The sequence below is a fragment of the Massilia sp. IC2-278 genome, from assembly GCF_020708045.1.
GTDB lineage: Bacteria > Pseudomonadota > Gammaproteobacteria > Burkholderiales > Burkholderiaceae_D > Telluria.
Window position 1 is genome coordinate 1 of sequence record NZ_JAJFES010000009.1, and the last position, 181,648, is coordinate 181,648.

Genomic DNA, 181,648 nt, shown 5'->3' on the forward strand with positions numbered 1-181,648 from the left:
GTGCGGGATGGGCGGAGTGAGGTGGTGGTGGTGGAGCGGAATGGGAGGCGGAATGGGGGGTGATGGGGTTCGCGTGAAGCGTAAGCGGCGTTAGCGTTCTAATGACGTTGCGTTTGTGCTTTTGCACGGCTAACTATGCTCATCGTTCCGCGTGGGCACGGGGTGCCCACCCTACGGGCGCTGACTTCGGAACGGTAAGCTATGCGCGTGGTTCTGCGTGGGCACGGAGTGCCCACGCAGTGGGCGCTGACTTCGGAACCATACCAGTTGAGATACCAGTTCCTAGGAGAATTGAATACCAATTAAATACCTGTTGACAAGCCGAACCCGCCTCCCTATAGTGCCCTGACCTTCCCCGGCACTCTTATTCTCATGATCGAATACCTCATCGGCGTCGATGGTGGCGGCACCGGCACCCGTGTTCGCCTGGCTTCCCTGGACGGCGTCGAGCTGGCCCAGGCCACGGCGGGTCCGTCGGCCTTGTCGCAGGGCATCGCCAAGGCCTGGACCACCATTCTTTCCGCCGTCGGCGAAGCCTGCGCGGCGGCCGACATCGGCGATCCGCCCCTCGCGGCGATGGGTATCGGCCTCGGCCTGGCGGGCGTGCACAACAAGGAATGGGCAGCGCAATTTACCGCGGCGAACCCCGGCTTTGCCGCTCTCGTGCTCGATACCGACGGTTTCTCCACCCTGATGGGCGCCCACGGCGGCAAGCCCGGCGCCATCGTTGCCATCGGCACCGGCAGCGTCGGCGAAGCCATGCTCGAAGACGGCACCAAGGTCGAGGTCGGTGGCTGGGGCTTTCCGGCCGGCGACGAAGCGAGCGGCGCCTGGATGGGCCTGCGCGCCCTGAACCACATCGAACAGGTGCTCGACGGCCGCGTCGACGGCGGCGCCTTTGCGCGCGAAGTCATCGCCCATTGCGGCGGCACCCGCGACGCCGTGCAGATCTGGCTCGGCCGCGCCAACCAGACCGCCTATGCCAGCCTGGCCCGCTTCGTGGTCGCCCACGGCGAGACCGATCCGGTGGCGCGCGCCATCCTCGAACACGCCGGGCGCGAAGTGGCCGGCATCGCACGCGCACTCGACAAGGAAAGCAGGCTGCCGCTGTCGCTGTGCGGCGGCCTGGGCGACGTGCTGCTGGCCTGGCTGCCCGAGGACACCCGCGCCCGCTGCACCCCGCCCGAAGGCGACTCGGCCAAGGGCGCGCTGCGCATGATCGCGCTGTATGTGGAAGGCCACGGCGGAGGCGCACCCCAATGAAAGGCAATATTCTTACTCCAAACGGCTGGGTCCACGGCGAACTGCGCTTTGATGAGACCGGCGCCACCATTGCCGCCATCGAGGGCGTTGCCGCCGATCCGCAGGCCAACGGCGACGACTACATCCTGCCCGGCTTCATCGACGTCCACGTGCACGGCGGCGCCGGGCGCGACATGATGGAAGGCGGCGACGCCCCGCACGTGATCGCCGCCCTGCACGCGAAGCACGGCACCACCAGCCTGCTGGCCACCACCATGACCGCGCCGCCCGAGGACATCGAGCGCGCCCTGGCCGCCATCGGCGCCGCCTGCAATGCACGCGGCAAGGGCGAGGCGCGCATCCTGGGCGTGCACCTGGAAGGCCCCTACATCAATTCGAGCAAGCTCGGCGCCCAGCCGCCATTTGCGAAAGAAGCCTCGCTGGCCGAAGTCGAAGCCTATGGCCGCCAGGCGCCGATGCGCCTGATTACGGTAGCGCCGGAAATCCATGGCCACCTGGAACTGGTGCGCCTGCTGGCCGACGCCGGCATCCGCGTGCAGATCGGCCACACCAGCGGCTCGTATGAAGACGGCGTGGCCGCGCTGGAACACGGCGCCGCCGGCTTCACCCATTTGTTCAACGCCATGCCCGGCCTGCACCACCGCGAACCGGGCATGGTCGGCGCCGCCCTGGCGCATGCGCAATATGCCGAGATCATTCCCGACCTGCTGCACGTGCATCCGGGGGCGATCAAGGTGGCGCTGCGCTCGATTCCGCACCTGTTCTGCGTGACCGATTCCACGGCGGCGGCCGGCATGCCCGACGGCGAATACATGCTGGGGCGCCAGGTCGTCCATAAATGCATGGGCGGCGTGCGCCTGGGCGACGGCACCCTGGCCGGCTCCACGCTCACCATGGATCAGGCGCTGCGCAACCTGGTGCAGATCGGCCTGCCGCTGGCCGACGCCTCGCGCCGCGTCTCGACGAATGCCGCCGATTACCTCGGCGAAACCCGGCGCGGGCGCCTGGCGCCGGGCTGCCATGCCGACATCGTCGTGCTGGACCGCGACCTGCACATCAAAGCCGTTTATATCGAAGGAGAACCCGTATGACCACGACCTCGTTGATGCTGCAGGAAGCCCTGTCGGCCGGGGATTGCGTTGCCCTGCAGCTGAGCCAGGACGTGGAGCGCTACGCCGAACTCGGCCGCACGCTGCGTTCGACCAATTTCCACAGCGCCGTGACGGTGGCGCGCGGCAGTTCCGATCACGCATCGAGCTACGTCGCCTACCTGATCATGTCGCGCCTGGGCCGCCTGGTGACCTCGCTGCCGATGTCCTTGATCACCCTGTACAAATCGCCGCTGGTGACGCGCGACACCCTGGCGATCGCCATCTCGCAGTCGGGCCAGAGTCCGGACGTGGTCGAGCCGATCCAGTACTTCCGCGACGGCGGCGCCACCACGGTCGCCCTGGTCAACGATGCCGCATCGCCGCTGGCGCAGAGCGCCGCCTGGACCATGCCCCTGCACGCCGGCAAGGAACAGAGCGTGGCTGCCACCAAGAGTTTCATCACCAGTTTGGTCGCCGGTGCGCGCCTGGTTGCCGAGTGGCAGGACGACGACGGCCTGCGCGCCGGCCTGGCCGCCCTGCCGGACGATCTGCGCCGCGCCGGCCAGGCCGATTGGTCGGCCGCCATCGAGGTGCTGGCGCCGGCGCGCAACATCATGGTGGTCGGACGCGGCATCAGCTTCCCGATCGCCCTGGAAGCGGCGCTGAAATTCAAGGAAACCTCGGCCCTGCAAGCCGAAGCCTTTTCCGGCGCCGAGATCAAGCACGGCCCGATGGCGCTGATCGAGGAAGGCTATCCGCTCCTGATCTTCGCCACCCGCGGCCCGGCCCAGGCCGGCCTGCTGGCCCTGGCGAGCGAGATGCGCGGCCGCGGCGCGCGGGTATTGCTCGCCGCGCCGGAAGACGTGGCGGAACGCGATTTGACCCTGCCGGTGGCGGCCAACCCGGACCTCGACCCGATCGTCGCAATCCAGGCCTTTTATGTGATGGCGGCCCAGCTGTCGAAGGCACGCGGCCTCGACCCGGACCGTCCGCGCCACCTGAGCAAAGTCACCAAGACGAACTAAGCAGACCATGAACGACCTGAGCGAATTGCGGCGCATCGCCGGCCAATTGATCATGGTGCGCCTGTTCGGCACCGAACTGGACGAGGACACGGCCGCCTTCCTGCGCGACAACCGCATCCGCGGCGCCTGCCTGTTCCGCCAGAACATGCTCAATGCCGAGCAATTGACCGGTTTTACAGGCGCCCTGCGCGAGGTGATGGGCGAGCAGTCCCTGATTGCGCTCGACCAGGAAGGCGGCGCCGTGGTGCGCTCGACCTGGGTGCCGGCGCCGCCCTCGGCAATGGCCCTGGGCGCGGCGAACGACCCGGAACTGGCGTTCGAGGTGGGCGCGGCGGTGGCGCGCGCGGTGCGCGGGCTCGGCTTCAACTGGAACTTCGCCCCGGTGCTGGACCTGAACAACAACCCGCACAACCCGGTGATCGCCGAGCGATCCTTCGGCGCCGACCCGGAAACCGCCACCCGCATCGCCCTGGCCTGGATGGCCGGCAGCGAAAGCGAAGGCGTGGCCTGCTGCGTCAAGCACTTCCCCGGCCACGGCGACACCCACGTCGATTCGCACCGCGCCCTGCCCACCGTCGACAAGCCGCTGGCGGAACTGGAACGCTTCGAATTCGCGCCGTTCCGGATGGCGGCCGGAGGTGCCGCGCCGGCGCCGGCCATGATGACCGCCCACATCGTCTACCCGGCGCTCGACCCCGACTACCCGGCTACGATGTCGCACACCATCCTCACCGGCATCCTGCGCGAGCAATGGAATTACGGGGGCGTGGTGATCACCGACGGCATGGACATGCATGCGATCGCCCACCGCTACGGCGCCGGCCAGGCCGCCGTGCGTGCCCTGGTGGCGGGCGCCGACATGGTGATGGCGATCGGGTCGCGCGAGACCCAGGAAGAAACGGTGGCCGCGATTGCCGCCGCCATCGCGTCCGGCGAGTTGCCGCTGAACCAGGTCGAGCAGAAGCTGGCGCGCCTGGCCGCGCTGGCGGCGGGCCACCCGGCCGGCGCCACCGGCGCCCGCAACGCCGCACTGCAAGATAGCGACAGAGCCGACCGCGCCCTGATGGCGCGCGCCTGGCAGCGCGGCCTGAGCGCGCGCGGCGCGGTGCGCCGTCCCGCTCCCGGCAGCAAGATCCGCCTGGTGGCGCGCCAGGACGTGGTCAGCGACGGCGTGTCCGAAGCCGGCGTGCCGGCGGCCACGCTGGCCGCTTCGCTCGGGCAATTGTTCGAGGTCGAACTGGTCACTTTCGCCGACGCCGAAGCCTTCGACTGGCGCGCCCTGCCCCAGGACGGCCGCTTCACGATCCTGGCCTCGACCTCGCGCCGCCGCTACGGCCCGCATGCGCGCGACACCTGGCGCCCCGACCTGCACCTGGCCTTGTGGAATCCCTACCAGGCGCTCGACTTCGCCGCCCCGGCCCTGATGACCTATGGCTTCGCGGCGCCGGCGCTGGACGCCGTGAACGCCTGGCTGGCGGGCCGGATCGAGGCCGCGGGGCAGTGCCCGGTGCCCGGTTTTTGACGGCTGCATGTTGCCGCGATCGACTCGCGGTAACGCAATGTAACCGCTTCCCCGCAAGGCCGCGCCCTGCGGCACAATAGCGCCGCAGGGTCCCGCCCCGTTTTATGGGACAATGCGCGTTTGCTCAAGCTTGGCAAAAACGCCACCTTGCCGCGGCATTATTTACCGCTCATCTTTTTAGAAGGATCATTCATGTCCCATTTCCGCCTCGCTCGCCTCTGCCTGCTGCTGGCTGCCGTCGGCCTGAACACCGCGCCTGCCCTGATGACGAGCGCCCACGCCCAGAAAGCCGACGCCCCTGCGGCGGCTCCGGCCAACACGGTGCGCCCGGAACTGTTCAAACTGATCGATTCGGCCCAGGTCCAGCAACTGGTCGCCGCCAAGAACATCACCGAGCTGCAGAACCGCATCACCCAGGCCGAAGCGCTTCCGAACAAGACGCCGTATGAAACCTACGCCGTCAACCGCGTCAAGATGGTGACCGCCTCGGTCGCCGGCAACAATGCCGCCCTAGCCACCGCCATCGAGGAAGTCATCAACTCCGGCTTCGAGCCCAAGGAATCGCAGACCAAGATGGTGCTGGCCGTTGCCGACATCCGCTACAAGGAACAGAACTACCCTGCCGCCGTCGAGCAGCTCAAGCGCTATGAATCGATGGGCGGCGACATGACCACCGCGCGTCCGCTGCTGGTACGCGCCATGTACTTGGGCAAGGACTACGCCGGCGCCAAGACCCAGCTGCTGCAAACGGTCGCCGACACCGAAAAGGCCGGCAAGACCCCGACCCAGGAAGACCTGAAGCTGCTGCTCAGCGCCGCCCACGAGTCGAAGGACACCGCCGCCTATAACACCGCGGTCGAGAAGATGGTGGCCTATTATCCGACCGACGAGTACTGGAGCGAACTGATCCGCGTTGGCGTGATCAAGAAGCCGGGCTTCAGCCAGGACAACTTCATGACCGTGCTGCGCCTCGAGTTCGCCGCCATGAAGACCCTGCGCGAGGAAGACTACGTCGACCTGGCCGAGACCGCCCTGCGCGACGGCTTCCCGACCGAAGCCAAGAACGTGATGGACGCGGGCTACGCCGCCGGCGTGCTGGGCAAGGGTGCGAATGCCAAGGCCCACGGCCAGCTGCGCGACCGCGCCAACAAGGGCGCCGCCGACGATGCCAAGAACATCGCTTCCGGCGAAGCCTCGGCCGCCAAGGCCAAGACCGGCGCCGGCCTGGTCAACCTGGGCTGGGCCTACAGCACCATGGGCCAGCACGACAAGGCGATCGGCTTCATCCAGCAAGGCATCGCCAAGGGCGGCCTGAAGCAGCCCGACGAAGCCAAGCTGCGCCTGGGCGCGGCGCAAGCCAAGGCCGGCCGCAAGGACGAAGCGATCAAGACGTTCGAGAGCGTGAAAGCCGGCGGCGGTTTGTCGGACGCGGCGCGCATCTGGATCACGCTGCTGAAGCAGCCTGCCGGCGCGGGCGCGCAGGCAACTGCCGCGGCGGCGCCAGCCGGCCAGTAACGGCAACAGGCATCGACCGGCCTGCCCCTTTCCGGGGCAGGCAAGGAAGCGGAGGCGCGCAAGCGTACTCCGCTTTTTTTACATCCTGCATGCCCGCCTCGGTGCGCCAACGAACATTCGCATTGCCGCACCCCTTCGATAATGAGCTCATGACTAAGGAGGCGGCATGACAACGGTGCGCAAGGGCCAGGCGCCCGCAAGGCTGGAGCGGGACGAATTCCATCGCAAGTTCATCGGGCAGTTCTTCGACCCGGCATTCGAAGCGGTCGCAGGAGAGCTGGCCAAGGTCGAGGAAATCGCCTGGCAGGCCTACCAGGACAAGCGCAAGGCGCCGCGCACGGTCAAGGCCGGTCCCGGCTTTGCCGACCCCGACTACGACCTGTCGATCGAGTGGAAACAGGCGCGCGACCGCCTGCTTGCCGCCGATGCGAAGCAGAAAGACCCGGCCACGCCCAGCCGCGTGCTGGTCATCAACGCCTCGGCGCGCAACGACGGCACCTGCCCCAGCGAAATGTCGAAGACCTGGCGCATGAGTAACATGGCCAAGGAAACCCTGGCCGCCCAGGGCATCGAGGCCGACCTGCTCGACCTGAGCCGCCTGACCTCCGACTACGACCGCCACATCCACCCCTGCAAGGCCTGCGTCTCGACCGCGATGCCGCTCTGCCACTGGCCGTGCAGCTGCTACCCGAACCATTCCGAGCGCCAGACCGGCGACTGGATGAACGAAATCTACGAACGCTGGGTCGCCGCCCACGGCATCATCATCATGACTCCGGTGTACTGGTACCAGACCCCGTCCACCCTGAAGCTGATGATCGACCGCCTGGTCTGCGCCGACGGCGGCAACCCCGACCCCAGCTCGACCCAGGGCAAGGACCCGGAGATCGCCAAGCGCATCGAACTCGACGGCTGGGATTATCCGAAGCACCTGGCCGGGCGCGCCTTCGGCCTGGTGGTGCACGGCGACGTTGCCGGCATCGAGGGCACGCGGCGCTCGCTGTCGGACTGGCTCAACTGGATGGGCCTGGTCGATTCGGGCAGCTTTGGCCAGCTCGACCGCTTCATCGGCTACTACGAATCGTATGCCGAGAGCCACGATGTGCTGGACCGCGATACCGCCTTCCAGGAAGAAGTGCGCAACGTCGCGCGCGCGGTGGCGCTGGCGGTGCAGGACATCCGCTCCGGGCGCGTGATCCCGCCCGATGCACGCCTGCGCGACCCGCGTCCGAAATAAGCCGGCGACCAAGCGCAGCGGCTGAGGCATCCGGCGATATTGCCGGATCGTCTACATATTGAACACGCATGCGCCGGACATGGTAGTATTGTTGCAAAACAAAAACTACTTTTTCCTGACATGAATACATCGAACCGCATGCCCATCATCCGTCCGCTGTATCCCGACGAATGGGCAATCTACCGCGAGCTGCGCCTGCGCTCGCTGGCCGATGCGCCGGATGCCTTCTACAGCACCCTCGAAGCCGAAAGCGCCCGCACCGCCGAAGACTGGGCGGCGCGGCTGGCGGCGGCGGCCGTGTCGGGCCAGGATTGCCCGCTGGTGGCCGAGCTGGACGGCCAGCCCGCCGGCCTGGTCTGGGCGAAAATGGATAGTGTCAACCCCGCCCTGGTGCACCTGTTCCAGATGTGGGTGGCGCCGGAATGCCGCGCCAGGGGCGTCGGCCGCGGCTTGCTCGATGCGGCGCTGGCCTGGGCGCGCGAGCGCGAGGTGCGTTTTGCCGAGCTCGACGTCACGCTGGGGAATGGCTCGGCCCTGCGCCTGTACGAGCGCGCCGGGTTCAAGCCGGTGAATGCGCCGGTGCCGATGCGTGCCGGCTCGGCGCTGATGCTGCAGCAGATGCGGCTGGTGATGGATGGGGTGGATTGATGTTCGTTCATGGTGGGTACGAGTACTCACCTGCCCCTATCAAATCGCGGTGAAGCCGCCGTCGGCGGTCAACTGGTGGCCGGTGACGAACGAGGATTGCTCGGAGCACAGCCACAGGATGGCGTTGGCAATCTCGTGCGGCTCGGCGAAACGGTCCATCGGGTGCGCGGCGCGCAGTTTCTTTTCCAGCGAAGCCTCGCCGCCCAGCGCGCGCGCCAGCATCGGCGTGCGCACCGCGCCCGGGCACAGGGCGTTGACCCGGATGCCGTCCTTGGCGTACTCGGCAGCGGCGGTGCGGGTCAGGCCGGCCACCGCATGCTTGCTGGCCGCATACGCGCCCTGCGAAGGCGCGCCCACCAGGCCATAGCTCGACGACAAGTTGACGATGGCGCCGCCGCCCTGCTCCTTCATGCGGCGCAGCTGGTATTTCATCGACAGCCAGACACCCTTCACGTTGACGTCCATCAGGCGATCGAAATCTTCTTCCTCGATCTCGTCGAGGCGCGCCCCGGCGGCCTGCTGGCCGGCACAATTCACGGCGCAGTCGAGGCGGCCGTAGTGATATTGGGTCTTGTCGAGCAGGATTTCGACGTCCTGCGCGCGGCTGACGTTTGCCTGCACGAACAGCGCCTTGCCGCCGTTTTCCACGATCATGGCCGCAGTCGCATGGCCGCCGTCGACCGACACGTCGGCAATCACCACCGCAGCGCCGGCACGGCCAAAGGCGAGCGCCGTCGCCCGCCCGATGCCGCTCGCGCCGCCCGTCACCAGCGCAACCTTGCCGGCAAACGTGGCCGGCGACGGTTCCGCTTTATTCTTGTTCTTCATGTACATCGACTCCCGGTCACACCCAAATGATGCTTTCGGGCAACATCATAACCGGAAGCCGTCCTTTGTTCAATCGTGCGTCGGCGCCGCGCAACAGGCTCAGGGCGCCGGTTTCGCCTTCTGCTGGTCGCCGGCCAGGACGACCGAGAGTTTCGCCGGGTCGATCGCCTTGCGGAAGGCGGCGTTCAGCTGCGCCAGCGTGACCGCCATCAGCTTGTCCTCGAACTGGCGCGACCATTCATAGGTGCGGTCGCGGAACAGGTAAGAGGTCCAGCCGGCGGCCAGGGCGCCGTCGTCGGCGCGGGTCTGGATGCGCTGCTGCATCAGGCCGGATTTGGCGCCGTTCAGCTCGGCGGCCGTGAAACCGTCCTTCAGCACCCGCGCCAGTTCCTCGCGCACGGCGGCGTCGAGCCTGGCCAGGTTCTGCGGGGCGGCAATCGCGCTGATCGCGAAGCTGCCGGCGCGGTCCAGGTCGCCGGCGTCGAGCTGGGAGCCGCCGCCGTAGGACAGGCCATCCTTCTGGCGGATGCGGTCCATCAGGCGCGAGCGCAGGCCGCCTTCGCCGAAGACATAGTTGGCCAGCATCAGGGCCGGGTAGTCCGGGTCGTCGATGTTCAGGTCCAGGTTCAGGCGCGCGATGTAGACGCCGTTTTCCTTGTCCGGCGTGTCCAGGGTCTTCTTCAGGGGCGCGATGTCCTCGAAGCGGCGCAGCACCGGGGCCACGTTTTCGCTGGCGCGCCAGGCGCCGAACAGTTCGTCGACCAGCGGCACCACGGCGGCGGCGTCGAAATCGCCGACGATGGCCAGCTCGGCCGGTACGCTGCCGTAGTAGCGGCGGTGGAAGTCGGCCAGGTCCTCGACCTTCGCCGCCTTCAGCTCGGCCATGTCTTCGTCAGACGTATTCGCATGGCGCACGTCGCCCTTCGGGTAGGTGTCGAAGTGCTCGGACAGGGCGCGCGCGGCCACGGCCTGCGGCTCGCCGCGGCTCGCTTCCAGCCCGACCAGGGCCTGGTTTTGCAGCTGCGCGAACTCGGCCTTCGGGAAGGCCGGCTCCTTCAGGACGTGGGCGACCAGGCGCAGGGCCTCGTGCAGGTGCTCGCGCGTGGTCTGGAAATGGCTCAGGCTGCCGGAAATCTTGAGACGGTCGAATTCGTCCGCCAACTGCTCGCGCGAGTAGCGGGTGGTGCCGCGCATCAGCATGGCGCCGGTCAGTTCCGGAACCGCGCCGGTGCCGAACAGGTTCTTTTCATCGCCGATGTGCTGGCGCAGGTCGACGGTGACCGTTTCGCCGCGGTTCTTTTTCGGCAGCAAGGCCAGCTTGACGCCGCCGGCGCTCGTCAACTGCGTGCGCTTCATGATGTTGGCCTGGGTCGGATCGAAGTCTTCCGATACCAGGGTCGACGCGCGCGGCGTGAATTGCGCCAGGATGCTGGCCACGCTCGGCGCCGCCGGAATGGTGGCGCGCTGCGGCGCATCCTCGGGCAGGAAGGTGCCGGTAACCCGGTTGTCGCGCCGGAAGTAACGCTGCGCCACGTCGGCCACTTCCTGCGCGCTGATGCTCTTGATGCGCTCGCGCCCGGTGAAGAACAGGCGCCAGTCGCCCAGCGCGATGGTTTCCGAGAGCGCCACCCCGACCTGCTGCGGGTCGTTCAGGCTGCGCTCCATCTGGTTTTCGTAGAGGCGGCGCACGCGCGCCATTTCTTCTTCGGTGGGCGGCTTGGCGGCAAAGGTCTCGACCGCCTCGGTCAGGGCGGCGCGCACCGGCTCGACCGGCTCGCCCTTCTTGACCACGGCGCCGATCATCTGCAGCCCCGGCGCATAGCCGGTCTGGCCATAGCTGAACACCTGGCTCGCCTTGCCGGTCTCGACCAGCTGCTTGTGTAGGCGCCCGGTCGGCACGTCGCCCAGGATGGACGAAGCAAAGGCCATCACGTCGCTGTCGTCGTGGATGGCGGACGGCACCTTGTAGCCCAGCATCACGAGCTGGACGTCGCCCTGGCGCCGCACGGCAAAGCTGCGCTCGCCGTCCTGCTGGGGTTCGACGGTCCAGAAAGCCGGCAAGCTGCGCTTCGGCTTCGGGATGACGCCGAACAGGCGGTTGATCCTGGCCAGGGTGGCGTCGGGATCGAACTTGCCGGCCACCAGCAGCACCGCATTGTCCGGCTGGTAATAGGTGCGATAAAACGCTTGCAGGTTGGCGATGCGCACGTTCTCGATGTCGCTGCGGTTGCCGATGGTGGCGCGGCCGTAGCTGTGCCAGTCGTAGGCCACGCTTTCCATGCGCTTGACCAGCACGCTCGATGGCGAATTCTCGCCGCTCTCGTACTCGTTGCGCACCACCGTCATTTCCGACTCCAGGTCTTTCTGGGCGATGAAGGAGCCGGTCATGCGGTCGGCTTCCATCTGCAGCGCCCAGTCCAGGTTGTCGTTCGAGGCCTGGAACACTTCGTAGTAATTGGTGCGGTCGAGCGAGGTGGTGCCGTTGAAGTCCATGCCGCGGTCGGCGAACTGGCGCGTGATGTCGCGGTTCTTGCGCGACCCCTTGAACATCAGGTGTTCGAGCAGGTGGGCCATGCCGGTTTCGCCATAGTTCTCGTGGCGCGAGCCGACCAGGTAGGTGACGTTGACGGTGACGGTGGGACGCGAGGCATCCGGGAACAGCAGGACCTTCAGGCCGTTGGCCAGGCGGTATTCGGTGATGCCTTCGACCGAGGGGCCGAGCGTGACGCCCTTCGGCAGCGGCCTGGCGGGCGCGGAAGGGGCAGCAGGAGCGGCAGGAGCAGCGGCGGCGGCGGCAGCGGCGCTGGCGGCGAGGAAGGCAAAGGCGCCGGCGATCAGGTGCGCGGGCAGGCGGCGCTGGTAACTCGTCGAATTCATGGGGTCCTGTCAAAGGTGCGTCGCGGCGAACGCGCATGCGCCGCCAACGCGGCGCGCCAGCGGCGATGGTAACAGATGGCCGGGTGAATAGATGCCTGCACGCACTATTGCGGTGCGGGCGGGTCGATGCGGGCGATGCGGGTACAGGCAATGCGGCGGCAAGCGCTGCAGCGACAGACATCACCGTGGGCGCGGGCGCCGCCAGCATCGCGCGCCCGAATGCCAGTCAATGCCGCGCGCGCTTTTCGTGGGCCTGGCCGCTGGCGCTGATGCGCGACAGGTCGCCCATTTCCTCGGCCAGGAATTCGAGCAGGTCGTCGGCGCTGACGATGCCGGTCAAGCCGCCCGCGCCGTTGACGACCGGCACGCGGCGGATGCCGCGCAGGCGCATGTGCTCGATGGTTTCGTAGACGTCGTCGTCCTCGCGGCAGGTGAGCAAATCGTCGCTCATGATGTCGTCGACCTGCAGGCCGGCGGGATCGAGGCCGAGGGCAATGACGGAGACGACGATGTCGCGGTCGGTGACAATGCCGACCGGCACTGCCTGGCCGTCGGCCTGGTCGATGACGATCAAGTCGCCGACGTGGTGCTTGCGCATCAGGAGCGCCGCGCCCTGCACGGTTTCGTCGCGCGTGCAGGTGACGGTCTGGATGGTGCAGATTTCGCCGATGTTGATGATTGATGCCCTCCCTTCTGCGGTCACGCTAATGCAGGAGAGTGGGCGCGGTTTGATTTGGCTCAAACCGCCAGCGGAACTTATTTGGCCTGTTGGTCGCCCGGCAGTTCGACGAAGCAGGCGTCGACGACTTGCAAGTCGTTGTCCTTGGCGAAATTCACGACGAAGTGGTAAGCCAGCGGTTCGGCTTTCTGCAGCTTGTTGTCGACGACAACGGCCTTGACGCCGTTCACCACGGTCGGGTGGACGTAGGGGGAAAACTGCAGGTGGGCGTGGCGGCCGCCGCTGCCTTCGGGGCGGAAACAGGACATGACGCCGCACAGGCGCTCCGCCCAGTCGCTGGGGCGAAACTGCTTGCCTTTATTCGTCAGTCCCAGGATGAAGAATTCGCCATTCGCGCTTTCGCTCCCGGTGTGCGGTAACTCTGCCATAGTGCTGCTTGCTGATACAAGAATACTGCGTGGAGGAGACAACGGCAGTATTATATCTTATAGAAGACCTGCGGACGAGTCCTGTCTCCGGACTTTAGCCCCGCTGGCGGTAAACAACGCCAACTTCAGGCCATTCGACCATATCTGCACGCAAGTCGCGATCTGCGTCCTAGCCCAGCCAGACCACGCTGGACAGCAGGAGCAACAGGATCATCCATAGTATCAGAGCGCGCCAGACCAGGCCCACGGTGCTTTGCAGTGCGCGCAGGTTCGGCTCCTCGCCGGGCAGGACGTCGCTCTCGGCGTCGCTCAGGTCGACCATGGCGGCGTCGGCCGGCAACAGCTGCGGCGCGTTCTCGAACGGGGTGCCGAGGCGCACGCCCATGGCGCCGCCGCCGGCGGCCAGGATGATGCCGCGCGATTCATCGGCCCAGCGGCTGGCGAAATTGCGCCAGGCATAGATGGCGTCCTCGAAGTTGCCGACCACGGCAAAGGCAATCGCCGTCAGGCGCACCGGAATCCAGTCGATCCAGTAAAAGGCCTTGGCGGCGAACTGGCCAAAGGCTTCGTTGCGCATGTGCTCGGGTTCGTTCCACGCGCGCGCCAGGTACTCCGAGACGCGGTACAGCACGGCACAGGCCGGCCCGGCCGGCATCAGGAACCAGAAGAACACGCCGAACACGCTGCGGTGGGTGGTGATCAGGGATTTCTCGACGGCGATGCGGGCGATTTCCTGGGCATCCATGCCCACCGTATCGATGCGCGCCCATTCGGCCAGCAAGGTGCGGGCGGTGGGTTCGTCGCCCTGGTTCAGGGCCAGCTGGATCGAGGTGAAGTAATGGCTGTAGTGGCGGAAACCCAGGGTCAGGTAGACCACCGCGACGTTCCAGGCAAAGGCCAGGAACACGAAACCATAGTAATAGAGCACCCAGTAGATGATGGCGACCGGCACCACCAGCACCAGCATCATCAATATCCATCCCATGCGGCCGTTCTTCGGCTCGCCGGCATTGAACCAGCCTTCGATGCGCATCGCGAGCGTCTTGATGCCGCCGTAGACCTGGTTATCCGCGCGCAGAGGCTTCAGTTGCTCGATCAGCAAGGCGCACAGAATGGAAAAAAATGTCATGCAAATCCTTCTTTTGTTATGGCAATTCTACGCTGCCCGCTACGATAGCGCAGTCGCCCGCCATAATCAAATGCCGGGATACGATCTTCATTGCGCCTTAAGTCTGGCGCTTGCCGGTTCCCCTCAGGCGCGCAGGAAATGGAAGAGATTGCGCAGCATGCCGGCGGTGGCGCCCCAGATGAAAAAACGCTCGTAGGGCATGGCGTAGAAGCTGCGCCGCCCCGCCCCTTCCGGCAGGTCGAAGGACATGCGCTGGTGGTGGGCGCCGTTCATCAGGAAGGCAAGCGGCACCTCGAAGATCTCGGCCACTTCGCCCGGGTCGGCGGTCAGGTCGAAAGGCGGCGTCACCAGCGCTACCACCGGACGCACGCGGTAGGCGCTGGCGGTGATGTACTCGGGCAGCACGCCGACGATCTGCACGTGGCGCCGGTGCAGGCCGATTTCTTCTTCGGATTCGCGCAGCGCCGTTTCGATCGGCGAGGAATCGTATTCCTCGGCGCGGCCGCCCGGGAAGCTGATCTGGCCGGCGTGGCTGCTGAGGTGGTCGGTGCGCTGGGTCAGCAGCACGGTCAGGCCTTCGGGACGGTCGACCAGCGGTACCAGTACCGAGGCGCGGCGCAGCTTGAATCCCGGCTGGAACGGCATTTCCTCGGCGGCTTCGGGATCCCAGGCGCGCAGGGTTTCGGCGAAGCGCGCGCGCAGGCGGGCGGCGGTCAGCAGCGCCGGATCGACGGGCGGTTCGCCGGCGATGGCATCCACCGGCAAGCGGGTAGGATCGAGATGCAGCTTTACCAAAAGGATTCCTCCGGCCAGATTTCCTCCAGCCAACACGACGGACAGATAAAGAAAAAGGCATCCCGAAGGATGCCTTTTTCATTCCACAGATGCTATTACTCAGCAGCGGTGGTAGCGGCGACGCGGCGCTGCGGCAGTTTCTCTTTGATACGTGCCGATTTGCCCGAACGCTCGCGCAGGTAGTACAGCTTCGCACGACGAACGTCGCCGCGGCGCTTGACTTCGATCGATGCGATCAGTGGGGAGTACAGCTGGAACGTACGTTCCACGCCTTCGCCCGACGAGATCTTGCGAACGATGAAGTTCGAGTTCAGGCCACGGTTACGGCGCGAGATGACGACGCCTTCGTATGCCTGGGCGCGCTTGCGGTTGCCTTCGACGACGTTGACGTTGACGATCACGGTGTCGCCAGGTGCGAAATCAGGAATGGCACGGCCGAGGCGCGCGATTTCTTCCTGTTCGAGTTGCTGAATCAGATTCATGCTTATGACTCCAAAAACCATCTTGCTGGCGCTGTACTTGTTGCCCAGTAGAGGATGGGGTTGAACACACGGGCAACATGCCCGGGTGCTGCGCACCGGTATCGGTGCATTTTTCCAGCCTAGCCCTCTTGCGAAAGCGTGGCCAAAAACTTTTCGTCGGCGGGCGTCAAGCGCCCTGCCTTCCTGGCGGCGTCGAGTAACTCGGGCCGCTTCTTCCGTGTCGCCTCCAGCATGCGCTGGCGGCGCCACTTGGTAATTTCTGCATGGTTGCCGCCCATGAGCACTGGCGGCACAGCCACGTCTTCGTAGACTTCCGGACGCGTGTAATGCGGCGAGTCGAGCAGGCCGTTGACGAAGCTGTCTTCGACCGCCGAGGCATCGTCGCCCAGCACGCCGGGCAAGAGCCGCACCACCGCATCCATCAATGCCATCGCCGGCAACTCGCCACCCGACAGCACGAAGTCGCCGAGAGAAATTTCCTCATCGACGACACGGTCCAGCAGGCGCTGGTCCACGGCTTCGTAGCGGCCGCAGAGGATGACGAGACCGGGCTCGTCCTTCAGTGCCACCACGCGTTCGTGGGTCAGCGGTTTGCCTTGCGGCGACATGAATACCACGCGCGGCGACGGCAGGCCACGTTCGACCTGGCGCGCCTTGGCCGCATTGATCGTCGCTTCGAGCGGCTTGGCCAGCATCACCATCCCGGGGCCGCCGCCATACGGGCGGTCATCCACGGTGCGGTGGCGGTCCGTCGTGAAATCGCGCGGATTCCACAAGGTCAGGCCCCAGCGTTCCTGCTCGAAGGCGCGCCGGGTCACGCCCGACTGCGTCAATGCGGCAAACATCTCGGGGAACAAGCTCACGACGTCGAATTGCATCGGGACCTCGTTCAGGTTGGAAGGGTCAAAAGTCCAGACCCCAATCCAGGGTAATCTGCTTTGCCTTGAGGTCGACGGTTTTCACGAACTGGTCCACATAGGGAACCAGGCGTTCGGGCGCCTTGTCGGTGCTGGCCGGATCCGCAACGGGCTCGATGCGCAAGATCGATTGCGCGCCGTTGCTCATCATGTCGGTCACCTTGCCGAGGGCTTCGCCCTGCAGGTTGACCGCGTCCAGGCCGATCAGGTCGGACCAGTAATATTCGTCTTCCCCAAGCTCGGGAAATTCGCTGCGTGCCACATGGACGGCTGCGCCTTTCAGCGCCTCCGCCAGGTTGCGATCGCTCATCCCGACCAGGGTGGCGACCACGTCGCCGCCATGCATCTTTGCGGTCCGTACGGTGACGGACTGCGGGGCCGACTTGTCAGCCGACTTGTCGAGCCACCAGGTTTTGACGTTCAGCAGCGCATCGGCGTCCGTCGAGAACGGCGTGACGCGGATGGCGCCGGCAATGCCATAGGCGCCGGAAACATACCCGACCTGGGTCAGGTCGTCGGGGGCTTGCGCCCCGCTTGCTGCTGAAGCGGTCAAACCAGGCTTACCTTACTTAGGCAGCCGGGGTCTGCTGAGCGACCAGGCGAGCAACGGTTGGCGACAGTTGTGCGCCAACGCCTTGCCAGTAGGCCAGACGGTCCGCGGTGATCTTCAGGCCGACTTCGGCGCCCGAAGCCATCGGGTTGTAGAAGCCGATGCGCTCGATGAAACGGCCGTCGCGACGGTTACGCGAGTCGGTTGCAACGATGTTGAAGAACGGGCGCTTTTTTGCGCCGCCACGAGCCAAACGGATAACGACCATAATAATTCCAAAAAGTTGTACTGGACGGAGAAAGCCGACGATTATAGCGCGCAATGCCGCACGGCGGCAAGCGTTATGACAACAGGGCGCGCGGTCCCGGCCGAATTGCGCATTATGGCTGATTTTGCGCCGCACCGCTACCCACCCTACTCGCCCGTTGTGGTGGCATAGTCAACTCGATACATAGCATTTACATAAAATTTGATGCTTTTAAAACATTTTTGAACGATACTTGCGCCTTTGTTTAACACTTATCGAGCGCATGCCTTTCAAGAACAAGACACTGGCCACCGCATTGGCGCTGTCCCTGGGCGGACTGGGTGCGCACCGTTTCTACCTGCATGGCGGCGTGGACCGGATCGGAATCCTGCATGCCTGCAGCCTGCCCGTAGCGGGCCTGGTGTACAGCCAGACCGATGGCGGCGTCGACCTGTTCTACGCCATGCTGCCGCTGCTCGTGTCGTGTATCGCCGGCTTCATCGCCGCCCTGGTCATCGGCTTGATGCCGGACGAGAAATGGGATGCGCGCTTCAACGCCGCCGCCGGCAGGCAAACGCAGTCGAACTGGATATTGGCGGTGCTGCTGGTGGCGACGCTGATGATCGGCGCGACCGTGCTGATCGCCACGATCTCGCGCCTGTTCGACCTGATGTACACCGGCGGCGCCTACGGCTGACTGCCCTTCCCTCCCTGCGCTAGATTCCGCTCGGCCAGCGGTACTTCGGCAGCGTGACAGGCGGCGTGCCGCTGACGATCACGATTTCGCGGTGCGCGGCCAGTTCGATGTCGCCGGGGTCCCCGGTGTAGGGCGTCAGCACTTCCTTGTCGATCACATAGAAACGGATCGGCCCCGGCAGCCCGGCCGTACCGCTCGCCAGCAGCGGCTGGCGCCATAGCGCAAACAACTGCCCCAGCGTGAACTTCTTCGGCACATTCGTCTCGATGTGGATGGTGCCGGTGACGTCGTGCGTGTGCAGTTCGTAGGCGCAGCCGCTGCGGCCTATGTTGTCGGGCAGGCCCTGGCGTACGCCATCCTTGTAGATCGAGACCAGGGCGTGGATGTGGTAATCCTCGTTGACCAGGCAGCCGACGCCGGCCACGGGCTGGCCGCTGCCGCTCCAGGCTGGCCAGCCTTGCGGGCTGTTGATGGTGCCGGCCACGAGGTCGGTGTAGGTAGCGGCCAGGGACACCGGCGGCGGAAGCGGCGCGGGTGGCGGTGGCGGCTGGGTGGTGGTCGGCGGCGGGTCGTCGTGGCCGCCCCCGCCGCCACAGGCGGACAGCAGGGACAGGAAAGCGGCCAGTGCCAGGCACAGGCCGGATCGGACAGTGGCGAATCGCATATCGGCTCCCGGATGAGCCCGCTACGTGACGGGCGTGGTTGGTGGATGAGTCGATGGTACGGACGCGGCTGTAGTGCTTCGTTTAAGCCAGATCAAGCTCGGCGGTGGTGCGGGACGGGGGGATTCGTAGGATGGACCGGGCCGCGCAAGGCACCTGTGTCCACGCTGTAGTGCACATGCAAGTCGAAACATGCCCGCGTCAGCGTCAGCGCCGTTAGAGATGCCGCATCGACGCATGCGATGAGACCGCGTGGGCACAAGTGCCCACCCTACAAAAGCGACATCACACAGCCAACAAAAAAGCGGCCCGCAGGCCGCTTCTGGTCATACTGATACCGAAGATCAGAACTGCTCGACGTCCAGCGCCAGCACGCCGGCGCTGCCTTCGACGATCGCCGAACGCAGGCCCTGGGCGCCAGAGAGGATGTGATCCGCAAAGAAGCGCGCGGTGGCGACCTTCGCACGCAGGAAAGCGGCATCGCCTTCGCCGGCGTCGAGCTTCTTCTGCGCGACCAGCGCCGCACGCCCCATCTGCCAGCCGCCCAGCACGATGCCGGCCAGCTTCAGGTAGAGCACGGAACCGGCGAACACGCCCTTGATGTTCGGCTTGACGTTGGCCACCACGAAGTCGACCACTTCTTCCAGCGCCGCCGCGCCCAGGCCCAGCTGCTTGCTCATCGCAGCAAAATCTTCGCCCTGCAGCTCGGCCAGCGCCGCCTGGGTTTCGCGTACCTGGTCGATGATGGCTTTCGCCACCGCGCCGCCATCGCGCGCGGTCTTGCGGCCCACCAGGTCATTCGCCTGGATCGCGGTCGTGCCTTCGTAGATGGTCAGGATCTTGGCGTCGCGGTAGTGCTGGGCGGCGCCGGTTTCCTCGATGAAGCCCATGCCGCCGTGCACCTGCACGCCGTCACGCGCCACGTTTTCGCTCATTTCGGTCGACCAGCCCTTGATGATCGGCACCAGGTACTCGTACACGGCGAGGTTGGCGCGGCGTGTCATCTCGTCCGGGTGGTAGTGGGCCACGTCCGAGATGCCGGCGCCGACGTAGGCCAGCGCCCGTGCGGCCTCGGTCTGGGCGCGCATCGACATCAGCATGCGGCGCACGTCCGGGTGGTTGATGATGGCCACCGGACCGGCGGAACCGGCCAGGTCGCGCGACTGCACGCGCTCCTTGGCAAAGGCGACTGCCTGCTGGTAGGCGCGCTCGGCCAGCCCGATGCCCTGCAGGCCGACGCCGAATCGGGCCGCGTTCATCATGATGAACATGTATTCCAGGCCGCGGTTTTCCTCGCCGACCAGGGTGCCGATGGCGCCGCCGTTGTCGCCGAACTGCAGCACGGCGGTCGGGCTGGCCTTGATGCCGAGCTTGTGCTCGATCGACACGCAGTGGGCGTCGTTCCGTTCGCCCGGCGAGCCGTCTTCGTTGATCATGAACTTCGGCACGATGAACAGCGAAATCCCCTTCACGCCCGGGGGCGCGTCCGGCGTACGCGCCAGGACCAGGTGGATGATGTTCTCGGCCATGTCGTGCTCACCGTAGGTGATGTAGATCTTGGTGCCGAAAATCTTGTAGGTGCCGTCGCCCTGCGGCACGGCGCGGGTGCGCACGGCGGCCAGGTCCGAACCGGCCTGCGGCTCGGTCAGGTTCATGGTGCCGGTCCACTTGCCCGAGATCAGCGGCTCGAGATAACGCGCCTTTTGCTCTTCCGAGCCGGCGGTGAGCAGCGCCTCGATGGCGCCGTCGGTCAGCAGGGCCACCAGCGCGAACGAGATCGAGGCCGCGTTCAGCATCTCGGTGCACGGGGTCGATACCAGCTTCGGCAAGCCCTGGCCGCCGAATTCGGTCGGGTGCTGCACGCCCTGCCAGCCGGATTCGGCAAAGGCCTGGAAGGCCACCTTGAAGCCGGCGGCGGTGGTCACCTGGCCGTCGTGCCAGAAGCTCGGCTCCTTGTCGCTCGGGTGGTTCAGCGGGGCGATGACTTCGCCGCAGAATTTCGCGTTTTCTTCCAGCACCGCTTCCACGGTGTCGACGGTCGCGTCTTCGCAGCCGGGCAGCTGGGAAACGACGTTCAGGCCGGCCAGTTCGTTCATGACGAACAGCATGTCTTTGATCGGGGCTTGGTAGCTCACGATATCTCCTCAGAATTTGGATATAAAACAGGCCACGCTAGCCTGGCAGGTGCCAGACCACGTGGCCTGTGTTTTGTCGCGTTTCGTAGGGTGGGCTCTCGAGCCCACGCGGTGAACACTTCGGGGACCCGTAATGGTGCGATGTTCGATGCGCACGTAAACCGCGTGGGCACAAGTGCCCACCCTACGCACAACGATCAGCCCAGTTCCTGCACCAGCTGCGGAATCACTTCGAACAGGTCACCGACCAGGCCGTAGTCGGCCACCGAGAAGATCGGTGCTTCCGGGTCCTTGTTGATGGCGACGATGGTCTTCGAGTCCTTCATGCCGGCCAAGTGCTGGATCGCGCCCGAGATACCGACGGCGATGTACAGCGACGGGGCGACGATCTTGCCGGTCTGGCCAACCTGCCAGTCGTTCGGCACGTAGCCGGCGTCGACCGCGGCGCGCGAGGCGCCCATGGCCGCGCCCAGCTTGTCGGCCAGCGGCTCGAGCAGCTTGAAGTTGTCGCCCGAGCCCATGCCGCGGCCACCGGAGACGATGATCTTAGCGGCGGTCAGTTCCGGACGGTCCGATTTCGCCAGTTCGCGGCCGACAAACGAGGACTTGCCGAAGTCGGCAGCGGCGGCGATGTTCTCGACGGCAGCCGAGCCACCCGTGGCAGCGGCGGCGTCGAAGCCGGTGCCGCGCACGGTGATGACTTTCACGCTGTCGCTCGACTGCACGGTGGCGATCGCGTTACCGGCGTAGATCGGACGCTCGAAGGTGTCCGGCGAATCGACCTTGGTGATTTCCGAGATCTGGGCCACGTCCAGCTTGGCGGCGACGCGTGGAAGGATGTTCTTGCCGTAGGCGGTGGCAGGAGCCAGGATGTGCGAGTAGGAGCCGGCGATCGCCAGGATCTGCTCGGCCACGTTTTCGGCCAGGCCGTCGGCGAAGTAGGCTGCGTCGGCGACCAGCACTTTCGAGACGCCGGCGATCTGCGCGGCGGCTTCGGCGGCGGCGCCGCAGTTCGAGCCGGCGACCAGCACGTGCACGTCGCCGCCGCACTGGGCGGCCGCGGTCACGGTGTGGTGGGTTGCGCCCTTCAGGGAGCCATTGTCGTGTTCAGCAATTACGAGTGCGACCATGATGTGTCCTATATTTAGATGACTTTGGCTTCGGTGCGCAGTTTCTGCACCAGGGTGGCGACGTCCGGCACCTTCACGCCGGCCGAGCGCTTGGCCGGCTCGACCACTTTCAGGGTCTTCAGGCGCGGCGCGACGTCGACGCCCAGGTCTTCCGGCTTGACGGTTTCCAGCGGCTTTTTCTTGGCCTTCATGATGTTCGGCAGCGTCACGTAGCGCGGCTCGTTCAGGCGCAGGTCGGTGGTGACGATGGCAGGCAGGGTCAAGGCAACGGTTTCCAGGCCGCCGTCGACTTCGCGCGTCACGGTAACCTTGCCGTCTTCCAGCACCACTTTCGACGCGAAGGTCGCCTGTGGCCAGCCCAGCAGGGCCGCCAGCATCTGGCCGGTCTGGTTCGAGTCGTCGTCGATGGCCTGCTTGCCCAGGATGATCAGCTGCGGCTGCTCCTTGTCGGCCAGCGCCTTCATGATCTTGGCCACGGCCAGCGGCTCGGTGTCGCCCGAGGTTTCCACCAGGATGCCGCGGTCGGCGCCGATCGCCATGCCGGTGCGCAGGGTTTCCTGGCACTGCGGCACACCGACGGACACTGCCACCACCTCGGTGACCTTGCCGGCTTCCTTCAAACGGGTCGCTTCTTCGAGTGCGATCTCGTCGAACGGGTTCATCGACATTTTGACGTTGGCGATATCGACGCCGCTGCCGTCGGACTTGACGCGGACCTTGACGTTATAGTCGACCACGCGTTTGACGGGTACCAGGACTTTCATAGGTGTGCCTTTGAAAAATTGAAGAGGTAGACTTGGCTAAAGTGGCCTAGATTATAAGAGATAAACTGCCGCCAAACCGGATTAAAGCACGATCGTGCGATTTTTGGCTAGAGTGAATCTTCGAAATCGTGCTCAACGATTGAAATTCCGTGAAATCAGGGGAAACGGACGGGGCCAGGAAGCCGCCCCGCCGGGTTGGCGCCGCGCGCGCCGACAAGTTTATTTGCGGCGCATCAGGAAGGTGAATTCGCCGTGTTCGGCAGTGTGGGCCAGCAAGGCATTGCCGGTCTGCTTGGCAAATGCCTGGAAGTCACGCACGGAGCCGGTGTCGGTGGCCACGATGCGCAGGACTTGCCCGCTTTCCATCTCGGCCAGCGCCTTCTTGGCTTTCAGGATGGGCAAGGGACAGTTCAGTCCGCGCGCATCCAGGTCTTTCTGGAACTCCATGGTGTCAATGTCGATAGTGGTGTCGCTCATCGCTCGCCTGCTAGGTGGTGGTACTGAAATCGCATACTACTCCAATTCGCGCAGTATGACGCAGCGCACCAAAATAGTCACACATTGTTGCAGGGGCACAACCAGAATGTAAAAATGACCAGAACGCTTGCACTGCCGTGCAACATGTGCTCATCAATAAGCACCGGGGCGGTGCATTCCGCTGTGTCTATTGCTCGACGAGTTCGACGCGGCGGTTCTTGCGGCGGCCCTCTTCCACCCGGTTCGAAGCCAGTGGCGCATAGGCGGCCACGCCCTTGGCCGACAGGCGTTTCGGGTCGACCTTGTAGTCGGCGACCAGCGCCTTGATCACGGCCTCGGCGCGCTGCTGCGACAGCGCCAGGTTCTGGGCCAGCACACCCTGGTTGTCGGTATGGCCGACCACGAATACCTTCAGCTTCGCGTCCTGCTGCAGCATCTTGGCCATCTCGGCCAGCGCCGGTGCCGAATCCGGCTTCACGTCCGCCTTGCCGGTGTCGAAATAAACGCCGTAGACCGCCACCTTGCCTTCATCGGCGATGCCCTTGGCCATCTCGGCCGCGTTCAGGCTGGCGGACACCTTGCCGGTTTCCATGGGCTTGCCCTCGACGATCTCGAGATAGATGCCGCCCTTGAAGTTCTTCACCGGGGCGACGACGTAGGTGGCCACATGTACCGCAGAGCCATCCGGACGCGTTCCGCTGGCCAGCAGGTAGCGCATGTCGCGCCGGCCGTAATTGAAGGGCGACCATTCGTTATGCCTGCCCTTGATGAATTTGTTGCCGAGGCGCTCGTCGAGCCAGTACGTGCCGAAGTCGTCGCCGCAGGTTTCCTTGGCACAGGCGAACACGGTTTTCATGCCGGCCTTGTCCAGCGCGGCCTGGTAGTTGCGCATGACCTCGAGCGGGGAACGTTCCGGCGGGTAGTTGTAGGCAATGCGGGTGAGCTTGCCTTCCAGCGCGAGCGACTTCTCGAACATCGGGCGGCGCTCCTTGCTGTAGTAGCGCTTGCCAGCCGGCAGCGTGGCTGCGTCGAAGGCCTTGACCTCGTAGCCGACCATCGTCGCGCCCTCGTAGCGCGACAGCAGCGGATGGTCCTGTGCACCCGTGACGGTGTCGCCGGCCGGCGCCCAGGCCAGCGCGCTTGAGGCGCTCACGAACAGCAGCAGTGCAGCAAGCCCTTGGCCTCGCATGGTGATTCCTAGAAGTAGCAAATAATCAAGGGATTGTAAGGATGAGATGGCCGAGCGGCAACGGCTAATCACCTTGCATACGCAATCGTGCGCGGCCGCCGGGCCAAAAAAAACGCCGCATGACGCGGCGTTCTTGAAGCGGGCTACTGGAGAAGAGAAACGCTTACGCGCGTTCGCCCACCCAGCCGGCCACGCCAGCCAGTGCCTGCGGCAGGCCGGCCGGATCGGTACCGCCGGCTTGCGCCATGTCCGGACGGCCGCCGCCCTTGCCGCCCACCTGCTGGGCCACGAAGTTGACCAGTTCGCCGGCTTTTACTTTACCGGTGGCATCCTTGGTCACGCCCGCGATCAGGCTGACCTTGCCGTCGATCACGCTGGCCAGCACGATGGCGGCGGTACCCAGCTTGTCCTTCAGCTTGTCCATGGCTTCGCGCAGGGTGGCAACGTCCGCGCCTTCCATCGTTGCGGCCAGCACCTTGATGCCGTTCACGTCGACAGCCTGGTTCAGCAGTTCGTCGCCCTGGCCGGCGGCCAGTTTCGACTTCAGCGCCGCGACTTCCTTCTCCAGCACTTTCACTTGATCCTGCACCTGGGCGATGCGCGACGGCAGTTCGTCCGGGCCGGTCTTCAGGGCCGAGGCGGCGGCCAGCAGTTTGGCATTGGTCGCCTGCACCCAGGCCAGCGCGCCCTCGCCCGTCACTGCCTCGATACGGCGGATGCCGGCAGCAACGCCGCCTTCCGACACGATCTTGAACAGGCCGATGTCGCCGGTGCGGGTCACGTGGACGCCGCCGCACAGCTCTTTCGAGGAACCGATGTCCAGCACGCGCACTTCGTCGCCGTACTTCTCGCCGAACAGGGCCATGGCGCCATGCTTCACGGCGTCATCGAAGGACATGTGCTGGGCTTGCGTGGCGTGGTTTTCCAGGATCTCGCGGTTCACGATCTGCTCGACCTGGGCGATCTGTTCCTGCGTCACCGGGGCGTTGTGGCTGAAGTCGAAACGGGTTTTGTCCGGATCGACCAGCGAACCCTTCTGCTGCACGTGGCCGCCCAGCACTTCGCGCAGGGCCTTGTGCATCAGGTGGGTCGCCGAGTGGTTGCGGATGGTGCGCGCACGCTTGGCCTGGTCGACCTGGGCATCGACAGTGTCGCCGACCTTCAGCGAACCCGAACGCAGCACGCCGTGGTGGCCGAACACGTCCGCCTGGATCTTCAGGGTGTCTTCGACTTCGAACTGGCCCACGCCGGAGGCGATCATGCCGTGGTCGCCGACCTGGCCGCCCGATTCCGCGTAGAACGGGGTGGTGTCGAGGACGACGATGCCTTCCTGGCCTTCCTTCAGTTCTTGCACCGACACGCCTTCGGAGTACAGCGCCAGCACGTGGGTGTTGTGCACCAGGGACTCGTAGCCGACGAACTTGGTCTTGTCGCCAGCATATTCCACCTTGGCGGCCATCTTGAACTTGCCGGCGGCGCGCGCGGTTTTCTTTTGCTGCTCCATGGCGGCATTGAAACCTTCTTCGTCGAGCGTGACGTTGCGCTCGCGGCAGATGTCGGCGGTCAGGTCCAGCGGGAAACCGTAGGTGTCGTACAGGGTGAAGGCGGTGCCGCCGTCCAGCTTTTGCGGATCCTTGGCCAGCTGGGCTTCCAGGATCTTCATGCCGTTTTCCAGGGTCTCGCCGAAACGCTCTTCCTCGGCCTTCAGCACCTGGGCCACGCGCTCCTTGGCGTCGGTCAGTTCCGGGTACGCCGAGCCCATCTCGATGTCGAGGTCTTCCACCAGCTTGTAGAAGAACGGACGGGTCTGGCCCAGCTTGTGGCCGTGACGCAGCGCGCGGCGGATGATGCGGCGCAGGACGTAGCCATGGCCTTCGCTGCTCGGGATGATGCCGTCGACGATCAGGAAGGAAGCGGCGCGAATGTGGTCCGCGATCACTTTCAGCGAGTTGTTGTTCAGGTCGCTCGCGCCGGTTTCGCGGGCGGCGGCCTTGATCAGGTTCTGGAACAGATCGATCTCGTAGTTGCTGTGCACGTGCTGTAGCACCGCGGCCAGGCGTTCCATGCCCATGCCGGTGTCGATCGACGGCTTCGGCAGCGGGGTCAGCACGCCCGATTCGTCGCGGTTGAACTGCATGAACACCAGGTTCCAGATTTCGATGAAGCGGTCGCCGTCTTCTTCAGGCGAGCCCGGAGGGCCGCCCCAGATGTCGGCGCCGTGGTCGTAGAACACTTCGGTGCACGGGCCACATGGGCCGGTGTCGGCCATCTGCCAGAAGTTGTCCGACGCGTAGCGCGCGCCCTTGTTGTCGCCGATGCGGATGATGCGCTCTTTCGGCACGCCGATCTCGTTGGCCCAGATGTCGTAGGCTTCGTCGTCCTCAAAGTAGACGGTGACGGTCAGCTTCTCTGCCGGCAGTTGATAAACTTTAGTCAGCAGTTCCCAACAAAAGTTGATCGCGTCGCGCTTGAAGTAATCGCCGAAGCTGAAGTTACCCAGCATTTCGAAGAAGGTGTGGTGACGCGCGGTGTAGCCGACGTTTTCCAGGTCGTTGTGCTTGCCGCCGGCGCGCACGCAGCGCTGCACGGTGGTGGCGCGCTTGTAGGGGCGCGAGTCGAGGCCCAGGAACACGTCCTTGAACTGCACCATTCCGCTGTTGGTCAACAACATGGTCGGATCGTTGCCCGGCACGAGCGGACTGGACCGTACGATCGTATGGCCCTTGGACTCAAAGAACTTGAGGAACTTTTCGCGAATTTCGGAGGATTTCATGTTGGCGGATGCGGAAAGAGAGCAGTACGGTATATAAAGGAAACGATTATATCAGTCACCCGTGACTTATTTGCATGGGTGTGCAAGGCGGGATAGCTGGTGGGTTTGCTACCGCAAGTCAGGAACGCGTCCCGTAGGGTGGGCACTCGTGCCCACGCGGATTCAAGATACCGATAACAGTGCAGGCAACAGCCCCACGTGCGTATGCAAGCGATTTTGGGTTAGCGGCGCCGATGATCATTCGATGAGACCGCGTGGACACAGGTGTCCACCCTACCCGGGGCCGATCAGGTCGATGCGGTCGGTACAGAGGGCATCGACTCCCCACCCGAAGAGCTCCTTCGCACGCGCCGGCTCGTTCACGGTATAGCAGAACAGCGCCAACCCCGCCTCCTTCACCGCCTGCGCCTGCTCGGCCGTCAAATGCCGATGATTCACATGCACCGCCACCGCCTCCACGGCCCGCACCCGCCGTTCCCAATCCGGCGGCAACTCGCTCATCAACAAGGCGCGCGGCACCTCGGGCGCCACCTCCCTTGCCGCCTCCAGCGCCAGCTCGCTGAACGACGACAGCAGCGGCACCACATCCCACCTCTCCGCCGCTATCTCATCGGCAAACATCCCGGCAGCAATGCGCGCCACCGCCCCGCCGGTCTCGATGTTATACCCCGGCGCCGGCTTGATCTCCATGTTCATCCACACGCCATGCGCCTTGCAGAAGCCCGCATACTCGACGAACAGCGGCACCGGCTCGCCATCGAACGCCCGCCCGAACCAGCTGCCCGCATCCATCGCCGCCAGCTCCAGCGCGTCGTAGTCGAACACATTCCCCGACCCGGCGACTGTCCGGCCCAGGTAAGGATCGTGCATCACCACCGCCACCCCGTCGCGCGCCAGCATGATGTCGTATTCGATGGCGCGAAAGCCGCGCCGCATGCCTTCCAGCAGCCCGGCCATGGTGTTTTCCGGCGCCAGCGTGCCGCCGCCGCGGTGGGCCAGTACGCGCTCGGGATAGGTCCAGCTCATGCGCCCGCCATCCGCCAGGACAAGTACGCAAAACCCGCCACGTTCAGGGCCACCGTCGCCCAGAACATCGCCTGGAACGACCGTTTCGCCGACTTGTGGCGCAGCCATTGCTGGGCCAGCAGCCCGCCCGGCCAGCCACCCACCAGTCCGAGCAGCAGCAGGGTCCGCTCGGGCGTACGCCAGCCGCCCTTGCGCGCCGCCGACTTGTCGATGGCATAGGCAACGAAGCAGCTCAGGCTGGTAACGGCATAGGCGCCCGCCACCAGCGGCGGCAAGTCCCAGGCCAGGGTCGCGCCCGCATACAAGACGGCAAAGGCAAGAAGAGGAAGATAAGGCATGCGGTCAGCTTAGCGCGGGCAGCAGGTAATTACCAGCAGGCAGCAACTGGCGGATTTTGTCTGTTGTAGGTTCGTCAGCGTACCGAAAACCGGTGCTCAACCGTCCTACCCTCTTCCTTCAACGTCAATGAAGCAGGAGGACACATGGGTTTTGATTTAGGGAATTTGCTCGGGCAATACCTGGGCGGCGGCGCGAATACCGCGCAGGCATCGGACGACTTCGACCGCGCAGCGCAAGCGGCGCCGCGCGACACCCTTGCGCAGGGCCTGGCCCAGGCATTGCGCTCGGACCAGACGCCACCCTTCCCGCAGATGCTGGCCCAGATGTTCGGCAACAGCAATCCGGACCAGCGCGCAGGCATGCTGAACCAGCTGATCGCCGGCGCCGGCCCTGGCCTACTGGGCAAGCTGGGCGGGCTGTTCGGCGGTAACGGCGGCAAAGTGACGCCGGAACAGGCTTCGCAAGTCTCGGAGCAGCAGATCAAGGACATCGCCGAACAGGCGCAGAAGGAAAACCCGGGCATCCTCGACCGCATGGGCGAGTTCTATGCCGAACACCCGACCGCCGTGAAGGCCATCGGCGCCACGGCGCTGGCCGTCGCACTCGGCGCCATGGCGCAGGGCATCCAGCGCCGCAATTCAACTTCGACACCCGAAAAGGAGAACAACGTGGGCATCCTGAGCAATATCTTCCATAAGATCTTCCCGCAGAAGTCGGCCCCGGCGCCGGCACAGCAGCAGAACGCGCCAGCCGCCGCGCCGGCTCAGGCCCCGGCCGCCCCGGCCCAGCCTGCAGGCCAGGCCGCACCGAACCCGGCGCCGACCGCTCCGGCCGCAGCCGCCCCGGCCTCGACCCTGAACCAGCAGGTCGACGTGGAGGAAATCCTGAATGCCAAGCTGAAGGCCTCGGGCCAGCAGCTGAACTGGCGTACCTCGATCGTCGACCTGATGAAGCTGCTCGACCTCGACTCCAGCCTGGCCGCGCGCAAGGAACTGGCCGCCGAGCTGCATTACACCGGCGACACGAGCGACTCGGCCTCGATGAACATCTGGCTGCACAAGCAGGTCATGAAGAAGCTGGCCGAAAACGGCGGCAAGGTGCCTTCGGACCTGCAGTAAGGTTCGGGCTTAGCGGTAGTTAACGCCAAAGGACTGGCGCCGGCATGGCCGCCGCCAGTCCTTTCGTCTATCCCTTAATCCGCCAGCGTCGTGTTCGCCGCGGTTCCGCACGAAAAGCAGAACCGCGCGAACGCGTTCTTGCGCGTCTTGCAGCAGCCGCAGCGGTCGAACAGGCCGATGCCGCAGTGCGGGCAGTAGTCGATACTCGTATCCTTCAGGTCCACCGTACGCTCGCAGCCCGGGCACACGCTTTTCGCCAGGCGTTGCAGCGCCATGTCGTAGCGCATGGTCTGGCGCCGCGCCACGTCGGGCAGCGCTTCGGTTTCCTTCTGGCGCGCCAGGTAATGCTGCAGCGAGATAATCGCATAGCGCCCCACCACTACCGTCACCACGATCCCCACCAGGTAGCGCACGTAGCCGCCATAGCTCGGCAGATAAGGCACCAGCTCGAAGAAGAAGGCGAACAGGGCAAAGTAGATAAAGCCCCAGGCAAACGGCCAATACGTGCTCTTCCTCTTGTGCTTGAACAGCCAGCCGGCGATCACCAGCAGTGGCAGGGTCAGCGCCAGCCGGTACAGGAAGACGCGCAGTTCCTTGGAGCGCACCGCCTCGAAATGCGCCTGCATGGCCGGGCGCTCCAGTGCCTGCCAGTTCCTTTCCACGCTTTCGGCCTGCTGGGTAGCGTCGAGCATGGCCTGGCGCTGGGCCTCCACCGCCCCCAGGGCCTTGCGCTCCTCGGCCTCCAGGGCGTCGAGAGCCTTCGTGCGGTTGATGAGTTCGCTGTCCTGGTCGGGCCGCGCCGTGACGCGGCGCGTGGCCAGCCAGTTATCGAAGGAAGCGCGCGCCGAGGCCGTATTCGAACGCGCCACCTCGTGCTGCTGCTCGGCCTGCTGGAGCGCGGTGCGGGCCGCGGTCTGCTTCTCCTCGGCCGCGTCGCGCTGGCTCTGCAGGGCAGCCAGGCGCTGCGGGTCCATGAACTGCTCGACCGTCAGGGGCGCTTCGACGTCCCACAGATTCTCGACGATCTTGCCGCCCAGGCCGATCAGGAAGGCGGCGAAAATAAAGGCGACCAGCCACAGCGCGCGGCCCATCCACCGCTCGGTCAAGCGCAAACCTTTCGACATGAAGTTCTCCTCGAATAACGATGGAGCGCAGCTTGTCACATGTCAAAGCGCGGGGCTAGCTGGCAGAACGAAGGAGCGGGATGCGATACCGGGGGTATCGGAAAAGCGGACGGACAACGGGGGATGGCGGCGTACCGGCAGCCGCGCCGGTACGCCTGAAACACTAACAGGACAGCATCAGAAGTACGACAGGCCCAGCGCGCGGCGCACTTCGTCCATCGTCTGCGCCGCGGTTTCGCGCGCCTTCATCGTGCCTTCCTTCAGCATCTGCAGCACCTGCCCCTTGTCCTGGGCAAAGTGCTCGCGGCGCTCGCGGATTGGCGCCAGCATTTCCTGCAGCACCACGTCGAGGCGCTTCTTGACCACGCTGTCGCCCAGGCCGCCGCGGGTGTAGTGCGCCTTCATCTCTTCCAGCGCTTCCTTCTCCGGATCGAAGGCATCCAGGTAGAGGAAGGCGACGTTGCCTTCCAGGTGGCCCGGGTCCGACACCTTCAGGTGCAGCGGGTCGGTGTAGACCTGCTTGACGGCGGCGCGGATGGCGTCGGCGCTGTCGCCCAGGTTGATCGTGTTGCCGAGCGACTTGCTCATCTTGGCCTTGCCGTCGATGCCGGGCAGGCGGCCGATTTCCGGCACCAGGGCCTTGCACTCGACCAGGATGTCGCGGTTCGCGATGCGGTTGAAGCGGCGCACGATCTCGTTGCACTGCTCGATCATCGGGATCTGGTCTTCGCCCACCGGCACCAGGGTCGCCTTGAAGGCGCTGATGTCGGATGCCTGGCTGGCCGGGTAGGTCAGGAAGCCGGCAGGAATGTCGCGCTCGAAGCCGCGCAGCGCAATCTCCGTCTTGACAGTCGGGTTACGCTCCAAGCGTGCGACAGTGACGAGATTTAAGTAATAAAATGTCAACTCGGCCAGTTCCGGAACCTGGGACTGGATGAAGATCGTCGAGCGCGACGGGTCGATGCCGACCGCCAGGTAATCCAGCGCTACTTCGACAACGTTACGGTGCACCTTGTTCGTGTCGTCCATGTTGTCGGTGAGCGCCTGGGCGTCCGCGAGCATGACGAACTGCCGGTACTGGTCCTGGTAGGCCACGCGGTTGCGCAGGCTGCCCACGAAGTGGCCAAGGTGCAAGGGGCCGGTCGGACGGTCGCCGGTCAGGATGACGGGCGCCGCAGCGGTAGCGGGGGTCTGGGCTGGGTCTGAAGCAGGATTGTGTTGCTGGCTCATCGGGTTTCCTTGTTGTGCCCCGATCCTGCCGCGCTAAACGAAAAACGCCACCTGAATCGAGGCGGCGTTCATCGAGTCACATCATCTCTGGGCCGCGCGCTGTCAGCGGCGCCACCAGGTGCAGAGCGAACGATGTGGTTTCAGAAAATTCATGGGTGGCATGGTTGCAGGTTGGCGACGCGCTGTCAACCGCGCGTTACACCATCGGCATCATTGACCGGGACAGGGGGACCCGGCGAACCGCACCGAACTGAGCGAACTTTTCGCTTTCGGCAGCCATCTAAACTTTCTTTGTTGCTAAAAATATAACGAGTGGTGATTTATGAATACCAATACGAGCCTGAACAGCCAATCCCGCCCACTGGAGCGCCAGCCGCTTGAACTTTGGGGCGGCCTCGAATGCACCGTCAACCGCGTCCGCGACGACTACTTCAGCCAGCTCGACCGCAATGGCCACGCACTGCGGGCCTGCGACATCGGCCGTTTCGCCTCCCTCGGCATCCGCGCCATCCGTTACCCCATCCTCTGGGAGCGCACCGCCCCCGAAGGCATCGCCAAGGCCGACTGGTCCTGGCCCGACGAACGCCTGCCCGCCCTGCGTGAAGCCGGCGTCACCCCGATCGCCGGCCTGATCCACCACGGCAGCGGCCCGCGCGACACCAGCCTGATGGACCCGGCCTTCCCGGAACGCCTGGCCGAATACGCCGGCGCCGTGGCCGCGCGCTATCCCTGGCTGGAGTACTACACCCCGGTCAACGAGCCCTGCACCACCGCCCGCTTCGCCGGCCTGTACGGCGTCTGGTACCCGCATGCCCGCGACGACCGCAGCTTCATCGAAGCCCTGCTGATCCAGTGCCGCGCCGTGGTGCTGTGCATGCGCGAAATCCGCAAGGTCAATCCGAACGCCAAGCTGGTGCAGACCGACGACCTCGGCAAGACCTACAGCACGCCGGAACTGGCAAAGGTGGCCGATTTTTATAACGAGCGCCGCTGGCTGGCCTGGGACCTGCTGTGCGGCGCCGTCGGCCCCGAACACAAGCTCTGGAACTACCTGACGAAAACCGGCATCGACGCCGCCGAGTTCCTCTGGTTCCGCGACAACCCTTGCCCGCCGGACGTCATCGGCGTGAATTACTACGTCACCAGCGAGCGCTGGCTCGATCACCGTCCGCAGCGCTACCCCGAGCACCACCGCGGCGTCGCCGACGGCATTCCTTGCGCCGACATCGAAGCCTCGCGCGCGCTGGCCACGCCCACCGCCGGCATCGGCCCGCTGCTGCAGGAAGTCTGGGACCGCTACCACCTGAAGATTGCGATCACCGAAGCCCACATCGACGCCAACCGCGAAGACCAGCTGCGCTGGCTGCTGGAAATCTGGCAGGCCGCCAATACCGCGCGCGACAATGGCGTCGACATCTGCGCCGTCACTGTCTGGTCGCTGCTCGGCTCCTTCGACTGGAACAGCCTGGTCACGCAGAACCGCGGCTACTACGAACCGGGCCCGTTCGACGTGCGTTCGCCCATGCCACGCCCGACCGCGCTGGCGGCCATGATGCGCGAACTGGCCGCGGGCAAGCCGCTGTCGCACCCGGTGCTGCGCGGCCAGGGCTGGTGGCGCCGCCCGAACCGCTGGCTGTGCACGCCAGTCGCCACGCCCGCCGCCCTCACCTCGATCTCGGCCGACGGCCACAGCCTGGTCGGCACGAGCGCGGCGCCGATCCTGATCCTCGGCGCCAGTGGCACCCTCGGCCGCGCCTTTGCGCGCATCTGCCAGAAGCGCCACCTGCACTACAAGCTGCTGTCGCGCCACGACATGGACATCGCCGACCCGGCCTCGGTGGAGCGCGCGCTGAGCCTGCACCAGCCCTGGGCCGTGATCAACACCTGCGGCTATGTGCGGGTGGACGATGCCGAGGGCGATCTCGAGCGCTGCTTCCGCGACAACGCGCAAGGCGCCGCGATCCTGGCCGAAGCCTGCGCCCGCCATGGCGTGCACCTGACCACCTTCTCGAGCGACCTGGTGTTCGACGGCTCGAAGAACAGCCCGTATGTCGAAAGCGATCCGGTCTCGCCGCTGAACGCCTACGGCCGCAGCAAGGCCGATGCCGAGACGGCGGTCCTCGACAAACACCCTGGCGCCCTGGTGGTGCGCACCAGCGCCTTCTTCGGCCCCTGGGACCGGCACAATTTCGTCACCCAGGCGTTGGGCGCGCTGGAGCGCGGCGAGTCCTTCACCGCCGCGAGCGACATGACGGTGTCGCCGACCTACGTGCCGGACCTGGTGCACACCTGCCTCGACCTCGCCGTCGACCGCGAGAGCGGCGTCTGGCACCTGAACAACGTGGGCTCGGTGAGCTGGTACGAACTGGCGAAGATGGCGGCGGAAAAGGCCGGCATCGACGCCTCGCGCCTCGAAGCGCGCGCCTCGTCGGAACTGGGCATGACGGCTCCGCGCCCCGCCTACAGCGTGCTGCACAGCGAGCGTGCGATCCTGCTGCCGAAGCTGGAGAACGCGCTGGACCGCTTCATCGAACTGCGCGGCACCGACGATCCGGAGTACGAGGAACTGGTGAAGACGGCCGAGTCGCGCCAGCCGGTGGCCAGCGGCCATCGCCAGCAGGAAGAAACGCCGGCGGAAGCGTTCCAGGCCAAGAGCTTCTGATCCGCTGACGCCTGGTCGAACTCGCCTGTAGGGTGGACAGATCCCCGTCCACCCTACAGGCATTCCCATCCGCACGTTATAAAATGCCAATGCCAGCCCACAACCGCAAAGGCCTTCCCCCGTGCACGAGCAACACGCCTTCCCCTTCCTGCGCGAAATCCTGCTGTTCCTGATCCTCGCCGGCATCCTGATCCCGACCCTGCAGCGCCTGCGTATCAACCAGGTGCTCGGCTTCCTGGCCGTCGGCACGCTAGTCGGCCCTTTCGGCCTGGGACTGCTGGCCGCCGACGTCCACTGGCTGTCCTGGCTCACCTTCCCCAGCGGCCCCGGCGTCTCGATGCTGGCCGAGATCGGCGTGCTGTTCCTGATGTTCATGATCGGCCTCGAACTCTCGGCCGCGCGCCTGTGGGCCCTGCGGCGCTGGGTGTTCGGCGCCGGCAGCGCCCAGGTGCTGGCCAGCGCCGCCATCATCGGCGCCGCCGTCGTCTTCCTGCTCGGTGCAGCCGTCCCCACCGCCATCATCCTCGGCCTGGTGCTCTCGCTCTCTTCCACTGCGGTGGTCATGCAGCTGATGAGCGAGCAGCAAAGCACCGGCACGCGCCTGGGCCAGGCCGCCTTTGCCGTGCTGATGCTGCAGGACCTGGCCGTGGTGCCGATCCTGATCCTGATCGGCGCCCTGGCAAAAGGCAGCGGCGACGGCGCCGCCATGCTGGCCGTGGTCACGATGGCGAAGGCCGGCGGCGCGATCGCCCTCATCTACCTGGTCGGCGGGCGCGTGATCCATCCGCTGTTCAAGGCCTTTGCCCGCCAGCGCCAGCCCGACGTCTTCATGGCGCTGATTTTATTGAGCACCTTCGGCATCGCCGGCCTCTCGGCTGCCGCCGGCCTGTCGATGGCGCTGGGCGCCCTGATCGCCGGCCTGCTGCTGGCCGAGACCGAGTTCAAGCACGAGGTCGAGCTGATGGTCGAGCCTTTCAAGGGCCTGCTCATGGGCCTGTTCTTCATGACCGTGGGGATGCAGATGGACACCCGCCACATCGTCGACGCGCCGCTGTGGCTGGCGGCGTTTGTCGCCGCCCTGGTGCTGATCAAGGCGGGCGTGATCGCCCTGATCTTCCGCATCGGCCGCCTGCCCTGGTCGCGTGCGGTCGAGGGCGGCCTGCTGCTCGGCCAGGGCGGCGAGTTCGCCTTCATCGTCATCGGCTATGCCATCTCGACCCGGCTGCTGGACCCAGGCCTGGGTGCACGCGTGATGCTGGCGGTCGGCCTGTCGATGTTCATCACGCCGATGCTGGCGCGCCTGGGCCGCGCCATCGGCGAGCGCGCCGAACGGGGCGAACGCGCACAGCTGGCCGAGGTGGACGAAGCGGCGCTGGCCGCCGCGCGCGGACGCATCATCATCGCCGGCTTCGGCCGCGTGGGCCAGCAGCTAGGCAAGCTGCTCGGCGCCCAGTGCATCGACTTCATCGCGTTTGAGAACAACGCGAAAATGGTCTCGCAGTTGCATGCGCAAGGCGTGCCGGTCTACTTCGGCAATGCCGCGCGCTGCGAGCTGCTGCGCCGCGTGCATGCCGACGAAGCGCCGGCCATCGTGCTGACCATGGACCATCCGGCATCGGCCCTGCAGGCGGTGCGCGGCATCCGGCGCGACTTCCCGCATGTGCCGCTGTTCGTGCGCTCGCGCGACGAAAAGCATGCGCGCGCCCTGCGCCTGGCCGGCGCCACGGTGGTGGTGCCGGAGACGCTGGAAGCGAGCCTGCAGCTATCGGCCTTCGTACTCGAGACGATGGGCCTGGACGAGCGCACCGTGGACGACATCGTCGACCGCGAGCGCGATCTGTTTGCCGAGCAGCTCAACGATGCCGGCCTGCGCGAAGCGGGCACGCACCGCGCGTGAGGCGCCCCGTTCCGCCATCAGTTGCCGAACGCAGCCAGCTATAATCGGCCTTCTTCCAACCTGGCGAAAAAGACAATGAGCGATCCCTTGCAAGCCCTCGGCCACATCCGCGTACTCGACCTGTCTCGCGTGCTGGCCGGCCCCTGGTGCGCCCAGAACCTGGCCGACCTGGGCGCCGACGTGATCAAGATCGAACGCCCCGGCAGCGGCGACGACACGCGCGCCTGGGGACCGCCCTATGCCAAGGACGCGGACGGTCGGGATACGAGCGAAGCCGCCTACTACCTGTCGGCGAACCGCGGCAAGCGCTCGGTGACGGTCGATATCGCGAGCAGCAAGGGCCAGGCCCTGATCCGCGAACTGGCGCGCCACGCGGACGTGGTGCTGGAGAACTTCAAGGTCGGCCACCTGAAACGCTATGGCCTCGACTACGAATCGCTGAAGGCAGTCAAGCCGGACCTGGTCTACTGCTCGATCACCGGCTTTGGCCAGGACGGCCCCTACGCGCACCGCGCCGGCTACGACTTCCTGATCCAGGGCATGGGTGGGCTGATGTCGGTGACCGGCGAGCGCGACGAACTGCCCGGCGGCGGCCCGCAAAAGGCCGGCGTGGCGCTGACCGACCTGATGACCGGCATGTACGCGACCATCGCCGTGCTGGCGGCACTGACCCACCGCGACCGCACCGGCGAAGGCCAGTACATCGACATGGCTCTGCTCGACACCCAGGTAGCGATGCTGGCGAACGTGGGCAGCAACTACCTCACCAGCGGCAAGGCGCCAAAACGCTGGGGCAATGCGCACGCGAACATCGTGCCCTACCAGACCTTTGCCTGCGCCGACGGCCACATGATCGTCGCCGCCGGTAACGATGGCCAGTACCGGAAATTTGTCGAAGCCGGCGGCCGGCCCGAGCTGGCGACCGACCCGCGCTTTGCCACCAACCCGCTGCGCGTGCAGCACCGCGACGTGCTGGTGCCGCTGCTGGCCGAGATGGCGGCCACGCGCGGGCGCGACGAGTGGATCGCCATGCTCGAGGAAGTGGGCGTGCCCTGCGGGCCCATCAACGACGTGGGCGAAGTGTTCGCGAATGAACAGGTGCAGGCGCGCGGGATGGCGGTTGAGTTGCCGCACCCGGCGGCCGGCAAGGTCACGCTGGTGCGCAGTCCGATGAAGATGTCGGCCACGCCGGCGACCAGCACCAAGGCGCCGCCGCTGCTGGGCGAGCACACCGAGGAAGTGCTGCGCGATGTGCTGGGCAAGAACGGCGACGAGATTGCGGCGCTGCGCGGCAAGGGCGTGGTGTAAGCTTTTTGCCCCTGCCGCGTTTTCTACGGCTTAGTGCAGCTTGTGCTTGAAGTCGGACAGCTCGGCGTGGACGCGGGTGACCATCGCTTCCAGGTGCGCCGGCATCTGCGGCATCGAACGGCTGATGCGTTTCGCTTCGTCGCCCATGTCTTCCAGGCTGTCGACGCACTGGACGATTTTCGCCTCGTCATTCGACTGCATCACATCGCGCGCCTGTTTCACTTCACGCGAGATTTTCTCGATACAGTCGCGCATTTCCCGCGGCGTATCCTGCGACGAGCGGCAGGCCTGCTCGGCTTCACCGATGGTTTGCTGCAAATGGCTGTAGTGTTGCTGGATTTCGTTTGCTTGCAACATGATGACCTCCGTTTTAAAGAGAGCAGCCGATTTTAGCGCTGGCGGAAAATGCTTGCGTTAATGGCGCACGTTACCCGGATGAAAGCGTCGATTTGATGACGGTAGCGTAGTTACTCGAAGGCGCTGTGCAGTGTCAGATAAACGACCGAGCTAGCCTCGCCACTGCAGAGAAATCCTTGCACTTCTTCACCTGATTTTTGCGTGTGGCATATGGCGGCGCGGAGTTCCCGACCTGGAAAAGCTGCGATTTCAAATTGCTGTGTTGCGAGAACAGCCTTCTGAAATCGGGAGACAAACAGGGGGGTGCAGCGCCTCGTGTCATCCAGGCGGTTTCTCCAGTATCCGTACCGACAGCCGGAATGGCCGACTGCTGAGCGGGTTTGCACAGATTACAGCGCTAGTCGCAGGCGCTACCGATCTCATCGATCACCCATTTCGCCCCTCGATACGACAACGTAAAGCCGCTTACACACACTTCGTCCGGATGATAGCTAAGTTCGATACGATCATGTGTAACGGTAACGCTGGCGCCCCATGCTTCACCGGCTGCTGCAGTGCGGTCGATCAGCTCGTCGCTCCGCAGAATGATTTCAGAGCTAGGTTCTTGGCCAGTCCCTTCAATCTTCTCTCGCAGTTTCTGTGGAAACAAGCTGGCGAGGAAGACGCGCTCGGGTCCGGTACGAGGCCCGCACAGAAGCGCATGCAGTGCCCGCCTGGCCAAAGCCTCGTCCTTTACCTTTCCAGAAATAGCTTTCCACAACTCTAGCTGTTTAGACAGCGAGCACGCGTTGGGATAGGACGTATCGTAAATATTCAAAGGCGGGTATGTACTATCCGCGTGCGCTACCTTACATGGCCATGCTGAGACAGAAAAAATAAACAAAAAGAACATCAAAAGGCGGTTGTGATAAGGGAGATTCATATTTCCTCCGGAATCATAGCTTCTAAATAAACCCAGCTTGTGCGACACTTCATATTAATAACGTGCCGCCAGCTGCTTTAATAGCTCATCGCTTATCTCTTGCCCGACTTTGGTCGCCAACGATCCGCTCGACACTTTCTTGAAAATCGTATTTGGGCCGTCAGGATATTCCGGATCATCGTGGACAAGTACATAATTCACTGTTTTGAGAGTCTTTCCTGATTTCTCGCGAGTGACAATGATGCGACGGATGATTTCGTTCTTGATAGCGACCACCGCATCTGCGTTGGTCGTTTCTCCGCGCGAGGCAGAGTGCCAAGTGATCGTAAAATCAACTGGCCCCTCTATAATCGGGACATGTACCAGTTCAGGGCTCGTCTTGCTCTTGAAGTAAAAAGTGAAGCTTCGCCTGTAGACGACTGTGTCGGCCTCTGTTCCCGCAATCCAGATAAGTGTACCTTGCCTGTCTTTCCATTGATGCAGTCCTTGCTGTGTTGTCGTCACAACGATGGATTGCGGCTTCTCCACTGCATGCACGCCTGTCGATACAAGGGCAAAAATACAAGTCGCACACGTGACCGCTTTTCTCAATGCTGGCAACCATGCTTTTTTCAAAGCCCGTTCCTCCGATTTTGTACACTCACCAAGTTTTGAAAGGCCTCTCACGCCGGTGCAATTCATCGAAGAGAAATGTTACCAGTCTGCTTCTTTATTCTCGAGCAAGCACTGTGATGTCTCATACCGCCACCTCAGTCAATTGATTTATTGACAGCCTTACACGAATTTTCAGAGAAAATCACTGCAAGGTTAGCGGGGAATCACAAAATCACCACGCTGACGAGCGCTTTCCTCCCAGTCTTTTACGCGCTTCTGCAAGACCGTTGCTTTCTTCTTCATCTCTTCAGTGCTCCCCCATCCATTCGCATCGCCCTCACTCAGTTCGCGAGCGAGATTCTTTTCATCCCGTGCTCTCTTTACTTCCAGGATGTCGAAGTCAAGATTGATCATGTAACGCAGGCCCAGACCTCCTTCTATGTATCCAATACTCAAACGCGCCAAAATATCATCTCCAACCCATTCGTAATTCTGTGGATTATGCATGAGCGCGCCCCAGTCCTCGGCTGGTATCCTGTATTGCGGATCGAGCGGGCAGGCCCCGAGCTGGTCGATCTGGCCATGTTCATTGAGGTAGGAAGAACGACCCATTACTGCCGGGCAGAGCGGATCAAGCTGCCGCTTCCATTTGCCGCGCTGAAATTGTTCGACTATGCTCTCAACATATGCCTGAGCTGACTCATGCGTGGCAATAGCCTTTTTGGATGTCATGAAGGTCACTGTTTCGACACTCAATTCAGCTCCATGCTCTTTATCTGCGTACATCGTTAAGGAATAGGCCTTCGGAATCCGTACTTCATAACCTGGCCTAACGAAACTAAAATAAATCCCATCGGGGATATCTGTTAAACTGTAGCTCACCAGTCCTGCCACATTCGATGTCGCGAATTTTGGCGCACCGCTCGTCCTGGCGGTCTCATGGATGTTCTTCCCGAGGTCAAATTTGATTTGATCCATTTTTTCTCCTGCAGTGAAGTAGGCGCCCACCGGCACCGAGAAGGCAAGAACAAGAACCGCTACCGCAACACATGACTTTCTCATGCTGCCATCCACGTCCTAATTTTGTGGAGCTCTGCCTCCATGTAATCGCGCCTGATCTGCATCAGGTGATTAAATTGCTTGGCAATATTTTCTACAAATTCCATACGATCAGCCGCATTTGGCAGACTTTTCCTTTCCCCAAAGAATCGTTCGGCGATGCCGGTTGGCGCATCGAACACGGTTTCTAAAGCGGGATCATTGTTCATAGCACCTGCACTGTATATCACCTTAAACTTTGGTGATAACCACCCGTTTGTCATTCGACTAAATTTATGATTGGTATCCATTGTCGCTTTAAGTAAAGGATCGTTATAGATCAATGGCTGGAGCACATTGATTTGTTCTTGCTCCGCCACGGCAACAAGCTCACGGAATTGTATTTCCGCCTTTTTTGCTTTATTCGGAGCACTGAATTCGTTGATGAGCTGATGGTATGTTTCAGAGACAGCGTTTGTAGTAGTAAAAGAACGTAACTTCACAAGCGCTGCAAGTGCTCCCGCATCCTTGACCATTCGACCAAGTTCAATATGTTCTGACTCCATAACGTAGTAGGCTTCTTGAAATTTCCCCCAATACCCACTGAACGGCATTCGGTAGCCATGATCGAAGTCTTTCACGTGCGCCCGACAATAATGATGAGCGCGATATGCTACCGCCCCGTGCTGCCCATAGCCGCCATCGGGACTCCATAGTGTCGGTTCCTTGAGGTAGCCCCCTGCCGTTTTATAAACCGGATCGCTTTCAAGACGCCCAGCCAGTCGCGCCATCCACGGGGGACCGTATGGAAGCTCTTCAATGGCTTTTTTCGATGCATGTTGGTAAGTTTCCCAGTTGCGCTCTGGAAGACATGCCGCCAGCCGTTTGGTGTTGAGCGTGCCATCGGGGGTAATACCGTATTGGAGAAAAAACCAGAGCCAAGGATAAATATCCATGAATAGCCAAAGGTTGCCTTTGGCGAGGGCTGCATAGGTCCGAAGTGCATGCTGATACGGCGAATCGCTTGTCATGACGAGACTGCCCAAGTCCGCCACGCTGGAATTTCTGGTGACACTGGCCAAATCTTTCCATTGCCGCTGCAGGACTTCTTCACGCGTGAATCGGTACGCTTCGACGATATCTTTCACCACGAAGGCCGCCAACGCCGGCCAGTAGAATTGCACCTTGCCTTTCGACTTTCTGGCGCTCTCGAAGTAGAGAACGGCATAGTGGGCAGCGATTCGCTTTGCTCTACGCTCCGGATCAGTGATCAAGTGGTAACAACCGTCCTGAGTGTTGTTGTCGCTTACGGCAATGAGCGCCGCCTGTTGCGCGTATGACCAAAGATGCCGGTATTCGACCTTGGCATCGTGCTGAGAGTCTGCGGTGGTATTGGTCATGCACGTACCGAGCACCTCGATCGACACGCCTTTCTCGTCTGTTTCAGCCATTGCCAGTCCTCATGACTCACGTTTTACTTCTTGATCTTGAACTCTGCATATCGCAAAGCGTATTCGAGTGGCTGAGCACTAGCGGTATCGAGGCGGTCGAGAGCACCGTCCACAGGACTCTGCTCGATGAGATGTTGCGCCTCATTGGCTTGATTAATAACGCGGAATGGCATTTCCGCAATCGCCTCACCGTGAGGGTCTTTGTAAACGATCTGCTCGTCATATCGGGGAGTGTCTACCGCTGACTCGGCTGGGTCAGGTACAACAAGACGTGTTGGCAGTGGCTTCACTTCAGCCGCTTGACTTGCGCCTTGATCAAACAAATGCTTCCCACCCTTCACCGAAAACTTCCCCGGCCAAGCAAACGTAATATCCCCACCCTCCAGCGTCACCGCCGACTGCCCCGCCTGCAGCACGATCTTTTCCTTCGCCTTGATCTCGATGCAGTCGTTCACCGAGATCACCGTGATTTCCTTGTCCGCCAAAATCTCCAGCTGATCCGTATGTGCTTGCAGCGACACCGGCCCATTCCCCGCAATCGCCTGGATGCCGCCCGAATGGGTAAAGAAAGTGGCCGCGCTACCAGCCACTGACGACACCGTATGCGCCGCAGCGAAATGCAGATCCGACTGCGCCGTCCAGTGCAGTTGCTGCCCCGCATGGATCACGGTCGACGCCGGCGTCGCCCAGTTCACGCTCGCCGCTGCATCCATCAGCACAAGCGACGAACCGAATTTCTCGACCGGTTGCCCCGCATCGAGTTCGCGCGATCCCGGCCTGGCCTTCAGCGCTTCCTGGCCGCCAATGGCGCCCGCATACTTGCCCTGCGCAGCAGGATCGATCCATTCGATGAAATCGGCCTGCGCCTTCGCGGCATCCTTGCTGAACAGCGCTCCCTGCTGAACAGCGGCATCCCCCAACGTGCCCGCCAGCGCCTGCGCCCCCTTGAACAGCGACACGCTCTCGGCCGCATCCATCTGCGTCGAGGCGATGCCACTGCCCAGCTGGGACCGCGCACTGGTCGACACCAGCACGCCCTCGCCGCCACGAATCACGGCCCAGGCATCGGTGCGCAGTTCGAAGCCGCTGCCGCGGTAGGCGCCACGCGCAGCCGAACCGGGCGACTGCTGGATCAGGTAGCCAAGGTTCAGCTGCGTCGACGCGCAACTGGTTGCCAGCCGCGTACGCAGCTGGCCCTGCGTATCGTCGATCTGCCACTGGTTGTAGCCGCTGCCGTCGAAGCCGTGCGTGTGAATCCCGGACAGCACGCCCGCGTGATCGACGCCGGAATCGACGCCCGCCGCAAACGGCGGCAGGTCGGCGCCGGTGAACAGCTGGGCAACGACGATCGGCCGGTCCATATCGCCTTCGATGAAGTCGACCAGCACCTCGGTGCCGATGCGCGGCGTGAACACGGTGCCCCAGTTTGGCCCGGCCAGCGCTTCGGACACGCGCACCCAGGTGCCGGAGCGCTGGTCGCCCGGCGCGCAGCCGCGCTTGTCGATGTTGTGCTCCAGCCCACCGCGGTTCGCGCCCTGCCCGCGCTGCCATGCGAACTGCACCTTGACCTGGTGATCGCGCGTTGAAGTGGCGGTGGCGTCGGCAACGCCGACCACCAGCGCCGTCTGTGGACCGAGGGCCGTCGACGGATGCGGCGCAACCGTCGCAGGCGGCACCAGCGGCACGACGTCGCGCACGCAGCCGAAGCGGTTGCGGTAGGTGCCGTTTTCCAGGCCGCCAGGCGTGCTGTCGGCGATCCCGGTACGGAAGTTGTTGCGCGCCGCGTGCTCGACCCACAGCACGGTAAAGGCGTTCTCGCCATTCGGATAGCGGTCGTGCTGGGTCAGCCGGAAACCGTGGCCGGCCGCCAGCCGGCGCATGGCGCCGCCGCCCTCGAAGACCTTGTTGTCCTGTTCCAGCGCCAGCAGCATCAGGTCGCTGTGCGCATGAGGCGCGCCGCGTTCGGTGGCGATGCGCTCGCCGCTGCCGTCGTACACCTGCAATGCCGGCAGTTCGCCGGCGTCGAGGCAAGATTGCTGCTCGGCGCCCGGGGCCACCAGTTGCGTCGGGTCCCAGCTGCTGATGGCAACGCCATTCGCCTGCACGGCACGCCTGGCGCGGAAGTCGTCGATGGCGTCGTCGTGCTCGGTGGCGCGCACGCCGTGGAAGCGCAGCACGTCGCCACCTGGGGTGGCTGGAATGCGTGCGCGGCGGTCGAAGATGACGAGCTTGTGACTGGCGTGGCCACGCGCATCAGGTGCGTCATCGGCCTGGTCGTGCTCGAAGCGCCAGTTCAGGCCTTCGCTGGCCAGCAGCCGCACCAGGAAGTCGAAATCCGTTTCGCGGTACTGGGTGCAGACCGGCCGCACCCGCAATTCCTGGGTGATGGCGAAGTCGAAGCGCACCTGCGGGTAATCGGCCAGCAGTTCGGTGACGATCTCGCGCGCGTTCTTGTCCTGGAACAGATAGCTGTCGCGGCGCAGCGTCATCAGCGCCAGGGCCGGTTCCAGTTGCAGGCGGTAGCGGGCGATGCCGCCGTCGGCGCCGAGCCAGGCCGCGCCCGTGCACAGGCCGTGCCAGGCGCGCCGGCTGCCGTCGGGCTGCAGCAGGCCGACGGTCAGTTCTTCGCCGATGAAGCCTGCCAGGTCGAGGTCGGCCGAGGTGCTGAGGGCATCAACCTCGAAGGCGAACAGTTCGTTGACGGCTTCGCGTCCAGTAAAGGCTTCGACGGCGGGCGCCTCGGGCAGGCTGCCGTCCCGGGCGCTGGCCAGGGTGATGAGGCGCGCGTGCTGGCTGAGACCGGTGCCGAACTGGCCCAGTGCAAGGCCAAGGGCGGCCAACTCGGGCGGGGCGTTCATTGGGCAGAGACGACTGCGATCGATGCCATCCAGGACTCCTTTGCGATGCGGTAAACCGGCAGGGGTGTCGGGCAGGCGAATTGTCGAGCCCGCCCGGACACGCACAGCCGTCGATCTTACCGAAGCGGAAAGTGCGGAAATAGCCCGTGCAACATGACGGGAATCAATGCAGAAGTGAAATATTTTGCCGGGTGCATGCCCGGCCTCGAAGCTCGGCCGGCGCTTACGGCGCGGCAGGCGGCGTCGATTCCAGCGGGGCCAGGCCGCGCAGGCGCAAGGCGATCAGCATGGCCAGCACCAGGATCGCACCGAGCAGGCCGACCACGCCGAACCAGCCGCCGTGCTCCCACAAATAGCCCGAGAACCAGCCGACCACGCTCGACCCGAGGTAGTAGAAGAACAGGTAGAGCGCCGAGGCCAGTGCCTGCGGCGGCCGTGCGCGCCGACCGACCCAGCTGCTCGCCACCGAGTGCGAGGCAAAGAAACCGAAGGTGTACAGGCCCACGCCGGCGACAACCGCGACCAGGTTGCCGGAGAGCGTGAGCAGCAGCCCGCCCAGCATCAGCGACATCACCAGCCACAGCACGTTGCGCCGGCCCAGGCGGTCGGCCAGGCGCCCGGCCCAGACCGAGCTGAAGATGCCGAGCAGGTACAGTACCGAGAGTGCGCCGACGGCGCTCTGGCGCAGCCCGAATTCCGGCCCCAGCAGGCGGTAGCCGATGTAGTTGTACAGGCTGACGAAGGAGCCCATCAGCAGGAAGGCCAGCATGAAGAGGAAAGGCAGGCCGGGGTCGCGCAGGTGGCGGCGGGCGCCGTCGACCAGGCCGCCCAGGCCGCCCTGCCCCGGCCGGAAGCGTTTCGAGACCGGCAGGCTGCGCCAGAATTCCCAGGCCGCGTACAGGCCGGCGGCGCCCATCAGGCCGAGGGCCAGGCGCCAGGAAAAGAAGTCGCTGATGACCGAGGCCAGCACGCGCCCGAACATGCCGCCAAAGGCGCTGCCGCTGATGTACATGCCCATCGCCAGGCCGAGCGAGCTGCCTTCGATTTCCTCGCTCAGGTAGGCCATGGCGACGGCGGGCATCCCGCCCAGCATGAAGCCCATCAGGGCGCGCAGGGCGACCAGTTGCGCGTAGTCGCTGGTAAATGCGGCCAGCAATGTGAGCAGGCCGCCGCTGAACATCGAGGCGGCCATCAGTGGCTTGCGGCCGAAGCGGTCTGACAGGATGCTCGATATCAGCAGGGAGATGGCCAGGGCGCCGGTGGAAATCGACAGGGCCAGGCTGCTTTGCGCGGGCGTCAGGGCGAAGTCGCGCGCCAGCAGGGGCATCAGCGGCTGGACGCTGTAGAGCAGTGCGAAGGTGGAGAAACCGCCAAAGGCCATGGCGCGGTTGACGCGCTTGAACTCGACGCTGCCGGCAGCGATGGCAGGGGTAGGCATGGGGTGAATCCTGGAATGCGACTGCCCATGATAACGGAGATCGGCCGGGGCTGCTGGAGGGGGCGGGGTTTTGGCAGCCGCGTTACAGCGGTGGCAGCGGTAAGCCATGTAGGGTGGACCGGGCCACCCTACCCCTGTTACGGATACTCCGTATCCAGCTCGGAACCAGCATAGTTTTCCAGCTCCGCGATCAGCTGCTTCATCGGCGCCTTGGTGCGGATGCTTTGCAGGACCGTGCAATGCTCGCGGTAGGTCTGGATGCGCTCGGCGATGATGGCGCGGTGCGGCGCCGGGATCTTGTCGAGGAAGTGCGCCCAGCCGGTTTCGAAGTCCGGGTTGTCCTTGCGCACCGCCTTGACGAAGCGCTCGAAGCCCTTCTGCGTGGTGCGCGCGACGATGGTGCCGCCGCCTTCCACCGCGAAGATGATCGCCAGCGCGATCACGCCTTCGGCGTTCAGGTCCGGGTCGTTGACCGCGCCTTCGTAGTGGTGCTTGCGCAGCCACTGGGCGGCGCGCACGATGGCCTGCACGCCCTGGCGCTGCTGCAGCTGGCCGAGGTAGCGTTCGTAGCCGGTCCAGCTTTCGCCGGGGTCGGCGGTGCACAAATCGACGAACAGTTCCTTCAGGCGGCGCTGGGCGTAGACCGGGTCGCTGTCGTATTCGCCGACCAGGCTGTCCTCGGGCAGCGCGGACAGTTCGCGCACCAGGCGAAAGCCCGCCTGGAACACGGACTCGACGCCGTCCTCGATCAGGATGTCGAGGGCCACGGCGTCGCCGTCGTCCTCGCTCACGCTCTCTTCCACGAGCAGGCTTTCCAGGCCCAGCGACACGCCGCCCACCGTCAGCAGCAGCCCGCGCTGGATGCCTTCGGCGGTGCGGTCGTTGGTGAACTTCTCGGCCACCATCGCGGTGACGCCGGACAGTTCGTCGGCCAGGATCGCCGCTTCTTCCGGGTCTTCATTGACCAGCAGCCTGATCGCACGGACCAGGCGGGGCAGCTTCTCGATGACGATTGCGGGCAGCATCGGCGATGGGCTCCCGCTCACGAGAAGATGTCCGAGCCCATGCTCTTGCGCGTACTGCGGCGCGGCATGGTGCGGACCGACGGCACCTGCTTGCGCAGGCGGTACAGCAGCTCGCGCGTGCCGCGCTGCTGGAAGTCCGGGTCTTCGTCGGGATCGTCCGGGTATTCGGCATCGGCCATCTCGGCGCTGTGGCGGAAGTCCGGGAACAGCTCGATCAGCGAACGCTCCCAGCCGTCTTCGCTGGCTTTCGCCAGGTCGACCGCGAGCGGGATGATGTCGCTGTCGGACGAGGTCTGGCCCGTCACGTAGCGGCCCTTCAGGTTGATCTCGCCGGCCACTTCCATGATCTCTTTCGGCGCCAGCGACCAGATGATGGCGAACACGGTGGCGCCGTGGTCGGTGCTCGAGGCTTCCTGCAGCAGTTCGTGGCGGCGGTCCTCGTCGTCGTTGGCGTAGACCACGCCGTGCACGTGGTTGAACAGGCCCTCGGCCAGGCGCTCGGGGTCGTCCTCGATCATGTTGTCGGGCCAGGTGGCGGCCAGGTAGGCCAGGCTGTCGGCCCAGGCTTTCGGCGGCACCAGCATGGTGGCCAGCGAAGTCTTGGCGCCGTCGAAGCCGGCCAGGTGCAACGCCGTCACTTGCGGCGGCAGGGTCGACAGCACCTCGGCCACGGCGTAGTCGCCGTGTTCGTCGGCCGCCTGCGAGAACGCCTCTTCGGCGTGCTGCAGCGAGCCGGCCAGTACCAGTTCGCTGACCTGTTTGGTCAGCGCCGGCAGGTTGGCTTTGTCACTCATTCACGTTCTCCCTGGTCGAAAATCTGGGTGAAGTCGTCGGTGGCGGCGGTGTCGTCCATGCTCTGGACGTCGTCTTCGTCGTCGCCCTCGTCGCCTTCGGCCAGCTGGTCGAGCGACTGGTCGTCGTCCTGCCAGCGCTGCTGGTGCTTGAACAGGAAGGCGGTGATGATGGCCTGGCGCGCCAGTTCCGGATGGTTTTCCGTCATCGACGCGTACATGGCCGCGCCGTCTTCGCCTTCGCACTCGGCCATGGCGAACACCGGGGCCGGGTCGCCGCCTTCGTAGTCGGCCGCTTCGCGCAGCAGGCCTTTCGGGTCCTTGAAACGAATCTTGTCAACGAGGGCGAATGCCATCAGGTTGACATCGTCGATGCCCGAGCCGCCGGCGTATTCCGACACCAGGGCATCGACCATCATGTTGTAGTTCTTCTTGTTGGGCGGGTCGCCCAGGGTGCCGTCGATCTGGCCTTCCAGTTCACGCGACTGGTAGGCGAATTCGGGATGTACTCTTTTCATGTTCTTGTTCCTGTAGGGGTTCGAGGGCCGATGCGGGCATGTGCCCCGCATCGGCACGGCTCTTCATTCGGCTCAGACTTGCAGCGTCACGCCGTTCAGCGCGAATAGCGAGCGCCACAGCTCAAAGGCCTCGGCCTCGGCATCGAGCACGATGCGGTGGTTCACGCTCTGGTTGTATTCGTCGCGTTTGGCGCGGTCGGACAGGATCTCGTAGGCCTTGCTGACGGCCTTGAAGCGCGCTTCCGCACCCGGCGCCTGGTTGCGGTCGGGGTGGTAGCGCATCGCCAGCGAGCGGTAGACCTTCTTGATCTCATCGTCGCTGGCATTCGGCGCGACGCCGAGGATCGCGTATAAATTTTCCAATTTGGAACTCTCCGGCTGGTGCCGAAAAACGGCAAAACGAGATTATCCTATAGAAATCACCAACTTGTCAGGACAGCCAAGCGGATGGAAAGCACCTGGCGGCCACTTGCAAGTCAGGACAATGACTCCCAAGTATGTGCCTTGGGTGAAGGCCGCTCCGTGCGCTCCACCACATACACGGACCGTGGCGCCCCCGTCTACGGTAAAATGGCAAGAACTTTACCTATTCAAACTCCATCTTTCATGAGCACTGAAAAGAACAATGCGGCGGCCAACGCGCCTTCGTCGAATTTTGTGCGCGCCATCATCGAGAACGACCTGGCGGCCGGCACGCATAAACGCGACGGCATGCCGGAAGTTATCACGCGCTTCCCGCCCGAGCCGAACGGCTACCTGCACATCGGCCACGCGAAATCGATCTGCCTGAACTTCGGCCTGGCGCGCGACTACGCCGGCCGCTGCCACCTGCGCTTCGACGACACCAATCCCGAGAAGGAAGACCAGGAATACGTCGACACCATCATGGACAGCGTGAAGTGGCTGGGCTTCACCTGGGAGCAAGGCGGCGAGGAATACCTGCACTACGCCTCGGACTACTTCGGCAAGCTGTACGAGATGGCCGAGTACCTGATCACGAAGGGCTATGCCTACGTCGACAGCCAGAGCGCCGAAGACATGGCTAGGAACCGCGGCAACTTCGGTACGCCGGGCACGAATTCGCCTTTCCGCAACCGCCCGCCGGAAGAATCGCTGCAGATCTTCCGCGACATGAAGGCCGGCAAGTACAAGGACGGCGAGCACATCCTGCGCGCCAAGATGAGCGAAGACGCGATGTCCTCGCCGATCATGACCAACCGCGACCCGGCCCTGTACCGCATCCGCCATGCGCACCACCACCGCACGGGCGACGACTGGTGCATCTACCCGATGTACGACTACACGCACCCGATTTCGGATGCGCTGGAAAGCATCACGCACTCGCTGTGCACGCTGGAATTCCAGGACCACCGCCCGTTCTACGACTGGCTGGTCGAGACCCTGGCCGAAGGCGGCTTCTTCCCGCGCCCGGTGCCGCGCCAGTACGAATTCTCGCGGCTGAACCTGACGTATGTCGTCACCTCGAAGCGCAAGCTGCGCGCGCTGGTCGACGACGGCGTCGTCACCGGCTGGGACGACCCGCGCATGCCGACCATCGTCGGCCTGCGCCGCCGCGGCTACACGCCGGAATCGCTGCAGCTGTTCTGCGAGCGCATCGGCGTGTCGAAGGCCGACGGCTGGATCGACATGAGCACGCTGGAAGGCGCACTGCGCGACGACCTCGATCCGAAGGCGCCGCGCGCGATCGCCGTGCTGCGTCCTTTGAAACTGATCGTGGATAATTTCCCCGAAGGTGAAGCGCACGACTGCACCTCGCCGGTCCACCCGCACCATCCAGAAATGGGCCTGCGCCACTTCCCGTTCACGCGCGAACTGTGGATCGAGCAGGAAGATTTCATGGAAACCCCGACCAAGGGTTACTTCCGCTTCACCCCGCCAATCGGCGACCAGCCGGGCGCGCGCGTGCGCCTGAAGTACGGCTACGTGGTCGAGTGCACGGGCTTTGAGAAGGACGAGAACGGCAAAGTCACGGCCGTGCATGTGAAGTACTTCGAGGACTCGAAGTCGGGCACGCCGGGCGCCGACAACTACAAGGTAAAGGGCAACATCACCTGGGTCAGCGCCGCCTCGGCACTGGAAGCGGAAGTGCGCCTGTACGACCGCCTGTTCCTGGAAGCCCAGCCTGACGCCGGCGGCAAGGACTTCAAGGCCGCGCTGAACCCGAACGCGCTGGAAACCGTCACCGCCTACCTGGAGCCGGGCATGGCTGCGGCCGTGGGGGACCAGCGCTTCCAGTTCGAGCGCCACGGTTATTTCGTTGCCGACCGCGTCGATTCGCAGCCGGGCAAACCCGTGTTCAACCGCGTGACCACGCTGAAGGATAGCTGGGGCAAATAAGCTGGATTTCCCCGAGTCATCGGATCCCGCCCGGGCAACCGCGGCGGGATTTTTTTATGTTGTTCGCTTTGCCGCCATCAACCTATCAGGGCTGCTAGGTAACACCAAAGTCTGTCTGCGCGATTCTGATCGAAATCAGAAAGGTCATAGAAAAACACACAGGCCGAGGCGGACATGGGAATGACAGCCGACTTCATTGCAACAATCCGGGCAATCAAACTCGGCTCATGGCTGGGCGCCCTGCTCTCGCTCGGCGTTGGGGCGGGCCTGCACATCAGCACCAGCCGCGCCATCGAACACGATTCGCACGAGCGCTTCCTGCATATGGCGCGCACCGTGCAGTCGATCCTGGACGGTCGCATCAAGACCTATGCCGACCTGCTGCGCGGTGCCTCCGCCTTGTTCCTGACGGATGAGAATCTGTCTCGCCAGCAATTCCAGCAATATGTCGTCGGCCTTGACCTGAGCAACCATTTCCCCGGCGTCGAGACCATCAATTTCGCGCGCTACGTGAGCGACGCCGGGCGCACCGCCTTCGAGGAGCAGGTGCGTAGCGAACTCGACGGCAGACAGCATGCCTTCCGCATCCAGCCCGAAGGCCGGCGCCCCGAGTACACGGTGCTCACCTTCGTCGAGCCGAACCAGGCCTGGAACAACCGCCTCGGCATGGACCTGCAGGCGCGCCCCGCCGTGGCGCTGGCCCTGGCGCACTCGCGCGACACCGGCGAAGCCTCGACCTCGGGCACACGGGTGGCGATCCGTAGCAGCGGCAGCGGACTGGGCATGCGCATGCCCGTCTACCGTCCGGCCATGCCGCTGGGCGACGTGGCCCAGCGCCGCGCCGCCTACATCGGCTCGGTCGGGATCGGCTTCAGCGTCGAGCGCCTGGCCCAGGGCGTACTCGACAACATGCCGAAGCACACCACGCGCCTCGTGATTTCCGGCATGAGTCCGGTAGAAGAACCCGGCGGGCCGCCGGGGGTCTACAAGCGCACCGTGTTCTTCGACAACCATCCCGACGCCGCCGACGACCCCGGCGTGTTTCGCGCCCTGCTGCCGGTGGGCGTGAGCGGACGCGGCTGGGACATCGATTTTCGCATCAGCAAGCGCGACATGTATTCGGAGCTCGACATCTACCTGCCCTGGGTGGCAATGCTGGCCGGCATGGTCGGCACCAGCCTGCTGTATGCGCTGTACCAGACCCTGAGTTCCTCGCGCCGGCGCGCCATCGAGCTGGCCGAGGAAATGACGGGCGAACTGCGCGCCAGTGAAGCCAAGCTACAAAAGACCAACGACAACCTGCGGCGCCTGGCGGCCCATGCGGAAACCATCAAGGAAAGCGAGCGCAAGCGCATTGCGCGCGAGATCCACGACGACCTCGGCCAGAACCTGCTGGCCCTGCGCATCGAGGCCGACCTGCTGGCCTCGCGCACCAGCGGGCGCCATCCGCGCCTGCACGCGCGGGCGCGCTGGACCCTGGAACAGATCGACGCCACCATCAAGAGCGTGCGCCAGATCATCAACGACCTGCGGCCGCACGTGCTCGACCTGGGCCTGACGGCGGCGGTCGACTGGCAGATCGCCGAATTCCAGCGCCGCACCGGGATCGCCTGCGAGCTGGTGTCGGACGGGCGCGAGCTGCACGTCAGCGACCGCTGCGCCACCACCCTGTTCCGCATCCTGCAGGAGTCGCTGACGAACGTCTCGCGCCATGCGCGCGCCACGGGCGTGCGGGTCGAGCTGGCGCTGGACGAGGAGTCGATCACGATGACGGTGAGCGACAACGGCATCGGCCTGAACAAGGGCGGCGGACAGAAACCGGGTTCCTTCGGCCTGGTCGGCATCGAGGAAAGGGTGCGCATCCTGGGCGGCAAATGCGTCATTACCAGCCGGCCGAACGCCGGCACCACGGTGCACGTGGCGATTCCGGTGGCCGACAACCTGCTGTCGGTCGTCCCGGGAACGCCCGCCGTCGCCAGCCCGGCGAAAGCGTTCGAGAGCCTGTAGTGCGATTTACCACAGGAAATTGCTTGACATCACTCAACTTGCGCAAAATCAATTATTTCAGGAAGTTTGGGGTAGAGAATGGTTCTCACTGTGATGCATCAACAAGCCCGCAGTGATGCACACGGCAACCACCCCGAGGAGGACTAGACCATTCGCCAGCATGTCTCATCGACCGTCCAGTCATACACAACACAATAACGATGCAGTATCCAAAACGATAGGATGAATCATGATCTCGAATAACGATTTCGCAGCAATCGCCGCACTGGATTTGAGCCCGATTAAAGTAAAGCTGATGCACAAGGAATCCGGCGAAGGCTGGTCCCTGGACAAGGTCAACGCCATGGAAGTCGAGTACCGTCGCTTCCTGTATCTGATGAAGGCCTTCCCGAACGACGAGACCGCGCCGCAGGTCGACGTCGACACCTTCTGGCACTACCACATCCTCGACACCATGAAGTACGCCCAGGACTGCGAACAGGCCTTCGGCTACTTCCTGCACCACTACCCGTACATCGGCCTGCGCAGCGAAGACGACGTCGCCGTCCAGCAGCAGGCAGGCGAACGGATGCGCGAACTGTACGAATCGACCTTCGGCGAAGCCTACTTCAGCTTCGATGCCGAAGCCCAGGCCGACCTCGCCTGGTGCGGCCGTGCCCCGGCGAATGTGGTCGACGCCGCTGCCGAGGCGGCATGGTGCGGCCGTGCGCCGGCTGTGAGCGCCGAGCGCGCCGCCGAGACCGCCTGGTGCGGCCGTGCCCCGGCCGTGTCCGCCGATGGCGCCGCCCAGACCGCCTGGTGTGGCCGTGCCCCGGCCGGCACCGATGCCGCCCTGGCCAAGACCGCGTGGTGCGGCCGGGCGCCGATCAAGCCGATCGCCGATGCGGTGCAGACCGCCTGGTGCGGCCGTGCGCCGGCAAAAACCGAAGCCACGGCGAACGATACCGCGTGGTGTGGCCGGGCGCCGGCAAAGGCCGAAGCCGCCGCGAAAGATACCGCGTGGTGCGGGCGCGCCCCGGTCAAGACCGAGGCAGCTGCGAAGGACACCGCATGGTGCGGCCGTGCCCCGGCAAAAGCCGAAGCCGCTGCGAAAGATACCGCATGGTGCGGCCGTGCCCCGGCAAAAGCCGACGCCGCTGCGAAAGACACCGCGTGGTGCGGCCGTGCCCCGGCAAAGACCGCGGCTGCGCAGGACACCGCCTGGTGCGGCCGCGCTCCCGCCGCGGCTGAGGCTGCTGCCGTCCAGACCGCGTGGTGCGGCCGGGCTCCGGTTGCTGCCTGAGAAAAAAGAAAGGCAGGGCCGGCTCACGCCACCCTGCCTCTTGCGAAGTCTTGCAAAGCCGGCCCGTGCAGCCGGCTTTTTTCTTTAGGCCACAGCCGCTTCGGCGCGCGTCGACACCATCAGCGCGCGCAGTTCACGGATGCTGAAATCGCTGATCTCGTGCATGCGCAACAGGATGGTGGCGCCGATCGGCAGGGTGTTGTGGCGAATCTTGCTGATCACCGGCGGCGCCACTTCCAGGGCGCGCGACAGGGCTGCATCGTTTTTCAGTTGCAGCTTGGCGATGATGGCGTCCAGGACGCGGTTCGGGTCGTAATCTGCGCCTTCCGGCAATCTTCTGATAGGCATGTCTTGAATTCTTTCCAAATATCACAATCCGTCAGTAATTTCTTACATTTAACTTTTGAGCGTAAAAAATTGGCCTGGCGAGCTAAATCGACACCGTTTGTACGGTGATTTTTTCAAGCCGCAATGATAAAGGGAAAGTTACGTTTTATTCAAGCAATTGTAGGAATAGCCCTACAAGTTGAAAGGAAAATGTGGAAGTTATCCAACGGATGTGACGTGGCCATGCACCCGGATGCACCGATGCATCACGCAAGAACAGGGCGAAAAGTAAGACAGGCGCCGGGTGGCGCCTGCAGGAAGGAGATCCGATACGGCTCCGGGGAGGAGCCGGTGCTGCTATTACTTCGCGCCGCTGGCCTTGAACAGGGCGCGGGCGTCGTCGTGGGCGCGGTCCAGGGTGCGCATCGCCTTCTTGTCGTCGTGGGCTATGAAATAGCCCTTGTCCTGCGCGTCGACGACGATCTTGATGGCGGCCTCGTCGGAGAGGTTGTACTTTTCGACGATTAGGGTCGTCACTTCATCCAGGTATTCTTCGTAGGTCATGGTTCTTTCCTCAAGGCGGGCATTGTACCAGCGTGGGCCGGCGCCCATTCGGCCAGGGCCGCGGCGACGTCGGAATAGCGCAGGCGCACGCCCAGTTCGCGCAGGCGCGTGTTGTCGAGCCGGCGCGACTCCGACATGAAGGAGAGCAGCATCGGCGACACCTGGCTCTGCAAGTCCGCGCGCGCCAGGCGCGGCGGACGCGGCAAGCCGTACGCGTCGGCCACGGCATCGAAATACGCCCCCATCTGCATGCGCGTATCGTCGACGGCGTGGTAGACCCGGTTCGGCAAGGCCCGGCGCAAGGCGTGCACGATGATGCGCGCCAGGTCGTCGGCCTGGATGTGATTCGTGTAGACGTCGTCCTCGGGCTGCAAGGCGGGCGTGCCTTCGCGCAGCCGCTTCAGGGGCAAGCGCTCGGCCGCGTAGATGCCGGGCACGCGCAGGATGGCCACTTGCCCGGCGTTGCGGCGGGCCCAGGCGCGCAGGACCCGCTCGGCATCCACGCGCCGCCGGGCCCGCGCATTCTTCGGCGCCACGCTGCGCGTTTCGTTGACCAGGGCGCCGCCGCAGTCGCCGTAGACGCCGGTCGTGCTTACGTAGACGACGCGGGCGCCCTCGGGCAGGAGGGCGGCCAGGTGGCGCGTGCGCAGGTCGCGCTCGCCTTCCGGGCGCGGCGGCGCCAGGTGCACGACACGCTGCGCCAAGCCGCGCAGGCGCGCCAGCGAGGCCGGCTGGTCGAGATCGGCAACGACGGGCACGGCGCCGGCCGCGCGCAGTTCGGCGCAGCGCGCCGGGTCGCGCGTCATGGCAAAGACGCGATATCGCCCCGCGAGCAGCGGCAGCAGGCGCATGCCGACGTCGCCGCAGCCCACCAGCAGCAGGCGCGGACGTTTCAGATGGGAAGATGGTGTGTTCACGGCAGCGATTGTAAGCGAGCGCCGGCGTGCCTGCGCGCAGGCCTGCCTGGTGCGCGCCAGGCGCCGTCCGCCAGGCGGCCTCGCGCAATGAAGGCCCCGTGTAAAATAGCTATCTGTTACGGCGGCACGATCCCGTCCGCTCTTTTCACCCTATTCTACGCATACACCCATGACGTACCAGATCACTGTCCAGCCCAGCGGCCACCAATTCGCCTGCGAGCCTGACGAAACCGTGCTTGCCGCCGCGATCCGCGCCGGCGTCGGCCTGCCGTATGGCTGCAAGAACGGCGCCTGCGGCTCGTGCAAGGGCAAGGTCGTCGACGGCAGCGTCGCCCACAAGCCGCACCAGGCGCGCGCCCTGAGCGAGCAGGAAAAGCTGCAGGGCATGTCCCTGTTCTGCTGCGCGGTGCCGGATGGCGATGTCACCATCGAGGCGCGCGAAGTCGGCGGCAGCAGCGACTACCCGCTGCGCAAGATGCCGACCCGCGTGCAAAGCATCACCCGTGCCGCGCCCGACGTCGCCATCGTCACCCTGCAGTTGCCGGCCAACGAGGCGCTGGCCTACCGCGCCGGCCAGTACATCGAGTTCCTGCTGAAAGACGGCAAGCGCCGCGCCTACAGCATCGCCAGCGCGCCCTCGCTCGAGCGCCCGCTGGAACTGCACATCCGCCACCTGCCCGGCGGCGTGTTCACCGACCATGTGTTCGGCGCCATGAAGGAGCGCGACATCCTGCGTTTCGAAGGCCCGCTCGGCACCTTCTTCCTGCGCGAGGAATCGAACAAGCCGATCGTGCTGCTGGCCTCGGGCACCGGTTTCGCGCCGGTCAAGGCGCTGGTCGAACATCTGATGCACCTGAAGTCCGAGCGCCCTGTGCGCCTGTACTGGGGCGGGCGCCGTCCGCAGGACTTGTACATGGACGAGCTGTGCCAGGCCTGGAGCACCACCCTGCCCGACTTCCGCTACGTGCCGGTGATCTCGGATGCGCTGCCCGAAGACAACTGGACCGGCCGCAGCGGCTACGTGCACGCGGCGGTGATGCAGGACATCCCGGATCTGTCGGGCTGGCAGGTGTACGCCTGCGGCGCGCCGGTGATGGTCGATGCGGCGCGCGAGCAGTACGTGGCGCAGTGCGGCCTGCCGGCGGACGAGTTCTTTGCGGATTCGTTTACGACCGAGGCGGATCTGGCTCGCGAATGAATCGCTAAGCTCGATCGGCACAGGGTGGACGGCGCAGCCGTCCACCCGCCAGCAGCCTGATCCGGATTCAGGCACAATGACCGGCTTCTCGCCAGTCATTTTCCTCCATCCATGTCTCTGTTGTCGCCAACCGGCGGTCTGGGCGTCCTGCGCAACCGCAACCTCTCCTTTTACCTGTCCGCCCGTTTCCTCGGCACCCTGGCCGTCCAGATGCAAAGCGTCGCCGTCGGCTGGCAGGTCTACCAGATCACCGGCAGCCTGTTCGACCTCGGCCTGATCGGCCTGGCCCAGTTCGCGCCTTTCCTGGTGCTGATCCTGTGGGCCGGCCACGTGGCCGACCGCCACGACCGCCGCAAGATCATCGTCGCCTGCATGCTGGTGCAATTGCTGGTGAGCGCGCTGCTGCTGGCGTTCACCTTCAGCGGCAGCAAGGTCGTGTGGCCGGTGTTCGCCGTGCTGGTATTGTTCGGCAGCGCGCGCGCCTTCATGATGCCGGCCTCGCAGGCGGTGCTGCGCAACCTGGTGCCGGACAAGGACTTCGGCCAGGCCGTCGCCCTCTCGTCCTCGACCTTCCATGTGGCCGTGATCGCCGGCCCGGTGCTGGGCGGCCTGCTGTATGTGTTCGGCCCGACCTTCGTGTACTCGGTGTCGGCAGCGCTGCTGCTGATTTCCGTGATCCTGATGGCCTCGGCAAACAGCGCCCCGCAGGCGCGCAGCACGGCGCCGGTCAGCTGGCATTCCCTGCTCGAGGGCCTGCGCTTCGTCTGGTCGCGTCCGATCGTGCTGGGCGCGATTTCGCTCGATCTGTTCGCGGTGCTGTTCGGCGGCGCCACCGCCCTGCTGCCGGCCTATGCCCACGACGTGCTGCACGCCGGCCCCACCGCGCTCGGCTGGCTGCGCACCGCGCCGGGCGCCGGCGCCGCGCTGTGCTCGATCGCCCTGGCCTTCTTCCCGCTGCGCCGCCACGTGGGCGCCTGGATGTTCGGCGGCGTGGCCGTGTTCGGGCTGGCCGTGCTCACGCTCGGTTTCACCGACCGCTTCCCGGTGGCGCTGGCCGCCCTCTTCATCCTCGGCGCGGGCGACATGGTTAGCGTCTACGTGCGCCATTTGCTGGTGCAATACGAAACGCCGGACGAAATCCGCGGCCGCGTGAGCGCCGTGAACTCGGTCTTCATCGGCGCCTCGAACGAGCTGGGCGAATTTGAATCGGGCATCACCGCCGGCTGGCTCGGCCTGACGCGCGCGATCCTGCTGGGAGGCGCGGCCACACTGGCCGTGACCGGCCTGTGGGCGGTATTGTTCCCGGTGCTCTCGAAGATGGACCGCTTCCCGCATAACGAGAAGAAGACTTAGTTGAGGCGCTCGGTGCGTGGCCGAACACAGTAAATCATGCAGGATGTGTAAGATCGGCTCCAGCACTTGTGAATAGGGAGCCAACTATGCAAATCAATGTCAACACCGACCACACCATCGAAAAACACCAAGGCCTGGACGAACACGTCGAAAGCGTGGTCCAGTCCTCGATCGGCCGCTTCAGCGAGCAGGTCAACCGCGTCGATGTCCACCTGAGCAACGAGAATAGCCAGAAGCAACTGGACGGCGGCAACTACTGCATGATGGAAGCACGCGTCAACGGCTACGCGCCTGTTGTCGTGAAAGAGCATGCAGTCAACCTGCACCAAGCGATCTCGAACGCCGGCGGCAAGCTCAAGCGCGCGCTCGACAGCGCCATCGGCCGCCTGAACGACAAGGGCCGCCACGAAGCGCCTCCGGTCGACGACGCCGTGGACATCCTGTCCGACAAGAACCTGACCAGCGGCGCGTAAGGTAGGACGCGCTGCGCCACGCGGCATCCTGTCATGTGGCCTTGCCGGGCCGGGGCCAAGGCCCTGATCAGCCCGGCGCAGTCCCCTCGACCATCGCGCGTACGTCGCGCAGGTAGCGCAGTCCGGGCAAGGCCCGGCTGCCATACCAGGACATCATTTCCCCATCGACCAGGAACACAGGGATGCCGAGCTGCTTCTCGAGCGCGTCCGCGTGCGCCTGCGTGAAGCGGTAGGGTTCGGTCGACAATAGCACCGCGTCCAGCTGGCCGACCAGTTCGCTCGACCAGGCAAAGCGCGGATAACGTGCCTCGCCCAACGCCGGCACGCGCCAGCCCAGCTCGCCCAGCATGCGCGCAATATACGTGTCGCTGGAAATACTCATCCACGGGTCTTGCCAGATGCAATACAGCACCGTGCGCGTGGGCCCTGTGCCCTGCGCGCGCAGCGCCGCGTACTCGGCCTCGAAGGCCGCGCACCAGGCCTCGGCCCGCTCGGCGGCGCCGAAGATGCCGCCCAGCAGGCGCGCCAGCCCCAGGTTGTCGCGCGGCGCCACCGGGTGGGTGACGACGATGTGCGGCACGAATGCGGCCAGCGCCTCGACGGTCGGCTTTTCGTTTTCGTCGATGTTCACCACCAGGTGGGTCGGCGCCAGCTTGCGGATCTTTTCGATGTTGATGTCCTTGGTGCCGCCGATCTTCGGGATCGTCTTGACCACCTCGGCCGGATGGATGCAGAAGCCGGTGCGGCCGACCACCTGCCCGGCCAGGCCCAGGTCGCACAGCAGTTCGGTGATCGAGGGGACCAGCGACACGATGCGCGCAGCGGGCGCCGGCTGGTGCTGGACGCCGAGGGCGTCGACAAGATGATGGTCTGGTGAAGTCATGGCCGCTATTGGAACACCGATGTTTCCGAAACACCAGCCGATCCGATTCGCATGATGGTTTATCATGCAACTTATGGTTTACACTGCGCCAGCAACCACGCGGAGAAAAGTCTTGAAACACATCGGTAAGTTTGGCCAGTCGGGGCACAAAATCGACGACCTGCAATTGTTCCGCGGGGCCGACATGGCCGCGGCGGCGCGCGCCATCGCCGAGTGCGACGTGGTGCGGGTCACCGAAGGCGAACTCATCGAAGACACGGTCCGCGCCCGCCTGTACATCGTGCTCGCCGGCATGCTCGAAGTCGAGACCGACGGCCACGCCGGCGCCTCGGACGGCAACGTGAACCGCATCCTGCCCGGCGAAAGCGTGGGCGAGCAATCGGTACTGGACGACGCCGTGAACCTGGACGCCGTGCGCGCGGTGGAAGACACCCTTCTTCTCGTGATCGAATCCGAACTCGCCTGGGAACTCATCGACCACTCGAACGCCGTGGCGCGCAACCTGCTGCGTTTGCTGTCCTTCCGCATCCGCGCCACCAACGCCATGCTGCGCCGGCGCCAGAAGCTGGGCGAGTTCTACCGCCAGCTCTCGCTGAACGACACCCTTACCGGGCTGTACAACCGCACCTGGCTGGCCGACATGCTGCCGAAACTGGTGGGCCGCGCGCGTGCCCAGGGCAGCCCGCTGGCCCTGCTCATGGTTGACCTCGACAACTTCAAGAAGTTCAACGATACCCATGGCCACCTGGTCGGCGACGCCGCCCTGTGCGCCGCGGCGAACGTGATCCGCGACGGCCTGCGGCCCTCTGACTTCGCCGTGCGCTATGGCGGCGAAGAACTGATGGCGGTGCTGCCCGACACCAATGCCGAGATGGCGCACATGGTGGCGAACCGCCTGTGCCAGAAGATGCGCGAGACCGTGCTCTTCCCCGACATGCGCGTGCCGATGCCGCACCTGACCGCCTGCTTCGGCGTGGCCGTGCTCGACCCGAGCGCCGACGAAACCGCCCTCATCGACGCCGCCGACGCCGCCCTGTACCGGGCCAAGGAAGCGGGCCGCAACTGCGTGAGCCTGTAAGCGCCCGGACCCTGGCAGGTTGACGGAACAGGGCGCGCGCCCGACAATTCCGTGCCACGCTGGCGGACTACTCCACCAGCGTCTTAATCACGGACTTCGATGAGCAACCACACCTTCCTCTGGCACGACTACGAAACCTTCGGCGCCCAGCCGCGCCGCGACCGTCCGGCCCAGTTCGCCGCGATCCGCACCGATGCCGAGCTCAACGAGATCGGCGATCCGGTCATGCTGTACTGCCAGCCGGCCAACGACTACCTGCCCGACCCGCAGTCCTGCCTGATCACCGGCATCACGCCCCAGCAATGCCTGGAACTGGGCGTGCCCGAGCACGAGTTCGCACGCCAGGTCGAGGCGGCGTTTGCCGAGCCCGGCACGGTCGGCGTCGGCTACAACACCATCCGCTTCGACGACGAGGTCACGCGCTTCCTGTTCTGGCGCAATCTGATCGATCCGTATGCGCGCGAGTGGAAGAACGGCTGCGGCCGCTGGGACCTGCTCGACGTGGTGCGCATGACCTATGCCCTGCGTCCGGACGGCATCGAGTGGCCGCGCCACGAGGATGGACGCCCGAGCTTCCGGCTGGAGCACCTGACGGCCGCCAACGGCCTGGCCCACGAGTCGGCGCACGATGCGCTGTCCGACGTGCGCGCCACCATCGCCCTGGCCCGCCTGATCCGCAGCAGGCAGCCGAAACTGTTCGACTTTTGCCTGGAACTGCGGCGCAAGGACCGGGTCGCCGCCGAGATGGGATTGCACCTGGAACCGGCGCTGCGCCAGCCCTTCCTCCACGTGTCGGGCATGTTCCCGGTGGAACAGGGTTGCCTGGGCCTGGTGTGGCCGCTGGCCCAGCATCCGTCGAACAAGAACGAGATTTTAGTTTGGGATTGCCGCCACGATCCGTCGGAACTGTTCGGGCTGGACGTGGACACGATTCGCCAGCGCATGTTCACGCGCAGCAGCGACTTGCCCGAGGGCGTGACGCGCCTGCCGATCAAGAGCGTGCACCTGAACAAGTCGCCGATGCTGGTCGGGAATTTGAAGACCCTGAGCCCGGCGATGGCCGAGCGCTGGGGCATCGACGTGGCCCGGCACCGCGCGCATGCCCAGCTGGCGGCGCAGGGGCCGGACATGGCGGCGGTGTGGGCGCAGGTGTTCAAGAAACCTGCCGCCGTCGACGAGACCGATGTCGATGAGGATTTGTATGGCGGCTTCATCGGCAACAACGACCGGCGCAAGCTCGATTCCATGCGCGGCGAAACGCCGGCCCGGCTGGCAAGCATGCAGGCGGCGTTCGAGGACGAGCGTCTGGTCGAGCTGCTGTTCCGCTATCGTGCACGCAATTTCCCGGAGACCTTGAACGAGGTGGAAATGGCGCGCTGGGAAGAGCACCGCGCGGCGCGCCTGTTCGATGGGGCGGGGAATGCGCGGACGGTGGACCAGTTGTTCGGGGAGATCGATGCGCTGTCGGAGACGGCGGATGAGCGGGCGCAGGAGGTTCTGGGGGCGTTGTACGATTACGTGGAGATGATTGCGCCGGAGCGGTATTGAAGTTGGCATAGCTAGTGTATTGGAGCTATTGCCTGAGCCCTCAGTGTTGGACTGAATCCGCGTGGACTGTGGAGCCTTGTGCGGCCCGGCCCACTTTACCGTGGGCGTCTCTTGCGAGATCAGACCAACTCCGATCTACTCATGGAGTGTGCCGGAGAATCCAGCTGAAAAGCCTGGAAAGTCTACGAATAAGCGAAAGTAACTAGCATGGGAGAGCACGGTATCCAGTAGCCGGTGACGAAAGCAGACATCACGGCGTTGGTCTCCAGGAGAGGTTAACATTCCCATGTTAAACGACGTAATGCAGTGAAGACATCGACCAGAATCACAATCGATGCTTCAGGCTCGCATTTCAGACAAAGGGCCGGCCTTAAAGTACCATGCCCAGAAGATCCTGTGGGTAATATTGGCATGTAAATAGCTGAATGCCTATTTAGCTTAATAAACTTTAAAACTATACAATTTCCCTCTTAGAGCCCTATCTTCAGCAAAGCAGATCTTTGCATAGGCTGCTGTAAATCCAAACTAGATTTGATTTTACAACCAAAAAATAAGTATCATATCAACTCGCATTCCATTTCTTAATTGGAACAGAGCATGATAGGCCTACTTGTTGCTGAGCGAAATGCAGTGTTGCGACTTGGAATTCAATCGTCTGTCGCTTCGCACAGGGACATTACTATAGTGATGGAAATATTTGAACAGGCTCAGCTTTTGTCAGGCCTGTCGTACTTGAAGTTTGATGTTGCCTTGGTTGAGCTAACCTTTTTCAGAAGCATCACAAGCGAACAATTAGATAAGCTCCGAGAACTGAAACCTGGCTTACGTTTACTGGTGCACTCGTATAGCAATGATCTTTCTACCGCTATAGAAGTCTTCAAGTGTGGGGCATTGGGCTACTTGGCAAGACAGTGTACAGCGGCCGAGCTTCGTCACGCGATAGAAACGATTTATTCAGGCAAGCCACACCTAAATGCGTTGATCCGAGATGCATTAGCAGAACATATTTTTAAACCAAGCAACATTTCCAATCTATTACTTAGTCGTAGAGAATTTCAAGTTTTTAGAATGTTGGCAATCGGCATTAGTGAAGTAGGAATTGCTGCACAATTAAACTTAAGCATCAAAACAGTAAGCACCTACAAAACACGTTTACTTGCAAAAATTGGTCTCTCTACTTTAAGCGATCTTGTACAATACGCCATATTTCATAAACTGATAAGCCCATACAAAGACTGGGCCGGCGACCATGGCTCTGACTCGGCGGAAAAAAATTAGGGTTAATGGTGCTCAGCAGGAGAAAGGCTCTCTGCCAGGGTAACAGCAGAACAAAGAACTTGCATGAACGCTTGGCTACATAGATCACGAGCTGCTGATAGTCCAAACGTAGTGTAACGCGTGCCAACTATATGCCGTTAAAAGCAGCGAGAATTACACTAGAATTCATTAAATCGTATGAAGCTGTTTGATATTGTTTCGGAATAGGAGCATCTTAGTCTTCTCAAGCCTTAGCGGCGATTGCCAAGAAGACGAGTATCAGGATGACGAAGAGCCAGGTTGCAGCATGATCAGCAACCCGGTTATGTTGTTGATCCTGAATAACTTGTTTTTCCCTGAGCTCTGCTGTCTCTTCAAGCAACTTGCTGAGTAACAGGGTCATCTCTTTGTCAAACAGAATTGCGAAGCTCTGGCATTCTTCGCTGGGCAAACTGTCCATGTATTTCTCGAGTAGATCCTGTTGAGTGCGCATGGCTTCACCCAAATCCGCACTACTGTCCCGAGCGTTTCGAAGCAGGGTAGCATATCGAGCCACCAGTAATCGAACTGACTGAACGGTGACAGTTCGATCTCCAGTATCCATCTTGGCAAGCCTCACTCGAACGTTCACGGTGGTAAACAGCACGTCTCAGCTTTACGTCAAGTATATGCTACCTGAATGCTAATAATCTAAGCAATTGTTGCGATCTGAGCCGTCGGTGCGATTGGCTCTGTAAATGGTTCTTGCGATCTCTGTCAACTGTTGATATTGCCACTCGAAAGAATCTCGGCATAGCTGGCTGACATCATCTCGTTATGCCATAACCGCTCATGAAGTAGAATGAATCACGCTGCCAGGCAACATAAAATGCGCCATCCGATTTGTGGCCTTTGGTGTACGGGAGTCTCAGCGTTCCCATACTCAGCTAAACCAACCGGTTGTAGCTGACACTGGGAAACAGGCGCAGACACCTTCTGCGCATGTCGCCTTTGTCGATGCATCGCCCCACGGTCAACAATCAGCACAATTAAAACAATGGTGGAGCTCAGCCCTGCCTAAACCAGTACGCTACGCATTTTCATTCTAATAGGCGATCTGTCTCACGCGGACCACGCATACGAATATCCCTCTACGCAACTGTGCGCGCATCTCATCACACAGGATCTCGTGGTCAACCACCGACGAATCGATTGGCTGCCCGTATCATCCCCGATACCGATTGATCTCATCGCGTGTCTCGCGCGCCACCCTGCGCGCCGCCGCCGCGAAATCCTCGCCCGCTTCCGGCTTCGCATAAATGATCGCCCGCGAGGAATTGATCATCATCCCGGCCCCATCGGCGGTCCGCCCGGAACGCACGGTCGCCCCCACATCCCCACCCTGCGCCCCGATCCCCGGCACCAGCAGCGGCATGTCGCCGACAATAGAACGCACCTGCGCCAGCTCCTCCGGGAAGGTCGCCCCCACCACCAGCGCGCATTGCCCGTTGCGATTCCACTTCTCCGCCACCAGCCGTGCCACGTGCTGGTACAACGGCTGTCCGCCCACGTCGAGGAACTGCAAATCCGAGCCGCCCGCATTCGAGGTGCGGCACAGCACGATCACGCCGCGGTCCGCCCATTCCATGTAAGGCTCGACCGAATCGAAGCCCATGTAGGGGTTGACGGTGACCGCATCCGCGCCATAGCGCTCGAAGGCTTCGCGCGCATACTGGTGCGCGGTGGCGCCGATGTCGCCGCGCTTGGCGTCCAGGATCAGCGGAATGTGGGGATAGGTTTCGCGCAGGTAGCGGCAGATTTCTTCCAGCTGCGCTTCCGCACCCAGCGCCGCGAAATAGGCGATCTGCGGCTTGAAGGCGCAGGCCAGGTCGGCTGTGGCATCGATGATGGCCTTGCAGAAGCGGACAATCCCGTCCGGCGCATCCTTCAGTTCGTCGGGAAAGCGCGCCAGGTCGGGGTCCAGGCCCACGCACAGGAGCGAATTGTTGCGGGTCCAGGCGGCGGACAGTTTATCGATGAAATTCACGGCAAGTCCTCTTCACGGTGTCATTGCAAACCCCGTATTTTACCTGCGCCGCAACGCCGGCCGCCGCTGCCTGCCCGGCCGTGCGACCGGCACTGCCGCTCTTGGGGTATATTTTATTCATTCGACAACTCGCCATGGACAAGCACATCATGACGTCTACCCTCTTCTCGCGCTGGGTCCGCCTGCTGGCCGGCGCCCTGCTGGCCGGCTCACTGCTCTCGGGCTGCGGCTACAACGACTTCCAGACCAAGGACGAAGCGACCAAGGCCGCGTGGGGCGAAGTGGTGAACCAGTACCAGCGCCGCGCCGACCTGATCCCGAACCTGGTCAACACCGTGAAAGGCTATGCCTCGCACGAGCGCGAAACGCTGGAAGCGGTCACGCGCGCCCGTTCCGCCGCCACCAGTTTCCAGATCACGCCGGAAGTGCTGAACAACCCGGAGGCCTTCCAGAAATTCCAGCAGGTGCAGGGTGAACTGTCGGGCGCCCTGTCGCGCCTGATGGCCGTGTCGGAAAAATACCCGGACCTGAAAGCGGACACCAGTTTCCGCGACCTGCAGTCGCAGCTGGAAGGCACCGAGAACCGCATCACGGTGGCGCGCCAGCGCTACATCGCTTCGGTCCAGGACTACAACGTCACCGTGCGCAAGTTCCCGACCAACCTGACGGCGATGATGTTCGGCTACGACGCCAAGCCTTCGTTCACGGTCGAGAACGAAAAAGCGATCTCGACCGCGCCAACGGTTGACTTCGGCAGATAAGGCGCGTCGATGACCCTCCTGCGCACCTTCTGGCTTTGCCTGCTGGCCATGACGCTGGCCGTGCTGGCGCCCACGCCGGCCCGGGCGCAACTGAAGGAAGTGCCGCCGCTGGCCGGCCACGTCACCGACGAGGCCGGCATGCTGGACGCCGACCAGCATGGGCGCCTGGAAGCCGTGCTGACCGATTACGAGGCGAAGACCGGCAGCCAGATCGCCGTGCTGCTGGTGAAATCGACCGAGCCGGAAGCCATCGAGCAGTTCGGGATCCGCGTGGCCGATGCCTGGAAGCTGGGCCGCAAGGGCGTGGACGACGGCGTGCTGCTGATGGTGGCGCGCGACAACCCGAGTTCCCTGCGCCGCCTGCGCATCGAGGCCGGGCGCGGCGTGCAGGGCGTGCTGACTGACGCCCAATCGAAACGCATCCTGCAGGACACGATCGCCCCCCACTTCCGCCAGGAACATTATTACGAAGGCCTGGTCGCCGGCGTCGGCGCCATCGCCACCCTGCTGAATCAGGAACAGTTCCCGGCGCCTAAGCAGCAAGCGCAACCGGCGCGCGTGCCCCAGGGCGATGGCGGCGGCGGTCTCGGCATCGTCGGCATCGTGCTGCTGGTAGTCGGCTTCAGCCTGGTGCGCTCGATGTTCCGCCCGCGCCGCACCCGCCTCTCGCGCGGCGGCTGGGGCAGCGGCGCCACCGGCTTCATCCTTGGTAACGTCCTTGCCAACATGGGCCGCGGCGGCGGAGGTGGCTTCGGCGGCTTTTCGGGCGGTGGCGGCGGCTTCGGCGGAGGCGGGTTCTCCGGCGGCGGCGGCAGTTTCGATGGCGGCGGCGCCTCGGGGGACTGGTGATGACACAAGAAACGGCAGGTTCCTTCGGCCAGCGCCTGGGCCGCGTGCTGCGCCACTGGCGCAGCACGAAAGCCGATGCGCGGCGCGCCTTTCCTGACGCCACCCTGGAAGCGGTGGCCCAGGCGATTACGGCCGGGGAGCGCACCCACCGCGGCGAGGTGCGCTTCATCGTCGAGAAGGCCTTGCCGGCCGACGAGATCTGGGACGGCGTCACCAACCGCCAGCGCGCCCTGGCCCTGTTCGCCGACTACGGCGTGTGGGATACCGAGGACAATTGCGGCGTGCTGATCTACGTGAACCTGGCCGACCACAAGGTCGACATCGTGGCCGACCGCGGCATCGACCGCAAGATCGACGGCACGACCTGGCAGGCGGTATGCCGCACCATGACCGAAGGCTTCCGGCGCGGCGAATTCCACCAGGCCGCGCTGGCAGCGGTCGAGCAGGTGAACTCGCTGCTGCGCGAGCACTTCCCGGCGGACGGCGAGCGCCCGAACGAACTGCCCGACCGCCCGATCATGCTGTAGCACCGCCGCCTACCTGCCTGTGCGGGTTCTCGCTACAATCTGGGCTTTCCCGACACCCTGAAAGCCCTGCCATGAAACTCGCCAACAAGACCGCCATCGTCACCGGAGCCAGCCAGGGCATCGGCCTGGCCTGCGCCCAACGCCTGGTGCGCGAAGGCGCGCGCGTGATGCTGGCCGACGTGCGCCCGGAAGGCGCCGCCGCTACCGAGGCCCTGGGCGACGCCGCCCGCTTCATCGTGGCCGACGTCAGCCAGAAATCCGACGTCGACGCCCTGTTCGCCGCCACCCTGGAAGCCTTTGGCCACATCGACATCCTGGTCAACAATGCCGGCGTCACCCATGCCGCCGACTTCCTCGACCTCACCGAAGACGACTTCGACCGCGTGCTGCGCATTAACCTGAAGTCGATGTTCCTGTGCAGCCAGGCGGCGGCGCGCGACATGGTCAAGCGCCAGAGCGGCTGCATCATCAACATGTCGAGCGTGAACGCCGAACTGGTGATCCCGAACCAGGTGCCCTACGTGGTGTCGAAGGGCGGCGTCAACCAGCTGACCCGGGTGGCCGCCATCAGCTTGGCCCAGCATGGCATCCGCGTGAACGCGGTCGGCCCCGGCACGATTCTCACCGAACTGGCCAAGCAGGCCGTGCTCGGCAGCCCGCAGGCGCGCCACACCATCCTGTCGCGCACCCCGCTCGGCCGTTGCGGCGAACCCGAGGAAGTAGCGGCCATCGTCGCCTTCCTGGCCAGCGACGACGCCTCGTACATGACCGGCCAGACCCTGTATGCCGACGGCGGCCGCCTGCCGCTGAACTACACGGTGCCGGTACGCGACGACGCGAACGCCTGAACCGGCGCAGGCAATGCAGCCTGCATACGGCCCGGCTAGTATTCATACTTCGTATGTCTGGTATCTGTATTTGCAATTAGACACGTATGCCGCAACGCAGCATAATGGCACCTGTCTCCACTATTCTCCTCCAAGAAAATAGTTTTAAGCCCGCTCAATCAGCGGGCTTTTTTTTTGCGCTTCGGTTTGATCTTGCTTAAACAACCGCGTAGACGTCAACGAACGGATGCGTGCTTTCGCGTCCCATCTGGTAGACCAGCCAAACGCTGCCGCGTTCGCATAACCACGCATGAGCTTGCGCTGTGTCATGTCTGCGTCACAAACCCTGCCTATACTGGATTCATCTGCGGTACACGCAACCGATATGCGTGACGGCAGACAGGTGTGCAACGCAATCGCGCTGCACACCCACCGAACAGCGTCTCTTGGCCCGATCTTGGGTTGTGCCCGCCACCTCTCTCCTGGCGGGCATTTTTTTATGTGCACCGCAGCGCAAAAGACCAGCTCGAAACCTTGCGGACCACGCACATTTGACTATGATGAAGTTCGCGCCTCGTTGCGGCGCGCCCGGTGCATGCCGCAACGTGCGTCAAGCCAACCAGAATAGGGAGCCGGACCGATGAATTTTTACTCACCTGAAAGCCAGAACCCGCAGCCGTCCTCGAGCCGCCGCCGCAGCAATGGCGTCGACCACCTGATTCTCCGTGAACTCAACCCGCACGTCGTGATCGACCATGCCGAGGCCGAACAAACCGCCCTGACCCTGATGACCTTCGGCAGCGTGCGCGAATGTTGCCCCAAATGCCAGCAGGGCAGCCTGAAGCTGGTCCTGCGCCAGGCCTCGGTACGCATGGCGCACCTGTTCTGCGCAGAATGCGAGAGCTGTTTCGACGCCAGCTATGCCGACGGCGAACCGGCGCTGACCATCTGACGCGTTTTCCGCATACCGGCGGCTGCGTGCATGCGCGGCCGCACGCATGATATGGTTGACGTTTTGCCAGCACGTCGACCATGCCTTCCCTCCTCCATTTCCTCCTGCTCGATGCGCGCCTGCGCAGGCTGCGCCGTGCCGGCGCCATCGTCCTGTTCCTGGCGATCGTGGTTGCCGGCTCGATCCCCGGCGCGCGCGCCGACATCGGCCACTACGCCTCGGGCGTGGTCCTGCATTCGCTGGCGTATGCGACGCTGGCCCTGCTCTGGTACACCGGCAGCCGCGGCAGTGCCACCGCGCGCAGCCTGGCGGCCGTGGCCGCGATCGCCACGATGGGCGCCATCGACGAGTCCGTGCAAAGCTTCTTCCCCTACCGCGGCGCCGACGTGCACGACTGGCTGGTCGATTGCTGCGCAGCCATCGTTACCTGCGCCATCCTGTCGCTGGTCTTGCCGAAGGCCGAGCTCGAACGTGCCTGAATAAATTTTCCCTGAGTTTCATGCTCTTTCCTCAGCGTTGATCTGGCTCAGTGCCAACCCGAGTCAGCTGGAACGTCGCGCCCGTTCGCCTCTCTTACCGGGGTGGCAGACGACATCGTCACGCATACCCACTGACAAAATCCAACCAAGGAGTCGATCATGAACCAAAAACACCAAAGCGTGGTCTTGGCGGGCTTGCTGGCCATGGCGCTCGGCCTGGCCGGCTGCGCCGGCATGCGCGGCGGCGGCGAGGGCGCCAGCGGCAGCTCGGGCAGTGGCGCCACCGGCAGCGGCAGCGGCACGGAAAGCGGCGGCATGTCCGGCACCGGCGCCGGCACCAGCACGGGCGGTTCCGGCAGCTGGGGCGGCGGCAGCTCGGGCTCGTCAGGAACCTCGGGCACATCGGGAAGCTCGGGCAGCGGCATCGACCAGTCAGGGGCCTCGGGTTCCTCGGGCAATTCCGGCACCTCGGGCAGCTCCGGTACGTCCGGCAGTTCCGGCTACGACCAGTCGGGCTCGGGCAGCTCGGGCAGCTCGGGCAGCTCCGGTAGCGGCACCTCCAGTTCCGGCGGCGGCACCGGCAGTGTCAGCATGGGCGAAGGCAGCTCGGCGGGCGCCGCAAGCGATAGCGCCACGGGCAGCGCCCAGGGCAGTTCGAGCACGGGCGCGGCCACCGCATCGGGCGCCAGCCCGAACAGCACGGTGGTCGCGATCGAACTGGTGCCGCGCCCCAGCGGCAGCATCGGCGGCGGCACGGTGGCCGGCGCCGCGGTGGGCAGCAGCGGCAGCGGCGCCACCGGCAGCTCGATGGCGTCGGACCGCGTCTACCGCGTCACCCTGCGCATGGACGACGGCAGCACCCAGATCGTCACCCAGGAAACCACGCCGGACTTCCGCAGCGGCGACCGCGTGAGCCTGAACGGCGGCGTGATCGGGCGCTGACAGGCTTGCAGCATGGCAGGGCTGGGCCGCGCAGGCATGGTGCGCCTGCGCGGTCCCGGTCACGGCCTCGTTCCTGGCGGCGGCTTGGAGGCGGCCGGTTCAGTACACGCGTTCCACCAGATAACCGCGCTGTGCCAGCAAGGCCGGCAAGCCGTTCTCGCCCAGGAGGTGCAGCAATCCAACGCCGACGAAGATCACCCCACCCCTTCCCATCAGGGTGTCGATGTGCGCCGCCATGTCCGGGTTGCGCCGGCCCAGCAGCTTGCGCCGCGTGAAGTCGGCAATGGCGCCGCCGCCAGCCGTGGCGTCGGGCAGCAGCGCGTCGAGCTCGGCCACGTCGCCCGAGCGCCAGGCTTCGATCACGCGCCCGGCCCGGCGCAGGGCGCTGCCGTTTTCCAGGCCGTCGAGCGTTTCGCGCAGGTAGCGTTCTGCTTCGACGTCGTTCATGCTGTCGAACAGCGCCAGCTGGGCGTCCGCGCTTTCCAGCTCGGCTACACGGGTGCCACGCCGCCGCGCCCGCGCCAGCAGCACCTGCTCGACACCGTCGCTGCGGCGGAAACCCTCGCGCTCCAGGCGCATGCCCAGCAGCAGATTGGCCACCAGCCAGGGTTTCAGGTGCGCCATGCTGGCCAGGCTCACGCCTTGTGCGTGCAGGGCCGTGCGCAGGCGCGCCAGCGTGTCCGGGCTCAGGCGCCGCCGCAGGTCGCCGCCGGCCGGATAGCGGCCATGGGAGTCGACCGCGCGCAGGAAAGCGGCGTCGGCGTGTGTATCGAGCTCGACCACCAGGCGGTCGGCGCCGGCCAGCGCACGCTCGGCTTCCGGCGCCAGGGGGTAAAACGAGCGCTGCCCGACGTGGATGGTGCCGAACAGGTAGGCCACGCGGCCCTGCCCGCTGATACGGTAGAAGCCGCCCTGGTGCCGGGCGCGCACCGGAGCCGGACCGTCGGCCCGGGAGGCGTGCATGGCGTATTCCTTCGACGCCAGCGGCTCGGCCTGCGCCGGCAGGCTTAACACCGCCAGCATGCCGGCCGCGAGCGCCATGCGCCTGGCCCATGCCAGGGCAGACCCCGGTGCGGAACGTGCGGCGGCCCGCAAGGTGAACATCGGCGGGCACCGCCCATCACCGCGCATGGTATCCGAGGACGCATCGAATGAGGCATCGGATGACGCATCGGATACCGCATCCATACGCCTGCCTCGACCAGTCCGCGTTGATCCGCCCGTCAGGCCGTGCCGGCCCGCCGCACAGGCGTGCTGAGCGCTTCCTCGGCGGCCTGCGACGCCTCGGTATAGGCGGCATCGAGCAGGTCCGCCATGGCCTGCGCCGTACGCTCCCAGGAGGTGCGCGCCACCTGTTCGCGCATCGCCGCCGTCCTGGCGGCGCGCTCTGCCGGTTCCAGCGCCAGTGCCTCGGCGCAGGCCACCCCAAACTCCTGGGCGCCGGCCGCGATCGCCACCACGCCGCCATATGGCCCGACCACGTCGGCGATCGGCGTGCTGACGATCGGCAGCTCGGCCGCCATGTACTCGAGCACCTTGGTCGGGCTGATGAAGCGGGTCGCCTCGTTGATGGCAAACGGCATCAGGCAGACGTCCCAGCCGGCCAGGAAGCGCGGCAAGTCGGCGTAGTCGCGCTGGCCCAGGTAATGGATGTTCGGGCGGCGCGGCAGCTCGTTTTCGGTGATCTTTACGACCGGCCCGACCAGCACCAGCTGCCAGTCGGGATGGTCGTCGGCCAGCGCCCCGATCAGGGCCAGGTCGACGCGCTCGTCGATGACGCCATAGAAACCGAGGCGCGGGCCGGGAATGTGTTCCTGGTCCGGATGGCTGGCGGCCGCGCCCTGCGCCTGGGCGAAGTGGTCGACGTCGACGCTGCTCGGGAAGCAGTGCACGTTCGGATGGCGGTGGCGCTTGGCTTCGTACAGGCTGGGCCCGCCGGCAAACACCAGGTCGGCCAGGTTGAGCAGGGCCGACTCGCGCTGCAGCAGCTGACGCGGCGCCTTCTTGAACGAGGCCAGTTCATCCATGCAGTCGTAGACCACCAGGCGCGGCGTGAGTTCCTGCAGCAGCGGCAAGGCCATCGGTGTATAGAACCAGGCGATCGGCGTCTCGCCCGGCGGCAGCAGATCCGCCAGCAGCGGCGCCACCAGGGCGATCTGGTCATCGTGGAAGCCAGGCAGGTCGAGCGGGGTGCGCGGCCGGCACACGGTGACGTTGGGGCACGGCTCAGTGCGCTCGAGCCGGGCCGGCCCGGCGCCGTCGTGCAGCGGCTCCTCGACGATCACGATGCGGTAATGGCACGCCAGCCGCGTGAGCAGGTGCTGCGGACGTTGAAACACGAAATCCCAGCGCAGGTGGCTGAAAACGACGATCGTCACCATGATCTTCTCCTTGTCGCCCTTGCGGGCTGGCGGTCGGTTGCTTGGATCCTTCACTACTGCGCCCGACCGCCCGTGCGCACGAAGGCGCAGGTCAATCGGGATCTGGCCCTTTTTCCTCCTCTTTCGGGAGCAGCGCCGCGTTGCGCGTGGCCGCCGAGATCACATCGAACGGCAGCTTCGGCGTACGGTCGGCGTTCAGCAGGCCGTTCGCTTCCTGGAAGGTGTCGGCGAACTGCGTGTAGCAGAAGCCGGCGAACATGAAGGTCTCGTTCACCACCTTCAGCAGCGAGCGGTACAGGTTGTGGAAGCCGTCAGCCGTGGTCGAACGCGAATAACCCCAGGTGCCCTCTTCCGGCTCGCCCTTGGTATCGAAGGCGATGCCGCCGAATTCGGTCAGCACGATCGGCTGGCCGCGGTGCGGGAAGCCGTCCAGGGTCAGGATGCGCCCGCCCGGGCGGCGCTGGTCGAACAGGGTGCGCACCGGGTCGCTCACCTCGTAGCGCGCCTTGACCTTTTCCGGGTCGCAGTCGTAGTCGTGGATGCCGAGGATGTCGGTGGCCGAGGCCTCCCAACCGTCGTTGCCGATCACCGGGCGCGTCGCGTCGAGCGTGCGCGTCAGGTGGTACAGCGCCTCCACGGCATTCCGGTGCGCCTGGGTCAGCGTCAGGTTCGGCACGCCCCAGGATTCGTTGAACGCCACCCAGACGATGATGCAGGGGTGGCTGTAGTCGCGCTCGATGGCTTCGGTCCATTCGCGCACCATGCGCGTGATGGCGCGTGGGCTGAAGCGGTAGGCCGATGGCATTTCTTCCCACACCAGCAGGCCGAGTTTATCGGCCCAGTACAGGTAGCGCGGGTCCTCGATCTTCTGGTGCTTGCGCACGCCGTTGAAGCCCATCAGCTTGGCCAGCTCGACGTCACGCTTCAGGTGCTCGTCGGACGGGCCGGTGAGGAAGGACTCCGGCCAGTAGCCCTGGTCCAGCACCAGGCGCAATTGATACGGCCTTCCATTGAGCATCAAACGGTCGCGGTTGATCGCGAACGAGCGCAGCGCCGTGTACGAGCGGATGCGGTCGACCACGCGGTCGCCGCAGCGCAGCGTCACTTCGGCGTCGAGCAGGGTCGGCCGCTCGGGGCTCCACAGCAGTTCGTTGCGCGAGTCGTCGATGCCGGGGTCGGACAGCGCGATCTTGCGGTTCGCCTCGCCGCCCAGCAGCTTGTAGTGGTCGTCGGCCAGCAGGTGTTCGCCATGCCAGATCTTCACTTCGACGAACATGTCGGGCTGAATCTGGCCGCCGGCGAAGACCTCGCAGCCGATCTCGAAGGTCTCGAAGATCGGGGTCCACTTCAGCTTGGCGATATAGGTCTTGTCGACCTGCTCCAGCCAGACTGTCTGCCAGATGCCGGTGGTGCGCGGATACCAGATCGAGTGCGGTTCCAGCAGCCAGTCCTGCTTGCCGCGCGGCTTGGCCAGGTCGGCCGGATCGTCTTCCACGTACACGGTCACGAGCTGCTGGCCGTCGGCCTTCAGGGCCGAGGTGATGTCGGCCGAAAACGGCGTATGGCCGCCCTCGTGCTCGGCCACCAGCTGGCCGTTCACCCACACGCGCGCCGAATAGTCGACCGCGCCGAAGTGCAGGATGGTGCGGCCTTCGGTCGGGGTGACGGTGAATTCGCGCTGGTACCAGCAGACCCGGTGGAAACCGGTGTCGCCGATGCCGGACATCTGGGTTTCGGGTGCGAACGGCACCTCGATCTCATGCGTCCACTGCGCCACGTCGCCCGGCAGCTTGTAGCGCATCTCGTCGTCGAAGCAGAAGCGCCATTTGCCGTTCAGGCTGGTCCAGTCGTCGCGGACCAGTTGCGGGCGGGGATATTCGAATTGACTCATCGTTTTCCTTTCATTCAGCCGGAACGGGGATCAGCAGCCGACCCTGGCGTCCGTCCTTGTTGTTGTAAGCATCCACTGCGGCCTGCCCTGCCGTGGCGCCCATGCCGGCGCGGCACAGGGCCACGCAGGCGCCGCCGAAGCCGGCGCCGGTCAGGCGCGCGCCGAACACGCCGTCCTGCCGGCGCAGCAGTTCGCACAGTTCGTCGAGCTCGGGAATCGAGACTTCGTAGTCGTCGCGCAGGCTGGCGTGCGAATCGTTCATCAAGGTACCGAAGCGCTCGGCGGAGACGCCCTTCACCGCTTCGAGCACGCGCAGGTCTTCCAGCACCACGTGGCGCGCGCGGCGCCGGATCGGCTCGGGCAGGTCTTCGACCAATGCCGAATCGGTGACGTCGCGCAGCGCCTGCACGCCCAGCTTGCGCGAGGCTTCCTCGCACTCGGCGCGGCGTTCGTTGTACTTGCTGCCGGCCAGCTTGCGCGCGATGCCGGAATCGATGACGATGATCTCGGCATCCTGCGGCAGGGGCGCCAGGCGGTGTTCCAGCGAGCGGGCGTCGATGAACAGCATGTGGCCCTCGTCGGCCAGGCTGGACGCCATCTGGTCCATGATCCCGCAGTTCACGCGCGCAAATTCGATCTCGGCGCGCTGGGCGATGCGCGCCAGCTTGACGTCGTCGAGCTCAAAACCCAGCAGCTCGCGCAGCGCGCGCAACGTCGCCACTTCCAGCGCCGCGCTCGACGACAGACCGGAACCCACCGGCACGTCGGTCGACACCCAGATGCGCAGCGGCGGCACCTGCACGCCCTCGGCCTCGACCAGGCGGATGCAGCCCTCGATGTAGCTGCCGAAGCCGCTCGGCGCACTGCCGTCGGGGGCGAAGGTCACGTTCGCGTCGAGCGTGCTCGAATAGAAATGGAAATGGCCGTCGCCGCTGCGGCTCATCGCCACCGTGGTGCGCTGGGGCGTGGCCACCGGCAGCATGAAGCCATCGTTGTAGTCGGTATGCTCGCCCAGCAGGTTCACGCGTCCAGGTGCGGATGCGTTGACCTCGGGCGCGCCGCCGAAGAAGGAGTCGGTCGTGAGCATCAGATCATCTCCAGCCAGAGTGGACGCTGGCGGCCGTGCACGTTCGCGGCAGGCCACTGCGGGTCACAGGTTAAGTTTTCCAGTCCCTGCGCGCCGAGGAGGAAGGTGTCCTCGATCTTGATGCCCGCAAAGCTGGGGTTGAATGCAAAGGCCATGCCGGGTTCGAGCCCGGTGGCCGTGCTCGGCGTGGCCACGATCTCGCGCGCCAGGTAGCCGGTGATGCCGCCCTGGTGGTGCTCGTTCAGGGCCTCGGCGCGGTCCGCGTGCTTGTAGGCGGCGTCGAAAGCGTGGTACACGGCCGAGAGCGACTTTCCCGGCTCCACCGCGCTCAGGCCGGTGGCCTCGACTTCCATCAGCGCGCTTTGCTCCTGTGGCGCCTGGCCGAAGCTGACGAAGCGCGTCAGGTTGGCGTACAGCCCGTGGCGGCGCGCGCAGAACACCAGCATCGCCCGCTTGCCGATCGGCTCGTGGGTCGGCACCGGATGGCGGTACAAGGGCAAGCGGCGCTCGCCGGCCGCCAGCACCAGGGCCGGGTGGATGCCGCGCCGCCACAGGGCCTGGGCCCCGGCGCCGGCCAGCTGGTATTCGGTCCAGTCGGGGCGCGCCGCGCGCAGCACTTCGCTCATCGCCTCGGCCGCTTCGCGCCCCAGGGCGCGGTAGCGCATCTGCTCGGCCTCGCCCAGCACCAGGCGGCGCAGGCGCAGCGCGTGCGGCAGCGGCTGCTCGCCGTTGTGCGGACGGTCCGACAGCACGATGGCGTCGCCCGCCAGGCCGAGCACGTAGCGCTCGCGCAGTTCGACCTGGGCCCAGGGCGAGGCGTGGAAGCTGAAACCGGCCGGTATCTCTTCCTCGCGCAGGCGCGCAATCTCGATCTCGTCGGTGAGGATCACGGCTTCGTCCTGCGTTACCAGCACTTCGGCCACGCCGGTCTCGGCGCATTGCAGCACCGCGCTGGAACCGCCGGCCGTGACCCAGGCGAACCAGTCGATGCCGCGCAGGCGGATCGCCGCGGCGCCCGCCTTGTTCAGGCATTCGCGCAGCAGCGCCAGCTTGGCCTGCACCTCCGCCGAGCGCAGTTGCAAGGCCTCGCTCATGCGTCCTCCTCGAGCGACACCTGTACCGCCTGCAGCTCGGCCGCCGTGTTCTCGGGCAGCACGTCCATTGCGAACATGCCGGCGCCGAGCTCGGTGCCGGCCAGGTATTTCAGGCGCTCGCGCGAGCGGTAAGGCGGGTAGAACTGCGCATGCAGCTGGGTTTCCGGATGCTCCATGCCGTCGGTCGGCGCCTGGTACCAGGCCATCAGGTAAGGGAAAGGCCGGTTCCACATGGTTTCGTACTTCAGCAGCACGGTCTTCAGCGCGCGCGCCAGGCTGGTGCGCTGGGCGTCGGAGAGCGACGCGAAGTCCTTGCAGGGTGCGGTCGGCATCACCCACACCTCGTAGGGATAGCGGGCGCAGGCGGGCACGAAGGCGATCGCATGCTCGTCCTCGAACAGCACGCGCCGGCCATCTTCGGATTCCTTCTTCGCCATGTCGCACAGCAGGCTGGTGCCGTGCTCGAGGTACCAGTCGCGTTCCTGGGCCAGCATGCGCTCGGGCACCTGCGGGATGAAGGGATACGAATAAATCTGGCCGTGCGGATGGTGCAGGGTCACGCCCACTTCGCTGCCGCGGTTCTCGAACGGCAGCACGTACTGGATGTGCGGCTGCGCGCCGATGCGCGTGGTGCGGTCGCCCCAGACCTTGAACAGCAGTTCGATGCGCGACAGCGGCAGGTGCACCAGGGCCGCGTTCGGGTCTTGCGTGAAGACCACCACTTCGCAGTGGCCGTTGGCGGGCGCCGTCGGCACCGTTAGGCTCGGCGGGTCGTGCGATTCCAGCGCCAGCGAGGGGAAGCGGTTGTCGAAGACAGCCACTTCGTAGTCGCCCTGGGGCAGCTCGGTGGGATTGGCCGGGTCGGTCGTGACCGCCAGTGGGTTGTACTGCGGCGGCGGCTGGAAGGTACGGTTCTGGCGGAACCCGGCATAGGTCACCCACTCGCCGCGCAGGGGGTGCCAGCGCAGGTGCGGGTTCGCGTTCATCGGGTCGGGGAAAGGACTGGGCGCGATGAGCCCGTCCGGAATCGGCTGGTTGCTGTAGAGGGTAAGGGGTCGTCCGTCGGGCTTGGTCAGTTCTTTGCTGTACATGGCTTCGCTAATGTCGGGCAGTCCACAAGCATTCGCAGGCACGGCAGGCCCTGCAAACGCGGCTAGGGAACGATCCTAACATGGCGTTTTCACCACACTTTCTGGAGGGTACAGAGGGATTTTCCGCTGGTTAATGACTCATCGGAAGCGGACTAAGAGAAATGCTGCAGGTGCGTTGCGCGCTCCTATGAAGAGCGGGAGGAATGGCTGGGTTGGCTTCGTCGGAGAGGCAATCTTGTAGGTCTAAACCTACAAAACGAATGGCAGTATTGACACGGTGCGGGGAGAAAAGCTCTTACAAGCTCAACAGGGTGAGATGGGCGTCGCAGGGTGGGCATTCGTAGTGCTGGCATTTAGCCAGCCCTACTGTCCACGCTGGATCACCTTTCGAATCAACGCGGCGCTTAATTCAACGTATTGATTCAAACGCCGCGTGGTAACAACCGATGAGACCGCGTGGGCACAGGTGCCCACCCTACGAAAGCAAAGAACCTTACTTGGCCAGCTCGGCCAGCACTGCCGTGTACATCTGCAGATTCAGTAGCAGCTGCTTGAGCGTGATGAACTCGTGCTCGGAGTGCCCGGTGTACACCTTGCCCGGCATCGCCGGCCCGAAGCTCACCGCGTTCGGGAACAGGCGCGAATTGGTGCCGCCGCCGATCGCCACCGGCTTCGGGTCCTTGATGCCGGTGAAATAGGAGAACACGTTCATCAGCACCGGCAGTTGCGGCGCATCCTTGCGCACCCAGGGTTCGCCCGTGCGCACCGTGATGTTGGCCAGCTCCAGGTTGCGGCCCTGCCACTGGGCCAGCGCCGCGTTCACCTCGTTGGTCAGCTGCTCGATACTCTTGCCCTGCGGGCGGCGCAGATTGATCGAGACCTCGATGCCGTCCTCGCGCTGCTTGATGACCGTGGGCGCGACCGTCATCGGCCCCATGAAGCTGTCGCGGTAGGCGATCGCGCCGAACTTCTCGCCGTACAGGCCCGTGCCCACCAGCTCGTTCAGGTAGTTCACGACGCCGCCGGCCGTGGTGTTCGGCCAGGTGCGCACGGCCAGCGCGTCGGCCAGCATGGCAATCGCGTTCACGCCGTCTTCGGGCTTCGACGAATGCGCAGACAGGCCGTGCGCCGTCACGTGCAAGTCGTTCCCCTTGCGCTCGAACGTGTAGCGCATGCCCTCCTGCTTCGCGCCGCGGGCCTTGATCTGGGCTTCCAGCGCCGGCGTGACGTTGGCGACGACCGCGCTGGCGTCTTCCGGAATCTGGCTGCCGAAGAAGCCGCCGGCAAAGGCGGCGATCTGCGGCTCGCCGGCAGGCACCGCGTCCGGCGCCGTCTTCGGGATCGTCACCGCGATGGTGCCCGAGGCCTTTTCGGCCACCACGGCCGGATACTCGGCGTCGAGCGTGATGCTCACCTGGGGCGGCTCGTGGGTCTTGAGGAAGTCGACCAGCGGCTGCCAGTTCGATTCCTCGCCCATGTACACGTACAGTTCGATGCGTTTCGACAGCGGCAGCTGCTGGTCCTTCAGCGCCTTCATCGCATACAGCGCGGTGGCGATCGGGCCCTTGTCGTCCTCGGCGCCGCGCGCCAGCAGCTTGCCCGGTTCGCTGGTCTGGTCCAGCACGAAAGGCGACTTCTTCCACTTCTTCGGGTCGACCGGCTGCACGTCGCCGTGGGTCACGACGCCGACGCGCTCCGTGCCCTGCCCCATGCCGACGACCACCACCCAGCCATGGTCGGCGAAGTCGAAACCGAGACGGTCTGCCTCGCTTTTCAGGTAAGCCTTGAAGGCGATGTGCTGCGGGTCGCGGTCGGATGGCACGTTCGGGTCGGCCACCGTGTTGTAGCTGACCAGTTTGCCCAGGGTGTCGACCACCGCGGTGCGGTAGGTGGTGACGGCGTACTTGGCGGCCTTGACGGCGGCGTCGCTGGGGGCGGCGGCTGTGGTTTTATTGTCGGGATGCGGTTGCGCGGTCTCTTGGGGCGCGGCCAGGGAATGGGCTGCGCAGGCCAGCAGCAGGCTGGCGAGTATCGTTCTTTTCATGGGTGCCGGGGGTCTCCGTGTAATGCGCCATTGCAAAGGCGCAACGAGTCTAGCACAGCACCTCGCGCCGAGTTAGCGCGCAATCCGCGCGTTTTCCGCTATCGTAACGATCATCCAAGCACACTGAGAGCCCACCATGAGCGACAAGACCGTCACCCGGGTCCACCCCGCCCTGCGCGACGACATCGGCGACCTGATCACCCAGCGCCCTGTCCCCAGCGCCCACCTGGACCAGGTCGATCCCTTCCTGTTCCTGAACCACCACGGCCCGCAGACCTACCCGCCGCACAACCGCGGCCTGCCCTTCGGCCCGCACCCGCACCGCGGCTTCGAGACCGTGACCTTCATCCTGGAGGGCATGCTGACTCACAAGGACAGCGCCGGCCACGAAAGCATCATCCGCGCCGGCGGCGTGCAGTGGATGACGGCCGGCAGTGGCCTGATCCATGCCGAGATCTCGCCGCGCGAGTTCCTGGAAACCGGCGGCCCGCTGGAAATCCTGCAGCTGTGGGTGAATTTGCCGCCGCACCTGAAGATGACCCAGCCGGCCTATACCGGCCTGCAGAAGGACCAGATTCCGGCCCTGTCGCTGGACGACGGCAAGGCCACCATGCACCTGGTCTCCGGCACCTGGGACGGCACGGCCGGCCCGGTAGAGTCGCTGACCGGCGTCTTCATGAGCACGATCGAACTGCGCCCCGGCGCCAGCCTGCGCATCGGCGACATGGCGCGCCGCAGCGTCTTCCTGTACGTGGTGCGCGGCGCCGCCCAGGTCGGCAACTACGAAGACCGCGTCGGCGCCTTCCACCTGGTCGAACTGAGCCACGACGGCGACGAAATCCTGCTGTCGTCGTCCGAGGGCGCGCTGGTGCTGTTCGGCCACGCCGAGCCGATCGGCGCGCCGGTGGTGTCGCACGGACCCTTCGTGATGAATTCGCGCGCCGAGATCGAGCAGGCGATCCGCGATTACCAGGCCGGCAAATTCGGCGCGCCGATGTAGGCGCCGCACTGAAGCAACGCAGAGGCGACGCGGAGGCAACGCAGCCGTGGCGCTGCGTTTGCGCGCGCTGCGCTAGAGTGAACGGGTCCAACTTTTTTGCGAGACCCGAGCATGCAAGCAGCGCCCATCCCCCTGGTGGCCACCACCCGTGGCTACCCTTCCGCCGGCTACACGATCGAGAACGTGCACGCCGGCTCCGTCGCCGTCGTCGACGCCTCCGGCCGCCTGATCGCCTGGGCCGGCGACCCGCACTACCAGACCTTTACCCGTTCGGCACTGAAGCCTTTCCAGGCCCTGCCCTTCCTGCTGTCCGACGGCCCGAACAAGTTCGGCCTGGCCCAGGAAGAATTGGCGCTGCTGTGCGCCAGCCATTCCGGCGAAGAAAAGCACCTGGCCGGTGTGCGCTCCATCCTCGGCAAGATCGACGTGGGCGCCGAGCACCTGGAATGCGGCTGCGGCGTGCCCCTGTATTACGACTTCGTGAACCTGCCGGCGCCGATCGACCGCCAGTGGACGCCGGTGCACCACAACTGCTCGGGCAAGCACAGCGGCTTCCTGGGCTGGTGCCGCCTGCACGGCGTGCCGACGGCGAACTACGTCGACCCCGACCACCCGCTGCAGCAGGCGATCCGCGCCAACCTGGCCGATGCCGTCGACTTGCCGGAGTCCGCCATGCCGACCGGGATCGACGGCTGCTCGGCGCCGAACTACGCCCTCCCCTTGTCGAAACTGGCCCACCTGTATGCGCGCCTGGGGCAAGGCGGGAAGGACGCGCGCCTGGGTGGCGCCCTCGGCCCGCTGTTCGACGCCATGACCGGCCATCCGGACATGGTCTCGGGCACCGAGCGCAGCGACCTGGTGATCATGACCGCCGGCGGCGGCGACTGGGTGGCGAAGGTCGGCGCCGACGCGGTGCAGGCCATCGGCATCCGCTCGGCCGGCATCGGCATCGCCATCAAGATCGCCGACGGTAACAGCCGCGGCATGCACACCGTGACCTACAACGTGCTCGACCAGCTCGGCCTGCTCGACGACGCCAAACGCACCGTGCTGGAACGCTTCCGCCGCCCGGAGATTCACAACGCGCGCGGCACGCTGGCGGGCGACATCCGGCCGCTGTTCACGCTGCAGCGCGCCTGAGCCGTTCCTTGCAGTATCGTACGCAGGCAGAGCCGGCTTCCGTTCTAGGATAAGCCCATCGTATTCGATGGAGCCTGACAATGACCCAGCCCTGCCTGGCCACGGCGTGGCGCTCGCTGCGCGCCTTTGTTCTGCTGCCGCTGCTGCTATTGACCGGTTGCGCCACCGCGCTCTCGCAAAGCGAAGCCCGGGCGGTGGCCGGCAAGACCTATGTCGTCACCGGCGCCTCCAGCGGCTTCGGGCGCGGCGTCGCCCTCAAGCTGGGCGCGATGCGCGCCAACGTGGTGCTGGCCGCGCGCCGCACGCAGGTGCTGGAAGAAGTGGCGGCCCAGGTGAAAAGCGCCGGCGGCACGCCGCTGGTGGTCACCACCGACGTCGCCAACCCGGACGACGTGGAACGCCTGGCCGCCGCCACCGTGCAGCGCTTCGGCCGCATCGACGTCTGGATCAACAATGCCGGTGTAGGCGCGATCGGCGAATTCGAGAAGATTCCCCTCGCCGACCATGCACGCATCGTCGACGTCAACTTGAAGGGCGTGATCTACGGCAGCCACGTGGCGCTGCGCCAGTTCCGCCAGCAGGGTGGCGGCACGCTGGTGAACATCGGCTCGGTGGAAAGCGAAATCCCGCTCGCCTACCACGCCACCTACGCCTCGACCAAGGCCGCCATCCTGAGCCTGGGCCGCGCCCTGCGTGAAGAATTGCGCCTGGGCGGGCAGCCGCATATCGCGATCGCCACCGTGCTGCCGTGGGCGGCGGACACGCCCTTCTTCGACCATGCCGCCAACTACACCGGGCGTGCCCCGCGCATGGCCTGGATGGACGATCCGGACAAGGTGGCCGACATCATCGTGCGCGCGTCCGTGTATCCGCGCGAGGAAGTGCCGGCCGGGTGGAAGGCGCGCGGGGCCTACTGGTCGCACCGGATTGCGCCGGACGTGACCGAGCGCCTGTCGGCGAATATCGCGCATGCGGAGCAGTTCGAAAAGGCGGGGCCGGCGCAGAATGGGAGTAACGCGGTGCATCAGCCGACGGCGGGCGGGACCGGTGTCGACGGCGGCGTGCGGGCGCGGATGGAGCGGGAAGACGCGGCGCGTAAAACAGGTCAGTAACGTCAATCGTACGGTGGGCACTCCGTGCCCACGCGGAACGCGCCGCAATGTTGACGCTATTCACACTGGACTGTTCGATGATTGTTAGCGCGTCCGGATGATCATTCCGAAACGTTTCGACATGCGCGCGATACATCATCATCCAGAATCATCACTGTGCATCGTTCCGCGTGGGCACGTCATTGATGCCCCCGGCATCAATGACCCCACCGTACGGTCACCGCCGCCGTCCGGACAAGCTCACTCAATCATCCGCCGTATCATCCCGGCCAGCGGCTCCAGCACCGCATTGTCCTGCCAGTACGCGCTGTGCGACAGCGGATTCCAGCTCTTGAGCATCCAGTTCACCGCCCCCTGCCCCGCATTGATCGCCCGGTCCTCCACCAGCACCCGGTACTCCTCGGACAAGGGCTGCAATGGCCAGCCCAGCACATCGTCCGGGTCGTACAGATTCAGCCAGTGAAAGATCGGCGTCGGCGGCGCGATCGGCTTGATGTGCATGTTGCGGTGCGCGGCCACGAAGATCGGGATATTGCAGCCCGTGGTCAGCATCCCGCTGCAGGTGCCGCCCGCCAGGTAATGCTTCTCGCGCTCGCTCAGCACCCGCCCCACCGCCATGCGCGCCCAGCCGTCGATGTCGCGCCACACGCCCGCTTCCACGCGCCCGCCGGCGCGCGCCTTCTGGGCATCGTACAGGTAGCTCGATAGCACCTGGCAGCCCAGCGAATGCGCCAGGAACACCACCGGCATCGCGTGGTTCGCCGTGCAGGCGCCGAGCAGGTTGCGCGCGATCTCGCCCTGGGCCAGTTCGTACACCGAGCCCGGAATCTCCTTGCGGTTTTCCAGCCCGGCGGCGTCGGCAAAGCCGAACAACATGAACTTGCGCAGCTCGTCGTAGTGCACCTTGCTCTGGCGGTCGACCCGGTTCCACACCGTCTGCTCATTCTTTTGCAGGATGTCCTGGTAATACACCGAATAGCAGGCGAGCCGCTCGCGCAGGTCCGGCCCCAGGCGGGCACGCATCTGCCCGAACACGCCGGCCGCGTAGTCGCGCGGCGTTTCGCCCATCCCGTGGACGGCGACAAGTGCGACAGTGGGCATGGTGGCCTCCTCCCGAAGAGTAAGAATTCTCTTAGCTATTGAAGCGAATTCTGAACTCCAGCTTATCACTCCACAGCCGCGCACGCTCGCCGCACGGGTGCGTTCATCCCTCTCTCTTCATCCCGCACTTTACGCACATATGTTGCTCAGATTAAAATAGATAGCTACCTACTGAATATCTACCTAATCATGTCCCACCTACCGAATCCGGCGCCCACGCCGGCCGAGCGCTTCTCGATGGCGCTGCACGCCACCGCGCGCGAGTGGCGCATCGCCATCGACAAGCGCCTGAAGGACCTCGGCGTCGGCCAGTCCGGCTGGATGACGATCGCCATGATCGCCAAGGCCAAGGAACCGCTGTCGCAGCGCGCCCTGGCCGATTTGCTCGGCATCGAGGGCCCGTCGATCGTCTCCATGCTCGACCGCCTGGAGCGCGACGGCCTGGTGCGGCGCGAACCTTCCCCGCTCGACCGCCGCGTCAAGCTGGCCCACCTCACCGACGACGGCCGCGCCCTGTACGCCAAGGTGCGCAAGGAAGCCGACGCCTTCCGCACGTCCATGCTCGACGGCCTCGACCCGGCCACCCTGAATGCCGCCGCCGACCTGCTGGAAGGCCTGCGTGCCCGCATTGGAGAGGGTCTGTGAGCACGGTTGCAAGCGCCGCAGCCGTACCGGAGACGCCGCTGAACCGGCGCATGATCACCATCTCGATCATGCTCGCCACCATCATCCAGGCCCTGGACGGCACGATCGCCAACGTCGCCCTGCCGCACATGCAGGGCAGTTTGTCGGCGTCGACCGACCAGATCACCTGGGTGCTGACTTCCTTCATCGTCGCCGCCGCGATTGCCACGCCGCTAAACGGCTGGCTGGTCGACCGCTTCGGCCTGAAGAAAGTCTTCCTGGTCTCGGTGGCCGGCTTCACCATCGCTTCGGTGCTGTGCGGCGTGGCCGGCTCGCTGGCGCAGATCGTCGCCGCGCGCGTGCTGCAGGGCGTGTTCGGCGCGGCCCTGGTGCCGCTGTCGCAGTCGGTCCTGCTCGACATCAATCCGAAGGAGAAGCACGGTTCGGCGATGGCGGTGTGGGGCATGGGCGTGATGATCGGTCCCATCCTCGGGCCGACGCTGGGCGGCTGGCTGACCGACAGCTACAACTGGCGCTGGGTCTTCTTCATCAACGTGCCGGTGGGCGCCCTCGCCTTCTACGGCATCTGGCGCTACATCCGTCCGACGCCGGCACAGCGGCGCGTGAAGTTCGACATGTTCGGTTTCGTCACCCTGAGCCTGGCCATCGGCGCGCTGCAGATGCTGCTCGACCGCGGCGAACAGAACGACTGGTTCCAATCCGCCGAAACCTGGTTCGAGGCGGTGCTGCTGGCCCTGAGCCTGTCCTACTTCATCGCGCACACGCTGCTGCGCCCGGCCGGCCAGTCCTTCCTCGACTACCGCCTGCTGAAGAACCCGAACTACGTCACCGGCCTGTTTTTGATCTTCATCGTCGGCATGGTGCTGTTCGCCACGCGCGCGCTGATGCCGACCATGCTGCAGGGTTTGATGGGCTATCCGGCGGCGCTGGCCGGCCTGGTCACCGCCCCGTCGGGCCTGGGCACGATGCTGGCGATGCTGGTGGTCGGACGCCTGACCGGCAAGGTCGATTTCCGCCTGCTGCTGGGCGCCGGCTTTGCGATCACCGCGTTCTCGCTGTGGCAGATGACCCATTACACCCTGGTGCTGTCGCAGTCCGACATCGTCTGGCCCGGCATCATCCAGGGCATCGGCCTGGGCCTGGTGTTCGTGCCGCTGTCGGCGGCGACCTTTGCCACGCTGTCGCCGCAGATGCGCGCCGAAGGCACGGCCCTGTATAGCCTGATCCGGAATATCGGCAGCAGCATCGGCATCGCCCTGGTGCAGACGCTCCTGGTGCGTAACACCAGCACCGTGCACGCGGAGCTCGCAAGCCAGGTCCACAACGCCAATCCGGCGCTGCAGGACCCGTCCAGCGTCTACAACCTGGCCACCGACGCCGGCGCCGCCCTGATCAACAACGAGATCACGCGCCAGGCCTCGATGATCGCCTACGTCGACGACTACTGGCTGATGATGCTGCTCACCGCCGCCGTGATCCCGATGCTGCTCCTGATCCGCCCGCCCAAGCGCAGCGATGCGCCGGCCGCGGTCGACCACGCCGCCCTCGATTAACCCATGACTCGTATAACAGTGCGACACCTATCACTCACCTTATTTGCCGGCGCGGTGCTGACGCTTGCCGGCTGCGCCCACGTGCCGGTTGACCAGGGCACGGCCAAGGCGCCCGACTTCGCCCAGGCCCAGCATGCGGACACGATTGTCCTGGCACGCGACGCCTGGCCCGTCGAAACCTGGTGGCGCGACTACCGCGACAACCAGCTCGACGCGCTGATGGACAAGGCGCTCGCCGCCAGCCCCAGCCTGGCTGCGGCCCAGGCCCGCTTCGCCGTGGCCCAGGCTGTGGTGAAGTCCGAGCAGGCCGCCGGCGGCGCCCAGGTCGGCGTCGGTGCGGGCCTGAACCGCCAGCGCTACTCGGCCAACGGCCTGTTCCCGGAACCGATCGGCGGCAGCTTCTATACCGACTCGACCCTGCAGGTACGCGCCACCTACGACGTCGACTGGTGGGGCAAGCACCGCGCCCAGGTCGCCGCTGCCGTCGGCGAAGCGAACGCGAATGCCGCCGAAGCGGCGCAGGCGCGCCAGGCCCTCACCGCCCTGGTGGCCCAGTCCTACTTCCGCCTGCAGCTGCTGTGGGCGCGCGACGACAACCTGTTCGCCCTGGCCAAGGTACAGCGCGCGCTGCTGGCCGACCGCAACGCACGCCTGAAACACGGCCTGGCGACAGTGGATGCCCAGCGTGGCGTCGAACTCGAACTGGGCCGCACGCTGGAGCAAAGCGAACTGCTGCGCACCCAGGCCGCGCGCGAACGCGAGATCCTGCGCGCGCTGGTTGCAGCCGGCCCGGACGACCTGGCCAACCTGGAACGCCAGCTGCCGCCAATGATGCCGGCCGCGCTGCCGCGCACCCTCGGCATCGAATTGCTGGCGCGCCGTCCGGACTTGCAGGCGGCGCGCTGGCGCGTGGAAGCGGCGCTGGGCCGCGTGCGCGCCAGCGAAGCGGCCTTTTACCCGGACCTGAACCTGGCCGGCTCCTTCGGCCTGAACGCGATCTCGCTGGGCAAGCTGCTGCGCGGCGCCAGCCGCACCATGCTGGGCGGCGTGACGCTGGAACTGCCGCTGTTCGACAGCGGCCGCCTGGAAGCGGGCCTGGGCGTGGCGCGTGCCGAGCGCGACGCCCTGCTGGCGGAGTACAACGACGCCGTGCTGGCCGCCGTGCGCGACGTGGCGGCCGAAGGCGCGACGCTGCAAGGCATCGGCAACGAGATCGGCGCCCACGGCATGGCCGAGCAGGCAGCGGCACGCCTGGCCGCCAGCGCCGAAACGCGGCTGAAGCGCGGCCTGGCCGAGCGCTCCTCCGTGCTCCAGACCCAGCTCGAAACCCTGCGCCAGCGCGACGGCGCCCTGCAATTGCAGGACGCGCGCCTGCAGACCGAAGTGGCGCTGGTGCGCGCGCTCGGCGGCGGCTACCGCGCCCAGCCCATCACCACCGCAGCCGCCCCGGCATCGACCCAACAACATTGAACCTGCTCCCATGACTACCGCAACTACCGTCAATCCAAACAAGCGCAAGGCCGTCCTGCTGGGCATTACCGGTGTCTTCGCCATCGCCGGCATTGCCTACGGCGCCTACTACACGCTGGTGCTGTCGCAGCGCGTCGAGACCGACAACGCCTATGTCGGCGGCAACCTGGTCAACGTCTCGGCCCAGGTGGCCGGCAGCGTGGTCGAGATCCGCGCCGACGAAACCCAGCAGGTGCAGGCCGGCGCCGAGATCGTGCGCCTCGATCCGGCCGATGCCGAAGTCGCCCTGGCCCAGGCCGAGGCGCGCCTGGGCAGCGCCGTGCGCCAGCAGCGCGAACGCTATTCGAACGTCGACCAGCTGCTGGCCGTGGTCGAGCAGCGCAAGATCGCCCTGGCGACGGCGCAGGAAGACCTGGCGCGCCGCGCACCGCTGGCGGCCGAACAGGTGGTCTCGGGCGAAGACGTGGCGCATGCGCGCCGCGCGGTCGAGGATGCGCGCGCCGCACTCGACGTGGCCTTGAAACAGGTGTCGGCCGCGCGCGCCGGCTTGGCCGGGGTCGACGCCGCCCACCACCCGAGCGTGCTGGCGGCCAAGGCCGACTACACCCAGGCCTGGCTGGCCACGCGCCGCAACACCATCGTGGCGCCGGTGTCGGGATACGTGGCCAAGCGCAGCGTGCAGGTCGGCAGCCGCATCGCGCCGGGCGCGCCGCTGTTGTCGGTGGTGCCGCTGGACCAGCTCTGGGTCGACGCCAACTTCAAGGAATCGGAACTGCGCGACATCCGCGTCGGCCAGCCGGTGAAGATCGAGGCCGACATGTACGGGGGCGCGGTCACCTTCCACGGCAAGGTGGTGGGCCTGGCCGCCGGCACCGGCAGCGCCTTCTCGCTGCTGCCGGCGCAGAACGCCAGCGGCAACTGGATCAAGGTGGTACAGCGCGTGCCGGTACGCATCGCGCTCGACCCGGCCGAGCTGGCGAAGCACCCGCTGCGCGTGGGGCTGTCGGCTACCGTGGATGTGGATATCAGCAAGAAGGATGGGACGGCGCTCGGTGCAGTGGCAGCCACGCCGGCGCATTACGCGACAAAGGCACTGGACCAGCCGTTGCAGCAGGCGCAGGTGGCGACCGATGCCATCGTCCAGCGTAATCTGGTTAACTGAGCTGGTGAACTGAGGCCCATCGTGACGGAACTGCTGCTGCCGCGCTACCTGGACGAGATCGCGCGTCTCGATCTCGCCGCGATCAACGCGCCGGCGCAGATTCCGCCCGCCTTTTTGCTGGCGCGCGAAGGGCGCTACAGCGTGCACTACATCCCCTTCGAGCACGTGAATACGCGCGCGCGGCTGGTCGTCGTCGGCATCGCGCCGGGCTTCGTGCAGTGGAAGAATGCGATGCGCGAGGCGCAGCGGCAGCTGGCGGCGGGCGCGTCGACGGAAGAACTGCTGCGCGCGGCGCGCTTGAGCGGCGCCTTCAGCGGGGCGATCCGGCCGAACTTCGTGGCGCTGCTCGATGCGATCGGGATGGGGCGCTGGCTCGGCATCGACAGCTGCGCGACCTTGTTCGACGTGGATGCGAACCTGGTCCACATCGGCGCCGTCCTGCGCCATCCGGTATTCGACGGCGACAGGAACTACAGCGGCTCGCCCGGGATGGCGAAGGTGCCCTTCCTGCGCGCGCAGGTGCTGCGTTACTTTGCGCAGGAAGCGGCGGCCTTGCCGGATGCCTTGTACATTCCGATGGGCGCCAGCGTGGCCGAAGCGTTGGAATGGCTGGCGAACGAGGGCGTGATCCGGCGCGAACGCATCCTGCATGGGCTGCCGCATCCGTCGGGGGCGAATGCGGAGCGGGTGGCGTACTTCCTGGGCCGCAAGGCGCGTGGCGCCTTGTCGGGAAAGACGAATGCGGACCAGCTCGATGCGGCGCGGGAGCGGCTGCTGGCGCAGATGGGTAATCTGCTGGCGATTCAGGCAGGAGGCTGATCGTCCCTGGCCAGCCGCATCAGGCGCGCGATGGCAAGCGGCCCAGGAAGCGCGCCTCGGCCAGCCCCTGCACGCCCGGGCGATAGTCTGCAAACACCTCGCCGCTCCCGGTTGGCACGTACAGCGTGTCCAGGCCGGGGCCGCCGAACACCGGCCAGCCCGCGCATGGCGCATCCAGCGCCAGCACGCGCTCGACGCTGCCGTCCGCCGCGATGCGCCGCAGTTGCCTGCTTCCCTCCCGCACGCTCCACAGGCCAGCCTCGGCATCCACCACCACAAGGCCCGCGGCGTCGGCGGCGGCAAACGCCCGCGGCCGGGTGATCTCGCCCGAACAGGGGTGATAGTCGCAGCAGCGGATGCCAGGTGACGCGGCATCGGCGTCGGCATCGGCGTAGTACAGGACGCGTCCATTCGGACTGAAGCCGATGCCGGTGGCAGCGCCGCAGTCGCCCAGCGGCAGCCTTTCCAGCGACAGGTCGTGGTGCAGGCGCCAGAAGCCGCAGCGCGCACCTTCTGCAACACCGGCGGTGCCGAACACGAAGCGGCCCTGGCGGTCGCAGCGTCCATCGCTCGGGCGCGTGCCCGGTGCGACGTCGCACACCGGTGCCAGCAGGCCGGTGTTCAGGTCGAGAAAGGCGAGCCTGGACGCCAGCCCGAGCAGGAGCCGCTCGCGGCTGGCGGTGAGCGCAAAGCAGTGCAAGGGTTCGGGCAGGCGCCAGGAGCGGCGCTGCCCGCTCGCCGGCGTCCAGGCGCGCAGCTGGGTGCCGGCGACGTCGGTGTGGAACAGTCGCCCGCTGCGCTCGCACCAGATGGCGTAGCCGCCCGGCGCTTCCATGTTCGCTTACTGCTCCACCGAGAAGCGGAAGCGCGATTCGGTTTCGTACACCTCGCCCGGCCGCAGGATCGTGTTCGGAAAGGCCGGCTGGTTCGGCGAATCCGGGAAGTGCTGGGGTTCGAGGGCGAAGCCGCTGCGGTGGCCGTAGGTCTGGCCCTTGCCGCTCAGGGAACCGTCGAGGAAGTTCCCGCTGTAGAACTGCACGCCCGGTTCCTGGGTGATCAGTTCCAGCACGCGGCCGGATTGTGGGTCGACCACGCGCGCGGCCACCCGCATCGCGCTTTCCAGCGGCTTGTTCAGCGCGAAGCAGTGGTCGTAGCCGCCGCCGTGGCGCAGCTGTTCGTCGTCCTCGGCGATGCGTTCGCCGATAGGGCGCGCTGCGCGGAAGTCGAACGGCGTGCCGTCGACCGGCGCCAGTGCGCCGAAGGGAATCAGGTCGGCGTCGATGGCGATAAAGGCGTCGGCGTCGATGGCGATGCGGTGCTCGAGGATGGAACCGCCGCCGGCCAGGTTGAAGTAGCTGTGCTGGGTCAGGTTGACCGGGGTGGCGCGGTCGGTCACGGCGTGGAAGTGCACGGCGAGTTCGTTGTCCTCGTCGAGGCTGTAGCGCACGGTGGCGTCCAGGGTGCCGGGGTAGCCCTGCTCGCCGTCCAGGCTGCGGTAGGTGAGCACCAGTTCCTGCCCTTCGATGCGGGCCTGCCATTTCACGCGGTCGAAGCCGGGGACGCCGCCGTGCAGGTGGTTCTTGCCGTTGTTGACCGGGAGCGTGTATTCCTGGCCGTCGAGGGTGAAGCGGCCGCCGGCGATGCGGTTGCCGTAGCGGCCGATCAAGGCGCCGAAATACGGGCTGTCGCCGAGGTAGGGTTCCAGGGTGTCAAAGCCGAGGGCGACGTCCGCGAATACGCCGTTGCGGTCGGGGACGTGGATTTCTGTGATGATGCCGCCGAGGTCGATGATTTTCACCGTCATGCCGGCGGCGTTGGTCAGGGTGAAGACGCTGACTTCTTCGCCGTTGGGGAGGGTGCCGAAGGGGGCTTGCTGGATGGGGGCGTGCACGGGGATCGGATCCTGTGGTGTTGGTGGATCGATCCTAGCATGGAGCTGGCGGGGGATTGCGCAGCTTTGCCGGTGGGAACTTGCGCCGGATATGGCTGAAGTGCGTAGGGTGGGTTCTCGAACCCACCAGGCTGTACTGGAGCCTGGCGCGGCGCATTCTACGAAAACCGGGCAGTGGCGGGGGCCGGGGTTATGCAGGCTGTGCAGTGGTGGGTTCGAGAACCCACCCTACCGTTCTGATTCCTTCCCAGGAATCAGAACTCTTCCCAATCGCCGTCGGCGCTGACCTTGGCGGACGGCTTGGCCGCGGTCTTGCGTGGCGCGGGCGCAGCCGAACGCGTCGCGGGTTTGGCCAGGGCCGGGCGCGCGGGCGCTGCGCGAACGACTGGCTGCACGGACGCCTCGACCGGCGCCACTGCCGAACCGTCGACACGGAACACGCTCACCGCTTCCGCCAGCTTGGCGGTCTGTTCCTGCATCGACGCCGAGGCGGCGGCGGCCTGCTCGACCAGCGCGGCGTTCTGCTGGGTCACCTGGTCCATCTGGGCCACGGCTTCGTTGATCTGCTCGATGCCGGCGGTCTGCTCGCTGCTGGCGGCGGTGATCTCGCTCATGATGTCGGTCACGCGGCGCACGCTGTCGACGATCTCGCTCATCGTGGCGCCGGCGTCGTTCACCAGCTTGCTGCCGGCGGCCACGGCGTCGGTCGAGTCGCCGATCAGGCCCTTGATCTCTTTCGCGGCGGCGGCCGAGCGCTGGGCCAGGTTGCGCACTTCGGTGGCGACCACGGCGAAGCCCCTGCCCTGCTCGCCGGCGCGCGCCGCTTCCACGGCGGCGTTCAGCGCCAGGATGTTGGTCTGGAAGGCGATGCCGTCGATGACGCCGATGATGTCGGCGATCTTGCCGGCCGAGCTGTTGATGCGCTCCATGGTGCCGACCACTTCGCCGATCACCTGCCCGCCGCGCTCGGCCACGCTGGACGCCGCCTCGGCCAGGGTGTTCGCCTGGCGTGCGTTGTCGGCGTTCTGCTTCACGGTCGAGGTTAATTCTTCCATCGACGACGCGGTTTCTTCCAGCGAGGACGCCTGCTGCTCGGTGCGGCTCGACAGGTCCAGGCTGCCGGCCGCCACTTCGTTGGCGGCGGTGCCGATGGTGGAGCTGCTGGTGCGCACGGTGCTCACGGTACGCAGCAGGTTTTCGTTCATGGTCTTCAGCGCCTGCAGCAGCAGGCCGGTCTCGTCGCGCGAGGTTACCTCGATGCGGCTGGTGAGGTCGCCGGCGGCGACCGTGTTCGCCACGTCCAGCGCGCGTGCCAGCGGACGGGTAATCGAGCGCGTGTTCCACCAGGCGATCAGGGCGGCCAGGCCGAGCGAGACCAGCGCCAGCGCGATCATCAGGATGCGGGTCGAGGATTCGGTGGCGCGCGCCTCGTCCGAGCGCTTGGTGGCCAGTTGCTGCTGCAGCACCAGTTGCTCGCCGACGGCGGTCTTCAGTTCGCGCAGCGCCGGGCGCAGCACATCCTTCAGGTAGGCGCGTGCGCCGGCCTCGTCGCCGCCGTTGATGCGCTTGATGAGTTCTTCCTGGCCCTGCACGTACTTTTCGTTGGCGGCCAGCATGCGCTCGAGCGCGGCCAGCGTGTCGGGCCTGGTCAGGTTCTTGCGCAGCAGTTCGAGGCTCTCCTGGCCGGCCTTGCGCGAGGAGGCGATTTCGTCGAGCTGCTTCTGGCGGTCGGCCGGGTCGGCGTCGAGCATCATGTTGCGCAGGGCGACGGCGACGTCGTTGATTTCGGCCAGCACGGCGTTGGTGGCGTTGGTATTCGGGATGCTGCGCTCGGCCAGTTCGGCGGTGCCGGCGCTGACGCGCGAGACCATGCTGATGCTGAAGGCCTGGCTGCCCAGCAGCAGCACGCCCACGGTGCCGAAGCCGATGGCCAGGCGTTTTGCGATGTTCAGGTTCGAGAGATTCATGAGTTTCATTCAGGATGACGTTGTATCAGGCCGCATCGGCCATCGTGGACACCAGGCCCATGTCCGGCGAGGCCATCAGGCGCTCGATGTCGAGCAGGATCAGCATGCGTTCGCCCACCGTGCCCAGGCCCAGCAAATGGTCGGCGTCGATGCCGCCGCCGATGCTTGGGGCCGGGCGCACCTGGTCCGGCGCCAGCGTCACCACGTCGGACACGCTGTCGACCACCATGCCGATCACCTGGCGGCCGATGTTCAGGATGATGACGACGGTAAAGGCGTCGTACCCGGCCTGGCCGAGCGCGAACTTGATGCGCATGTCGACGATTGGCACGATCTGGCCGCGCAGGTTGATCACGCCCTTAAGGAAGGCCGGCGCATTCGCGATGCGCGTCACGGCGTCGTAGCCGCGGATTTCCTGCACCTTCAGGATGCTGATGCCGTACTCTTCCTGGCCCAGGCGGAAGGACAGCACTTCCAGTTCGTTGTTGTTTGCTTCGCTCACGATAACTCCGTATGCATGTTGCGGTCCGTCGGCATGGGTTGCCGCACGGAAATTGACCCAAGAATGGAGATTACGGCCTGCCTGCGCGGAACTCGATGGAGAATTGTTAATTCTGCGAAAAAAATGTGAACCTGGCGGCGCTTATCGCCGAAACACAACAGGCCGAGAACGTTTGCCATTGCCATCGCGGCAATCCGCAGCTGTGTTTACGCAAGACAACCCGTCTCCGGGAAGCGGGTGGCGATCTGCTAAAGTAAGCACGAACGTATCGACAACATGCAGCCAGCGCCTCCGGCCTCAGCCGGACGCCGCACCAGGAAACCATGCCCGCAGCCGCTTATCCGCCCGACGAAGCCGAACGCCAGACACTCCTCGCTTCGCTCCGCCTGCTCGACACCGAAGCCGAGGAGGTATTCGACCGCATTACCCGCCTGGTGGCGCGCCTGCTGAAGGTACCCACCGCCCTGTTCTCGCTGGTCGACGCCGAGCGCCAGTGGTTCAAGTCGCGCGTCGGCATGGAAACCCTCGAGACCCCGCGCGAACAGGCCTTCTGCGCGCACGCCATCCTGCAGGACCAGCCGCTGGTGGTGGCCGACGCCGCGACCGATGCGCGCTTCGCCGACAACCCGCTGGTCACGGGTTCGCCGAATATCCGCTTCTATGCCGGCGTGCCGATCCGCTCGTCGGGCGGCCTGCCGATCGGCACCCTGTGCGCCATCGACGACCATGCGCGCGTGCTCACCGCCGACGAGCTGTGCATCCTGATCGACCTGGCCGACATCGTGCAAAAGGAAGTGCAGTACCGCGAACGCCTGGCCGTGGCCGGGCGCCACCTGGAGCAGTCCGAGGCCGTGCTCGACGCCAGCGAGGCGCGTTTCCGCACCATCTTCGACCTGGCCAGCATCGGCATTTCCATGCTCTCGCCGCATGGCGCCTGGCTGCGCGTGAACCGCGCCCTGTGCGGCATCGTCGGGTACACCGAAGAAGAACTGATGCGCCAGACCTTCCAGGACATCACCCACCCCGACGACCTCGACATCGACCTGGCCCAGCTGGAACAGCTGCGCGCCGGCGCCATCTCCCAGTACCAGCTCGAGAAGCGCTACATTCGCAAGGACGGCGCCACGGTGTGGGTGAACCTGAACGTCAGCGCCAAGCGCGGCGCCGGCGGCGCCATCGACTACCTGATCGCCGTGGTCAAGGACATCCAGGCCCAGAAGGAAGCGCAGGCCGCGCTCGACGCCCTGCATGCCGACCTGGAGCAGCGGGTGGCGGCGCGCACGGACGAACTGCGCGAGCGCGAGGCCGAGCTGCGCAGCGTGATCGAGAACGCCAACGACGCCTACATCGGCCTGGACGCCAACGGCGCGGTCACGGTCTGGAACCGCGCCGCCGAAGAAACCTTCGGCTACGGCCCGCTGGAAGCGGCCGGGCGCCAGCTGGAAAGCCTGATCGTGCCGCCGGACCTGCTGCGCGCCCACCGCGGCAGCCTGCTGCGCTACCTGACCGGCAGCGCCGCCTCGAAGCTGGGCAAGCGGGTGGAACTGCCGGCGATGCGCAAGGACGGCACGCTGCTGACGGTCGAAGTGCGCATCAACGAACTCGAGGTGCGCGGCATGCGCATGTACAGCGCCTTTTTGCACGACATCTCCGAGCGCAAGCAGGCCGAATCGCGGCGCGAGTTCGAATCGCGCCACGACATGCTGACTGGCCTGCTGAACCGGCGCGCGCTGATGGAAACCCTGCCGATCGCCCAGTCGCGCGCGAACCGCGGCGGCCAGAGCCTGGGCCTGCTGTTCATCGACCTCGACGGCTTCAAGGCCGTCAACGACACCCACGGCCACGAGGCCGGCGACCGCCTGCTGAACGAAATCGGCACGCGCCTGCGCGGCGTGGTGCGTAAGACCGACAGCGTGTTCCGCCTGGCCGGCGACGAATTCACCGTGCTGCTCGAAGGCCTGCACGACGCCGGCAGCGCCCACGTGGCGGCCGCCAAGATCATCGAGGCCGTCAGCCGTCCGGTCGCGGTCGACGGCGGCGAAGCCCGCGTCGGCGCCAGCATCGGCCTGGCCCTGTTCGCGCCGAACGGCGACGCCAGCCCGGAGGGTTTGATCAAGGAAGCCGACGAGCGCATGTACCAGGCCAAGCGCGCCGGCAAGGGCAGGATCTGCCCGCCGGCGCCTTGACTGTTAGCGCTTGACGCTGCCGAACGGATCGCCCTTCTTCCAGGTCGGCATGGCCGGCGCGTTGGCCACTGCATAGCCCAGGTTCAGGGTGAATTGGGCCTGCTGCAGCATGCCCGACAAATCCCACTCCGGACGGTACTCGTCGCTCACCTGGTGATAGTCCTTCTTGAAGCCGACCATCGTTGCGCTGGCGTGGGCCTGGTCGTGCTCGAAGGTGAAGTGGCCGTCGCCGGAGAACACCGCCGAGCCGACGTTAAATGCCGGCACGCCGGCCTTGGCGAAGTTGAAGTGGTCGGCGCGGAAGTAGGCGCCCGACATGTCGGGGATCGTCGGCGCGAGCGTCAGGCCCATCTTCTTCGCCACCACGGCCGCCGTGTCGTACAGGCTGCTGCGCTCGGCGCCGGGCACGCCGATGTCGCGCGTGCGTCCGACGAAGTTCAGGCTGTCGAGATTCAGGTCGGCCGCGGTCTTCGCCAGCGGCACCACGGGATTAGCCACATAGGCGGCGCTGCCGAGCAGGCCCTGCTCCTCGGCCGCCGGCCACAGGAAGACCTGGGTGCGGCGCGCCGGCTTGCGCACCGCTTCGGCCGCCATTGCCAGCAGGGCCGCGGTGCCGGTGGCGTTGTCGATGGCGCCGTTGAACACGTGGTCGCCCTCGCTGCCCAGCTTTTCGTCGATGCCGAAGTGGTCCCAGTGCGCCGAGTACACCACCGCCTGGTCCTTCAATTTCGGATCGCTGCCGGGCACCACGCCGACCACGTTGAACTGCTCGACCTGGCGCACGGCCGACTTCATCTGCACGCTCACCTTCGTCTTCAGGTCTACCGGCCGGAAGTCGCGCCGCTCGGCCTGGGCGCGCAGGGTGTCGAGGTCGAAGCCGGCGGCGGCGAACAACTGGCGCGCGGTATCTTCCTGGAGCCAGCCTTCGACGCCGTTGCCCGGGCTGGCCAGGCGGAAGCGCTCGTGCGAGAAGCTGTTGGCCGGCACGCTCCAGCCATACGAGGCCGAGGGCGTGGTGTGGATCAGCAGCGCACCGGCGGCGCCCTGGCGCACCGCTTCCTCGAACTTGTACAGCCAGCGGCCATACCAGGTGTAGGCCTTGCCGGCGAAGCGGTTCGGTTCCTCGACCGTGGGCTGCGGGTCGTTGACCATCATGACCAGGATCTTGCCCTTCACGTCCTGGCCCTTGTAGTCGTCCCATTTTTCTTCCGGCGCCGAGACGCCATAGCCGACGAAGAGTAGCGGCGCATCGAACGCCACGTCCGTCTTGCCGCTTCCGGTGCCGAACACGATTTCCTGGCCCAGCTTCGGCGCGATGCGCTTGCCGCCGGTATCGAAGCTGACCTCGCCCGACACCAGGCGCGTGCCGACGATCGGCACCGGCTGGCGATAGCCGCCGCCCGGCATCGGCTGCAGGCCGATCGCGGCGGCCTGGGTTTCCAGGTAGCGCACCGTCAGGTCGCCGCCACGCTGGCCGGTGCCGCGGCCTTCCAGCAGGTCGTCGGCCAGGAAGGAGAGGTGGGCGCGCAGGGCCGGCTCTTTCAACAGCGGGGCTTCCTGGGCGAACGCCGGGCAGGACAGGATGAAGGCGGCGCAGGCCGTCGATACCGAAGTGCGAAGACGCATCGTGATGGTTCCATGGGTGATGAGAATCACAACATGGTACCGCAGGTGGGTGGACATGGTTGGCCGGGCGCAGGCGTATCGACAACCACGCGCCGTACCGCGTGGACACAGGTGTCCACCCTACGAACCCCGCCTTGGTAGGGTGGACCGGGCCACGCAAGGCACCTGTGTCCACGCTGTCTCACCATGTGATCATCGCCCACCATTCCACTTAATTGGAACGCTTGTAAACCCGCACCCAATCCACCAGCATCCTTTGCGGCAGCACCGTCGTCTGGTCCGGATACCCCGGCCAGTACCCGCCCACCGCCAGGTTCAGGATCACATAGAAAGGATGCTCGAACACCCACTCCCCCTTCACCTTGTCCGGCGTGGCCGTGTGATACAGGATGCCGTCGCGGTACCAGCGGATCTGCCTTGGCTCCCACTCCACCGCATACACATGGAAGTCGTCGGCATACGCCCCGCTCCCGAGCTTCGACGGCGCGCCAAAGGCGTGCTCGCCCGAATAGCCCGGCCCATGCAGGGTGCCGTGCACGATGCCCGGCTCCTTGCCGATGTTTTCCATGATGTCGATCTCGCCGCAGCGCGGCCAGCCGACCGTCCTGATATCGGCGCCCAGCATCCAGAACGCCGGCCAGATGCCCTGGCTGCGCGGAATCTTGATGCGCGCCTCGTAGCGCCCGTAGGTGCGCTCCTGCAGGCCGGCGGTCTTGATGCGCGCCGAGGTGAATTCCTTGCCGCCATAGGCTTCGCGATGCGCTTCCAGCACCAGCATGCCGCCGGCCACGCGCAGGTTCTCCGGGCGCTCGGTATAGAACTGCTTTTCGTTGTTGCCGTTATCCTGGCCGCCCGGCTCGGGCACCCACTTGCCGCGGTCCAGGGCCGTGCCCTCGAACTCATCGTGCCAATCGATGGCCCAGCCTGCCGGAACCGGGATCGGCTGCGCCGGTGCCGGGGTCTGTGCCTGCCCTGCGCCGCCACTGAATGCCAGCACTGCGGCCAACACCGCCGCCAGCGCCATCCACCTTTTTCGCATCCGCTCCTCCTGTTTCTGGAAACGTTACCAAGCACCTGCGGGAAATGTAACACCTGGCTGTTTCGGGTGTCAACGCGCGCCGTGTTGTTGCGTCCGGCACCCACGCCTCCGTCCCGAAGAATATTCCGTTGACAATTTTTTTTCCTAAGCCTAATATTCACTCAGAACATATGGAAACGTTTCCACAGTTTCCAAAAAAACGCCACGAAAAACAGGTGGCGTGCAAGGAATGACGAAGCGCCGCTGCTCCGGTTCAGGGATGCAGTCGGCCTTTCGTGTTGGGCAGCGCGGCAGCAAAGACAAGGCAACGAGACAGCGGCAGGTCGGCAGACCGGGTGCGGAGACCCGGTCAGGTGTGGCTGACAATCAAATCTATAAGAAAAGAGGAGAACACATGCACTACCCTTTGGCAAAGCAGAAACTCATCAGCCTGGCCGTCGCCGCTGCCTGCGGCGCCTTCCTGGCGCCGGCATACGCGCAGGAAGCCGGCCAGCCCGCCACCAGCACCAGCGGTAGCGCCACCGGCACAAGCTCCGGAACCAACGCCGACCAGGCCAGCGGCAGCGGAACGACCACTGACCAGGCCAGCGGCGCCAGCCAGAATTCGGCGGTCGTCACCGACACCTCGGCCGCGCCGCAGGTGGTGCTGGTCAAGGGCCTGCGCCAGAGCATGGCCTCGTCGCTGAACATGAAACGCAACGCCACCGGCATCGTCGACGGCATCGTCGCCGAAGACATCGGCAAGTTCCCGGATACCAACCTGGCCGAATCGCTGCAGCGCATCAGCGGCGTCTCGATCGACCGCGAAATCGGCGAAGGCTCGAAGGTCACCGTGCGCGGCGTCGGCCCCGACTTCAACCTGGTGCTGCTGAACGGCCGCCAGATGCCGACCTCGAACCTGGGCGACCGCAACGGCCGCGCCTTCGACTTCGCCAACATCGCCTCGGAAGCGATCTCGCAGATCCAGGTGTACAAGACGGCGCGCGCCGACAGTCCGACCGGCGGCATCGGCGCCACCCTGAACGTGATGACCGCGCGTCCGCTCGAGCGCAACGGCAAGCAGGCCAGCATCGGCATCAAGGGCGTGCACGATACATCGGCCAGCGAACTGCCGGGCGACGTCAAGCGCGGCATGGACAAGGTCACCCCGGAGCTCTCCGGCATCTACAGCAACGCCACGGCCGACGGCAAGTTCGGCATCGCCATCAGCGGCAGCTACCAGGAACGCCACCTCGGCTACAACCAGGCCGCCGTGCCGGGCGGCTGGCGCGGCCCGATCGCCGCCGGCGACAGCGGCGCCTGGGGTAACATCCCGCAGGCGAACACCCCGGGCGGCGCCAACATCGTCAACCGTCCGTCGGGCGACACCATCTATTCGGTGCCGCAGAACCTGAACTACTCGATGAGCGGCGTGCAGCGCGAGCGTACCAACGGCCAGCTGGTGCTGCAGTACGCGCCGAGCAAGGCCTTGACCACCACCCTCGACTACACCTATTCCGAGAACAAGATCCACACCCGCCGCCAGGACATGTCGGCCTGGTTCAACTTCGGCCCGTCGAGCAGCAGCTGGGGCGACCCGGTGGGCGGCGTCGCGCCGCCGCTGACCTATACCGAGATCATCAACCCGGCCACCAGCGACATCGCCATGGGCGGCGCCGACTTCGCCACCCGCACCCAGAACAAGTCGCTCGGCTTCAACGCCGTCTGGAAGCCGAACACCGATCTGCGCCTGGAATTCGACGCCCACAAGTCGAGCGCCGAATCGACCCCGGACAGCCCATGGGGTTCGTCAAACACCCTGGGCACCGCCAGCTTCAGCCGCGGCACCACCAGCGCCGACTTCACCCAGGACTTCCCGGTGCTGGGCATCGTCGGCGCCGACTTCGCGCGCGCCGGCCAGCAGGTCACCGGCTCGACCTTCCAGAACGGCTACATGAAAGGCGAAGTCGAGCAGGCGCAGGCCAAGGGCAGCCTGAAGCTGTTCGAAGCGTCGGAACTGAACTTCGGCCTGGCGCTGACGGAACAGAACAACCGCTCGGCCTTCTCGAACCAGCAGCGCGAAACCTGGGGCGGCGCCACCAGCGCGGCCGACTACCCGAGCAGCGTCTGGCACCAGGAAAGCCTGCGCCAGTACTTCGACAAGATCAACGGCCACGACAACCCGAACCTGTTCAACACCTTCTACACCTTCGACTTCGGCCAGGTGCGCGAGATCGCGGCCCAGGCCTCGGGCCAGCCGAACCTGTACCTGCCGAAGACCACCTACGACACCGACCAGCGCACCCGCGAGCGCTCGAAGAGCCTGTACCTGCAGTTCAATACCGACTGGGACTTCGCCCTGCCGGTCCACACCGGCATCGGCGTGCGCTACGAGAACACCCACGTGTTCTCGACCGCGCTGGTCCCGATCGCCACCGCCTACAGCTGGGAATCGCAGAACGAGTTCAAGGTGCGCTTCGGCGAGCCGAGCTTCACCAGCCTCTCCGGCAAGTACCATTACTTCCTGCCGACACTGGACGCCGACGTCGACCTGCGCCCGGACATGAAGCTGCGCTTCGCCTACGGCGAAACGATCGGCCGTCCGCGCTGGGACCAGATCGCCGGCGGCCAGATCCTGGTCGAACTGGGCCGCGTGATCGGCGGCGACGGCTCGCAGGGCAACCCGGGCCTGAAACCCGTCAAGTCGAAGAACACCGACCTGTCCTACGAGTGGTACTACGACAAGCAGAGCTTCTTCTCGATCGGCCACTTCCGCAAGAACCTGAAGAACTACGCCGGCCAGTCGAAGGTCACGGCCCAGCCGTTCAACCTGCACACGCCGGTGGGCGGCGCCTTCTGGAACGAGGCGATCGCCAACGGCTGCGCGAACTCGGACACGACCTGCATCCGCAACTACATCTTCCGCAACAAGGCGGGCCAGCCGGGCGTGATCCAGAACGGCGTCGACGGCTCGGGCAACCCGCGCGGCGAGATCGTCGGCCAGCCGGGCGACCCGATCGCCAACTTCGAGATCACCTCGTTCTCGAACCAGAAGCGCGCCATGTTGTACGGCACCGAACTGAACGTGCAGCACATGTTCGGCAACAGCGGCTTCGGCCTGTCGGCGAACTACACCTTCGTCGACTCGGGCCTGAAGTACAACAACGCCAGCATGGGCGAGCAGTTCGCGCTGGTCGGCCTGAGCGATTCGGCCAACCTGGTGGGCATCTACGAGAACGACAAGTGGACGGTGCGCGCGGCGCTGAACTGGCGCGACGAATTCCTGTCGAGCACCTTCGACAGCGCCGGCCCGAACCCGATCTACCAGGAGCCGTACAAGCAGGTCGACCTGTCGATCGGCTACGCCTACAACGACAAGCTGAGCTTCCAGTTCGAGGCCATCAACCTCACCGACGAAACCATGCGCTCGCATGGCCGTACCAAGAACCAGGTGCTGTATGCGACCCAGAGCGGGCCACGCTACATGCTGGGTGCGCGGTACAAGTTCTGATGGGGTGATGTAAGGGGCCACGGCGGCGATCGCCGTGGCCCTGATTCGCCGCCCATCGGTTGCTCCACTTCGTAATGCGGCATTGACCGTATGGTGGGCACCCCGTGCCCACGCGGAACGTCGCGTCGTGTTGGCGCCGTTCGAACACGTGCCCCGAGCCAATCGAAACGTCTCGAATGATCATCTGGACGCGTCAACAATTATTCATCGTCGAGACAAGAAGAGCGTCAACATGACGCGATCTTTCGCGTGGGCACGGGGTGCCCACCTTACGGTCTCAGCCACAGGCCTGAAAAGTCTTCTGAAACGCTCCGTTTTCATGGTTTTTTTGGCTAGAGTGCAATAAACTTCAAGCAACTTCAGTTTTTTGGAAACCATTCCATGGCGAGCAGCACCATCCGCCACGTGGTCATCGTCGGCGGCGGTTCGGCCGGCTGGCTGACCGCCGGTTTGATCGCGGCCGAGCACCGCGCCAGCGCGCCGGACGGCCTGCGCGTGACCCTGATCGAGTCGCCCGACGTGGCCCCGATCGGCGTCGGCGAAGGCACTTGGCCCTCGATGCGCGACACCCTGCGCCGCATCGGCGTCTCCGAGTCCGCCTTCTTCCGCGAGTGTGATGCCGCCTTCAAGCAAGGCTCGCTGTTCGCGCGCTGGAGCAGCGGCCAGGAAAACGACTACTACTTCCACCCCTTCTCCCTGCCGCAAGGCTACGGCGAGGCCGACCTGGTCGAACGCTGGCAACAGGCCCACGCCCAGGTGCCCTTCGCCGATTTGGCCAGCTACCAGCCGCATTTGTGCATGGCCGGCCGCGCGCCGAAGCAGGCGGCCACGCCGGAATTCGCGGCGGTGGCCAACTACGGCTACCACCTCGACGCCGGCAAGTTCGGCCTCTTCCTGAAGAAACACTGCCTGGAACGCCTGGGCGTGCACTACGTGCCCGACCACGTGCTCGGCATCGCGTCGCACGAGAATGGCGACATCGCCGCCCTGCGCACCCAACACCACGGCCTGCTGGAAGGCGATCTGTTCGTCGACTGCACCGGCATGCGTTCGCTGCTGCTCGGCCAGCACTACGGCGTGCCCTTCCTGTCGCAGCAGCACGTGCTGTTCAACGACACGGCGCTGGCCGTGCAAGTGCCCTACGCAAGCGAGGACACGCCCATCGCCTCGCAGACCACCTCCACCGCCCAGCAGGCCGGCTGGATCTGGGACATCGGCCTGCCGACCCGGCGCGGCGTCGGCCACGTGTACTCCAGCGCCCACACCACCGACGAGGAAGCCGAACGCGCCCTGCGCGCCTACGTCGCCGCCAGCGGCGGGCCGCAGGACTGCCCTGCTCCTCGAAAAATCGGCTTCCAGCCCGGCTACCGCGAACGCTTCTGGCACCGCAACTGCGTTGCCGTCGGGCTCTCCAGCGGCTTCATCGAACCACTGGAAGCCTCGGCCCTGGCCATGGTCGAACTCTCGGCGGCGATGATCGTCGACGAGCTGCCGGTTACGCGCGAACACATGGACGTGGTCGCGCGCCGCTTCAACGAGACCTTCCGCTACCGCTGGGAGCGCGTCATCGATTTCCTCAAGCTGCACTACGTGCTGAGCCGGCGCGGGAACAGCTCTTATTGGCTCGACAACCGCGCGCCCGAATCGGTGCCCGAACGCCTGCGCGAACTGCTGTCGCTGTGGCGCTACCGCGCGCCGATGCGCGGCGACTTCCCGCGCATCGAGGAAGTCTTCCCGACCGCCAGTTGGCAGTACGTGCTGTACGGGATGGGCTGGCGTAATGATGCCGGCGCCACCCGCCGCGGCGACGGCGCCCTGGCCGACAGCTACTTCCGCGAGGCGGCCGACCTGACGCGGCGCATGCTGCCCGCCCTGCCCGCGAACCGCGAACTGCTCGCCCACATCCGCGCGCACGGCCTGCCGCGGACCTGACAACCACAATCAAGAGACAAGCCATGCCGAATCCGGTCTTACTGAACAATATCGACCACGCCGCCATGCGCGTGATCGCCACCCGCGGCGCCGCCTACGGCGACAACGTGATGTCGGCCTTGACCTGGCCAGACGAGTTCCGCTCCCTGCAGGCGCACTACCCGATCGTCTTCCAGCAGAACGGCGAAGGCGGCTACGATGCGCTGGCCCTGTTCGGCTTCCAGCAGGGCGAAAACCTGTTCCTCGACGGCGCGCACTGGGACGCGCCCGAGATCCCGCTGTCGATCCAGCGCCAGCCCTTCCTGATCGGCACCGACGGCGCCGAACTGGTGGTCCACGTCGACCTCGACAGCCCGCGCCTGAGCCGCGACCAGGGCGAGCCGCTGTTCCTGCCCCAGGGCGGCAACACCGAGTACACCGAGCGCATGGCCTCGGTCCTGCGCGCGATCCACCTCGGCCTGGAGGGCGCGCGCAGCTTCACCGCCGCCCTGCTCCAGCACAATCTGCTCGAATCCTTCTTCCTCGACATCACCCTCGACGACGGCTCGGACAACCGCCTGGCCGGCTTCTACACCATCCACGAGGAGCGCCTGGCGGCACTCGACGGCGCGGCCCTGGCGAGCCTGCACGCCGCCGGCCACCTGCAGGCGATCTACATGGTGCTCGCTTCGCTGTCGCAGTTCCGCGCCCTGATCGACCGCAAGAACCGACGCCATGCCGGACAGCGCTGAACCCATCCGCGAGATCGACGCCGGCGGCCCCGGGGTCCTGGGCGATGCGCTGTTGACCTCGACCGAGCCGGTGGTGCTGCGCGGCCTGGTGGCGCGCTGGCCGCTGGTGCGCGCGGCGATCGCCTCATTCGACAGTGCCGACGCCTACCTGCGCCGCTTCTACCGCGACGCCACCGTCACCGCCATGCTGGGCGCGCCCGACATCGGCGGCCGCTTCTTCTACAACCAGGACTTCACCGGCTTCAATTTCGCACCGGTGCGGGCGCGCCTGGACGCCGTGCTGGCCGAACTGCGCGGCCACCTGCGCGATGACGTTCCGCCGGCGATCTACGTCGGCTCGACCACGATCGACACCTGCCTGCCGGGCCTGCGCGCCGAGAACGACATCGACCTGGGAAACCGCGACGCCCTGGCCAGCATCTGGATCGGCAACCGCACCCGCATCGCCGCCCACTACGACCTGCCCGACAACATCGCCTGCGTGGCGGCCGGGCGCCGCCGTTTTACCCTGTTCCCGCCGGAGCAGGTGGACAACCTGTACATCGGCCCGCTCGACCTGACGCCGGCCGGCCAGCCGATCAGCCTGGTCGATTTCCACCAGCCGGACCTGAACCGCTTCCCGAAATTCGCCGACGCCATGTGCCACGCGCGGGTGGCCGAACTGGCGCCGGGCGACGCCCTCTTCATCCCGAGCATGTGGTGGCACCACATCGAGGCGCTGTCCCCGTTCAACGTGCTGGTGAACTACTGGTGGCGCCAGTCGCCAAACTACATGGACACGCCGATCAACGCGCTGATGCACGCCTTGATGAGCGTGCGCGACCTGCCGCCCGAGCAGCGCCGCGCCTGGCAGGGGCTGTTCAAGCGCTACGTGTTCGAGGCCGACGAGGAGACCGCGGCCCATATCCCGCCGCACGCACGCGGCGTATTGAACCCGCTCGACGATGCCGCCGTACGCGCCCTGCGCGCCCAATTATTAAAGCGGATGAACCGCTGAGGAGACAAGCATGGAGACGCACGTGAACAACAAACCCGTCCGCCGCGTGGTGATCGCCGGCGGCGGCACGGCCGGCTGGATGGTCGCCGCCTGCCTGAGTAAATCGCTCGGCAAGCGCCTCGACATCAAGCTGGTCGAGTCCGACGAAATCGGCACCGTGGGCGTGGGCGAAGCCACCATTCCGACGCTGCAGAACTTCCACCACCTGCTGGAGATCAACGAGCAGGAATTCATGGCCGCCACCCACGCCACCTTCAAGCTGGGCATCAGCTTCGAGAACTGGCGCGACGTGCACCAGGATTACATCCACTCCTTCGGCAATACCGGCATCGACCACTGGACCGCCGGCTTCCAGCACTTCTGGCACAAGGGCCGCGAGCGCGGCCTGGCCGGCGACTATGGCGACTACTGCCTGGAGCACCGCGCGGCCCAGCTGAACCGCTTCGCCCACCTGCCCAAGCAAGGCATGAACTACGCCTACCACATGGACGCCGGCGCCTATGCGCGCTTCCTGCGCCGCTTCAGTGAGCACTACGGCGTGCAGCGGGTCGAGGCGAAGATCGTCGACGTGGTGAAGGACGCGCAGGCCAATACGATCCGCTCGGTCAGGCTCGATTCCGGCACCGAACTGGAAGGCGACCTGTTCATCGACTGCAGCGGCTTCCGTGCCCTGCTGATCGGCGGGGCGCTGGGCGTGGACTACGAGGACTGGTCGCACTGGCTGTTCAACGACAGCGCCGCCGCCCTGCAAACCGCGTCCAGCGGCGAAGCCGTGCCCTACACCCGCTCGATCGCGCGCGAAGCCGGCTGGCAGTGGCGCATCCCGCTGCAGCACCGGGTCGGCAACGGCCACGTGTTTTCGAGCCGCTTCATCGACGACGAGGCGGCGATCGCTACGCTCAACCGGCACGTCACCGGCGAGCCGCTGATGCAGCCGCGCGTGATCCGCTTCCAGCCGGGCCAGCGCAAGGAGGTCTGGGTCGGCAACTGCGTCGCCATCGGTTTGGCCAGCGGCTTCCTGGAGCCGATCGAATCGACCAGCATCCACCTGATCCAGCGCGGCATTGTGCGCCTGATGCAGATGTTCCCGTCGAACGGCATCCGCGCCAGCGACGTGGCCGAGTACAACCGCCAGGCGACCGACGAGATCGCGCATATCCGCGACTTCATCGTGCTGCACTACAAGGTGACGAATCGCCGCGACACGCCCTACTGGCGCGCCTGCGCCGAGATGGCCGTGCCGGCCTCGCTGCAGCACCGCATCGACCTGTTCCGCGAGACCGGGCGCGTATTCCGGGCGCCGAACGAGCTGTTCGCGGAGAACTCGTGGATCCAGGTGATGCTGGGACAAGGGATCATGCCGGACGGGCACCACCAGACGGCGGACTTGATGGGCGATGCGGAGCTGAAGGGCTTCCTGGACAACATCAGCGGGACGGTGAACCGGACCGTGGCACAGTTGCCGCCGCATGAGGCGTACGTGCGCCAGTACTGCGGCGTCGCCAAATAAACCCGCGCCGAACAAAGGTCTGCGATATCGTTGACGTCGACCGTACGGTGGGCACCCCGTGCCCACGCGGAACGTCGCGTCGTGTTGACGTTTGATCCCGCCGAAAAACAAGCGCCGCGTTATCGCTTCTGAGGCGATAACGCGGCGCTTGCTTCATGCCACGGACATGCTGTATCACTGTGCCGCTTTCCGCGTGGGCACGGAGTGCCCACCGTACGGTCACGGCCGCGGGTTCCCGTTATTTGTCGGTGCCTTCGCGGTGCAGCCCCGCATACTTCACCCCGAAGAACAGGATGAACAGATAGCACGCCGCCGGCACCAGGAAGGAGATCTGCAGCCCGATGTCGTCCGCCAGCCAGCCCTGGATGAGGGGTACGATGGCGCCGCCGACAATGGCCATGCACAGGATGCCCGAGCCCTGGCCGGTATGACGGCCCAGGCCATGCAGCGCCATGCTGAAGATGGTCGGGAACATGATCGAGTTGCACAGGCCGACGGCGACAATCGCCCACAGCGCCACCGAACCTTGCGTGAAGGTGGCCAGCAGCACCAGTGCGATCGCGCCCAGCGCATTAAAGGCCAGCGTCTTGCCCGGGCTGACATAGCGCATCACGGCAAAGCCGATGAAGCGGCCGACCAGCGCGCCGCCCCAATACATGCTGACGTACTTGGCCGCCGCCGCGTGATCCAGGCCCGCGATGTGCGGCTCGCCCAGGAAGTTGACCAGGAAGCTGCCGATACTGACTTCGCCGCCCACATACACGAAGATCGCCACCGCGCCCAGCACCAGGTGGCGGTAGCTCCAGGCCGAGCCCTTGCCGGCGACGCTTGCCGCGGCCGGGCCTTCTTCATGGTTGATTTTAGGGAGGCGCGCCAGCGCGAACAGCACGGCCAGGATCGCCAGCGCCGCGGCGAGCGCCAGGTAAGGCCCCTGCACGGTGGCCGCTTCCTGGGCCTTGTAGGCTGCCTGCTCGGCCGCCGTCATGGCCGCCAGCTGGTCGGCGCCGACCGCGGCCGCCGACAGGATGAGCACACCGCCCAGGGCCGGGCCAACCGTGGTGCCGAGCGAATTGAAGGCTTGCGTGAGCGTCAGGCGGCTCGATGCGGTGCGTGCCGGTCCGAGCACGGTGACGTAAGGGTTGGCCGCCACCTGCAGGATCGTAATGCCGCTGGCCAGGACAAAAAAGGCGAACAGGAACAGCGCGTAGCCGCTCTGCGCTGCCGGATAGAACAGCGCGCAGCCGGCGGCGGCGATCAGCAGGCCGGTGACGGCGCCGCGCTGGTAGCCGATGCGGCGGATCAGGCCGCCGGCGGGAATCGAGACGATGAAGTAGGCGCCGAAGAAGCAGAACTGCACCAGCATCGCCTGCACGTTGGTGAGTGTGTAGATCGACTTCAGGTGCGGGATCAGGATGTCGTTCAGCGAGGTCAACAGCCCCCACATGAAGAACAGGATGGTGACGATGACCAGCGGGCCGGTGTTCGATTTGAACTCGCCCTCGTGTGCGGCAGCGGCGCCCTTGTCGATGCGTGGACTGCCTGCGGTGTGTTCCATGTTGCCTCCTTCAGTGCTTCTTTATTGTTGGTTGGCGATGTGCGCGGACAGCATGGCCGCCACGCCTTGCAGCGCCGGGTAAGGTTCGGTAATCAGCCAGGTCGGAATGCGCGCGAGATAGGGCGACAGGCGCCCCTTGTCTTCGAATCGCCGCCGGAACGAAGACTGCGCAAACAAGGATCCCAGGCGCGGCACGATGCCGCCGCCGATGTACATGCCGCCGGTGGCGCCCAGGGTCAGGGCGACATTGCCGGCAACGCTGCCGAGGATACCGCAAAACGTCTCGACTGTACGAATACAGGCGTCGCACGAGCCGTCCAGTGCCTGGCGCGTGATGTCGGCCGCGGCCAGCGAATCGCCCGACAGCACGCGGTGGATCGCTTCCAGGCCCGACCCGGACAGCAGGCGCTCGGCCGACACATGGCCGTACTCTTCCTGCAGCCGTTCGAGGATGACGAACTCGTCGCGCGTGCAGGGCGCAAAGCTGGCATGCCCGCCCTCGCCCGCCAGCGCGGTCCACTGGCCGCCGGCCGGGATCACGCCCGACACACCCAGGCCGGTGCCGGGGCCGATCAGGCCGATCGGACGTCCGCTCAGCTCGATGCCTCCGCCCGCATCTCCTCCTATACGTTCGCGCTGGTACGACTGCAGATAAGGCAGCGACATCGCCAGCGCCGCGAAGTCGTTCACCACCAGCAGCGTCGACAGCGCGCGCTCGTCGCGCAGGCCGGCAATCGAAAAGCTCCAGTGGTGATTCGTCATGCTGACCCGGTCTTCCTCGACCGGATTCGCGATCGCGATCGCCGCATGGCGGATGCCATCGACCGCGAAGCCGCGCCGGCCGGCCGCGCCGAGGTAGCTGTGCATGGCGTCGGCCAGCGTCGCGTGGCCGGCGCAGGGCAGCACCTCGATGCAGTCGAAGCGGCCCTCGTGATGCAGGGCAAAGCGCGCGTTCGTGCCGCCGATGTCGGCGACCAGGCTGGGCATGTTCATTTCAGCTCCTCGCAGCGCACGGCGTCGGCTTCCTTCGCGCCGCCGCCCAGGATGTCGATGTTGGTGAACGAGGCCGTAAAGGCGGCGCTGCTGCCCACCACGAACGGCGCCTCGACCCGCGCCAGGTCCGCCCCGCGCGCGCTGAAGCAGGCCAGCGGAATCTTGACCGTCTGCTTGCCCTTGCCGGCCAGGCGCGCGAACAGCGCGGTGGCGTCGAGCGGCGTGCCGCAGGCGGCGTTGGCGCCGCAGGCCATGGCAATGGTCACCTTGCCCGCCGGCGCGGCGCTGACGATGGTGTCGAAGCGCAGCGCGCCATCCGCCGCAGCGGCAGGCGGCAGCACCATGGCCTTCGTGCCGCGCGCCTCGATGCTGGCAGGCCCGGTCCAGGTGACCTGCTTCGCATCCTGCTGGGTGTTGATCTGCGAGGTCTGCACGCTGACGTTCGGCAGCGTGAAGGTGGCGTTCAGGTCGGCGCCGAGCGGCTTGAACTCGCCGCCGCTCCTGATCGCCAGCGGGAAGCTGGCGCGGTCGGCCTGGCCATACACCGGGAAGCTGTTGCTGACGCCGCAGCCGCCGGCCGGGTAATTCGCATCCAGCCGGCCGAGTTGGGAACGCGTGCCCGTGCGCAGGCCGTAGCCGAGCTTGAACAGCGGATCGTAGTTCGCGCTGCCGGCGTTCAAATCGGTCTGGCAGACGGTCTTCGGCCACGAGAACGACAGGGTGCCCGTGAAGTCGTAGCGTTTGCTGCCGGCCACCAGCAGATCGGCCACGCCCTTGCCTTCGCTGCCCGGCAGCCAGGCGGCGACAAAGGTATCGGACAGGTTCATCAGGTCGTTGACCCAGAGCGGACGCCCGGCCACGAACACGGTGACCACCGGCTTGCCCTTGCCGGCGACCGCCTGCAGCACGGCCAGGTCTTCCGGATGGCGGCCGCTGTGGCGCAGCGTGCCGGTCGGGCCGATGTCGCCGTCGCCTTCGGCATACGGGGTTTCGCCGATCACGGCCACCACCGCGTCGAAGTCGGCCACGTTCACCCCCGCCCCATCGGCGCTGTAGCTCACGTTGGCGGCGCCGGCCGCTTCGCGGATGCCGGCCAGGATGCTGTCGGCGTTCGGGAAGTCGGCATTCGTGTTGGCCGTGCCCTGCCAGGTGAGCGACCAGCCACCGGTCTGGTTCGAGATGCTGTCGGCGGTCTTGCCGACCACCAGGATCTTCTTGCCCTTTGCCAGCGGCAGCGCTGGTCCCTCGTTCTTCAGCAGCACCAGCGACTGGCGCACGGCACGGCGCGCCAGGGCGCGGTCTTGCAATGCCGCGTCCTTACCGGCATAGGCATTGGTCGAAGGCCGCTTGCCGAACAGGCCGGCGCGCAGCTTCACGCGCACGATGCGGGTCACGGCGTCGTCGATGCGCGCCATCGGGATTTCGCCGCTTTCCACCTGTTTGGCGGTGTTGGCGATGAAAGCCTTCCAGTCGTCCGGCACCATGAACATGTCCATGCCGGCGTTCACGGACTGGGCGCAGCTGTCGTTGCGGCAGCCCGGCACTTCGGCAATGCCGTTCCAGTCGCTGACGACGAAGCCGTCGAAGCCCAGCTTGTTCTTCAGGATGTCGGTGATCGCCACCCGGCTGCCGTGCAGCTTGCCGTGTTCCGTACCGGTTGCAGTATCGGTCCAGCTGTTAAACGAGATCATGACCGTCTGCGCGCCCGCTTCCAGGCCGGGGTAGTAGCCCTGGCCGTGGATGTTCATCATCTGCTCGGCGCTGGCCTTGGTGACGCCGCGGTCCTTGCCCTGGTCGGTGCCGCCATCGCCCATGAAGTGCTTGATCGAGGCGACCACGTTCGCGTCCTTGTCGAAGCGGCCCTGCAAGCCCTTCACGTAGGGGCCGGCATAGCTTTTCACCAGCAGCGGGTCTTCCGAGAAGCTTTCGTAGGTGCGGCCCCAGCGGTCGTCGCGCACCACGGCCACCGTCGGGCCGAAGACCCAGGCGAGACCCGTGGCGCGCACGGCGCGCGCGGTGGCGGCGCCGATCTCGCCGGCCAGCTTCGGATCGTGGGCCGCGCCCAGGCCGATGTTGTGTGGGTAGATGGTGGCGCCGACCACGTTGTTGTTGCCGTGGACGGCGTCGATGCCCCAGATCACCGGCACCTTGATCGCCATGTCGGTGGCCATCGAGGCGTCGTAATAGGCGTTGGCCAGCGCCAGCCAGTCGGCGGCAGTGGCGTGCTTGTTGTTGTTCGGCCAGCTGCCGCCGCCGTTCAGCACCGAGCCGAGGTAGTAGCGCTTGACGTCTTCCGGCGTGGCGGTCTTGATCTCGGCCTGGGTCATCTGGCCGATCTTCTGGGCCAGCGTCATCTTGCCGACGATCTCGGCGACGCGCGCTTCCAGCTTCGCGTCCCTGGCGATCGCGCTCTTCGGCGCGGGCCAGTCGGTCAGCGCAGCCGTGGGGGCGGCAGTGGCGGGCAAGGCAAAGGCGACGGCCAGGGCCAATACAGACAGGTGCAGCTTCTTGTTCATCTCGTCTCCGTGTTTTTATCGTGTGTTAGTCCTGGCGCAGGAAGCCGCGGTACCACTTGCCGCTGTCCTTGAGCGTGCGTTGCTGGGTGTCGTAGTCGATGTGCACCAGGCCGAAACGGCGCCCATAACCCTCGGCCCATTCGAAGTTGTCGACCAGGCTCCAGGCGAAATAACCCTTCACCGGCACGCCGCCGTCAATCACATCGCGCAGCGCCGCCAGGTGGCGCTGCAGGTAGCGGCGGCGCTCGGTGTCGTTGACGCTGCCGTCTTCGCCCACCACGTCGTCGTAGCAGGAGCCGTTCTCGGTGATGTACATCGGCCCCGGATGATAGTCGTTCTCGATGCGCGCCAGCAGTTCGGCCAGGCCCTCGGGCGCGACTTCCCAGCCCAGGGCCGTGGTCTCGACGTCCTGCGGCGGCAGCACGCGCACCGCCAGCGGTCCCACGCCCGGCGCATCCTGTATGGTCTCGGGGAAGTAGTAGTTCACGCCCAGGAAGTCGGTCTGTACGGCGATGGCCTCCAGGTCGCCCGGGTGCACGGCCGGCGCCGCATCCTTGATCAGGTCGATCGTATCCTGCGGGTAGCCGCGGCCGTACAGCGGATCGAGGAACCAGCGGTAGCGCAGGCCGTCGTGGCGCAGCTTGGCCGCTTCGTCCTCAGGGCTGCTGCTCGCCGCGCGCAGCGGGTGCAGCGACAGCGACAGGCCTACCTTCGCATCCGGCACATTGGTGCGGATCAGCGGCACCGCCTTGCCGTGCGAGAGCAGCACGTGGTGGCAGACCTGAAGCGCGGTGGCGAAGTCGGTGTGGCCGGGCGCATGCAGGCCTTCCCAGTTGCCGATGAAGGCGGTGCACCAGGGTTCGTTGTGGGTGATCCAGTGCTGCACGCGGTCGCCCAGGCGGCGCGTCATGGCATCCACGAATTCGAGATACGCGTCGACCGTGCTGCGCTCGGCCCAGCCGCCGCGGTCCTGCAGGAATTGCGGCAAGTCCCAGTGGTAGAGCGTGGCCCAGGGCTGCAGGCCGCGTTCGAGCATGCCGTCGACCAGGCGCGAATAGAAGTCCAGGCCTTTCCCGTTCGGCTTGCCGCCAATTTCAGAGAAGATGCGCGGCCAGGCGATCGAGAAGCGGTAGGCGTTCAGGCCCATGTCGCGGCCGATGTCGAAGTCCTCGGGCCAGCGGTGGTAGTGGTCGCAGGCCACGGCGCCGTTGGCGCCACCCTTCACCTTGCCGGGGGTGGCGGCGAAGCGGTCCCAGATCGACTCGACGCGGCCGTCTTCGAAGCCGGCGCCTTCGATCTGGTAGGACGAGGTGGCGCAGCCCCACAGGAAGTCGGAAGCGAATTCGCTGCGCGCGGGCGGATGCTGGTCTGTGCTGTTCGTTGTCGTCATGGTCTCGGTTCGGTGGACAATAGTCGAATGTTTTGGAAAGCTTTCCATACTCGTTTCAAAAAAAAGCGCCAGGCCGGCGCCTTTTCCGTCTGTTCGTGTTCATGCGGCCTTCGGGCGGCGTGCGCGTTTGCCTACTGCGCCCACTGCGCCCACCTCGCCCGCCTGCGCCAGCGAGGCGCGCAGCGTCACCGATACCGGGAAGCTGCGCTCGACCGGGCGCTGCAGGTCGTAGCAGCGGTTCAGCAGCGCGTTCAGGCCGTTCAGCGTCATTTCGCGCCAGGGCATGCGTACCGAGGTCAGGCGCGGCGCCGAGAATTCGGCGCTCGGCGTGTCGTCGTAGCCGATCACGGACAGATCGTGCGGCACGCGGATGCCCGCCTCCTGGAAATAGGACAGCGCGCCGACCGCCATCTCGTCGTTGGCGCAGAACAGCGCGCTGCACGGGTTGCCCGATTCGATCAGGGCCTTCGCCGCTGCCCAGCCGCCGGCCGGCGAGAAATCGCTCTCGGCCACCCACAGCTTGCCGGTGTCGATGCCCGTCTCTTCCAGCTCGGCCTTGAAGCCTTCGACGCGCTCGACGTTGTCGATCAGGCTGGCCGGGCCGGCGACAATCGCGATGTCGCGGTGGCCGTGTTCGAGCAGCGTGCGCGCCGCCAGGCGTCCGCCCAGGCGGTGGTCGACCATGAAGCATTGGTCGGGAATGCCGGCGAAGCTGTGATTCAGCGCCACCAGCTGGCGGCGCTTGGCGCCCAGCGCCGCAATGTCTTCTTCGAGCAGGGCGCCGGTCATCACGATCAGGCCGTCGCAGCCGCGCTCGAGCAGGAAGTCGATGCCGTCGATCGCCTGGCGCCGCGCGTCGCCCAGGCCGACGCCAAAGGCGACCACCATGTGCAGGCCGGCTGCGCGCAGTTCGGTGTCGATGATCTGCAGGATCGGCGTGTAGAAGGTGCCCGAAAGGACAGGAATGTAGACGCCGATCATGCGGCTGGAGCCGGACAGCAGCGCGCGCGCGGCGTGCGAGGGCCGGAAACCCAGCTCGTCGATCGCCTTCTTCACGCGCTCGAGCGTCGCCGGCGAGACCGAACCCTTGCCGCTGACCACGCGCGACGCGGTTCCCAATCCCACGCCTGCCAGGCGCGCTACGTCTTTGATCGTTGCCACACAATTCCTTCGTCTATCGTTGTTGTCGTCCGCATGGAAGCATACTCCATGCCTGCATATCTTTACAGCCGCCTACCATCAGCCGGGTCGAACAGCGACACGCGCGCGGCATCGATCCCGAAGCGCAAGGCCTGCCCTGCCGTGAACACGGCCGGCCCGTGCACGATGGCCGACAGCACCTGGCCGCCGCAATCGAGCCACAGCACCTGGTGGTTGCCCATCGGTTCGACCAGGGTCACGGTGCCTTTCAATGGGCCGTCCACATCGATGTGCACGTGTTCGGGCCGCACGCCCAGGGTCGCCGCGCCGGTCGGCATGGGTTCCTGCAGGGCCAGCGCCAGGCTGCGCGAACTGAAGCGGTTGTGCAGGTCGACCTCGCCCTCGATGAAGTTCATCGCCGGCGAGCCCAAAAAACCCGCCACGAAGCGGTTCGCCGGGCGCTCGTACACCTCGGCCGGGGTGCCGATCTGCTGCACGACGCCGCCTTGCATGACGACGATGCGCGAGGCCAGGGTCATCGCCTCGACCTGGTCGTGGGTCACGTAGATCATGGTCGAGCCGAGGCGCGCGTGCAGGAGCTTGAGTTCGCGGCGCAGTTCGGCGCGCAGCTTGGCGTCGAGGTTCGACAGCGGTTCGTCGAACAGGAACACGCCGGCTTCCCGCACCAGGGCGCGCCCGATCGCCACGCGCTGGCGCTGGCCGCCCGACAGTTGGGCGGGCTTGCGCGACAGGAGTGCGTCGAGCTGCAGCATTTCGGCGGCGCGTTCCACACGGCGCGCGATCTCGGCCTTGGGCGTGCCGGCCATCTTCAGGCCGAAGGACATGTTGTCCTTCACCGTCATGGTCGGGTACAGCGCATACGACTGGAACACCATGCCGATGCCGCGCTCGCTGGGATCGGCCAGGGTCATGTCCTGGCCACCGATCTCGATGCTGCCGGCCGTCGCGTCGATCAGGCCGGCGATGCTGTGCAGGAGCGTGGACTTGCCGCAGCCCGAAGGCCCGAGCAGCACCAGGAATTCGCCCGGTTCGACCTGCAGGTCGAGCTCGCGGATGATGGGCTTGCCGCCGAGCGTGATGGAGAGTTTGCGTAAATGGACGTTAGCCATGCATCAGCCTTTCACGGCGCCGGCGGCGATGCCGCGCACAAACCAGCGTCCGGAGAAGAAGTAAAGCGCCAGCGGCACCAGGGCCGTGAGGATGGTCGCGGCCATGTTCACGTTGTACAGGCGGATGCCGGTGGTGGTGTTGATCACGTTGTTCAGCTGGACCGTCATCGGCAAATTGTCGCGCCCGGCGAACACCAGGCCCAGGATGTAGTCGTTCCACACGCCCGTCACCTGCATGATGGCCGCCACCACGATGATGGGCACGGACAAGGGCAGCACCACGTGCAGGAAGATGCGCCAGAAGCCGCCGCCGTCGATGCGCGCCGCGTGGAACAATTCCTGCGGCAGGCTGGCGTAGTAATTCCGGAACAGCAGGGTCATCACCGGCATGCCGAAGATCAGGTGCACCAGCACGATGGCGGGCAAGGAGCCGAAGATGCCGGCGCCGGCCAGCAGGCGCACCAGCGGATAGATCATCACCTGCACCGGGATGAAGGCGCCGGCCAGCAGCACGCCGAACAGCAGGTTCGCGCCGCGCGGACGCCAGAAGCTCAGCGCATAGCCGTTGATGGCGCCGACCAGGATCGGCAGGACCGTGCTCGGCACCGTGATCGCCACCGAATTCCAGAAGCCACCGCGGATGCCTTCGCAGGAGGCGCCGGTGCAGACCTGGCTCCAGGCCTGGCGCCAGGGTTCGATCGTCCATTCGGTCGGCAGCGCCAGGATGGAGCCGGCGCGGATCTCGTCCATGCCCTTCAACGAAGTGACGAGCATCACGTACAGCGGCAGCAGGAAGAACAGCGCGGCGCCGAACAGGAAGACGTAGATGCCGACACGCGCCGGCGTGAAGTGGCGGCGGCGCGCACGGGCCGCAACGGGCACACGCACAACTGGGGTCTGCAAGGTGGTCTGCGCCATCATGCCCTGCCTCGTTCACGACTGCGGCGGCTGCGGGCATAGGCGTAAGGCGCCAGCAAGGCCACCACCGGTACCAGCAGCATGATCGCGCCGGCCGAGGCCAGGCCGATGTTCGAACGCAGGAACAAATGGTCCATGATGAACTTGGCCGGCACTTCGCTGGCCGTGCCGGGGCCGCCCTGGGTCATGGCGACCACGGCGTCATACAGCTTGACGACACTGGTGGCCAGCAGCAGGAACACGGTGGCGATTGTCGGCCACAGCATCGGCAAAATAATCGATACGTAGACCCGCCAGGCCGGGATGCCGTCCAGGCGCGCCGCCTTCCAGATGTCGCCGTCGATGCCGCGCAGGCCGGCCAGCATCAGCGCCATCACCAGGCCTGCCGATTGCCAGACGGTGGCGATCACGATGGTGTAGATAGCCATGTCCTGGTCGACGATCCAGTCGAAGACAAAATCCGGGAAGCCCAGGCGCGCAATGGCGCCGTCGATGCCGGTACCGGGTGTGAGCAGCCATTGCCACACCAGCCCGGTGGCCACGAAGGACATCGCGTACGGATACAGGAAGACGGTGCGCAGCACGCCCTCGCCGCTGACGTTCTGGTCGATGAAGACGGCGAGCAGGAAGCCGATCACCAGGCAGGCCAGGATGAACAGCAGGCCATACACGGCCAGGTTGTTCAGCGAGAGCATCCAGCGCTCGTTGTCGAACAGGCGCGTGTACTGCGTCATGCCGATGAATTTATCGGACGGGAAGGTGCGCGAGGCCGTGAACGAGGTGCGCAGGGTCCACGCCATCGTGCCGAGATAGGCAACGATGACGGTGAGCGCCATCGGCAGCAAGGCTGCATAGGGCATGGCCGCGCGGATCGGACGGGCCAGCATCTTATTCCTGCAGCGCCGCGGCGAGGTTCTTCTGCGCCTTCTCGACCGTCATGTTGGTGTTCCAGTAGGCGGTCAGCACGTCCTGCATGGCGCCGTTCTGGTCCGGGGTCAGGTAGACCTCGGACACGCCCAGGTGGCGCGAGCGGTCCTTCATGATGGCGATGCCCTTCTGGGCGCAGGCGTCGGCTTGCGAGGCGTCGACATCGGTGCGCACCGGCACCGAGCCTTTGAGTTTACTGAAGGCGAGCTGGGTGTTCGGCGCCACCACCACGCTGGCCAGCAGCTTCTGCGCCTGCACCGCCTGCGCGTTGCGGGTCTTCGGGAACACGAAGACGTCGCCCTGCATCAGGTAAGGCGCGTTCGGCGCCAGGCCGGCGATGCAGCCGAACTGCTGGTCCGGCACCTGCTTCGCGGCCGTGAACTCGCCCTTGGCCCAGTCGCCCATGATCTGCATGCCGGCCTTGCCCGAGATGAGCATGGCAGTGGCGTCGTTCCAGTTGCGGCCGGGCGAGCGTGCATCCACATAGCTTTGCAGGCGTTTATACGCCAGCAGCACGTTGCGGAAGGCCGGCGAGGCGATGGCCTTCGGGTCGCGGTCGCGCAGCACCTTCAGGTACAGGTCCTTGCCGCCCAGGTTGGACAGCATGGCGGAAAACAGGATGGTCTCTTGCCAGGCCTGGCCGCCGTGGGCCAGGGGCACGATGCCGGCCGCCTTGAGCTTGTCGAGGGCGGCGAAGAATTCGGGGACGCTGGCGGGTTCTTTCGCAATGCCGGCTTTCTGGAACGCCGCCTTGGAATACCAGATCCAGGTCTGCATGTGGATGTTCAGCGGTACGGCATAGTAATGGCCGTCGACCTTGATCACGCTGACGATGGGTTCGGGCAGCAGCTTGTCCCAGTTCTGGGCGCGCGCCACGTCGTCGACGTTGTTCAGCATGCCCTGCTCGATGATGTCGAAGAACTGCTTCGAGGTGTTGAACTGGGCGGCGGTGGGCGGGTTGCCGCCGACGATGCGGTTGACGGTGACGGCGCGCGACTGGTCGCCGCCGGCGATCGCCGTGTCGACCCAGACGCCGCCGGCGGCGCGGTAGGCCTGGGCCACCTGCTTGACGGCGGCCGATTCGCCGCCCGAGGTCCACCAGTGGATGACTTCGGCCCGGGGCGCGCTAGCCCGCGGCGCCGAACTGGCTGCCGCCGCGCCGGCGCCGGCTGCGAGCGTGTTTGCGCTGGCGAACAAGGCCGCGCAGGCGCAGGCCAGCGCCCTATTCTGTGCTTTGTACATCGTGTCTCCGATCCATCGCCTGTCCTTGTCGGTACGTTTTTGGAAACGTTACCAGCGGCTTTGTCCGACTATAGCATCACGCGATTTTTTGTGTCAATTGATAACTTTTTTGTTTCTTGAGCAGTCGGTTGCTGTTTATGCAGAAACGTTGTGGTATCGTTTCCAACGCCTTCTTCCCTTGCAGTCAATACGGCGCCGGCTTACCATAAAAAAATATTTGGGAGACATTATGCACACAGCCATGGGGACGACCGAGATCTTTTTGATCGCGATGCTCGTCATCTTTACCCTGCCCTACCTGATCTGGCGGCTGGGGAATACCGACTATTGGGCGCCGCTGGTCGTGGTGCAGATCATCACTGGCGTGCTGCTCGGCCCCGGCATCCTCGGCCGCGCCTATCCCGAGTATTACAACTTCGTCTTCAACCCGCAGGTGATGGGCGCCATGAACGGCATCGCCTGGTGGGCCGTGATGCTGTTCGTGATGATCGCCGGGATCGAGCTGGACCTGAAAAAGGCTTGGGAACACCGGCGCGAGAGCATGATCACGGCTTCGCTGGCGCTCGGCACGCCGCTGGTGTTCGGCTGCATCGCCGCCGTGGGCATGCTCGGCTACGCCGGCTGGAAAGGCGCCCAGGCGCACGACTGGCAGTTCGTGCTGGGCGTGGGCATGGCCTGCGCGGTGACGGCGCTGCCGATCCTGATCCTGCTGATGGAGAAGCTGGAGATCCTGCGCGAGCCGATCGGCCAGCGCATCCTGCGCTACGCCAGCCTGGACGACATCGCGATCTGGGGCGTGCTGGCCCTGATCCTGCTGGACTGGGACCGCGTCGGCCGCCAGCTCGGCTTCTTCCTGGTGTTCGGCATCGCCACCCTGCTGTTCCGGCGCCTGATGGCCTGGCTGGAAGAGCGCGACCGCTGGTATGCGATGCCGGTCTGGCTTGCCCTGTGCGCGCTGGCCGCCGACTGGGCCGGGCTGCACTTCATGGTCGGGGCCTTCCTGGCAGGCGCCGTGAGCGAAGCGTCGTGGTTCGACCAGAAGCGCCTCGACGCCCTGCGCCAGCACCTGCTGCTGACCTTCATGCCGGTCTACTTCCTGAGCACCGGCCTGAAGACCAACTGGGCGGTGGGCGGCTCGGCCGTGTTCGTGGCGGCGGCGGTGCTGCTGCTGGCGTCGGTGGCGGGCAAGCTGGCCGGCACCCACATCGCGGGACGCATCCTGGGCTGGAGCCGCACCGAATCCTCGATCATCGGCTGGCTGCTGCAGACCAAGGCGCTGATCATGATCATCTTCGCCAACATCCTGCTCGACAAGGGCGTGATCACCAACGAAACCTTCACCGCCCTGCTCCTGATGGCGATCGGCAGCACCATGCTGACGGTGCCGGTGGTGTATCCGAAGCTGCGGGCGGCGGCGCAGCTGGTGTTCAAGACGAGTTGAGTCGATCAGCGCGCGGGCCGATCCATCTAAATCGGCCTGCGGCGGCAACCGTACGGTGGGGTCATTGATGCTGGGGGCATCAATGACAAAGTGCCCACGCGGTTACGGGCGTGTCCTTCTTGCGTCGGCTGCGGAACGTCGCTCGCGACATATCCGATGAACGAAAAACCATGCATGGCGCCGGGCCAAGCTCCACGTCAGCGGGCGAAAAGTCGCCGCACGCAGTGCAAGGATAGACACGTAACCGCGTGGGCACGGGGTGCCCACCTTACGATCCTTGCAGCGGGCCAGGCTTGCTGCCGCGGGCTGCGGTTACAACTCCACCCGCGCCACCGCTTCCTTCAACGCCGCAAAGCAGCGCGCATCGAGCGCGGTGCCGACGGTCTTTTCCATCATGGCCAGCGCCTCCAGCGGCGGGATCGCCCTGCGGTACGGCCGCTCGGCGGTGATGGCGTCGAAGATATCCGCGGTGGTGATGATGCGCGTTTCCAGGTCGATCTCGTCGGCCACCAGGCCGCGCGGGTAGCCGCCGCCGTCGAGCCGCTCGTGGTGGGCGCCGGCGATGCGGCCCAGTTCGGCAAAGGCGGCGATCCGCGACAGGATGATCTCGGTGAACTCGGCATGGCGGCGCACCGCAGCCCATTCGTCGCGGTCGAGCGCGCCAGGCTTGTCGAGGATGCTGTTGCTCACACCGAGTTTGCCGACGTCGTGCAGCAGCGCACCGCGTTTCAGCCAGCGCCGCCGTTCGGGCGACAGGCCGAGCGCCTCGCCGATCATGTCGGTGTACAGCGCCACGCGCGCGCTGTGGCCGCCGGTATAGGGGCTCTTCGAGTCGACCACCTGGCCGAAGGCGGTGGCGATGTCGTCCAGGTAGTCGTCGTCGATCGGCATGGTGTGCTCGGCCGGCTCCATGGCGAACACGGTCGCATCCAGCCCCGGGTCGGCCAGCATGGTCCAGAAATCGTCGCTGGCGGCCACCTCGCCAAAGCAGCGCACCAGCTCCGGGTCGAGCCAGGTGCCGTTGCGGTGGCGCAGTTCGGCCAGGGCCGCGGCCTTGCCGCCGGCCGTGTGGAACACGTCGACCAGCTGGGCCAGCATGGCGATGCGCGCGTACACGGGAATCGCCTCGCCCTTCAGGCGCGCCGGCTTGCCCTTGCCGTTGTAGTGTTCATCAAGGCTGTAGATGCCGGCCGCCACGGATTCGGGAAAGCGCAGCAGGCGCGCGATCTCGGCGCCGCGCGAGCAGCGCGTGACGATCAGTTCCTGGGCCGTGCTGCGGCCTTCGCGCAGCATGGTCAGCACGGCGCGGAAGCGCTCGGACAGGCCGGCCTTCAGGCCGGTGTGCTTGAGGACGAAGGCGATCAGGTCCGGCGTGCTGTCGCGCACCGCCTTGAAGTCGCGCTTGAAGCCGAGGTCGTCGGTCAGGTACAACTCGCAGATGCGCGCCGCGTTGCTGCTGCAGCCGACGTCCTTCAGCAGCAGCGTGTAGTAGAGCTCCCACAGCTGTTGCCCGTTCAGTCCGGCCATGGCGCCGACGCGCATGCCGATCCAGCACGAGCGCACGCAATGGCCCTCGGGCTGGCCCTCGGTCAGGTCGAGGGCGTAGCTGAGCGACCCGATCAGCTCGGACAGCTTGAGCGAGCCGGCGGCGGTATGCACCAGCGCATCGGGGAATCGGTCCATGGCGGGGAATTTCTGTGTGGAAATAATTCATTCTACGCGACACGACCCGTGCGCACGATTGACAACCCCTAATGTCAAAAATACTGGACGAAGCGTGTTGTTTTGCCGCATACATGCGCCACGGTTTATTGTAGAGCTTGCCAGCTTGCCGTTTTGCCACGCGACCGTATTTGCATGGATATGGTAAATTGCTGGATTACCAATACCGCGCTATTGCCATTGCTTGCCCTCGCTCGCCGGCGCAACAGGACACGACGGCATGCACCGGACATCGGCAGCGCAGTCGTGCCGGCCCTTCTTGTACTGACTGGACCACCTTGAATTCGCGACACAGCTTTCTCGCCGGCGGCGGCGACATGGGCGCACTCATGCGCGAGCACGACTGGCGCCACCATCCGCTCGGCACGCCGGATACCTGGCCCTCCACGCTGAAGACCCTGGTCCGCCTCCTGCTGTCGAGCAACCACCCGATGTTCATCTGGTGGGGCGAGGACCTGATCCAGTTCTACAACGACGCCTACCGCCAGACCCTGGGGCCGGAACGCCATCCGCAGGCGCTCGGCGCGCCCGGCCGGCAATGCTGGGCCGAGGCCTGGTACCTGATCGGGCCCGACATCGAACGCGTGATGGCCGGCGGATCGACCTGGTACGAAGACCGCCTGGTGCCGCTCACCCGCAACGGCGTGCGCGACAATATCTGGTGGACCTATGGCTACAGCCCGATCGAGGACGAAGCGGGAATCCGCGGCGTGCTCGTGATCTGCAAGGAAGTCACCGAGGAACACCTGCTGCGCGAGCGGCTGGAGCAGACCAACCACGCCCTGATCGAGACCATGGACGAAGGCTTCTGCCTGATCGACATGGTGCGCGACGAAACCGGGCGCGCCGTCGACTACGAATTCGTCGAGGTCAACAAGGCCTTCTCGCAGCAGACCGGCCTGCGCGATTGCGTGGGGCGGCGTGCGCGCGAGCTGGTGCCGGGGCTGGAGCAGCGCTGGATCGACATCTACGACGAGATCGCCGTCACCGGCGAAGCGCGCCGCTTCGTCGAGGGCTCGTCGGCGATGGGCCGCTGGTTCAGCGTCTACGCCAGCCGCATCCGGCATCCCGGCGGGCGCCGCGTGGCCCTGCTGTTCACCGACATCACCGAGCGCAAGCAGACCGAGGAAGCGCTGCGCGAGAGCGAGGCGAAGTTCCGCACCATCGCCGACGCCATGCCGCAGATGATCTGGTCGGCCACGCCCGACGGCCGCTTCGACTATGCCAACGCAGGCTGGCGCGATTTTGCCGGCGTGGCGCCGGAGTCGCTCCACGGCGCCGGCTGGAAGGCCCTGGCCGATCCCGACGAGCTGCCGGCCCTGCACGCCGCCTGGTTCGCCTCGCAGGACGGCGGCGCGCCGTTCGAGATCGAGCACCACGCGCGCCACCGCAGCGGCGAATGGCGCTGGGTGCTGACGCGCGCGCTGCCGGTGCGCGACGCCGATGGCCGCATCCTGCGCTGGATGGGCACCATGACCGACATCCACGACCAGAAGACCATCTCCGAGGAACTCAGGCTGGCGAACAGCCGCAAGGACGAGTTCCTGGCGATGCTGGCCCACGAACTGCGCAACCCGCTGGCGCCGATCAGCACCGCGGCCCAGATCCTGAAGTTGTCGGGAAGCGACCCGAAGCGCCTGGCGCATGCGAGCGACGTGATCGGGCGCCAGGTGCGCCACATGGTCGAGCTGGTCGACGACTTGCTGGACGTGTCGCGCGTGAACCGCGGCCTGGCCGAACTGGAACGCGTCGAGGTCGACATGCGCACGGTACTGCACGGCGCGCTGGAACAGGCGCGTCCGCTGATCGAGCGCCAGCGCCATACCCTGGTGGAGGAAGTGGGGCCGGGCAGCGCCATCGTCATCGGCGACAGCAAGCGCCTGGTGCAGGTGCTGGCGAACCTGCTGACCAACGCCGCGAAGTACACGCCGGAAGGCGGACGCATCGCGGTCGCGCTGTCCACCACGCTTGATGAAGTGCGGCTGTCGGTGCGCGACAACGGCATCGGCATCGAGGCGCCCCTGCTGCCGCACGTGTTCGACCTGTTCACCCAGGCCAAGCGCACCCCGGACCGCTCGCATGGCGGCCTCGGTCTCGGCCTGGCCCTGGTGCGCAGCATGATCGTGCTGCACGGCGGCCGCGTGGAAGCCGACAGCGCCGGCCTGGGCCAGGGCAGCTGCTTCACGGTGATCCTGCCGCGCCATGCGCCGGCGGCGGCTGGCGATACGGGCGGCGATGGCGCGCCGCTGCCGGCGCAGGCGGCCGGGCAGCCGGCGCCGCTGCTTGTGCCGCGGCGCGTGCTGATCGTCGACGACAACCGCGACGCCGCCGAATCGCTGTGCGTGGTGCTGAACGCGGCCGGGCACAGCGTGGCGGTGGAAACGACGCCCGAAGCCGCGCTGGCGCGCGCGGCCGGCGAAGCCATCGACGTCTACCTGCTCGACATCGGCCTGCCCGGCATGGACGGCCACCGCCTGGTCGAGCACCTGCGCGCCATGCCGAATGCCGCCGATGCGCGGATGATCGCGCTCAGCGGCTACGGCCAGGCCCGGGACATCGAGGCCTCGAAGCGGGCCGGCTTCGACGCCCACCTGGTCAAACCTGTCGAACTGCCGCAACTGCTCGCCCTGCTGGAGAGCTGAAACACCAGGGCCGCCCTTTGGCGGCCCATACCGGATTCACGAAAACGCTTGTTTCGTCCTGCAAACCCGTTGCTGTCGAGTAGGCCCAGGCCTACACGGATTACTTGTCGTTCTTGTGGCTTTGCGAGCCTGCCCTGGCATGCTGCTCCGGCGTGCCGCCGCGCGTGGCATTGCCCTGGCCGCCGCCCTGGCCGCCCTGGTTTCCGCCCTCGCCGCTACCTTGACCTCTGCCGCTTTGCTGGCTGCCGCCGCCGCCGCTCTGGTTATTGCCGTCGTTCTTGTGGCTCATCGAGCCTGCACGGCGTGCCTCTTCCGACGAGAATTCATGCGCATTTCCCGAGGCATGCGCCGCGCGCCCGCCTTCGCTGGCGATCTCGCGCTGGCGTTGCGGGTCCATCGATGCGAAGCCGCGGTTGCTGGTGTCGCCTGCCTGCTTGTTGCCCTGATTGCCGTTGTTACCGCCCTGGTTGTTCGATGCCATGGTGACCTCCTGGTTGGGTTGAAATCAGCCCGTGGTTGGCTGAGACAGGTACATGGTAGACACCTGGCAGCTGTGAAGGCACAGTATGCCGGCCGTCGGCCTGTAGGACTGGTCCGATAGCGATGTCGGCCCGGACTGGCGCATTCAAGGCAATCTTTTCAGATAAACCCGAACGCTTCAGCGTCCCAGATACCGGCCCCGGGCGCCGCCGGCGGCGCCCCGTTCCTGCACGCCGAGCCCGCGCGCACGGGCGATATCGCGCAGCAGCAGGCGCAAATCGCCGCCCTTGACCGGCTTCACGAAGTGGTAGTCGAAGCCGGCCGCCAGCGCCGCGCGCTGCGCCTCTTCGCCGCCATAGCCGGTAACCGCGACCAGCACCGCGCCGGCCCCGGCCGCCTCGGCGCGCAGGCGCCGCGCCAGCTCGTGGCCGTCCATGCCCGGCAGGCCGATGTCGAGCAGGTAGACGTCGGCCGCATGCAGGCGCGCCTGGTCCAGGGCCTCGCCTGCAGTGTGGACGGTGCGTACCGCATGGCCGAAATGCTGGACCATGATGCCCAGCATCTGGGCGGCGTCGCGGTTGTCGTCGACCACCAGCACCTCGAGCGCCTGGCCGGCGGCGGCCGGAAGCTGGGCCGCCTGCGCACCGCCGGCGTGGGCCGCGCCGGGCGCCAGCGGCAGGGTCAGCGTAAAGCAGCTGCCCTGCCCCGGCCCGCCGCTGTCCACGGCGATCTGGCCCCCATGCAGCTCGACCAGCCGGCGCACCACGGCCAGGCCGATGCCGAGCCCGCCCTGAGCGCGGTCGGCATCGCGCTCGGCCTGGGCGAACAGTTCAAAGGCGCGGCCCATCAGCTCGCGCGTCATGCCGATGCCGTTGTCGCTCACGCTCAGGCGCGCGCGGCCGGCCTCGGCCTGCGCCGCCAGGCGGATGCGGCCGCCCGGCGGCGTGTACTTGGCGGCGTTGTTGAGCAAGTTGGCCACCACCTGCACCAGGCGCTTGCGGTCGCCGCAGACGGTGAGCGGCGCCGCCTGCACGTCGAGCGCGAGGCTGTGGCCGCGCGAGGCCACCAGCGGCTGCACCTGCTCCACCGCTTCGGCCACCACCGTGCTCAGGTCGAGCGGCGACTTGTCGATCACCGCCAGCCCGCGCGTGATGCGCGACACGTCCAGCAGATCGTCGACCAGGCCGGCCAGGTGGCGCGCCTGGCGCCCGATGATGGCGCTGGCCTGCTTCACGCCGGCCGGTGCGGCAGCGTCCTGCACCAGCAGCTCGGCCGCCGCCATGATCGGCGCCAGCGGATTGCGCAGCTCGTGCGCCAGCATGGCCAGGAACTCGTCCTTGCGGCGGTCGGCGTCGCGCAGCGCGTTTTCGGCGCGCAGGCGCTCGGTCATGTCGAGCAGGACCACGACGGCGGCGTCGACCTGGCCGTCATGCCCGCGGATCGGCGCGGCCGAGCACACCACGATGCGCCGCGCGCGGCTGGCGCCGAAGGTCTCGATCTCGATCAGGTGGTGGGCGCTCGGTTCGCCGCGCAGGGCCGCCGCCAGCGGCCACTCATCGACCGCCAGCGCCTGGCCATGGCGCGCCGAGCCGTCGGCCCACCAGCCCTTCCATTCGGAAAAATCGAGCGGGGCCGCGCCCGGCTCGCAGTGGCGGCACCAGAGCGCATCGTGGGCCACGTTCGCATCGATCACCTTGCCGCGGGTATCGGCCAGCACGATGCCGACCGGCGCCGCCTGCAGCACGGCGCCCAGGCGCGCCCGCTCCGCCTCGGCCTGGCGCGCGGCGTCAAGCGCTTCGCGCCGGCTCAGCAGCAAGGCTTCTTCCGCCTGCTTGCGTGCGGTGACCTCGATGCTGACATGCTGGATGCAGCGCAGGCTGCCGTCGGCGCCGAAGATCGGCGTATTCGTCACGCTCCAGAAGCGCTCGACGAAGACTTCGCGGCCATCCGGCAGGATGCTGCGGATCGGGTAGCGCTGGGTGGTCAGGGATTGCGGCTCGCCGCTGGCCAGCACGCGCGCCAGCGCATTGCGCAAGGCCGTCACGCCATTGCTGTACGGATCGTCGGGATCCTCGGGCGCGGCGGGTAGCGCGGCAAACAGCAGGCGGCCGACGAGTTGTTCGCGGGTATGGCCGACGTCGCGCAGGAAGGCGTCGTTGACGTCCAGGATCACCGGATCGGCGCTCGCCGACAGCACGATGGTGCCGATCGGCGACCGGGCGAACATCGACTGGTAAAGAGTGGCGTCGAGCATGGTGCGGCTTCCTGTGACTAGCGAACGAGCTAGCCTAGCCCAGCCATGCGAAGTTGCCGGTGCGGTAATTAACGGTTTGCCATATTTAACGACTTGCGGCCCGCATCGGGGCCGGACTTGGCGCGCTGCCGCCGTGGACAGCCAGCCCGTTCAGCTGCCGAAACGGAAGAAAATGCCGACCGCCAGTTCCGCCCACACATAGGCGAAGGCCAGGCCCAGCAGGCCCACGCCGGCCAGGCGCTGGCGCCGGTTCGGCAGGCGGCGCAGCAGCAGCTCGAGCACGCTGCCGGCGCCCAGCAGCAGCACGGCGGCGGCGAGGAAATCGCTGCCGGTCCAGTTCACTTCGCCCGTGAAGCGCATCGCCACCAGCGGCACCAGCAGGATCGCCGCCGTTCCGAGTACGACCCGCAGCCAGCCCTTGCCGTTGCCGTGTGCATTGCCGCCATGTCCGCCAATCATTGTGCTCATTGTTCTTCTCCGGGCCGTCGCTGTGGGTGGATGGCCAGTGTGCCATGATTGGCACGGGCATTCAACATGCGCTGCCTTGTGCGCCCGGTGCGCGCAAGGGACGTAAAAAAAGCGGGCCAGGCCCGCTTTTTTTTGTTGCAGCAGCAAGGACCCGATCAGGCCTTGTTGTTGCGGCGGCGCACTGCCACGCCGGCGCCCAGCATGGCGACGGCGAACAGGGCCAGCGAACCTGGCTCCGGTACTTGCGCATCTTCCTCGGCCAGCTTGAACTGGCCATTGCCGCCGATGAAGAAGTACTGGTTGTTGCGGTTGCGGTAGGCGTTGCCGTTGCAGCCGTTACCCGTGAAGCCGGCGAACTGGCAAATGATCTCGCTGACCTGGGTCGCGTCCGGACGGCCGATGGTGTTGGCGTTGGTAAAGGCGAACGACAGGATCGATTCTTCCGACAGGTCGGCGCCATTCGAACGGAAGAAGTAACCGCTGTCGAGCATGCCCGGCGCGGCGCTGGCGAAGACGCTTACCTGGCCATTGTTGACCGGGCTGCCGTTGGCATTGACCATGCCGCCGCCGCCTTCCAGCACGTTGAACTCGGCGATCTGGTTGCCGAGGTTGGCGCCGTAGAAGCCGGCGGTCGTGGCGTATTGCTCGTTCGTCGGGTTCTGGTACATGCGGATGGTGCCGCCCGTGAAGGTAAAGGCGCCACCGAGGGTGCCGGTGCCTTGCGCCGTGAACGTGGCGGTGATGTTACCTCCGGCATACCGCAAGGGGAACAGCTTGCCGTTGCTGTCGGCTTGCGTGATGTTGAAGACGGCCGTTTCCGTGAAATTGAAATTGTTGTTGCCGGTGTTCGTCAATCGGATAAAGGCGTTGCCGTTGACGTCCAGGTATTCGTTGATGACCTGACCGCCTGCGAAACCGCCACCAGTGGGGTTGAAGACCCAATTGTTGAGGACTGGACCAGCGTTTGCGGCACCAGCCGTCGACAGGGCTACCGCCGTCGCGCAGAGGAGTTTCTTGAAGAGTTTCATGTTCGGTTTTCCGTAATGAGTGGCTGTTGGTAACAACCTGAGCCTTGGAAAAGCAATCACCGTGCCACCACGCCTTAGCCCCAAAAAATCAAGGGTTTACGCCATCCAGGACCGGTAAGCGTAAATACATGTAAGAATTTTCGACACTTTTGGTGGCGGGGAAACTCGACTGTATAGCATCGCCTGGAAACGCCGCGTGTGGCGCGACCGCCTGCGCCGGCATGGACAATATGTCCACCCAACGGAACATGCAGATTCCAGGCCAGCTCCTATAATGCGCTCATGCACAGGATAACGAGACACTGGACCGCGTACGCCTGGATCGCCGCCCTGGCCATCCTGTTCAACGCGCTCGCCCCGGTCGTTTCGCAATCGCTGAGCCTGGCGTCCAGCACGGCGCGCCAGGTCGAAATCTGTACCGCGATGGGCATCGAGATGGTGCCGATGGCGGACGGCGCCTCCTCGTCTGCTCCTTCCTCCGACGCCCTGCTCAAGGGGCTCATGCACTGCGCCTACTGCGCGCCGCATGCGGGCGCGTTCGCCCTGCCGCCGCCGGCCGCCACGGTGGCCGCCGTCGTGACCGGCCACGACGCCTATCCCCCACTGTTCTATCGTGCGCCGCAGCCGCTGTTCGGGTGGCTGTCCGCCCAGCCGCGCGCCCCGCCCGCGCTGGCCTGACCCGCACCCGCCCTTCCAGCCGCCTGCACGCGCCGCCGTTCACCGAATTGCGGCGCCAGCCTGAGAACCCTGCGCACCATGCCGGTGGCGCGTGGTCTCACCCATGGCGGCCGGCATCGACCACCGGCAGCACGAACAGAACATCACCATGAAAACGCAGTTCCCCAAGCAAGCACCCGGGCATGTGGCGCAGCCGCGCCTGGCCCCCACGCTCATTCACCTCGCCTGCCTGCTCGCCATCGGCGCCGGCAGCGCAGCCACTGCCTCGGCCGAGGAGGCCGCCATCCCGACGGTGCTGGTCACCGGCAGCAGCCAGGACGGCAAGCTGAAAGGCGACACCTCGACCGGCTCGAACCTGGGCCTCTCGCGCCTGGAAACGCCGGCCAGCGTCGACGTCATCACCCGCAAGCAGCTCGAGGAGCGCGGCGACGCCAACCTGGTTGAAGCGATCACGCGCGCGCCCGGCATCAGCAACATGGGCCACCCGGGCAACGGCAGTTCCTCGCTCAGCGCGCGCGGCTTCACCGACACCGTCTCGGTGCTGCGCCTGTACGACGGCATGCGCCAGTATGGCGGCGCCGGCATCACCTTCCCGTTCAGCACCTGGGCGGTCGAACGCATCGAGGTGCTGCGCGGTCCGGCCGCCGTGATCTACGGCGAAGGCGCGATCGGCGGCGTGGTCAACATCGTTCCCAAGGCGCCGACGCGCGGCGCGGTGCAGAACGAACTGCAGGCGGCGCTCGGCACCGAAGGCACGCGCCGGCTCGCCGTGGGCAGCGGCGGCGCCATCGGCGAACGCTGGTCCTACCGCCTCGACGCCAGCGGCGAGGAATCGAACGGCTGGGTCGAGCGCGGCGACTTTAGCAACCGCGCCTTTTCCGGCGCGCTGCGCTACGACGTGTCGCCCGAACTCGACGTGCGCCTGAGCCTGGCGCACGGCCGGCAAAAGCCGATGCGCTACTTCGGCACGCCGCTGGTGGACGGGCGCCAATTGGCGGCGCTGCGCGAAAAGAACTTCAACGTGGGCGACAGCCGCATCGCCTACAAGGACAGCTGGGCCGATCTGCTGGCGAACTGGCGCCCGAACGGCGGCGTGCTGGTGCGCACGCGCCTGTACCACGTGGACAGCGAGCGCCACTGGCGCAACGCCGAGGCCTATGTCTACAACCCGGCAAGCGGCCTGGTCGACCGCTCGGACAATACCGAGATCCTGCACGACCAGCGGCAGACCGGCATCACGACCGACGCCGCCTTCAAGGGCGCCTTGTTCGGCCTGGAGAACACGCTGTCGCTGGGCTTCGACATCAACCGCGCCGAGTTCACGCACACGAACAACACCTATGTCGGCTCCTCGGGTGCGGTCGATCCCTTCGATCCGGCGCCGGGTGTCTTCATCAGCGACGTGCCGACGATTCCGCGCTACCGCACCGAAGCGAAGCAGTATGCGCTGTTCATGGAAAACCGATTGGCCCTGACGCCGCAATGGTCGCTCGTCGGCGGGCTGCGCTACGACCATGCCGACGTCGAACGCCACAACCTGGTGGCGGGCAGCCTCGCCTTCGACAAGACCTTTGCGAACGTCGGCTGGCGCCTCGGCAGCGTGTACGCGCTGACGCCGGACCTCAGTGTATACGGCCAGCTATCGAAGGCGGCCGATCCGGTCAGCGCACTGTTCTTCCTGTCGCCGGCGAACAGCAATTTCAAGAATGCCACCGGGCGCGGGCTGGAAATCGGCGTCAAGCAGGCCTTCCCGGACAAGCGCGGCGAATGGACGCTGGCCGTGTACGACATCAACAAGGACAATCTGCTGACGCGCGACCCGGCCAACCCGGCGCAGAGCATCCAGGTAGGCGAGCGTTCCTCGCGCGGCATCGAGGGCACGCTGAACCTGAACCTGGCGCAGGGCTGGACCCTGGACGCCAACGCGGCCCTGCTGCGCGCGCGCTTCGACGACTTCCAGGAAGCTGCGGGCGGCGTGCTGGTGTCGCGCGCCGGCAAGCGCCCGCCGGACGTGCCGGAGCAGACCGCCAACCTCTGGCTGCACTGGGACTTCCAGCCCGGCTGGAGCGCCGGCGCCGGCCTGCGCCACGTGGGCGCGCGCTATGCCGACAACGCGAACACCCTGGAGATGGCCGCGTACACCACCACCGATTTGTCGCTGCGCTGGAAGGCGACCGCGCAGACCAGCCTCACGCTGCGCGGCTTCAACGTCTTCGACAAGCGCTACTACACCACCGCCTACTACACGCCGACGCAATGGCTGGTGGGGCCGGACCGCCGCGTCGAGCTGGTGCTCGACCACCGCTTCTGAGCGCGCCGTGGGCTTTGTAGCAAAAGCCAAGCGCATGACCTTCCTGGTCCATCGCTGGACCGGGGTCTTGACGTGCGTGTTGATGGCGCTGTGGTTCGTCAGCGGGATGGTGATGCTGTTCGTCGGCTACCCGAAGCTGACGCCCTGGGAGCGGATGGCCGGCCTGCCGGCCCTGCCGGCTTCCAGCTGCTGCGTCGACGTGGCGGCCGCGCTGGCGCAAAGCCGCGATGCCGCTGCCGTGAAAGGCATCGTGCTGACCTCGGTCGCCGGACGGCCGCATTATGTGCTGCAGGAGGGCGACGGCAGCCGGGTGGCGGTGAACGCCGTCGATGGCACGCGGCTGGCGGCCGGCCCTGGCCGCGCCGTGGAATCGGCGCGCGCCTTCCTGCACGGCGCGCCTGCCAGGTACATGGGCTTTGTCGATGAAGACCGCTGGACGCATTCGCGTTCGCTAGCGCCGCACCGGCCGCTGCACGTGGTCGAGATGAGCGACGCCGATGCCACGCGCCTCTACCTGTCGTCGGCAACCGGCCAGGTGGTGCTGGATGCGCCGCGTGCCGAGCGGCTGTGGAACTTCGTCGGCGCCTGGCTGCACTGGCTCTACATGTTCCGCAACCAGCCGCTTGATCCGGTATGGAGCTGGACGGTGATCGTGTTGTCCGGCATCGGCGTGGTGTCGGCCCTGGCCGGCGCGCTGAACGGCATCTGGCGCTGGCGCTTTGCGGGGACATATAAAAGCGGGTCGAAGTCGCCGTTTCGCGAGGATTACCTGCGCTGGCACCACATCCTCGGACTGTCGTTCGGCGCGCTGCTGCTGGCCTGGATCTTCAGCGGCCTGATGTCGATGAATCCGCTGGGCGTGTTCGACGCGAAGGGGCCGCGGCCGGACCTGGCGGCCTTCGAGGGCGGCAATGCGGCTTCGCTGCGCCTGCCCCTGCCGGCGTCGGAGGCGGTGGCGCTGCTGGCGGCGCAAGGCTTCCGGGCCAGCGAACTGGAATGGCGGGTGCTGGCTGGCCAGCCCTACATCCTGGCGCGCGACGGGCGGGCCCGGACCCGGCTGATCGTTTCCGAACACGGTGCGTATGCCGTGCGCGAGCGCTGGCCGGAACCGGTGCTGCTCAAGGCGGCGCGGCGTTTGCTGGCGCAGCCGATGGTGAGCAGCGAGACGCTGGCCGGCTACGACGCCTATTACTACCAGCGCCAGGAACAGTCGATGTACGGCGCCGACGACAAGCGCCTGCCGGTGCTGCGCGCCGTCTTCGACGACCCCGGCCGCACCTGGGTGCACCTGAACCCGTACACCGGCCAGGTCGAATCGAGCCTGGACAGTTCGGAGCGGGTCGGGCGCTGGCTGTTTAACTTCCTGCACAGCTGGGACTTGCCGGCCATGCTGGCTGCGGTGTGGTGGCGCGAGGCGGTGCTGATCCTGCTGTGCATTGGCGGCGTGCTGCTGAGCGTGACGGCGGTGGTGCTCGGCGTGCGCAGGGTGCGAAAATGGAGCGGAAAAATCACCGCACGGTAGGGTAAGCAGGGCCGCGCTAACCGTAGGGTGGGCACCCCGTGCCCACGCGGAAGCCCGCACATTGTTGGCCACGTTCGATGCGAGCACGTGGCCCAGACGTCGCGCTTCCAAATGATCATTGTTGGCGCCACATCTGCGCATCCGGTGCGGCTCTGTCATTAGCCAACACGACGCACCGTTCCGCGTGGGCACGGAGTGCCCACCCTACGACTGGATGCGACGATTAAACAACGGACGTCACGCGCCAGGCCTGGGCCCAATCCCCAGCGTCCCCGCAAAATGCGCAATCAAGGCCTGCACCTTCGGCACGTGCTGGCGTGTTCTCTGCCAGACCAGGTGCAGCGGCAGCCCGCGCGTGGCCAGCTGCGGCAGCACCTGCACCAGCCGCCCTTCGCGCAGCTGCCCTTCCACCAGCCAGGTCGCCAGCTGAGCTATCCCCAGGCCCGCCTCCACCGCCGCCACCTGCGCCTCGGCCTGGCCCAGCACGATCCGCCCTTCCACATGCTGGCGCGCCAGCGGCGCCTGGCCATCGTCGATCAGCCACGGGCTGGTACTGCCATCGGCGCGCCCATACAGCACCGCTGCGTGCCGCCACAGTTCATCCAGCGTTTGCGGCGCGCCATGCAGTGCGATATAAGCGGGCGATGCGCAGAACACCAGTTCCTCGTGCCCGAGATAACGGTAGTCGAGCGCCGCCGGCCAGATGTCGCCGCCGCCGATGCGCACCACCAGGTCCAGGCCATCCTCCACCGGGTCGACGAAGCGGTCGGTAAACGACACCTGCGGCATCACCTGCGGATAACGCCCGGCAAAGTCCAGCAAGGCGGGCAAGGCATGCATGCGGCCGTAGGTGGCGGGCAAATCGACCCGCAGCCGGCCGGACGGCTCGATCTCGTCGGCCGAGATGACGCGTTCGGCCGCCTCGAGTTCTTCCAGCACGCGCACGCACACCTTGTAGAACACCTCGCCGGAATCGGTCAATTCCAGGCGGCGCCGGCTGCGGTCGAACAGCGGCTGGCGCAGGCGCTCTTCCAGCCGCGCCACGGCCTTGCCGACCGCCGAGTTGGTGAGGTTCAGGCGCGCAGCCGCCGCCGTGAAGCTGCCGGCTTCGGCCACGGCGACAAAGGTCGCCAGGCCTTTCAGGCGTTCCGAAGGGGTCATTTTTCTTAGAGAATTTAATTCCATTTATATGGCGAATTTATATCTAACAGGAGAATTCTATTCTTGATTAGGATGCACGGTCTATTTCTGGAACCCTGCAATGACCACAACAACCATTTCCCCTTCCCTGCCCCGCTCGGGCGGCGCCGCGATTCCTATCCTGGCCGTCGCCGCCTTTGTGATCGTGACGACGGAATTTTTGATCGTCGGCCTGCTGCCGGCGCTCGCGCGCGAACTCGGCATGGCCGTCTCCACCGCCGGTCAGCTGGTAACGATGTTCGCCGTCGTCGTCATGATGTGCGGCCCCTTCCTCACCGCCTGGCTCGCCAACGTCGACCGCAAGCGCCTGTTCGTGGCGATCCTGGTCCTGTTCGCCGCATCGAACGGCCTGGCGGCGCTGGCACCGAACATCTGGGTACTGGCCATCGCGCGCCTGCTGCCGGCGCTGGCGCTGCCGGTGTTCTGGGGCACCGCCAGCGAAACGGCCGCGCAGATCGCCGGGCCGGAACGCGGCGGCAAGGCCGTGGCGACCGTCTACCTCGGTATCTCGGCCGCCATGCTGTTCGGCATTCCACTCGGCACCCTGGCCTCGAACGCCATCGGCTGGCGCGGCGCCTTTGCTCTGCTGGCCGTGCTGTCGCTGGTAATCGCGGTGTTGATCCAGGTCAGCATGCCGGCCGTGCGCGCCGCCGGCAAGGTGGCCATCGGCGAACAGGCGGCGATCCTGAAAAGCCCCTTCTTCCTGGCGAACGTCGCCTTGTCGGTGCTGGTGTTCACCGCCATGTTCGCGGGCTACACCTACCTGGCCGAGACCCTGGAAAAGTCGGCCGGCATCGCGCCGGGCCAGGTGGGCTGGTGGCTGATGGGCTTTGGCGCGGTCGGGCTGTTCGGCAACTGGCTGGGCGGGCGCTGGGTGGACGGCAAGCCGCTCGCCACCACCGCCCTGTTCAGCGCCCTGCTGGCGCTGGGCATGGCGGCAAGCATAGCGCTGGCCGGCGCGCGGCTGTGGTTCGCTCTGGCGCTGGCCCTGTGGGGGATTGCGAATACGGCGCTGTACCCGATCTGCCAGATCCGCGTGATGAAGGCAGCCGAAAAGGCGCAGGCGCTGGCCGGGACGATCAATGTGTCGGCGGCGAATGGCGGGATTGCGTTCGGGGCCATGATCGGGGGCCTGAGCGTGTCGCACTGGGGTGCGGGCGCCGTCGGCTATGTGTCGGCGGGGATCGCGCTGCTGGCTGTCGTGGGCAGTGCGCTGGTGGCGAAGCTCAGGTCCGCCTGACCGGCTGGGCAGCCTGGCGGTTCATGGTTTGATCCCGAGCGCCGCCAGGCGCGCCTCACTTTCGCGCGCATCGAGATCGGCCTGGCGCTGCTCGCGCGCATCCTTGCGGCGCATGTAGAGGGCGTTCATGGCGAAGGTGAGGACGGCAGTGCCGATGCCGACGGCCACGCCGACATCGGTGAGTGTCAGCGATGCACAGACTGCGCTGATGGCGCCGGCATAGCTGCTGAATTCCGGTACGGTGATCTTGCTCATTGTGTGCCTTTCCATCGGGCAGTGACGACAGCGCCCGGAAGCGGCCCTGCCCAGCGCCGGCAGTGGCCAGATCAATCAACGACGGCGCGCGTGGGCGATGTATTTCAGTAAAAATCGTCCCGCTTTTGTGCTCGCTCAAACGCCTTCTGTGGATGTATATTAGTCTGACTAATCAAAACGGTCAACAGTCTGACTAATTATCTTGTTTAGTAGTCAGACTAATCGTAGAATGGAATTTTCACCACGAGTACCGCGCATGCCTGCCCTACCACTCACCCCAGCGCAGCTCGACGACGCTGCCCGCCTGAAGCAGCGCTTCGTCGAATGGCAGAAGCGCCAGAAGGACGCCGGCCAGCCTGCCTCGCAAGAGGCGGCCGGTGAACTGCTGGGCTTCAACCAGAGCGCGCTCAGCCAGTATCTGAACGGACGCATTCCCCTGAACGTCGGCGCCGCTACCCGGTTCGCCTCGGTCATGGGCTGCACTGTGGCGGACTTCAGCCCCCGTTTGCAGGAGCAGCTAAGCGATTACGTGTCGGCTGCCATGCCGGATGGCGTGGCGGCGAACGATGGCGTGCTGGCCAGGGCCAGGCGCGTGCTTCCCTGGGAAGACTCGGACACGGTCGGGGTCCGGCTGGTCACCCTGAAACTGCGCGCCGGCGTTACGCGTTTCGGCACCGAGCCTGTGGTCGAGGACAGCGGCAGCATCAGGATTCCACGCGCAGACATCGAGCGTGGCAAGCTCAATCCGGACAAGCTGATCGCGATCCAGGTGCGCGGCCAGAGCATGGAACCGCTGATGTTCGAGGATGACGTAATCGTGATCGATCCGACCGACAAGAAACTGGTCAATCGGGAGCTGTACGCATTGAATTTCGATGGCGATTGCTGCGTGAAGCAGATGGTCAAGCGCAATGGTGAGTGGTATCTGCATTCGGTGAACCCGGATTTCGGACCGGTGAATGCGCGTAGCGGAGAGTTCAGCGTGATCGGGCGGGTGGTGTATCAGCCGGGGCGGTCGCTGAGGGGGCGGCTGTAAATCGTGTTCGCCGCCAGGGTACGTCTATGGCACCAGTCCTGCCTCTCTACTTTCTGTTCACAATAACAGCAACCGAGATGCTCGCCAGCGCAATCATGACGGTCATGACCAGCGGTGCCAGCCTGAACTCTGGCGCTGGAGGCGACATCAGCAATGCCAAATACCACGGGGAGTAAATGTCAGGGAACATACTGCGCGCCGGTGTCACCAAAGGCGTGAAGATGGCCATCGTCCACACAAACACGATGCCTGCAACTGTACCGGGCGCATGACTTTTCAGCAGGTGGCGCGTCAGGAGAAACACAAACAGCATGCCGATTGGCGCCGCGTAGAATTGATAAAGCAGGAAGATCATCAACAACATAGTGGTGACAATTTCCATTGCTGTTCTCCGAAATACGCTTTGACGAACACAATAGTAAATACAGCGCCTGCAGAGGTCAAACTGCTGGGGCTAACATTCAGAAACGATAGAGTCGAACAAGATATAGCGAGGCTATGCCACAAATAAAAAGGCCTCCATCGCTGGAGGCCTCATGAATCCTTGGCGGAGAGAGGGGGATTCGAACCCCCGATAGGCTATGAACCTATACACGCTTTCCAGGCGTGCGACTTAAACCACTCATCCATCTCTCCTGATGGGTTCCGCGCATGCGTTCACGCGAAGCCGCCTATTATAACAAGGTTTCTCGGCTGTACAAGAGCATCTTGGCAAGCGTCGCGCCGCGAGCTGGCTCTGCCAGGTCCGCACCGCCAGCCGATCCCCGCGGCTGTCAACGTATTCCCTTCCCTGCCGTTGATGCAGGAGTGCCGTCTGCCGGCAGACGGCGACACACCAGGAGAACACCATGGAAATGAAGAACATTAACGCCGGCAAGCTGCGCGCCATCGGCTACGACGCCCGCGAGCGCACGCTGCGCGTGGAATTCGACGACGGCAGCGCCATCGACTATGCCGCCGTCGGCACCGAAGTCTGGCGCAAGCTCTCCACCTCGGGCTCGCCCTGGAGCTATTACCGCGACAATATCGAAGAAGAATTCACGGGCCGCCGCGGCCGCGCCGCCGTGTCGACCGACAAGAAAACCCTCGACCGCGAGGCCCTGATGAAAGCCTTCGGCGGCGAGCCGGACGGCGCCTGAGACAGCAAATAAGCAACAAATAAGACAGCACATGAAACAACGCCGCCCTGTCGAAACAGGGCGGCGCCGGCACGCTTCGATTCAGGCGCCCCAGCCGGGCGCCCGTCACATCAGGACGCTTCCTTCAACTGCTCCAGGATCGCCGGATTCTCCAGCGTCGACACGTCCTGGGTAATGGTCTCGCCCTTGGCCAGCACGCGCAGCAGGCGGCGCATGATCTTGCCGGAGCGCGTCTTCGGCAGATTGTCGCCAAAGCGGATCTCCTTCGGCTTGGCGATCGGGCCGATCTCCTTGCCGACCCAGGTACGCAGCTCAGCCGCCAGCTTCTTCGCTTCCTCGCCCGTCGGCCGCGCCTGCTTCAGCACGACGAACGCGCAGATCGATTCGCCCGTGGTGTCGTCCGGCTTGCCAACCACGGCCGCCTCGGCCACGATCGGATTGGCCACCAGCGCCGATTCGATTTCCATCGTACCCATGCGGTGCCCGGACACGTTCAGCACGTCGTCGATACGTCCGGTAATCGTGAAGTAGGCCGTGTCCTTGTTGCGGATCGCGCCATCGCCGGCCAGGTAATACTTGCCGCCCAGTTCCTCAGGGAAGTAGCTGGTGCGGAAGCGGTCCGGGTTATTCCAGATGGTGCGGATCATCGACGGCCACGGACGTTTTACCACCAGAATACCGCCCTGCCCGTTCGCCACATCCGCCCCCGATTCGTCGACGATCGCCGCCATGATGCCCGGCAGCGGCAGCGTGCACGAGCCCGGCACCATCGGCGTCGCGCCCGGCAGCGGCGTGATCATGTGGCCGCCGGTTTCGGTCTGCCAGAAGGTGTCGACGATCGGGCAGCGTTCCCCACCCACATTCTTGTAGTACCACATCCAGGCTTCCGGATTGATCGGCTCGCCCACGGAACCCAGCAGGCGCAGCGAGGACAGGTCGTAGTTCTTCGGGTGGACTTTTTCGTCCACATCCGAAGCTTTAATAAGCGAGCGGATCGCCGTCGGCGCGGTGTAGAAGATCGACACCTTGTGCTTGGCGATGGTTTCCCAGAAGCGCCCGGCGTTCGGGTAAGTCGGCACGCCTTCGAACACGACCTGCGTGCCGCCCACGGCCAGCGGGCCATAGGCGATGTAGCTGTGGCCGGTCACCCAGCCGATGTCGGCGGTGCACCAGAACACGTCCTGCGGCTTGATGTCGAACGACCATTTCATGGTCAGCGCGGCCCACAGCAGATAGCCGCCGGTCGAGTGCTGCACGCCTTTCGGGGTGCCGGTCGAGCCCGAGGTGTAGAGGATGAACAGCGGGTGCTCGGCATCCACCCATTCCGGTTCGCATTCGGCGGACTGGCCTTCGACCAGCTCGGACAGCGCCATGTCGCGCCCCTCGACCCAGGCGATATTGCCGCCGGTGCGTTTGTAGACGATCACGTCTTTTACCGACTCGCAGCCGCCCAGCGCCAGCGCTTCGTCGACGATGGCTTTCAGGGGCAGTGCCTTGCCGCCGCGCTGCTGCTCGTCGGCGGTGATGATGGCCACGGCGCCGGCGTCGATGATGCGTTCCTGCAACGACTTGGCCGAGAAGCCGCCGAACACCACCGAGTGGGTAGCGCCGATGCGCGCGCAGGCCTGCATCGCGGCCACGCCTTCGATCGACATCGACATGTAGATGATGACGCGGTCGCCTTTCTTGATACCGCGGCTCTTCAGGCCGTTGGCGAACTTGCAGACGCGCTCGTGCAGCTCGCGGTAGGTGGCCCGGGTGACGCTGCCGTCGTCGGCCTCGAAGATGATGGCGGCCTTGTCGGCATTCCCGTTCGTCAGGTTGCGGTCGAGGCAGTTGTACGATGCGTTCAGCTGGCCATCCTTGAACCACTTGTAGAAAGGCGCATCCGATTCGTCGAGCGTGCTGGTGAAGTCCTGGTGCCAGTCGAGGTGCTCGCGCGCCAGGCGCGCCCAGAAGCCTTCGTAGTCGCTTTCGGCTTCCGCGCACAGTTTGTTGTAGGCGTCCATGCCCGAAATGGCGGCATTGGCGGCGAACCCGGCTGGCGGCGGAAACACGCGGTGTTCCTGCAAGCCATGGTTTTCCTGATTGGTCTCGTTCTCGGCCATGCTAGTCTCCATGTAGTAGTTTTGCCAGACACCATAGGCGCGCTCGCTTACTGAACGCTTACGAGCCGCGCCATCCCTTATGCGTGTGATTCTACCAACCATCGGGCAAACCGATGCGGTCTGCTGCAACGCGGCAGGAGAGGTGTAAAATGATGGGCTGAATGTTGACGGAACCCTGGAGCCGTACCCGATGTCGCAAAACCCACCTCCCCTCGAACAACGCAAGCTCACTCCCCTCAATAACCTGATTTTCGCCAGCCGCTGGCTGCAGTTGCCGCTCTACCTGGGCCTGATCCTGGCGCAGTGCGTCTACGTGTTCCATTTCTGGGTCGAGCTGAAGGACCTGATCGGCGCCGCCTTCGGCAACGTCGAATCGCTGAACCACATCCTCGACGTCGTTACTGTGCCGGGCTCGGTACGTCCGAACAAGCTGACCGAAACCACCATCATGCTGGTGGTGCTGGGCCTGATCGACGTGGTCATGATCTCGAACCTGTTGATCATGGTGATCGTCGGCGGCTACGAAACCTTTGTCTCGCGCATGCACCTCGAAGGCCACCCGGACCAGCCGGAATGGCTGTCGCACGTGAACGCCTCGGTGCTGAAGACCAAGCTGGCGATGGCCATCATCGGCATCTCCTCGATCCACCTGCTGAAGACCTTCATCAATGCGGGCGCCTACGACCCCAAGGTACTGATTGCCCAGACCACGATCCATTGCGCCTTCCTGGTCTCGGCCCTGGCCATTTCCTGGACCGACCGCATCACCACCACCACGCACCACCAGCCAAAGCACCACTAACATCACAAGAGAATTGTCATGACAGTCATCAAACAGGAAGACCTGATCGAATCGGTCGCCGCTGCGCTCCAGTACATCAGCTATTACCACCCGGCTGACTACATCCAGCACCTGGCGCGCGCCTATGAAGCCGAGCAAAGCCCGGCAGCGAAAGACGCGATCGCGCAGATCCTGACCAACTCGCGCATGTGCGCCGAAGGCAAGCGTCCGATCTGCCAGGACACCGGCATCGTCAACGTCTTCCTGAAGGTCGGCATGAACGTGCGCTTCGAAGGCTTCGGCAGCGGCTCGATCACCGACGCCGTCAACGAAGGCGTGCGCCGCGCGTACAACTTCCCTGACAACAAGCTGCGCGCCTCGATCGTCGCCGACCCGCACTTCGAGCGCAAGAACACCAAGGACAACACCCCGGCCGTGGTCCACATGGAGCTGGTCCCGGGCGACACGGTCGACGTGAAGGTCGCGGCCAAGGGCGGCGGCTCGGAAAACAAGACCAAGTTCGTGATGCTGAACCCGTCCGACTCGCTGGTCGACTGGGTCCTGAAGACGGTGCCGCTGATGGGCGCCGGCTGGTGCCCGCCGGGCATGCTCGGCATCGGTATCGGCGGCTCGGCCGAAAAGGCCATGCTGATGGCGAAAGAGTCGCTGATGGAAGACATCGACATGTACGAGCTCAAGCAGCGCGGCCCGCAAAACAAGCTGGAAGAACTGCGTATCGAACTGTGCGACAAGATCAACGCGCTCGGCATCGGCGCCCAGGGCCTGGGCGGCCTGACCACCGTGCTCGACGTGAAGATCAGCATGTACCCGACCCACGCGGCTTCCAAGCCGGTGGCGATGATCCCGAACTGCGCCGCTACCCGCCACGCCCACTTCGTGCTCGACGGCTCCGGTCCTTCGTACATCGAACCGCCTGCGCTGTCGACCTGGCCTGAAGTGCACTGGACCCCGGACACCCAGAAATCGAAGCGCGTCGACCTCGACACGCTGACCAAGGAAGAAGTCGCGTCCTGGCAGCCGGGCCAGACCCTGCTCCTGAACGGCAAGATGCTGACCGGCCGCGATGCCGCTCACAAGCGCATCCAGGACATGCTGGCCAAGGGCGAGCAGCTGCCGGTGGACTTCACCAACCGCGTGATCTACTACGTCGGTCCGGTCGATCCGGTGGGCGATGAAGTCGTCGGCCCGGCAGGCCCGACCACCGCGACCCGCATGGACAAGTTCACCGACATGATGCTGGAGAAGACCGGCCTGATCTCGATGATCGGCAAGGCCGAGCGCGGCCCAATCGCGATCGAGTCGATCCAGAAGCACAAGTCGGCCTACCTGATGGCGGTCGGCGGCTCGGCCTACCTGGTCTCGAAGGCCATTAAGTCGGCCAAGGTCATCGGCTTCGAAGACCTGGGCATGGAAGCGATCTACGAGTTCGAGGTGCAGGACATGCCGGTGACGGTGGCCGTCGATTCGACCGGCACCTCGGTGCACAACACCGGTCCGAAGGAATGGGCAGCGAAGATTGAATCGCTGAAGAACATCCCTGTCACGGTAGCGTAAGACGCAGGGTGGACGGCCATGGCGTCCACGCGTTCAACTGCCGTTCGCGTGGACACATCGCCTCCCGGTCACAACCGATGACAACACCCCTCTTCTCCCCCACCGCTCCCGTCGGCATCTTCGATTCCGGCGTGGGCGGCCTCTCGGTCCTGCGCCACATCCGCGCGCAGCTGCCGCACGAACACCTGCTGTATTTCGCCGACTCCGGCTTCGCCCCTTACGGCGGCAAGCCCGAATCCGTGGTCGCCGAGCGTGTGCTAGCGGTTGGCAGCTTCCTCGTCGAGCAAGGCGTGAAAGCCGTCGTCGTCGCCTGCAACACTGCCACCGTAGCGGCAATCGCGCGCCTGCGCGAGCGCTTCCCCGAACTGATCATCGTCGGTGTCGAGCCGGGCCTGAAACCGGCGGCGGCAGCCACGCGCAGCGGCACCGTCGGCGTGATCGCCACCGAGCGCACGCTCGCCGGCGCCAAGTTCCTGCAGCTGCGCGACCAGGTCAGCGCAGCCACCGGCGCTCGCTTCCTGCTCCAGCCCTGCCCCGGCTTGGTCGACCAGATCGAGCTGGGCGAACTCGACTCCGACGTCACCGACGCGCTGCTGGCGCGCTTCGTTGTGCCGCTGCTGGACGCCGGCGCCGATACCCTGGTGCTGGGCTGCACCCATTACCCGCTGGTGCAGGCCTCGATCGAGAAAGTCATTGCGCGCAGCACCGAGCGCGCCGTGACGCTGGTCGATACCGGCGACGCGGTGGCGCGGCACCTGGCGCGCCTGCTGGCGGCTGCCGGACTGGCGAATACCGTGGCGGGACCTGCACGCCTGGACGGCTACACCAGCGCCAGCTCGACCGCCCTGTCGGCGGCATTCGCCAGCCTGCTTGGCATCGATCCGCCGGTGCACGAGGTCGCGGCGAGCCCGTCCGGAACAATGTTGATTGGACCTAACAATTAGATTTGCCAGTTTGCTTCGGAGTTTGTATAATCTTGTTCTGTCTTCGCAGCACTGAAGACAAAAAGCAAGACAATGGTGGCTGTAGCTCAGTTGGTAGAGTCCAGGATTGTGATTCCTGTTGTCGTGGGTTCGAGTCCCATCAGCCACCCCAAGAATTCGCAGTAAGAGAAAGGGTTACAACGCTCCGGCTTGTAACCCTTTTTTTATTGCTGAACTCAGGAAGCGAAGGCAAGCCGGAAGACATCGCGTCTCCGGCCTATCTTGCCGTATCAGCCCATCAGGGAATCAGCCCCTCAGGGGAATGCCACCCAGGGCCGCCAGTTTCGGCTGGTAGGAAACAGTCTGCAGGATGAACGGCGCCATGGTGAAGAAAATCACCGCAAGTGCGATCACGACCGGGATGATGAAATTGCCCGCCGCGCCGCCGACCACGATCGCAAAGCCCAGTATCAACAGGCTCACCAGCACCGACATCAGGAACAGGCCGACGCTACGCTTCCAGTAATACACCTGGCCATCCTGGAGCTTCACCGCAACCAGCATGTTCTTGTTCAGGAACAGCGTCACTTCATGCCCCAGGCCCTTCTGGATGAAATCGTCCAGGCTCTGCGCCGTGACGATCTTTTGCAGGATCGTATTGCCGATCTGGATCGTGTTGTACTTCACGAAGGACGAACCGACGTTCCCACGCGTGACCGAGCCCGAACCGAGCATCTTCAATTGACCAGTTACTTCTTTCATCGAACATCCTTTATTGTTGGTAGTGGATTTCCCAAAACCAATTCTATCGGCGTTCACCGGTATCGTGTTAAAAAAGAGAACAGTCTGGACTGATGCAAGCTCCGCGCATGCAGCAGGCATGAAAAAAGGCCACCTCGCGGTGGCCTTTTTCGATCAGGTTGGCCGGCTTGCCGGCCTGACCGCGATCAGTAACGATTCGGATTGTTTGGACGCGCATCTGCACGGTTTGGCACGCCATCGCCGTCGCGGTCATGGCGCGGGGCCACGCGGTCGCCGTGCTGCCAACCGCCACGCTCCAGGTACCAGCCATTCCGGTCGCGGCGCCATTCAGCGCGCTGGTAGACATAACCCGGACGCACTTTCTCGTAGTGGCCTTTCACCCAGGTGTAACGGTTGCCCGACCAGTTCCAGTAACCCGGCACCCATTCGAAACCGCGGCGTGCGGCCGGCACAGCTTCGCGGCGCGGCGCAGGCGGCGCCTTCTTCACGATGATGACCTCGGTACGGCCATGTGGCTGGTAGGCTTGTGCCGGGCTGAGGGCTGCGGTGCTGATCAGGACGGCTGCTGCGGTCAAGAGGATTCGTTTCATGGTAGTGCTCCTTTTGTTTCGGTGTGAGATCACTATAGCCAAAGCTTCCTGCGCACAGTAGCACTGATGCAAGTGCTTACAATCGAAACAATTCCAGCAGGGAACGTAACAGCGGCGTAACGGCAGCCGTGCCATGTGTAACAAACGCGCCCTATTTCCATGACCGGAAAATAAAACAGCCGGCATCAGCCGGCTGTTCGCATTACCCATCCTGAACGGACAGATTAGTCCAGCTTCCAGGCGTAGTCGACCTTGGTGGTGGTCTGGGCTGGCGAGCCGTCCTTGGTGCCCGGCTTGAACTTGCAAGCCGACAGGCCTTTCTGGGCTGCCTTGTCCAGGCCTTTGAAACCGCTCGATTTTTCCAGCTTCGAATCGACGACGCTGCCGTCGGCGCCGACCACGAAGCTCAGCGAGGTCACGCCCTGCTCTTCGTTCATCAGCGAGGCTTTCGGGTACTCGACCTTGCACTTGGACGGGTCGAAGGAAGCAGGCACTTCAGCGGCGAAGGCCGAGCCGGCGATCGAAGCGAAAACGAGGGTGGCAATGGCGCTCAGGTAAGGCTTTTTCATAATTAGTATTCCCAAAAAGTGAGTTAATGTGCCGCTGACTGCTTGCGGTCTTTCAGTGTGCCCGGCAACTTCGCCGTAATCAGAATTCTTCCCATTCATCGTTGCCCGCTGCAACCGGCGCCTTCTTCGGCTTGGCTGCGGCGGACTTTGCCGGGGCAGCCGCTGCCGCCGGTTTCTTCAGCGCCGGACGTGCCTGGCGCACTGCCGGGGCGCGCACCGCCGGCACGCTGGCCGCAGGTGCCACGGCTGCCAGTTCGGCGCCGCCGTCTTCGCCTTCGATCAGCTTGAAGATGCTGACCACGCGCGCCAGTTCGCCCGCCTGGTCCTGCAGGCTCTGGGCCGCAGCAGCCGCTTCCTCGACCAGCGCCGCGTTCTGCTGGGTCATGCTGTCCATCTCGATGATCGACATGTTCACCTGCTCGATGCCGGCGCTCTGCTCGGCGCTGGCGTTGGCGATCTCGCCCATGATGTCGGTCACGCGCTTCACGCTCGCCACCACTTCGTCCATCGTCACGCCGGCCTGGCCGACCAGCTTGCTGCCGCGCTCGACCTTCTCGACCGAGTCGCCGATCAGGGTCTTGATTTCTTTTGCCGCCGCAGCCGAACGCTGGGCCAGGTTGCGCACTTCGGATGCCACGACCGCGAAGCCGCGGCCCTGTTCGCCAGCACGGGCGGCTTCCACTGCCGCGTTCAGCGCCAGGATGTTGGTCTGGAAGGCGATGCCGTCGATGACGCCGATGATGTCGGCGATCTTGCTGGCCGAGCTGTTGATCTCGCCCATCGTGCCGACCACTTGCGACACCACGTCGCCGCCCTTGCGGGCCACGTCGGAAGCGCTGGCCGCCAGGTGGTTCGCTTCACGAGCGTGTTCCGCGTTCTGGCGCACGGTGGTGGTCAGGGTTTCCATTGCCGAGGCAGTCTTTTCCAGCGAGCTGGCCTGCAGTTCGGTACGCGAGGACAGGTCGATGTTGCCAGCGGCGATTTCACGCGAGGCGGTGCCGATGGTTTCGGTACCGCGGCGCACCTGGCCGACGATCTTGACCAGGCTGTTGCGCATTTCGCTCATTTCCGACAGCAGGCTGCCCTTGTCGGCGGTGCTGGTGTCGATGTCGATGGCCAGGTTGCCGTGGGCGATGCTGCCGGCAATCTTGGTGGTGTAGTCGGGCTCGCCGCCCAGCTGCTTGATCAGGCCGCGGGTGATGAACCAGGCAGCGGCCACGCCCATGACGACGGCCACGACCAGCATGATGACCATGAAGTTACGGGCATTCACGAAGGCGGCTTCGGCGTCCTGCTGGCTCTGGGCGCTTTGCTTGTCCTCCAGCTGCACCAGCTTGTCCAGCGCTTCAGTCCACTTCTTCTGGACCGGACGCACTTCCTTCACCATCACGCGGGTGGCGTCCATGGCGTTGTTGGCCAGGTAGAGTTCCGACGCCTTGGCAATCGCCGGCAGGGCGGCGGCTTCATGCTGCTTGACTTCGGCCAGCAGGGCTTTCTCGGCCTCGCTGCCGTTGCTCGCGAAAATCTGGCTGACCTTGGTCTGCGCTTCGGTGTACTTGGCGGACTGGTCCTTGAACTTCTTGAGTTCCGGTTCCATGTCGGCAGGGTCGGCCATCAGGGTCAGCACGCGCAGCGATGCCAGGCGGTCCTGCACGTTGTTGCGCATCTCGATGACCATGCGGCTCGACACGTTGTTCACGCTTACCACGTGATCGAGGCGATCCTGGATCTGGCCCATGCGCAGCACGCCGACCACGGTCACCGCCACCAGCAACACCAGCACCAGGGCGAACCCCAGCCCCAAGCGCATACCGACCTTCATGTTCGATAAATTCATTTCGCCTTCCCTATTCTGTTATTCAGATTTGCCTGGAGCCAGTGTGTCCGCATGCTGTGTCAGTCGCAGACTTCCCTTACGGAAACTGTTTCCGGAAGGATAAATCAAATCGTGCGGCGTCACATGGAAATTTATGCATATACGAGAAACACCCCTCGGACCGGAGTGTTTCTTTAACAAATCTTCGTTTGCTACCAGCTAAATTATGGATTGGCACTTGCCCTAGAGCAAGCTCGGCCTTGAGATGTCTACACAAATTATTATTTCCGTGTAGCAAATTTCCTACATCTGGTCAGAAGAATACGCAATTTCTTGCTATTACAATCATTGTCATTACCATACAGAATTGCTTGTATCTACATGGAAACACAAAAGTCGAGTCTGTTGGTCCGGGCAACACGCGCCGTGGCCACGCACCACGCCTGAACGATACGTGCGCGTAAACGCAAAAGCGGCGCTCCTAGAGCGCCGCTTTGCGGATATGAGTCTTGCTGCCGCCTACAGGTTGCGAATCCCCGCCGCCGCCTCGAGCAACAGCTGCGGATCGGCCGTGGCCAGCTTCTTCGGGTCCGACAGCATCTGGCGGAACGCGCGTGCGCCAGGCAGGCCGGCGGTCAGGCCCAGCATGTGGCGCGTGATGCTGTTCAGCTTCAGGCCGTACCCGCCATAGCGCGCCAGCTGGTCGGCGATATACGGCACCATCGCCGCCAGCACCTCGGCGCGGGTCTTGGCCGGCGCGTCGTCGCCATAGAAGCGCGCATCCCATTCCGCCATCAGGTAGGGATTGTGATAGGCCTCGCGTCCGAGCATGACGCCGTCCACGTGCTGCAGGTGCAGCGCGATCTCGTCGTTCGTCTTGATGCCGCCGTTGATCAGAATTTCCAGCTCCGGAAAGTCGCGCTTGAGCTGGTAGGCCACCTCGTAGCGCAGCGGCGGGATCTCGCGGTTTTCCTTTGGCGACAGGCCCTTCAGGATGGCATTCCGGGCGTGGACGATGAAGGTGCGGCAGCCGGCATCGGCGATCGTGCCGACGAAATCGCGCACGAAACCGTATTCCTCGTTCTTGTCGATGCCGATGCGGTGCTTCACGGTCACGTCGATCGTCACCGCGTCGCGCATCGCCTTCACGCAGTCGGCCACCAGCTGCGGCTCGTTCATCAGGCAGGCGCCAAAGGCGCCCTTCTGCACGCGCTCGGATGGGCAGCCGCAGTTCAGGTTGATCTCGTCGTAGCCCCACTCCTGGCCCAGCTTCGCGCTCTTGGCCAGGTCGGCCGGTTCGCTGCCGCCCAGCTGCAGGGCGACCGGATGCTCGACCCCGTCGTAGCGCAGGTGGCGCTCGACGTCGCCGTAGACCAGGGCGCCGGTGGTGACCATTTCGGTGTAGAGCCAGGTGTGTTTCGTGATCTGGCGGTGGAAGACGCGGCAGTGGCGGTCGGTCCAGTCCATCATGGGCGCTACACTTAATTTTCGCTTTCCGTAAGTCATTGAAGCACCTGCTTTTTCCTATGTAATCAGTAGTTTGCTATTTCCCGCAGTTTCCCGCAAAATTCCGCACTATCTCAACCGCAGTGCTACGAAATTGCTACATGGCTTCCATCCTAAAAATTGGCGACACCTGGCGAGCGCAAATACGCCGCAAGGGACACAAATCGGTAGCGGAAACATTCTCGACCAAAGCCCAGGCGACCCAATGGGCCCGGAAGATCGAGGCGGAGATGGATGCGAAGCGCTTCAAGGACGTGCGTGGACTGGCGAATCTTACCTTAAAACAGCTCATCGACCGGTACATTGAGGAGATCGGGGCCGAGCATCCGTTCGGGAAAAATAAAACGGCAGTGCTTAATGCCTGGTGCCGCAACCACGGTGACGTCGCCGTGGCAGACGTTACAGACGACTACTTGACCAAATTCGTACGTGACCGCCGCAAAGGAGGCGCCTCGGGCGTTACGATCGGGATTGACCTCACCTACCTCGCCGGCGTCTTCAAAACTGCCAAGGGACTGTGGAAGCTCCCGATCAGCCTTGAGCCGATCGAGGCCGCACGTGCCAACATGGGGCATCTGAAAATATCAACTAAGTCGACGGAGCGTAAGCGGCGGCCGACCAAGGAGGAGATCGACCAGCTGTGCGACTACCTAGACAAGCACTCTTCTCTTCCAATGCGGGACATCATCCATTTCGCGATCGAATCCGCCATGCGTATCGAGGAGATCACGCTGCTGCGTTGGATCGACCTTAATGAAGGCGACCGAACAATAATTATTCGGAACCGAAAGCACCCACGGGAAAAAGTCGGAAACGATCAAGAGGTGCCTTTGCTCGGCCGCACATTCGAGATCGTGCAACGCCAGCCCAAACCAGCGAACCTGACGGCAGAGAGCCGAATTTTTCCCGTCCTAGCCGACACAGTGTCCACGATATTCCCGCGTGCAAAAAAAGCACTTAAGATAGAAGACCTGCACTTTCACGACTTACGCCATGAAGGGGTATCCCGGCTGTTCGAGCAAGGCTATCAGATCCAGGAGGTTGCATTAGTTTCCGGTCATCGTGATTGGAAGATGCTCGCCAGATACACACAAATTAAAGCTCGAGACCTTCACCGCAGCAACACAACACAGCAGCACGGTTAATTTGAGGTTGCATGGCTGATGGAACTTCGTCCTATCTGCGTACTGATGACTTGCCAGTTGTAAATTTCTCATGTAGCTTGGCAGAAAATACTATTCGGGGATAAAAATGTGGAACTGGATTCGTGGATTCTTTGTTTCCCACCAATGGGTACTCGTTAATGAAGAACTTCACGTCTGCAGTATTTGCCAGGCAGAGCGCGAGCCTGACCATGAGATGCAAGATCTATCCTACGGATCGTGGCATATCACTAAAAGAGGCGATCTCCAAAGCCACTTCGCACGACCACACCCGCCGAGCAACGAGATACCCCCGAAGGTAGAAGAAGAACGCCTGGCCGCTTAGGCCCCAGGTGGTAGTCGAGGGAATTCCTTTACACAAGGCTCCTCTCGTAACATCTCCCGGAGAGACTCGAGGAGCGTTCCCTGCGGCCCAGCGAGCGGCCCGAGCATTCGCTGCAGCTGGTCAGCATACAGAACGACAGAACGCAGGCGAGCTACCTCCCATAGGAGCGAGCGCACATCAGCATCTGCACTCCTATCTTGGATCGCCTGTAACTCAGCTTTTGTAAGAGGTGGCTTAAATCGCATTTGTTTCGATTACTGGTTTTTTATCCAGTATATCAAACACGCTCATGCGAGTTAGGGGCTGTGCAGACGTCTGCACAGCCCAAATCCATTAGAACAGTCCTGCAGGCTCTGCTGCACGGTCCCAGCTGTAGATCACGACCTCGGATCGTTGCGTGCCACGTCCAGCCGTATCCGAACCGCACGAGTATTTAATCGGCAGAGTATCCATCTGAAAGTCGCCGAAGACCCGACGAATGTCTGGATGGTCATTCAGGCTAATGACTGCCTTACCCTTCAGCTTCTTCAACAATGCAGCCATACGCACATACTCTTCGAAGGGGAAGTCGACGCCGTAGCCTTCAGTTTCCCAGTATGGCGGGTCCAGGTAGAACAGGGTGTGGGGCCGGTCGTAGCGCTCCATCAACTTATGCCAGTCCATGTTTTCGATATAGGTGCCGGCGAGCCGCAGGTGCGCAGCTGAGAGGTTCTCCTCGATGCGGAGCAGATTGATCGGTGGCGCCGTGGTCGCCGTGCCCCAGGACTGTCCCTGCACTTTTCCTCCGAACGATTGCTGCTGCAGGTAAAAGAACCGCACCGCCCTTTGAATGTCCGTAAGGGTCTCAGGCGGTGTCACCTGGTGCCATTTGAACACCTCGCGACTGGTAAGCGCAAATTTGAAGTGCCGCACGAACTCCTCAAGGTGGTTTTGCACGACACGGTAGAGCCGGACGAGTTCGCCGTTGATGTCGTTGATCACCTCGACGTCTGCGGGCGGCCGCATGAAATAAAGCGCAGCGCCGCCGGCAAAGACTTCCACATAGCACTTGTGGGCAGGGAACTGGGGAATGATGTGGTCAGCCAAGCGACGCTTGCCGCCCAGCCATGGAACGATTGGGGTTGCCATCTGTAAACCTTTTGCTTAATAAATATGCTAGACTCCGCCCGCCTTCCGGAAGGTGGCAGAGCCTTTGCTCGGTTCACTGGCTGCTTCAGTGGATTGAGGCCAGGTTCGATTGTTGACGCAATCGGACCTGGCGCCCTGTCTTTAACTAGCGGTATAGTGTGCCTATGAAATCGCCACTTCTTACCGCCAGCGAATACGCCCGCTATCGGGCATCAGTTGCGTTGGATAGATTCGCCATTGCTGTAGATGATCGGTCACGCGCTACGGCGATTCGGTGGGCGCGGGCGTGGAGTTCTCTTGCTCAGCAACGCATTTGCCCGTTGAGGCCGCCGGAGGACTTAGCGGGATCTGCACCGCCTGTCCGTCATAGCTGAACAAATAGATGTCACCGTCCGGCGTCGCAAGATGGAAATCCATTATGGCGCCAATCCATACTCACGCAGCACCGCCTGGCAGGCCCGGCCAGTGGCCAGGTGCTCCTCGACCTCGACCTTCAGCGCTCTAATATCTCGCTCAGCGTCTTCTCGAACCAGCCTGCGGGCGGGATTGGTTTCGTCGCCGCTGTCGGCGCCGGCGTCTTCGGTGGTGGGGGCAGGTCCACAGATTGCGGAACCGACATACACGCGCTGAGTGACAATGCGCTCACGCACAGGAGCAAGTTCTTCATTTTTTGTCTCGGTGATTTTCAAGTAAGCGGCACCCTGGCTCTGGGCCAGGACAACGTTCTCTTCGGTGCGGCGCAGGACGGCGAAGGCGTCAGCTGCAGCGCGCTCCTCGACGGCATCGGTGCGTCCGGCGTGGTACTGCATGTCGCCGTACCAGCGCACGCCGATTACAGCCACGGTCAACAGGCCAACCAGGCCGATCACGCTCATCAGGAAGGTTTCGAGACGGCTCACGCTGCCACCTTCGGCCAGACGTCGTACTGGGCCATATTGCGGCCCTTCATGACGTCAATCAGGACCTGCGCATAGTAGGGATCAGTGGCATAGCCAGCGGCATGAACGGCACGCGCCCAGCCTTCAGCAGTGGTCTCTTTGAAGCAAGCGCTATAGCGTGGATTCTTCAAGAAGAACTGAGCGTGGTCGACCATGCTCTCTTCCCAGCTGTCGTACGCACGGAATGTGCCCAAAATGTTCCAGTTCTTCCCAGCGATATGCTCCCGGGTGCGGAACTGAACTGTCTTGCCCTTCCAGCTCCGGTCAGCCTTGATGCCGAACAGGTTATTCCCGAGCGCCCTTTCGCCCCATCCCGATTCGATTGCCGCCTGAGCCAGGGTGATCGACGCCGGCACGCCAGTTTTACGCTGACAGTCCTGCGCGAACGGCACCAGCATCTTGAGGAAAGCGGTCGGCGGCATTACAGGGCCTCCCGCACGTCACGCACCACATCGGCAGCATCTTGGGCCATCTCACCCAGATCCTTGTCACGACGCTTGTCCAGCCACAGCATCAGGCCGCCCAGCAGCCACCAGGCCGGCAGAGCCGCGAACACCAGGAACGGAACGGAGACGACCAGGAGGCCGAGATCGCGGGCCTGGCCCGCCTGCACGGCCAGGTCGCCGGCGGACGCAAACAGGCCTGGCCAGACCGAATGCATTGCGATCGCGAGTGCCGGGCCGAACGTCACCGAGGCGGCAATGGAGCAGGCAAAGCGGCTGACGGCTTCGCGGCGGGTTCTCGGCCACATGACGACGTAGCCGATTGCGGCGGCAGCGCCGCCGGCAAGGGCCGCGCCACCGAAAAGTTTGATCAGGGCGCCGGCGCCGGCGGTAGTTTCTAGGGACATAGCTTCTTTCATTCGTAGTGGAGACGTCTGCACATCGAGGTCGGGTGTTGGGAGGAATAAGACCTGCCCACGTTAACAATCGACCTGTCTCATTTCTAGGGAGAAATGAGACTTCTTTGATGTGCTGTGCGCTCTACCAGATGACCGCTCAGCGAGCGAAGCAATGCCCTACATACTTTCCCACTCCAGCTCGGTGGCATGCTGCGCAAAGCTCGGCCGCCGCATCGCCGCGGTCTGCACCAGGGCGCCGTATATCTGGTGGTCACGCTCCCGCTCACGCGAGGCATCGCCTGGGTACAGGCTGACGATTACCGGCACCTCGGTGCCGTTGGCCACCGACATGTCGCAGATGAACGAACGGTCGCGCTCGGTCATGCTGCCCAGCTCGATCGACAGCCTCCAGTGCTTTGTACCAGGGATAGACCGGCGGTCGCCGGCGCCAGTGCGGAAGGACGTGCCGGTGCTGACTGGCAGGCGGGCTGGGTCATACGACGCGTTCTCGTCCGGCGTGAAGGCCTCGCCGACGAAGATGCGCGAGACCTCAAGGTAGCCCTGCAGGCTTCCTGGGTCCTTGAGCCGAATGACCAGGCGCTTGACGCTGATGTTGTCGAACCAGGCGAACGCGTGGGCGCCACCACCATACGCATACGCGCTGGCGGCGCTGCGCGGGGTCCAGGGCGGCAAGAGCGCACGAGCGCGGGCTGGGCACGCCAGCCGCACACCCGTGTTCAGGACGTTATTGGCGCCGCCCTTGTCAGAGTAGCCGAGGACTTCAATCGTGGTCAGCGCCGAGCCGTTGAACCACGGGAAGTGCACGCCACCGATCCGCTCTGCAGCATCCCAGGTCAGGACGATCTCGAGCTCGGTGCCCGTCGCGCGGCAAACGTGGGTTTTGACGTCGTTGAGCATTGCGGCCGGCGACATGCCTGGTGCGACTGGCGAGGCCGAGAGTGCAGCGTATCCGGCTGCATTGCGGTTCATGATCTTCAGATTTGGCATTCGGTCACCAGGTGATTGTTTCGAGTTCTTCAGCTGCGGCGACGGCGATCTGCCGCTGCAGCACTTCGTTCTTTTGCATCGCAGCCAGGATCGCTGCTTTGCCTTCACGGCCGACCTGCTGGATCTGGTCGACCGTATGCGGCCGGAATTCCCACTGCTCGCCTGCCAGGTCGGCACACCAGAATGGCGTGCGCCAGTCGGGATCACCACCAGCCAGCAGCGAGTCGGTGACGGACGCGACCAGGTTGGCTTGGTCCTGCGGGTTAGCCGGGTACAGGTAGACGTCTCCCAGGACGGCACATTCGAACCCTCGCTCGATGTGCGCGCGGCAGGCGGCACTGATCGCCTGCGCTTTATCGGCGCGCAGCTGCTCGAGGGAGATCAAATCCATCCATACAATTTCGTTCTCAACCAGATATGCGCACGCCGAGTCCCGGCGCCCTTCACGGGTGAAAGGCGTGTCATGCGGCACAAGGTCTTCCTCGGCAACCGGGGAATGTATTGGTATGTACGGGCCGGAATCCGGATGCTCGATCCAGGCGTTCCCCATGATGCGGCTGTCTCGGCGCCGTACCATCAATAACTGAATTTGAGGCATAGTTGATCTTTCTATTAAGCTGCCCTGCCGTAACCAACAATGGCGCGAATACTCTTGTAGACAACCGTATTGGAATCGTCGGTGGCGAGGAGACTGACGTTCACCATAACTAGCGAGTCCTGCCCACGGCATCGGAAAGTGCAGCTACTGGCAGAAGGGTCGCTGGCCATCTGGGCATCCCCATCCACGACATTGCAGGACCATTGATACTTAACCGAACCGTTCGCGCCGGAAATCGTGGCGAAGACGGTGAAGCTCTCGTAGTTAAATGTATTTGTCCTGTTACGCGAGCTGATAAATGACAGCGTTACGTTGAGCGAGGTCTGTATCCTCGGGTTGTAAATAATCGTGTTCTCTAGCGTTAGCTGACGATTTACTAAAGAGAAGCCGGGAGCGAGCATCGTGCCATCTCGGCGCAGTTCAATAAACGATCCCTGGCCGTCGATGTTATTGCCCAGCAGCAGCCCGTTCGATCCAAGGTAAAAGCCATCGCTGCCCTTGGCGGGCCATTGCCATCCAACGAACGCCCCTCCCGCCAATTCACCACGGGCACGGATGTTGTTGACGTAAATGTCGCCGTTACGTTCCAAGTACCAGCCCGACTGCCGGTAGACGTAATTCGTGCTAAACAGGTCGCCGCCAAATTGCGTGTTGGTGATCGCACCAGCCGACACGCGCTGACCGACGTTCGCAGGCGTCACGGCGCTATCCCACCAAGGAGTCACTGTCCCGCCTAGCTCTACCTTGATGTTTGAGACAACGATGACGCTGCCGCCCGCCTCAAGTGAGAAAATGCGCAGCCGCCCGGTGGCGGTATTTGCGGTATTTGGCGAAATCTCGGTGAATGAGTATTTCGTCATCGTGTTTGTCAGCCTGACATACTTGCCGTTGCTGTCCCAACCACTATCGTTTATCACGTCAGCGTTCAAATCGCGGGATGCTCCGTCGCAGTAAGCGTCGAAACTTACTGTGTACCAAGTATTTGCGGGAATGCCCAATTCCGGGGAACTCGCGCCAATGTAATTGGGCGAACCTACAACCGGAAAATAGAAATACTGCCCATCACCAAAGCGACCATCCCCGTTGCGTTGAGGAACGGCACCGTTGAGGAACGGCCACCCATTCGGTGCCGGTACAAGGTTTGGATTTGTGCGCACCTGTTCAGCTAGTGATGCCCCGGCTGACAGGATCACATTGCCCGCGTCATCCTTGATGCTCAGGCCTCGAGCGTCGATCGCTCCAGCGCGGACTGTGCCTGGCGCCAGGAGATTTCCATTCACAATAAAGCCCGGCTCTTCCCAGCTATCGCCGTCCCAGACCTTTGTCTGAATAAACCCGGCGGCCGTATTTACCAACGTGACCAGGTCGAAGCGGATCGGCGAGCCGTAGCCGCCATTCTGAAGCGCAGTTGCAGCAGCGTTATCGGACCAGGTAGTGCCCCCGATTGCCACTGGTATGTTGACGGTGCCGCGCTGGCCCTGCTGGCCCGTTCCGATATCGCCTTTCGCACCGGCCTTGCTCTTGGTGAGCGAGAAGCGCTTCGTGATTGATGCCGCACCGGCCTTGCTCGCTGTGATGTCGATGAAGGCCGCGTCGACGCCGGCCGCCATGCCGGTGACCGTGACCGTGGACCGGTCGGTCGTATAGGTCAGGTTCGCCTGGTTGGGCGCCGGCGAGAAAGCGTACGACCAGTTGCCGGTATCGTCGACGGCGCCTTCGTAGACCTTCATGGTGCACACGGCCGTAACCAGGCTGGACACGGCGCCCGCGCTGCTCGCCGGCAGGGCGACGGTCTCGTTCGTGAGCAGCGCCGTGATCGCGTTCTTGCCATCGACGCCAACACTGCCGTCACGCAGCTTGCTGATGGTGACGCGGTCGACCTGGCCGTCCTGCTCGACCTGGATCGTGACGGTGTCGCTGCTCATGTCGGCAAAGGCCAGCACCTTCTGCGATGAGGTGGGACCTTGACTCAGCGTCCCGCTGCCGGCGAAGAACGTGAACCTCGGCACGCCCGTCAGGTTCTGCCCGGTGGCAGTAAGCGCGATCGCCGCCGGGCTGTGCTGGCCTGCCTTGTCAATCTTGAAGACCTGCTCCGACGGCGTCAGCTCGAGCAGCTTGGCGCCTGCACTGGTCGAGCCATCACGCACAACCGAGATGCTGGCCCGGCCCATGATTTCCTGGCCGGCATACGCGACCGAGGCGACGACCGTTGCGGCGCCGGCTACCAGGTCCGCATATCGCAGCGTCGCGCTCGATCCGCTGACGCCGCTCAGCGTGCCGCCGGAGCACGTCCAGACGACCTCGCCGGTCACGCCGATGACGGTCGCCTCGAGCTCGATCTCGGCGTGCTCGGGCGTGCCGTCGGCCAGCAAGTGGAACAGCGGCGGCGCCGCGGTGACGATGACCTGCGCCTGGCCCAGGTTAATGACACGAATAGGCGCCGCCTGCAGCAGCCGGTCGATGTCGTTGATTGCTGCAATCATTTCAGAAACCTCACAGTTACGGTGCGTGTCGTCCAGTCACGCGTTATCTCGAGCACCTGCGCCTCTACACCGGCTGCCATGCCGTCCTGCTCGTGGTAGACGACCAGGCGCGCCCCCTTCTTCAGCATAAGCAACTCAGGCACGCCATCGAACTCGTAGATGTCGCGGCCCGGCCCCCAGAGGGCCAATTCCCGATCGGCTTCAGGTGCAGCGTCGACGCCGCGCAGCAGCATCGTCGGGCGCATTACCGGATCGCCATCGAGCCGGTACATGCGCTTGATGTCCTCGTCCACCCTGGTCACGGTGAGCGGCCACTCCTTCTCATGGAGTGCCTTGTGTTCAGCCGGCAGGTTGCTATTCAGGCCGGGCTGCGGCGTCCAGTTCCTGCAGTAACCCAACTTCACCGCCGCGATTGGATCGATGTGCTGCACATGACGCAGCGTGCCGTCGACCATGTGTTCCGCGCGGATCTCGGTTGCTGGACCAGCAGCCGGCAGCGCGATCTGAATCAGCTGCAGCTTTCCGTCGAGCGAGGGGGCCAGCTGGGCACCCACGCTGCCGGCAAGCATGCTGCAGGCCTCGATGACGTTCAGGCGCTCGCGCACGTGCAGGCCGACCGGCTGCGGGTTCGCCGCATCGAACTGGGCGAAGTTGGTCAGGTCGATGTTGGCCGAGGTGTAGCGGCCGACGTCTTTGCCATAGCCAGTGATCAGGCGCTGGATGATGGTCGCTATGGTCTTGCGGAAGATGCCGCCGGACTTGTCGCCCTGGACGGTGGCGGTGATGGTGGCACTCTCGTTGTTCACCGTCAGCACGGACTTACCAGTGCCCTCCGAGACGATCACCTGCTCGCTGATGGGAATGCCGTTGGCGCGCGTCTCGACGATGCCCTCCATCGGGCCGTCGTGCCACTGCCGCTCGAGCGCGTTGACATCGCTCCACTCCCCTGCAGCGTTGAAGCATTCGCCGAAGGTCAGTGGGATCACGGTGTCCGCGTTGACGCCGGCGCCGCCGAACTTGCGTTCGCTGATCGGGTAGTTCAGCCCTTCCATCATGTCGCGCAGGCGCAAGGCAAACGCCCTGGTTCCCTTGCGTACCAGGCCTGCAGAATGGCCGACGAAGATTTTCCGGTAGTCGGCACGCGGCCAGCGCACGTCGCCCACGACACCCAGCACTTCATCGGCCCAGATATACCTGGCGAAGTGCTCGTTCACACCGTTGGTGTTGTCGATCTCGATGTCGCCGGCAGAAAGGGACGCCGTCGACGTCAGCGACAATGCCTCCGTGAAGGGGATACTGACGCCGACGATGGGCGCATAGAACACAGGGTTATCCGTGCCAGGTGTCGTGTAGCCGTTGGTCGACCAGAAGAACCTGGTGCGCACGCCATCGACGAGTGCCCAGGTTTCGATCAGGATGTTCGGGATCGCATCGTTGCTCGCGAGCCAGGCCGCAAAGTCCGCATCCGTAATGGCCGGCACGGTTGGCTCCGTTGGCACGACCGACGGTGTATCGAAAATGAAGCGCCCGCTCGCCAGGCGAACGTTGTCAAGGATCAGGGCTGTCATTGGCCCACCGCGATCGGAGAGGCAAGCGTCATCGTGCCATTCGACTCCGCCAAAATCAGCATGTATTCGCCCGCGGGGACGACAGCTGCAGGAACAGTGATTTCGAACACGGCGCTTCCCGATACCATCGAATACTTGCCCTGGGCCAGGGGTGCGCCGAAGGACGCCGGCGAAAGATTCCGGAACAGCGCCCAGTCCACGCTGGCGAGATTGAGGTGTGGCGTCCCATCGCGCGAGGCGAGCATGCATCGAACGTAGTTGACCTCGACCACTGGCGCCGCGCTCGTGGTCGGCACGATGCGAAGTGCAGCCGAGACGTTGCCGCTCGAGTCAACGCAGCGCACGTCGATCTGGTAGGCGGTGCCGGCGGCCAGGTTGGTGAAGGTATGACTCTTGCTGCCCTCCTCCGCTGCCGTGGCCGCGACATACTGGCCAGCGGCGCCGATGCGATACTCCCGCCGCACGACAGCGACGTTGTCTGCACTGATCGCTCCCGCCCAGCTGACGGTAATCGAGTCCGCCGTCACGCTGGCCGCCAGCTCTCCCTGGAACGTCGGGGCTGTCGTGTCAGCTGCAGCGAGCGGCTCGGCTTGCGCGTGCATCGGCAAAAGAGTGGCGCCGTTGTCGAAGACAGGGGTTCCAACCGCCGGTGCGGCGCCGGCCAGGTAGGTGAGCGCGGCCGGCGCACTGGCAAAGGTCAAGCCGATGCGCGTCGCGTCGACGCGAACAGCGGCTGTGATCTCGATAGCCGCACCCTGCGCATCTGTTGCCACAAATCCGGTAATGCCTGCGACAGGGGTGAAGTCGCTGCCGTTGCGGTGCACCAGCTGGACCGTGCCTGCCGTGCCGTCGATGGTCATGCCGACGATTGCCGGACCACGGCGGTAGACGCCGTCATAGACGAACGCGCCGAACACCGCCACGTTGCGATTCGCACTGGCCGGAAAGCCAGCGGCAGCGGTCGACAGGTGCACGCCGTCGCCCGACAACAGCAGGTCGAGCGTTTGCACGTGGCAGACGTCTTCGTCATTGCCGACGTCGTTCTCGGCCATGCGCACAAAATTCGCCTGGGCGTCCGCCGTGCTGCTTGTGCGACGATTGAACCCGCTGATCAGCATTGGCAAGTCGGGCTGCTCCGTGTGAGCACGGATACGAGAAATCAGGGTGCGCAGATTGGCGGCATGCTGCGCGCGGGAGACGACCAGGTTGTCGGCTGCGTCGTTCGAACCGACGAAGATCAGCACACCGGCTATCTTGCCGCCGACGGCATTGATGGCGTTCCGGAAATTGGTCCAGCGCGCATGGGTCAGAGTGATCCACTGCGCCAGGGTCGAGCCGCCGTAGCCATAGTCGATCAGGCCGACTGGCACGCCGGCTTTCTGCGCGAAACCATTGGCCTCGATGATGCCACAGCCGTTGGTGCCAAACTTGGCCCAGCCAGCCGAGGAATACTTGCGTACATTGGCTGCAGCGACAAACCCGGTGCCCGAGGTCGAGTCGAATCTTTTCTCCGCACTGCTCGAGCCTGCGTATGCAAACAGGTCGCCCACGCCGAACAACTCGGCGCCAACGGCAGACGTCGCCAACACGATCGAGCCGTTCTTGCTCCGCACGGCACGACGGTACATGCCGCCCTGCGGGACCGAAGGCAAGCCCGACCAGACGCCGTTGGCGATCGTCGCGCCCGCAATCACACCCCATGGCCGCACCACGGTCACGCCGTCTTCGGCATACAGCTGGTATTCGATGCTAGTCGGCTTGGTGCCGGCATAAGCGCCCTCGAATGGCACGGCGGCGCTCGTACCGATGCGCTGGTAAATGCGCTCAGCGATACTGGCAGCGAGATCCACCGAGTCGGTTGCGACGGCCGCGATCGCGACAGGGGCGCTGTCGGCGCTGACGCTGCCGGCGGCATTCGCCTCGATCTGTCGCACCACGAGGTCCTGGCCGGCATCACCGGCAGCGGGTGTATACGTGCTTGCCGAGCTGACAAGGACACCAGCCACGTACCATTCTTGCGTTCGCCCTGCAGAGTTGCTGGCTCCTGCAGGTGTGTACGAAGCGGCCTGCCCAACCTGGCCTCCAACAATCGCAGGGGCGCCGCTCATTACGGGCTTGGCCACCGACGCCGAGTAGCCGAATGCCGGCTGCGCCTCGCTCGTGGTGATAGGGCCATTCTTGGTGAAGGCGATCGGCAAGCTGCCGCGATTGGAAAAATCGTCTGCATTGTCGAGCCGCGCATACCACAGCGCGGCCTTGCCCAAGTCCGTAATTTCCATGCCGTGGGCGAGCTTCGCCACTTCTAGGTCGCTCAGCGTGTCGGCCATGAAAAAGACGCGCCCGATGGACTGGTCGCACATCCGGTCAGCGGTCAGGTTTGCACGAGCGCCCAGCCACAAGCCGGAGCCGTCCAGCGCGGCATTGCGCTCGGCGGTCCCGTCAGCCACTACGGCCGAGCCATCGGTCGGCATGACCGCTAGGATGGGGCAGCGACGTACGGTGATGGTCGTGCCGGTCTGCTGGAACACGAACAACCATTTATCGCCCGCACGGTTGTCGTTGGCCGTGACGAGCGTCGGCGTCGACAACGTGTTGAAGTACATGGCCAGCCGGTTGCGCTGCGCAGCTGTGGCTGCCGAATCCGTCAGGTACGCAAGATTGAACGCGCCGGCCTGGCCGGTCGACTTGGTCGAAACGAGGTACTGCGGGTTGTCACCAGTCGTCAGGCCATCGAAGCAGACGACGATGCCGAGCGCCCAGGTCGTAGGCGACGCCGGAATGGTCAACCCGGTATGGTCTGGCGCCGAAAAGTACGTGTTCGCGAGCGCGCGGTTGAATTTAACTGTCATTCGTTTTTCTCATCTTTCTAACGGGGAGCTACCTTGTTCGGATTGCTCACCCTGTAGGCTGTCCTGTCGAAGGCATTGCCGACCCCTTCGGTGATGGATTCGCCCAGCTCTTCGGTTGCGCCGACGAGGTTGTCGTTATGGCGTGCCGCATCGGTTCGCAGCAGCCTCAGCTCTGCCAGCACTGCAGCGTTGACCTCGCGGATCGCGGCGTTGTCAGCGCGCAGCGCCTTCACCTCGGCCGCCAGGACGTCGCTGGCCGCGCTCGAGCTGGCGACATACCGCTGCATGTCGAATGCCGGCAACGCAACTGGCGATGCAGTACCCTGGCTGGCAATGGCCTGCTCGATGGCCGCCGCGGTCTCGTTCAGCTGAGAGATGCCGAGCACCTGCTTATCGAGCGCGGACAGCTGTCGCTGTGCATCCGTCATCTGCACGCCGGCGATGGCGGCCAACTGCTCCATGTCGCCCAGCACCTTCGACTTGTCGCCCAGGAAGGCAGCGCTGGACGCATTCACCACCTGGCTCGCGGTCAGCCACGCCGTTGCAGCAGCCTGGGCGCCCGACACTGCAGCGGAATCAGCCGGGTTGGCCAGCGCCTTCTGGACCTGCGTGGTGTACTGCCGCTGGGCTTCCATGTACTTCTGCAGCGGGCTGAGTCCTGACAGGCTGCCCAGCATCAGCGAATCGCGATATGCGGTCGTGCTGTCCCTGGTAGCCGTTAGCCGCTCGACCGTGTCCTGCAGGGCTTCGGAGGCGGCCTGCGTCGACGCCTTGAGGTCGCGCTGCAGGACGACCTGGTCGTAGAGGGCGCGGTTGCTTTCGTCGATCGCAGCGCGCTCCTGCGCACGCTGCTCGGCGGCAGTCATGGTCAGCTGGTCGAGCTCCTTTTGCAGGTCCGTCCGTTCGCTCAGGATGTCGGCCTGGCTGCGTAGCGCCGTGTTTGTCGCCTCCACTTGCGGGTGCACGGCTGCGAACGCGCCAGACAACCTCATCAGGGCCGCATACTGCTCCGCACCTGCAGCCGTGGTCAGGTCCGCGCGGTTGACTGCGTCCTTGAACTGGTCGCGGGTCGTGATCGAGGACAGACCGAGCGCCGCCATTTCAGCCGCCAGGGCGTTCGCTACCGGCTTCAAACGCTCCGCTTCGGTCAGGAAGTTTTGCGCATAGGAGTCGGTTGCCTGCACCAAGGCCTCGACTCCACCGAACAGACCTACCAGGCGCTCGCGTGCCCCGATCGATGCCAGGCCTTCCTGGCCGAATTTTTTCTCGATGGTTGCCAGCGCGGCGTCGACGCCGGCGTAGTTGGTGGCCACGCGCTGGAGCGTAGCCGCTGCCGTCTCGCCGCTTTTGCTGAGCGACATGATCGACGGCACAAGACGAAGGGACAGTTCATCGCCGACCTCACCAAACATCGTGGCGATTGCCTCCTGGTTCTTCGCCTCATCACTGGTCAGCTGCACCTTGATGGCCTTGCTGTAACCGTTGATGGTCGACGTCTCAAGGCCCATCACGGCACCAAAGCCTTTCACGGCCTGGATCATCCCTTGTACGGTTGCGTCTAGGCCGGAATCTTGCTCAGCGTCGAGCGCTGCATTTTTCGTGTACCACTTATCACTTCTGAATACGCCTCCCTTCTCGACGACATAGGCGTACTGTTGGCCACTGAAGCCAGATGCGTTAATTGTCCCCTCCAGCCCTTGCTCACGCACCTCGGGATTCTTGCGCCCGAAGAGTGCGGTCACGACACTGGCGCCCGAGAACATATTGGCCCAGCGCTTATCCATGCCGAGGGCCTGGAAGATTTTGTTGTTGTGCATGGCGCCAGGGATCAGAGGGTTCGTCAGCGCAGTGTTGGTGCTGCCGTTGTTCGGGTCGAACCCCTTGCTGTAAAGCATGTCGGCCGCTGCCATACCTGCGGCAATCCAGCCAGCGACGGAAACGACCGACGCGGCAGTGCTGCCGGCGCTCAGCCCGCCCGCCACAGTCGTATTGCCTGCAGCGTTGTATGCTGCAGCAGCAGTACCGGCCTGCGAGGAGGTCAGCCCCATCCCTGTACCGAATGCCGAAACGCCTTGCGAGCCGATCAGGTTGCCGAACTGCGTAATGTAGCCACCCATGCTGGTGGCCAGGCCGGTCGAGAAGCCGGAGAAGATGGTTTTACCCATGCTCATCAGACTCGAAATATTCCCGAGCCAACCATTTCCCGAACCCGATCCGCCCAGGGCACCGACGACCTGCTCAAGCCCACCCTGCCCGCTCACCTGGCCGCTGATGTTGATGATCCACTTCTTGACCGTTTGCTGGTACAGCCAGTCGAAGAAGGTATTTTTCAGGGACTCCTTCAGGCGCTTGGCCGTGTCCTTGCCGCCGTCCTGGATCGACACGAACGTGTCATGCGCAGTGCGCTCAATGGACTCCCACATCTCGCGCTGGCCTTGCAATTCCTCCGTATTTCGCATGGCCGCGATCGTGCGCTGCTTGGCGCCGATCAGCTTTTCCAGGGTCTCGATCTCGTCGAGCGTCAGGCCGAGCGAGCTGCGCTGCGCGAGCTGCTCCTCCAGGCGCGCCAGTTCGAGTTTCTCGATCTGGGTACGGCTCATGCCGAACGTGCGCGCCACCTCCTCCTGCTGCTTCGCCTCTTCTTCGGCCGCCTTGACGCTGCCTGCGAGCAGATCGGCGACCTTCGACTTAGCGACCAGGTAGCGCTCCTCGAATTCCGCAGCTTCCTTGCGCGCCTTCGCCTCGGCCTCGACCGCGGCTTTCACGCCAGGCTGCTTGCTGATCAGCTCGGTCACCGCCGCGATATACCGCTCCTCGGTGATCAGTCCCTTCTGACGCATGCTATCGAGGCGCGAAAGGTCGTCCATATAAGTCGCGGTCACCCCCGACAGCTCGGCGAGAATTTTCGCCTGGGCGTCCTGTTCCTTCTTCGCTGCGGCGGCCTGCTTCGCTACCTCGGCCGCGCTCTGTCCAACAACGGTCGCCTCGCGTTTAATGCCCACCATGGTGTCGACAATCTTGTTGCCGCCATCGGTCCAGACATTGACGACGCCATCCCAGGCGCTCGACCAGCCTTTTCCGATGTCGGTCCCCACGTCGATCACCATGGCCGAGGTCGAGGCGGACGTGCGCTTGATGGTGTCCCAAGCGCCCGTGAAATCACCGCCGGCGACTTTCTTCAGCACCTCGATCGTGCCGGTGAGATTGGTAGTGGCCATTGCAGCAAAGCCTGCAATGACTTTACCGATCGTCAGGAACATCTCCACTACAGGCACGCCCAGCGTGTATATGGTTTTAAACACACCCGCGATCAGCTGCCCGGTGGTCTTGAGACGATCGCCCTCGGTCATCGCAGTGAGGAACGAACCGGCGAGGCTGCTGAGGGTCGGCAGCAGCTCGGCCGCGATACCGCGTGCGACACCCTGCCCGCCGAGCATCAGCAGGTCGAGGGTGTCATTGAACTGGCCGGCGTTCTCGACAGCTTCCTCGCTGAGCGTCAGGCCCAGCTTGCCGGCCATCTCGTCCAGCTCGCGCATACCCTCGGAGCCGCCGTTGAGCATCGGGATCATGTCGGCGCCGCTCTTGCCGAAAATGGACATGGCAAGAGCCGTCTTCTCGGCGCCGTCTTCCATGCCAGCCATTCGATCGGCAATCTCGTACATCATTTGCTTGTTGCTCTTGAACGAGCCGTCCAGATTCTTGGAGCTAATGCGCAAGCGCTCCAGCCCTTCGTTGCCGTCGACGATGGCCTTGGACAGTTTGGCCTGGCTGCCTGCCAGGGCGTCGGCCTCCATGCCGCCCATCTGATACGCGAGCTCGAGGCCTGCCAAATCCTTGATTGCGATGCCCGTCTTCTGCGACAGGTCGGATGCGGCGTCGGTGGCGTCGATCGCGCCTTTGATCCAGCCGATGATGGCGCCGGCGGAGAGCGCAAGACCGACAACGCCCAGCACGGCATTGAGCTTGCCGCCGACTGCGGAAACCGCCTCCAGGGCGCCAGTGGCCTGCTGCCGGAACTGCCGAAACGCGGTGAGGGCCTGGGCCAGCTCGGCGGTGATAACTACTCTGGATTCACTCATTTATTGTTCTTCTCTCTCCACGCTGCCAAGGTCGCGCGCTCCATTACCTGAACTGCCGAGAACAACGAGGGCCACTCTTTGCGCTTGATCTGCCAGGCTTCGCGGACCACGTGCACGCCCGCGTAGTTGAGGCCAACCACACCGCCCGGCCCGACCACCCACTGCGTTGAGATCGCACTGAAAAACGCCCAGGCCATAACGTTCTCGGGCCAGAGGTACAGCGGCCAGATCTGCTCCTCGTCGTACACGGGAATCAGACCGAACGCGGCAGCAGCCTCGTCGACCGTTGACGCGTCGCTTTCCTGCTGGGAGTCGTCAACGATCAGACCTAGTGCCGCGCAGCGCGCGACCTGTTCTAGTTTTTTGCCTGGGCCGCCGAGTCCTTGCCGTAGGCGATGAAGCACACCATGGCCAAGCCGCCGATGTTGAGCAGCGCGTCGAGCGCATCCGGCTCAAACGCGGCGGGAGTGCCGTCGTCTTCGAGGACCAGGCGTTGGTCGGCCCAGCCGGTGGTCACTTCCTTCATGAAGTCGATCGCGTTGAAGCTGCCTGCTACCACTTCCTTCATTTGCGCCGCGTCGCGACGCTCGCAGGTCAGGGTGAACTTGTGGTTGACCAGCTTGCCGTCCTTGTCTGCAATGGTTGCCTTGACCAGCACCGGGACGGTATCGCTGACTGCGATCTTGTATTTCTTTGCCATGGGAATTCCTATTAAGTTGCCGGGGCACGCGGCCCCGTGGGTTTATGCGAAGCTGGTGAAGATGCGGATCTCGTCGTTGCCAACTTTTGGCTTGATGCCCAGCTTGTAGCCGATCAGCCGCTCGCCGTTCAGCTCTTCCTTGGTCGGTTCCTTCATCTGCACTGCGGGCATGAAGACGCCTACCTTGTCGTTGGCGACGGTGCCGTGGATCAGGCCGATGCTGGTGAGCCGGTTGGCCTTGATGTCGTTCAGGAACGCGACTTCTTCCGCTGCCGAGAGCTGCAGCTTGGCGGCGCCGGTGACGTCGCGCTCCGAGATGCTGATCCGTTCGCCACCCAGCAGTTTCTGGAACTGGGCCTTGATGCCCAGGTCGATGGTCAGGCCATCGCTTGGGTACGGGGTGCCACCAACGAACGCCGGTGCTGCCGCTGCAGCGTGCGTCGCACCGAAGGTCAGCTTGCCGGAGTTCGCATCCAACACGACCTGAGGCACGCGCCAGACCGTCAAGGTGGTGCCGACGTTTGGCACTGCCGTGGTGCCGCCGTCGACGCCCATGAACTTGAACGAGATGACGGGCTTCTTGCCGACGCCCAGGTCCAGGGTTGCAGTGCCGCGCACGCCCAGCAGCTTGTGCAGGACGCCATCGTCGTAGTAGTAGATGGTCGACGATTCGAAGGCGCCGGAGATCGGCACGTAGTCCACACGCACGGCAGGCGTGATGACCTCGGCAAATCCGATGGAGCGCATCAGTGGTCCCCAGGCGGGAGCGACGGCATTTTGGCCGGAGCCGACCAGCTCGATGTCGAAGCCGCATTCCATGTAGCGCGCACCGGCCAGCTCTTCCGAACCGCCCAGGTAATCGCGGATGATCTCGCGCGAGATGTATTCCGCATTCATCGGATTGACGCTCAGGTTGCTCACGAGCAGCGCATTGGCGGCGCCCGTCGGGGCGGCGTCCAAGCCATATTGGGTTTCGAGCTTGGCCAGGATGGTGGTCTTCCTGATCAGACGTGGATCAGCCATGACTTACTCCTGCACTGGGCTTGCAGGCGCCTGGTCTGCACGGACCAGATCGCCGGTTTCGGGGTTGCGGGTGTAGCTGCCACCCGTGCTCGGTTCTTGGTGCAGCACCTCGGCCGGCTGCTGTGCAGACGTCTGCACAGCGCTGGACGAAGCGGCGGCCGTACTGGCCGCGGTTTCGGTGGTCTTCATAACTTCAGGGTTCTCCCATTGGTTTGGTGTTTCACTACAAAGCGCGCGGTAACGCAGGCCACGCTCGCGTCCAGCTGGTCGAAATCCCACGCCAGCGTGTCGCCGGGAAGTGGGGAAACCTCCATCACGCCGTAGACAAAGCCGTCGGCGTTGTCGAGGTTGTCGAACACGGCCTCGAGCACCTGGTCGGCTTTGGCGCCTGCCACGTCGTCGACGCCGTCGCGGCCGTAGCACTCGATCTCGACCAGGGTGTTCCAGGTGGTGCGCCCGCCGAGCATCGAAGCCTCTTGCGAAGCCCCACGCGCGAGGCGCACGTTGACCGCGCTGTCGCGGTCGCTGGGCAGCGAGCGGCTGCGGTTGAGGTAGACCAGGCCGCCTGCGATCGATGCCGCCTGCAGGCGCTCCTGCAGGGCCTGTGCGATTGCCATGTGCTGGGTCATGCCTTCTCCAGCAGTACGAGGCTCAGGCCGGTGGGCAGGCTGTTTTCGGCCTGGCAGTCTGCAACGCGCCACCTGGCGCCGTTGACGGTGATGCGCGACTCGATGAACCCGGCCGGCACGCGGGTGTTTGCGATGACCATCTGCGGTACGGCGGCGCCCATGCCCACGCCTACGGTGCCGGCCTGGTATTCCGCGTCGAAGATGACCGGGACGTCCTCGCCGTTGATCACGGCAATCGCGTTGGCGAGGCGCTCCATCGCCAGCCGGTTCAGTCGCGCCTCGAGGTCGTCGAACATCAGGCGTTGATCTTGATGCGCACGCTGGTCGTGCCGGCAGCTGCAGGTGCTGCAGCGAAGCCTGCCAGCGTATTGCCAGCTGCGACGGTGGTCAGCTGGAAGTCGTCTGCGTCCCAGTACAGCAGCGCGCCCTGGACGACAACGTCAGCCGGCGCCTTCTTCAGTACCCAGACGCCGGTCACTGCAACGCTGCCAGTGCTCAGGGCCGGGATATCCGCCAGCACGATGCCCAGACGTGCGCCCATCAGAACGGCCGCGCCCGACGCGATGGCGACGCCGCCAGCCGTGTAATCGAGGACTTCGCCTTCCTGTTCGTAATTCTTCGCCATGCTTATTCCTTAAGAAAGAGGTGGCGCCGATAACGCGGCGCCGAATTGTTGGATCTAGGCCTGGCCTGGGTTCTTCGCCAGCGTGCGGAAATCGAGCGGCGATACGCCGGCATCCATACGGACCTTGAACTCGACACCATCGCGGCTCCAGCCAGTTTCCTGCTCGAGCGTCGGGGCGGTGTTACCGTCCAGGTACTGCACTTCGATGGTGTCGTGCATGTTCTGGTCGGCGGCGCCGTACCAGGTACGCGGCGAAGCTGCGTCCAGACGCGCGTCGCTGATGACTTCGAAGGTGCCTTTCACGGAGTTCGGCACGGAGTTGCTCTTCTCGCCATCGCCCACTTCGAACTCGCTGTCGCGCACGACTTTTGCCGTACCTTCCAGGGCGACAGGGACCAAAAGTTTCGCCAGGCGAATGTTGAGCGTGGCATCGCCTTCTTTTTGCGTCGCCATCGCTACGCGCATCGCATCGACGCTGTTGGTGTTGACGCCGAGGCTCGCCAGCAGGTTCTTGTGGTCGGCATGGAACAGCGCCTTGCCGTCGGACATTTTGGGGTTGCTGGTCAGGATCGCGTACACCAGGTCCCCGATGGTGCGGATCGCAGCGCGGCCCATGCGACGAGGGATCTTGGTGAAGGCGTCCAGGTCGTCGTTGATGATGGTGTAGCGGGTCAGGTTGAACATCTTGCCGTAGGTGGCCAGCTGCACCGTCTCGCCGCGCTCACCAACTTGAGCGTATTTGTACTCACCGCCATCCTGAATCTTGTCCAGGCTCGGGAACGAGTTCAGGTCAACACGCTTACCAGGCTTGAAGTCGCCCAGGCTGCCCTCGGCTGTCCACAGCTGGAAGGTTTCTTCCGATTCGTCGTAGCCCTTCATCATCGACTTGTTCGCCACGTTGGACAGCAGCAGGGGGAAGTCAGAGCTGCTGTGCGTAAAGGCGGTGGCGACGATGGTCATCTTGTCCATGCCGCGCATGTTGATGCCGGCGTGGGCCAGGCACTCGCGCGCGATGTCCAGCGCGGTGAAACCACGGTAGTTATTCGCGGCGTCGTCCTTGGCGATGTTCCCACGGGCCAGCAGGGATGCCTGGGCGCCGGCACGGAACTTGTCGCGCTCGTCTTCGAGAGTGACGATGCGGCCGCCGGCAACGGGGGCGGCGCCGCTGCCCAGGTGGGCCAGCAGCTTCTGGCTCGCCTGCTCGACGGTGCAGTCATGGTCGTCAGCGCAGGTCGCCTGCAGCGCGACCACACCGGTCTGGCCGGTAAATGCTGCGAACGCGGCGGCGATGCCGGCGCGACGGGCCTTGTCGGCATCCAGCGCGGCTTTCGCGGCTGCCTTCTTCTCTTCTTCGGTCATGGTGTTGCTCTCCTTCTGTTTGGGTTGAGGCGCGGCAGCTGCCGCCGGTTGAGTGGGCTGCGGGAACGAGGCGTACCGCGCCTTGATGGAATCCTTCATGCCGGCCATGGCGGCGATCGGCAAACTCGTGACGACGGCGTCGACGAACTTCGCTTCGAGCGCCTGCTCCGCCGTGTACCAGTGGTCCTTGCCGTCCGTAAGCAGGACCAGAATTTCAGCCTTGTCCTTGCCGGACTTGGTGGCGTAGGAAGTCGACATCGCGTCGGCCCAGCTGTCGAGCATGTCCGCGTACTCGCGATGCTCTGCGCTGTTGCCGGCCAGGCCGCCCCATGGTGCGTGCAGCATCAGCTGCGCGTTCTCGGCCATCTCGACCGTGTCGCCGGCCATGGCGATCAGGCTGGAGATCGATGCGGCGATACCGTCGACTACGGTGGTGACGTGCGCCTTGTGACGCTTGAGCGAGTTGTGGATCGCGATGCCGTCGGTGACCGAACCGCCGTAGCTGTTGATGCGCACCGTCATCTGCTCCACATCGAGCGCGGCCACATCACGAACGAAGTTGGCAGCGGCGATGGTGTCGCCGTACCAGCTTTCACCGATGTCACCGTAGATCAGGATCTCGGCTGCAGCCGCCTGGGGGACACCGGCGGCATTTGGCTGTGCGCCTGCGCGGGCGCGGGCGCGGATGGTGTACCACGGTGCTACTTTGTTCTGGTCTGTCGGTGCAGGCATCGTCCGTTTCCTTGTCGATTGCGGTCGTGTTGAAGCCTGTAGTTTGTTTGCCTGGCCGTCTCATTTCTAGGGAGAAATGAGACAGTTTTTCCAGCGCGATCGGACAAGAAAAAACCGCCCGAGGGCGGCTTCTGCTGGTGGCTACTCTTCCTTTTCCTCTTCCTCATCCGGAGGTGTCGATGCCGGCGCCGGCGGCGTGCTCTTGCTATTGCCGTAGTCCGACCCGAACACTAGGCCCTTCTTCTTGCATTCCTCGCGGTGGGTCAGTATCTGCTCGAGCACGTCGCGCGGATTCGCGCCGCGCTTGCGCATGACCTCGACCTCGCTGGCGAAGCCGTCCTGAACGAGCATGTGCCAGGCCTGCGCTTCCTTGTACGGATCGATCCACGGCATCGACTGGCCGACAAACAGCGCATCGTCCATGGTTTCGGGATCGACATCGCGCGGCATCGGCACAACACCGGAAAGGTTCGCCGCCAGCACGAAGTCCTTCCATACAGGCTGAACGAACTGACCAACGAATTCATCGCACAGGACCGCGTAGTGGGTCCACTGCTCCACCAGCTCCTGCCGCTGCGAAGAGTAGGTGCCGCTGTAGTCGCGTGCAATGCTTGAGTAGCTTCCGCCCAGGCCTGCAGCAACGGCGCGCAGCTGGCCCTGTCTGAAAGTGACCAGGTTGGGATTGGGCCGGTTGGAATCGATCATGCCAATCTCTTCGCCCGCGCCGAGCGAGTCGATGATCATGCCAGGGGCAAAGTGCAGCTCGCGCGGCCCCTTATCCTCGCCGTCGGCACCAGGAGCCGAGAAGTCCTCTGGCGATCCCTTTTTCACATACGCGGTAAGCGACGCCGCGACCTTGGCAGCCACACGTTCGGATTCCTCGTAGTCTTTGATATCTTCGAGCCGCGTGATCACGCTGGCAAACTCGGAGACGCCTCGCATTTGTCCGATGCGGTCAAGCGACGCAATATGGTGCATGCGGGTCGCGTCGATACGCTTGAGCTCATAGCTGCGGCTTGAGTAGGTTTCCCCTGGGTAGTCCTTGTAGGCCCAGTATGCCGTCGGCTTGCCCCAAGTGTTGCTTTCGACACCCTGACGGATGCGGCGCCCTACATCGTGGTGGTCGAGCGGGATCAGGTCCGGTTCAATCAGTTCCAGCGAATACGGGACAAGCGTCGCGTGGTCCAGCAGTGGTACTGCGCCGATCAAGCGCTGTGCGAAGCACTCTCCATCGCGCAGCCAAGTTTTCGCGACCAGGCGCTGAACCTTGTTCCAGTGATGCTTTTGCGTGACCTCGGGATTCTGCTGCCAGTCGCGGTACGCCTTGCGAAGCGCAGTCGCATACTCCTCGTGGATCTGGCCGTTCTTTCGCCGCGGTTGTGGTTCAATGCCGATGCCGTTGGGTCCAACAACGTTGTTGACTAAGGTGCGCAAGGCGCCTCGTGCGATGTCGTGGTTTTGCTCGAGATTACGGGCCAGGCCGCGAAGCGCAAGCGCGCCCTGTTGGACCTGAGCATTGGGAGGACGATGATCCTTTGCACCCTTGCGCAGGCGAGAGGGTTTCGCTGCCTCGTATTGGTTCAGCACATTGCGGGCTGCCAATCGGCGTACGCCAGCTGCAGGAGACAGGAACGCGACGATACGGTCGACCGCGTTGAGCCGGATCTTCGATTGCTGCGACATGCTCAGTCTCCGAAACGTGCGACCGAAAAGGACATGCCACCGATCGAAGGGCGCCCGCCCGTACGGCGATTCTCCTGGGCGACGCGCTGTTCCCACTCACGCCGGCCAGTGCGAATCTCGCTGAGATTTTCCATGCCCATCGATCGCCCCTGGAAGGTGATCGTTTTACCAGCAAGGACGGCTTGCTCTGCCTTGAGGTACTCGGCCAGCATGGCCTTAGGTGAGAATTGTGTCGACATTTGGACCCCCGATGAGATGGAGGCCCAACACTACCTATGGGGCTGTCTCATTTCTAGGGAGAAATGAGACAGGTTATGCAAGGATGCTCAGTCGCCTTTGAGCATCCGGTAGAACTGTGCACGGCTGATGTTGTACTCCACCATCAACTCGCGCCGGTTGCGACCGTTGTACTTAGCACGGACCGCCAATGCGCGCGCTTCCACGTCGACGTCACTCTTCTTGATGTATACCTCCTGGCCGCCCCACTGCGTGCGCAAGACGCCGTCGACCAGCCGCTGTTTCTCGGCCGTGAACACATCCAGTCCAAGCGTGGCGCCGACCAGGCCGACGAGACACCCAACAATATCAATTTGCTCGCTCTGCATTTATCAAAATCCCCTACTTGACCAATCATCGGATGCGAAAGGGTTTCCTCCACCCCTGCGCGGCGCCGGCGCTTTCGGCGCCGCCACGGCTTGTTTCTTCTCTTGCTCCACCTTCTCCACCTGCCTGGCCGGCGCTGGCTCCGGCAATGGTGTCGGCACTGCCTCAGGCTGCGCAAACAGATCCACGATCTTCGGTTGCACCTCCGCCTCGAGCGCGTCCCACCACTTCGCCGGCTTCTTACCCAGGTCAAGGTGCGTTTCAAGCCAGACCCCATAGACCGTGCAGTCCCATGCCTCGACGCGCTTGCGCAGGGCCGTCCAGCGAGATTCGCGCCCACCAGCTGTTGCACGCTCGACCCGCGCCTCACCGGCCATTTGCGCGTAGAACTCGTCTGGCGCATCCTTCGAGAAGTGCATGTAGCCAGGGCCAGGCTTCGTGATCTGCAGCCGGCCATAGATCAAGTCCTTTGCGAGGTTGGTGCCGACCTGCCAGAGGATCAGCCCTCGCTTGCGGGTCTTGCCTCGCCAGTCGATGTCGACCTTCGACGCTCCGTCCTTGATGTGCTTCTCACGACCCGACCGCCCCTTGACTGCGTAGATCCGCCGCCCGAGGGCAGCGTGCGTGTGCACGAAGCTGTAGACCGCCTGGGTGTGGTGGCCACCCGTGTCGATCGCCGAAGCGTAGATGTGCAGCTTCGACCCGGCGACGTGCTGGAATTCCGCCTCGAACAGGTACTCGGCCACGTCCTGCCACACCTGGTCTTCACTTGGATTGCCATAGAAAATCCGATAATCGATCTGCCAGGTTTCACAGCCCCGCCCGTATCCCCGCACAGAAACCTCGATACGGTTATCCTGCGTGTCGCAACTGGCCAACAACCGCACACAGCCCATCGGCAGCGTGCCGAACTTGTACTTCTCTGCTCTTTCCTTGAGCTGATCGGCGTCGCTTTTCTCCTGTTCGAGTGCCCACACCTCGCCAAGGGTCGTGTTCGTGAACGCCTTCAGCTTGGTGATGTCGCCCGCCTGCGCCTTTTCGTAGGCGTCCAGGAACTCCTCTACCAGCTTTGACCAGGCCACCAGCGGGCTGTACGCCGTCCAGACGTGGAAGGCGATGTGTTCCAGCGCCGTGATCACTGCACCACTGGCGTTACGGAAGATGCCGGCGGCATCGATCGTGATGCTGCCGTCGGCGTTCTGCCATCGACCGCGGTCTGCGACCGCCAGGTACTGCGCCTGGTCGATCAGGCTATGGCAATGTGGGCAGAGGTGGCGGACCGATTCCGGGTCGCGGTTGACCCACTTGAAGCCGGTTGCCTCGTCCTTTTTCCCCCAGGACAGCGGGTGGAAGCCGCCGCATTCCGGACATGGAATCGCATACCTGAATCGCTCGTCAGCCTTGTGGAAGCGGTCGTCGATGAGCGAGAAGCCCTGCAGCTTTGGCGTCGATCCGGTGATCAGCTTCGGGAACGTCGCCCCCTCGACCCGCTTCTCCGCCAGCACGTCGGGCGAGCCCTCCTTTTCGATGTCACGGTCGAACGCGTCTAGCTCGTCGAGCAGGGCCACGTCGACCGAGATCCGGCGATACGCGCGCGCAGCTGTCCCGCCGCGCGTGTGCAGCAGACAGCCAAGGAACCTCTTCTGCGCGAGCGTGTTGTCCTTGTGCCGGGACACGTGCGCCGGCATCGCCTTACGCATGATCTTCACGTCGCGCAGCATCGTGTCCAGCTCGGTCTTCACGAACTCGTCGCTGTCACCGTCGGTCGGCTGCCACAGCGCCTGGTTGCGACGCTTGTGCTCGGCGAAGTATCCAACCGCGGCGAGCAGCATTTTCGTGTAGCCCACGCGGGCCGACTTCTTGAAATCGATGTTGCGGATGTCGTCGTTGCTGATGCACGCCAGGATCGCGCGCTGGAACGGCCACGGCACCCAACTTTGCTCGACGTAGGAAGACTCCTTGGATAGGTAGAAGTGCTGCCGTGCCCACTCCTCAAGCGTCAGCGGCGCCGGCACGCCAAACGTGCCGAGGCCGCGCGTCACAGTCTTGGCCAGCTCGGGCGACTGCCAGTTCACCACTTCGTGCATGGCGCTCATTCGAGGAACTCCTCTTCCGGCGTCTGGTCGTCATCACCCTCCTCCCCGTCGCTCCGAAGATCGGCCAAGGACATGCCAGCGACGATATTGCGCACACGCGCAATCTCGGCCGCGATGTTCTTGATCTCGTCCGCCGGCAGGCTCGGCACGCGGCGCCGCACCCCACCAGGGATGGCATCGAAGATGCCGGCGATCTTGCTGCCGGCACGGCCCAGCACTTCCTCGATCAACGCTACGGGCGCCAGCTCGCTGCGCGTCACAGCGTTCTGCATCTCGATCTTTTCGCGCTGTGCCTTGGCCAGGCCTGCGCGCTCGGTCGCGAGATCCAGCTCGCCATTGGTCGCGCGGCCGGCAGCCTGCTCGCGCAGGTGCGAACAGTAGGTCTGCAGCAGCTGGTGGCCAGGCACGCTGGTGTCGAGGATGCCACGTCCGACCAGGTTGCCGATCGCCTGCTGACTGACACCGACGAGCGCACCGAACGCTGCCTGGGTCATAGGCTTGGAAAGGTCAAGGTCCGACAATACAACCCCCTTAGGATGGGTATGTGACTAGAGAAAACTCGGGGTTCGAATTACCCTTGAAGGCCCCCCCTCGCGGGAGTACCTTGGGAACGCTCGGAGCTACTGTTGGGTGGCCCGCGCCTGGGCTAGGGCGGCGGTGAACTCGGCAGGAAACTCCCTCTCGACGGTCGACTCCGCCACGTACTGGAAGTCGAAAACTGCCTGGTAGATCGCGGATCGAACGAAGATCATCACCGGCTTGAGCGCCGTCCCCTGGGCGAAGTGGACACGCTGCCAGATGCCCATTGGCAGGCGCTCACCAGGGCTGCCGCAGAAATACGAGACGCCTTGGCGATTCTTGGTGCCGCGTGCGAGTGCCTGCCTTTTCTTGTCCGTCATGTTGGCCTTGTAGCCAGCCTCGGGAAACGCACGGAAGTACGCCAGGATCTGCACGATCTGCCCCCTGCTCATGTTGCCGTAAGCATCGACATCGGCGCCCTCGCCTGGCACCACGCGGTGACCAGGTGGCAGCGCGCCAACAGAACGAAGCGCACGTTCGAAGCGCTTCTCTCCGCGCATGCCGCCCTTGATCTGCGCGGCCAGGTATGTGGCTGCGGGTGAGCTACTCTTGCTGGCGAAGTCCTTCAGCTTTACTTCCGCCGTGAGGTTGGTTGCTGTCGCTGGCCGAACGAACAGGCCAGACATGGTGAACGGTGTAGGCCGGTCGAAGATGTCTCGCATCTCGCGGCCCTCAGCAGCCTCGGCCTTCTTGGCCACGCGGGTCAACGCCAGGCGTGTGGCGAACTTGAGCTGCTTCTCCTCGATCTGCATATCAGCCGTGATCTGCCTGATCGCATCACGCACGTCGACGGCCATTGAGTTCTCCTGGTGTGCACACGTCTGCACTGTATGAGCGCGGCCAGTGGCCGGCGGTGGTACGAATAAAAAAGCCCGGCATAACCGGGCAAACGAAACAGAAGCGTTGTATCCCCCGCTTTCTAGCGGATCGAGACAGGATCACCACCTTTCGTCGTTGAGATTCTTTCGCTGCCCACTGCCCCAAAAAGAAAGCCCCGCCAGCGCAAGGCTGAGCGGGGCGGAAGCACCGTAGAGATGCAAGGCGATACAGCCTGGGCGCTGCGACGCTGGGGACTGTAAACGCAAAAAAGCCCGCGATTGCGGGCTTTGCTTACACTGACTCCGAGCATGGCGAAAATATAGCTGAGCTGGGGCGATTTCGTCAACGCAATAATTTCCTATCAACAGTATTTTGTTGTATCGGTAGGCATGATCAGGCCGTGTTGTACGAAGTGCGGCTCAAGGCGAGCAATGGCCTTCTCTTCCAAGATGCGGAGATGGTTCCTCATCTTCCACGATGCCCGAATGTACTTCTTGTGGCAGCCCCCGAATTGGGCGGCTAGGTCGCGCGCACTGATATCGATCTTCTTGTGGTTCGCAAACATCCGGCCCAGCATACAGTCCAGGGCCAGCGGCTTGATACGTGGAAGCGTGGGCGCCATCCACTTCGACAGTCCGTGAATCGCAGCGATCCGTTCAGCTGAAAATGCAAACCGGCGTTCGCCATCCACATCTTCAAAGTCAGTCTGCCCGTACTTGGCCTGCAAGACCCACATCTCGGTCTCGGGCAATTTCGTCCGGACTGCCTGCGCGATCAGTGCACATTGAGCCCGGACGTCGAGCGTGCTCATACCAGCGAAGTTTACTGTACCGGCCCGCTCACCGCGCAGCTGGTCGAGCCAGTGCCGCTGCTGGTCTGTTTCAAGGTGGACCTGTTCCATGACCCGCAGCAGCGCCGCCCTGAATGGCGCGCCGTGTGCCGCTTCCTGTCCCATCACCACGAACGCTACATGTACCGCTTGGCCTGCATCCGCGAAGATGGCGCCTCCCATACCTACTGCATTCATTACCGCACCCCTTTCGTACTGCGTTTGTTTGTGTTGTTTGTGTCCTGCTGCCTGCCGTGCTCAATCTCGCCTGCTTCCTCCACGTAAGGGATGCCTCTTGCATCCCACTTCACCCTTGTCCTGGGCGGACTTCGCGTACCAACCTCATGCCCGTTCTCGCTCGCGTAGAAAACTGGCTCTCCGCGCATCCCGGCGCCAATTTGCTTGTCAATCGAGGCCGTACCGAAAGCCGCCCTCAACTTATCGATCCAAGCGGCCGTCACCGGCATCTGTTCTCGCATCGCTCCTTTCGCCATCCTCTTCCCCTTTATTTCTATTGATCAACTCGTCAACATCGTTCACATACCATTCACACGCTAAGTCTTTGTTTTTTTTTACCCTTATTAAGGGTGTGAAGGGTATTAATAGTTATTGGTCAGTTTTGATACAGGTATCTGCTGCTGTTAGTTCATCGGTTTCCCAGCCCTCACACGCGTGCGCGCACATGGGAGAACACCATTCACACCCTTCACACCGTCCACAACCCGCATGGATACTGGCTCTCCGCATGTGAAGGGTTGCGCTGATGTGAATGGTTAACCGTCAACATGGGGCGCCCCTCGGCTCCGATAGGTTTGGTACTGCTTCTCAAACAGGGCGCTAGCGGCACCGGCCCACTCGGCCAGGGAGGTGCCTTCGGGCTGATCGCCCACCAGGAAGACCATCCGCTGCTTGACGTCGCTGCCCAAGTCGTACTTGATGAGGTGCTTCCTGAGCATGCCGGCGGCGTACCTCTCTACTTGGGGACTGAACGTCGTCATAGACGTGTACATCGGCTCGCCTGAGCGGCTGCACCAGACCTTGAAGGCGTCGTACAGCTGGTTGACGCTGACGGTGATAAACGGTAGCGGCAGGTAGCCACGCGACCATTCGCGGTAGAACCGCTCCGACGGCGCCAAGCTCTTCTCGATCAGCCGGTCCTTCGCCTCGTTGTAGATCGGCTTCGTGTGCCGGTCGAAATCGCCCATAGCCACCTCGTGCATGAGGTAGTGGTAGAACGCCTCGATGCCGCCCTGGCGGATTTCCTCACCGACGCTTTGATAGAACTCCCTCGACAGCGCGGGCGGCGTCCATACGACCAGGTAACGCCGATCGGTCTTGTCCAGGGCGAGCGGCTGCAGCTCGTTCGACAGGAAGACGAAGTTCATCTGGTTCTTCTCGACGTGCTCGGGCAACCCTTTGGGATTGACGATCACAGTGTCGCCGGCGATCAAGCCCTTGAGCTTGCCCTTCATCTGCTTGAGCTCAGCGCGGGTGACCACCTCGTCGGCAACCATGAACAGCTTCATGCTGGCCCAGTCGTTGAACTTGCTCTCCAGCTGGTCGTTGCCAATCACGTAGCCGTACTGGCCATAGATCGGTTTGACGACGCGCTCGAAGAAGAAATTCTTTCCTGAGCCCTCGTCGCCATGCATGATGATCGACGTTTCCATCTTGGCGCCTGGGTTGCGCAGCGGGTAGGCGAGCCAGCGCTCGATCCAAGTCTGCATTTCTTCGTTTCCGTCGCACAGGTGCGCCAATAACGTCAGGATCTGGATGCACTTTCCCTTCTTCGGGCGCATCGGCCACCCGTTAAACAGGTTGACTGTCGCGGTCGGGCCGCTTTCCATCGGCGAAGGCGTCTCGGTTGGATCGAACACGATGTTTTTCTTCAAAACCCACTTGCGCGCGTCGCCGCTCCAGAACTTCATGACGTCGCTGTTGCCAACGATCGTGCGCATGGCCGAGATCCGCATCAACATGCGATGCCGGCAGTCCCACACCATGTCCTCACCGTAGATCAGGATGAAGTTGTCGAGCACCTCGTCGACCTTGTCCCAATGCTCCCGGCTGTACACCTTCTTGGGTTTCTCCTTCTTCGGCGCGGCTTCCTCGTCGTCCTGCGCCTCCCCCTCCCCCCGCCCCGGTGCGGAGCCAGGCGCTGGGCTTGATTTGACCTTGCCCTCGCGTTCCGATGCGCCTGTGGCCTCTGCATCCGCACCGAATCGGGTGTCAAAGTCTGCAGGTAGCTCCGCATCCGCGCTCGTCCCCGGCCCCTCCTCTCGGAGGGGGGAGGGGGGAACCGGCGGCGT

155 protein-coding genes and 2 tRNA genes are annotated in these 181,648 nt (G+C 64.6%); 55 read left to right on the forward strand and 102 right to left on the reverse strand.

Annotated features, from left to right (window positions below):
• The first annotated feature begins 372 nt into the window (after positions 1-372).
• The 7 genes from LK540_RS16565 to LK540_RS16595 all read left to right on the forward strand — a co-directional run bounded on the left by LK540_RS16565 (position 373) and on the right by LK540_RS16595 (position 8,301).
• Positions 373-1,263: a BadF/BadG/BcrA/BcrD ATPase family protein gene (locus tag LK540_RS16565; RefSeq protein ID WP_229438412.1), complete on the forward strand. Its 891-nt coding sequence runs from the start codon at positions 373-375 to the stop codon at positions 1,261-1,263.
• Complete coding sequence (nagA, locus tag LK540_RS16570; protein WP_229438413.1) at positions 1,260-2,354, forward strand: N-acetylglucosamine-6-phosphate deacetylase; 1,095 nt, start codon at positions 1,260-1,262, stop codon at positions 2,352-2,354. Before LK540_RS16565 ends, nagA begins: the two co-directional genes overlap by 4 nt.
• Positions 2,351-3,379: an SIS domain-containing protein gene (locus LK540_RS16575; RefSeq protein WP_229438414.1), complete on the forward strand. Its 1,029-nt coding sequence runs from the start codon at positions 2,351-2,353 to the stop codon at positions 3,377-3,379. Before nagA ends, LK540_RS16575 begins: the two co-directional genes overlap by 4 nt.
• A 7-nt stretch (positions 3,380-3,386) precedes the next feature.
• Entirely contained in the window at positions 3,387-4,901 is a 1,515-nt protein-coding gene (locus LK540_RS16580) for a glycoside hydrolase family 3 protein (RefSeq protein ID WP_229438415.1), read from the forward strand.
• A gap of 192 nt (positions 4,902-5,093) precedes the next feature.
• Positions 5,094-6,416, forward strand: coding sequence for a tetratricopeptide repeat protein (locus LK540_RS16585; RefSeq protein WP_229438416.1), 1,323 nt, complete (start codon positions 5,094-5,096; stop codon positions 6,414-6,416).
• Between the two features lie 166 nt (positions 6,417-6,582).
• On the forward strand, positions 6,583-7,653 hold the full coding sequence (locus LK540_RS16590) for a flavodoxin family protein (protein WP_229438417.1): 1,071 nt from the start codon (positions 6,583-6,585) through the stop codon (positions 7,651-7,653).
• A gap of 138 nt (positions 7,654-7,791) precedes the next feature.
• Positions 7,792-8,301: a GNAT family N-acetyltransferase gene (locus tag LK540_RS16595; RefSeq protein ID WP_229438418.1), complete on the forward strand. Its 510-nt coding sequence runs from the start codon at positions 7,792-7,794 to the stop codon at positions 8,299-8,301.
• A gap of 39 nt (positions 8,302-8,340) precedes the next feature.
• On the opposite strand, the gene LK540_RS16600 is transcribed toward LK540_RS16595, so the two are convergent.
• The 10 genes from LK540_RS16600 to rpsP all read right to left on the reverse strand — a co-directional run bounded on the left by LK540_RS16600 (position 8,341) and on the right by rpsP (position 17,254).
• A complete protein-coding gene (locus LK540_RS16600; protein ID WP_229438419.1) occupies positions 8,341-9,129 on the reverse strand; it encodes a glucose 1-dehydrogenase in 789 nt (262 codons plus the stop codon).
• Between the two features lie 99 nt (positions 9,130-9,228).
• Positions 9,229-12,006 (reverse strand): pitrilysin family protein, encoded by a 2,778-nt coding sequence (locus LK540_RS16605; protein WP_229438420.1) that lies wholly within the window; start codon positions 12,004-12,006, stop codon positions 9,229-9,231.
• Positions 12,007-12,232: 226 nt separating this feature from the next.
• The gene (locus tag LK540_RS16610) at positions 12,233-12,709 is read right to left on the reverse strand and encodes a CBS domain-containing protein (protein ID WP_229438421.1); all 477 of its coding nucleotides are present in this window, start codon (positions 12,707-12,709) and stop codon (positions 12,233-12,235) included.
• A 53-nt stretch (positions 12,710-12,762) separates the two neighbouring features.
• The gene (locus LK540_RS16615; protein WP_229438422.1) at positions 12,763-13,113 is read right to left on the reverse strand and encodes a DUF3579 domain-containing protein; all 351 of its coding nucleotides are present in this window, start codon (positions 13,111-13,113) and stop codon (positions 12,763-12,765) included.
• 169 nt (positions 13,114-13,282) lie between these two features.
• A complete protein-coding gene (locus LK540_RS16620; protein WP_229438423.1) occupies positions 13,283-14,242 on the reverse strand; it encodes a CobD/CbiB family protein in 960 nt (319 codons plus the stop codon).
• Positions 14,243-14,365: 123 nt separating this feature from the next.
• A complete protein-coding gene (locus LK540_RS16625) occupies positions 14,366-15,037 on the reverse strand; it encodes a CoA pyrophosphatase (protein WP_229438424.1) in 672 nt (223 codons plus the stop codon).
• Between the two features lie 95 nt (positions 15,038-15,132).
• A complete protein-coding gene (rplS, locus tag LK540_RS16630) occupies positions 15,133-15,519 on the reverse strand; it encodes a 50S ribosomal protein L19 (protein ID WP_229438425.1) in 387 nt (128 codons plus the stop codon).
• Between the two features lie 119 nt (positions 15,520-15,638).
• A complete protein-coding gene (gene trmD / locus LK540_RS16635; protein ID WP_229438426.1) occupies positions 15,639-16,397 on the reverse strand; it encodes a tRNA (guanosine(37)-N1)-methyltransferase TrmD in 759 nt (252 codons plus the stop codon).
• Between the two features lie 25 nt (positions 16,398-16,422).
• The gene (gene rimM / locus LK540_RS16640) at positions 16,423-16,989 is read right to left on the reverse strand and encodes a ribosome maturation factor RimM (RefSeq protein WP_229438427.1); all 567 of its coding nucleotides are present in this window, start codon (positions 16,987-16,989) and stop codon (positions 16,423-16,425) included.
• 16 nt (positions 16,990-17,005) lie between these two features.
• On the reverse strand, positions 17,006-17,254 hold the full coding sequence (gene rpsP / locus LK540_RS16645) for a 30S ribosomal protein S16 (protein WP_182991427.1): 249 nt from the start codon (positions 17,252-17,254) through the stop codon (positions 17,006-17,008).
• A gap of 262 nt (positions 17,255-17,516) precedes the next feature.
• Here rpsP and LK540_RS16650 point away from each other — a divergent pair, with 262 nt between their 5' ends.
• Positions 17,517-17,930, forward strand: coding sequence for an NINE protein (locus tag LK540_RS16650; protein WP_229438428.1), 414 nt, complete (start codon positions 17,517-17,519; stop codon positions 17,928-17,930).
• 19 nt (positions 17,931-17,949) lie between these two features.
• On the opposite strand, the gene LK540_RS16655 is transcribed toward LK540_RS16650, so the two are convergent.
• The 9 genes from LK540_RS16655 to LK540_RS16695 form a co-directional block, all read right to left on the reverse strand.
• Positions 17,950-18,594, reverse strand: coding sequence for a hypothetical protein (locus LK540_RS16655; protein ID WP_229438429.1), 645 nt, complete (start codon positions 18,592-18,594; stop codon positions 17,950-17,952).
• Positions 18,595-18,936: 342 nt separating this feature from the next.
• Positions 18,937-20,727: an acyl-CoA dehydrogenase gene (locus LK540_RS16660; RefSeq protein WP_229438430.1), complete on the reverse strand. Its 1,791-nt coding sequence runs from the start codon at positions 20,725-20,727 to the stop codon at positions 18,937-18,939.
• A 197-nt stretch (positions 20,728-20,924) separates the two neighbouring features.
• The gene (locus tag LK540_RS16665; RefSeq protein ID WP_229438431.1) at positions 20,925-21,857 is read right to left on the reverse strand and encodes an electron transfer flavoprotein subunit alpha/FixB family protein; all 933 of its coding nucleotides are present in this window, start codon (positions 21,855-21,857) and stop codon (positions 20,925-20,927) included.
• A gap of 14 nt (positions 21,858-21,871) precedes the next feature.
• Positions 21,872-22,621 carry an electron transfer flavoprotein subunit beta/FixA family protein gene (locus tag LK540_RS16670; RefSeq protein WP_229438432.1) on the reverse strand — a complete coding sequence of 250 codons (750 nt, stop codon included), beginning with the start codon at positions 22,619-22,621 and terminating at the stop codon, positions 21,872-21,874.
• 219 nt (positions 22,622-22,840) lie between these two features.
• Positions 22,841-23,068: a sulfurtransferase TusA family protein gene (locus tag LK540_RS16675; protein ID WP_229438558.1), complete on the reverse strand. Its 228-nt coding sequence runs from the start codon at positions 23,066-23,068 to the stop codon at positions 22,841-22,843.
• Between the two features lie 217 nt (positions 23,069-23,285).
• The gene (locus tag LK540_RS16680; protein ID WP_229438433.1) at positions 23,286-24,287 is read right to left on the reverse strand and encodes an OmpA family protein; all 1,002 of its coding nucleotides are present in this window, start codon (positions 24,285-24,287) and stop codon (positions 23,286-23,288) included.
• Positions 24,288-24,450: 163 nt separating this feature from the next.
• Entirely contained in the window at positions 24,451-27,060 is a 2,610-nt protein-coding gene (gene alaS, locus LK540_RS16685; protein WP_229438434.1) for an alanine--tRNA ligase, read from the reverse strand.
• 273 nt (positions 27,061-27,333) lie between these two features.
• Entirely contained in the window at positions 27,334-28,086 is a 753-nt protein-coding gene (gene ugpQ, locus LK540_RS16690) for a glycerophosphodiester phosphodiesterase (protein WP_229438435.1), read from the reverse strand.
• Entirely contained in the window at positions 28,083-28,424 is a 342-nt protein-coding gene (locus tag LK540_RS16695; RefSeq protein ID WP_229438436.1) for a DUF1294 domain-containing protein, read from the reverse strand. Before LK540_RS16695 ends, ugpQ begins: the two co-directional genes overlap by 4 nt.
• A 669-nt stretch (positions 28,425-29,093) precedes the next feature.
• Here LK540_RS16695 and LK540_RS16700 point away from each other — a divergent pair.
• Positions 29,094-29,543, forward strand: a complete 450-nt coding sequence (locus LK540_RS16700; RefSeq protein ID WP_229438559.1) for a DUF3597 domain-containing protein — start codon at positions 29,094-29,096, stop codon at positions 29,541-29,543.
• A gap of 74 nt (positions 29,544-29,617) precedes the next feature.
• Here LK540_RS16700 and LK540_RS16705 read toward each other — a convergent pair whose 3' ends face one another.
• Positions 29,618-30,667 carry a zinc ribbon domain-containing protein gene (locus LK540_RS16705; RefSeq protein ID WP_229438437.1) on the reverse strand — a complete coding sequence of 350 codons (1,050 nt, stop codon included), beginning with the start codon at positions 30,665-30,667 and terminating at the stop codon, positions 29,618-29,620.
• Positions 30,668-30,844: 177 nt separating this feature from the next.
• On the reverse strand, positions 30,845-31,897 hold the full coding sequence (trpS, locus tag LK540_RS16710) for a tryptophan--tRNA ligase (RefSeq protein ID WP_229438438.1): 1,053 nt from the start codon (positions 31,895-31,897) through the stop codon (positions 30,845-30,847).
• Between the two features lie 322 nt (positions 31,898-32,219).
• Between trpS and LK540_RS16715 the strand changes: the two genes are divergently transcribed.
• From LK540_RS16715 to LK540_RS16725, 3 genes are all read left to right on the forward strand, one after another.
• Positions 32,220-34,559: a family 1 glycosylhydrolase gene (locus LK540_RS16715; RefSeq protein WP_229438439.1), complete on the forward strand. Its 2,340-nt coding sequence runs from the start codon at positions 32,220-32,222 to the stop codon at positions 34,557-34,559.
• A gap of 121 nt (positions 34,560-34,680) precedes the next feature.
• Complete coding sequence (locus LK540_RS16720; RefSeq protein WP_229438440.1) at positions 34,681-36,456, forward strand: cation:proton antiporter; 1,776 nt, start codon at positions 34,681-34,683, stop codon at positions 36,454-36,456.
• 87 nt (positions 36,457-36,543) lie between these two features.
• Positions 36,544-37,764, forward strand: a complete 1,221-nt coding sequence (locus LK540_RS16725) for a CaiB/BaiF CoA-transferase family protein (RefSeq protein WP_229438560.1) — start codon at positions 36,544-36,546, stop codon at positions 37,762-37,764.
• A gap of 30 nt (positions 37,765-37,794) precedes the next feature.
• Here the strand turns inward: LK540_RS16725 and LK540_RS16730 are convergent, their stop codons facing one another.
• The 11 genes from LK540_RS16730 to LK540_RS16780 form a co-directional block, all read right to left on the reverse strand.
• Positions 37,795-38,121: a hypothetical protein gene (locus LK540_RS16730; protein WP_229438441.1), complete on the reverse strand. Its 327-nt coding sequence runs from the start codon at positions 38,119-38,121 to the stop codon at positions 37,795-37,797.
• 397 nt (positions 38,122-38,518) lie between these two features.
• Positions 38,519-39,043, reverse strand: coding sequence for a hypothetical protein (locus LK540_RS16735; RefSeq protein ID WP_229438442.1), 525 nt, complete (start codon positions 39,041-39,043; stop codon positions 38,519-38,521).
• Positions 39,044-39,097: 54 nt separating this feature from the next.
• Positions 39,098-39,658, reverse strand: coding sequence for a hypothetical protein (locus LK540_RS16740; protein ID WP_229438443.1), 561 nt, complete (start codon positions 39,656-39,658; stop codon positions 39,098-39,100).
• 192 nt (positions 39,659-39,850) lie between these two features.
• On the reverse strand, positions 39,851-40,699 hold the full coding sequence (locus LK540_RS16745; RefSeq protein ID WP_229438444.1) for a hypothetical protein: 849 nt from the start codon (positions 40,697-40,699) through the stop codon (positions 39,851-39,853).
• The gene (locus LK540_RS16750) at positions 40,696-42,126 is read right to left on the reverse strand and encodes a DUF2515 family protein (RefSeq protein WP_229438445.1); all 1,431 of its coding nucleotides are present in this window, start codon (positions 42,124-42,126) and stop codon (positions 40,696-40,698) included. Before LK540_RS16750 ends, LK540_RS16745 begins: the two co-directional genes overlap by 4 nt.
• A gap of 23 nt (positions 42,127-42,149) precedes the next feature.
• Entirely contained in the window at positions 42,150-44,984 is a 2,835-nt protein-coding gene (locus LK540_RS16755; protein ID WP_229438446.1) for a type VI secretion system Vgr family protein, read from the reverse strand.
• Positions 44,985-45,207: 223 nt separating this feature from the next.
• Positions 45,208-46,422, reverse strand: a complete 1,215-nt coding sequence (locus tag LK540_RS16760) for an MFS transporter (RefSeq protein WP_229438447.1) — start codon at positions 46,420-46,422, stop codon at positions 45,208-45,210.
• Positions 46,423-46,559: 137 nt separating this feature from the next.
• Positions 46,560-47,447, reverse strand: coding sequence for a hypothetical protein (locus LK540_RS16765; protein WP_229438561.1), 888 nt, complete (start codon positions 47,445-47,447; stop codon positions 46,560-46,562).
• A gap of 17 nt (positions 47,448-47,464) precedes the next feature.
• Positions 47,465-48,241 carry a hypothetical protein gene (locus tag LK540_RS16770; RefSeq protein WP_229438448.1) on the reverse strand — a complete coding sequence of 259 codons (777 nt, stop codon included), beginning with the start codon at positions 48,239-48,241 and terminating at the stop codon, positions 47,465-47,467.
• Complete coding sequence (locus tag LK540_RS16775) at positions 48,238-48,756, reverse strand: hypothetical protein (RefSeq protein WP_229438449.1); 519 nt, start codon at positions 48,754-48,756, stop codon at positions 48,238-48,240. The genes LK540_RS16770 and LK540_RS16775 overlap by 4 nt, the downstream gene beginning before the upstream one ends.
• A gap of 72 nt (positions 48,757-48,828) precedes the next feature.
• Positions 48,829-49,119 carry a DnaJ domain-containing protein gene (locus tag LK540_RS16780; protein ID WP_229438450.1) on the reverse strand — a complete coding sequence of 97 codons (291 nt, stop codon included), beginning with the start codon at positions 49,117-49,119 and terminating at the stop codon, positions 48,829-48,831.
• A gap of 243 nt (positions 49,120-49,362) precedes the next feature.
• On the opposite strand from LK540_RS16780, the gene LK540_RS16785 reads away from it, so the two are divergent.
• The 3 genes from LK540_RS16785 to LK540_RS16795 all read left to right on the forward strand — a co-directional run bounded on the left by LK540_RS16785 (position 49,363) and on the right by LK540_RS16795 (position 54,403).
• Entirely contained in the window at positions 49,363-51,114 is a 1,752-nt protein-coding gene (locus LK540_RS16785; RefSeq protein WP_229438451.1) for a glutamine--tRNA ligase/YqeY domain fusion protein, read from the forward strand.
• Between the two features lie 180 nt (positions 51,115-51,294).
• Positions 51,295-53,121 (forward strand): CHASE domain-containing protein, encoded by a 1,827-nt coding sequence (locus LK540_RS16790; RefSeq protein ID WP_229438452.1) that lies wholly within the window; start codon positions 51,295-51,297, stop codon positions 53,119-53,121.
• A 229-nt stretch (positions 53,122-53,350) separates the two neighbouring features.
• On the forward strand, positions 53,351-54,403 hold the full coding sequence (locus LK540_RS16795) for a hypothetical protein (protein WP_229438453.1): 1,053 nt from the start codon (positions 53,351-53,353) through the stop codon (positions 54,401-54,403).
• A gap of 84 nt (positions 54,404-54,487) precedes the next feature.
• Here the strand turns inward: LK540_RS16795 and LK540_RS16800 are convergent, their stop codons facing one another.
• The 3 genes from LK540_RS16800 to LK540_RS16810 all read right to left on the reverse strand — a co-directional run bounded on the left by LK540_RS16800 (position 54,488) and on the right by LK540_RS16810 (position 56,145).
• Positions 54,488-54,751: a hypothetical protein gene (locus tag LK540_RS16800; protein WP_229438454.1), complete on the reverse strand. Its 264-nt coding sequence runs from the start codon at positions 54,749-54,751 to the stop codon at positions 54,488-54,490.
• Between the two features lie 339 nt (positions 54,752-55,090).
• A complete protein-coding gene (locus LK540_RS16805; RefSeq protein WP_229438455.1) occupies positions 55,091-55,294 on the reverse strand; it encodes a hypothetical protein in 204 nt (67 codons plus the stop codon).
• On the reverse strand, positions 55,291-56,145 hold the full coding sequence (locus LK540_RS16810; RefSeq protein WP_229438562.1) for a sugar nucleotide-binding protein: 855 nt from the start codon (positions 56,143-56,145) through the stop codon (positions 55,291-55,293). Before LK540_RS16810 ends, LK540_RS16805 begins: the two co-directional genes overlap by 4 nt.
• Before the next feature lie 235 nt (positions 56,146-56,380).
• Between LK540_RS16810 and LK540_RS16815 the strand changes: the two genes are divergently transcribed.
• The 3 genes from LK540_RS16815 (at position 56,381) to LK540_RS16825 (ending at position 59,235) form a co-directional block, all read left to right on the forward strand.
• Positions 56,381-57,409 (forward strand): CDP-6-deoxy-delta-3,4-glucoseen reductase, encoded by a 1,029-nt coding sequence (locus LK540_RS16815; RefSeq protein ID WP_229438456.1) that lies wholly within the window; start codon positions 56,381-56,383, stop codon positions 57,407-57,409.
• Between the two features lie 111 nt (positions 57,410-57,520).
• Positions 57,521-58,762 carry an MFS transporter gene (locus tag LK540_RS16820; protein WP_229438457.1) on the forward strand — a complete coding sequence of 414 codons (1,242 nt, stop codon included), beginning with the start codon at positions 57,521-57,523 and terminating at the stop codon, positions 58,760-58,762.
• A gap of 86 nt (positions 58,763-58,848) precedes the next feature.
• A complete protein-coding gene (locus LK540_RS16825) occupies positions 58,849-59,235 on the forward strand; it encodes an HPF/RaiA family ribosome-associated protein (RefSeq protein ID WP_229438458.1) in 387 nt (128 codons plus the stop codon).
• Between the two features lie 67 nt (positions 59,236-59,302).
• Here the strand turns inward: LK540_RS16825 and LK540_RS16830 are convergent, their stop codons facing one another.
• The gene (locus LK540_RS16830; protein WP_229438459.1) at positions 59,303-60,118 is read right to left on the reverse strand and encodes a helical backbone metal receptor; all 816 of its coding nucleotides are present in this window, start codon (positions 60,116-60,118) and stop codon (positions 59,303-59,305) included.
• A 112-nt stretch (positions 60,119-60,230) separates the two neighbouring features.
• On the opposite strand from LK540_RS16830, the gene LK540_RS16835 reads away from it, so the two are divergent.
• From LK540_RS16835 to LK540_RS16845, 3 genes are all read left to right on the forward strand, one after another.
• Complete coding sequence (locus LK540_RS16835) at positions 60,231-61,196, forward strand: GGDEF domain-containing protein (RefSeq protein WP_229438460.1); 966 nt, start codon at positions 60,231-60,233, stop codon at positions 61,194-61,196.
• Positions 61,197-61,295: 99 nt separating this feature from the next.
• On the forward strand, positions 61,296-62,744 hold the full coding sequence (gene sbcB / locus LK540_RS16840) for an exodeoxyribonuclease I (RefSeq protein WP_229438461.1): 1,449 nt from the start codon (positions 61,296-61,298) through the stop codon (positions 62,742-62,744).
• A 597-nt stretch (positions 62,745-63,341) separates the two neighbouring features.
• Complete coding sequence (locus LK540_RS16845; protein WP_229438462.1) at positions 63,342-64,022, forward strand: response regulator transcription factor; 681 nt, start codon at positions 63,342-63,344, stop codon at positions 64,020-64,022.
• A 223-nt stretch (positions 64,023-64,245) separates the two neighbouring features.
• Here the strand turns inward: LK540_RS16845 and LK540_RS16850 are convergent, their stop codons facing one another.
• Positions 64,246-64,461: a hypothetical protein gene (locus LK540_RS16850; RefSeq protein WP_229438463.1), complete on the reverse strand. Its 216-nt coding sequence runs from the start codon at positions 64,459-64,461 to the stop codon at positions 64,246-64,248.
• A 744-nt stretch (positions 64,462-65,205) separates the two neighbouring features.
• Entirely contained in the window at positions 65,206-66,027 is an 822-nt protein-coding gene (gene pyrF, locus LK540_RS16855; protein ID WP_229438464.1) for an orotidine-5'-phosphate decarboxylase, read from the reverse strand.
• A gap of 149 nt (positions 66,028-66,176) precedes the next feature.
• Here pyrF and LK540_RS16860 point away from each other — a divergent pair, with 149 nt between their 5' ends.
• The 7 genes from LK540_RS16860 (at position 66,177) to LK540_RS16890 (ending at position 71,364) form a co-directional block, all read left to right on the forward strand.
• Positions 66,177-66,788 (forward strand): LemA family protein, encoded by a 612-nt coding sequence (locus LK540_RS16860; RefSeq protein WP_229438465.1) that lies wholly within the window; start codon positions 66,177-66,179, stop codon positions 66,786-66,788.
• A 9-nt stretch (positions 66,789-66,797) separates the two neighbouring features.
• Complete coding sequence (locus LK540_RS16865) at positions 66,798-67,637, forward strand: YgcG family protein (protein ID WP_229438466.1); 840 nt, start codon at positions 66,798-66,800, stop codon at positions 67,635-67,637.
• The gene (locus LK540_RS16870) at positions 67,637-68,164 is read left to right on the forward strand and encodes a TPM domain-containing protein (RefSeq protein ID WP_229438467.1); all 528 of its coding nucleotides are present in this window, start codon (positions 67,637-67,639) and stop codon (positions 68,162-68,164) included. Before LK540_RS16865 ends, LK540_RS16870 begins: the two co-directional genes overlap by 1 nt.
• 71 nt (positions 68,165-68,235) lie before the next feature.
• Entirely contained in the window at positions 68,236-69,012 is a 777-nt protein-coding gene (locus LK540_RS16875) for an SDR family NAD(P)-dependent oxidoreductase (protein ID WP_229438468.1), read from the forward strand.
• 619 nt (positions 69,013-69,631) lie between these two features.
• On the forward strand, positions 69,632-69,943 hold the full coding sequence (locus tag LK540_RS16880; protein WP_229438469.1) for a hypothetical protein: 312 nt from the start codon (positions 69,632-69,634) through the stop codon (positions 69,941-69,943).
• Between the two features lie 80 nt (positions 69,944-70,023).
• Positions 70,024-70,422: a VanZ family protein gene (locus LK540_RS16885; protein WP_229438470.1), complete on the forward strand. Its 399-nt coding sequence runs from the start codon at positions 70,024-70,026 to the stop codon at positions 70,420-70,422.
• Between the two features lie 159 nt (positions 70,423-70,581).
• Positions 70,582-71,364, forward strand: a complete 783-nt coding sequence (locus LK540_RS16890) for a hypothetical protein (protein WP_229438471.1) — start codon at positions 70,582-70,584, stop codon at positions 71,362-71,364.
• A 99-nt stretch (positions 71,365-71,463) separates the two neighbouring features.
• On the opposite strand, the gene LK540_RS16895 is transcribed toward LK540_RS16890, so the two are convergent.
• From LK540_RS16895 to LK540_RS16925, 7 genes are all read right to left on the reverse strand, one after another.
• A complete protein-coding gene (locus LK540_RS16895; RefSeq protein ID WP_229438472.1) occupies positions 71,464-72,468 on the reverse strand; it encodes a TraB/GumN family protein in 1,005 nt (334 codons plus the stop codon).
• Between the two features lie 119 nt (positions 72,469-72,587).
• A complete protein-coding gene (locus LK540_RS16900) occupies positions 72,588-73,745 on the reverse strand; it encodes a glycosyltransferase (protein ID WP_229438473.1) in 1,158 nt (385 codons plus the stop codon).
• A 91-nt stretch (positions 73,746-73,836) separates the two neighbouring features.
• Positions 73,837-75,636: a glycoside hydrolase family 2 protein gene (locus LK540_RS16905; RefSeq protein WP_229438474.1), complete on the reverse strand. Its 1,800-nt coding sequence runs from the start codon at positions 75,634-75,636 to the stop codon at positions 73,837-73,839.
• 10 nt (positions 75,637-75,646) lie between these two features.
• Entirely contained in the window at positions 75,647-76,723 is a 1,077-nt protein-coding gene (gene galK, locus LK540_RS16910; protein ID WP_229438475.1) for a galactokinase, read from the reverse strand.
• A complete protein-coding gene (locus LK540_RS16915) occupies positions 76,723-77,817 on the reverse strand; it encodes a Xaa-Pro peptidase family protein (RefSeq protein ID WP_229438476.1) in 1,095 nt (364 codons plus the stop codon). The genes galK and LK540_RS16915 overlap by 1 nt, the downstream gene beginning before the upstream one ends.
• Positions 77,814-78,908, reverse strand: coding sequence for a galactose-1-phosphate uridylyltransferase (galT, locus tag LK540_RS16920; RefSeq protein WP_229438477.1), 1,095 nt, complete (start codon positions 78,906-78,908; stop codon positions 77,814-77,816). Before galT ends, LK540_RS16915 begins: the two co-directional genes overlap by 4 nt.
• 493 nt (positions 78,909-79,401) lie before the next feature.
• Positions 79,402-80,952 (reverse strand): dipeptidase, encoded by a 1,551-nt coding sequence (locus LK540_RS16925; RefSeq protein ID WP_229438478.1) that lies wholly within the window; start codon positions 80,950-80,952, stop codon positions 79,402-79,404.
• Between the two features lie 136 nt (positions 80,953-81,088).
• Between LK540_RS16925 and LK540_RS16930 the strand changes: the two genes are divergently transcribed.
• The 3 genes from LK540_RS16930 to LK540_RS16940 all read left to right on the forward strand — a co-directional run bounded on the left by LK540_RS16930 (position 81,089) and on the right by LK540_RS16940 (position 84,204).
• Positions 81,089-81,952, forward strand: coding sequence for a pirin family protein (locus tag LK540_RS16930; protein WP_229438479.1), 864 nt, complete (start codon positions 81,089-81,091; stop codon positions 81,950-81,952).
• Positions 81,953-82,063: 111 nt separating this feature from the next.
• Entirely contained in the window at positions 82,064-83,092 is a 1,029-nt protein-coding gene (locus tag LK540_RS16935; protein ID WP_229438480.1) for an asparaginase, read from the forward strand.
• An 80-nt stretch (positions 83,093-83,172) separates the two neighbouring features.
• Positions 83,173-84,204, forward strand: a complete 1,032-nt coding sequence (locus tag LK540_RS16940) for an SDR family oxidoreductase (protein WP_229438481.1) — start codon at positions 83,173-83,175, stop codon at positions 84,202-84,204.
• A 240-nt stretch (positions 84,205-84,444) separates the two neighbouring features.
• Here LK540_RS16940 and LK540_RS16945 read toward each other — a convergent pair whose 3' ends face one another.
• Positions 84,445-85,305, reverse strand: a complete 861-nt coding sequence (locus LK540_RS16945; protein ID WP_229438482.1) for a hypothetical protein — start codon at positions 85,303-85,305, stop codon at positions 84,445-84,447.
• A 189-nt stretch (positions 85,306-85,494) separates the two neighbouring features.
• Between LK540_RS16945 and LK540_RS16950 the strand changes: the two genes are divergently transcribed.
• The 5 genes from LK540_RS16950 to LK540_RS16970 are packed head-to-tail and all read left to right on the forward strand — an operon-like array spanning position 85,495 to position 90,954.
• On the forward strand, positions 85,495-85,950 hold the full coding sequence (locus tag LK540_RS16950; protein WP_229438483.1) for a MarR family winged helix-turn-helix transcriptional regulator: 456 nt from the start codon (positions 85,495-85,497) through the stop codon (positions 85,948-85,950).
• A 50-nt stretch (positions 85,951-86,000) separates the two neighbouring features.
• Positions 86,001-87,503: an MDR family MFS transporter gene (locus LK540_RS16955; RefSeq protein ID WP_229438563.1), complete on the forward strand. Its 1,503-nt coding sequence runs from the start codon at positions 86,001-86,003 to the stop codon at positions 87,501-87,503.
• Between the two features lie 18 nt (positions 87,504-87,521).
• Positions 87,522-88,973 carry an efflux transporter outer membrane subunit gene (locus LK540_RS16960; protein WP_229438484.1) on the forward strand — a complete coding sequence of 484 codons (1,452 nt, stop codon included), beginning with the start codon at positions 87,522-87,524 and terminating at the stop codon, positions 88,971-88,973.
• A 10-nt stretch (positions 88,974-88,983) separates the two neighbouring features.
• Positions 88,984-90,135, forward strand: coding sequence for an efflux RND transporter periplasmic adaptor subunit (locus LK540_RS16965; protein WP_229438485.1), 1,152 nt, complete (start codon positions 88,984-88,986; stop codon positions 90,133-90,135).
• A 21-nt stretch (positions 90,136-90,156) separates the two neighbouring features.
• Entirely contained in the window at positions 90,157-90,954 is a 798-nt protein-coding gene (locus LK540_RS16970) for a hypothetical protein (RefSeq protein ID WP_229438486.1), read from the forward strand.
• Between the two features lie 19 nt (positions 90,955-90,973).
• Here the strand turns inward: LK540_RS16970 and LK540_RS16975 are convergent, their stop codons facing one another.
• The 4 genes from LK540_RS16975 to LK540_RS16995 all read right to left on the reverse strand — a co-directional run bounded on the left by LK540_RS16975 (position 90,974) and on the right by LK540_RS16995 (position 95,314).
• Positions 90,974-91,789 (reverse strand): SMP-30/gluconolactonase/LRE family protein, encoded by an 816-nt coding sequence (locus tag LK540_RS16975; protein WP_229438487.1) that lies wholly within the window; start codon positions 91,787-91,789, stop codon positions 90,974-90,976.
• Positions 91,790-91,795: 6 nt separating this feature from the next.
• Complete coding sequence (locus LK540_RS16980; protein ID WP_229438488.1) at positions 91,796-92,845, reverse strand: aldose epimerase family protein; 1,050 nt, start codon at positions 92,843-92,845, stop codon at positions 91,796-91,798.
• 254 nt (positions 92,846-93,099) lie between these two features.
• The gene (locus tag LK540_RS16985; RefSeq protein WP_307729186.1) at positions 93,100-94,821 is read right to left on the reverse strand and encodes a methyl-accepting chemotaxis protein; all 1,722 of its coding nucleotides are present in this window, start codon (positions 94,819-94,821) and stop codon (positions 93,100-93,102) included.
• Positions 94,822-94,837: 16 nt separating this feature from the next.
• Positions 94,838-95,314, reverse strand: a complete 477-nt coding sequence (locus LK540_RS16995) for a chemotaxis protein CheW (protein WP_229438489.1) — start codon at positions 95,312-95,314, stop codon at positions 94,838-94,840.
• 323 nt (positions 95,315-95,637) lie between these two features.
• On the opposite strand from LK540_RS16995, the gene LK540_RS17000 reads away from it, so the two are divergent.
• Entirely contained in the window at positions 95,638-97,500 is a 1,863-nt protein-coding gene (locus tag LK540_RS17000) for a PAS domain S-box protein (protein WP_229438490.1), read from the forward strand.
• 3 nt (positions 97,501-97,503) lie between these two features.
• Here LK540_RS17000 and LK540_RS17005 read toward each other — a convergent pair whose 3' ends face one another.
• Positions 97,504-99,126, reverse strand: a complete 1,623-nt coding sequence (locus tag LK540_RS17005; protein WP_229438491.1) for a M28 family peptidase — start codon at positions 99,124-99,126, stop codon at positions 97,504-97,506.
• A gap of 211 nt (positions 99,127-99,337) precedes the next feature.
• Positions 99,338-100,165 carry a family 16 glycosylhydrolase gene (locus LK540_RS17010; RefSeq protein ID WP_229438492.1) on the reverse strand — a complete coding sequence of 276 codons (828 nt, stop codon included), beginning with the start codon at positions 100,163-100,165 and terminating at the stop codon, positions 99,338-99,340.
• Positions 100,166-100,559: 394 nt separating this feature from the next.
• On the opposite strand from LK540_RS17010, the gene LK540_RS17015 reads away from it, so the two are divergent.
• From LK540_RS17015 to LK540_RS17035, 5 genes are all read left to right on the forward strand, one after another.
• A complete protein-coding gene (locus LK540_RS17015) occupies positions 100,560-103,655 on the forward strand; it encodes a TonB-dependent receptor (RefSeq protein ID WP_229438493.1) in 3,096 nt (1,031 codons plus the stop codon).
• 381 nt (positions 103,656-104,036) lie between these two features.
• A complete protein-coding gene (locus LK540_RS17020) occupies positions 104,037-105,587 on the forward strand; it encodes a tryptophan halogenase family protein (RefSeq protein WP_229438494.1) in 1,551 nt (516 codons plus the stop codon).
• Positions 105,588-105,610: 23 nt separating this feature from the next.
• Entirely contained in the window at positions 105,611-106,318 is a 708-nt protein-coding gene (locus LK540_RS17025; RefSeq protein WP_229438495.1) for a SapC family protein, read from the forward strand.
• The gene (locus LK540_RS17030) at positions 106,302-107,315 is read left to right on the forward strand and encodes a cupin-like domain-containing protein (RefSeq protein WP_229438496.1); all 1,014 of its coding nucleotides are present in this window, start codon (positions 106,302-106,304) and stop codon (positions 107,313-107,315) included. Before LK540_RS17025 ends, LK540_RS17030 begins: the two co-directional genes overlap by 17 nt.
• 22 nt (positions 107,316-107,337) lie before the next feature.
• The gene (locus tag LK540_RS17035) at positions 107,338-108,825 is read left to right on the forward strand and encodes a tryptophan halogenase family protein (RefSeq protein WP_374041369.1); all 1,488 of its coding nucleotides are present in this window, start codon (positions 107,338-107,340) and stop codon (positions 108,823-108,825) included.
• Positions 108,826-109,063: 238 nt separating this feature from the next.
• Here LK540_RS17035 and fucP read toward each other — a convergent pair whose 3' ends face one another.
• The 9 genes from fucP to LK540_RS17080 all read right to left on the reverse strand — a co-directional run bounded on the left by fucP (position 109,064) and on the right by LK540_RS17080 (position 120,636).
• Entirely contained in the window at positions 109,064-110,380 is a 1,317-nt protein-coding gene (gene fucP, locus LK540_RS17040; protein ID WP_229438497.1) for an L-fucose:H+ symporter permease, read from the reverse strand.
• A 21-nt stretch (positions 110,381-110,401) separates the two neighbouring features.
• Entirely contained in the window at positions 110,402-111,373 is a 972-nt protein-coding gene (locus LK540_RS17045; protein WP_229438498.1) for a glucokinase, read from the reverse strand.
• The gene (locus tag LK540_RS17050; RefSeq protein WP_229438499.1) at positions 111,370-113,889 is read right to left on the reverse strand and encodes an exo 1,3/1,4-beta-D-glucan glucohydrolase; all 2,520 of its coding nucleotides are present in this window, start codon (positions 113,887-113,889) and stop codon (positions 111,370-111,372) included. Before LK540_RS17050 ends, LK540_RS17045 begins: the two co-directional genes overlap by 4 nt.
• A gap of 25 nt (positions 113,890-113,914) precedes the next feature.
• Entirely contained in the window at positions 113,915-115,279 is a 1,365-nt protein-coding gene (locus LK540_RS17055; RefSeq protein ID WP_229438500.1) for a GH1 family beta-glucosidase, read from the reverse strand.
• Positions 115,280-115,378: 99 nt separating this feature from the next.
• Complete coding sequence (locus tag LK540_RS17060; RefSeq protein WP_229438501.1) at positions 115,379-116,440, reverse strand: LacI family DNA-binding transcriptional regulator; 1,062 nt, start codon at positions 116,438-116,440, stop codon at positions 115,379-115,381.
• Between the two features lie 62 nt (positions 116,441-116,502).
• Entirely contained in the window at positions 116,503-117,549 is a 1,047-nt protein-coding gene (locus LK540_RS17065; RefSeq protein WP_229438502.1) for an ABC transporter ATP-binding protein, read from the reverse strand.
• 3 nt (positions 117,550-117,552) lie between these two features.
• Positions 117,553-118,470 carry a carbohydrate ABC transporter permease gene (locus LK540_RS17070; protein WP_229438503.1) on the reverse strand — a complete coding sequence of 306 codons (918 nt, stop codon included), beginning with the start codon at positions 118,468-118,470 and terminating at the stop codon, positions 117,553-117,555.
• Positions 118,467-119,354, reverse strand: coding sequence for a carbohydrate ABC transporter permease (locus LK540_RS17075; protein ID WP_229438504.1), 888 nt, complete (start codon positions 119,352-119,354; stop codon positions 118,467-118,469). The genes LK540_RS17070 and LK540_RS17075 overlap by 4 nt, the downstream gene beginning before the upstream one ends.
• 1 nt (position 119,355) lies before the next feature.
• Complete coding sequence (locus LK540_RS17080) at positions 119,356-120,636, reverse strand: ABC transporter substrate-binding protein (protein WP_229438505.1); 1,281 nt, start codon at positions 120,634-120,636, stop codon at positions 119,356-119,358.
• Between the two features lie 229 nt (positions 120,637-120,865).
• Here LK540_RS17080 and LK540_RS17085 point away from each other — a divergent pair, with 229 nt between their 5' ends.
• Entirely contained in the window at positions 120,866-122,077 is a 1,212-nt protein-coding gene (locus LK540_RS17085) for a cation:proton antiporter (protein WP_229438506.1), read from the forward strand.
• A 312-nt stretch (positions 122,078-122,389) separates the two neighbouring features.
• On the opposite strand, the gene LK540_RS17090 is transcribed toward LK540_RS17085, so the two are convergent.
• Positions 122,390-123,760 (reverse strand): HD-GYP domain-containing protein, encoded by a 1,371-nt coding sequence (locus LK540_RS17090; protein WP_229438507.1) that lies wholly within the window; start codon positions 123,758-123,760, stop codon positions 122,390-122,392.
• 317 nt (positions 123,761-124,077) lie between these two features.
• Here LK540_RS17090 and LK540_RS17095 point away from each other — a divergent pair, with 317 nt between their 5' ends.
• Complete coding sequence (locus tag LK540_RS17095; RefSeq protein WP_229438508.1) at positions 124,078-126,441, forward strand: PAS domain-containing protein; 2,364 nt, start codon at positions 124,078-124,080, stop codon at positions 126,439-126,441.
• A gap of 100 nt (positions 126,442-126,541) precedes the next feature.
• Here LK540_RS17095 and LK540_RS17100 read toward each other — a convergent pair whose 3' ends face one another.
• From LK540_RS17100 to pepA, 4 genes are all read right to left on the reverse strand, one after another.
• On the reverse strand, positions 126,542-126,922 hold the full coding sequence (locus tag LK540_RS17100) for a KGG domain-containing protein (protein WP_229438509.1): 381 nt from the start codon (positions 126,920-126,922) through the stop codon (positions 126,542-126,544).
• 177 nt (positions 126,923-127,099) lie between these two features.
• Positions 127,100-129,175, reverse strand: coding sequence for an ATP-binding protein (locus tag LK540_RS17105; protein ID WP_229438510.1), 2,076 nt, complete (start codon positions 129,173-129,175; stop codon positions 127,100-127,102).
• Positions 129,176-129,325: 150 nt separating this feature from the next.
• The gene (locus tag LK540_RS17110; RefSeq protein ID WP_229438511.1) at positions 129,326-129,643 is read right to left on the reverse strand and encodes a hypothetical protein; all 318 of its coding nucleotides are present in this window, start codon (positions 129,641-129,643) and stop codon (positions 129,326-129,328) included.
• A 155-nt stretch (positions 129,644-129,798) separates the two neighbouring features.
• The gene (gene pepA / locus LK540_RS17115) at positions 129,799-130,671 is read right to left on the reverse strand and encodes a flocculation-associated PEP-CTERM protein PepA (RefSeq protein ID WP_229438512.1); all 873 of its coding nucleotides are present in this window, start codon (positions 130,669-130,671) and stop codon (positions 129,799-129,801) included.
• A gap of 282 nt (positions 130,672-130,953) precedes the next feature.
• Here pepA and LK540_RS17120 point away from each other — a divergent pair, with 282 nt between their 5' ends.
• The 3 genes from LK540_RS17120 (at position 130,954) to LK540_RS17130 (ending at position 135,182) form a co-directional block, all read left to right on the forward strand.
• Positions 130,954-131,349: a DUF2946 domain-containing protein gene (locus LK540_RS17120; RefSeq protein WP_229438513.1), complete on the forward strand. Its 396-nt coding sequence runs from the start codon at positions 130,954-130,956 to the stop codon at positions 131,347-131,349.
• Between the two features lie 148 nt (positions 131,350-131,497).
• Positions 131,498-133,660, forward strand: a complete 2,163-nt coding sequence (locus LK540_RS17125; protein ID WP_229438514.1) for a TonB-dependent siderophore receptor — start codon at positions 131,498-131,500, stop codon at positions 133,658-133,660.
• A 7-nt stretch (positions 133,661-133,667) separates the two neighbouring features.
• Positions 133,668-135,182 carry a PepSY domain-containing protein gene (locus LK540_RS17130; RefSeq protein WP_229438515.1) on the forward strand — a complete coding sequence of 505 codons (1,515 nt, stop codon included), beginning with the start codon at positions 133,668-133,670 and terminating at the stop codon, positions 135,180-135,182.
• Positions 135,183-135,419: 237 nt separating this feature from the next.
• Here the strand turns inward: LK540_RS17130 and LK540_RS17135 are convergent, their stop codons facing one another.
• The gene (locus tag LK540_RS17135; RefSeq protein ID WP_229438516.1) at positions 135,420-136,343 is read right to left on the reverse strand and encodes a LysR family transcriptional regulator; all 924 of its coding nucleotides are present in this window, start codon (positions 136,341-136,343) and stop codon (positions 135,420-135,422) included.
• 100 nt (positions 136,344-136,443) lie between these two features.
• Between LK540_RS17135 and LK540_RS17140 the strand changes: the two genes are divergently transcribed.
• Positions 136,444-137,622 (forward strand): MFS transporter, encoded by a 1,179-nt coding sequence (locus LK540_RS17140; protein ID WP_229438517.1) that lies wholly within the window; start codon positions 136,444-136,446, stop codon positions 137,620-137,622.
• Positions 137,623-137,643: 21 nt separating this feature from the next.
• Here the strand turns inward: LK540_RS17140 and LK540_RS17145 are convergent, their stop codons facing one another.
• Complete coding sequence (locus LK540_RS17145; protein ID WP_229438518.1) at positions 137,644-137,877, reverse strand: phage holin family protein; 234 nt, start codon at positions 137,875-137,877, stop codon at positions 137,644-137,646.
• Between the two features lie 256 nt (positions 137,878-138,133).
• Here LK540_RS17145 and LK540_RS17150 point away from each other — a divergent pair, with 256 nt between their 5' ends.
• A complete protein-coding gene (locus tag LK540_RS17150; protein WP_229438519.1) occupies positions 138,134-138,913 on the forward strand; it encodes an XRE family transcriptional regulator in 780 nt (259 codons plus the stop codon).
• 46 nt (positions 138,914-138,959) lie between these two features.
• Here LK540_RS17150 and LK540_RS17155 read toward each other — a convergent pair whose 3' ends face one another.
• Positions 138,960-139,295 carry a hypothetical protein gene (locus LK540_RS17155; RefSeq protein WP_229438520.1) on the reverse strand — a complete coding sequence of 112 codons (336 nt, stop codon included), beginning with the start codon at positions 139,293-139,295 and terminating at the stop codon, positions 138,960-138,962.
• A gap of 163 nt (positions 139,296-139,458) precedes the next feature.
• Positions 139,459-139,549 (reverse strand) — tRNA-Ser (locus LK540_RS17160).
• Positions 139,550-139,761: 212 nt separating this feature from the next.
• Here LK540_RS17160 and LK540_RS17165 point away from each other — a divergent pair.
• On the forward strand, positions 139,762-140,052 hold the full coding sequence (locus tag LK540_RS17165; RefSeq protein ID WP_229438521.1) for a KTSC domain-containing protein: 291 nt from the start codon (positions 139,762-139,764) through the stop codon (positions 140,050-140,052).
• 110 nt (positions 140,053-140,162) lie between these two features.
• Here LK540_RS17165 and acs read toward each other — a convergent pair whose 3' ends face one another.
• Positions 140,163-142,160, reverse strand: a complete 1,998-nt coding sequence (gene acs / locus LK540_RS17170; RefSeq protein WP_229438522.1) for an acetate--CoA ligase — start codon at positions 142,158-142,160, stop codon at positions 140,163-140,165.
• 190 nt (positions 142,161-142,350) lie between these two features.
• On the opposite strand from acs, the gene LK540_RS17175 reads away from it, so the two are divergent.
• The 4 genes from LK540_RS17175 to LK540_RS17190 all read left to right on the forward strand — a co-directional run bounded on the left by LK540_RS17175 (position 142,351) and on the right by LK540_RS17190 (position 145,611).
• Positions 142,351-142,962, forward strand: coding sequence for a TIGR00645 family protein (locus LK540_RS17175; RefSeq protein WP_229438523.1), 612 nt, complete (start codon positions 142,351-142,353; stop codon positions 142,960-142,962).
• Between the two features lie 18 nt (positions 142,963-142,980).
• Positions 142,981-144,516, forward strand: a complete 1,536-nt coding sequence (locus LK540_RS17180) for a fumarate hydratase (protein WP_229438524.1) — start codon at positions 142,981-142,983, stop codon at positions 144,514-144,516.
• A gap of 77 nt (positions 144,517-144,593) precedes the next feature.
• Positions 144,594-145,460: a glutamate racemase gene (gene murI / locus LK540_RS17185; protein ID WP_229438525.1), complete on the forward strand. Its 867-nt coding sequence runs from the start codon at positions 144,594-144,596 to the stop codon at positions 145,458-145,460.
• Between the two features lie 75 nt (positions 145,461-145,535).
• Positions 145,536-145,611, forward strand: a tRNA-His gene (locus tag LK540_RS17190).
• Between the two features lie 134 nt (positions 145,612-145,745).
• Here LK540_RS17190 and LK540_RS17195 read toward each other — a convergent pair.
• From LK540_RS17195 to dusA, 5 genes are all read right to left on the reverse strand, one after another.
• Complete coding sequence (locus LK540_RS17195; protein ID WP_229438526.1) at positions 145,746-146,201, reverse strand: hypothetical protein; 456 nt, start codon at positions 146,199-146,201, stop codon at positions 145,746-145,748.
• A gap of 185 nt (positions 146,202-146,386) precedes the next feature.
• Positions 146,387-146,791, reverse strand: coding sequence for a hypothetical protein (locus LK540_RS17200; protein WP_229438527.1), 405 nt, complete (start codon positions 146,789-146,791; stop codon positions 146,387-146,389).
• Between the two features lie 224 nt (positions 146,792-147,015).
• A complete protein-coding gene (locus tag LK540_RS17205; protein ID WP_229438528.1) occupies positions 147,016-147,360 on the reverse strand; it encodes an energy transducer TonB in 345 nt (114 codons plus the stop codon).
• A gap of 79 nt (positions 147,361-147,439) precedes the next feature.
• Positions 147,440-149,197, reverse strand: a complete 1,758-nt coding sequence (locus tag LK540_RS17210) for a methyl-accepting chemotaxis protein (protein WP_229438529.1) — start codon at positions 149,195-149,197, stop codon at positions 147,440-147,442.
• 498 nt (positions 149,198-149,695) lie between these two features.
• On the reverse strand, positions 149,696-150,682 hold the full coding sequence (gene dusA / locus LK540_RS17215; RefSeq protein WP_267498820.1) for a tRNA dihydrouridine(20/20a) synthase DusA: 987 nt from the start codon (positions 150,680-150,682) through the stop codon (positions 149,696-149,698).
• A 101-nt stretch (positions 150,683-150,783) separates the two neighbouring features.
• On the opposite strand from dusA, the gene LK540_RS17220 reads away from it, so the two are divergent.
• A complete protein-coding gene (locus tag LK540_RS17220; RefSeq protein WP_229438531.1) occupies positions 150,784-151,827 on the forward strand; it encodes a site-specific integrase in 1,044 nt (347 codons plus the stop codon).
• 676 nt (positions 151,828-152,503) lie between these two features.
• Here the strand turns inward: LK540_RS17220 and LK540_RS17225 are convergent.
• From LK540_RS17225 to LK540_RS17350, 26 genes are all read right to left on the reverse strand, one after another.
• Complete coding sequence (locus LK540_RS17225) at positions 152,504-153,298, reverse strand: DNA adenine methylase (RefSeq protein WP_229438532.1); 795 nt, start codon at positions 153,296-153,298, stop codon at positions 152,504-152,506.
• A gap of 416 nt (positions 153,299-153,714) precedes the next feature.
• Positions 153,715-154,197, reverse strand: coding sequence for a hypothetical protein (locus LK540_RS17230; protein ID WP_229438533.1), 483 nt, complete (start codon positions 154,195-154,197; stop codon positions 153,715-153,717).
• The gene (locus LK540_RS17235) at positions 154,194-154,658 is read right to left on the reverse strand and encodes a glycoside hydrolase family 73 protein (RefSeq protein WP_229438534.1); all 465 of its coding nucleotides are present in this window, start codon (positions 154,656-154,658) and stop codon (positions 154,194-154,196) included. The genes LK540_RS17230 and LK540_RS17235 overlap by 4 nt, the downstream gene beginning before the upstream one ends.
• A complete protein-coding gene (locus LK540_RS17240; protein ID WP_229438535.1) occupies positions 154,658-155,086 on the reverse strand; it encodes a hypothetical protein in 429 nt (142 codons plus the stop codon). Before LK540_RS17240 ends, LK540_RS17235 begins: the two co-directional genes overlap by 1 nt.
• A 168-nt stretch (positions 155,087-155,254) precedes the next feature.
• Positions 155,255-156,085 (reverse strand): hypothetical protein, encoded by an 831-nt coding sequence (locus tag LK540_RS17245; protein ID WP_229438536.1) that lies wholly within the window; start codon positions 156,083-156,085, stop codon positions 155,255-155,257.
• 4 nt (positions 156,086-156,089) lie between these two features.
• Positions 156,090-156,476, reverse strand: coding sequence for a hypothetical protein (locus tag LK540_RS17250; protein WP_229438537.1), 387 nt, complete (start codon positions 156,474-156,476; stop codon positions 156,090-156,092).
• Between the two features lie 221 nt (positions 156,477-156,697).
• On the reverse strand, positions 156,698-159,166 hold the full coding sequence (locus LK540_RS17255) for a hypothetical protein (RefSeq protein ID WP_229438538.1): 2,469 nt from the start codon (positions 159,164-159,166) through the stop codon (positions 156,698-156,700).
• Positions 159,163-160,734: a hypothetical protein gene (locus tag LK540_RS17260; RefSeq protein ID WP_229438539.1), complete on the reverse strand. Its 1,572-nt coding sequence runs from the start codon at positions 160,732-160,734 to the stop codon at positions 159,163-159,165. Before LK540_RS17260 ends, LK540_RS17255 begins: the two co-directional genes overlap by 4 nt.
• Positions 160,731-163,583, reverse strand: a complete 2,853-nt coding sequence (locus LK540_RS17265) for a sialate O-acetylesterase (protein WP_229438540.1) — start codon at positions 163,581-163,583, stop codon at positions 160,731-160,733. Before LK540_RS17265 ends, LK540_RS17260 begins: the two co-directional genes overlap by 4 nt.
• Before the next feature lie 17 nt (positions 163,584-163,600).
• Positions 163,601-167,662, reverse strand: a complete 4,062-nt coding sequence (locus LK540_RS17270; protein WP_229438541.1) for a hypothetical protein — start codon at positions 167,660-167,662, stop codon at positions 163,601-163,603.
• The gene (locus LK540_RS25255) at positions 167,659-168,066 is read right to left on the reverse strand and encodes a DUF1799 domain-containing protein (protein WP_229438542.1); all 408 of its coding nucleotides are present in this window, start codon (positions 168,064-168,066) and stop codon (positions 167,659-167,661) included. The genes LK540_RS17270 and LK540_RS25255 overlap by 4 nt, the downstream gene beginning before the upstream one ends.
• Complete coding sequence (locus tag LK540_RS17280; RefSeq protein WP_229438543.1) at positions 168,018-168,362, reverse strand: hypothetical protein; 345 nt, start codon at positions 168,360-168,362, stop codon at positions 168,018-168,020. The genes LK540_RS25255 and LK540_RS17280 overlap by 49 nt, the downstream gene beginning before the upstream one ends.
• A 42-nt stretch (positions 168,363-168,404) precedes the next feature.
• On the reverse strand, positions 168,405-169,385 hold the full coding sequence (locus tag LK540_RS17285) for a phage tail tube protein (RefSeq protein WP_229438544.1): 981 nt from the start codon (positions 169,383-169,385) through the stop codon (positions 168,405-168,407).
• A gap of 3 nt (positions 169,386-169,388) precedes the next feature.
• Positions 169,389-169,574: a hypothetical protein gene (locus tag LK540_RS17290; protein ID WP_229438545.1), complete on the reverse strand. Its 186-nt coding sequence runs from the start codon at positions 169,572-169,574 to the stop codon at positions 169,389-169,391.
• Positions 169,571-170,014: a hypothetical protein gene (locus tag LK540_RS17295; protein WP_229438546.1), complete on the reverse strand. Its 444-nt coding sequence runs from the start codon at positions 170,012-170,014 to the stop codon at positions 169,571-169,573. The genes LK540_RS17290 and LK540_RS17295 overlap by 4 nt, the downstream gene beginning before the upstream one ends.
• Positions 170,011-170,310 carry a hypothetical protein gene (locus LK540_RS17300; protein ID WP_229438547.1) on the reverse strand — a complete coding sequence of 100 codons (300 nt, stop codon included), beginning with the start codon at positions 170,308-170,310 and terminating at the stop codon, positions 170,011-170,013. Before LK540_RS17300 ends, LK540_RS17295 begins: the two co-directional genes overlap by 4 nt.
• The gene (locus tag LK540_RS17305) at positions 170,310-170,639 is read right to left on the reverse strand and encodes a DUF2190 family protein (protein ID WP_229438548.1); all 330 of its coding nucleotides are present in this window, start codon (positions 170,637-170,639) and stop codon (positions 170,310-170,312) included. The genes LK540_RS17300 and LK540_RS17305 overlap by 1 nt, the downstream gene beginning before the upstream one ends.
• Before the next feature lie 54 nt (positions 170,640-170,693).
• Complete coding sequence (locus LK540_RS17310) at positions 170,694-172,730, reverse strand: ClpP-like prohead protease/major capsid protein fusion protein (protein WP_229438549.1); 2,037 nt, start codon at positions 172,728-172,730, stop codon at positions 170,694-170,696.
• Between the two features lie 141 nt (positions 172,731-172,871).
• Complete coding sequence (locus tag LK540_RS17315) at positions 172,872-174,413, reverse strand: phage portal protein (protein ID WP_229438550.1); 1,542 nt, start codon at positions 174,411-174,413, stop codon at positions 172,872-172,874.
• 2 nt (positions 174,414-174,415) lie between these two features.
• Complete coding sequence (locus tag LK540_RS17320) at positions 174,416-174,652, reverse strand: hypothetical protein (protein ID WP_229438551.1); 237 nt, start codon at positions 174,650-174,652, stop codon at positions 174,416-174,418.
• A gap of 87 nt (positions 174,653-174,739) precedes the next feature.
• Positions 174,740-175,018, reverse strand: coding sequence for a Mor transcription activator family protein (locus tag LK540_RS17325; protein ID WP_229438552.1), 279 nt, complete (start codon positions 175,016-175,018; stop codon positions 174,740-174,742).
• A 3-nt stretch (positions 175,019-175,021) separates the two neighbouring features.
• Positions 175,022-177,112, reverse strand: coding sequence for a phage terminase large subunit family protein (locus LK540_RS17330; RefSeq protein ID WP_229438553.1), 2,091 nt, complete (start codon positions 177,110-177,112; stop codon positions 175,022-175,024).
• On the reverse strand, positions 177,109-177,633 hold the full coding sequence (locus LK540_RS17335; protein WP_229438554.1) for a terminase small subunit: 525 nt from the start codon (positions 177,631-177,633) through the stop codon (positions 177,109-177,111). The genes LK540_RS17330 and LK540_RS17335 overlap by 4 nt, the downstream gene beginning before the upstream one ends.
• A gap of 99 nt (positions 177,634-177,732) precedes the next feature.
• A complete protein-coding gene (locus tag LK540_RS17340; protein ID WP_229438555.1) occupies positions 177,733-178,488 on the reverse strand; it encodes a hypothetical protein in 756 nt (251 codons plus the stop codon).
• Positions 178,489-178,871: 383 nt separating this feature from the next.
• On the reverse strand, positions 178,872-179,537 hold the full coding sequence (locus LK540_RS17345; protein WP_229438556.1) for a hypothetical protein: 666 nt from the start codon (positions 179,535-179,537) through the stop codon (positions 178,872-178,874).
• 575 nt (positions 179,538-180,112) lie between these two features.
• A partial coding sequence (locus tag LK540_RS17350) for a DUF5906 domain-containing protein (protein ID WP_229438557.1) occupies positions 180,113-181,648 on the reverse strand: 1,536 nt, incomplete at its 5' end.

Bases quoted from the DNA above. Each gene is read 5' to 3' on its own strand.
- galT (WP_229438477.1), bottom strand. From the start codon at position 78,908: ATGTACAGCAAAGAACTGACCAAGCCCGACGGACGACCCCTTACCCTC.
- LK540_RS17000 (WP_229438490.1), top strand. From the start codon at position 95,638: ATGCCCGCAGCCGCTTATCCGCCCGACGAAGCCGAACGCCAGACACTC.
- LK540_RS17165 (WP_229438521.1), top strand. From the start codon at position 139,762: ATGGAAATGAAGAACATTAACGCCGGCAAGCTGCGCGCCATCGGCTAC.
- LK540_RS17255 (WP_229438538.1), bottom strand. From the start codon at position 159,166: ATGATTGCAGCAATCAACGACATCGACCGGCTGCTGCAGGCGGCGCCT.
- LK540_RS17245 (WP_229438536.1), bottom strand. From the start codon at position 156,085: ATGCCAAATCTGAAGATCATGAACCGCAATGCAGCCGGATACGCTGCA.
- LK540_RS17070 (WP_229438503.1), bottom strand. From the start codon at position 118,470: ATGATGGCGCAGACCACCTTGCAGACCCCAGTTGTGCGTGTGCCCGTT.
- LK540_RS17085 (WP_229438506.1), top strand. From the start codon at position 120,866: ATGCACACAGCCATGGGGACGACCGAGATCTTTTTGATCGCGATGCTC.
- LK540_RS16950 (WP_229438483.1), top strand. From the start codon at position 85,495: ATGTCCCACCTACCGAATCCGGCGCCCACGCCGGCCGAGCGCTTCTCG.
- LK540_RS16800 (WP_229438454.1), bottom strand. From the start codon at position 54,751: ATGCCTATCAGAAGATTGCCGGAAGGCGCAGATTACGACCCGAACCGC.
- LK540_RS17145 (WP_229438518.1), bottom strand. From the start codon at position 137,877: ATGAGCAAGATCACCGTACCGGAATTCAGCAGCTATGCCGGCGCCATC.
- LK540_RS16945 (WP_229438482.1), bottom strand. From the start codon at position 85,305: ATGCCCACTGTCGCACTTGTCGCCGTCCACGGGATGGGCGAAACGCCG.
- LK540_RS17225 (WP_229438532.1), bottom strand. From the start codon at position 153,298: ATGGCAACCCCAATCGTTCCATGGCTGGGCGGCAAGCGTCGCTTGGCT.
- LK540_RS16745 (WP_229438444.1), bottom strand. From the start codon at position 40,699: ATGAGAAAGTCATGTGTTGCGGTAGCGGTTCTTGTTCTTGCCTTCTCG.
- LK540_RS16655 (WP_229438429.1), bottom strand. From the start codon at position 18,594: ATGCGATTCGCCACTGTCCGATCCGGCCTGTGCCTGGCACTGGCCGCT.
- LK540_RS17030 (WP_229438496.1), top strand. From the start codon at position 106,302: ATGCCGGACAGCGCTGAACCCATCCGCGAGATCGACGCCGGCGGCCCC.
- LK540_RS17300 (WP_229438547.1), bottom strand. From the start codon at position 170,310: ATGTTCGACGACCTCGAGGCGCGACTGAACCGGCTGGCGATGGAGCGC.
- LK540_RS17280 (WP_229438543.1), bottom strand. From the start codon at position 168,362: ATGGCAAAGAAATACAAGATCGCAGTCAGCGATACCGTCCCGGTGCTG.
- nagA (WP_229438413.1), top strand. From the start codon at position 1,260: ATGAAAGGCAATATTCTTACTCCAAACGGCTGGGTCCACGGCGAACTG.
- LK540_RS16575 (WP_229438414.1), top strand. From the start codon at position 2,351: ATGACCACGACCTCGTTGATGCTGCAGGAAGCCCTGTCGGCCGGGGAT.
- LK540_RS17340 (WP_229438555.1), bottom strand. From the start codon at position 178,488: ATGGCCGTCGACGTGCGTGATGCGATCAGGCAGATCACGGCTGATATG.
- dusA (WP_267498820.1), bottom strand. From the start codon at position 150,682: ATGACTTACGGAAAGCGAAAATTAAGTGTAGCGCCCATGATGGACTGG.
- LK540_RS16755 (WP_229438446.1), bottom strand. From the start codon at position 44,984: ATGAACGCCCCGCCCGAGTTGGCCGCCCTTGGCCTTGCACTGGGCCAG.
- LK540_RS16975 (WP_229438487.1), bottom strand. From the start codon at position 91,789: ATGGAAGCGCCGGGCGGCTACGCCATCTGGTGCGAGCGCAGCGGGCGA.
- LK540_RS16595 (WP_229438418.1), top strand. From the start codon at position 7,792: ATGCCCATCATCCGTCCGCTGTATCCCGACGAATGGGCAATCTACCGC.
- LK540_RS17120 (WP_229438513.1), top strand. From the start codon at position 130,954: ATGCACAGGATAACGAGACACTGGACCGCGTACGCCTGGATCGCCGCC.
- rplS (WP_229438425.1), bottom strand. From the start codon at position 15,519: ATGAATCTGATTCAGCAACTCGAACAGGAAGAAATCGCGCGCCTCGGC.
- LK540_RS16705 (WP_229438437.1), bottom strand. From the start codon at position 30,667: ATGTCGAAAGGTTTGCGCTTGACCGAGCGGTGGATGGGCCGCGCGCTG.
- LK540_RS17125 (WP_229438514.1), top strand. From the start codon at position 131,498: ATGAAAACGCAGTTCCCCAAGCAAGCACCCGGGCATGTGGCGCAGCCG.
- LK540_RS16805 (WP_229438455.1), bottom strand. From the start codon at position 55,294: ATGACCTACGAAGAATACCTGGATGAAGTGACGACCCTAATCGTCGAA.
- LK540_RS16890 (WP_229438471.1), top strand. From the start codon at position 70,582: ATGAACCAAAAACACCAAAGCGTGGTCTTGGCGGGCTTGCTGGCCATG.
- LK540_RS17110 (WP_229438511.1), bottom strand. From the start codon at position 129,643: ATGAGCACAATGATTGGCGGACATGGCGGCAATGCACACGGCAACGGC.
- LK540_RS17175 (WP_229438523.1), top strand. From the start codon at position 142,351: ATGTCGCAAAACCCACCTCCCCTCGAACAACGCAAGCTCACTCCCCTC.
- galK (WP_229438475.1), bottom strand. From the start codon at position 76,723: ATGCTCACGACCGACTCCTTCTTCGGCGGCGCGCCCGAGGTCAACGCA.
- LK540_RS17310 (WP_229438549.1), bottom strand. From the start codon at position 172,730: ATGCCTGCACCGACAGACCAGAACAAAGTAGCACCGTGGTACACCATC.
- LK540_RS16670 (WP_229438432.1), bottom strand. From the start codon at position 22,621: ATGAAAGTCCTGGTACCCGTCAAACGCGTGGTCGACTATAACGTCAAG.
- LK540_RS16790 (WP_229438452.1), top strand. From the start codon at position 51,295: ATGACAGCCGACTTCATTGCAACAATCCGGGCAATCAAACTCGGCTCA.
- LK540_RS16615 (WP_229438422.1), bottom strand. From the start codon at position 13,113: ATGGCAGAGTTACCGCACACCGGGAGCGAAAGCGCGAATGGCGAATTC.
- acs (WP_229438522.1), bottom strand. From the start codon at position 142,160: ATGGCCGAGAACGAGACCAATCAGGAAAACCATGGCTTGCAGGAACAC.
- LK540_RS16810 (WP_229438562.1), bottom strand. From the start codon at position 56,145: ATGCGCCTGCTGCCGCTGCTCGCGGGGCGATATCGCGTCTTTGCCATG.
- LK540_RS17205 (WP_229438528.1), bottom strand. From the start codon at position 147,360: ATGAAAAAGCCTTACCTGAGCGCCATTGCCACCCTCGTTTTCGCTTCG.
- LK540_RS16620 (WP_229438423.1), bottom strand. From the start codon at position 14,242: ATGACATTTTTTTCCATTCTGTGCGCCTTGCTGATCGAGCAACTGAAG.
- LK540_RS17315 (WP_229438550.1), bottom strand. From the start codon at position 174,413: ATGTCGCAGCAATCGAAGATCCGGCTCAACGCGGTCGACCGTATCGTC.
- LK540_RS16750 (WP_229438445.1), bottom strand. From the start codon at position 42,126: ATGGCTGAAACAGACGAGAAAGGCGTGTCGATCGAGGTGCTCGGTACG.
- LK540_RS17345 (WP_229438556.1), bottom strand. From the start codon at position 179,537: ATGAATGCAGTAGGTATGGGAGGCGCCATCTTCGCGGATGCAGGCCAA.
- LK540_RS17240 (WP_229438535.1), bottom strand. From the start codon at position 155,086: ATGTCCCTAGAAACTACCGCCGGCGCCGGCGCCCTGATCAAACTTTTC.
- LK540_RS17075 (WP_229438504.1), bottom strand. From the start codon at position 119,354: ATGCTGGCCCGTCCGATCCGCGCGGCCATGCCCTATGCAGCCTTGCTG.
- LK540_RS17065 (WP_229438502.1), bottom strand. From the start codon at position 117,549: ATGGCTAACGTCCATTTACGCAAACTCTCCATCACGCTCGGCGGCAAG.
- trpS (WP_229438438.1), bottom strand. From the start codon at position 31,897: ATGAGCCAGCAACACAATCCTGCTTCAGACCCAGCCCAGACCCCCGCT.
- LK540_RS17260 (WP_229438539.1), bottom strand. From the start codon at position 160,734: ATGACAGCCCTGATCCTTGACAACGTTCGCCTGGCGAGCGGGCGCTTC.
- fucP (WP_229438497.1), bottom strand. From the start codon at position 110,380: ATGGAACACACCGCAGGCAGTCCACGCATCGACAAGGGCGCCGCTGCC.
- LK540_RS17100 (WP_229438509.1), bottom strand. From the start codon at position 126,922: ATGGCATCGAACAACCAGGGCGGTAACAACGGCAATCAGGGCAACAAG.
- LK540_RS16965 (WP_229438485.1), top strand. From the start codon at position 88,984: ATGACTACCGCAACTACCGTCAATCCAAACAAGCGCAAGGCCGTCCTG.
- LK540_RS16925 (WP_229438478.1), bottom strand. From the start codon at position 80,952: ATGAAAAGAACGATACTCGCCAGCCTGCTGCTGGCCTGCGCAGCCCAT.
- LK540_RS16915 (WP_229438476.1), bottom strand. From the start codon at position 77,817: ATGAGCGAGGCCTTGCAACTGCGCTCGGCGGAGGTGCAGGCCAAGCTG.
- LK540_RS16955 (WP_229438563.1), top strand. From the start codon at position 86,001: ATGATCACCATCTCGATCATGCTCGCCACCATCATCCAGGCCCTGGAC.
- LK540_RS17285 (WP_229438544.1), bottom strand. From the start codon at position 169,385: ATGGCTGATCCACGTCTGATCAGGAAGACCACCATCCTGGCCAAGCTC.
- LK540_RS17195 (WP_229438526.1), bottom strand. From the start codon at position 146,201: ATGAAAGAAGTAACTGGTCAATTGAAGATGCTCGGTTCGGGCTCGGTC.
- LK540_RS17020 (WP_229438494.1), top strand. From the start codon at position 104,037: ATGGCGAGCAGCACCATCCGCCACGTGGTCATCGTCGGCGGCGGTTCG.
- LK540_RS16735 (WP_229438442.1), bottom strand. From the start codon at position 39,043: ATGAATCTCCCTTATCACAACCGCCTTTTGATGTTCTTTTTGTTTATT.
- LK540_RS17080 (WP_229438505.1), bottom strand. From the start codon at position 120,636: ATGTACAAAGCACAGAATAGGGCGCTGGCCTGCGCCTGCGCGGCCTTG.
- LK540_RS17140 (WP_229438517.1), top strand. From the start codon at position 136,444: ATGACCACAACAACCATTTCCCCTTCCCTGCCCCGCTCGGGCGGCGCC.
- LK540_RS16815 (WP_229438456.1), top strand. From the start codon at position 56,381: ATGACGTACCAGATCACTGTCCAGCCCAGCGGCCACCAATTCGCCTGC.
- LK540_RS17200 (WP_229438527.1), bottom strand. From the start codon at position 146,791: ATGAAACGAATCCTCTTGACCGCAGCAGCCGTCCTGATCAGCACCGCA.
- LK540_RS17250 (WP_229438537.1), bottom strand. From the start codon at position 156,476: ATGGATTTGATCTCCCTCGAGCAGCTGCGCGCCGATAAAGCGCAGGCG.
- LK540_RS16880 (WP_229438469.1), top strand. From the start codon at position 69,632: ATGAATTTTTACTCACCTGAAAGCCAGAACCCGCAGCCGTCCTCGAGC.
- LK540_RS16795 (WP_229438453.1), top strand. From the start codon at position 53,351: ATGATCTCGAATAACGATTTCGCAGCAATCGCCGCACTGGATTTGAGC.
- LK540_RS16820 (WP_229438457.1), top strand. From the start codon at position 57,521: ATGTCTCTGTTGTCGCCAACCGGCGGTCTGGGCGTCCTGCGCAACCGC.
- LK540_RS17045 (WP_229438498.1), bottom strand. From the start codon at position 111,373: ATGAACATGCCCAGCCTGGTCGCCGACATCGGCGGCACGAACGCGCGC.
- pepA (WP_229438512.1), bottom strand. From the start codon at position 130,671: ATGAAACTCTTCAAGAAACTCCTCTGCGCGACGGCGGTAGCCCTGTCG.
- LK540_RS17210 (WP_229438529.1), bottom strand. From the start codon at position 149,197: ATGAATTTATCGAACATGAAGGTCGGTATGCGCTTGGGGCTGGGGTTC.
- LK540_RS17220 (WP_229438531.1), top strand. From the start codon at position 150,784: ATGGCTTCCATCCTAAAAATTGGCGACACCTGGCGAGCGCAAATACGC.
- LK540_RS16775 (WP_229438449.1), bottom strand. From the start codon at position 48,756: ATGAAAAGAGTACATCCCGAATTCGCCTACCAGTCGCGTGAACTGGAA.
- LK540_RS16665 (WP_229438431.1), bottom strand. From the start codon at position 21,857: ATGGTCGCACTCGTAATTGCTGAACACGACAATGGCTCCCTGAAGGGC.
- LK540_RS17320 (WP_229438551.1), bottom strand. From the start codon at position 174,652: ATGTCGACACAATTCTCACCTAAGGCCATGCTGGCCGAGTACCTCAAG.
- LK540_RS16675 (WP_229438558.1), bottom strand. From the start codon at position 23,068: ATGGAGTTCCAGAAAGACCTGGATGCGCGCGGACTGAACTGTCCCTTG.
- LK540_RS17305 (WP_229438548.1), bottom strand. From the start codon at position 170,639: ATGGCGAAGAATTACGAACAGGAAGGCGAAGTCCTCGATTACACGGCT.
- ugpQ (WP_229438435.1), bottom strand. From the start codon at position 28,086: ATGAGCTGGACCTATCCCGAGCGCGTACTGGCCCACCGCGGCGGCGGC.
- LK540_RS16715 (WP_229438439.1), top strand. From the start codon at position 32,220: ATGAATACCAATACGAGCCTGAACAGCCAATCCCGCCCACTGGAGCGC.
- LK540_RS17290 (WP_229438545.1), bottom strand. From the start codon at position 169,574: ATGAAGACCACCGAAACCGCGGCCAGTACGGCCGCCGCTTCGTCCAGC.
- LK540_RS17055 (WP_229438500.1), bottom strand. From the start codon at position 115,279: ATGACGACAACGAACAGCACAGACCAGCATCCGCCCGCGCGCAGCGAA.
- LK540_RS16825 (WP_229438458.1), top strand. From the start codon at position 58,849: ATGCAAATCAATGTCAACACCGACCACACCATCGAAAAACACCAAGGC.
- LK540_RS16565 (WP_229438412.1), top strand. From the start codon at position 373: ATGATCGAATACCTCATCGGCGTCGATGGTGGCGGCACCGGCACCCGT.
- LK540_RS16605 (WP_229438420.1), bottom strand. From the start codon at position 12,006: ATGAATTCGACGAGTTACCAGCGCCGCCTGCCCGCGCACCTGATCGCC.
- LK540_RS17235 (WP_229438534.1), bottom strand. From the start codon at position 154,658: ATGCCGCCGACCGCTTTCCTCAAGATGCTGGTGCCGTTCGCGCAGGAC.
- LK540_RS16650 (WP_229438428.1), top strand. From the start codon at position 17,517: ATGCCTTTCAAGAACAAGACACTGGCCACCGCATTGGCGCTGTCCCTG.
- LK540_RS16730 (WP_229438441.1), bottom strand. From the start codon at position 38,121: ATGTTGCAAGCAAACGAAATCCAGCAACACTACAGCCATTTGCAGCAA.
- LK540_RS16760 (WP_229438447.1), bottom strand. From the start codon at position 46,422: ATGCCTACCCCTGCCATCGCTGCCGGCAGCGTCGAGTTCAAGCGCGTC.
- LK540_RS17180 (WP_229438524.1), top strand. From the start codon at position 142,981: ATGACAGTCATCAAACAGGAAGACCTGATCGAATCGGTCGCCGCTGCG.
- LK540_RS16895 (WP_229438472.1), bottom strand. From the start codon at position 72,468: ATGTTCACCTTGCGGGCCGCCGCACGTTCCGCACCGGGGTCTGCCCTG.
- LK540_RS17090 (WP_229438507.1), bottom strand. From the start codon at position 123,760: ATGGACCGATTCCCCGATGCGCTGGTGCATACCGCCGCCGGCTCGCTC.
- LK540_RS16930 (WP_229438479.1), top strand. From the start codon at position 81,089: ATGAGCGACAAGACCGTCACCCGGGTCCACCCCGCCCTGCGCGACGAC.
- murI (WP_229438525.1), top strand. From the start codon at position 144,594: ATGACAACACCCCTCTTCTCCCCCACCGCTCCCGTCGGCATCTTCGAT.
- LK540_RS17155 (WP_229438520.1), bottom strand. From the start codon at position 139,295: ATGGAAATTGTCACCACTATGTTGTTGATGATCTTCCTGCTTTATCAA.
- LK540_RS17150 (WP_229438519.1), top strand. From the start codon at position 138,134: ATGCCTGCCCTACCACTCACCCCAGCGCAGCTCGACGACGCTGCCCGC.
- LK540_RS16590 (WP_229438417.1), top strand. From the start codon at position 6,583: ATGACAACGGTGCGCAAGGGCCAGGCGCCCGCAAGGCTGGAGCGGGAC.
- LK540_RS16845 (WP_229438462.1), top strand. From the start codon at position 63,342: ATGATAGGCCTACTTGTTGCTGAGCGAAATGCAGTGTTGCGACTTGGA.
- LK540_RS16905 (WP_229438474.1), bottom strand. From the start codon at position 75,636: ATGAGTCAATTCGAATATCCCCGCCCGCAACTGGTCCGCGACGACTGG.
- LK540_RS17330 (WP_229438553.1), bottom strand. From the start codon at position 177,112: ATGAGCGCCATGCACGAAGTGGTGAACTGGCAGTCGCCCGAGCTGGCC.
- LK540_RS16785 (WP_229438451.1), top strand. From the start codon at position 49,363: ATGAGCACTGAAAAGAACAATGCGGCGGCCAACGCGCCTTCGTCGAAT.
- LK540_RS17010 (WP_229438492.1), bottom strand. From the start codon at position 100,165: ATGCGAAAAAGGTGGATGGCGCTGGCGGCGGTGTTGGCCGCAGTGCTG.
- LK540_RS17135 (WP_229438516.1), bottom strand. From the start codon at position 136,343: ATGACCCCTTCGGAACGCCTGAAAGGCCTGGCGACCTTTGTCGCCGTG.
- LK540_RS16580 (WP_229438415.1), top strand. From the start codon at position 3,387: ATGAACGACCTGAGCGAATTGCGGCGCATCGCCGGCCAATTGATCATG.
- LK540_RS17025 (WP_229438495.1), top strand. From the start codon at position 105,611: ATGCCGAATCCGGTCTTACTGAACAATATCGACCACGCCGCCATGCGC.
- LK540_RS16870 (WP_229438467.1), top strand. From the start codon at position 67,637: ATGACACAAGAAACGGCAGGTTCCTTCGGCCAGCGCCTGGGCCGCGTG.
- LK540_RS16770 (WP_229438448.1), bottom strand. From the start codon at position 48,241: ATGAGTGACAAAGCCAACCTGCCGGCGCTGACCAAACAGGTCAGCGAA.
- alaS (WP_229438434.1), bottom strand. From the start codon at position 27,060: ATGAAATCCTCCGAAATTCGCGAAAAGTTCCTCAAGTTCTTTGAGTCC.
- LK540_RS16900 (WP_229438473.1), bottom strand. From the start codon at position 73,745: ATGGTGACGATCGTCGTTTTCAGCCACCTGCGCTGGGATTTCGTGTTT.
- rpsP (WP_182991427.1), bottom strand. From the start codon at position 17,254: ATGGTCGTTATCCGTTTGGCTCGTGGCGGCGCAAAAAAGCGCCCGTTC.
- LK540_RS17295 (WP_229438546.1), bottom strand. From the start codon at position 170,014: ATGACCCAGCACATGGCAATCGCACAGGCCCTGCAGGAGCGCCTGCAG.
- LK540_RS16830 (WP_229438459.1), bottom strand. From the start codon at position 60,118: ATGACTTCACCAGACCATCATCTTGTCGACGCCCTCGGCGTCCAGCAC.
- LK540_RS16875 (WP_229438468.1), top strand. From the start codon at position 68,236: ATGAAACTCGCCAACAAGACCGCCATCGTCACCGGAGCCAGCCAGGGC.
- LK540_RS17265 (WP_229438540.1), bottom strand. From the start codon at position 163,583: ATGACAGTTAAATTCAACCGCGCGCTCGCGAACACGTACTTTTCGGCG.
- LK540_RS17325 (WP_229438552.1), bottom strand. From the start codon at position 175,018: ATGCAGAGCGAGCAAATTGATATTGTTGGGTGTCTCGTCGGCCTGGTC.
- LK540_RS16985 (WP_307729186.1), bottom strand. From the start codon at position 94,821: ATGAAACTCATGAATCTCTCGAACCTGAACATCGCAAAACGCCTGGCC.
- LK540_RS16885 (WP_229438470.1), top strand. From the start codon at position 70,024: ATGCCTTCCCTCCTCCATTTCCTCCTGCTCGATGCGCGCCTGCGCAGG.
- LK540_RS16695 (WP_229438436.1), bottom strand. From the start codon at position 28,424: ATGCCTTATCTTCCTCTTCTTGCCTTTGCCGTCTTGTATGCGGGCGCG.
- LK540_RS16600 (WP_229438419.1), bottom strand. From the start codon at position 9,129: ATGAAGAACAAGAATAAAGCGGAACCGTCGCCGGCCACGTTTGCCGGC.
- LK540_RS16865 (WP_229438466.1), top strand. From the start codon at position 66,798: ATGACCCTCCTGCGCACCTTCTGGCTTTGCCTGCTGGCCATGACGCTG.
- LK540_RS16850 (WP_229438463.1), bottom strand. From the start codon at position 64,461: ATGGACAGTTTGCCCAGCGAAGAATGCCAGAGCTTCGCAATTCTGTTT.
- trmD (WP_229438426.1), bottom strand. From the start codon at position 16,397: ATGCAATTCGACGTCGTGAGCTTGTTCCCCGAGATGTTTGCCGCATTG.
- LK540_RS16935 (WP_229438480.1), top strand. From the start codon at position 82,064: ATGCAAGCAGCGCCCATCCCCCTGGTGGCCACCACCCGTGGCTACCCT.
- LK540_RS17050 (WP_229438499.1), bottom strand. From the start codon at position 113,889: ATGAACAAGAAGCTGCACCTGTCTGTATTGGCCCTGGCCGTCGCCTTT.
- LK540_RS17015 (WP_229438493.1), top strand. From the start codon at position 100,560: ATGCACTACCCTTTGGCAAAGCAGAAACTCATCAGCCTGGCCGTCGCC.
- LK540_RS16765 (WP_229438561.1), bottom strand. From the start codon at position 47,447: ATGCTGCCCGCAATCGTCATCGAGAAGCTGCCCCGCCTGGTCCGTGCG.
- LK540_RS17105 (WP_229438510.1), bottom strand. From the start codon at position 129,175: ATGCTCGACGCCACTCTTTACCAGTCGATGTTCGCCCGGTCGCCGATC.
- LK540_RS17270 (WP_229438541.1), bottom strand. From the start codon at position 167,662: ATGAGTGAATCCAGAGTAGTTATCACCGCCGAGCTGGCCCAGGCCCTC.
- LK540_RS16585 (WP_229438416.1), top strand. From the start codon at position 5,094: ATGTCCCATTTCCGCCTCGCTCGCCTCTGCCTGCTGCTGGCTGCCGTC.
- sbcB (WP_229438461.1), top strand. From the start codon at position 61,296: ATGAGCAACCACACCTTCCTCTGGCACGACTACGAAACCTTCGGCGCC.
- LK540_RS16940 (WP_229438481.1), top strand. From the start codon at position 83,173: ATGACCCAGCCCTGCCTGGCCACGGCGTGGCGCTCGCTGCGCGCCTTT.
- LK540_RS17005 (WP_229438491.1), bottom strand. From the start codon at position 99,126: ATGCGTCTTCGCACTTCGGTATCGACGGCCTGCGCCGCCTTCATCCTG.
- LK540_RS16680 (WP_229438433.1), bottom strand. From the start codon at position 24,287: ATGCGAGGCCAAGGGCTTGCTGCACTGCTGCTGTTCGTGAGCGCCTCA.
- LK540_RS16860 (WP_229438465.1), top strand. From the start codon at position 66,177: ATGACGTCTACCCTCTTCTCGCGCTGGGTCCGCCTGCTGGCCGGCGCC.